Source organism: Ensifer sp. VA4, from assembly GCF_055710065.1.
Genome location: NZ_JBVQPO010000002.1, coordinates 56,832 through 278,575 on the forward strand (window position 1 = coordinate 56,832; position 221,744 = coordinate 278,575).

Consider the following 221,744-nt stretch of genomic DNA (forward strand, 5'->3'; position numbering starts at 1 on the left):
GCCGGTCGCCATCAGCGTGTCCTTCTGCACGCTGCGCGGCAGCTCGACATTCTGCAGACCGTCGACGACGACGGCAGCGGCGGCAGCCGTGTTCAGCCGATCCTCCAGCCAACGAATGCGCATGGTCGCGACGGACGGCGCGAAGATCAGCACCTCCGCCAGCATGACGAAGACGATGGTCAGCAGGAGCAGCTTACCGGAAAGACCCCGGAAGAACCCCGCACTCGTCTTCAGTGCCTCGCTTGCCGCTACCGGACGCGTCTCTTCCGCCATGCCTTACAAACTTCCCTGCCCGTCAACAAAAACGCCCGCGACCCCGCACAAGTGCCCGAGCCAAGGGGCTTCGCGCCAGGGGCAATAATAGGAGATGGCCGACCGTTTTCCAATCTCGGAGCGGCCGGGCGGGGTGCGACATAGGTGCGGATATCCTTCAGCGTCACGCCCGTTGGCAGCCGCAAGCACCGCATCCCGATCATCTTCCTTCCCGCATCGCCGAAGCGAAATCCTCGGCGCGCTGCCGCCTCGCTCTGGCCTAGCTGCACAGAATCCGCATCGGTGTAAGTCACCCAGGGAACAGTGGCATCGTCGGGGGGGGGCGCGGCGACGGGCGCGGGCGGCGATGGAGTAGAACGGCTACTGGCGTTCAGGGCAGTTCAAAACAGCGAGCCCGCGGCACCATACGGTACCGCGGGCTCCGAAAACACTTGGCGAGGCAAGGTGTCGCTTAGAACTCTTCCCAGTCGTCCCTCGCGACAGCCGCAGCGGAGCTGCCGCCAAAGGCGCGGGCGACGTTGCCCATCATGCGACGCGCCGGCGATTCGACGGCGCGGGTGGTTTCGCGCGCCACGGCCATCGGCCTTGCCGCGGTGTTGTCCACCTTGAAGTAGGCGATCAGGTTGGCGAGGTTGTTGGCCTCGGCGGAGAGCTTGTGGGTGGCGGCATTCGCCTCCTCCACCATAGCCGCATTCTGCTGCGTCACCTGGTCCATCTGGTTGACGGCGGTGCTGACTTCGCTCAAGCCCGTCGACTGCTCGCGCGCCGCCGTTGCGATCGAATGGATATGGTCGTTGATCTTCAGGACGCGATCTTCGATCTCACCGAGCGCGGAACCGGTTTCTTGCACCAGCCGGACACCGGTCGCCACTTCGCTGCCGGACTTCGAGATCAGTGTCTTGATGTCCTTGGCCGCACTTGCGGCGCGCTGCGCCAGCTCGCGCACTTCCTGTGCAACGACGGCAAAGCCCTTGCCGGCATCACCGGCACGCGCCGCCTCGACGCCGGCATTCAGTGCCAGAAGGTTGGTCTGGAAGGCGATTTCGTCGATCACGTTGGTGATCTGGCCGATCTCGCTCGACGCCTGCTCGATACGGCCCATGGCGTCGACGGCATTGCGCACGACTGCGGCTGATTGCGCCGCGCTATGCTTGGCCTCATTGACCATGACGGTCGCTTCCTGCGCCCGCTCGGTCGAGTTCTTCACGGCAACGGTGATCTCGTCGAGTGCGGCCGAGGTTTCCTCGAGCGCTGCCGCCTGCTGCTCGGTGCGCTTCGACAGATCGTCGGCGGCCGCCCGCAGTTCGGACGAGTTGCCGTTGATCGTGTCGGTCGTCACGCGAACTTCGCGGAGCGTCTTCTGCAGGGTCGACAGCGTTTCGTTGACGTTCTTCTGCAGCTCGGCGAAGGCACCCTGGAAATGGCCGTTCATGCTCTGGGTCAGGTCGCCGCCCGCCAGGCTGGCGACGACCCGGCGGGTCTCGGCGATGCCGGCATCGACGCTACCGACCAGTTCGTTGACGCTTGCGGCGAACCGGTTGAGATCGTCGTTCTCATAGTCCTTGCCGATGCGCTTGGTGAAATCGCCGGCGGCCGCGGCCGCCACGACGACACCGATGCTCGACTGCAGATCGGCGCTCTTTTCACGCAGCACCGCTTCCTGCGCGTTGAGGTCGCGAACGGCGAGACCGTTCTGCTTGAAGACCTGAACGGCCTCAGCCATTTCGCCGATCTCGTCCCTGCGGCCGGCGAAGGGCACGTCGACCGTGAGATCGCCGCCGGCGAGTTGCTTCATCTTGCCAGTCAGTTCGAGAATCGGGCGGCTCAAATGATTCGTTGCGATATAGAAGGCCGCGCCGAGGCCGGCGAGCATGCCGAGGCCGGCGATACCGAGGATAACGATGACCACCGAGCGCTCGAAGATCGCGACCTCCGCGGTGACGACTTCGAGTGTCTTCAGGTTGATATCGGCGACGGAGTCGATCTGCTCCTGGAAGGCCTTGCGGTTCGCCCGGTTGGCATCGTTGTTGCCCTGCTCGCTGGCGGCCTGGGGCGAGACCTGTTCGCCGAGGCGCGCCGTTTCCGCCCGGAACGTCCTGAACTCGTTGGCGCGATTGACCAGCGTATCAAAGGAGGCTTGCGTGTCGGCGGGGATCAGCAGGCGCCACTCGGCAAGCAGCGTATCGATCTTGTCGAGATTGGTGCGAATGCCCTCGGCAAAGGACTTGGCCTTTTCGACGGTCGGAGCGGCGTAGATGCCGCGCGATTCCATCACCACCGCTGTCACCAGGCGGTTCAGGCGTTCCGCCTTGAAGGCGCGCGCCGCGACATTTTCGTATTGATGGAATTTCTCGTTGTACTTGGCGACCGCCACGAGCGACATTCCGGTCACCGCAACCGCCAGCAGGCTCATGATCCCGACGATCAGATAGATTTTACCGCGTATTTTCATCCCGACCTCCACGAGGCCGCGAAGCCTGTCCGTTTATCGGACATCTCGCCACCCCATTGCACCGGGGAGACCCTAAAATAGCCCTGGTTAACAAAGGTCGTCGCGCCGGCCGGCATTCTGGGGAGCGCCGATTAGCGTTCTGTTTACCAATCTCGGCTAGTTGCACGCCTTTTCGCGCGCGTATGAATCGCCTCGATCGAGCGCGCCAGTCACTTTTGCGATGCCGCTGCCACTGAATCGCCGGCCGCAATTGACTTTGCGGGAATTTTCCTCTTATAAGCCGCGCACGTCCGGTCAAGCCCTCCTGCCCGAGAAGGCGGAGCCGTGCCCGGTAACGTAAACGCTCCTTGCTACACGCAAACCCAAGAAGGGCCGCACACCGCGGTATTAAATAAATGAAGCGTACCTACCAACCGTCCAAGCTTGTCCGCAAGCGTCGCCACGGCTTCCGTTCGCGTATGGCTACCAAGGGTGGCCAGAAGGTCCTCGCAGCCCGCCGGGCTCGTGGCCGCAAGCGTCTTTCGGCTTAAGCCGAAACTGCCCGAAACCAGTGTCCGGGCACATGACGTCAGATAAAGACAAAACGACTGTCGGGCGGCTGAAAAGCCGTCCGCAGTTTTTGGCCGTTCGGGCAGGAGAAAGCCGTAGAGGCCCGCTGTTTCTCCTCGAAGTGCTCGACCGCAACGATCCGGAAGGCGAGGCCCGCGTCGGCTTCACCGTTACCAAGAAACACGGCAATGCCGTCGAGCGAAACCGGATGCGCCGACGCCTGAAAGAGGCGGTGCGGCTTTCCGCCGGGTTTGCAATGAAACCCGGACACGACTATGTGATTGTCGCCCGACGCGATCTCCTGAACGCCCCCTTCGACGCCTTGACCCGGGGGCTTCGCGAGCGCATCGAAAACAAGCCGAAACAGAAGCGGCCGCCGGCCGGTTCCAGGAAACCATGATGGAAAAAAACCGCAACTATTTCGTGGCGATTGGCCTGTCCGTGCTGATCCTCATTGCCTGGCAGTTCCTTTACGTCAATCCGAAGATGGAGAGGGACCGCATCGCCGCGGAACAGGCGCAGCTGGGACAACAGGCCAAGCCCCAGCCCGGTACCCAACCGGCGACATCGGGGCAGGCTCTGCCGGGCAGCGGCGCAATTCCGGGCACTGGTGAAAACCGTGACCAGGCAATTGCCAAATCGGCGCGCGTTGCGATCGACACGCCGGCTCTTTCCGGCTCCATCAACCTGACCGGTGCCCGTTTCGACGACCTCAAGCTCAAGGAATACCGCGAGACGGTCGATCCGAAGAGCCCGGTCATCACTCTCTTCAGCCCGGCCGAGACGACCGACGGTTACTTTGCCGAACTCGGTTATGTCGGCAGCGATGCGACCGGCAGCGTGCCGGGCCCGCAGACCGTCTGGACGCTTTCCGGCGGCGACAAGCTCACCGCTGCGACCCCGGTAACGCTGACCTTCACCAACGAGAAGGGCGTCACCTTCACCCGCACGATCTCGGTCGACGAGCACTACATGTTCCAAGTGGTCGACAGCATCAAGAACGGTGCGGCCGAGCCCTTGACCCTTTCCTCCTATGGCCGCGTGACTCGCTTCAACAAGCCGACGACACCGAGCATCTACGTGCTGCACGAAGGCTTCATCGGCGTCATTGGCGAAAACGGCCTGCAGGAAGTCGGCTATTCGAAGATCGAGGACGACAAGGCTGTCGAGCCGGGCAAGGCGACCGGCGGCTGGCTCGGCATCACCGACAAATACTGGGCGACTGCGATCGTCCCGCCGCAGGCGACCCCTTACGACACCCGCTTCTCGCACTTCACCGATGGTCGCGGCCGCTACCAGAGTGACTATAAGAGCGATGCCGTCACCATCGCCGCGGGCCAGACGTCCGAGGTCAAGAACCTCGTTTTCGCCGGCGCCAAGGAAGTTCCCGTTGTCGACAATTACGAGGTCGCTTACTCGATCCCCAACTTCGACAAGCTGATCGACTGGGGCTGGTTCTACTTCATCACCAAGCCGATGTTCAAAATGATGGATTTCTTCTTCCGTCTGTTCGGCAACTTCGGCATCGCGATCCTGATCACCACGATCGTCGTCAAGGGTCTCTTCTTCCCGCTCGCCAACAAGCAATACGCATCGATGGCGAACATGAAGAAGGTTCAGCCGAAGATGGAAGAACTGAAGAAGAAGTTCGGCGACGACCGCATGGGCCTGCAGCAGGCGATGATGCAGCTCTACAAGGAAGAGAAGATCAATCCGCTGGCGGGCTGCTGGCCGATCCTCATCCAGATCCCGGTGTTCTTCGCGCTCTACAAGGTGATCTACATCACCATCGAGATGCGCCACGCGCCGTTCTTCGGCTGGATCCGCGACCTCTCGGCACCCGATCCGACAACGATCGTCAACCTCTTCGGCCTGCTGCCCTTCGACGGTCCAGCCTTCCTGCATCTCGGCGTCTGGCCGATCATCATGGGCATCACGATGTTCGTGCAGATGCGCATGAACCCGACGCCTCCGGACCCGACCCAGGCAATGCTGTTCACCTGGATGCCCGTGGTCTTTACCTTCATGCTGGCATCCTTCCCGGCCGGCCTGGTGATCTACTGGGCCTGGAACAACACCCTTTCGGTGCTGCAGCAGTCGATCATCATGAAGCGCCAGGGCGTGAAGATCGAGCTCTTGGACAACCTGAAGAGCCTGTTCACAAAGAAGCCCAAGCCGGCGGAATGACGCCAGCCGCCACGACAATCCCAGAGCCCCGGACCCAAGGTCCGGGGCTCTTTCGTTTTGACGCCAGCGCGCGACACGTTATGGCGTTGACGCGGGCGCGCAGGGCAGGCATCAGGCGCTATCGAAATCACTGCGCCTCGCTCCAGGACAATTTGCCATGACCGACCCGTCGGCCACCTCCGCTCCGTTCGCCGCCAGCGAGAAGCTTGGCGCCCTGCTCGTCTTCGGCTCCGCCTTCTTCTGGAGCTTCGGAGGGGCGATCGCCCGGTTCCTGGAGATCCCCGACAGCTGGACGATCGTTTTCTGGCGTTGCCTCTTCGCCGGCCTCTTCCTGCTCGCCTTCATGCTGGTGCGCGACGGACCACGCGGTACGCTTGCGCTTTTCAAGGGCATGGGCTGGCCGGGGGTCGCTGTCGGACTCTGCTTCACCATTGCTTCAACCTCCTTCATCATCGCCATTTCCTACACGACCATCGCCAATGTCGTGCTGCTCGGCGCCGGCGTGCCGCTGTTTGCAGCGCTGATGAGCTGGGTTCTGTTTCGCGAACGGGTCTCGCGTTTCACTTGGGGCGCGATTACCGCCGTCATCGTCGGGGTCGCGATCATGGTGTCGGAGAGCCTGACGGGCAGCGTGTCGCCGATCGGCGATGCGCTGGCACTGCTGATCCCCGTGGTCTTCGCGCTGGCAACCGTCATCACGCGCCGCTACCCGCACGTGCGGATGACGCCGGCCACCTGCTTCGGCTGCTTCGCCGCCAGCGCCATTGCGGCAAGCCAGTCGTCCGGGCTTGCGGTGACTTCGAGCGAGCTCGCCCTGCTCTTCGTCTTCGGCGCCTTCAACCTCGGGCTTGGCATGGCGCTCTTCGTCACCGGCGCCCGGCTGGTGCCTTCGGCGCTGGCGGCGCTGCTCGGCACCGCCGAGACCGTGCTCGGCCCCGTCTGGGTCGCGATCATCCACGGCGAAGTACCGAGCGGCCGGACGATCGTCGGCGGCACCTTCATCTTCCTGGCGCTGCTTGCCTATCTCTTCAACGAGTTCCGACGGGCGCAAACCATCCCCACGCGGCCGGTCCGCACGCCGACGCCTTGACATCCACGACCAAAACCGGGAAGCCATGAGCTTTCTCGATGAAGGACCGACCGCCGATGGCCGAAACCAGAACCAAAGACGACAAGCCGCTGTTCGGCCGGCCGTGGATTTTCATTCGCGGCGTGCCCGCCATGAAATTCCTGCCGCCGGAAGGGCCGGTGGAAATCGCCTTTGCCGGCCGCTCGAACGTCGGCAAGTCGTCACTGATCAATGCCCTGGTCGGCCACAAGGGACTGGCAAGAACCTCGAACACGCCGGGGCGCACGCAAGAGCTCAACTACTTCGTGCCCGACGGATTTTCGGGCGAGGCCGACGATCTGCCGCCGATGGCGCTCGTCGACATGCCCGGCTACGGCTATGCCCAGGCGCCGAAGGAGCAGGTCGACGCCTGGACGAAGCTGGTGTTCGACTATCTGCGCGGCCGCTCGACGCTGAAGCGCGTCTATGTGCTGATCGATGCCCGCCACGGCATCAAGAAGAACGACGAGGAGGTCCTCGGCCTGCTCGACAAGGCGGCCGTCTCCTACCAGATCGTCCTCACCAAGACCGACAAGATCAAGGCCGCCGGCGTGCCGCGGCTGATCGCCGAAACGCTCGACAAGATCAAGAAGCGCCCCGCCGCCTTCCCCGAGGTACTTTCAACCTCCTCGGAAAAGGGCGAGGGCATCGACGAACTGCGCGCCGCGATCGGCACGGCGATCGCCCGCTAAGGCGATCCCAGAAACCGTTCGAAGCGCACCGTGACGTGCGCGCCGCGCAGAGGTCAATCAGCTCAAAGTCTTTGATCTCTGTCACTACCCCGACATGCAATATGCTCTATCTCTGCGTTGCGTCCGGATCGGTGGCGCGGCCAGAGATAGGAGAGACACATGTCCGAATTGATCGTTGTCGGATTCGATTCCCCTGAGGAAGCCGACAGGGTTCTGGTCCGGCTCGCCGGGCTGAAGAAGGAATACCTGATCGACCTCGAGGACGCGGTCGTCGTCGTGCGCGACACGGAAGGCAAGGTTCATCTCAAGCAGAGCCTGAACCTGACAGCTGTCGGCGCAACGTCCGGGCTGCTTTCCGGTTCGCTCTGGGGCGGGCTCGTCGGTCTTCTGTTCCTCAACCCGCTGGCGGGCTTTGCGATCGGCGGCGCGCTCGGCGCCGGTGCCGGCGCCCTTTCCGGATCGCTGACCGACTACGGCATCGACGACGAGTTCATCGAATCGCTCGGCAACACCATCCCGAACAATTCCTCGGCACTGTTCATCCTCGTGCGCAAGGTCCAGCCCGAGAAGGTGCTCGCCGAATTCCCGGATCTGCGCGGCCGTGTCCTGAAGACGTCGCTTTCGCCGGAGCAGGAGAAAAAGCTGCAGGCAGCGCTTTCCGGCGCAGCCGCAGCCGCAGCCTCGCCGCCGGCCGGGTCGTTCTGAACGTCCGACGCTACGCTCCCCCAGCAAGAGTGCTTAGCTGGATTTGACCGCCGGTACGAAGGCAAGCGCCAGGCCATTGATGCAATGGCGCTTGCCGGTCGGCGGTGGTCCGTCATCGAAAATATGGCCAAGGTGCCCGCCGCAGCGGCGGCAATGGCACTCCGTGCGGGTCATGAACAGGGACGTATCCGTTCGCGTTGCCACGGCACCGGGCAGTGATTGCCAGAAGCTCGGCCAACCGGTGCCGCTGTCATACTTCGCCTCGGAAGAATAAAGTGGAAGCGCACAGCCGGCACATTGGAAGATGCCCTTGCGCTTCTCGCGGTTGAGCGCGCTGGTGAAGGGACGTTCCGTATCCTCATGCCGCAGGATCCGGTACTGGTCGTCCGTCAGGATCGCCCGCCATTCGTCATCGGTCTTGACGATTTCGAAGGCCTGCGCCGTACGCGCCGAGGCAAAGAGCGTGAAGCCACGGGTCGCCGCCGCCGCGGTGAGCACGCTAGTACCTGCCATCAAGAGGACGCGCCGACTGATCATGGACCTCCTTTCGGCCCCGTGCTCGAGGTCAGAACTTTCGCGCCTTGCCGACAGCGATAAATGGCCCCGTCGGCGATCCGGTCGGCGAGCCTCCCGGGGCCTCGACGCTGACGGCGAAGACCGACCCGGCGGACATTCTTTCCTGATACAGGGACGGAACGGCGATCTCGCCCTCGCCCGTCTGCGGCAGAACGCCAAGCGAGATCGCAGGATTGTTGCCGTTGACAAGCCAGAGTTCGAGGGATTTCTGCTCAGGCTGCATGGCGGCAATCGGCGTCAATTTCAGATGCCCCGTGACCCGGTCGAAGCGGGCGACGAGGTCGATGGCATTGCCCTTGCCTGACAATTCGGCCACCAGCGACGCTTTGGTCGTCGGCGCCTCGAAGAGACCGGCCATGGAAGCACCCATCATCGCGAGGGCCGCGAGCGACGCCAGCGCGAGGTTGCGCCACAGTGCCAGCGACCTCCAGAGCCCTCGGCGTTGCCCCACCGATGCTGGTCTCGACTGCTCGATAAACCGCCGCTCGCTGGCGGAAAGCATTCTGGGAGGTGGCGCGAGCGCCTCGTAGGCTTCATCGAAGGACGATAGATTGCTCTGCCACCGGTCGACCATGGCGGCAAAATTGCGATCGGAGACAAGGCGGGCCTCGACCTTGCGGCGGTCGTCGGCAGACAGGACGCCGAGCACATATTCCCCGGCGATCACTTCGTCGCGGCGGAAATCCCGGCCCTCTGGGGTTGGTGCAGTCATCGCTCCCTACGCTCTCGTACCTTCATGAGGCTACGCCTCAACCAAGACCGCATCGTGTCCAGCGCGTTGTGAAAACCTCCTCCACCTCCCGGCAAGCAGGACTTTCGCCGCACAGTGCCTGCAGTCCTTCGAGCTCCTCCCTGCAGGCATCGATCCGCCTGCCCCGTGTGCTCGAAAACCGCCGATTTTTCCGGATCCGCAGCAGGATCAGCCAAATTGCGGGCTTCGTCAATCGCGTTCCCTGCTGGTTTGCACCTGTCGACAAGGTAGGGCACGATGCGGCGCGTACCAGCCTTGTCATTCCGGTTTTATCTTGCTCACCGATCATTCCATCGGTCCGGAACTTGCGCTAAACAGCAGCCGGTATTTTTCGAGGGTCCGCCATGTCCGCCAATGAAAGTGAAATCCAGGCACGCCTGCTCACCCAGGCCCTGCCTTATATGCAGCGTTACGAAAACAAGACGATCGTCGTCAAATATGGCGGCCACGCCATGGGCAACACCGAGCTCGGCCGCGCCTTTGCCAGCGACATCGCACTGTTGAAGCAGTCAGGCGTCAACCCGATCGTCGTGCATGGCGGCGGCCCGCAGATCGGCGCGATGCTGACGAAGATGGGCATCGAATCGAAGTTCGAGGGCGGCCTGCGCGTCACCGACGAGAAGACGGTCGAGATCGTCGAGATGGTGCTTGCCGGCTCGATCAACAAGGAGATCGTCGCGCTCATCAACCAGACGGGCGAGTGGGCGATCGGCCTTTGCGGCAAGGACGGCAACATGGTCTTCGCCGAAAAGGCCCGCAAGACCATCAAGGACCCGGACTCCAATATCGAGCGCGTCCTCGACCTCGGCTTCGTCGGCGAAGTGGTCGAAGTCGACCGCACGCTGATCGACCTGCTCGCCCGCTCGGAAATGATCCCGGTCATCGCGCCGGTGGCACCGGGCCGCGACGGCCACACCTACAACATCAATGCCGACACCTTCGCCGGCGCGATCGCCGGTGCACTGAACGCCACACGCCTTCTGTTCCTGACGGACGTTCCGGGCGTTCTCGACAAGCAGGGCAACCTGATCAAGGAACTCTCGGTCGCCCAGGCCCGCGCATTGATCGCCGACGGCACGATCTCCGGCGGCATGATCCCGAAGGTCGAGACCTGCATCGACGCGATCAAGGCGGGCGTCCAGGGCGTCGTCATCCTCAACGGCAAGACGGCCCATTCGGTGCTGCTCGAAATCTTCACCGAGCGCGGCGCCGGCACGCTGATCGTGCCCTGAACGGCTTGAGCGACCTGGTAGCAAACAAAGAAGCGGGAGAGGCTCGATGCCTTCTCCCGCTTTCCTTTTGAAGGGGCGATATCCGATCAGCCCTTGTAGATCTCCGTCGCCGCAGCCTTCAACTTTTCCATCATCGCCCGGTAGGGGCCGGGGCCATAGCTGATGCGCGCGACGCCGGCGCGGGCGAGCGCCTTCAGATCCGGGGCGGCCGGCCGCATCATGATGTTGACCGGCAGGCTGGAGGCGGCGCAGACCTTGGCGATCAGGTCTTCATCGACCAGCCACGGCACGAAGAAGCCGTTGGCGCCCGCTTCGGCATAGGCCCTGCCGCGCGCGATCGCCTCGTCGACGAGGCCGGCATGCCGCGTCTCGTCGCCTTCCTGCAGGAACAGGTCGGTGCGCGCGTTGATGAACAGCGGGATGCCCCGCCGGTCGGCCATCTCGCGGATGGCACGGATGCGCGCCGCCTGCTTTTCTACCGGATGCATACCGCCCTTGCCGACAATCTGATCTTCGAAGTTGATGCCGATGGCACCGACGTCGAGGATGCGGGAAACGTTGGCAGCGCCGGTTGCCGGATCGTCGGAATAGGCACCCTCGAAGTCCACCGTGACGGGCAGTTCCGTGGAGGCAACGATCAGCCGCGCCACGTCGGCGAGCCAGGCCATCGGCACCTTCTCGCCATCGCCGAACCCATGGGCCGCGGCCACCGACCAGCTCCCGGTCGCAAGCGCCTTGGCGCCGGCTTCGGCCACGGCCTTGGCACTGCCGGCGTCCCAGATGTTGTAGAGCACCACCGGATCGCCCTTCCGGTGCAGGGCAGCAAAGGCGACCGCCTTTTCCTTCTGGTTCATCGTATTTCCTCCACGAAGCCCATGAGCGCGTATTCCTGGAACGCGGTGACAGCTGCCTTCCGCCCGGAACCGCGCCGTTTCACTGAGTGACTGCCTTGCCTTCGTGCCGGAGCAGCCATTGCTTCCGCCAGAGCCCGCCGCCATATCCCGTCAGTGAACCATCCGAACCGATGCAGCGGTGGCAGGGGATGACAATGGCAATCCGGTTGGAACCGTTGGCCTTGGCCACGGCACGAACGGCCCGGATCGTATCGACCTCGCGGGCAATGTCACCATAGGATCGCGTTTCACCGGCGGGAATTTTTGCGAGCTGCGCCCAAACGTTGCGCTCGAAGGCGGTGCCGCCGGGCGCAAGCGGCGTTTCAAAAGCACATGCCTGGCCAGAGAAATAGGCTTTCAATTCGCTTTCGATCTGGTCGATCGGCGCTGTCCTGCCAGGCACGATGGCCGAACGTGTGTCCTTTTTCAGTTTCTCCAGTTCCGTTGGCAGCGCCTTGCGGTCGTGGAATTCGAGCAGGTGCAGGTGCGTGGCATCGGCGACGGCAACCATGGGCCCCAGCGGCGTTTCGATCCAGTCGGAGAAGAGCAAGGCCCTACCCTGCGCCGCCGCCGGTGCGTCACCAAGCAGGTTCTGGAATGCGGCGCGAAAGCCGCTCGGCGATTCGTAACCGGCTTCGAGCTGGGCATCGATCACCCTTCCGCCGTCTGCGAGCTGGCGGGCGGCGAGCCCCAGGCGGCGATGGCGCGCGAGGTCGAGGAAGGTGATGCCGAGATTGCGCTTGAAAGCGCGCCGGACGGTCGACGGATCGAGCCCACGGCGAACGAGATCGTCCTCGCTCCAGCGGCGCTCCGGTGCCGCCTCCAGCGCCTGCAGCAGGTCCTCGACGAGCGGATCCTTGGCGCCGTACGTGGCGAGCGGTCGGCAACGCTGACACGGACGGAAGCCCGTCTCCAGGCAGGTCCCGATGGAGCCCACGAAGATCGTGTTCTCGCGCTTCGGTTTGCGGGCGGGGCAGGACAGGCGGCAGAAGACACCTGTCGTCTTGACGCAAACGAAGGCTGCGCCTTCGTATTCGGTGCTTCGCGCAATCAGGGCGTCGTAAAGCGTTTCGTCGGAGGGAAGATCGAACAACATGCCGCCGTTCTACCATGCCTGGATCCGATGGGGCGCCGGTTTTCGGGCGCCTATTTTTTCAGATCAGCACGAGTTGTCAGATCAGTACGAGCATCACGACGCCAAGCACGATCAACAGGCAGCCGAAAAGTTCGAGCCGGTTGATCCATTCGCGGAAGATGAAAAAGGACGAGGCGAAGGTGAAGAGCATTTCCACCTGAGCCACGACCTTGACGACAGCGGCCTGCTGCAGGGTCATCGCCATGAACCAGCCGAAGGAGGCGGAGGCACCGACGAAGCCGACGACGAAGGCCGGTTTCCACGCGGCGGCGATGCGCGGCAGCTCGTCACGCTCGCGAAGCACGATCCAGGTCAGCATGATCACTGTCTGCAGCAGGATGACGAAACCGAGCGTATAGCTCGCCTGCATCATATAGTCGGGCGCCGGCAGGCTCGGCGCGAGCGCCAGTGAGGCCGAACGATAGGAAACGGCCGAAAGGCCGAAGAACGTGCCCGAGAGCAGACCGATGCCTGCCGTGCGGCTGAACACCGAGGTTACGAGCGTTCGCGGGCTCAGGGTCGTCCGCGCGACCGAGATCAGCATCACGCCGACCACCGAGATGGCGATCGCCACCAGGGTCCCCTGGCTTGCTTTTTCCCCGAGGAAGATGAGGCCAAACACTGCCGCCTGCGCCGGCTCGGTGCGCGAATAGGCGGTGCCGACGGCAAAATTGCGGAAGGAGAAGAGGTGGACGAGCAGGAAGGTCGCAGCGATCTGCGCCAGCCCGCCGATGACGGCCCAGAGGAAGAAGGTGCCATTTGGTAGCGGGAGCGGACGACCCGCCACTTGCCAGAGCAGAAACAGGTAGAGGACGGCGAAGGGCAGGCCGAAGCCGAAGCGCACGAAGGTCGCGCCGGTCGTTCCCATGACGCCTTTCAGATGTTTCTGCATTGCGGAGCGGACATTCTGGAGGAATGCCGCGGCGACGGTGATGAGGACCCAGGTTTCCATGGCTGCGAGGAAGAGCAATTCAGGAAGAGCGTGAAACGGTCGTTCGCCTGAAATTGCGCAATTTCAGAGCGTTGGATCACTTCACTGTTGCAAGGAAGATCGGGCCATCTAACACGCGGGTCCGGCCATTGCCAAGGACTCCGTCTCACGGCGTTCAGTCTGCCTTTTCGACGGCCTCCACGGGAAGATTGACCTGCTTGAAGGTGAGCGGCGGCGCTTCTTCTTCAAACGTCTTCACCCGCTGATCGTAGTGCGGCGAGATCGTTCCCAGCACGCGGTCCCAGAACGAGAAATAGTTGCCGTAGTTGTAGCGGAACGCGGAATGGTGCTGATCGTGGAACGTCGTGCACAACAGCGGCGAAGGGTAACGTGCCGTCGACGCTGCGAAATACTCGAAGCCGCAATGCCCGAACATGCCGTTGAAATGTTCGAACAGCCGGTGCCCGATGAGGATCGCGGGCGGAAACGGGACGATGAAAACGACGACGGCCGAGTAACTCTGCAAGAGGAAGTTGTCGAAGACATCCTCCGAATAGGTGCTCCAGATCGTTGGCGCGACGCTTTTGTGGTGAAGAGCGTGCAGCGGATAGAGCCACTTGGTGTGCAGCAACCGGTGCATGAAATAGAACCAGGTGTCGTAGAGGAACATGCACGACACGAAGAGCGGGACTGCCGCCCACCAATTGAGGGCCCAGGGCGCCGGTGCCCAGCCCTTCTGCTGGGCGTAGAGGCCGATCGTCAGCGGCAGGCAGGCGCTGAACATCGATGCCAGGCTCTGGCGGATTTCGGCGCTGCGCCGCCTGTCGGAGCCGCGCCCTTTCTGGATCTTTCGCTCGGGATTGCGTTCGTTGAACCAGGTCAGGCCGTAGCCAAAGGCAAAATAGGTGACGACGGTGAGCGTATAGAACCCGAACAGGAAAAGCAGATAGATCAATTCGTCCGACATTGGCACCTGCATCCCCGAGCCAAAACCGCGTGCAGGAAGATGCCACGCCGTTTTGACAATTCAAAGTGGAATTCCATGCGCCGGCATTGCTGCCCGAGCAGCGATCTGCATTTTTCTCATTTGCCGTCACCTTTCCCCATGTCATAAGGCGGTCATGAAAAAGCTCGACCGCCTGCCGAACCATTCCGACTTCGCCCATGTCACCGACTGGGTGTTCGACCTCGACAACACACTCTATCCGCACCACGTCAATCTGTTCGCGCAGATCGACCGCAACATGACGGCCTATGTGGCGAAGCTCTTGTCGCTGGACCCGGCCGATGCGAAGAAGCTGCAGAAAGACTACTACCGCGACCACGGCACGACGCTCAAAGGCCTGATGGTCAACCACGGCGTCGACCCGAACGAGTTCCTCGAGCAGGCGCATGCGATCGACTACTCGATCGTTCCGCCGGATCCGGCGCTCGGCGAAGCCATCAGGTCGCTTCCCGGCCGCAAGTTCATCTTCACCAACGGCAGCGTCGCCCATGCGGAGATGACGGCACGGGCGCTCGGGATCCTCGATCATTTCGACGACATCTTCGACATCGTCGCCGCCGATTTCGTACCGAAGCCGGCCGGTGAAACCTATGACAAGTTCATGAGCCTGCATCGGGTCGACACCCGGAATGCCGCGATGTTCGAGGATCTGCCGCGCAACCTCCTGGTGCCGAAGGCGCTCGGGATGACGACGGTGCTGCTGGTGCCGCGCAATCTCGAATACACCTTTGCCGAATCCTGGGAAAAATCGAACGACACGGACGAGCAGATCGACTACGTGACGGAAGATCTCACCAGCTTCCTGCGCCGTCTGGTCACCGATCTCTAGACCGCGGCGGGTTGGAACGGGACGCGGGCGAAAGCCCGCAAGCAGAATTCCCATCCCGCTTCGACACAATTCGGCCGCCGAAAAACCCCTTTTGGCCAATGACTTAAATTACAAAAGTTTAACTGGTGCCGCGCGCGCCTCCGGCTATCCTTTCGATCAGGACAACCCGATCGAAAGGAAGCATGATGTCGAAGAAGACCCTGATCCTCGGTGTGACCGCGCTGGCCGTAGCCGTCACCGGAATGGCCGCCCCCTCCTTTGCAGCGCGCGAAAAGATGACGCCGGAACAGCGGGCCGAGCGCATGATCCAGCGGCTCGACTCCGACAAGGACCAGAAGGTTTCGCTTGCCGAGTTCCAGGCGCGTATCGCCACCAACTTCAAGACCTTCGACGCCGACGGTGATGGCCAGATCAGCGCCGACGAGATGAAGGCAAAGCGCGAAGCCTTCCGCGAGGCGCGCAAAGCCTGGCGTGAAGCCAAGGACAAGAGCGGCACGGAGCGCGAAACGGCACTTGCCAAGCTTAAGGAAGTCCACCCCGGCATGCTGCCGGGCCTGCGGCCGAAAGCCTTCAAGCGTGTCGACACCGACGGCAACGGCTCCCTGAGCACCAGCGAAGTTTCGAGCGCCGCCGAGGCCATGTTCAAGCGCCGCGACAAGAACGGCGACGGCGTCATCGACGCCGCCGACTTCACCAGGAAGATCTGACGGGAGCCCCCTCTCCCCACCGCCCGGTGGAGAGGCTCCTGCCTGGCTCATAGCCCCTTGCCCCCGCGAGGGGCTATGAGCGTATCCGAGGTAGCGCGGGGCCGCTCAGCGTCGTCCGTTCGCCATCGGCACCGACTTCGGATCGACGGTTTCATAGAAGCGGGAAATGATCTCCCAGGCCTCGTCCGCCGTTTCGACGAAATGCACCAGATCGATGTCATTGGGCGCGATCGTGCCGAACTCGGCCAGCGCCTCGAAGTTGATGATCGAACGCCAGAACTTTTCGCCGAAGAGAACGAGCGGCACCAGCGCCAGGCGTCCGGTCTGCATCAGCGTCATCGTTTCAAAGAGTTCATCGAGCGTACCGAAGCCACCGGGGAAGACGGTGACGGCCTTGGCGCGCAAGAGGAAATGCATCTTGCGGATGGCGAAGTAGTGGAAGTTGAACGACAGTTCTGGCGTCACGAAGCGGTTCGGCGCCTGCTCGTGCGGCAGCACGATGTTCAGGCCGATCGACGGTGCACCGACATCGTCGGCGCCGCGGTTGCCTGCCTCCATCACGCCCGGTCCACCGCCTGTGACGACCACATATTCCTTGTAGTGCAGCTTGGCCGAATGCTCGGAGCAAATCCGCGCGAACTTGCGCGCTTCCTCGTAATAGACCGAGGCGGCTTCGAGGTTCTTGCGCTGTGTCTCGTTCTTTGCCGCCCAGGCATCGCCGCCGGGCTCGGGGATGCGGGCGCCACCGAACATCACCACGGTCGAGTTGATGCCGCGCTCTTCCAGCATCATCTCGGTCTTCAGCAGTTCGAGCTGCAGCCGCACCGGGCGCAGCTCCTCGCGGCAAAGGAAATCGTCGTCGATATAGGCGAGGCGATAGGACGGTGAGGCGGATTGTGGCGTGACCGGAACCGTCAACGCTCGCTGCCGGCTCTGCGAGCTGTCGGCCAGTGGATCCCAGACCCCGTCCTTGCGGCGCAGGGCGCGCTTCTTCATGCGTGCCATCGTGTCGTCTTTCCCGTCGCGTTCCGGACAATCGGCATCTCGTCCAGACGCGTCCTATCCTCATTTCTCGATCATGAAGGCCGTATGCGCATTTCCCGGATCGATTCCGGAAATGGCGCAGCAGACCAAGGCGCTGCCGCGGCCCTTGCGCATCTCGCACAGGTGCGCGGCGCTGTAGTGCCGGAGTCGCCCGACTTTGCCAAGCCCTTGCGGCCCAAGGGACCCGAAAAGCCCTTCAACTTTTCAGGAACATGCTCTAAGGGCCACGCGTTCTTTTGCACGCACCAAGGTCGCCGCAACGGCCAGATCTGCTGCGCAATTTTGTCCTCAAATCGATTCCGATTTAAGGAATTATGCAGTAGAGCTTTCGCAGGATAACCGCCGAACTTTAAGGAATTCCGATGACCAACCACGACCTCGCCTCCCTGTCGCAGACGATCGAGACCGCCTTTGAAGACCGCGATTCCGTGAACACCGCTACGCGCGGCCCGGTGCGCGATGCCGTCGAGACGGCGCTCAACCTGCTCGACAGCGGCAAGGCCCGTGTCGCACAGCGCGGCGAGGATGGCGTGTGGACGGTCAATCAATGGCTGAAAAAAGCAGTGCTCCTGTCCTTCCGCCTCAACCCGATGGAGATCGTCAAGGGTGGCCCGGGCCAGTCCGTCTGGTGGGATAAGGTACCGTCGAAGTTCGACGGCTGGAGCGTCAACGAGTTCGAGAAGGCCGGCTTCCGCGCCGTTCCGAATTGCGTCGTACGCCGCTCGGCCTATATCGCCCCCAATGCGATCCTGATGCCTTCCTTCGTCAATCTCGGCGCCTATGTCGGTGAAGGCACGATGGTCGATACCTGGGCGACTGTCGGCTCCTGCGCCCAGATCGGCAAGAACGTGCACCTTTCGGGCGGCGTCGGCATTGGCGGCGTTCTGGAGCCGATGCAGGCCGGCCCGACGATCATCGAGGACAATTGCTTCATCGGCGCCCGCTCGGAGGTCGTCGAAGGCTGCATCGTGCGTGAGGGCTCCGTTCTCGGCATGGGTGTCTTCATCGGCAAATCGACCAAGATCGTCGACCGCGCCACCGGCGAAGTGACCTACGGCGAGGTTCCACCCTACTCCGTCGTCGTCGCCGGTTCGATGCCGTCGGGCTCGACCATGGCCAACGGCCAGCCGGCGCCCAACCTCTATTGCGCTGTCATCGTCAAGCGCGTCGACGAGAAGACGCGCTCGAAGACCGGCATCAACGAACTGCTTCGAGACTGATGCGATGACACCGGAGGGGCCACAGCCGAGCATGACCTGGCTGTTCTTCAGCCCCTCCGGTCGCATCGGCCGCCTGCCCTTCTTTCTGTCGTGGCTGTTCTGGTTCCTGATCGGCGGTTTCGTCGTCGCCAGGATGGTCGCCAACGAAGAACACGAGACGGCGCTGGCCCTCTGGACGCTGGCGTTCGTCGTCTCGGCTCTCATTTCGCTGCCGTCGATCGCCATGCTGGCGATCAAGCGCCTGCACGATATCGGCTACCCTGGCCCGCTGTCCCTCTGCCTGTTCATTCCCGTCCTGAGCCCCGTGGTTTTCATTGCGCTCTGCCTGTGGCCGGGAGAGCCGGGACCGAACGAGTTCGGCGCCCATAGCGACGAACCCGGCCCCTGACGTTCGCCCCCTGTACAAGAACCGCGCGACCGCGTATGTAGCGCGCCATGACAGGCCCGCGACGTGTTGGCCGCGGCAATTGGCGCCTGTGACGATCCTCCTCGTCCAGGGCATGACGACCGAAATCCGAAAGACAAGATATGATTGAGTTCGAAGGGATCGCGCCTGCGATCGCCGAGGCGTTGGCAAAACGCGGTTACAATGAATTGACGCCCGTTCAAAAGGCGATGCGCGATCCGGAACTCGCCGACAGGGACGCGCTCGTCTCGGCGCAGACCGGTTCCGGCAAGACCGTCGCCTTCGGCCTGGCGCTGGCGCCGACCTTGCTCGGTGACGGGCGCCGCTTCGGCCCGGCCGGCGCACCGCTGGCGCTGGCGATCGCGCCGACACGCGAGCTGGCGCTGCAGGTCAAGCGCGAGCTCGAATGGCTCTACGGTGAGACCGGCGCGACCATCGCTTCCTGCGTCGGCGGCATGGACATGCGCACCGAGAAGCGGGCGCTGGAGCGCGGCGCCCACATCGTCGTCGGCACGCCCGGACGTCTCTGCGACCATATCCGCCGCAATTCGCTCGACATTTCGTCGCTCCGCGCCATCGTGCTCGACGAGGCCGACGAGATGCTCGACCTCGGCTTCCGCGAGGACCTCGAATTCATTCTCGAGGAATCGCCTGACGATCGTCGCACGCTGATGTTCTCGGCAACCGTTCCGAAATCGATCGCCACCCTTGCCAAGAACTACCAGCGCGATGCCGTGCGCATCAGCACCGCTTCCGAACAGAAGCAGCATGTCGATATCGAGTATCGCGCCCTGACGGTGGCGCCGAACGATCGCGAAAACGCGATCATCAACGTGCTGCGCTACTACGAGGCCAGAAACGCGATCGTCTTCTGTTCGACGCGCGCCGCTGTCAACCATCTGACGGCTCGCTTCAACAATCGCGGCTTCTCGGTGGTGGCACTCTCCGGCGAACTCAGCCAGAACGAGCGCACCCATGCGCTGCAGGCCATGCGCGACGGCCGCGCCCGAGTCTGCATCGCCACCGACGTCGCCGCCCGCGGCATCGACCTGCCGGGCCTGGAACTGGTCATTCACGCGGATCTCCCGACCAACTCCGAGACGCTGCTTCACCGCAGCGGCCGCACCGGACGCGCGGGCCAGAAGGGCATCAGCGCACTGATCGTACCGGTCAACCAGCGCCGCAAGGCCGAGCGGCTGCTCGACGGCGGCCGGATCACCGCGACCTGGGCGCGGCCACCGTCGGCCGACGAAGTCAGCCAGCGTGACGACGAGCGCCTGCTTGCCGACACGAGCTTTGCCGAGCCGATCCGCGAAGACGAACAGGCGATCGTGCGCGCCTTGCTCGAACGGCACGGCGCCGAACAGATGGCCGCCGCCTTCGTGCGCCAGTTCCGCTCGGGACGTTCGGCCCCGGAGGACCTGGTCGAGGTTGCCGTCGGCGACAATCGTGCCAAGACGCGCCGCGACGAGCGGTCGGGTCCGCGTGAGGATTTCGGCGCCGAGCGCGCCGATTTCAGCGACGGCAGCTGGTTCTCGCTGTCCGTCGGCCGCAAGCAGAGCGCCGAGCCGCGCTGGCTGATCCCGATGCTCTGCCGTCATGGCAAGCTGACCAAGCGCGACATCGGCGCAATCCGCATGCAGCAGGAAGAGACCTTCGTCGAAATGACGGCCGAGGGCGCCGAGCGGTTCCTGTCGGCGATCGGCAAGGACAAGACGCTGGAGAAGGGTATCCGGGTGAAGCCGCTGGCGGGTGCGCCCGATCTTTCGCAGCAGCGTCAGGAAAAGCCGGCCTTCGCCAAGAAGCGCCCGCGGCCAGAGGATGGCCCGCGCGACGAGCGCAAGGACTTCAAGCCGAAACGCAAGTTCGACAAGAAGCCTGCCTACTCCGACGGACCGGCCTATACCGAAGATCGGCCGCCGGAAAAGCGCGCCGACAAGCCCTGGAGCAACAAGAAGAAGGGCAAGCCGGATGCCGGCAAGGACGGCGGCTTCAAGCCCAAAGCCAAGTCCAAGGGCAACGCCAAGAACCGCCAGGGCTAGAGCGGGATGAGGAAAAGTGTGTGCGGTTTTCCGCCCGCATCCCGCTCCAACTTTGAGGATCCGTCACGTTTATGATTTTGGGTTGACCCGACCCAAAATCATCGTGATCTAAGCCGACACGGCAGAGTCACGGCCAGTCAAAAAGCGCCGCGAGCCGATCGCGGCGCTTTTTTCGTGAACAGGATCCTGAGCGCTGTCGGTTCAGGCCTCCAGAAAGCGCAGGCCGGCGACGGCGACGATGATCATCGCGATACAGGTGACGCGCAGCCAGGAGACCGGATCCCCGAAGAGCACGATGCCGAGCACCGTGATGCCGACCGAGCCGATGCCGGTCCAGGCGGCATAGGCCGTGCCCGCCGGCAGGTCACGCATCGCAATCGTCAGAAGATAGACGCTGCCGAGAGCAGCGGCGATGCCGACTGCGCTCGGCACCAGCTTCGTCCAGCCGTCAGCATATTTCAGCGCCAGCCCCATGACGATCTCGATGAGGCTCGCCGCTATCAGAATGATCCATGCCATGTTCGTCTCCGTTGGGAATTCTCACATGACAAACAAGCTGGTAGCATAGGTACCAAATGACAATTACGCACCTTTTGGTAACCATGAATAATCCCGACACGCCGACATCCGCCGCGTCCGTCCCCGACGTCTTCGATCCGACCTGTTCGTCACGCCATGCGCTGGAACTGATCGCCGGCAAGTGGCCGATGCTGATCCTCTCGGCGCTCGAAGGCGGGCCGATGCGCAACGCCGCGCTGATGCGGAGGCTCGGCGACATTTCGCAGAAGATGCTGGCGCAGACGCTGAAGGAGCTGGAGCGCAACGGCCTGGTCATCCGCGAAGACAAGAAGACGGTGCCGCCGCATGTGGAATACAGCCTGAGCCCGCTCGGCCGTTCGCTCAGCGAAACGCTGCTGGTACTCGACCGCTGGGCGGAGACTCATTTCGGCGCACTGGATGCGGCACGCGAGCGCTACGACGCCGAACGGAACCGGTGAGGGTCAGGCGGCATCGAGCTGCGACTGGGCAACGACCTTGACCACCCAGTCGGCAAAGACGCGCAGGCGGCTGCTGAGGTGTCGGTTCGGCGGATAGACCAGATAGATCGGCATGGGTTCGACCTCCCAGTCCTCGAGGACCGGCCGCATGGCGCCGGACACCAGGTCGTCACGCACCATGAAACGAGGCGCCTGGATGACGCCCAGGCCGGCGCGAGCAGCGGCGAGATAGGTCGTCACTTCATTGGCCGCCACAGCGTAGCGGCCGTTCACCTCGATCTCCTCATTGCCGCGCTTGAAATAGAACGGCATCTGCTGTCCGGTCTGCGGCCGGAAGTAACCGACGACGTAGCAGTTCTTCGACAGATCGGACGGGTGCTGCGGCATTGCGTGACGCTGGAGATAGTCCGGTGCGGCGCAGGCAACGAAGCTCATCTCGGTAATGCGGCGGGCGATCAGCGACTGGTCGGTGAGCGTGCCGACACGGATGGCGCAATCGACGTTCTCCGCGACATAGTCGACGGTTCTGTCGGAAACACCGAGATCGATCTGGATATCCGGATAGCGCTTATGGAACTCGGGCAAGGCCGGAATGACGATCAGATTGGCAATCGCACTGGCCATTTCCACCCGCAAACGCCCCTTCGGCAAGGTCTGGGCGCTGGAAAGGCTGCCGTCGAGTTCGTCGAGATCGGTCAAAAGGCGTGCGGCGCGTTCGTAATAGAGCGCACCATCGGGCGTCACCAGTACGCGACGGGTGGTGCGGTTCAAAAGTTTTGTGCGCAAATGCGCCTCCAATCCCTGAATGAGATTGGTGAGTGTCGCCTTGGGCATATTCAGCGAAGCGGAGGCGCGGGTGAAATTACCGGTTTCGACGACCCGGAGGAACGCGCGCATGGCCGTGAGCTGGTCCATTTTCAAGAGCCGTGATTGTTCGAGAATACGAATAGTGTAGTCAGTTTGAAAATACTATTCCAGACAGAAGACAATGCTATTCTCCTACCGTGGCGTGTCGCCGCCACATGTGGGTTGACCTCTGGCCGAAGGCAAGAGAGATGGGCGAACTGTTCAAAGTGGAGACGATGCAGACCGGCCAAGGCTGCTGCACGGCACGCGTCTACCGCGGCGAAGCTTTGCTCAATCCGCCGCCGGTCGTGTTGCACCTGCACGGCGGCTCCTTCGTCGGCGGAACGATCGCCGCCGGCGAGCGCGTCGCCGAGGCGCTTGCGGCGGCTGGAGCGGTGGTGATCTCTCCGGAATATTCCGCGGCCTGCCTCAATCCATTTCCCGCGGCGCTCGATGTCGCCTACGCCATGCTGTCGTCGATGCGCTCGCGCTGCCCGCAGTTCGCGCACAAGAAGTCGTCGCTGTTCGTGGCCGGCGAAGAGGCAGGCGGCAATGTTGCCGCCGGCGCCGCTTTGATGGCGCGTGACCAGTATCTGACCGATCTCAAGGGCCAGATCCTGCTGTCGCCGATGCTCGACCCTTGCCTGGCGACGGAATCGTTCCGGCAATACTGTCCGCAGTCCTCGGCGCAATCGATCGCCGATGGCTGGCAGCGTTACCTCGGGCAAAGCGGTGGCTTCACCCATCCCTACGCCGCGCCGGCCCACTGCACGCGGCTTGCCGGCCTCGTGCCTTCGCTGATCGTGACCAGCGAAGAGTGCCCGATGCGCGACGAGGCTGAAGCCTATGCCGAGCGTCTGCGCAAGGCCGGCGTGATGGTTGAGTCCCATGTCCTGCCCGGACGAGCCGGATGGCTGCCGCAGAATGCGGCTTCCGGCGAAGGTTGGTCGGCGCAGCAGAAGGAAATTACCGGCATCTTCTCCCGCTTCTTCCAGAAGGCAGGGGCAAAGCCGGCGGAAATGACGGTGCGTTAGACGAGGGCGGCGGTCACCCAGCCCATTCCCTCGATCTGACATCGAAAGCAAAGCGCCGGCTCCCAACCGGCAAGGAGAGAAAAGATGACATCGACAGTGACCCGTCGGGCCCTCTGGGGCGCCGGCCTGAGTATCCTTTTGTCTGTCGCCGGCGGTGGTGCCGTCATGCTCGGCCTGCCGCAGCATTTCGAGGCCGACGCCGCCACCGAGACCGCCGCGGCGCCACCTCCGGCCGTGCCGGTTTCGGTGGCGCGGGCGCAGTCCAAGCGCATCACCACCTGGGAAGAATTCTCCGGCAGGCTCGAAGCGATCGAGCGTGTCGAGGTTCGCCCGCGCGTCGGCGGCGCCATCCTCAAGGCGCACTTCCGCGAAGGCGCGCTCGTCAAACGGGGCGATCTCCTGGTGACGATCGATCCGGAGCCCTATGCCGCCGCCGTCGAACGGGCGAAGGCCCAGGTCGAAGCGGCCGAAGCGCGCGTCGCGCTTGCCAAGATCGAACTCGAGCGCGGCCGCAAGCTGGTGACCACCAGCGCCATTCCGCAGAGCGGCGTCGACCAGCGCGCCAGCGCCTATGACGAAGCCCAGGCAGAGGTACGCTCGGCCAAGGCGGCGCTGCGCACGGCCGAACTCGACCTGCAATATACCGAGGTGCGCGCGCCGATCTCCGGCCGCGTCGGCCGGCTCGACGTCACCGCCGGCAACCTGGTCGCCGCCGGTTCCGCCTCGCCCGTGCTGACGACGCTCGTCTCGGTCGACCCGATCTATGCGAGCTTCAACGCCAGCGAAGAGGTCGTCACGACGGCGCTCGCCAAGCTCGCGGCCTCGGCCGGCGGCAACGCGATCGAACGTCTTCCGGTCCAGGTCGGCACCGCCGCCGACGAGGGCACGCCGATCACGGGCCATATCCAGCTCATCAACAACGAGGTGGATGCGGCAACCGGTACGATCCGCGTACGCGCGGCGCTCGAAAACGCCGACGGCAAGCTGATCCCCGGACAGTTCGTCCGCATCCGCATCGGCGAACCGGACCCCGAGGAAAAGCTCGTGATCAGCGACCGCGCCATCGGCTCCGACCAGGACAAGAAGTTCGTCTTCGTCGTCGGCACCGACAACAAGGTCGAGTATCGCCAGGTGAAGCTCGGGCCGAATTCCGACGGTCTGCGCATCGTCGAAAGCGGTCTGAAGTCCGGCGAGAACATCGTCGTCAACGGCCTGCAGCGGGTCCGCCCCGGCGTCGTCGTTGCGCCGCAGCAGGTCGAGGAAACGACCGCCTCGATCGCCAAATGATTTAGTCGACCCTTCGCCTGGTGCGAAGGGTTCGCCAACCAAGGCATCACTCAGCAGACATGGCCGCGTGGCGACGCCTCTCGCCGCGCACGCCTGAGGTCTGCTTGAACTCGTCCCAAGGGGGATACCATGAATTTCTCACGCTTCTTCGTCGACCGCCCGGTCTTCGCGGGCGTTCTTTCGGTCCTGATCTTCGTGGCCGGCCTGATCGGCATGACCGGTCTGCCGATCTCCGAATATCCCGAAGTCGTGCCGCCGCAGATCGTCGTGCGTGCGCAATATCCGGGCGCCAACCCGGCGGTGATCGCCGAAACGGTGGCGACACCGCTCGAAGAACAGATCAACGGCGTCGAAGGCATGCTCTACATGCAGAGCCAGGCGACCGCCGACGGCCTGATGACGCTCACCGTCACCTTCGAGCTCGGCACCGATCCGGACCAGGCCCAGCAGCTCGTGCAGAACCGCGTCTCGCAGGCCGAGCCGCGACTGCCCGAGGAGGTGCGCCGCCTCGGCGTCACCACCGTCAAGAGCTCGCCCGACCTGACGCTGGTGGTGCACCTGATCTCGCCGAACGGGCAATATGACATCAACTATCTGCGCAACTACGGTGTGTTGAACGTCAAGGATCGGCTGGCCCGCATCGAAGGCGTCGGCCAGGTACAGATCTTCGGCGGCGGCGACTATTCGATGCGCGTCTGGATCGACCCGCAGAAGGCCGCCGAACGCGGCCTGGCGGCAAGCGACATCGCCCTTGCCGTCCGCGGCCAGAACGTCCAGGCGGCCGCTGGCGTCATCGGTGCCTCGCCGTCCGTCCCCGGCCTCGACCTGCAGCTTTCCGTCAACGCGCAAGGCCGCCTGCAGACGCCTGAGGATTTCGCCAACATCGTCGTCAAGTCCGGCGCCAATGGCGAAGTCACCCGCCTCGGCGACGTCGCGCGTGTCGAGATGGGTGCGGCCGATTATTCGCTGCGCTCGCTGCTCGACAACAAGCCGGCCGTCGGCATGGGCATTTTCCAGGCGCCGGGCTCGAACGCGATCCAGATCTCGGAAAACGTGCACAAGGCCATGGCCGAGCTGAAGCTCACCATGCCCGAAGGCGTCGACTACGAGATCGTCTACGACACCACCCAGTTCGTGCGCGCCTCGATCGAGTCGGTCATCCACACGCTGCTCGAGGCGATCGCCCTCGTCGTCATCGTCGTCATCGTCTTCCTGCAGACCTGGCGCGCCTCGATCATTCCGCTCGTCGCCGTGCCGGTCTCGATCGTCGGCACCTTCGCGGTGATGTATGTCTTCGGCTTCTCGATCAACGCGCTCAGCCTCTTCGGCCTGGTGCTGGCGATCGGCATCGTCGTCGATGACGCGATCGTGGTGGTGGAAAACGTCGAACGCAACATCGAGCAGGGGCTGTCGCCGGTCCAGGCGACCTATCGCGCCATGCAGGAAGTCTCCGGTCCGATCATCGCCATCGCGCTGGTGCTCGTCGCCGTCTTCGTGCCGCTTGCCTTCATCACCGGCCTCACCGGCCAGTTCTACCGCCAGTTCGCGCTGACGATCGCGATCTCGACCGTCATCTCGGCGCTCAACTCGCTGACGCTCTCTCCGGCGCTGGCCGCCCTTCTGCTCAAGGACCATCATGCGCCGAAGGATTGGCTGACCCGGGCGATGGACAAGCTCTTCGGCTGGTTCTTCCGCGGGTTCAACCGCTTCTTCGGAGCAAGCTCGGAAGCCTATGGCCGCGGCGTCGGCCGGATCCTGACGCGCAAGTCGCTGATCATGGTCGTCTATGTCGTGCTCCTCGGCGTCACCTTCACGCTGTTCCGCGCCATCCCCGGCGGCTTCGTGCCGGCCCAGGACAAGCAGTACCTGATCGGCTTCGCCCAGCTTCCGGATGCAGCCACGCTCGATCGCTCGGAAGACGTGATCAAGCGCATGAGCGAGATCGCGCTGAAGCACCCGGGCGTCGAAAACGCCATCGCCTTCCCGGGCCTGTCGATCAACGGCTTCACCAACTCGTCGAACTCCGGCATCGTCTTCGTCGCCCTCAAACCCTTCGAGGAACGCAAGACGCCCGAACTGTCAGGCGGCGCGATCGCCATGCAGCTCAACCAGGAATTCGGCGCGATCCAGGATGCCTTCATCGCCATGTTCCCGCCGCCGCCCGTCCAGGGTCTTGGCACGACCGGCGGCTTCAAGCTGCAGATCGAGGACAAGAATGGCCTCGGCTACCAGGCACTCGACGAGGCAGCCAAGGCTTTCCTCGCCAAGGCTTACCAGACGCCGGAACTGGCCGGGCTCTATTCGAGCTACCAGATCAATGTGCCGCAGCTCTATGCCGACCTCGACCGCGTCAAGGCGCGCCAACTCGGCGTGGCGGTCACCGACGTCTTCGACACGCTGCAGATCTATCTGGGCTCGCTCTACGTCAACGACTTCAACGCCTTCGGCCGCACCTACAGCGTGCGCATCCAGGCGGACGCCAGCTACCGCAGCCATGCCGATGACATCGGCAAGCTGAAGGTCCGCTCGCAGTCCGGCGAGATGATCCCGCTGTCGGCGCTCTTGAAGGTCGAGCAGACGGTCGGCGCCGAGCGGGCGATCCGCTACAACGGCTTCCTCTCCGCCGACATCAACGGCGGCCCGGCACCGGGCTTCTCCTCCGGCCAGGCCCAGGCCGCCATCGAAAAGATCGCCGCCGAAACGCTGCCGCCGGGCATCGGCTACGAGTGGACGGATCTCACCTACCAGCAGATTCTCGCGGGCAACTCCGGCATCCTGGTCTTCCCGCTGGCGCTGCTGCTCGTCTATCTCGTGCTCGCTGCCCAGTATGAAAGCCTGACGCTGCCGATCTCGATCATCCTGATCGTGCCGATGGGCATCATGGCGGCTCTCATAGGCGTCTGGCTGACGGGAGGCGACAACAACGTCTTCACCCAGATCGGTCTGATCGTGCTGGTCGGCCTGTCGGCGAAGAACGCCATCCTGATCGTCGAGTTCGCCCGCGAACTGGAACTGTCGGGCAGCACGCCGGTCAAGGCTGCGATCGAGGCGAGCCGGCTGCGTCTCCGCCCGATCCTGATGACCTCGATGGCCTTCATCATGGGTGTGGTGCCGCTGGTGACGTCCACCGGCGCCGGTGCGGAAATGCGCTCGGCCATGGGTGTCGCGGTCTTTGCCGGCATGATCGGCGTCACCGCCTTCGGCATCTTCATGACCCCGGTCTTCTACGTGCTGATCCGCAAGCTCACCGGCGAGCGGCCGTTGAAGCACGCCGGAGCCCATATCGAAGCGCCGCATCTCGCGCCCGGCGAGTAGGGCTCCCTCCTTTCGCGATCTTCAGGCGGGCCGGATCACTCCGGCCCGTCGAAGCTGCGGCGCTGCGCCTCCGCCCAGGCGCGGCGCCGTTTTGCGGCCCGTGTGACAGTTCGCATCGCGCGTGACAGTTCCTTGGCGATCGGATAAACCAGCAGCCTCCATTCCATAGGCCCAGCGGCCATGCAGACGGCATAGCGTTAGATGACCCCCACCGATCCGATCGCCAATCTCGCCACCCTCATTCGCTGCCCCTCGGTCACCCCGGCCGAAGGCGGAGCGCTTGCCGCCCTCGAAGCCATGCTGAAGCCGCTCGGCTTTTCGGTCGACCGCGTGGTGGCCAAGGACGTCGGCACGCCCGACATCGAGAACCTCTATGCGCGGCTCGGCACCGAAGGCCCGCATCTGATGTTCGCCGGTCATACGGATGTGGTTCCCGTCGGCGACGAAGCCGCCTGGAGCCACGGACCATTCGCGGCCGAGATCGCCTGCGGCGAAATGTACGGCCGCGGCGCCGTCGACATGAAGGGCGGCATCGCCTGCTTCGTCGCGGCGATCGCCCGCCACATTGAGAAACATGGCGCGCCGAAGGGCTCGGTATCTTTCCTGATCACCGGCGACGAAGAAGGCCCGGCGATCAACGGCACCACCAAACTGTTGCAATGGGCGGCTGACAAGGGCGAGCGCTGGGACGCCTGCCTCGTCGGCGAACCGACCAACCCGGAGAGCCTCGGCGACATGATCAAGATCGGCCGGCGCGGCTCGCTCTCCGGCCGCATCACCGTCAACGGCGTGCAAGGACATGCCGCCTATCCGCATCTCGCCGACAATCCGGTGCGCGGCATCCTGCAATTGACGCAGGCGCTGATGGATCCGCCTTTCGACAACGGCACCGAGAGTTTTCAGGCATCGAACCTGGAAGTGACGACGATCGACGTCGGCAACGGCGCGGTCAACGTCATTCCGGCCAAGGCCACTGCCGCCTTCAACATCCGTTTCAACGACACCTGGACCGCGGAAAGCCTGATGGCGGAGATCATTGCGCGGCTCGATCGCGCTGCCGCTGCCGGCAGCCTGCGGCCGGATCGTGCGCCCGTCCGCTACGAGATCACCTGGGCCGAGCGGCCGAGCCACGTGTTCCTGACGCGCAACAACGCATTGATCGATTCGCTTTCCGGTGCGGTCGAGGCGGTCACCGGCCGGCAGCCGAAGCTGTCGACGACAGGCGGCACCTCGGATGCGCGCTTCATCAAGGACTATTGCCCGGTGGTCGAATTCGGCCTGGTCGGCCAGACCATGCACATGGTCGACGAGCGCGTCGCCGTCGCCGACCTTGAAACCCTGACCAATATCTACGAGACCTTCATCTCCAGCTGGTTCGATCATGCCGCTGCTTGACGAGGTGCTTGCCTATATCAAGGGCATCTGGCTCTTGGCGCAGGGCAACGAGGAGGGATTCCGCTGGTTCGACTTCAGCGAGAGCGGCCTGTGGCGATCGTTCACGACGATGCTCTGGTGCCTGCCGGCGATCGCCGTCACCTGGGCGTCCTGGCGGCTCTATTATCTCTCCGCCATGCCGACCGGCACGACCGTCGGCATAGACGCTATCTTCAAGCTGGTGCTGGTCGATCTCACCGGTTGGCTTCTGCCACTGGTGCTGATCGCCGTGCTCTCCCGCCCGCTGGGCTTTGCCCCAGCAGTGGTGCCGGTCATCGTCACAACAAACTGGCTGTATGTGCCCTTATCCTATGCGATGGCGGTTCCGGCGGCACTGCGCCTGGTCATTCCGGGAAGCGAGGGGCTGACGGGCCTGATCGAACTCATGTTGCTCGTCGTCAACGTCGGTGTCCTCTTCCGGCTACTGCGCATGGTGACGGGCAATCAGACCTTGCTGGCCTCGGCGCTGACGGCGCTCTTCCTATTGCCTTCGCTGATGATCGGCCGACTATTGCTGGGCGTCTTCGGCCTCATTCCGGGCTGATCGCGGTCTGGGAGATGCCCTCAGGGACCTCGGCCGTCAGTCAATAATCCACCTGAAGGAAATAAAGCCCCTCGGGCGGTGCCACGGGGCCGCAGGCCTTGCGGTCGCGCGCTTCCAGCGCCGCCTGCAAGTCGTCCGGCGTCCACTTTCCCTCACCGACCAGCTTCAGAGATCCTGCGAAGGAACGGATCTGGTTGTGCAGGAAGCTCTGCGCCGTCGCGCGGATCTCGATGACGCCGCCGACAAACGCAACGTCGAGCCGGTCGAGCGTGCGCACCGGGCTCGTCGCCTGGCAATGGGCGGAGCGGAAGGTGGTGAAATCGTGATGACCGACGAGGCGCTGCGCACCCTCGTGCATCGCCTCGTGGTCGAGCGGCTTCGGCACCCACCAGGCCCGCCTGGCTTCGAGCGCCAGCGGCGCCGGTCGTGAAATGATCCGGTAGAGATAGTGTCGGCGCAGCGCCGAGAAGCGCGCGTCGAACTCCGGCGACACTTCTTCGGCTTCCAGGATCGCCACCCGCTCGCCGGCAAGCCCCAGATGTGCGTTCAGCGCGTTGCGCAGCGTATAGGGTTTCCATGGCCGCGTGAGATCGGCATGCATGACCTGGCCGCTGGCGTGGACGCCAGAATCCGTACGGCCCGCGCCGCGGATCGAGACGGTCTCGCCGGTCAAGGACAGGATCGCCTTTTCGATCGCTCCCTGCACGGATTGACCGTTGTCCTGCCGCTGCCAGCCGACATAGTCCGAGCCGTCATATTCGACGGTCAGCTTGAACCGCGGCATCAGCCGACCCTCGTACCGGCGGCCACCGGCGTTCCACGCAGGAAGTCGGCGGCGCCGAGCGCCTTGCCGCCGGCGCGCTGCAGGCGTGTAAGCCGCACCGCACCTTCGGAGCAGGCAATCGTGAGGTTGTCGTCGAGCACCGTGCCGGGCTCGCCGGAGCCTGGAGCCGGCTCGGAGTTCAGCACCTTGATGCGTTCCGGCTTGCCGGCGATCCCGAGCTCGAACCAGGCACCCGGGAAGGGCGACAGGCCGCGGATATGGTCGTGCACCTCGCGGGCAGGACGGGCGAAGTCGATGTGGGTTTCCGCCTTGCTGATCTTCTGGGCGTAGACGACGCCTTTTTTGGCTTGCTCCGTCAGCGGCAGATCGCCGGCCGCGAGCTTCGCCATCGCCTCCCGCATCAGGGTAGCGCCGACCTGCATCAGCCGGTCGTGCAACTCGCCCGCCGTCATCGTCTCGCCGATCTGGACCGCCTTGGTCAGCGCAACCGGGCCGGTGTCGAGCCCCTTGTCCATCTTCATCACCATCATGCCGGTCTCATGATCGCCGGCCATGATCGCGCGCTGGATGGGCGCCGCCCCGCGCCAGCGCGGCAGAAGCGAGGCGTGGCCGTTGTAGCAGCCGTATTTGGTGCCGGTGAGAATCGCCTCTGGCAAAAGCAGACCATAGGCGACGACCACGGCGACATCGGCGTCGAAGTCGCGGAAGGTCTGACGATCCGCTTCGTCCTTGAAGTTGACCGGTGTCAGCACGGGAACGCCCAGCAGCTCCGCCGCCTGGTGTACCGGCGATTTCTGCAAATCGAGCCCGCGGCGACCGCCCGGTCGCGGCGGCTGCGTGTAGACGGCGACGATCTCATGGCCGGCTTCGGCGAGTGCTGCCAGCGTCGGCACCGAAAACTCCGGCGTGCCCATGAAAATGATGCGAAGCGACAAGGCGGTGAACTCCGTCCTCTCAGTTCAAATTGCGCAATTCCGGACGGAAAACCGTTTCACACTTTTCCCGGAATTGCTCCAGAGATTCAGGCCCCTTCAAACGGGTTTCCCGCCTGCAAATCAAGCCCTCGGCGCGATATGTCTCGGCCGCTGCCCGTTCGGCGCCTCAGATCGCCTTCGCGCCGCGGGTCTTGGCGGCCTTGGTAAACTTGCGGATCACCATGTCGCGCTTGAGCTTGGAAATATGATCGATGAACAGTACGCCGTTCAGGTGATCGATCTCGTGCTGCAGGCAGGTGGCGAGCAGGCCATCGGCCTCGATCGTCTGCTCCTTGCCGTCACGATCGAGATGCTTGACGGTGATCGAAGCCGGGCGCTCGACCTCGGCGTAATAATCCGGGATCGACAGGCAGCCTTCCTCGTAAACCGAACGCGCATCGGACGAAGCGACGATCTCGGGGTTGATGAAGACCAACGGCGTCTTCTCCTCGCCCTCCTTCGATACGTCGAGCACCAGCATGCGCTTGGCGACACCGATCTGGATCGCGGCAAGACCGATGCCGGGGGCGTCGTACATGGTTTCGAGCATGTCATCGGCCAGACGGCGGATGTCCGCGTCGATGGTTTCGATCGGCGTGGAAACCTGCCGAAGCACAGGATCGGGAAGGATGATAAGCGGCTTGATCGTCATGCTGCTCCCATAGCCGATCTTTCCATCGGCGCGCAAGGAAATTGCCTTGCTGCCTGCGCCACCCGCTCGCGCTTCGCGTGGCGTTAACCGCTACACGCAAATGTTCTCGTTTTGATCTACACTTCACGAGAGAATCTGTTAGGTTTGGCGCATGGAACCTGCGCCCCTCCCTCTTGCCCAACCGCTGTTTTTCGTCGGCACTTTGCCGATCACCCTGGGCCATCTCGCGATTGCCGCCGGGCTTGTGATGATCGTCGCTGCGCTGATGGCGCTTGCGCGGCGGCGGGATACCCGCGACGAGGAGCGTCAGGAACAGATGGCGATGCTGCTTGCGGCGCAAACGGAGATGCAGGGACGGGTCGCCGCCATGGCCGAGGTTTTCGGCGCGCGCCAGGCGGAGCTCAACCAGACGCTCAGCCAGCGCATCGACGGCATGACGCACCGCATCGGCGCATCGATCACCGAGCAGACGAAGGCGACGCATGAGAACCTCAGGCGGCTTCAGGAGCGGCTGGCGGTCATCGACACCGCCCAGAACAACATCCAGTCGCTGGCCAAGGACATGGCCGGTTTGCAGGCGATCCTGTCGAACAAGCAGACGCGTGGCGCCTTTGGCCAGTCCCGCATGGAGGCGATCATCGCCGACGGGCTGCCGATGGGCGCCTTTGAATTCCAGACGACGTTGTCGAACGGCGCACGACCCGACTGCACCATCCGCATGCCGAACGGCCAGCCGCCGCTCGTCATCGACGCCAAGTTTCCGCTGGAGGCCTGGAATGCGATGCGCGATGCAGAAACCTCGGAGCGTCGCCAGCAGATCGCCCTGCTCTTCCGCCGCGACATGGAAACGCACATACGCGATATCGCCAGCAAATATCTGATATCAGGAGAAACGCAGGACACCGCCTTTCTCTTCGTGCCGTCGGAATCGATCTTCGCCGACATCCACGAGCACTTCGAAGCGATCGTGCAGAAGGCGCATCGCCAGCGGGTCGTGATCGTTTCGCCATCGCTTCTGCTGCTCTCGATCCAGGTGATCCAGGCGATCCTCAAGGATGCGCGCATGCGTGAGCAAGCGCATCTGATCCAGGGCGAAGTCGCCAGGTTGATGGAGGATCTGGGCCGTCTTGACGAGCGCGTGCGCAAGCTTCAGGGCCACTTCGCCATGAGCCAGAAGGATGTCGAGGACATTCTGGTTTCCTCCAGCAAGTTGACGCGCCGCGGCGCCAAGATCGAGGCACTCGAGCTCGAGGCCGAGGGTGGCACGCGGGAAGCAAGCGGTGAGCGTGCCGCTGTCGACAACCGCGTCGGGCAATTGCGCCTGCGGGTGGTTGACGAGGACTGACGCAGTCGGGCACTCTCCGCCCACTTTGCCAGCCAACAGGATGTTCACATGATCACTGTTTTTGGGTCCATCAACATGGACCTGATCGCCACCACCGCACGCCTTCCAAAGCCCGGCGAGACCGTCGCCGGAACGGGCTTCTCGACCGCCGCCGGCGGCAAGGGCGCCAATCAGGCGCTTGCCGCACGACGGGCCGGCGCGACGGTGCAGATGGCGGGCGCAGTTGGCGCCGACAGTTTCGCCGACGGCGCGCTGGAACTGCTGAAGGGCGCCGGCACCGACCTGTCGCTGACCAAGACGGTAAACGGGCCGACCGGCACCGCGCACATCCTCGTCGGTGGCGACGGTGAAAACGTCATCGTCGTCGTCGCCAGCGCCAATGCGACGGTCGACGAGGCCGATGCGGTGAAGGCCGTCGACGGCATGAAGCCCGGCGACACGCTGATGCTGCAGCTCGAAATTCCGGCGGCATCTGTCGAGAAGGCGCTCACCGCAGCCAAACAGAAGGGCGTGCGCTCGGTCATCAACATCGCCCCGCTGACGCCGGACGCAGCCCGCCTCGGCCGCATGGCCGATATCGTCATTGCCAACGAGACCGAGTTCGAACTGCTCGCCGGCAGGAGCGGCATCAACAGCGCCGAACGCGAGGAGGCGATGAAGGCGCTCCATGCCGAAACGGGGCAGACGGTCATCGTCACGCTCGGCGCCGAAGGCGTCGTCGCCGTGCATGAGGGCGAGATCCAGCGAGCCAAGGGCCTGAAGATCGAGCCGGTCGACACCGTCGGCGCCGGCGATACCTTTTGTGGCTACCTCGCCGCCAGCCTCGATGCCGGCATCGCCTTCCCCGATGCGCTGCGCCGTGCGGCCGTTGCCGGTTCGCTCGCCTGCCTGAAGCGCGGCGCACAGCCCTCGATCCCGCTTGCTTCGGAAGTCGCGGCGCGCCTCTAGTTCGCGATGGGTTTGAGCCGGATCGGCCGGACACACAAACCAACGCTTCGCAAAATCGCGCTTGGCGCGGGCGGAAATCTGCCCGCGCTTTTTCTTTACCGCGCTCTCACATTACGTTGTTTTCGCCCCTCGAAATTACCGCTTGCGCAATCCAGACAGCCGATGTCGCGGAAATAAAACTTTGCGCGCAATTTTATCAAAGCAACAGGTAAAACAGCGTCCGCGTTGGCCCTATCTTAAGATTCTCCAGTCTATTCAGGACCCTGAGAGAGCCGGCTCGAAAGACCCGGTCGCCTCCAACATGCCGGTCGGCATCTGACGCTCCATGATGGAGTTCACCCCCATTGCGAAATGCGTCCGCCGCAGGTGAAGCCTGCGGACCTCCCAGCACGTGAGGATTTCATGTTCAAGTTCCAAGCCAAATCGCTGGCGACCAAACTGATCGCGGTGACAGGCGGCACGATCGCACTTGTCCTGCTCGCCTCGAATTTCGTTCTCATTTCCCAGACCCAGGATCGCGTCGAAACGCTGGTCCTCGAACAGGCGAGCGGTGAAGCCCGGGCAATCGCCTCAACCATCGCCGGTGACGTTGGCGAACTTGCAAGCGCTGCCCGCTCGATGGCCGGCATTCTCGGCCGCGCGCATGCCGAAAAGTCGCTGGAGCGCGCCGGGGTGATCAACATTCTCAGGGCGAACCTGGAACAGAACCCCTTCGCCTTCGGGAGCTGGTTCGCGGAGGAGCCCAAGGCCTTTGACGGTCGCCAGGAGGACGTCGTCAACAACAAGGAACTGGGCGCCAACGACCAGGGCATCTTCACGCCCTACTGGTCGAAGAGCCGCACCAATGAAATCCAATACTCCACCTTCGGTGCCGACTACGCGGCCGAGTGGTACAAACTCGCGGCAAAGAGCGGCAAGGGCGCGATCACGCAGCCCTACACCGCACAGGACACCGACGTTCCGACCGCAATGAGCTCGATCGCCTACCCGGTCATGTCCGGCGGCAAGCTGCTCGGGGTCACCGGTATCGACATTTCGCTCGCTTCGCTGGCCGACGGCCTCGCGAAGCTGAAGCCTTTCGAAACCGGGCGCGTCTACCTTCTGTCGCAGAGCGGCAAGTGGCTGGTCGCACCGATCCCGGAGCTCCTGCTCAAGCAGTATGACGGCGAAGGCAACGACGTTGTCGCGAACGCGCTCGCCTCGGGCAAGTCCGGCATCATCTCCAACCTTACCTATGATGGCAACGAACCCTTCGACCGTCTCGTCTATCCATTCGCGCTGTCTGGCGTGAATACCAACTGGGTCGTGCTCGTCGACGTGCCGCGCACGGCGATCAATGCGCCGGTCAAGGACCAGACCTATATGATGATCGTCGGCGGCCTCGTCGTGCTCGGCGCCGTGCTTCTCGGTCTCTATCTCGCCGTCCGCGGCTTCGTGCAGAAACCTCTCGCCGCACTCGTCAAGGATGTGAACAGCCTCAGCCACGGCGACTACAGCAAGGCAATCGCCGGCCAGGATCGCTCCGACGAAACCGGCGAAGTTGCCAAGGCGCTCGAAGGTTTCCGCCACCAACTCGCCGATACCAAGCGCCTCGAAGGCGAAGCCCGCCACGAGCGCGAACAGGCCGAGCACGAACGCAACCGCTCGGAAACCGAGCGCGCCGAAAGCAGCGCGCTGCAGCGCGATATCGTCGCCCGGCTTGGCAAGGGTCTGTCACATCTGTCGTCGGGTGATCTCGCCTTCCGCATCACCGATGACTTCCCCGGCGAATACGCCCAGCTCAAGCGCGACTTCAACGCGACGATGGAAAGCCTCGAAGAGACGATCCGCACGGTCAACCATTCGGTCGTCAACATTGGCAACGGCACGAGCGAAATCAGCAGCGCCGCCAACGACCTGTCGCACCGCACCGAACAGCAGGCGGCAAGCCTCGAAGAAACCGCGGCAGCCCTCGACGAGCTGACCTCGCAGGTCAATGCCAGCGCCGAAAACGCCAAGGTTGCCGCCAAGTCGGTGGAAGTCGCCAGCGGCGACGCCGAACAGTCCGGCGAGGTGGTGCAGAAGGCGATTGCCGCCATGCAGGGCATCGAGCAGTCCTCGCACGAGGTCAGCCGCATCATCGGCGTCATCGACGAGATCGCCTTCCAGACCAACCTTCTGGCGCTGAATGCCGGCGTCGAAGCGGCCCGTGCCGGGGAAGCCGGCAAGGGTTTCGCCGTCGTCGCCCAAGAAGTGCGCGAGCTCGCCCAGCGCTCGGCAAACGCCGCCAAGGAGATCAAGACGCTGATCAACACCTCGGCCGGCCAGGTGCGCGAAGGCGTCGAGCTCGTCGGCAAGGCGGGCGGTGCGCTCGAGAAGATTGCCGAGCAGGTGGTGCAGATCAACGGCCTCATCCGCCAGATCTCGAGCTCTGCCTCCGAGCAGGCTGTCGGCCTCAAGGAGATCAACTCGGCCGTCAACCAGATGGATCAGGTGACCCAGCAGAACGCCGCCATGGTCGAAGAAACGACGGCGGCCGGCATGGCGCTCAACGAGGAGGCGCGCACGCTCAACGCGCTGGTCGCCCGCTTCCGGGTCGCCCAGTCCCCGGCATCGGTCCAGCCCTCGTCCTCCGAGATGCTGCGCGGTACGGCCGAGCGCATGCGTGCGGCCGACCGTCCGGCTCCCGCGCCTGCCCGCGAGACGCGGCCGGCCCCGGCACGGAGCAGCTACTCGGCTTCGACACAGCGGGTGCTCACCCAGACCTCGGGCGCCAACGCTCTTGCCCAGGATAATTGGGAAGAGTTCTGATCAACGGATCGGACCAAACGAAAACGGCGCCTCCCGGGGCGCCGTTTCTGTTTGGAGCATGATGATCGACCGCAGGCTCAAATGCGCGCCAGGCGCTCGGTCAAGAGATCGAAGAAGCCCTGGTCGTCGACGAAGCGCATGACCTTGGCATTGTGCGGCCGGCCGGTGACCTGCCACCAGTCGACCACGGTCATGCCCGCCGTCAGCGGCGATTTGATTTCTATCTCGACGTTGCAATCCCGGCCGGTGAAGAGCTCCGGCCGCAGCAGATAGGCAATGACCGTCGGGTCGTGCAGCGGGCCGCCATCGGTGCCGTATTTCTCGATGTCGAAGCGCTCGAAGAACTCGAGCATTTCGGCCATGGCGATCGCCGGGCGGCTGCCGATGTCGCGGATCTTCTGCACGCGCGCCTTGTGCGTGAGCACGCGATGGGTGACGTCGAGCGGCATCATCACGATCGGAATGCCCGAGCGGAAGACGATGTCGGCGGCTTCCGGATCGACATAGATGTTGAACTCGGCCGCCGGGGTGATGTTGCCCCCCTCGAAGAAGCCGCCGCCCATCATCACCAGTTCCTTGACCCGCGGCGCGATCTCGGGCGCCTTCTGAAGCGCAAGCGCAATGTTGGTGAGCGGCCCCAGCGTGCAGAGTGTCACCGTGCCCTCCGCCTCGTTGCGGAGCGTCTCGACGATGAAGTCGACGGCGTGCTGCTCCTCGAGCTTCATCTTGGGTTCGTCGAGCGTCGGGCCGTCGAGGCCGGTCTTGCCGTGCACGTGCTCGGCGGTCACCAGCGCGCGGGCGATCGGCTTGTCGGCACCGGAAAAGACCCGGACCTTCGGCCGATCGCAGAGCTCGCAGAGAATGCGCGCATTGCGGGCCGTCAAGGCCAGCGGCACGTTGCCGGCAACGGTGGTGATGCCGAGCAGGTCGATCTCTTCCGGGCTGCCGAAGGCAAGCATGATGGCGGCGGCATCGTCCTGCCCGGGATCGGTGTCTATGATTATCTTTCTCGGCGCGGGCACTCTTCGTCCTCCCTGGGTCACGTTCGTTTGGGTCGACCCGGCCCAAAGCCGACAGCGCCGCGCGTCCGATCGGACGGGCAAGGGCCGCTGTCGCACTTTGAAGCGCTGCATGCTCCGATAAAGGGTACATGCGGTGGGCGCGATCGATTTCAATGTACCGGAGCAGAAACGAGGCAGCGTCTGCGGCGCGCTGCTCGCCTCACTCTTGGATTCTGCGAGAGCGGACTATGATTTGCGTGCACGTCGGAGGCAAGCGGCTTGCACTCGTTGCGCACAGCTACCATATTGCGGCGAGGATGCTGCTGGGCAGGTCCGAAGAACGGTCGCTTGATCTCGCAAGGACTTGAGGAATGAGCCGAATTACGCCCTTTACGAGCCCGCTGCTGCTGGGTTTCGACACGATGGAAAAGACCCTTGAGCGCATCGCCAAGGGCAATGACGGATACCCGCCCTACAATATCGAGCGCATCCGCGGCGATGCAGCCGTTGACGCTCCGGAGCGGCTCAGGATCACGCTCGCCGTGGCCGGGTTCTCCGAAGAAGACCTCGAAGTCACCACCGAAGAGAATCAGCTCGTCATTCGCGGCCGCCAGGTCGACAACGGCGATCGCGACTATCTGCACCGCGGCATCGCCGCGCGCCAGTTCCAACGTACCTTCGTGCTGGCGGACGGCATGAAAGTGCTCGGCGCCGAGCTGCGCAACGGCCTGCTGTCCGTCGACCTCGTCCGTCCCGAACCGGTACGTATGGTAAAGAAAATTAACATTTCGGTCCCAGAGTAGGATAACCGGCGGGATTTCCCCCTGGCCGGCGACCACGGAGTATCACCATGGGACTGAAAGCCATCAACTCGTCACTGTCGAAAAACGACCTCGCACATCTCGGCGAAGGCGAAATCGGCTACATCCGGAAAATGCGTTCGGACGAAGTCTCGCGCTGCTTCCCGGAAGCACCCGAGATGGGACCGGGCATCGATCTCTGGGCCCTGTTCGGCGCCGACGGCACGCCGATCCTCCTGACCGACAATCGTTCCAGCACCTTCTTCAAGGCTGCCGAGGATGACCTGAAGACGGTCACCCTGCATTGATCGCGCGCCCGTCTTTGACGGTGCGCTGCGATCGAACGGGACGACGCCTCTGATCTCTTGATCCCCGCAATTCCGGACGGAAAACCGCTTCGCACTTTTCCTGGATTTGCTTTAGACGCGGCGGAAAGTGAGATAGGCGGAACTGCGCCCTTCCCGGCGCGCCTTGGCCTCGTAGCGTGTGCTCGGCCATCCCGCGTACGGCGTCAGCCAGTCGGCTGCCTTCTCCGCCGTCCATGCGAAGGCCGCGTGATCGCGGCAATGCAACAGTGTCCAATTGACATAGGTGTCGATATCCGAGGCGAAGCAGAACATCCCGCCCGGCTTCAGCACGCGCGCAAACCGGTCGAGATTGACCTTGGAGACGAAGCGGCGCTTCCAATGTTTGCGCTTCGGCCACGGGTCCGGATAGAGCAGGTCGATCTGGTCGACGGAAGCGGCCGGCAGCCAGTCGAGAACCTGGGTGGCGTCGTCATCATAGAGACGAATGTTGTTGACGCCGCGATCCTCGATGTGGCCGACGAGTTTGGCCATGGAATTGACGAAGGGTTCGACGCCGATGAAGCCGGTCGACGGCGCCTCGGCGGCGCGGTGAATCAGGTGTTCGCCACCGCCGAAACCGATTTCCAGCCGGATGCGTTCGACATCCCCGGGAAACAATGCCTTCAGTTCGGCCGGAGCCGCACTCGAAAGATCGAGCTTCAGCGTCGGCAGCACGGTTTCCAGATGCGCCGCCTGCCGCTCGCGCAACGGCTTGCCCTTGCGGCGGCCGAAGAAGGCCTCGGTTGCTCTGGCGCGGCGCGGTTCAGTCATGTCGTTTGTCCCTTGGTCACGCTGATCCGGGTCAAGGGACCCAAAATCAAAATGAACGAAGCGGGCGCTCCTTGCCGGAGCGCCCGCCCTGAATATCGCAAGCGCCTGATAGCAGGCCGCTGCGCTATCTTCAATGCACGGCCTTCGACGCCGCGCCAGTTGCACGCTCAGGCAGCGGCCCGGCCGTTGACGGCGCCGCTCTGCTCGATCACTGCCTTCAGCGGCTTCACCAGATCGAGCTTCTCCCAGGAGAAGGAACCGTCGCGACCAGCCTTGCGGCCGAAGTGACCGTAGGCGGACGTCTTGGCATAGATCGGCTTGTTGAGGTCCAGGTGACGGCGGATGCCAGACGGCGACAGGTCCATCGTCTTGCGGATCGCCTGCTCGACCTGATCTTCCGAGACCTTGCCGGTGCCGTGCAGGTCGACATAGATCGACAGCGGCTGAGCAACGCCGATGGCGTAGGACAGTTGGATCGTGCAACGATCCGAAAGGCCGGCAGCAACGACGTTCTTCGCCAGGTACCGCGCGGCATAGGCGGCCGAACGGTCGACCTTGGTCGTGTCCTTGCCCGAGAAGGCGCCGCCGCCATGGGGTGCCGCACCGCCATAGGTGTCGACGATGATCTTGCGACCGGTGAGGCCGGCGTCGCCGTCCGGACCGCCGATGACGAACTTGCCGGTCGGGTTGATGTACCAGGTGCAATCGTCGGCGATCTTCAGATCATCGAGGGCTTCGCGGATGTAGGGCTCGACGACCGAGCGAACCTTGGCCGAATCCCAGGTGTCATCGAGATGCTGCGTCGACAGAACGATCGAGGTCACTTCCGTCGGCTTGCCGTCGACGTAGCGCACGGTAACCTGGCTCTTGGCGTCCGGGCCGAGCTTGGCGACTTCGCCTTCGCCCTTCTTGCGGGCGGCGGCGAGCAGATTGAGGATGCGGTGCGAGTAATAGATCGGCGCCGGCATGAGTTCGGCGGTTTCGCGGCAGGCGTAGCCGAACATGATGCCCTGGTCGCCGGCACCTTCTTCACCCTGCCTGTCGGAGGCGCTGTCGACACCCTGAGCGATGTGGGCGGACTGGAAGTGCAGAAGCACGTCGATCTTGGCCGTCTTCCAGTGGAAGCCGTCCTGCTCATAGCCGATCTCGCGGATCGCCTTGCGGGCGGCGGACTTGAACTTCGAGGGGTTGATGACGTCGTTGCCGTCCTTGTCCTTCTTCAGAAGGCTCGGCGGCAGGCGCACTTCGCCGGCGATGACGACGCGGTTGGTGGTCGCCAGGGTTTCGCATGCGATGCGAACGCCCCACGGGTCGACACCGGTCTTGGCCGCTTCGCGGTAGACCAGATCCACGATCTCGTCGGAGATACGGTCACACACCTTGTCCGGATGACCTTCGGCTACGGATTCACTCGTGAACAGGTAGTTTGCACGCATGCGGGAAGTCCCCTCAATGAAGAAAAGCGCTGGCATGGTGTTAGTGGTTTTGCGTCCGAAAAACAAGCGCACAACGACATAAATATATCTTTATATCACCATCGGCACCAATCACTTTGAGGCGCCTGGCAAAAAAAGCGCGCATGAAAAAAGCGGCACAAAAGGCCGCTTTGTTTTCAAGTCCCGACGGGGAACGTTGGAACTATTCGCTTTCCGCTTCCGCAGCGAGTGCCTTGACGAGATCGACGAGGCGGCGACGAACCTTCGGGTCCGTGATCTTGACGAAGGCACGGTTGAGTTGCAGCCCCTCGGAGGACGAAAGGAAATCCACAACGTAGTTGGAACTGGAGGCTTCCGCCATGCCCGACTGGCCGCTGGTGCCTTCACCCGGCGCATCCTCGAAGAAGAAGGAAACCGGTACGTTCAGAATGCTCGAAATGTTCTGCAACCGGCTGGCGCCGACACGGTTCGTGCCCTTCTCGTACTTCTGAATCTGCTGAAAGGTGATCCCCAGACTTTCGCCGAGCTTCTCCTGGCTCATGCCAAGCATCGTGCGGCGAAGACGAATCCGACTACCGACATGAATGTCGATCGGGTTCGGCTTCTTTTTGTTTTCGATCATATCTGCGTTCCCAAACACGCTGTTTCGTTTGATCCATCGCCTGACACGCGGGCAACGCTCACCGGAGCGACCGCCACGGTGATAGGGCAAAGCCGCCACAACAAGGACGATGGTGCGGACCACTATGCAATTTTAGGGGTTTTAGGTCAATTCTTCCTAATATTAAAACCAAAACGCGAAAACACTGCAACCAGAAGGAGGAAGAGTGCAGCCAGCCAGAAGATTCGGCTTCGCATAGCGTCGTCCAAAAGCGTAGGCATCTTTCCCGGCAGAAGTGTGTCGACCACTCCCCTATAATTGTAGGACAATCCTACCATTAAAACCCCACGTGCATCAACAATTGCTGATATACCGCTATTGGCTGCGCGGATAAGCGGGGTTCCGGTCTCGACGGCGCGCAGCTGCGCCTGATGGAAATGCTGGCGCGGACCGGGCGTATCGCCGAACCAGGCATCGTTGGTGATGTTGAGAAGTGCATCCGTTCGGCGGGCGGCGCCGTCGACTTCGTCGGGGAAGATCGCCTCGTAGCAGACCAGCGGATAAAGCATCTTTCCGCCGGGCAACGTCAGCAGCGAGCGGGTCTTTGCAGAGGAGAAGCCGCCAGGCATCGAAGCGGCAACGGAACTCAAGCCCCAGGATGACAGCACCTCCTCGAACGGCAGATATTCGCCAAACGGGACGAGATGCACCTTGTCGGCAGCACCAACGATCTGGCCGCGGCCGTCGATGACATAGATCGAGTTGTAATAGCGCGGCGGCAGTCCGGAGCCCGCATCCTCGGCGCGCACAGCGCCGGCGATCAGGATCTGATCGTCGTCGAGCACCTCGGCGATGCGCGCCAGGGCGTCCGGATTGTCGGTGAGGATGAAGGGGATCGACGTCTCGGGCCAGACGACGATGTCCGGTCGCTTGCCGCCGTTTTCGGGCGCGGCGGCAGTGAGCGAAAGATGCTCCTCGAAGACCGCCGCACGCTCGCGGTCGTCGAGCTTCTTCGCCTGGTCGATCACCGGCTGGACGAGACGGACCGTCAGCGGCGGTTCGCCCACGGGCGGGGCCGGCTGCGCCAGGCGATAGAAGCCGAAGCCTACATGAGCCGTCAGGAGGACGAGCGCTGCCGCCAGGCCGATCCGGCTTCCCCGGCCGGTGGCAATGAGCGCGGGCGCCGCGAAGACGAAGACCGCCAGCATGTTGATGGTCGCCAGGTTGACGACACTTGCCGACTGCATCATCAGCGGCATCGGCGTCGCCGCGTAGCCGATCGCATTCCAGGGAAAGCCGGTGAAGAGGAAGCTACGCAGCCACTCGCAAAGACCGAAGGCCAGCGCCAGCGCCGCGATCCGCCCCACGCCATCGGACCAGAACAGGCGCGCGATCAGCGTCGCAAGCGCATAGAAGAGCGCCAGGAAGGCTGGAAGACCGACGACGGCGAGCGGCAACGCCCAGGCGAATTCGTCGGCCTCCACCAGGAGCGCGTTGCCGAGCCACCAGAGGCCTCCGAGGAAGTAGCCGAAACCGAACCACCAGCCGATCGCCGCCGCCGGCCCGAGCCGCCTGACGATGCCGCCATCCGGATTTCCGGTCGCGCCGTCGAGCAGCCAGACGAGGATGGGGAAAGCGACGAAAGCGAAGGCGAAGATGCCGAAGGGCGGTTGCGCCAGAACCGCGAGGAGCCCTGCGAGGAACGCGAGCAATGCCCTGGGGAACCCGGAGAGAAGCATCACCCTGCCAGCCAGTCTTACCATGCAGCCTCCCGTCGATTCCGGCCGCCGGACACGGCGCCGGAGCGAAACAACAACCGAATCAATCGGCGCCAGTCTTCCAAAAAACGGGCTGCTTGTCCCCGTCAGGGGCGGAATTGGGTGCGGAAGTCCTGTCTTCCGGTTCGGTCGGCAACAGGTCACGGCCCTCACGGGGCCCCGTTGAAGCCGGTAGACGTCAAGAGGATGGGTCGGAGGCATCTACCCGCGCATGTGAAAACATGCGCGGAGGCCGAGCGATCATTGTTCGTCGGCCGTCGCTTCGGTAGGGGCTGCGCCGTTGGCACGATTGCCTGCCGCCGGCTCCGAACCGGTTTCGCCCTCCGGCCGCGACACGCGGCGGCGAGCCGGCGGACGCTTGCGCATGATGCGAACGCGTTTCACGCGACGCGGGTCCGCATCGAGGATCTGGAACTCGAAGCCCGGAATGGCCTGGACGAGCTCGCCGCGCACCGGGATGCGGCCAAGCGAGGCGAAGATCAGACCGCCGAGCGTGTCGACGTCTTCGAGCTGCTCGCGCACGTCGAAATCCGGGCCGATCGCCGTGGCGATCTCTTCCAGCTCGACGCGGGCATCGGCGACGAAGACATCGTCCGATGTGCGGGCGAACATGACTTCGTCGTCGTCGTGTTCGTCCTCGATGTCGCCGACGACCATCTCCACGATGTCTTCGAGCGAGACGAGGCCATCGGTGCCGCCATATTCGTCGATGACGAGGGCCATCTGGATGCGGGCGGCCTGCATGCGCTGCATCAGGTCCGAGGCCAGCATCGAAGGCGGCACGAACAGGAGCTGGCGGACGATGCCCGCCTCTTCCAGAGACTTGCCGAGATCGACGCGGGAAAGGTCGAAGTTCGCCTTCGGCGACCGCGGTGTCTTCTCGGTCTTTTCGCCCGGGGCCGTCACGGCAGCCGGCGCCTTGCCGTTGCGGCGACGGTTGCGGGCCTGCTTGGTGACGTAGGAAAGCAGGTCGCGGATATGCACCATGCCGCGCGGATCATCGAGGCCGTCGTTATAGACCGGCATGCGCGAGCGGCCGGACTCCTCGAAGATCACCATCAATTCGCCGATGGTGATGCTCTGGTCGACCGCTTCGATGTCGGCACGCGGGACCATGACGTCCTCGACCCGGATCTCGCGGAAGCGCAGGATGTTGTTGAGCATCGCCCGTTCGCCGGGCGAGAAGGCCGTGTTGCTGTCGGCATCGGTCTGAAGCGCGTCGGCAAGATCCTCGCGCAGGCTCGATGGACTTGCGCCGCGCAACAAGCGCGCGGCCCGGCTCCAGAAGGAAGAAGTGGATTTCGTGCCCTCGTGTCGAGTGGCGGTGCTACTACTGCCCGCCTCCGCCTCTCCAGAGGCTTCTGCCTCCTCGGTCGCCAGCGCGACGGGCTGTGTTTTGTAATCGCTCATCGGTCCAAACTGTTAATCCGGGGTACGGTCCCCGTAGGGGTCAGATAAGCCAAGACGCGCCAAAATGCGAGTCTCCAGGCTTTCCATTCTTTCGGCTTCGTCATCTTCCATATGATCATAACCGAAAAGATGCAGGAATCCATGCACGAGAAGATGCGTCAGATGCGCATCGAAGGATTTCTCGAGGTCCACGGCCTCGCGTTCGAGCGTCTCACGGGCGACGATGATGTCGCCGAGCATCGGCCCGGGCATCGCACCCGGCGTCACCGGAAAGGCAGGAAAGGACAGCACATTCGTCGGCTTGTCCTGGTTGCGCCATTCGGCGTTGATCGCCCGCATGGAAGCGTCGTCGGTGAAGACAAGGGAAAGTTCCGGCGGCGTTATTGGCAGCGGCTGCTCCTCTTCGGCCGCGAGATAAGCTGCCGCCGCTTCGAGAACGGGCGCGCAGAAGGCAAGCAATGACTCTTCCTCGGGCCAATTGCCTTCTTCCACGCTGATTTGAATGTCCAATGCCGTCATGATCGCAACGACCGCCGATCAGCGGTCGCTCTGCTCGCTTTCGTCGTGAACGGCCGTGTGCGACTCGTAAGCCCTGACGATCCGCGCCACCATCGGATGACGGACGACGTCGACGTCCTTGAAGCGGACCACCGAAACGCCCTCGACGCCCCTCAGGATCTGCAGAGCCTCGACGAGGCCCGACTTGACGCCGCGTGGCAGGTCGACCTGGCTCGGATCGCCGGTGACGATCATGCGGCCGTTTTCGCCGAGACGGGTCAGGAACATCTTCATCTGCATCGATGTCGTGTTCTGCGCCTCGTCGAGGATGACGGCGGCATTGGCAAGCGTGCGGCCGCGCATGAAGGCGAGCGGCGCGATTTCGATGACGCCGGCGGTAATCGCCCGTTCGACCTTGTCGCCCGGCATCATGTCGTAGAGTGCATCATAAAGCGGCCGGAGATAGGGATCGACCTTCTCCTTCATGTCACCAGGCAGGAAGCCCAAGCGCTCGCCAGCCTCGACTGCGGGACGCGACAGGATGATGCGATCGACGGCGCCGCGTTCCAACAACTGCGCGGCATGGGCAACGGCGAGATAGGTCTTGCCGGTACCGGCCGGGCCGACGCCGAAGACGAGCTCAGCACGCTCCATCGCGCGGATATAGGCATCCTGTGTCGGTGTGCGCGCCGCAATTGTCTTCTTGCGCGTCGAAATCTGCGCCATTGTCAATTTGGCTTTACGCTCCATGGTCGGCAATTGTAGCTGATCGTCGGCCGCAACCGCCATACGGATCGCGCCCTCGACATCCGAAGGATCAATCGACGCGCCACTCTGCAACCGCCCATAGAGATAATCGAGGGCACGGCGCGCCTGATTGGTGGCGACGACGTCACCGGAAATGGCGACGGAATTGCCGCGCGGCCGGGCGTCGATGCGCAGGCGCTCCTCGAGAAGCTTCAAGTTCTGGTCGAACTGGCCGAAGAGCTCGCTGGCGAACCGATTGTTCTCGAATGTCAGCACGAAGTGATTGGCGTCTGTCGCAGAGGTTTTCGACTGGCGCGAGGATGAAGAGATCAATTCGTGTCCGTTCAAGCGGTTCAGGCTCCTTGTTTTCGGTCCTTACCCGATCATCTCCGCAAACAGGCTGTTCGGCCCGGCCTTGATGATTCGCACCTTGATAATGTCACCGATTTGCGATGCTTTTGCATCAACATTCACGGGCTGCAGCCAAGGGGAACGCCCGACGAGCTGGCCCGGCATGCGTCCTACTTTCTCCAAAAGTAGGTCGATTTCGCGGCCGACGCAGGATTCGGCAAAGGCGCGCTGCTGCGAAAACAGCAAAGCCTGCAATCTTTCCAAGCGCTTGGCTTTCACGTCCTCGGGAATCTGGCCACCGAGTTCGGCGCCGGGCGTGCCGGGACGCGTCGAATATTTGAACGAAAATGCCTGTGCATAACCCACGGCCTCGACGAGGCGCATCGTGTCTTCGAAGTCCTCGGCGGTCTCGCCGGGGAAGCCGACAATGAAATCGCCTGACAGAGCGAGGTCCGGCTGGACGGTGCGGATACGCTCGATCAGCGCCAGATACTCGGCCGCCGTATGCCTCCGGTTCATCGCCTTGAGGATGCGGTCGGAGCCGGACTGTACCGGCAGATGCAGATAGGGCATCAGCTTCGCCATCGAGCGGTGCGCTTCGATCAGGCTGTCGTCCATGTCCCGCGGGTGGCTCGTCGTGTAGCGCAGCCGGGCGAGGCCTTCGATCTCGCCAAGCCGCCTCAGCAGATCGCCAAGTCCCCATTCGCGGCCATCGGGCCCGACGCCGTGCCAGGCATTGACGTTCTGGCCGAGCAGGGTGATTTCACGCACGCCGCCGTCGACCAGCTTTTCCGCTTCCGAGACGATCTGGGCGACCGGGCGGGAGACTTCCGACCCACGCGTATAGGGCACGACGCAGAAGGTGCAGAACTTGTCGCACCCCTCCTGCACCGTCAGGAAGGCGGTGACGCCGCGCGCGCGGGTCTTTGCCTTGTCGGGCGCCGGCAGGTGTTCGAACTTGTCCTCGACCGCATAGTCCGTCTGGACGACGCGTTCGCCGCCGCGGGCACGCTTCAGCGCCTCCGGCAGGCGGTGATAGGTGGTCGGGCCGATCACGAGATCGACCGCCGGTGCGCGCCTGAGGATCTCGTCGCCTTCGGCCTGCGCGACGCAGCCGGCAACGCCGATCACCATCTCGCGGCCTTCCTTGGCCTTCGCCTTCTTCAGCTCACGCAGGCGGCCGAGCTCGGAATAGACCTTTTCCGCCGCCTTCTCGCGAATATGGCAAGTGTTGAGGAGAACGAAGTCGGCATCCTCGAGCACGTCGGTGGAGACATAGCCATCGCGCGACAAGGCATCCGACATGCGGTCGGAATCATAGACGTTCATCTGGCAGCCGTAGGTCTTGACGAAGACCTTGCGGGCCGGTGCGCGCTCGTCGCCCGTGGCGGGCAAAGTCGACAGAAGGGCTGTTTCCTGGGTCATGGCCGGTTACTTAGTGCAAAGCGGCCCGAAGTTGAAGTATTTTCAGTAAGACTGCCTTTGCCGGCGGACGTCAGGCGCGCCCGCGCAGGCGATCCGACAGCATGCTGCGAATGCGCTGCTCGATCTTGCGGCTCACTTCCTTGCGATTGGTGTGCCGGTCGTAATCGACCGCTTCGCCGAAATCGACGTCGACCTCGATCGCGCCCTCTCGCAGTATGCCGAGCAGATGCGGAACCAGGCCGATATCGCCCGGCCATGCGGCAATGGGTCTGTTGTAGCGCCCCATGGGCATGCCATGGATGCCGGTATAGGAAATGGCGACCGGCTGCACGTGCACCAGACCGGTCGGCGAGTACGGCACGGCCGAGGCGGCCGCGCCGAAGAGGGAGGTCTTGATCTTCAGCAGGCGATTGCCGTCCGACGTCGTTCCCTCCGGAAAGAGCACGACGATCTCTCCCGCCGCCATGCGCCCGCCCATCTCGTTGACCTGCTTGCCGGTCGAGCGCTTCTGCTCGCGCTCGACGAAGATTGACGCCTGCAGCCGTGCGAGAATGCCGAAGACCGGCCAGCTCTTCACTTCGGACTTCGCGACGAAGACGACGTCGGCGACCGAGGAGAGCACCAGAATGTCCTTCCAGGAGGCGTGATTGGCGCAGATGAGCAGCGGGCGCCGGCGCTCGACCTCGCCGTGGACCCGCACCTTGATGCCGAGAGTGTAGCAGGCGAGCCGATGCCAGTATCGCGGCAAGCGGCGGCGGGGCTTCAGTTCAAGCCAGAGGCAGGCGACCTGGATCGGCATCAGCATGAGCGAAACCAGCGCCAGAAGCGCTGCGAAGATCGCAATCCGTAGCCAATTGATCATCCGGAAAGAGTTCCCGCGCGCGACCTTAGAAAGTTAAAGCGGGATGCGGGCGGAAAACCGCATACACTTTTCCTCATCCCGCTCTTGTGCGCTTGGGACTAGCGAAGATCGAGCCGCATGACAAGCGCGGCGGTCCGATGACCGGCCTTGTCCTGATAATAGGCGCGACGTTCGCCGACCTTGTTGAAACCGAGCTTGCGATAGAGCCCGATCGCCGCCTGATTGGTCTCGTCCACTTCGAGGAACAACGCCTCCGAGCCCTTGACCAGCGCCTCGCGCATGGCCGCCTGCATCAGCCGCCAGCCGAGACCGGAACGTGCATAACGCGGCTCGACGCCGATCGTCAGGATTTCGGCCTCGCCGGCGACGGCGCGCGACAGGACGAAGCCGCCAAAGGCCGGGCGGAAGCTGCCATTGGTCTGCCGCGCGACGAAGCCGAACACCGTGTCCTGAACCAGCAGCGCGTGAATTTCGCCATCGCTCCAAGGAGAAGCAAAGCGCTGGCGATGCAGCGCCGCCGCTGCGAGCAGGTCGGCTTCCTCCAACGGGAAGATGTCGAATTCGGTGCGGCGGGTGAAGTAATCGGTGAAGCTCATCTCGGTCTACGCTCGGGCAATCGCGAAGCCCGCCTGCGGCTTGGCATCGGGGCCTCTCAGATATAGCGGTCGCGGCTTGGCCGAGGCTGGATCAGCAGCGGCGCCGAGCGCCGCGACAAAGGCAACATCGATGAGTTCGGGGGGCTTGGGCTGCATGTCTGCCGCGACCAAATGCGCGCCGGAACCGCCGATGACACCATCAAAACCGGAGTAGCGCTCGCACGCCGCTTCGACGGAGAGCGCTTCCGGCTCGCCCGTCGCAACGCCGGCTGCGTCGAAAGCCTGGAGATAGACTTCATCGCGCTTGGCATCGATGGCGACGAGAACAGGTTTTCCGGGCGCAGACGCCCGCAATCCTTCCGCCAGAGCTGCGAGCGTCGAGACGCCGACTGCGGGTTTGCCGAGCGCCAGCGCCAGCCCGCGGGCAGTCGCCACGCCGACACGAATGCCTGTGAACGAACCCGGACCTACGGTGACCGCGATGCGATCGATATCGGGAAGCGCGCGGCCGGCCAAGACCAGCGCCTCGTCGACGAACTCCATCAGCCGTTCGGCATGGCCCTTGCCGAGATCGGCACCGGAGCGCCCGAGCACAACGGCCGTTTCGCTGTCGTAGACGGCAGCGGAGCAGCCGGAGCCGGACGTGTCGATCGCAAGTACAATCATTTCAACGCTGGATCTTTCAGACGCCACAGGCCGCAAAGCCGACCGGTTTTGCGGCAAATCAATACTACTACAGTGCCGCGCGTCTTAGCAGACGCGCAATGGTCGCCGCAGCACTTTTGAAACGCTGCATGTCTTTGCCCTTAAACGGCTAGGATCAAAGGAAACATGCACCAGGTTGGGTCCGGATACAGGCGGAAAACCGCGCACACTCCTTCCCCACCCCGCCTTCGTTCACGAAATGCCGGACGACGTCCGGGGTCAGACGGACTCGACGGCTTCCACCTCGGGAACGAAATGGCGCAGCAGGTTCTGCACGCCATGCTTCAGCGTCGCCGTCGACGACGGGCAACCGGAGCAGGCGCCCTTCATGTTGAGGAAGACGGTGCCGTCCTTGAAGCCGCGGAAGGTGATGTCGCCACCATCCTGGGCAACGGCCGGGCGCACGCGGGTTTCCAGGAGTTCCTTGATCGTCGCGACGATCGTCTCGTCACCCTCGTCGAAGAACTCGCCTTCCTGGTCGGACTGCTCGGCGCGGCCGCTTCCGGCCATGATCGCCTGGCCCGACATGAAGTGCTCCATGATCGAACCGAGGATCGCCGGCTTCAGATGCTGCCATTCCTGGCCTTCCTTGCTGACGGTGATGAAATCATAACCGAAATAGACGCCGGTGACGCCCGGGATCGAAAACAGCCGTGCCGCCAGCGGCGAGCCGGCGCGCGCTTCTTCCTCGTCACGGAACTCGGCGGTGCCGTTTTCCAGAACAACCTTGCCCGGCAAAAACTTCAGCGTGGCCGGGTTCGGCGTGGCTTCGGTCTGAATGAACATGTCTGTCTCCGTTTCGCCGGGAGCGGCATTCGCCCAGCTCTTTAGAATAATTCAAAAGAATATAAGGGCATGGCCCTGCGGCCGCAAGGGCACATAGCGACGCAGATCAACTGAGCGCGTCGATCTCCTCATCCGTCAGCGCATCAGGGATGACGGTGACGGGAATCGGGAAGGCTGCAGCCTTGCCCGCGATCGACGACACGAGGGGACCTGGGCCCTCTTTCGCCGATCCGGCGGCCAGCACCAGAATGGCGATGTCGCGATCCTCTTCGATCGCCGCATGGATCTGCTCCGTGGCAGTCCCCTCGCGGATGACGATCTCGGGTTCGATACCGATCCGCTCGCGGACCGACTGAGCCACCTTTGCGAGCGTCGCCTCGGCTTCCTCGCGCGCTTCCGCACGCATGATTTCCTCGACCCCCAGCCATTGCTGGAAGTCGGCATCGGCGATCACATAGAGCAGGACGAGACCGCCATTGGAGTTCTTCGCGCGCATGCCCGCATAGTGCACGGCGCGGCCGCATTCCGGGGTATCGTCTATCACCGCCATGAATTTGCGGCGGTGACCTTCAAGTCGAGAGAGTCGGGTCGAGACCATAGGGTGAACATTACATCGCGGGCGTGCCGCCGCAAGGTCTCATTTTGGCGTTTTGGAGCGGGACGAGGAAAAAGTGCATACGGTTTTCCACCCGTCCTGCTCCGTTCCGTGAGGATCGACGACAACGGTGATTTTGGCTCGCGGGATCCTAAATCACCGGATTACTGCAGAAAGCCGATGATCTCGCGCACTTCGCTCATCGTCTTTTCCGCCCGCACTCGCGCACGCTCGCCGCCATCGCGGAGAATCGCGTCGATATGGGCGGTGTCGCCCATCAGGCGGCGCATCTCGCCGGTGATCGGCGACAGGACCTCGACCGCGAGGTCGACGAGCGCCGGCTTGAAGACCGAGAACTGCTGCCCGCCGAACTCGGCAAGCACCTGCTCCTTCGTCTTGTCCGACAGCGCGGCGTAGATGCCGACGAGGTTCTCGGCCTCAGGACGACCCTTCAGGCCATCGAGTTCGCTCGGAAGCGCGTCCGGATCGGTCTTGGCCTTGCGGATCTTCTTCGAGATCGTCTCGGCATCGTCCATCAGGTTAATACGCGAGAGGTCGGACGGATCGGACTTCGACATCTTCTTGGTGCCGTCTCTGAGCGACATGACGCGCGTCGTGGCGCCGCCGATCAGCGGCTCGACCGGCGGGAAATAGGCATGGATCGGCTCTTCGCCGACGACGATATCGACACCGTAGCCGCCGCGACGGATGTGCTCCATGAAGTCGATGTTGAACTTCTGAGCGATGTCGCGCGTCAGCTCCAGGTGCTGCTTCTGGTCGTCGCCAACGGGCACATGGGTGGCGCGATAGACGAGGATGTCGGCGGCCATCAGGCTCGGATAGGCGAGCAGGCCGAGCGAGGCGTTCTCGCGGTCCTTGCCGGCCTTGTCCTTGAACTGGGTCATCCGGCTCATCCAGCCGATGCGGGCGACGCAGTTGAAGATCCAGGCGAGTTCCGCATGCTGCGGCACGGCCGACTGATTGAAGACGATATGTTTCTTCGGATCGATGCCCGAAGCGATGAAGGCGGCGGCGATCGAGCGGATCTGCCCCTTCAGGTCCTCGTGCACGAGCTGGGCGGTGATCGAATGCAGGTCGACGACGCAATAGATGCAGTCGTTGTTTTCCTGCAACGCCACGAACTTGCGGATCGCGCCGAGATAGTTGCCGAGATGGAGATTGCCCGTCGGCTGAACGCCGGAAAATACGAGCGGCTTGAATTCGTTCATGTCGTCCTCAATAGGCTGGTGGAGGGCCTACTGCATGTTTCCTTAAATCGTCACCGATTTAAGGATAAAAACATGCAGCCATTCAAAGTATTACAGCGACCTTTGCGCGTCTGAGACGCGCGGCGCTGCGGGGCCGGCTGGCCCATGTTGCTAACGGCATGGCTTATGCACGGGTCACGGGAGGCAATCAAGAGGGGCGAAACGCGGTCTACTCGGCCGGCTGCAGCAGGTCCCAATGGTTGCCGAACGGGTCGCTGAAAACCGCGACGACACCGTAAGGTTCGTGGCGCGGCTCTTCCAGAAAGACGACGCCTTCGGCCAGCATCGCCGCATGGTCTCGGGCAAAATCGTCGGTGAACAGGAAGAAGCCGACGCGGCCTCCGGTCTGGTTGCCGATCGCCGCCCGCTGGCGTTCGCCATCGGCCTTGGCAAGCAGAAGCGCAGTTTCAACCGCACCTTTCGGACGCACGACGACCCAACGCTTGTCTGTGTCGAGGGCAGTGTCCTCGACGAGGTCGAAGCCGAGCTTGCCGCAATAGAAGGCGATGCCGGCGTCGTAGTCCGGCACGACCAGGGCAATGCGTGCAATGGTCTGGCGCATCAGTCCCCTGCCTCCGGTGCGGCGACGGGCGGCGCAGGCGCTTTCGCCCCGCGTTTGAGATTGCGACGGATCATGCCGAGGCTGGCACCGCCAAGACCGAAAGCAAGCGCGAAGTAGATGACCATGGCAACCGCGACCAGACCCGATAGTGTCACGGCCCGGGTGAGCAGCGGCGCGGCCGAGGAGAGCTCGAAGGCAAACCAGTCGATGGCAAAATAGAGCGCCGCGGCCATGCCCGCCGCCGCGATGACGAGGCGCGGGATACGGGTGAGCAACGGCATGTCCCTGCCCCAATGACCGCGCCAGACGAGCGTCGCAAAGAGCAGGACGGCGTTCACCCAGCCGGCAACGATCTCGGCCGTCGCGATGCCACTGGCGCCGAGCCGCGGAAACAGAGTGAGCGCGAGCGACACGTTCACAACGACGGAGATGGCTGCGAAGATCATCGGCGTGCGCGTATCCTCGCGCGCGAAGAAGCCGGGAATGAAGGCCTTGATCAGCACGAAAGCCGGCAGGCCAAGGCCGTAGATCGCCAGGATGTGGCCGACGATGACGGTCGATTCCGGTGCAAACTTGCCGCGCTCGAAGAGCAGCCGGACGATCGGTTCGGACATGACCAATAGCGCGGCCGCAGCCGGAAGCGTCAGGAACAGCGTGAACTCGACCGAGCGGTTCTGCAGGTTCGACGCTTCAGCGAGATTGCCGGAGCGTAGTGCCCGGGCGAGTTCCGGCAGAAGCACGGTTGCGACCGCGATACCGACGACGCCAAGCGGGAGCTGGTAGATGCGGTCGGCATAAACCAGCGACGAGACCGCGCCTTCGCTCGCCGAAGCAATGTTGGTGTTGATCAGCAGGTTGATCTGGGTGATGCCGCCCGTGATCGCCGCCGGCAGGGCGAGCACCAGCAGGCGCCTGACGCTGGCGGTCATCTTCGGCCGTCGGAGGCCGATCTTGATGCCGGCGTCGCGCACGGCGAACCAGACGATGGCAAGCTGCACCAGACCGGCTGCCATGACGCCCCAGGAAAGGGCATAGCCGACGGCCACCGGATCCTGGCCCGCAAACCAGGCATAGGCCAAAACCCCGATCAGGATGACGTTGAGGAACACCGGCGCAATCGCTGCCGCGAAGAAGCGGTGCAGCGAATTCAGCATGCCGCCCATCATCGCCGCCAGCGACATGCAGGCGAGATAGGGGAACATGATGCCTGCAAAGACGATGGTGTTGCCGAGCTTTTCGGGATCGCCAGCAAAGCCCGGGGCGATCAGGTTGCTGACGATGAAGGGCATCGTCAGTTCCATTGCGATCGTCAGGAACAACAGGACGGTGAAGAGAACGCCGAAGACTTCCTCGGAGAACCGCCGCGCGCCCTCCATGCCGTTCGCCTCGATCTCCTTGGCAAAGAGCGGCACGAAAGCGGAGTTGAAGGCCCCCTCGGCAAACAGCCGGCGGAAGGTGTTGGGCAGGCGAAAGGCGGTATTGAAGGCGTCGGCGACCGGGCCGGTGCCGAGCGCGGCGGCCATGAAGGTTTCGCGGATGAAGCCGAACAGGCGGCTTCCAAGGGTCGCGCCGCCGACGGTTGCAAATTTCTTGACCAGACTCATGTTTCGGCTTTTGTCGTTCTTTGAGCGGAGGAGACGCCCGGCGACGGCGCGATGATGCCGGAGGGCATGCGATCGCGGGCTTCGTCACCCTCACCGGCCATCACGGCCTTGAGGCGGGCGGCAATGTTCATCTGACGGTTTTCGCTCGTCACCTTCTGGCCGACGAGGTCGGTGACGTAGAAGGTGTCGATCACCTTCTCGCCGAAGGTGGTGATGTGCGCCGAGGCGATATCGAGCGAGAGATCGGAGAGCACGGCGGTGATCTCGGACAAGAGGCCCGGACGGTCGAGGCCCTCGACCTCGATCACCGTGAACTTGTTGGACAGCGTGTTGCTGATCGTCACCTCGGGCGTCACGGTGAAGGCCTTGGTGCGCTTCTTCACCTTGGTTCTGCTGGCGATCACTTCCGGCAGGCGCTTGCGGCCGGCAAGCACATCCTCGATCAGCTTGCCGATGCTGGCAGCGCGCCGCATCTCGTCCTCGTCCACGGCGAACTCACGGTTGACCAGGATCGTATCCAGCGCCCGACCGTCCGACGTCGTGAAGATCTGGGCGTCGACGATGTTGGCGCCCGCAGCCGCGCAGGCGCCGGCAATCACGGTCAGGAGACGCGGATGGTCCGGTGAGAGCACCGTGATTTCGGTGATCGCATGGAACTGGTGCGTGCGCACCATGGTCGCCAATGGCTTGCCGGCGGCATCGGCCTCGCGGACGAAACGCGCATGCCGCACCTGGTCTTCCAGTGCCACGGTCAGAAGATAGGGCTGATAATGCAGGCGGACATAGGCGTCGCGCTCCTTCTCGGACCAGTCCGTCAGTGCCTCGCCCAGCATCGTCGCGGCATGGGCCGCGCGCTCCTTGCGCGACAATTCGGAGAAACCGCCCGACAACAGCAGCTCGGTCTCGTAATAGAGCGTGCGCAGAAGCTGGCCTTTCCAGCCGTTCCAGACACCGGGGCCGACGGCACGGATATCGCAGACCGTCAGCACCAGCAGCATCTTCAGCCGCTCGAGCGACTGTACCCGTTCGGCAAAGTCGACGATCGTCTTGCGGTCGTTGAGGTCGCGCGTCTGGGCGACCATCGACATCGTCAGATGTTCCTCGATCAGCCAGGCGACGAGTTCGGTCTGTTTCGGCGAAAGTCCGAAGCGCGGGCAGAGACGCCGGGCCACCTTGGCGCCGGCGACCGAATGGTCCTCCGGCCGGCCCTTGGCGATATCGTGCAGCAGCACAGCGACATAGAGCGCCTCGCGATCCTCGATCCCCGGCATCAGCTTGGCGACCAGCGGATGCGCCTCTTCCTCGATGCCGCCTTCGATGCGCGAGAGAACGTCGACTGTGCGCAGCAGGTGCTCATCGACCGTATAGTGATGATACATGTTGAACTGCATCATCGAGACGATCTTGCCGAAATCCGGAATGAAGCGGCCAAGCACACCCGCCTCGTTCATGCGCCTGAGGATCAGTTCCGGCTTGCGGCGCGAGGTGAGGATCGACAGGAACAGACGGTTCGCCTCCTCGTTCTCGCGCAGGTGCGGCGTGATCAGGCTCAGCGAGCGCGTCACCTGGCGCAGAGCCGCCGGATGAAACTCGAGTCCGTTGATATCGGCGATGTGGAAGAAGCGCAGCAGGTTGACCGGATCGCGCTTGAAGACATCGGGGCTTGCGAGCGCGATGCGGCCGCCGTCGTCGACGAAATCGAGCGTGCCGGCGATCTTGCGGCTGCGATGGGTGAAACGGCCGATGATCCCGGAAATGCCGGGTGCTTCCTTCGCCTGCTGGTCTTCGAGTGCTGCGCAGAAGATGCGCGTCAGGTCGCCGACATCTTTCGCCACCAGGAAGTAGTGCTTCATGAAGCGTTCGACGGCAGAGAGGCCGGGGTGGTCGTGATAGCCGAGCGCTTCTGCGATCTCGCGCTGGATGTCGAAGGAAAGCCGCTCTTCCGCCTTGCCGGTCAGGAAATGCATGTGGCAGCGCACGGCCCAGAGGAAGTCCTCGGCCTTCTGGAAGAGCTTGTATTCCTGCCGCGACAAGACCCCAAGCTTCACGAGGTCGGCGGTATCCTTGAGCCGGTAGAAATACTTGGCGATCCAGAACAGCGTGTGCAGGTCGCGAAGGCCGCCCTTGCCCTCCTTGACGTTCGGCTCGACGAGATAGCGCGTATCGCCCGCCTTGCGGTGGCGCTCGTCACGCTCGGCAAGCTTTGCGGCGATGAAGTCCGGGCCGGTATTGCGCACGATCTCGTGGTCGAAACGCGTTTCGAGCTCGGTGCTCAGCGCCTCGGAGCCGCAAATGTAACGCGTCTCCAGAATGGCCGTGCGGATCGTCATGTCGGCGCGCGACAGGCGGATGCATTCGTCGATGGTGCGGGTGGCGTGGCCGACCTTGAAGCCCAGATCCCAGAGGATGTAGAGCATGAACTCGATCGCCGGCTCCGCCCAGACGGCCTTCTTGACCGGTAGCAGGAACAGAAGATCGATATCCGAACCCGGCGCCAGCGTGCCGCGGCCATAACCGCCGACTGCAGCCACCGCGATGCGCGAGGCCGGCGGCGCATTGGCTGCGTCGAAGATCTCGTTCAGCACGAAATCGTGCAGCACGGTGATTAGTTGATCCTGCAGCCAGGAAATGCGCTCGGCGCAGAGAATGCCGGCGCCGTTGGCGTTGAACAGCTCGCGCGCCTTCGTTCGGCCAGCGGTATTCGCCTGCTTGAAGGCGGCAAGCAGCGCCTGGCGCATCGGCTCGCGCTGCTCGGCATGGGCCGAGGCGATGAAGTCGCATTTCGCACGCAGCGCTGCGACGTCGAGGATCTCGGGGAAAGATATTTCGTGTCTGCCCATGAAGTGCCGAGGGGCGTCCTGTCCGACTGGTTGCGTGGTCGCTCTAGCGAGCGCTCCTGCATGATCCTTGCGACCGAGGCCGAAAAAGGACCACACAGCATTTCAATCGCCGCGCCGGCAAAGGCGCGCGGCGCTGTATAGCCTTTTTACCGGCACCTGCACAGGAAAAAGGCGCGCACCGCCTCAGCCCATTTTAACGGTTGGCGGGATGCGGCCGGAAAACCGCGCACACCTTTCCTCATCCCGCCTTGGCGGCGCTCAGTTCCTTCTTCAGCGCGTAGAGCGCGTCGAGTGCTTCGCGCGGCGTCATGTCGTCCGGGTTCAGCGCCTTCAGCGCCTCCTCGACCTTGGACGGACCTGCGGCCTTCACCTCTTCGCGGCGGATCGCCACCTGGAACAGCGGCAGGTCGTCGATCAATTGGCTCGCCGGGTTCTTGCGGTCGGCGTCCTCGAGCTTGGCGAGCACGTCCTTGGCGCGTGCCACGACCGAGGCCGGCAGGCCGGCAAGGCGGGCGACCTGAATACCGTAGGAGCGGTCGGCAGCGCCCGGCCCCACCTCGTGCAGGAAGATCACGTCGCCGTGCCATTCCTTGACGCGCATGGTCGCGTTTGAAAGTCGTCCGAGCTTTTCCGAAAGCACGGTCAGCTCATGGAAGTGGGTGGCGAACAGGCCACGGCAGCGGTTCGCCTCGTGCAGATGCTCGACCGCCGCCCAGGCGATCGACAGGCCGTCGAAGGTGGCGGTGCCGCGGCCGATCTCGTCGAGGATCACCAGGGAACGGTCGGTCGCCTGGTTGAGGATTGCCGCCGTCTCAACCATCTCGACCATGAAGGTCGAGCGCCCACGCGCCAGATCGTCGGATGCGCCGACGCGGGAGAACAGCCGATCGACGATGCCGATATGGGCGCTCGCGGCAGGAACGAAAGTGCCCATCTGCGCCATGATCGCGATCAGCGCGTTCTGGCGCAGGAAGGTCGATTTACCGCCCATGTTGGGACCGGTGAGCAGCCAGATCGCGCCACCCTCCTCACCGTCGGGCGGCGAGAGATCGCAGCCATTGGCGACGAAGGCATTGGCCGCCTGACGCTTCAGCGCCTGCTCGACCACCGGATGGCGGCCGCCGTCGATCGCGAACATGCGCGAGCGGTCGACGGTCGGGCGGGCATAGGCCTGCTCCTCGGCAAGCACGGCGAGACCGACCGAGACGTCGACCGTCGCAAGCGCCAAGGCCGCCGCCTTGAGCGTCTCGGCAGCGGCGACGACCTCGGCCGCCATCTGGTCGAAAGCCTCGATCTCGATCGACAGTGCCCGGTCGGCGGCGTTGGCGATCTTGCTTTCGAGCTCGGCCAGCTCCGTCGTGGTGAAGCGCATGGCGTTCGCCATGGTCTGGCGGTGGATGAAACGGGCACGGCCGGCATCCGTGTCGGTCATCGAGCCGGCATTGCCGGCGGTTACCTCGATGAAATAGCCAAGCACGTTGTTGTGCTTGATCTTCAGCGACTTGATGCCGGTCTCTTCGGAATATTGCAGCTGCAGGCCGGCGATCACCCGGCGCGACTGGTCGCGCAGCGCACGGACTTCGTCGAGCTCGGCATTGGCGCCTTCGCGCAGGAAACCGCCGTCGCGTTTCAGGAGCGGAAGTTCCTCGCCAAGCATGGCATCGAGCAGGCCGAGCAGACCGGCCGGCAGTGCGTCGATCGCCGCCCGCGCATCCTTCAGCTCATCCGACAGCGTACCTGCCGCCATCAACCGTGAAATCGAAGCGGAGGCATGCAGGCCGGCCTGAATGGCGCCGAGGTCTCGCGGGCCGCCTCGGCCGAGCGCCAGCCGCGACAGGGCGCGCGGCATATCCGGCGCCCGCCGCAGCGCATCGCGCAGGTCGCCTGCGAAGGAAGGTTGGTCCGCAAGAATCTCGATCGAGTCGAGGCGCCGGTTGATGCGATCCGGATCGGTCAGCGGCGACATTAGCCGCTCGGCGAGAAGCCGCGCGCCGCCGCTTGTCACCGTCCGGTCGAGCGCCTTCAGAAGCGTCCCTTCGCGCGCGCCCGACAGGGTCTTGACCAGTTCGAGGTTGGCGCGGGTCGCCGGATCGATGAACAGCGTCGAGGCGGCACTTTCGCGCTCGGGGATGCCGAGCGCCGGACGCTCGGCAAGCTGGGTCTTCTCGACATAGGCGATCGCTGCCGAGGCAGCCGCCAGTTCCGCACGCGAGAACGTGCCGAAGCCGTCGAGCGTCTTCACGCCGAAATAGCGGGCGATACGCCCCTCGGCCGTCGCGCTGTCGAACAGCACCGCCGGCTGCGGCACGGCCACGCGGCCGAGCACATCGAAGACTGGCCTCAGCTCCGGGTCGTGGAAGACCGTATCGGCAAGGATCAGTTCGCGCGGCTCGATGCGCAGGATATCGGCGAGAAGCCGGCTTTCCGCGGTCTCGGCCAAGCGGAAGATGCCGGTGGAGATATCGATCCAGGCGAGCGCATATGCCGGCTCGGACCCGCTCTTGATCCGCGCCAGCGCCATCAGATAGTTCGTCTCCGACGGCGACAGCAGCTTCTCTTCGGTGATCGTGCCAGGTGTCACCAGGCGCACTACGTCGCGGCGCACCACCGACTTGCTGCCGCGCTTCTTCGCTTCCGCCGGATCTTCCACCTGCTCGCAGACAGCAACACGGAAGCCGAGCCCGATCAGTTTCTGCAGGTAGTCGTCGGCGGCATGCACCGGTACGCCGCACATCGGGATCTCCTGGCCCATGTGCTGGCCACGCTTGGTAAGCGTGATGCCGAGCGCCCGCGATGCCTCGACCGCGTCCTGGAAGAACAGCTCGTAGAAGTCGCCCATGCGATAAAACAGGAGCGAATCCGGGTTGTTCGCCTTGATCTCGATGAACTGTTCCATCATCGGCGTCGCCGAGGAGCGGCTCTCCTCGGTCGCCAGATCGGCTGCGGACAACACCTCGCCGGCGCGGTTCGATTGGTCTGTCACGAAATTCATGATTGTTCCGAAAAAAGAGATGGCACACTATCCCCAAGCAATTATAGACGACAACCATAAAGAGGCGCGTCGCAAGGCTCGCCCACAGGAGGATGGAGTAAACATGCCGGCTACCGACAAGACCGATCGCGCCGTGACGACCGTCACCGCGCAGGAAGCGCTCGACTTTCACTCGCAGGGCCGTCCCGGAAAGCTGGAGATTTCTCCCACCAAGGCCATGGCGACGCAGCGCGACCTTTCGCTCGCCTATTCGCCCGGTGTCGCCGTGCCGGTGAAAGCCATCGCCGAGGATCCGAACACCGCCTATGACTATACGACGCGCGGCAACATGGTGGCCGTGATCTCGAACGGCACCGCCATTCTCGGTCTCGGCAATCTCGGGGCGCTCGCCTCCAAGCCCGTCATGGAAGGCAAGTCGGTGCTGTTCAAGCGCTTCGCCGACGTCGATTCCATCGACCTCGAGGTCGATACCGAGAATGTCGACGAATTCATCAACTGCGTGCGCTTCCTCGGCCCCTCCTTCGGCGGCATCAACCTCGAAGACATCAAAGCGCCGGACTGTTTCATCATCGAGCAGAAGCTGCGCGAGGTCATGGACATTCCGGTGTTCCATGACGACCAGCACGGCACCGCGATCATCGCCGCCGCCGGCCTCATCAACGCGCTGGCACTGACGGGTCGCGACTTCAAGACCACCAAGCTCGTCTGCAACGGCGCCGGCGCTGCCGCCATCGCCTGTATCGAGCTCATCAAGTCGATGGGCTTCAACTCGGATAATGTCATCCTCTGCGACACCAAGGGCGTCATCTTCGAGGGCCGCACCGAGGGCATGAACCAGTGGAAGTCGGCGCATGCGGTCAAGACCGACCGCCGCACGCTCGCCGAAGCGCTCGATGGCGCCGACGTGGTCTTCGGCTTGTCGGCAAAGGGCGCGCTGTCGGAAGACATGGTCCGCTCGATGGCGCCGCGCCCGATCATCTTCGCCATGGCCAATCCGGATCCGGAAATCACGCCGGAAGAGGTCGCCCGCATCCGCGACGACGCAATCGTCGCCACCGGCCGCTCGGACTATCCGAACCAGGTCAACAACGTGCTCGGCTTCCCCTACATCTTCCGCGGCGCGCTCGACGTACGCGCGACGACGATCAACGACACGATGAAGATCGCCGCTGCGCAAGCGCTGGCGAGCCTTGCCAAGGAAGATGTGCCTGACGACGTCGCCGCAGCCTATCAGGGCAACCGGCCACGCTTCGGCGCGCAATACATCATTCCGGTTCCCTTCGATCCGCGCCTGATCTCGGCGATCCCGATGGCCGTTGCGAAAGCGGCAATGGAGAGTGGCGTCGCCCGCAAGCCGATCACCGACCTCGAAGCCTATGGCCGCCAGCTCTCCGCCCGGCGCGACCCGATCGCCTCGACGCTGCAGCGTATCTACGAACGCGTCCGGCGCCAGCCGAAGCGCATCGTCTTTGCCGAAGGCGAAGAGGTGCAGGTCATGCGCTCGGCGATCGCCTATGCCAACCAGCAGCTCGGCACCGCCATCCTGCTCGGCCGCGAGGAACGTATGCGCGAGACGGCGGAGCGCGAGGGCATCGACCTCGACCGTCCCGGCATCCAGATCGTCAATGCACGACTGTCCAAGCGCGTCGGCGCCTATACCGACTATCTCTATGCCCGTCTGCAGCGGAAAGGCTTCCTTTTCCGCGACGCCCAGCGCCTGATCAACAACGACCGCAACCACTTCGCCGCCTGCATGGTGGCACTCGGCGATGCCGACGGCATGGTCACGGGTACTACCCGCAACTATTCGACGGCGCTCGAAGACGTGCGTCGCTGCATCGATCCGAAGCCGGGCCATCGCGTCATCGGCGTCTCGATCGCGCTCTGCCGCGGCCGTACCGTGCTTGTCGCCGACACGGCGGTTCACGACATGCCCTCTTCGGAAGAGCTTGCCGATATTGCCGAGGAAGCCGCCGGCCTCGCCAAGCGACTCGGCTACATGCCGCGGGTGGCGATGCTCGCCTACTCCACCTTTGGCCATCCCAAGGGCGAGCGCTCCGAGCGGGTGCGCGAAGCGGTCAACATCCTCGACAAGCGTCGCGTCGACTTCGAGTATGACGGCGAAATGGCGGCGGACGTGGCGCTCAACGCCCGCGTCATGGAGCAATATCCGTTCTGCCGGCTCTCGGGCACGGCCAATGTGCTCGTCATGCCGGCGTTCCACTCGGCATCGATCTCGACCAAGATGTTGCAGGAGCTCGGCGGTTCAACCGTAATCGGTCCGCTGCTCGTCGGCTTCGACAAGTCGATCCAGATTGTTTCGATGTCGGCCAAGGATTCCGACATCGTCAACATGGCAGCGATTGCCGCCTACAACGCCAGCATGTGACACCGGCGAATGTACTATTTTGGCGCAGGCCTACAGCGCCGCGCGTCTTATGAGACGCGCAAAGGTCGCTGTAGCACTTTGATTTGCTGCATGTCTTTGTCCTTAAATCGAGGTCGATTTAAGGAGAAATGCAGTAGCACTCAAAGTCGCCAGGCCTGCCGGAATAGTAACAAATCGGCACAACTGATAAAAAGATGAGCTCGCACCTCCTGGAGAGAAGAGGCGAGCTCAGAATCAGGCAACGGTACTACGTTTCAGGTAATGAAAGACGGAGGATTTTGGTCTCTATGCCGAACGATCTCCGGAAATGATCGGCCATTCCTCCGTTATTTTCTCTATTCTATCGTCATGAAATTAGAGAAGAACTTGACAATACAAGTCTCTCTTTCAGGCTTGAAAGTCAAACTGGTCATTAATATTTGGTTAATCCCGTCAGGAGACGGACGTCGCGAACCGCCCGGCATCGGCGCCATAATAATTGAGATAGCGGCCGGAAATATTGCTGATCGGCAGCACGATCAAAACATCCGTCGTATGGAAGGCATGATCGACCACCGCGCCGTCGCCAACCATTGCGCCAAGGCGCATGTAGCCCTTGATCAATGGCGGCAGGGCGGCGAGAGCCTTTTTCGCATTAATCGCCTCGGCCGGCATCAGGTCCATGGTCCGATGCAGCTCCGGACGGGCGGTCACCGCCCATTCGTCACGGGCGCGAATGTTGTGATGCAGGAAGGAGAGCGCCAGCGCGTGCTCCGCCGGCACGACACCGGGGAAGGAGCCGCAGCCGAACATGGCGTCCATGCCGTATTTAAGGGCATAGGCCCAGTTTCCCTGCCAAAGCAGTTCCACCGTCCGCTTGGTGCGGTAGTCCGGCAACACGCAGGAGCGGCCGAGTTCCATGAAGCGCTTGGTCGGGTGGCGCGCAAGAAGCTGATCGATCGCAAATTCGGAAGCCGAATAGAAGCCGCCGGCCCGCTCGGCCACATCCTGGCGCAACAAGCGATAGGTGCCGACGATCTGATCCTCGGCATCGCCCTCGATCGAGGTGTCGAGAACCAGGAGGTGATCGCAGATCGCGTCCCAGCTGTCGACGTCGCGCTTGCGGCGATCGGCTTCGGCGCCAACCTGCGCCTTCATCTCCTCGACGAAAACCTTGTAGCGGACGGCCTGGGCAGCATCGATTTCCGATGCCGTGCGCGCCAGGCGCGTCTCGAGATTGGCGATCCGGCCAAGAACGTCGGTCGTCGGAACGGCGGCCTTCTTGCCGATGCAAGCCTGAGAAGTGTCTACCACGTTCGCCGAATCCAGTAGCTCGATGGCCATCCGCGTCATCCCGAATCAATTCCGTCTGCCGGGCTTAGACCACGTTTCTGCAACAACATAGTGACATGAAGACGGCGCACAACCCCCGCTCCCGGATGGATACCGTTACCACTGCCGAGGTTACCGTTTGCGCAGCAGGCGGTCGATCTCCGAAGTCAGCAGTTGCGGATCGGCGGGCTTCGACAACACGGCGTCCGCACCGGCGCCCATCAGTTTGTCGCGCGTATCGGCGCGCACATCCGACGTCAGGATGATCACGGGCAAGCGTGGCGCCGAACGCGCGGTCTCGTCGGCGCGCAGGTGCTGCAGCAGCGAAAGCCCGTCGCCACCCGGCATGTTGAGATCGGTCACCAGCAGTTCCGGAGGCGGACGCTCGCCGGGCGCATGCAGGGCCTCGGCAACGGCGCCGAAGTCGCTGACGACGCGGACCGAATGCCCGGACCGTTGGAGCACGGTGCGAACGATCAGCGCGTTGACCGGATCGTCTTCGGCCAGAAGGATTCCATTCGCCCGGTTGCGGACGGGAGCGGTCGCCGGCTCCTCCCGCAGGACGGGCCGGTTGTCATTGATCGCGTCGCGCTTCTCGATGCCCTTCAGGCGACCGAGCAGCACCTCGACCAGGGATTTTTCGCGCAGCGGCCGGATCAGCCAGGCCTCGTAGCCGTCCATCTGGTTGACGGGATGGCTGTTGCGCTCCTCCGGGTTGATCAGGTAGGTGCGCCGCACGTCCAACCGCGCGATCGCCGGCTGCAGCGAAAGCAACTGCTTGTATTGCTGGGCGTGGCGGTGGTCGACGATCACGTCGGTCAGGGCTGCGCCGCCGGCGAGCACGTCCGCAAGAACATGCTGGGCCGCGGCAAGCGTGGTCGCGCGATGGCACCGACCGCCGAGTGTGGCGATCGTCGCGGCGAGCGCCGCCGAGGCTGGACCATCCGGCGCCATCACCAGGACATGCGAGCCGGCAAGGCACGACCGGCGCTCCGGCGCCACCGGCTCGATCTCGGCAAAGGGCAGGCGAATTTCAAAGCGACTACCGCGCCCCGGCGCGCTTGCCGCCGTGAGGCTGCCGCCGCAGGCCTGCATGATCCGCCGCGAGATCGCGAGGCCGAGCCCGGTCCCCTTCGCCCGCTGCTCGTCGTTGCCGGCCTGCTCGAACTCCTCGAAGATGCGTTTCAGATCCTCCGGCGACATGCCCGGACCGGTGTCGTCGATCCGGATTCGCACGCATTCGTCGACCGTATCGGCACTGACGAAGACGCCGCCGACCTCGGTGAATTTGACCGCGTTGCCGATCACGTTGAATAGCACCTGGCGCAGACGCGCCGCGTCGAAGGCCATCTCGGCGGGCACGTCGACGGCGACCGTCGCGCCGATCTCGATGCCTTTCTCATGCGCGCGGTTGGAGAGCATCTCCACCACGCTCTCGACGACGCCGCGCGGATCCTGCCGGGTCGGGCGAAACTGGAACCGGCCGGCCGAAAGCGACGAGAAATCGATCAGGTCCTCGACGAGCTGGACCAGCGCATGGCCGGACTGCTGCATGCCGGCGAGGTAGTTCTTCTGCTCGCTCGACAGCCGGGTCTGGCCGAGCAGATGGCTCATGCCGAGGATGCCGGAAAGCGGCGTGCGGATCTCATGGCTGACGGTGGCAAGCAGCCTCGACTTCGCCTTGCTCGCCTCCTCCGCCCGCCGGCGCGCCGCTTCGCGTTCGCGCGCCGCCTTCGCCTCCTCGGTGACGTCTCGGGCGATGCTGTGGCGCATGAGCTTGCCGCTGGCCGGATCGCGGGCGATCACGTCGTGCCAGTCGTAAAGACGCACGCCATCCGATACCGCAATCCGCACAAGGTAGTGATTGGGCGCGATCTTCGGCTCGAAGCTCAGGCCAAGCGTCGCGCAATCGAGGCCGCGGACATCGGAGCGGCCGCAGATCTGATGGAAGACTGCATTGGCATGAACGATCTTTCCGTCCATGCCGCGCATGATCGCGAGGTCACCCAATGCATCATGAATGGTCGAGAGCAATGCGGACGTTTCGGAGCGGTGCCAATCGCCATCCCTGTCCGCTTCGTCGCGTGCCTGCCTGCCATCGAGAGACCGTATGGCTTCGACGACGAGCAGGAGCACGCCGACCGAGCCTGCCGCCGCAACCACCGCGGAGAACAGGTAGAAGCCGGCACTCATGCCGATGACGAGAATGAGCCCGGAAGCGATCAGGCCGAGCAAGGCCAGCGAGGCCTGACCGACCGCATGGCGCTTGCCGTCGACGGGCGCTTCCTGCCCGGGGACCGGAGGCGGCATCTCGACCGGGAGCGGAGCCACCGGCGGCACATCACCCGTCCGGCTTCCTGTGCGGAAGCCGGATTCGATCCGCTCCAGCAATCGTGACGGTTCGCTCATGCGATCCGGCTAACACGACAAGCGTTCCGAATGGCTTCAATGCACCGGTAAAATCTTAACGATCGGCCTTTTTCGCGTGCAACAGCTCGTCAAGGATGATGGCGCCGGCACCGATGGTGATGAAAGTATCGGCCAGATTGAAGACGGCGAAGGACCAGGTCTCCGTATAGAAGAGGATGTAGTCGATCACGTAGCCGAAGATCAGCCGGTCGACGAGGTTTCCGAGCGCACCGGCGATGATCAGCGCGTAGCCGAAATGCGCGAAGAACCGGTCCTTCGGCGTGCGCTTCCAGAGCCAGAGCACGAAGGCGACGACGGCAAGCCGCATGCCGACGATGAACCAGCCCTCCATGCCCGACAGCATCGAGAAGGCAACGCCGTAATTATAGGTGCGGTAGAGCGCCAGCATCGGCACGACGCGGACCGCCTGGTTGAAGGGCAGATAGAGCTCGACCAGATACTTGATCACCTGGTCGGTGATGAGTGCGAGAAGGATGAAGACCGCGATCGGCAGCGGCCGGGAAAACAGCACCTGCTTCTCGCTCATGCGCGCGCGTCCAATGTCAGCAGATGACGGCGTGCCTCGAACAGCATGATGCCGGTGGCGATCGCGAGGTTCAGCGAATCGGCGCGCCCGGCCTGCGGGATGCGTGCAAGCGCACCGGCCTCACGGGCAAGCTCTTCCGGCAGACCCGCCTGTTCGTTGCCCATCAGGATCACCACGGGCTTCGACTTGTAATCGATGGTGCGGTAGTCGACGGCACCGGCAAGATGGGTCGCAACCACCTTCGCACCGGCGGATTTCTGCCAGCGGATGAAATCTTCGGCGCTCGCGCGTGCCACCGGCATCGCGAAGACCGAGCCCATGGTGGCGCGTACGGTTTCGAGCGAAAACGGATCGGTGGTCTCGCCGACGAGTATGATGCCGGAGGCGCCGGCTGCATCGGCGGTGCGGATGATGGTGCCGAGGTTGCCGGGGTCGCGGACCCGATCGAGCGCCACATAGGTTTCGCCCAGTTGCGGCTTCAGATCCTTCAGCGACTGATAGCGCTGCTCGAAGATGCCGACGACCATCTGCGGGTTGTCGCGCCGGGTGATCGTCGAGAGCACCTTCTCGCTGACTTCGAGCACGAGGCCGCCCTTGGCGAAGGTCTTCGCTGCCACCTGTTCGACATGCGGCTTGCCCTTGGCAGCCTTGCCATAGATCAGCGTCTTGATCTTCCAGCCGAGATCGAGCGCGTCGATCACCAGCTTCAGGCCCTCGGCCATGAAGGAACGCGTTTCGTCGCGGTGCTTCTTCTGCGCCAGCGCACGGATGTCCTTGATGATCGGGTTGGTGAGGCTCGTGACCTCCTTCACCTGACCGACACGACCGGTGCCGTGTTCGCTTCTGTCATTGCTCATTGCGGTACCCAGCGGCTGAAGAGAGAGGTCGAAAGCGCCCTGCCCGGCTCGCGGCCGTCAAGTCCGCCCTCGCGGATGATGAGCTCGCCCGATTCCACCCGGCCGCCGCGGCCGCGCATCGTCTCGCGCATCAGTTCATGGATCGAATAGAAGCTCGCCCGGATCGAATAGGCGGTCAGCACCAGGCCGCGCGCTTCCGGCGAGAGGATCTCGCGGCAGATGTCGAGCATTGCCGCCAGGTCATCGAAGAGCTGCCAGACTTCGCCATTCGGACCCCGGCCGAACTTCGGCGGGTCGGTGAGGATGATGTCATAGCGGCTGCCGCGGCGCTCTTCCCGCTGGATGAACTTCATTGCATCGTCGCAGATCCAGCGGATCGGCAGCTTTTCGGCGCGCGCCAGTTGCTGGTTCTCGCGCGCCCAGCCGATCGCCTTCTTCGAGGCGTCGACATGGGTGACCTCGGCGCCGGCCTTGGCGGCGATCAGTGAGGCGACCCCGGTATAGCCGAAGAGGTTCAGGACCTTGAGCGGCCGCCCGGCAGCTTCCACCTGGTCCTTGACCCAGCTCCAGTGCGCCAATTGTTCCGGAAAGACGCCGACATGGCGGAATGAGGTAAAGCGGCCGTGGAAATCGGTTCCGAGAAGCTGCATCGGCCAGGTTTCGCCGAGCACGGCACCCGGAAAGCGCCAGCGGCCCATGCCGTCCTCATCAGTGTCGCCGGTGAAAATCGCGTCGGCCTTCTCCCAGATGTGATCGGGCAGGCTGCGCGGCCAGAGCGCCTGCGCCTCCGGGCGCACGATGCGATAGGGGCCGTATTGCTCGAGCTTCTCGCCGGCGCCGCTGTCGATCAGATGGTAACCCGAAGCGCCTGATGTCTCCAGGATGAGCGGCACGCGCTCGGCCGGCTTTTCGCCGGTTCGCCGGGCGATCACCCGCGCCGGTGCTTCCTGCGCGGGAGCCTGCCGGACGGGCTTGTCGCGCGTCTCCGCACCCGGCGCGGTCGCTGGCCGCGGCGGCCGTTCCTTGAAGCCGCTGCCCTTCGGCGGAACCGGACGCTTCTGATCATGACGGCCGCCGCCACGCGCCTCGGCGCCACGGCCCTTGGCCGTCGTCACGGAGGCATTCTTCGACCGCCGGTCCTTTTCCTTCACGCTGAAATCCCTGGGCTTGTTAGAACATGTGCCGCCTGCCCTCCGCAACATCGAGCGCGGACGGGCAGGCGTCATGAGGTTTGTTGCCGCAGCCTGAAGCCACGGCATCCATTAAACGTGCAAATAGCATCGCTGATGCACTTGGCAAAGTCGTTTCCGTTTTGCGAAGATCAGCACGGGAGAACCCGCCGCGAATTTCCTTGGGTCGGAACCGGCTTGGGGACAAGATTCTGGCAGCAGGCCTAATATGTGACAGCGACCTTGGCGCGTCGAGGCCGACGCGCGGCGTGCAATGGGAGGAAAGCGCATGGACATGACCGGCGAAGAACGGATTTCGGCTGGGCGCGACGCAGTGTGGCGCAGCCTCAACGATCCGGAAATCCTGAAACGGTGCATCCCCGGCTGTCAGTCGCTGGAGATGACTTCGGCGACCGAACTTGCAGCGGTCGTGAAGATCAAGATCGGCCCCGTCTCGGCTTCCTTCACCGGCAACGTCGTGCTCTCCAATCTCAACCCGCCGGAAAGCTATACGATCTCGGGCGAAGGAAAGGGCGGCATCGCCGGTTTCGCCAAGGGCGGCGCCGATGTCACCTTGACTGAGGATGGCGCCGAAACGGTGCTGCGCTACGACGTCAAGGCGGAGGTCGGCGGCAAGCTCGCCCAGCTCGGCTCGCGCCTCATCGATTCGACCGCAAAGAAGCTGGCGCAGCAGTTCTTCACCAACTTCTGCGCGGCCGTTGGCGGCGAGCAGGCGGAAGCGGCGAGCTGAACGACCGCCACTTCACAGCATCAACACAAACGCTCAATTCTGAGGGGCGGCCAAGGTCACCTGGGTGGCGAGCTTTTCGGCCTGGCTGCGATGCTTCTCGGCTTCGCGGTGCCATTTCACCGCCTCGTTCGCCTCGGTGCGTGCGCGGCGGCGATACTTGCCCTGACTGAACCAGGTAGCCGCCGCACCGAGGATTACGCCGACGATGACGGCGAGAAACAGGAAGACGAAGAAGGGTGCGCTGACCGACAGCACGCTGTCTTCCGGGCGGAAAGGGTTCAGCGCCAGCGTCACGCTCTGGCGGTTGGCGACACTGAGAACGATCAGGATCACGCCAACCGGGATGAGAACAACGATATTGATCAGTTTCTTGAACATTCAATCGCTCCAGCTTGCGGGCAGCCGCACGGTTTCCGGTGGCCACATGGGACAACGGGCGTCAATTGCGCCGGACCGCTGAGACCGAGAAAGACGATCAGTCTTCGTCGTCGCCATTCATCCCGGGATTAAGGCGCTCACGCAATTCCTTGCCGGTCTTGAAGAACGGCACCCACTTTTCCTCGACGAAAACGGAATCGCCGGTGCGCGGATTGCGCCCGGAGCGCGACGGACGGTTTTTGACGGAGAAAGCACCGAAGCCGCGCAGTTCCACCCGATTGCCTGCCGCGAGCGCGTCTGTGATCTCATCGAGAACCGCATTGACGATGTTTTCGACATCGCGGTGATAGAGATGCGGATTGCGAGCTGCAACAATCTGCACCAGTTCTGACTTGATCACTGTCGCCCCCTCAAATTCTTGTTTGTTTTGCTTTTTCGGTCTGCATTGTGATTGCCGCAAGGGTCTGGCCGACGCTTACGAAAACGCCAGCATCTCCTGACGGCTCAGGCTGGGTATATGTCGCCTTCCTCATTGGCCATCAACCTGCCAAACCGAAACAAGACCGTCAAGAAACAACTTGTCGCCCGCAATTTTTTCGAGGCCGCTCATTGCCGGAAAAGCGTCATATCCCAACATCTTGATCCAATTCGCGGCCACCGCGCCGAGGCCAAAAGGCAGGGTCTTGCGCGGTGCCTCCCAATCGACGATCGGCAGGTCCTTCGATACCTTTTTCTCCGTGAGGAAGGCGCGGATTTCGTCCTCGCCGCCGAGCGTGTCGACGAGCTTCGCCTTCAGCGCCTGGCGCCCGGTGAAAATGCGGCCGTCGGCAAGCAGCAGCGCCTCGGGACGCGGCAGCTTGCGGCGCTCGGCAACCAGGTCGACGAACCAGGCATAGCTGTCGTCGATCATTCCCTGGATCATCGATTTGGCCTCGTCGCTTGCCGGATGGAATGGCGACGGCTCCGCCTTCAGTGGCCGCGACTTGATCGATTCCAGCGATACGCCGAGCTTGTCCATCAGGTCCTTGATCTGCGGATACTGGAAAATGACGCCGATGGAGCCAGTGATCGAGCTTTCGCCAGCGACGATCGTGTCGCCCGCGAGCGCGATCATGTAACCCGCGGAAGCGGCGAGCGTGCGGACGTTGGAAACGACGGGCTTCTTGGCGGCAACCTTGCGGATCGCCTTATAAAGAACCTCGCCGCCGTAGGTGGTGCCGCCCGGGGACGAAATGGTCACGACCAGCGCCTTGACGCTGTCGTTGTCGGCAATCCTCTGGAGCCGCTCGAGGAGCTCCCGGTCGTCCTGGATCAGGCCGCTGATGCTGACACGCGCCACGTGCTGACGGGTGCGGCTGACGTCGTCCGCAGCGCCGGACCAGGCGAAGATGGCGAGCGCCGCCAAGAGAAGCAGGCCTGCCACCACCCAGCGCCAGAAACTCAATTTCCGACGCAGGCTGCGGCGATCGGCGATGGCGAGTTCGTCCATGTGGGTTTCTCCCGAATTGTTGGCGCAGCTTCTGTCAGTTTCCGCGGGAACGTGCTATCTGCGCGCGCAGAGGCATATTCCATAAACGCGCTTGGCCACGGTTGAAAGCCGCGGCTGGCGTTTTCGTGCTTCACCCGAGTTTTTTTGCAGCGCCATTGTGCAGCAGCAAAAAATATCCATATTTGCGACGACTTACACCAGTGTATGTATATGACCCTTCGTGGGTCAGCGATAAAAAGCAGTAGAACCGACAGGCCCTTTCATGTTGAACCACGCGCCAGCCCCGGGCATTTATGCCGATACGGGCGAGAGCTCCGCCGACGCCTATGCGCTCGCCGCGAGGCACTCCGTGCGCGTCCGGCGGCTGAAGGTCATCCTGCCCGTGGCCGCCGGCATCATTGCCGTGATCTTTGCCGCCGTTTCCTTCGTCAGGGCCTTCATGCCCGTTGATCTGCAACTCGAAACGGCAACGATCGAGGACGGCAAGATCGTCATGCAGAATCCAGCCATCTCCGGCCGAAACAAGCAGGGCATCAGCTATTCGATGAAGGCCCAGCGGGCGCTCCAGGATATCGCCAATCCGGATATCATCACCCTTCAGACGATCCATGCGGAAATGCCGATGAAGGATTCGTTGGTCGCGACGGTAGACGCCACCAACGGCATCTATGACCGTGGCGCCAATACGCTCGACATGAACGCCCCGTTCACCATTTCCGTCAATAATGGCATCAACGCCGACTTCCAGTCGGCCTATCTGGACATCAATGCCGGCGAAATGGAAACGAAGCGGCCCGTTGCGATCAGCATGAAGGGCGGTTCGATCATTGCGCAGACGCTGCGAATGACGGATAAGGGACGTATTGTAATATTTGAGGGCATGGTGAGGGTGAACGTTGAGCCCACCGCCATCCGCAAGAACGCGAAATAGGATCCGGTGCACTCCATGTCGGCCACAACCGCCTCTTTTTTCAGGATTTCCGCCAGTCTGGCGATTGCCGGCGTCGGCGCTTTGATCATTGCCTCCGGCGCTTCGGCGCAGGCCACGTCCAGCAAGATGAAGGGCCTTGAACTCTCCAACGACAAGCCGATCCAGATCGAAAGCGACAAGCTCGAGATCAAGGATCCGGAGAGCAAGGCGATCTTTACCGGAAACGTCAAGGTCGTGCAGGGTACGACGACGCTTCAGGCCGGCAACATGGTGGTCTTCTACAAGTCCGGCGGCGGCTCGGTTTCGAGCGGCGACGCGGACATCGACCGCATCGAGGTCAGCGAAAAGGTCTTCCTGAGCTCGGGCACGCAGCAGGCGACGGCAGACACCGGTTCCTTCGACATGACGAAGCAGGTCTTCGTGCTCAAGGGCGACAAGGTCGTGTTGTCGGAAGGCAAGAACGTCTTCGTCGGCTGCCAACTCAATGTTCAGATGAAAACCGGAGAGGCTCAACTCGAAGCCTGTGGCGGCCGCGTGCAGATCCAGCTCGACCCGAAGTCCCGCAAGCAAAACTGACGTAGACCGCTCGTGCACTTTCCCTTCCTTCACAAGCGCAAACGGGTCCGCAAGCCGTCGGCGACAGTCGCGGTCGTTACCGGACACGCGGTCGACAAGGCGCGTTACGACGGCACGCTGATCGCGCGCGGCCTGACGAAGGCCTATCGCGAACGCCGGGTCGTCAACGGCGTTTCACTGGTGGTGCGCCGCGGTGAAGCCGTGGGCCTGCTTGGACCAAACGGCGCCGGCAAGACCACCTGCTTCTACATGATCACCGGCCTCGTGCCGGTCGACGAAGGCTCGATCGAGATCAACGGCAACGACGTCACGACCATGCCGATGTACCGCCGCGCGCGTCTTGGCGTCGGCTACCTGCCGCAGGAAGCGTCGATCTTTCGCGGACTGACGGTCGAGGAAAACATCCGCGCCGTGCTCGAGGTCCATGACAAGAATTTGGAGCGCCGCGAAAGCAAACTCAACGATCTGCTCGGCGAGTTCAACATCAGCCACCTGCGCAAGTCCCCGGCGATTGCGCTCTCGGGTGGCGAGCGGCGGCGCCTCGAAATCGCCCGCGCACTTGCGACCGATCCGACCTTCATGCTGCTGGACGAACCGTTCGCCGGCGTCGATCCGATTTCGGTCGCCGATATCCAGGCGCTCGTCCGTCACCTCACCTCGCGCGGCATCGGCGTACTCATCACCGACCACAATGTCCGCGAGACGCTCGGCCTCATCGACCGCGCCTACATCATCCATGCCGGCGAAGTACTGACCCATGGTCGCGCCAACGACATCGTCACCAATCCTGACGTGCGCCGGCTCTATCTCGGCGACAATTTCAGCCTTTGAGGGCGCTTCGCGGGCGATTCCGCCCGCGACAACGCTTGACCAAACCTTCTTGATAAGCAATTTTTGGGCCAATTGATAAGGGTCCGTCCGGTTATCGGAGAAGCATTGCGGCCCCAGGAGATTTCTCGGGAGTTTCGCGTCAGCATGGCACTGTCCGCCAGCCTTCATCTGCGCCAGTCCCAGTCCCTGGTGATGACGCCACAGCTCATGCAGTCGATCCAGCTGCTGCAGATGACGCATCTCGAGCTCAATCAGTTCATCGCCCAGGAGGTCGAAAAGAACCCGCTGCTCGAATTTCAGGCAAATGACGATCTGCCGGTCACGCCGGAGCGCGGCGAGAACACGGCAGGCGACGAACCTCCCGGTGACGATTTCGGCGCACAGGCAGACCTTTACGACAGTGCGACGTCGCCCAACGGCGAACGGCTCGGCGAACAGCTCGACGCCGATTTCGCCAATGTCTATCAGGACGACACGGCGCCGCAGCGTGCGGACGCGCCGGAACTGCTCGGCCAGTGGAAGTCGATGCCCGGTGGTAGCGAGGGCGAAGACTACGACCTCGACGATTTCGTTGCCGGCCGCAAGAGCCTGCGCGAGACGCTCACCGAACAATTGCCCTTCGCGCTGCCGGCCCCCTCGGATCGGCTGATCGCGCAGCACCTCATCGACCAGCTCGACGAGGCCGGCTATCTCCAGGCGGACCTTGAAGAAGTTGCCGAACGGCTGGGTGCCGCCCATGCCGACGTCGTGAGGGTATTGCTGACGCTGCAGCAGTTCGATCCGCCCGGCGTCTTCGCGCGCTCGCTCGGCGAATGCCTCGCGATCCAGTTGCGCGCCCGCGACCGCCTCGATCCGGCGATGGAGGCACTGCTCGCCAATCTCGAACTGCTGGCGCGGCGCGATTTCGCAACGCTCAAGAAGATCTGCGGCGTCGACGAGGAGGACTTGATCGACATGCTGGCGGAAATCCGCAAGCTCGACCCGAAACCCGGGACCAGCTTCGAGACCAGCGTCAGCGAGGCGATCGTGCCCGACATCGTCGTGCGGGCCGCGCCCGACGGCACATGGATGGTCGAGCTCAATCCGGACGCCCTGCCGCGGGTCCTGGTCAACCAGGACTATTTCGCTGCGGTCTCGCGCGGCACACAGAAGAACAGCGCCGACCAGGCCTTCCTGAACGAGTGCCTGCAGAACGCGAACTGGCTGACCCGCAGCCTCGACCAGCGTGCCCGGACAATCATGAAGGTTGCCACCGAGATCGTTCGCCAGCAGGACGCGTTCCTGGCCAACGGCATCGGCCATTTGAGGCCGCTGAACCTCAAGACGGTCGCCGATGCGATCAAGATGCATGAATCGACCGTCAGCCGGGTGACCTCCAACAAATACATGCTGACACCACGGGGGCTTTTCGAGCTCAAGTATTTCTTCACCGTCTCTATCGGCTCGGCCGAAGGCGGCGATAGCCATTCGGCGGAATCCGTGCGCCACCGGATCCGCACGATGATCCAGGAGGAGAGCGCCGAAGCGGTGCTTTCCGACGACGATATCGTCGACAGCCTGAAGAAGGCCGGCATCGACATTGCCCGCCGCACGGTCGCCAAATACCGCGAGGCGATGAGCATCCCCTCCTCCGTGCAGCGGCGACGGGAAAAGCGGGCGCTGGCCAAGGCCTCCGGCTTCTGAGCACCGGAAGTTAAGCCGCATTAACTTTTTTGCGACCTCCAATTGACTCTCCCCGACACAGGCGATATGAGCCCGCCGCAATCACCGGGGACATGCTCGCCCCGGAAGCGAACCGGTACGACCGGTGGCTGCGACAGAGGCGCGCCCGCAAGTCTGAAAGGCTTGGATGACGGGACCGCTTGGAATAGACTGGCTGCGCAAATCACGAACGAGAGAGGAAACTCCATGAGTGTGCGTGTATCCGGTAAACAGATGGAAATCGGCGATTCGTTCCGTGCCCGCATCGGCGAGCAGATCGAGCAGGCCGTTACCAAATATTTCGACGGAGGATATTCAAGCCAGGTCACTGTGGAAAAATCCGGGTCGCGCTTCAGCGCCGACTGCAAGCTTCATCTCGATACGGGCGTGGTTATGCAGGCGAACGGTCAGGCGAACGACCCCCAGGCTGCCTTTGACGCCGCATCGGATCGCATCGAAAAGCGCCTGCGTCGCTACAAGCGGAAGCTGAAGGATCACCATAACGGCAACGGACAGAACGCTGCCGAGGTAACCTACACAGTGATGGATTCGGTGCCCTTCGAGGACGACGAAGTCCCCGAGGATTATGCGCCGACGATCGTCGCCGAAAGCACGAAACAGTTGAGGACGATGTCTGTCGCCAGTGCCGTGATGGCGCTCGACATGACGGACGAACCCGTCCTGATGTTCCGCAGCCCCGGCAAGGACGATCTGAATATCGTCTACAGACGCAACGATGGAAATATTGGCTGGATCGACGCTGCCAATATCAAAGCATGAGCGGATAGGGGAGCGCCGGCACGCTGGCGCTTCCCACGCCCATAATCAGCGGGCAGGCCGGGAAATGTGACTTTTCTGTGCATGGAACCCGCCACGATAAAGATGGTTAGAGCCATTGCGACGCATTTGTGATGATGTTGTCCGGCTCTAACCGGCGAACGAGGACAAAAGAATGGCATTGGCAGGTCTACTGCATCAAAATGCGATCATCCCGGCCATGAGGGCCAACTCGAAAAAGCAGCTCCTCCAGGAATTGGCGGCAAAAGCATCTAAGCTCACCGGGCTTCCCGAGCGTGAAATCTTCGACGTGATCCTGCAGCGGGAGCGCCTCGGCTCCACCGGCGTCGGCAACGGCATCGCCATCCCGCACGGCAAGCTCAACAATCTTCCCTCGATCATCGGCATCTTCGCGCGACTGGAAACACCTGTCGATTTCGAAGCGCTCGACGACCAGCCCGTCGATCTCGTCTTCCTGCTGCTCGCTCCGGAAGGTGCCGGCGCCGATCACCTCAAGGCGCTGTCGCGCATCGCCCGCGTCCTGCGCGATCAGGACATGGTCGCCAAGATCCGCTCGAGCGATTCCGCCAGTGCGATCTACACGCTGCTCAACGACGACGCGACCTCGCACGCCGCCTGAAGACAGCGAACGGCGCGCGTCCGCCGGACGCGCATTGCCTGCCTCAGTAAAGCTGACGACCGTTCAAATGATCTATGAAAATCCGGAACAAGGCGCCTTGGCTCGATATCCCAAGCCGGCGATAGATGTTCTTGCGATGGATCCGGACCGTTCCTTCGGCAATGTCCATCACCTTGCCGATCGAAAGGTTGCTGTGTCCCCTGAGGATGAGGCGCACAATGTTGCGCTGCTGCTTCGTCAGCCGGTCTGAACAAAGGCTCTCGAATGCCGCTTCCATCGCGTCGTCGCCCTCTTCCGATGGCGGCGGCGCAAAGGATTGCCCCTGCTGGCGCCAGTTCGAACGAACCGCCTCGCGCACGATCGGCTCATAGACCCGCAGACGCCCGAGTTCGGCCTCGCTGAAAGGCTCGCCGCCGCGGCCGCGCATCAGCGAGTAGGTCGCCTGCAGGCCACCGTCGAGCGGAATGACGAAGCCGACTTCCTCCACCAGAACGCCCGATTCCATCGACACACAGGGATGCACCTCGGCGGACGACGAGAAATCGGACTGGAAGAACCGGTCCGGTGCCAGTTCGCGCATGCGCCAGAGGCCGGCCGGTTGGCCGGCGCAACAGGCGACATAGAAGGGGTCGAGCAGATAGGCGCCGCCGAGATAGGCGGAAAGCGCGCTCGCCGACACTTTCGCCGTGTAGCCGTCGTGGAGCACGATCGGCCTTGCGTCATAGGGATAGGCAAAGGCGACGGAGAGATCGAAGCTGGCGACCGATCGCAGCATCCGGTCGAGCGCCTGGCCGAAATCCTGCGTGCCGATCAGACCGATCATCGCCGATATATCGGCGGACTCCCTTACCAGCATTCCGGTTTCATCCCCCAATCCTCGTATCCCGCATGGGATATCGACAGGTCCTGCTTCGTCAACAATAATTCCCGTCAAGAGAGGGCAACAGGTCGTCGTAGAACGGGCCGCCATTGGCGATTGCCGCGAGCGACGCCGATGAGGAGGGCGCAATGGCAGGCAGGCTTTCAGGCAAGGTGGCACTGATCAGCGGCGGCGCGGGCGGTTGTGGCCTGGCGGCATCAGAGCTTTTCGCGCGCGAAGGCGCCAAGGTCGGCATCGTCGACCTGCCGCGCAGCAAGGGCGAAGAGGTCGCGGCGTCGATCCGCGCCAATGGCGGCGAGGCGATCTTCGCACCCGCCGATGTCTCGGTATCTGCAGAGGTGACTTCGGCCGTCAAGGCGGTCGAGGCAGCGTTCGGCGCCATTACCGTTCTCTTCAACCACGCCGGGATCCTCGCCGTCGGCCCCTTCCTCGAGGTCGAGGAAGATGAATGGGACCGGCTGATGGCGGTCAACGTGCGCAGCATGTTCCTGATGACCAAGGCGGTTCTACCCGGCATGCTTTCCGCCGGCGGCGGCAGCATCGTCTGCACCTCGTCGATCTCGGCCGTGGCCGCAACGCCGATGGAGGTACTCTACGACACGACCAAGGGCGCCTGCCACATGTTCGCCCGCGCCATCGCCGTCGAGTTCCGCGACCGCGGCATCCGCTGTAACGCCGTCTGCCCGGGCTTCATCGCCACCGACCATGGCAAGCGCGAGCTGGTCGGCCTCAGCAAATACGGGGTCGACGTTTCGGAGGCCGCGATCGCCGCGCAGCAGGGCCGCATGTGCGACCCGAAAGAAGTGGCGAACGCGGCGCTGTTCCTGGCGAGCGACGAGGCGAGCTTCATCAACGGCACGCATCTGTTCGTCGACAATTGCTTCACCGCGGTTTGAGGGAGGGGAAAATGCTTCAGGCAGGTGGCCACTGGCGCAACTGGGTCGGAAACCAATCATGTATCGTGCGCCATCGCGGCGCGCCGGAGAGCGAGGCGGCACTGGCGGAAATGGTGCGCGAGGCGACCGCGCAAGGGCTGAACGTGCGCTGCGCCGGCTCCGGCCATTCCTTCACGCCGGTGGCGCTTACCAGCGGGCTGCTGCTGACGCTCTCAAGCATGCAGGGCGTCGTCGGCATCGACTACGCGCGCAAGCGCGTGGCGGTGAAGGCGGGCACCACGATCAATCAGCTCGGCAAGGTACTGAAATCCAGCGGCCTGTCGCTGATCAATCAGGGGGACATCGATAGCCAGGCACTGGCCGGCGCGCTGACGACCGGCACACACGGGACCGGCGCGAGACTCGGCAACATGGCCTCGCAGATCGTCGGCATGCGCCTGGTACAACCGGATGGCAGCATTCTCGTCGTCGACGAGACCACACCGGACCTGCTCGAGGCGGCGCGGGTGTCGGTCGGCATGCTCGGCGTGATCTCCGAGATCACGCTGCAGGCGATGGACAGCTACAACCTGCATGAAAAACTCTGGCGCTGCACCTTCGACGAAATGATCGAACAGCACGACGAATTGGCCGCCAAGCACCGCCATTTCGGCTTCTTCTGGTGCCCGGTACCGGAGAGCCGGCATTGCTATTGCCTGCCTGACACGGCGCCGGTCTCGACGACGGACAGGACCTCCGACGTCTGCGAGATGAAGGTGATCGACATTACCGAGGAAGCACCGACGGAGCGCCGCTTCGAGAAGATCGCCTATTCCTCGGAGATCTACCCGATCGAGTATGTCCCGAACTTCCACGAGCTCGAATATGCGGTGCCCGTCGCCCACGGCAAAGAGGCGGTGAAAGCGGTGCGCAAGCTGATGCTGGAGAAGCACCCAACCTGCATCTATCCGATCGAGTACCGCTTCACCGCCGGCGATACCGGCTGGATCAGCCCCTTCTACCAGCAGGATTCGATCACGCTTTCGGTTTCCGGTGAGCCCGGCACCGACTATTGGGAATATCTGAAGGACGTCGATGCGATCCTGCGTCAATACGGCTCCCGGCCGCACTGGGGCAAACTTCACTTCCTCGGCGCCGAAGACGTCACGGCGCTCTACCCACGCGCCGGCGATTTCCGGGCGCTGAGGGCCAAGGTCGACCCGGAAGGCCGATTCCTCAACGACCACCTGCGCCAGCTCTTCGGATAGCGATCGCGCTGGCGCCGGCGTTCTCCTGTCCCCCAAACGAAAATGCCGCGCGAAACTCGCGCGGCATTTTCGAATTCTGACGAGCTGGATCAGGCCGTCGGAGCGTCGCCGTTCTCGGCAGCCACGGCCTTCGGGCCGCCCTTGGAAACGCCGACCATGGCCGGACGCAGCACTCGGTCACCGATGGTATAGCCGGCCTGAACGACCTGCAGCACCGTGTTGTTCGGCACGTCCGCATTGGGGATCTCGAACATTGCCTGGTGGAAGTTCGGGTCGAACTTCTGGCCCTCCGGCTCCAGCTTCTTGACGCCGTGGCGTTCGAGCGCCGCAAGCATCGAACGCTCGGTCATTTCCACGCCCTCGATCAGGGCGGTGAGGCCAGCCTCGCCTGCTTCCTTGGCCTCTGCCGGAATGGCATCGAGCGCCCGGCGCAGGTTATCCGAAACCGCGAGCATATCGCGGGCAAAACCGGCGACGGAGTAGGACTTCGCATCCTTGACGTCGCGTTCGGTACGGCGGCGCAGATTGTCCATCTCGGCGGCAAGCCGAAGGTACTTGTCGCGCAGCTCGGCATTTTCCGCCTTGGCGAGCTCCAACGGATCGGGCTCGACAACCGGCGCAGCTTCAGCGGCTTCGGCAGCATCCGGCGCGGCATCAACTACCTCGTCGGTGGCCTCGGGTCCGTGCTTGTTCGTATCGTCGGTCATGACGTTCTCCGCAGTGTCGTCTCTATCGTCCTTCGCATTTCCACGTCGCAAGCGCGAGCCTGCGTTTCAGCAAAAATGCCCTGTGACTGGATTTGAAGCCGATATCGAGGTTTGGGGGCGAAAAATCAAGGGTTCAATCACGCGCGCGACCAAAAGCGCGGCTTTAGCGGGAAAGCCGCGACATCAGTTGCGCGGTATAGTCGACCATCGGCACAATGCGGGAATAGTTGAGTCGCGTCGGGCCTATGACGCCGACCGCACCGACGATGCGGTCCTCGCCATCGCGATAGGGTGCCACGATCAGCGACGAACCGGAGAGCGAGAAGAGCTTGTTTTCCGAGCCGATGAAGATTCGGACACCCGGGCCGCTCTCGGCAAGATCGAGCAGCTCGATCAGGCTGTCCTTCTTTTCAAGGTCGTCGAAGAGCATGCGGAGCCGATCAATATCCTCGGCCCCCTCCAAGCCTTCCAGCAGGTTGGCCCGCCCGCGCACGATCAGCCGCGCCGGTTTCTCGTCGCCCTCACTGCCCGACCAGATGGCGAGGCCACGCTCGACGAGGTCCTGCGACAGCGCGTCGAGTTCGCCGCGCACCGTCTGCTTGACCTTCTCGAGCTGCGTGCGCACCTCGGCGATCGTCTGGCCGGCAAGATGGGCGTTGAGGAAGTTTGCCGCTTCGGTGAGCTGCGAGCTGGTGACCCCGGCCGGCAGTTCGATGATGCGGTTTTCCACCTGGTCATGCTCGCCGACGAGAACGGCAAGCGCCTTGGTCGGCGCCAGGCGGATGAACTCGACATGCTTCAGCACGGGATCGGCCTTGGCGGTGATGACGAGGCCCGCCCCGCGTGACATGCCCGACAACATCTGGCTCGCCTCGGCCAGCAAAGCGTCCACCGGCTGGGCATGGTCGCTGCGCCGAACCTGACGGTCGATCGACGCCCGGTCCTCGACCGAGAGATTGCCGACCTGCATGAAGGCATCGACGAAAAAGCGCAGCCCCGTCTGGGTGGGCAGGCGGCCGGCACTGACATGCGGCGAATAGATGAGACCGAGATCTTCGAGATCGCTCATCACATTGCGAACGGACGCGGGAGAGAGCGACATCGGCAGGAGTCGCGACAAATTGCGCGAGCCGAGCGGTTCGCCGCTCGCCAGATAGGTTTCCACGATGCGACGGAAAATTTCACCCGAGCGCTCGTCCAGCGCCGCGGCGATTTCCTTTGCTCCGGGACTGCGCAGTACCATGTCACTCCACACTTGCAGGCACATCCTGCCGTGCCCGGAATATAGTGATCCTGCTGGCCGATGGCAAAAGGGAAAAATCGCCCGGCCTCCCGGCCATCCACCGGTTCCATCTACCTCTGCCTTGCTCAACGGTGCCGCGCGATCCGTTGGGAGGCGCGAGAGCGAGATGAGGAAAAGCGTAGCGGTTTTCCGCCTGCATCCCGCTCCAACATACAGGAAACGGTCACGTTTATGATTTCGGGTCGAACTAACCCGAAATCATCGTGATCCAAGCTCGCCGCCGCACTTCAAGCTGCCGCATAATTTTGTCCCCAAGTCGATTTCGATTTAGGGAATTATGCAGTAGAAGGCTCCCCAGATACGATAGGAGTTGACGATGCGGCCATCCGGCAGAAAAACCGACCAAATGCGCAAGGTTTCTTTCGAGCGCAATTTCTCCAAGCACGCGGAAGGCTCCTGTCTGGTGCGGTTCGGTGACACGCACGTGCTCTGCACGGCCAGCCTCGAAGAGAAGGTTCCGGCCTGGCTGCGCAACGGCGGCAAGGGTTGGGTTACCGCGGAATACGGCATGCTGCCGCGCGCCACCGGCGAGCGCATGAAGCGCGAGGCGGCAAACGGCAAGCAGAGCGGCCGCACCCAGGAAATCCAGCGCCTGATCGGCCGGTCGCTGCGCGCCGTCGTCGACCTGCCGGCGCTCGGCGAACGCCAGATCTCGATCGACTGCGACGTCATCCAGGCGGATGGCGGCACGCGCACGGCCTCGATCACCGGCGCCTGGGTGGCGCTGTACGACTGCCTGAAGTGGATGGAAGCGCGCAACATGGTCAAGGTCGAGAAGGTGCTGAAGGATCATGTCGCCGCCATTTCCTGCGGCATCTTCGCCAACCAGTCGGTGATCGACCTCGACTATCTCGAGGATTCCGCCGCCGAGACCGATGCCAACTTCGTCATGACCGGCTCCGGCGGCATCGTCGAGATCCAGGGCACGGCCGAAGGCAAGCCCTTCAGCGAAGAGGAATTCGCGAGCCTGATGGGTCTTGCGAAGTCCGGCATCGCCGAACTGGTCGCGCTGCAGAAGCAGGCGATCGCAGGCTGACCGCAGGAGAAGATATGGCCCCGGCACTGGAAGGCATACTCGAGACTGCGCTCTATGCGGCCGATCTCGATGCCGCCGAGGCCTTCTACGGCGGCGTGCTCGGCCTGACGCGGATCAGCCGGGCGGGGAACCGGCATGTCTTCTTCCGCTGTGGCCAGGGCGTGCTTTTGATCTTCAATCCGGCCGAAACGGTAAAACCGCCGGCGCCGGACGCCGCGCTGCCGGTGCCGCCGCACGGTACGACCGGCCGGGGTCACATGTGCTTTCGCGTATCGGCCGAGGCACTCGACGCCTGGAGGGCAAAACTCGAAGCATCCGGCGTCGCCATCGAAAGCGATCTTCGCTGGCCGAACGGGGCGCGATCCTTCTATTTCCGCGACCCGGCCGGCAACAGCCTCGAATGTGCGGAACCGGGCCTGTGGTCCATCGAATGAACACGAAACGAGACACTATGCGCAAACTGGACAACAAGACGCTGATCGTCGCCAGCCACAATGCCGGCAAGATCCGCGAAATCCGCGACCTGATCGGCCCGCTCGGTTTCGAGGCGAAGTCGGCCGCGGACCTCAACTTCATCGAGCCAGACGAAACCGGCACCACCTTCGAGGAGAATGCGACGATCAAGGCGCTCGCCTCGGCCAAAGCTTCCGGCCTGCCGGCGCTTTCGGACGATTCCGGTCTTGCGATCGACGCGCTTGGCGGCGCACCCGGCGTCTACACCGCCAACTGGGCGGAGCGCGAGGACGGAAGCCGCGACTTCGCCATGGCCATGGAGAGGGTCGAAAAGGCGCTGCAGGAAAAAGGCGCAATCACGCCGGCCGAGCGCACGGCCCGCTTCGTCTCGGTGCTCTGCCTTGCCTGGCCGGACGGCCATGTGGAGCTCTTCCGCGGTGAGGTCGAAGGCCACGTCGTCTGGCCGCCGCGTGGCAGCCAGGGCTTCGGCTACGACCCGGTGTTCCAGCCGAAAGGCTACGAAACCACCTTCGGCGAGATGAGCGCCGACGAAAAGCACGGCTGGAAGCCGGGCGACGCAGAGGCCCTGTCGCACCGCGCCCGCGCCTTCAAGATTTTTGCCGAGACCTGCCTCGGAGCCTGATTGGAGCGGAATCAGGAAAAGTGCGGGCGGCTTTTCGCCCGCATCCCGCTCCCTTTGAAAAGTGACCATGAGAGACGCAACGATGCAGACGGCCACGCTAACGGCGATCGGTGACGGCATGGACCCCGGTTTCGGGGTCTATGTGCACTGGCCGTTCTGCGCGGCCAAATGCCCCTATTGCGACTTCAACAGCCATGTGCGTCACCAGCCGGTAGACCAGCCGCGTTTCGTTTCCGCCTTCCTGAAGGAGATGGAAGAAGCACGTGAGCTTTCCGGTCCGCGCAGCGTCACCAGTATCTTCATGGGCGGCGGCACGCCGTCGCTGATGGAACCGGCGACGGTCGATGCGATCCTGCAGGGGATTGCCCGCCACTGGCATGTGCCCAACGGCATCGAAATCACCATGGAGGCCAATCCTTCGAGCGTCGAGGCGATGCGCTTCCACGGCTATCGCGCTGCCGGCATCAATCGTGTCTCGCTCGGCGTCCAGGCGTTGAACGACCGCGACCTCAAGTTCCTCGGACGGCTGCACAATGTCGAGGATGCGCTGAAGGCGATCCGGCTCGCGCGCGAGATCTTCCCGCGCATGTCCTTCGACCTGATCTACGCCCGCCCCAACCAGACGGTCGAGGAGTGGGAGCGCGAATTGAAGGAGGCCGTGTCCTACGCGGTCGACCACCTCTCGCTCTACCAACTGACGATCGAAGAAGGCACGCCCTTCTACGGGCTGCACAAGGCCGGCAAGCTCATCGTTCCGGATGGCGAGCAATCGGCCGTGCTCTACGAGGCGACCCAGGACATCACGGCGGCGATCGGCATGCCGGCCTACGAGGTCTCAAACCACGCCCGACCGGGCGCTGAGAGCCGCCACAACCTCACCTACTGGCGCTATGGTGACTATGCCGGCATCGGCCCTGGCGCCCACGGCCGCCTCAGTGTCGGCCCCGGCAAGATCGCGACCGCCACCGAACGCAAGCCGGAGGAATGGCTGCGCCTTGTCGAAACCTACGGTCATGGCATGGTCGAACGCGAAGCACTCGATCTCGAAGCGCAGTCCGACGAATTGCTGCTGATGGGCCTACGCCTGAAAGAAGGCGTCGACCTCGCCCGCTGGCAGAGCCTCTCCGGGCGCGATCCGGACCCGGAACGCGAACAGTTCCTGATCGACAACGGCTTCATCGAGCGGCTCGGCAACTCGCGCCTGCGCTGCACACCGGCCGGCATGCTGATCCTCGATGCGGTGGTTGCCGACCTCGCCTGCCCCTGAGCCGACAGGATGCAATTCCGGACGGAAAACTGCGTCACACTTTTTCTGGAATTGCCTCCGGCGGTTTTCGCCGGCTGCGGCCTCAATCGAACGTCTCACCCGAAAGCGGCGTCGCCTGCATGGATGGCCGCCGCTCGAACGTATCGAACCAGTGGCTCAGCCGCGGGCGGCTGCGGAACGACGGCAGGTTGCGAAATGCCATCCAGGAGAGCGTCGTGGCGAGCGCGATCTGCCCGATATCGACGTCTTCCTCGGGCGACAGCGCCTGCTCCAGCCAATCGTAAGTCGCCTCGATCTTCTCTTCGTACCCCTTGGCGAGTTCCGGATACCGCAGGTGCTCCGGGCGCCTCTCCCATTCCCAGCGCAAACCGATGCCGGTTTGGGCGAGGACCTGCGCCACCGACTGCATGCGCAACGCCCGCCACCGCGGCTCGCCCAGTTCGGGGATCAGCTTGCGCCCGTGGTGCAGCGTGTCGAGATAGGCGCAGATGACATCGGAATCGAAGATCGGCTCCTGCCCCTCGCGTAGCAGCACCGGAACCTTGCCGAGCGGGTTTTCGGCGTAGACCTCGTCATTGCGGCGCGTCGGGCTGGTCTCGTGGTGGATGACCTCGAGCCGGTCGGCAAGACCGACCTCGTGCGCGAAGACGAGCGCCTTGCGGGCGAAAGGAGAATGGGTCTGATAGTAGAGGATCATCTTTGCCTCGCGGGATCCGGCGTGAATTCCTGTTCCCGCGAAGAGATATTGCATTGCGGCCGATAAAGGCGCTCTGTTTTAGCCGCCGTGCTGCAAGTTTGTATCGCGAAGCGTTACTTCATCGGATCGCCGTTCAGCCGGTTGAGCTCGATGCCTTTGGCCTGCGGCGATCAGCGCCGCATGCAGGCGTTTCGCAAATCTCCGGAACGCCGGAGAGGCCCGCGATGTAGTCTTCGACATGGTCGTCTTTCACGCGTTCAGTTGGGGCGGCGGTCAGCTCTTGAAGGGAATCAGGCTGCGCAGCCGCGGGTCTCTGAGCCACAGGCCGCCCCAGGCTATGACGCCGAGATAGAAGCCGAAGAGCAGATGGGTGAAGAGCGGGCTACCCGCCCGCAAATGCGTCGCCATGGCGCCACCGAGGTAGCCGGTGAGCAGAATGGCACCGAGGATCGACGTCCGCGGGAACACATAGAGCAGCGTGCAGAGAAGCGTCAGCACACCGAGCAGCCGCGCCAAGCCCGGATCCGTGGGGTAGCCGAGGGCAACCATGGTCTCGGTGACCACCTGAAGCGGCACGAGCTTGATTGCCGCATCGAAGACGAGGAACGCGACGAGCACGCCACTCAGGACGCGGCCGAAGATGACGGACTTTGCCGTCGGAACAGGCATGACAAGACTGGTGTTCATTGGTGTCTCTCCTTGGATCTCGTTTCGGTCCAAGGACGAAGCTGCGCGACCGATCCCGACAGAGCCACCGAACTTTTATCTCTTTTCGGCGCGACCGCTTTCGATGCCCGGCTCCTCGCCGAGCTTGTCGAGTTGCATGCGGATATAGGCGCACTCGGCGGCATTGGTCGCAAGCGCGATGGCATGATCGAATGCGACGCGCGCCTCGCGAACCTTGCCGAGTTGCTTCAGGAGGTGTCCGCTGAGGCCGTGGAAATAGAAGTAGCCGGACAATTTGTCGGCCAGCGGCTCGATCATGGCGAGCGCTGCTTGCGGGCCGTCGCGCTTCGATACCGCCACGGCGCGGTTGAGGGTGATCACCGGCGAGGGCTGCAGCCTTTCGAGCGCCTGGTACAGCAGATCGATTTGCGCCCAGTCGGTGTCCTCGGGGCGCTCGGCCCGCGCATGCAGGGCGGCGATCGCCGCCTGGATCTGATAGGCGCCGGGCTGGCGATGGCGCATCGCCCTGTCGATCAGCGCCAGCGCTTCGTTGATCAGCGGCCGGTCCCACAATCCGCGGTCCTGATCTTCGAGCAGGATGACTGCCCCATCGGCATCGAAGCGGGCGCGTGCGCGGGAATGCTGGATCATCATCAACGCCGTCAGCCCCATGATCTCCGGTTCCGCGGGAAAGAGCTGCAGCAGCAGGCGCCCAAGGCGGATCGCCTCCTCGCAGAGATCGGCCGAGACGCTTTCCGGGCCGTTCATCGCCGAATAGCCTTCGTTGAAGACGAGATAGATCATCGTTGCGACGGCGGCGAGCCGGTCGGCACGATCGGCCGCATCAGGCGTCTCGAAGGCAAGGCCAGCGGCCGCGACGCGGGACTTGGCGCGGGTGATACGCTGCTCCATCGCCGCTTCGCTGACGAGAAAGGCGCGAGCGATCTGCTTGACGGAAAGGCCCGAGACGATGCGCAACGCCAGAGCGATCTGTTGCGTGGCGGGGAGTGCGGGATTGCTGCAGACGAACAGCAGGCGAAGAATGTCGTCGCGATACTGCGACCCATCCAGCCGGTCAGCGAGATCGTTTTCCTGATCCTCGAGGTCGGAGAGCATTTCTTCGGGCGGCAGCGCCGTCTCGCGTGACTGGCGCCGGACCTTGTCGATGCCGCTGTTGCGGCCGACGAAGATCAGCCACGCCGCAGGATCGCGCGGCGGTCCGCTCTTCGGCCAGGTCTTCAAAGCCCGGATGCAGGCCTCCTGAAACGCTTCCTCGGCCGTATCCAGATTGCGGAAATAGCGCAGCAATGCGCCCACAGCCTGCGGCCGGGCTGAAACGAGTGCGAGGTCTATCCAGGCGGTGTCTGTCATGAAGCAAGCTCACTGGGTTTGTAGAGGGCGAGAGGTCGGATTTCGTAGGAGCCGGCAGCCGGATTGGCGGCACTCAGGTCACGGGCAAAGTCGAGCGCTTCGTCGAGAGACGCGCAATCGACGACATAGAAGCCGAGCAGCTGTTCCTTCGTCTCGGCAAACGGGCCATCGGTGACGATCGTCTCGCGATGGCTGTGCCGAAGCGTCATTGCTGCCGCTGTCGGCTGCAGGCGCGCCACTGGTCCAAGCCTGCCGGCCTCGGCATATTTGCTTTGGACGGCTGCGAGATCACGCATGACCTTTTCGTCCTGCTCTTTGCTCCAGGCACTCGTGACATCTTCTTGGTTATAGCAAAACACGGCGTAAAGCATGGAACTCACCTGCTCCTCGGTTCAAAGACGATGCTGTCGACAGATAGCCGACAACGCCTGTGAAAAATACAGGGCCGGTAGTGCTTTCGCCTACCGGCCCGCAAGACGTGTGAGCGTGAACGTTCAGACGTTCTCGCGGCATTCCAGGTTGGGCTCGACGGCCGGCCGACGCAAGAGGCGGAGAAAGCGCCCATCGATCGCCGCGAGGCCGGCCGCAATCAGCGCCATGCCCAAGAAATGCTTGGGCTCCAGCGTCTCGCCCAGGAACATCGCGCCGAGCAGGATGGCGCTGACCGGGATCAGGAAGGTGACAAGCATCAGGTTGGTGACGCCAGCCGTCTCCAGGATACGGAAGAAGAGGACGTAGGCGAGCGCGGTCGAGACCAGGGCGATACCGACGATCGCTGCCCAGACGTCGAGGCCGGGCATGGCGAGCGTCCAGGGATGATCGACGAGCAGCGACAGCGGCACCAGCATCACGCTGGCTGCCGAGACCTGGCCGGTCGCGGTGACCAGCGGTGCAACGCCCATGCGCTTGAAGCGGCGGGCAAAGACACCGGCCAGCGAATAGGAGAGCGCCGCGCCGAGAACGGCGAGCTGGGCAAGGAGGTTCGAGCCGAGCCCACCGAGTGCCGCCGGACCAATCATTACGGCAACACCGAGGAATCCGACGACCACGCCGGCGAAGCGGTTGACGGTCAGCTTCTCGTCGTCGGTCAGGAGATGAGCCACGATCACGCCGAAGAGCGGCGTGGTGGCGTTGAGGATCGAGGCGAGGCCGCTGGCGATATGCGTCTGCCCCCAGACGATCAGCGAGAAGGGAATGAGATTGTTGAGCAGTCCCATGCCGAAAAACGCCAGCCACACGCGCGGATCCCGCGGCATCGACAATCCGGCAAAACGCACGAACAGGAGCAGCGCGGCCGCCGCGAGACTGACCCTCACCGCCACGATCGTAAAGGGCGGCAGCGCCCTGACGGCGATGCCGATGAAGAAGAAGGAGCCGCCCCATAGGATGGACAGCAGGACCAGCATGCCCCATTCCCGGGCGCCCATGACCTTGGCGTGAGTTGCTTGCACCACGACCGTAACCCTCTTTGTTTGCCTGACTAAATCATAGCGGCTTCGGTTTCCTTGACATTGTGCCATTAATCTCAGGATATTAGGCACAGAACAAACGATCATTTCTCGACGTATGATTGAGTTTGGCTAAACCATGGCGACATCCCTGCCCTCACTCGCATCGCTTCGCGCCTTCGAGGCAACGGCGCGACATTCCAGCGTCACCAAGGCGGCACGCGAACTCAATGTCACGCCCGGGGCCGTCAGCCTGCAGGTGCGGGAGCTGGAGCAGACACTCGGCGTGACGCTCTTCGAGCGGCGGCCGAGGCAACTGGTCCTGACGGAAGACGGCAGCATCTATTTTTCGACGCTCCGGCGGGCATTCCGCATGATGCGGGAGGCGACCGAAGAGCTGACCGCACGCAAACGTGCGCCGGTGCTGACGGTGAGTTGCACGCCGACCTTCGCCGCCCAATGGCTGGTGCCGCGCATCGGCGCTTTCGAACAGCAGGTGCCTGGAATCGATGTCCGCATCAGCACCACGAACCGTCTGACGGATTTCGACAATGACGGCGTCGACGTCGCCGTCCGGCACGGGCTCGGTCGCTATGACGGTCTCGTCAGCGAACGCCTGATCGACGACGACCCGGTGCCGGTCATCCACCCGGCGCTCAGGGCCAAGCAGCCGCTCGACACACCCAGCGACCTCGCCCGCCATGCGCTGCTGCACGACGTGCACCGCCAGGACTGGCGGCTGTGGCTGGCGGCGGCGGGGGTCGAGGGAGTGGACCCCGGGCGCGGGCCGGTCTTCGTCAACAGCAACGGCGCCATCGAGGCGGCGAAAGCCGGAGACGGCGTCGCGCTGGTGCGGCTCTCCCTGGTGGCGCGCGAGCTTGCGGAAGGCCTGCTGGTCGCCCCCTTCCCCGAGGGCGTGATGACCGGCCTTGCCTATCACCTCGTCTACCCGCCGGCCGCCCTCGACCGACCGCCGGTCGTCGCCTTCCGCACCTGGATCATCGCGGAAGCGCGGGCACAAGAGATCATCGAGGATCAGACGATCAGGTCGGCGCAACGACCGACGTTGAAAGCGGTGCGCTAGAGCATCCCGCTTTCATGTGGAATCACTGGAAGCGGAAAGATGCTCTAGAATCAAAACGCTAGAGCGTCCTTTGTGCGTTCATATGAACGCACGGCGCTCTAGAATCCAAACGAAAAAGGCCCGGAAAGCCGGGCCAATTTCTTGAAACAGTCGGCCGCGACTATTCGTTGATCAGCCGCTTCAGAAGCTCGATCTCGTGGCTGAGCTTGGTATCGCCGGCGATCAACTCTTCGATCTTGCGCACGGCATGCAGCACCGTCGTGTGGTCGCGTCCACCGAAACGACGGCCGATCTCCGGGAAGGAGCGCGGGGTCAGAGTCTTCGACAGATACATGGCGATCTGGCGCGGCTTGACGATGACGCGGGTGCGGCGATTGGAGACGAGTTCCTGGCGCGAGACGTTGTAATGTTTGGCGACGACGCGCTGAATATCTTCGATCCGAACGCGGCGCGGCTCGCCGGCATTGACGAGATGGCCGAGCAGTTCATCGACGCGCTCGATCGAAAGCTGCGGCTCGAAGGAGCGGCGGAACAGGAGCTGGTTGAACGCGCCTTCCAGTTCGCGACCGCTCGCCGTCACGTTACGGGCGACATGGCTCAGGATATCGCCGGGGATGTCGAGCGATCCGTCTTCCTGGCGGGCGACTTCCAGCCGGCGCTTCAGCATTTCGAGGCGCATGTCGTAGTCCGGGCCGTCCATCTCGATGGCGACACCACCCTGGAGACGGGAACGAACGCGGCTGTCGAGCGACTCCAGCTCCCACGGCGCGCGGTCGGCGGCGACGACGACCTGCTTGGCGGAATCGAGCAGCATGTTCAGGAGATGGCAGAACTCGTGCTGGATCGACTTACCCTGCAGGAACTGCATGTCGTCGATGATCAGAAGATCGATGTTGCGCAGCGACTCCTTGAGCGACAGCGCATCGTTGTCGCGAATGGCGGTGGCGAAACGCCACATGAAATATTCGGCCGTCAGATAGACGACGCGCGGTGCACGCGCGCTCTGCAGCGCCTGGATGGCGATCGCCTGCAGGAGGTGCGTCTTGCCGAGACCGACGCTCGAATGGATGAAAAGCGGATTGAACCGCACCGCACCGGCACCGGCTTCGGCGATCGTCCGGGCGGCGGCAAGCGCCACGCGGTTCGAGGATCCCTCGACGAAGTTCTCGAAGTTATAGCGCTGGTCGAGCGGCGAGCCGAAAAGCGGCGCCTGGGCCGGCTTCTGAACGCTCGCGACCGCGGCTGCGGCAACGGTTGCGACCGGCTGCGCTGCGGCCGGACGGCGCGCAGGTGCGGCCGGAGCAGCTTCGGCTGCCTGCGGCAACGCTTCTTCCTGTGTCGTCGACCGGGCGCCACGGGTCGCGGTCCGCACCAGGATCTCGACCTTCAGAATCTCGCCGTCTTCCTGCTGGAAGATCGAGGTGATGAGATCGAGATAACGATTGTTGATCCAGGACTTCAGGAACGTGGTCGGCACCGAGAGACGCACGACGCTCTTGGATACGGAATGGAGCTTCAGACGCCCAAACCAGCTTGCGAAGACATCCGGACCGACTTGAGCCTTGAGACGCGCACTTACCCGCTCGAACAGTGCGTCGTGCCTCATGTCGAATTTTTCCCCCGCCGCCTGAGATAGATTGCTTCCGGCTTGGAATGCGTCTCCTTCTTTCTGAAGTGCGCCCGCCGTCACCAAATTCATCTGCATTTTGCCGCCTTCCATTCATGTTCAGATGCCGTCATCGCTGCCGGCGTCATCTCTTATGTCCGTCGCCTGCGGCGCCTCGGAAGGCCATGCCGCATTCGCCGAACGTCACAGTCGCAGTCAACGCCGGGCTCCTCATCTCCCGCCTCGCTGCGCGCTACGCGCATCCGCCCGCCCACCTGTGGCCGGAGGATGTCCCCTCGCGCCTCTTGTCAACAATCCTCCGGTGCGCTTCCCGCACCGCCTCGGATCCTCCTCCTCGTCAACAGCTCTTCGCACCCTCGTACGAAGCGTCGAGCCGCGCGTTGGACCTTTGCCGTCCGTCGGGTGCCGCTTGCACCCGCCGTCGACACATGAGCCCCCGTCACAACCATAGGACGAAAGCTTCTCATCCGGAGTGGAACGAACCATCCGGTTTTTCACCTTCGACTTGTCTGATTGAACGACGTGGAGCCGCCCTGATACAAGGGACAGAAACATCGAAACCATTTCTTCGAAATGGCGTCTTCTGCTTCCTTTACAGATGTGGTCCGTGTCCCCTGTGAAGGGCATTTAGGCAGGATCGATGGGCAAGATCAATCGCGATTTTTAAGCAACCTTAAGCACTGACCGTTGACTCTCAGCCTGCCTTTTGCTTGCCGCATTCCGAGTCCGCGAAGAATCGCTGTTGAATCAAGGGTTTTGATTTTTCGGCCTTTGCTTAGCTGGCGAAAAAGAAAAAAAATAAAAAATCGCTTGACTCATTCCGGGGTCAGAGGAGCCCCAGCCAGAGACATCCTTCTGACAAGGACCTCTCGTAAGTCATTGAATTTGTTTAAAAAATTTTGTCATCGCACTGACACAAGGTAATACTGCCGGATTAACCATCGCGATGACAGAAGTATGAATCCGAAAAGCCCGGCGCAAGGGCCGGGCTTTTCATTAACAGATTTTTCTTAGCCGGATTAGGCCGAAAGCGACTTCACGCGCTGCGCGAGACGCGAAACCTTGCGCGATGCAGTGTTGGCGTGCAGGACGCCCTTGGTGGCTGCGCGCATCAGCTCGGGCTGAGCTGCCTTGAGCGCTGCGGCTGCAACTGCCTGATCGCCGGTAGCGATCGCTTCTTCGACCTTGCGGATGAAGTTGCGAACGCGCGAACGACGGGCCTTGTTCACTGCGGTGCGGCGTGCGATCTTGCGGGTCGCCTTTTTCGCCGAAGTTGTATTGGCCATTGGTGCCTCTCTTCGAAAACTGACATTAACTCCGCCCTCGCCGTGCCGGGTCACTGCGACCTGTCATCAAAGCAATTCGGGAGTATTTCCGGAAAGCCCAGATGGCGTTCCAAACTGAGGGCGGCGTATAGCGGGAAACGGCCGCCCCGTCAACGCGCAATTTCCAGAATCTGCGAGTCCCCTTTGGCTTGGATCACGATGGTCTTGGGTCGGATCGACCCAAGACCATAACGCGATCGATACTCCCAAGCCTTGAGCGGAGGCAGACGGAAAATCGCGTACACTTTTCCTCATCCCGCCCTAGCGGTGCTTGAACTCCGGCTTGCGCTTGGCGACGAATGCGGCCATGCCCTCCTTCTGGTCTTCGGTCGCAAACAGCGAGTGGAAGAGCCGCCGTTCGAAACGAAGCCCCTCGGCGAGCGTCAGCTCCAGCGAGCGGTTCACCGCCTCCTTCGCCATCATGACCGCCGGCAGCGAGAAGGATGCGATCTTCTCGGCAGCCGCCAGCGCTTCCTCCATCAGTTTTTCCGGCGCCACCACACGCGAAACGAGTCCCGCGCGCTCCGCCTCCGCCGCATCCATCATGCGGCCGGTGAGAACCAGGTCCATCGCCTTCGCCTTGCCGACGGCACGCGTCAGGCGCTGCGAGCCGCCCATGCCGGGAATGACGCCGAGGGTGATTTCGGGCTGGCCGAACTTCGCGGTCTCGGAGGCGATGATGAAGTCGCACATCATCGCCAGTTCGCAGCCGCCGCCGAGGGCATAGCCGGAGACGGCTGCGATGACCGGCTTGCGCGCCGCGGCCACTTGGTCCCAGCCGCCGATGAAGTCGCCGAGATAGCTGTCGACGAAATCGAGCGACTGCATCTCCTTGATGTCGGCACCGGCGGCAAAGGCCTTTTCCGAGCCGGTGACGACGACGGCGCCGATCTCCTTGTCGGCGTCGAAGGCCTTCAGCGCCGCCGCGAGCTCGCGCATGACGGTCGAATTCAGCGCATTCAGCGCCTGCGGACGATTGAGCGTCACGAGGCCGACGCGGCCGCGCGTTTCGACCAGCAGCGTTTCGTAGGTCATTCCTGTTTCCTCCGGTTCATTTGAGACGCCAGGCCGCAGACGGCCGGCGTTCATTTCTGGCAATGCGGGCAATAGAAGGTCGAGCGGCCCGCCTGTACGATACGGGCGACCGTACCGTTGCAGCCCGGCGTGCGGCAAGCCTCTCCTTCGCGGTCGTAGACGGAGAAGGAGTGCTGGAAGTACCCCAGCGATCCGTCCGCCTGGATATGGTCCTTCAGCGACGAGCCGCCGGCGACGATGGCGTCAGCGATGACTTCGCGGATCGCATTCGTCAGTCGCAGGAGCCCGTCCTTCGGCTTGCCGCGCTTGTCGACGAGTTCCCCCGCGGGCTTCAAGGGAGACAGGTGTGAGCGCCAGAGCGCCTCGCAGACGTAGATATTGCCGAGGCCGGCGATGTTCTTCTGGTCGAGCAATGCCGCTTTCAGCGGCTGCGCCTTGCCGGAAAAGCGCGCGGCAAGATAGGCGGCATCGAGCGCGTTTCCGGTCGGCTCCTCGCCAAGCGCGCGGAAATAGGCGTGGCTTGCCACGGTGTCGCGGCGGGCAAGATCCATGAAGCCGAAACGGCGCGGGTCGTTGTAGATCACCCGCACCGGGCCGTCGGCACCGTCGAGATGGAAGATGACGTGATCGTGCTTCTCGTCCTTGCCGCGCGGATGATGAAACTCGCCCGGCGTCGCCGCAGCCGGTCCTGCCTCGATGCGGAAGGAACCGGACATGCCGAGATGGGCGATGATCACGTCGCCCGCTTCCAGATCGATCATCAGGTACTTCGCGCGGCGCGACAGCGAGACGATTCGTTGGCCGGAAACGGTCGAGGAAAAATTCTCCGGAAACGGGAAGCGTAGGTCCGCTCGGCGCAACTCCGCATTGACGATCCGCGCGCCCTCCATGGTCGGCGCCAGGCCGCGCTTGACAGTTTCGACCTCGGGCAACTCCGGCATGAATGCACTCCTGCGATCTCGGCCACCGGGATGCGGCGGCTGGCATTTCCTTGGCGGCCTTCTTATCCTATAGGGGTGCGCTATGCCGCAGGCGCGGTCCCGTCCACGAGATAGCGCGGATGGGGCCTTTTCGCTATGGTGCCGGAAAAATTGGTTCAGATGGAGTTCTTCGTATGACGGATCAGCGCGTATCGGCCGATGGCGGCATGGAAACATCCTTCGGTTTCCGCAACGTCGACGCCGGCGAAAAGCAGCCGCTCGTCAACGACGTATTCCACAAGGTGGCGAAGCGCTACGACATCATGAACGATGTGATGTCGGCCGGCCTGCACCGCGCCTGGAAGGACGCGATGATCGCCGCGCTCAACCCGCCGCGCCGCGAAGACTACAGGGTACTGGACGTTGCCGGCGGCACCGGCGACATCGCCTTCCGCATGATCGAGGCGTCCGACCGCAAGGCGCATGCGACCGTGCTCGACATCAACGGCTCGATGCTCGCCGTCGGCGCCGAACGGGCGGAAAAGAAGAAGCTTTCCGCCAACCTCGATTTCGTCGAGGCCAATGCAGAGGAACTGCCCTTCGAGGCGAATTCCTTCGATGCCTATACGATCGCCTTCGGCATCCGCAACGTGCCGCGCATCGACGTGGCGCTGAAGGAGGCATACCGCGTGCTGAAGCGCGGTGGGCGCCTGCTGGTGCTGGAATTCTCCGAGGTGGAGATGCCGCTGCTCGATCGCTTCTATGACGCCTGGTCGTTCAACGCGATCCCGAAGTTCGGCAAGCTGATCACCGGCGACGAGGCTCCCTACCAATATCTGGTGGAATCGATCCGCAAGTTCCCGAACCAGCGCGACTTCGCCACCATGATCACGCAGGCCGGCTTCTCGCGCGTCTCCTTCACCAATTACACCGGCGGCATCGCAGCGCTGCATTCCGGCTGGAAAATCTGATCCCGATGAGCACGCCTGGAGCATATGTCCGCCTCGCGCGGATCGGCTGGGTTCTCGTGCGCGAAGGCGTCGTCTCGGCCATCCCATCGGAGCATCTGCCGCCCTTTGCCCGCTTCGCCCAGAAGGTGGCGGGGCTGCTCGCGCGCCGCAGGGTGCTGGGCGAGGAACGCAGCGACCGGCTGTCGCGCGCCGTCGCCCGCCTCGGCCCCTCCTATGTGAAGATCGGCCAGTTCCTGGCGACCCGCCCCGATGTTGTCGGCGCGGAGTTCGCGGCCGACCTGTCGCTGTTGCAGGACCGCATGGCGACCTTCCCGCAGATAGAAGCCAAGGCCGCGATCGAAGGTTCGCTCGGCCGGCGGGTCGATGACCTCTATGCCGAATTTTCCGAGCCGATGGCGGCTGCCTCGATCGCGCAGGTGCATCCGGCCATCGTGATGCGCGACGGCGGACCCGAAAAGGTCGCGGTCAAGGTCATTCGCCCCGGCGTGCGCCAGCGCTTCGCTTCCGACATCGAGGCGATGTATCTCGTCAGCCACATGCAGGAGCGCTTCCTGCCCTATACGCGGCGGCTGAAGCCGGTCGAGGTCACCAAGACGCTGGAACAGACGACCAAGATCGAAATGGATCTTCGCCTGGAGGCCGCCGCCCTTTCGGAGCTTGGCGAGAATACCAAGGACGATTCCGGCTTCCGCGTGCCGAAGGTCGACTGGGAACGGACCGGCCGCGACGTCGTCACCATGGAATGGATCGACGGCGTCAAGATGTCGGATATCGAGGGGCTGAAGGCTGCCGGCCACGACCTCAACCAGCTCGCCGAAACGCTGATCCAGTCCTTCCTGCGGCACACGCTGCGCGATGGCTTCTTCCACGCCGACATGCACCAGGGCAACCTCTTCGTCGATGAAGCCGGCCATATCGTCGCCGTCGACATGGGCATCGTCGGAAGACTTGGAAAGAAGGAGCGCCGCTTCCTGGCGGAGATCCTGTTCGGCTTCATTACCCGCGACTACCAGCGAGTCGCCGACGTGCATTTCGAGGCGGGCTACGTGCCTTCGCACCACGATGCGGCGAGCTTCGCCCAAGCGATCCGCGCGATCGGCGAGCCGATCCACGGCCAGCCGGCCGAAACCATCTCGATGGCGAAGCTCCTCACCCTGCTCTTCGAGGTCACCGAACTCTTCGACATGCAGACGCGCCCTGAACTGGTGATGCTGCAGAAGACCATGGTGGTCGTCGAAGGGGTCGCGCGCACCCTCAACCCGCGTTTCAACATGTGGAGGGCGTCCGAACCGGTCGTCGGCAAATGGATCCGCGACAATCTCGGACCGAAACGCATCGTCACGGATTTGCGCGACGGCCTGCATGCGGCACTCCGGCTTGCGGAAGCCGCCCCCGAGATCGCCGCCCGTACGGAAAAGTTCTCCAGCGAGATCATGGCGATGAGCGCGAACGGTCTACGCTTCGACGCGGAAACCGCGCATGCGATCGGCAAGGCGGAAGCCAGACACACGCGCTCCGGCCGTATGGCGCTGTGGCTGATCGCCGCCACGCTCGTCTACATCGCCTGGCAGGTGACCTGATCGGCCTTCACGCCGGGCGTTCGGCGTGTTCTGCGGACTTGTCTTTCCACTTTCGCTTGCTATTCTTCCGCCATGGACAATCGCTCGATGACCGCAATGGTGCTTTGCACGCATACCCCAGGGGTGTGCGGGAGACCTGTTGCGCTGAGCTGAGCGAGAAGTCCCCCACCACCCCTGCCGAGGCGAGCAGGGTTGGGTCCTGTTTCCTCGGACGAAAGAGAGGAAACAATGACCGAAACGCACGCTCCTCCTGACATCAGCATCCGCGCGGCGCGCGTCGTCGACTGGGAGGCCGTTGCCGCCCTGATGAACCAGCCGGGCATCCGATCCGGAACACTCCGTTTGCCCTTTTCCACCCCGGAGCAGACACGCAAGTGGATGGAAACCCGATCGGATGACGACACGGTCATCGTTGCCGAACGCGACGGTCGGATCGTCGGCATGGCGGGCCTGCATCGCAGCAAGGGACGGCGCCACCATTCGGCCGCCCTCGGCATCAGCGTCGACGACAATCACCGCGGCGAAGGAATTGGTAAGTCTCTACTTACAGCCCTGATCGACGCTGCCGACAACTGGCTGGGCATCAGCCGCATCGAACTCACCGTGTTCACCGACAATGAGCCCGCGATCGCACTCTACCGCAAGGCGGGCTTCGAGATGGAGGGCACACACCGGGCCTATGCGCTTAGGAACGGTGCGCTGGCGGACGTTTTCGCCATGGCGCGTATCCGCACGCCAGCGGCACAGCGCGTCTAGCGGAAAAACCCCGAACTTCGGCAGCCGACAACCGCTGCAGCCGGCGGATCGCGGTCCTCCGCAACCGACGGCTACAGCCTGTTCCATCCGGAACTGCGAATATATCGGCCCCGTGCGATCTTCTCCCCATGGATGACGAAGGTTCATCCCAACCAACCCAGAGGAGAGAACATCATGCGCAAGTTCATCATCGCAGCCGCTGTTGCCTTCACCGCCGCCGTCTCCTTTGCCGCCCCTTCACAGGCCGGCGGTTTCTCGATCGGTTTCGGCCATGGACACTACGGTCATGGCTGGGGTGGGCATGTCGGCTATGTCGGCGACTACTATGGCGGCCCCTATTATTACGAAGATGAGCCCTATTGCTTCATCAAGAAGGTCAAGCGCTACGACCACTACGGCAACGTCTACTTCAAGAAAATTCGCATCTGCCGTTGATTTTCGGCAAGGGCGCGGGGCAAGAAGCCCGGTCGGTTTTCCGACCGGGCTTTTCCATTCCGGCAGCCCATCCGCCGACAGTCAAAAGGATTCCGCTTCGAGGAAAACTGTAGTAGCTCCTAGCTCCTATTCCTGGTCATTCTGAATTCCGCATCGAGGAGCATCGGATATGGATCTTGGCATCGCTGGAACACGCGCGCTGGTGCTCGGCGGCAGCAAGGGACTGGGCCGCGGCATTGCCGAGGCGCTGGCGAACGAAGGCGTCACCGTTGCATTGACCGGTCGCGATGCCGCATCGGCGGCCAAGGTGGCAAGCGACATCGGCCCGTCGGCGCGGGGCTACGCGCTCGACCTCTCGAAACCCGAACTGCTCGACGGACTGCTGGATCAGCTCGAAGCCGATTTCGGCGCGATCGACATTCTGGTGCTGAATGGCGGCGGACCGCCCCCTTCGGCTGCCTCGACGATCGAACCCGAATTTTGGCGCGCGCAATTCGAAACCATGGTGCTGGCCGGCATGCGCATCACCGGACGGGTGCTGCCTCACATGCGGGAGCAGCAGTTCGGACGCATCATCGCCGTCGCCTCCACCAGCATCCGCGAGCCGATCGTCGGGCTGACCGCCTCGAACGCGCTCAGAAGTGCGGTCGCCGGCTGGCTGAAGACGCTTGCGGGCGAGGTCGCAGCCGATGGCGTGACCGTCAACCTGCTTCTCCCCGGGCGGCTTGCCACCGACCGCACGCTGAGTTTCGACCGGATGGACGCGGAGAGCGAAGGCGTCGATATCGCAACGGTCGCGGCGCGCAGTCAGCGGGAAATCCCGCTCGGACGCTACGGCACACCGGCGGAATTCGGGGCAGCCGCGGCCTTCCTCGCCAGCCGTCAGGCAAGCTACGTCACCGGCGTCGCACTCCCGGTCGATGGCGGCCTCAGCCGCTCGATGCTCTGACGCAGCGCAGAACCTATCCACCTGTGGCAGGTGTGATCCAATCGTCAGATCACACCTCGCCTGCTGCCCGACGGTAGCATGCAGCCGGCCGCCACAGGCAACATCATTCAGATTTCCACTTTAACTCATTCATACATTTAATTTCCAGATAGATGCTCTGCCACCTATGATCCGCGCGGAGGGCCAATGCCGGGCGCGGGAGACGTTCGGCAAAGACGTGTGTCTTGCGCCCTTGAAAAGGTCACGGACCAGTTCAGGTAAGTACGAGATCGCAATGAGCGAGAGCGGTACCAGGCACAGCCACCCTCAGGTTCCGAACCCGCTCTCAACCGAAATCGCTGCGGTCGGTGGGTGCGTCCGACCGATCGGCATGATCGGAAAGACGAAATGCGACAAAGACTTTTCGGCTCGCTGGTCGGCGCATCGATCGCCGCCCTCAGCCTTGCACCTGCAGCCGTGGGGGCCTCAATGCTCGAAACCCAGCTGATTTCCGCTGCCGAAGCCGGTGATGCGGACAAGATCAAATCGCTGCTGCAGCAAGGCGCGAGCGTCGAGACCCGCGATGCCAGCGGCGCAACGGCCCTGCTCGTCGCCACCCATGAAAACCGTGTCGCTGCGGCGCGCGCCCTGATCGGGGCCGGCGCGGACGTCAACGCCAAGGACAAGATCCAGGACAGCCCCTATCTCTACGCCGGCGCGCGCGGTCATCTCGAAATCCTGAAGCTGACGCTCGCGAATGGCGCCAACCTCAAGAGCACTAACCGCTATGGCGGCACCGCACTCATCCCGGCATCCGAGCGCGGCCATGTCGAGACCGTCAAGACGCTGATCGAAGCCGGGGTCGACGTCGACCACATCAATCGGCTCGGCTGGACGGCGCTGCTCGAGGCGATCATCCTCGGCACCGGCGGCGAAAAGCACACCGAGATCGTGCGGCTGCTGATCACGGCCGGCGCCGACGTCAACCTTGCCGACGGCGACGGCGTCAGCCCGCTGACCCATGCGCGCCAGCGCGGCTACGACCGCATTGAAAAGCTGCTGGTCGACGCCGGCGCCCGTTAGACCGTTTCGCTCATGGAACCGACGGAACGATCGAACCTCTGAATTTACGCAATTCCGGACGGAAAGCCGCCTCACACTTTTCCAGGAATTGCTCTAGCGGGAGTCTCCCATGAACCAGGAACAGACCTATCTGGCCGAGGCGGTGACGCTCGCCCGCCGCAACATCGAGAAAGGCGGTCGCCCCTTCGGCGCGGTCGTCGTCAAGGACGGCAAGATCGTCGGCCGCGGCGTCAACGAGATGCTGTCGACCGGGGACCCGACTTCGCATGCGGAACTCAACGCGCTGCGCGCCGCCGCTCAAAATCTTCGCTCCCCGCGGCTCGAAGGTGCCGCTGTATACGCCAGCGGCCAGCCCTGCCCGATGTGTCTGGCGGCCATGCGCATGGCCGGGATCACCGAGATTGCCTATGCGCATTCGAACGCCGATGCCGAACCCTTCGGGCTCTCGACCGCAGCGATCTACACCGAACTGGCAAAGCCGCTCGCCGAGCAGGCCATGCGCTTCCGCCATGTGCCGGTCGACGACAGCGCCGCGGTGCCGCTCTATGCAGCTTGGCAGGAGCGGCAGGGGACGGATTAGCCGGCAGCCCAATCCCGGGGGCAAGCGCAGCCGTCGCATTGCGAGACTGTCCGAGGTGGCCACGACCGGTGGCCGCCCCAGGCTTTCCGTACAGGTCCAAGCGGAGGGGAAAAGCCAGTACCCTCACCGCTTCATCGGCCGACGGTGGCTGATCCCCCTTGCCTTGCACACGCGCTGGATGTAGTCGCAAAGGGAATCTCGCGCTCGATTTCCCTCGTTCCGCATTCCGCAAGGAGCGGAGCAACCTCCAGCCTGCAGGTGCCTGCGATGAATGCCTATTCCGAAAACGCCGGCCGCCATGTCGCGCTGCTTCTCATCGCAGGCTCCGGCGTGGTGACCATCGCCAAGGGCATGAGCCTGACGTTCCTGGCGATCCGCCTGCAGCGTGATTTTGGTCTCGGTCCCGCAGGCATCGGCGCCCTGATCGGCGCCGGCCCGCTGCTCGGCGCAATCGTCAGCCCTTTTGCCGGCACGCTGTCCGACCGCATCGGCCGAAAAGGGGTGCTGACCGCAGCGCTTCTCATGGCCGGTCTGGCGCTGGCAGGGCTCGGACTGGCGCAATCGATCGCTGCTTTCGCGCTGGCGCAGATCGTTTCCGCCGTCGCAGGCGCCGTCTATGAACCGGTTGCACGTGCCTTGATGAGCGACGCGGCGCCGGCGCATCTGCGCCTCAAGGTCTTCTCCTGGCGCTATCTCGCCATCAATGCCGGTTGGGCCATCGGGCCGTTGATCGGCGTATGGGTGGGCGCCGCCTATTCGACGCTCTTCGTCAGCGCCGGCGTCATGCATGCAGCCTTCGGCCTGACGCTCTTCTTGACGGTGCCCGAAGCCGGCAGCGGGCAGATGACGCAAACCAAGGGGTCATCACAGGCTGCCGGTGGCTGGCGCGAGCTTATTGCCGCCCTGCGCGACCGGCGGCTGGTCTTCTTCGTGATCGGCGGCACGCTGCTGCTCGCCGTTCATGGTCAGTGGTCGGTGACCCTGTCGCAGTATCTCAACACCGATTTCGCGGATGGCGTCGCTCTCTTCGCGCTCCTGGTTTCGACCAATGCTGCAACGGTGCTGATCGCCAGCACGCCGGCTCGATTCGTCATCGAAAGGATCGGTGCGCTGCCGGCGCTGTCGCTCGGCTGCCTCTTGTTTCTGATTGGCGAAATCGGTTTCGCAGCCTCGTCCGAGGCGGAAATGCTCATCGCCTCGATGATCCTCTTCACCATCGGCGAGGTGCTCGTCGTGCCCTCGGAATATGTGTTGGTCGACGGTATTTCCAATGCCGGCAACCGCGGCACCTATTTCGGTGCGCACTCGCTGTCGTCGGTTGGAAATTTCCTCGGGCCGCTCATCGGCGGCCTCGCACTTGGCGCCGTCGGGGGCGCCGGCATGTTCCTGCTATTCGCGCTGCTTTCGGCAGCCAGCGCGCTTCTGTTTGCGGTCGGTCACTCCATGCCGCCGCCGCACCCCGGGGCGGCACGCGCCGATGCGTCCGATAGTGGCGCCCTCCACGGGGACCTTCTGCGGCTGGGTCAATTCGGATAACGCCGTTATCCGCCGTTTGTTGGCCGCGACGCGCTGATCTGCTGCTGCACCCGCTCGAGCGGCCCCGGGGCGAGGGCAGCCGGTGGCTGGTACGGATTCGAGAAGGCATAGATCAGGAACAGGATGATGCCGGTATAGGCGCCGAAGAGACAAAGCAGCAGCAGATTGCGCCGCATCGGCGGGAAGGAATAATAGGCGAGCGCAATGAAGATGACGCCGGAAAGTGCCGCGAACCAGAAGATGCTGTCGATCGAGTCCGCGACGTTACTTTCCCGCTTGGTTCGGCTTTGCGATATGTCATGCAGGCGCTCCAGCATCTGACTGCGCAGGCTCTCCTGGCGCTTGTCGCCCGGCATGAGGTTCAGCACCTGCTGGTAGGCACGATCCCATTGAACCCAGGCCCCGGGTGAAAGCCGACCCTTGTCCGCCAGCGACTGCCATTCGCCATCGATCACCTCGGCCGCATAGGCGGCGATCGCCTGCTGGATCGGCGTCTTGATTGCTTCGCCATAACGTTCGGCATCGTAGAAAATATCGGCGATCGCACCGGCTTCCGTCGCCATTTCGTACTTGAGCTGCTGGTACTCGACCATCTCCTGCGCGAAGACGAGCGCGAGGATCAGGCCATGCAGCGCGGAGATACGGAAGATGACGGAACTCGCAAGTTCCTTTTCGTGCCCTTTCGCCTCGCCGCCCATGATCAGCCGCATCAGGAAATAGGCCGCGAGCGTCAGGCCGACCGTACCCAAGACAAACAGGGCACCAAGAAACATTTCGCCAAGCATTTCCCCTCCACGTCCTTCGCCACGGGTGACCGCCGGCAATACTGAGCGTGCAGCCCTGGAAACACAACGCTGAGCTTTATCGGCGCGTACGCGCGGCGACTGTGCTACGAAGGGGCGAAACGCAATGTTTGCATTGGCTGCCACCATTTCGCATGCCAGCCTACGGCGCCGCACTGAAACAGGAGTAAAAACAACGTCATGACGGCTCCGACCGAACAGGCTGTGCTCAAACAATCGATCGCCGCGACCATCGTCGTCGGCACGACGGGCGTGCTGTTTGGCCTGTTATCCGGATCGGTCTCGATCGTGTTCGACGGGGTGTTCTCCGCCGTCGACGCCTCCATGACGCTGCTGGCGCTCGGCGTGACGCAGCTGATCCCGAAGCAGAGCAAGCGGTTCCAGATGGGCTTCTGGCACATCGAGCCGATGGTGCTGCTCTTCAATGCCGGGCTGCTTACACTGCTTTCGTTCTACGCGATGGTGAACGCCGTAGGGTCAATTCTGTCGGGCGGAAACCAGCTCGCCTTCGACTGGGCGATCGCCTATGCCGCCGTCGTCGTCGTGATCTGCCTCGTCATGTTCTTCTACATACGCCGGGCGAACCGGCCGATCGGTTCGGAGTTCCTGGCGCTCGACGTGCGCGCCTGGGCGATGTCCGGCGTGATCACGGCCGCCCTCCTGATCGCATTCCTGACCGCGGCCACGCTGAAGGGCACGGCTTACGCGCACTGGACGCCCTATGTCGACCCGACGATCCTGATCGTGCTGACGCTCTGCCTGATCCCGCTGCCGATCCGCACGGTCTTCCAGGCATTGAAGGAGATCTTCCTGGTCGCGCCCGCCGAACTCGACGAGCGCGTGCGTCAGGCGGCCGCCAACGCCGTCGCGCGCCACGGCTTTGCCGATTATCGCACCTATGTGGCCAAGGTCGGGCGATCCAAGATGATCGAGATCTATCTGATCGGCACGCCGGAAACCAAGGTCGGCACGCTCGCCGAGCTCGATCGGATTCGTGCCGAGATCGGTGTAGAGATCGGCGACCCCGGCCACGACCGCTGGCTGACGATCGCCTTCACCGGAGAGGTGCAGTGGGCGGAATGACCCGCGCGGCTACCGGCACGATCAAGAAAGCTCAATGCGCCGCGTGATCCCGATCGCCTCCAGAAAGGCGTGGTCGTGGCTGACGACCAGCAGCGCGCCGTCATAGGCCTGCAAACCCGCCTCGACCGCCTCGATCGAATCGATGTCCAGATGGTTGGTCGGCTCGTCGAGGATCAGGAGTTGCGGCGGGCTACTACCACCGAGCACGCAGGCGAGACCGGCGCGCAGCATCTGGCCGCCGCTGAGGCTCGAGGCGACCTGCAGGGCCGCATCCGCCCGGAACATGAAGCGAGCCAACGCCGCGCGGCAGGCATTCTCGCTTGCTCCAGGGTTGATGCGTCGGAAATTGTCGCGGATCGAGAGCGCGGGATCGAGCAGGCTCACCCGCTGATCGAGCATGGCGTAACCGACCAACACCCGGATGCTGCCCGACCACGGCCGAAGTTCGCCCGTCAACAGCGACAAGAGTGTCGTCTTGCCGGAGCCGTTGCGGCCGGTGAGCGCGACGCGCTCCGGTCCGACGATCGAAAGCGACAGGCGATCGACAACAGGCTTCCCCGCCTCATAGCCCACGCTGGCATCGCCGATCTGCAGCACGCTGCGCCCGGCGGGGAGCCCGGTCGGAGGAAGGCGAACGGTCAGCGGCTGCAGGATCTCGATGCGTTCCCGCGCGTCTGCCAGGTCCCCGACCGCCTGATCGCGCCGGCGTTCGGCCAGGCGGGCATTGTCGCCGCCGGTCTTCTCGCTGCGCTCCTTCCTGGCGTCGAGAAGCAGCAATGGTTCGTCGCCCTTGGCGCGCTTGCGGCGGCCGGCGGCATCCTTGCGCGCCTTGCGTTCGGCCGTTTCCTGGGCCTTGCGCTCGACCTCGGCCAGACGCCGCTCGGCATCGGCCAGATCGTGGCGGGCCGAGGCCAGCTCGATCGCCTTGCGCTCGCGGTAGTGGCTCCAATTGCCGCCATAGGTCGTCGCGCCAAGTGTCGTCAGTTCGACGATCGCGTCCATCGTTTCCAGGAGTTCGCGATCGTGGCTGACGACGATGGCGCCGCTGCGCCAACCGGCCATCAACGCGGCAACGGCGGCTCGCCCTTCACGGTCGAGATTGTTGGTGGGTTCGTCGAGCAGGATGAAATCCGGCTCCTGGAAGACGAGGGCCGCGAGTTTCACACGCGTCATCTGGCCGCCGGAAAGAGCGGCAAGGCGCGTCTCTGCCGCAGCGTCGAGACCGACGCGGGCGAGCGCGGCCTCCAGCCGGGATTCGAGCGTCCAGTCGGCGACGGCAAGTTCGTCCATACTGGCCAACCCCTCTTCCGCTCGCTTGAGGACGGCGAGCGCCCTGGAGACGCCGAAGAGGTCGGCTACGGTCTCATCGGCCGCGACCTGCACCGTCTGGCTCAAGACGCCAAGGCTGCCTTCGACGGAGACCCTGCCTGTCTGCGGCACCAGCGAACCTTCGATCAAGCGCAGGAGCGTGGATTTGCCGACGCCGTTGCGGCCGACAAGGCCGGTGCGCAGCGGACCGAAGGTCAGGTCGAGATCGGAAAAGAGGCTTCGGCCCTCAGGCGTGGACCACGAAAGTTGGGAGAGTGAAATCGAAGCAGGCATGGATACGGTTTTCCCTGATGGCAAGACGGTTCGGCTTGGCGGTCAGGGTCAAATCCATCGATGCGTGTATCCTGTTCAAATTTCTATTGGCGTCATAGATAGCATCGAATGCGCCCGTTTCAAGGCGACTTCGAAGCAGCGACGACCAGAGGTCAGGCGTGGCTGCGCCGCTCGGCACCCTTGCCGAAGGTCAGGCCAGAGGCGCCAATGCTGCGCGTTACCGGCATCGTGACCGTACTCGTCGTTGAAGCGCTTGAAGTGGCCGCTGTCATCTTCGACCACGCATTGCACCGACCGGGTCGCTCAAGTAGGTTCCATTTCAGGCAGGCCCGCGAGACGAGCCGCATCGAGAGTTCTGGTATCGCGTAAGACCCGGCGGCCCATGCCGGGCAAGAGGGCGGCCGAAAGGCCGGTTGCAAATGACACTGTCGCGCAAGCGCATTCTCCTGATCATCTCCGGCGGCATCGCGGCTTATAAGAGCCTCGATCTCATCCGCCGGCTGCGCGAACGCGGCGCGAGCGTGCGGCCGGTGATGACCTCAGGCGCGCAGCAATTCGTGACGCCGCTTGCCGTCGGCGCGCTTTCCGCCTCGCATGTCTATCTCGACCTCTTTTCGCGCGAGGACGAACAGGATGTCGGTCATATCCGGCTGGCGCGCGAGTGCGACCTCGTCGTCGTTGCGCCGGCAACTGCCGACCTGATGGCGAAGATGGCGAACGGCCACGCCGACGATCTTGCCTCCACCATCCTGCTTGCGACCGACCGGCCCGTGCTGGTTGCGCCGGCGATGAACCCGAAGATGTGGGCGCATCCGGCCACGCGCCGCAACCGCGCGACGCTTGCCAGGGACGGCATCCGCTTCATCGGTCCGGAGGCCGGCGAGATGGCGGAAAGCGGCGAGGCCGGAGAAGGGCGCATGAGCGAGCCGCTTTCGATCGTGGCGGCCGTCGAGGATCTTCTCGCGGGCGCGCCGAAACCGCTTGCCGGACGCAGTGTCATCGTGACCTCCGGGCCGACGCATGAGCCGATCGATCCGGTGCGCTACATCGCCAACCGCTCCTCCGGCAAGCAGGGCCATGCAATCGCCGCTGCGCTCGCGAAACTGGGCGCAAACGTCACGCTGGTCTCCGGCCCGGTGACGATCCCGGATCCGGCGGGTGTCAAGGTCGTGCATGTGGAGCGGGCCGAGGAAATGCGTGATGCGGTGCTTGCCGCCCTCCCCGCCGATGTCGCCGTCATGGTTGCCGCCGTTGCCGACTGGCGGGTGGCGACGGCTGCCGGCAACAAGATCAAGAAGAAGCCGGGCGAAGCCCCGCCGCCACTCCGGCTTGCCGAAAACCCCGATATCCTGAAGACGGTCGGGCATCACGCCAAGCGGCCGAAACTGGTGATCGGCTTTGCCGCCGAGACGGAAAACGTCGCCGATAACGGCCGCGCCAAGCTCGAACGCAAGGGCGCCGACTATATCCTCGCCAACGACGTGTCGCCGGCGACCGGCATCATGGGCGGCGATCGCAACAAGGTGAAGCTGATCTCGGCTGCCGGTAACGACGACTGGCCGGAGATGGACAAGGACGCAGTGGCCGAGAAGCTTGCGGCGATGGTTGCGACCGAACTGGCGCGGAAGGAACGGGGCTAAACAATCGATCGTCGGGGGCCGATGCCCCTCACCCTAACCCTCTCCCCGCAGGCGGGGCGAGGGGACGTGGCAAACGCCCCACTTTGTGGTTAGGCGACAGAGGTTCCGTCGTTAGAGGGTACAAATCGCGAAGGGTTGCTTTGCGGTCGAGCGAGCGCCGCGGGTCTCCTTCTCCCCGCCTGCGGGGAGAAGGTGGCGGCAGCCGGATGAGGGGCCTCAATGCCTCACGCCATCTGACGCGACCTGACCGGCGCGCCTTTGGTTGAAAACAGCCGGACATCGACGCCGTTTTCGCCGACGATAACCGCCGTGCCGTCGGGGATTTCGACCCAGGCGTTGTCATCGTCATTGAGCGGTTCGGAGACGAGGCAATAGCCGCCGCTCGGCCCCATGGGCGCGGCGTAGAGCGTCGGCGCCTTCCAGTCGGAGGCATAGCGTACGGCGTAAAGGTCGTGGCCATCTGAGAAGGCGGCGGTGAAGCGCACCAGCACCTGGCGCTCAAGGTGCTCAGCAAGCTGCTCGACGAAGGCAAGCGCCTCGGCGATCGCGCCCAGCGGATCGCGGTCGAGCCCGAACTGCATGGCGAGCAGGAACAGGAGTTCCGAATCCGTCGTGCCGGTGCGTGCCGAATAGAGGTCGTTGTCGAGCATGCTCTCCATCGGCCGGCGCAGATGCTCGAAGTCGCCGATCTGGCCGTTGTGCATGAAGGACCAGCGGCCGAAGACGAACGGATGACAGTTGTCGCGCCGCGTGCCGCCGCCGGTCGCGGCGCGCACATGGGCGAGGAAGAGCGGCGAGCGGATCTGCCGGGCGATGCTCTTCAAGTTGCAGTCGGACCAGGCCGGCAGGATATCGCGGTAGCGCCCGGGCTCCGGGTGATCGCCATACCAGGCGACGCCGAAGCCGTCGCCATTGGTGGCGGTCTTTGCCCGTGTCGCGCAGTGGGATTGTTCGATCAGCGAGTGCGCCGGAGAGGTCACCAGTTCCTCGAGATAGAGCGGCTCCCCGCGATAGGCTGCCCAGCGGCACATGCTGATTTCACTCCAGCTTCGCCCCGTTCACGCAGAGGCGATTCGTTAACCATGACGAAGCGCGATGTTCCAACGGAACATGGTAAAAATGCGTTAACACATTCCCCCTTCGTCAAGATCATCCTGGCCGGAACGCACAGATTTGGCTGTTTCCGCCGACACAGACCCGGACCTACGCGCTATTTCGAATAAATATTCCATATTGACAAATCATGCACAAAACATTTCATTTCGAGCCAATACGGCCAGGGAGGAATTCAAGATGGGCAGCAAGCGCAAACTCGGGATCGGCCTGATCGGCACGGGCTTCATGGGCAAGGCCCATGCGCTCGGCTTCACCATCGCGGCGCGGGTCTTCGACCTGCCCTTCGAGCTCGACCTCGTTTCGGTCGCCGACGTCACCGTCGAGAGCGCCGAACGGGCCCGCGGCCAGCTCGGCTTCCGCAAGGCGACCGCCGACTGGCGCGAACTACTCACCGATCCGGATATCGACATCATCGACATCACCACGCCGAACCTCCTGCACAAGGAGATGGCGCTGGCGGCAATCGCCCATGGCAAGCATGTCTATTGCGAAAAGCCGCTCGCGCCGACCGTCGCCGAATGCCGGGAGATGGTCGAGGCGGCCGAGAAGGCCGGCGTCGTCACCCAGGTCGGCTTCAACTATCTCAAGAACCCGCTGATCTTCCTCGCCAAGGAGATCATCGAAAGCGGCGAGATCGGCGAGATCCGCTCGATGCGCGGTATCCATGCGGAAGACTTCATGGCCGATGCGAACGTGCCGTGGGGCTGGCGCCTGAACCCGGCAAGCGGCGGCGGCGCGCTTGCCGATATCGGCAGCCACATCATTGCCTCCATGCGCCACCTCGTCGGCCCGATCAAGTCGGTGCTCGCCGAGACCATCATCCAGATCCCGGAACGCCCGATCGCCGCCGGCGCCGGCGAGACCCGCGCGGTCGAAGTGGACGACATCACCCGCGCCTTCGTGCGCTTTGAGAATGGCGCCACCGGCAGCTTCGAGGCGAGCTGGATCGCGACGGGCCGCAAGATGCAACACGATTTCGAGATCTACGGTTCGAAGGGCAGTATCGTCTTCACGCAGGAGCGGCTGAACGAGATCCGCCTCTACAAGACCGGCGACGACATCCGCAGCCGCGGCTTCCGCACCATCTGGGCGGGGCCTGAACATCCGCCCTATGGCGCCTTCTGCGTGGCACCCGGCCACCAGATCGGCTTCAACGACCTGAAGGCGATCGAGGTCAAGGAATTCCTCGACGCCATTGCCGGCGGCACGTCGCCCTCGACCGATTTCCGCGAAGGCTACGAGGTGCAGAAGGTGCTTTCGGCGACCTATCAGTCGGCCAAGACCAACGAATGGGTACATATTTAGACAAGAGCAGAAAAATGGAATGCCTGTTCTATGCCGTTCCCAACTAATCGATTAGGGTGAGGTTCACGAACCATACCTAAGACCGAGGGAGACGGACGAGACATGGCCATGCCGGAAACGACGACAGAGGTCCCGCAGGATTTCGAGGCGCTGAAGGCCGCCATTCTGGAACGCAAGGCGGAGCTGCCGAAACGGCTGCGCCAGGTGGCCGCCTATTCGCTCGACAATCCCGACGAGATCGCCTTCGGCACGGCGGCGAGCATCGCGACCTCCGCCGAGGTACAGCCCTCGACGCTGGTGCGCTTCGCCCAGCATTTCGGCTTCGAAGGCTTTTCCAGCCTGCAGCAGATCTTTCGCGCGCGCCTGCGCGAGCGCACGCCCGGCTATGAAGACCGGTTGAAGGCCCTGAGCGCCAATGACCACAGCAAGCTCGAAAGCGGCTCGATCTTCAACGGTTTCGTCGCTGCCGCCCACCGCTCGCTCGACAATATCGCCTCGTCCGTCGATCCCGAAGCCTTCGAGCGCGCTGTCGATATCCTGGCCAAGGCAGACACGATCTACCTGATCGCCAAGCGCCGCTCCTACCCGATCTCCAGCTACATGGCCTATGCCTTCGGCAAGCTGAAGGTGAGGTATCAGCTCGTCGGCACGGCCGCCGGCATCGACGACGACATGCTGGCGATGGCGACGAAAAACGACGCAGCGTTTGCCGTCAGCTTCTCGCCCTATGCATCCGAAAGTGCAGCCCAGGCGCGGTTGCTCGCCGAGCGCAAGGTGCCGGTGGTGTCGCTGACGGATTCGGCCTTCTCGCCACTGGCTGAATCCTCGAAGGTCTGGTTCGAACTGGTCGAGGCCGATCATGCCGGCTTCCGTTCGCTTTCCGCCAGCATGGCGTTTGCCATGGCGCTCACGGTCGCCATTGCCGAGAAGCGCCAGCGCCTTGCCGAGGGCGATCAGGCCGAACGGAATGGATAGAATGAAAATTCCATATTGACGAAACGTCGGAATTTATGTTTCATACCGCTATCACCCACAGTACGAAAATGGTCGGGCCCGCCAAGGTGTCCGCGGGGAGGAAGCAGTGAGCCAGAACGTTTCGGCACAGGGAGCAAGACCGCTCGACCTGATCACCATCGGCCGGGCTTCGGTCGATCTCTATGGCCAGCAGATCGGCACACGCCTGGAAGACGTTTCGAGCTTTGCCAAATCGGTCGGCGGCTGCCCCTGCAACATCTCGGTCGGCACCGCCCGCCTCGGCCTGAAGTCGGCGCTCCTGACCCGTGTCGGCGACGAGCAGATGGGCCGTTTCATCCGTGAGCAGCTCACCCGTGAAGGCGTCGAGACGCGCGGCATCGTCACCGATCCGGAGCGACTGACGGCGCTCGCCATCCTCGCCGTCGAGAACGACAAGTCCTTCCCGCTGCTCTTCTATCGCGACAACTGTGCCGACAATGCGCTGTGCGAGGACGACGTTTCGGAAGAGTTCATCCGATCCGCCCGAGCCGTCCTGGTTTCCGGCACGCATTTCTCCAAGCCGAACACCGATGCCGCCCAGCGCAAGGCGATCCGCATCGCCAAGGAAAACGGCGCGAAGGTCGTCTTCGACATCGACTATCGCCCGAACCTCTGGGGCCTGGCCGGCCATGACGCCGGCGAAAGCCGCTACATCGCGTCCGACCGCGTTTCGGCCCATCTGAAAACCGTTCTTTCCGATTGCGACCTGATCGTCGGCACCGAAGAGGAAGTGCTGATCGCCTCGGGCGAAAGCGACCTGCTGCAGGCGCTGAAGACGATCCGTTCGCTCTCCGTGGCGACGATCGTCTTGAAGCGCGGGCCGATGGGCTGCATCGTCTATGACGGTCCCATCACCGACGATCTCGAAGACGGCATCGTCGGCAAGGGCTTCCCGATCGAGGTCTACAACGTGCTCGGCGCCGGCGACGCCTTCATGTCCGGCTTCCTGCGCGGATGGTTGAAGAACGAACCGCATGCGACGTCCGCCACCTGGGCCAATGCCTGCGGCGCCTTCGCCGTCTCGCGCCTGCTCTGCGCCCCGGAAATCCCGACCTGGACCGAACTGCAGTTCTTCCTCGAAAACGGCAGCAAGGAACGGGCACTGCGCAAGGACGAGGCGATCAACCACGTGCATTGGGCGACCACCCGTCGCCGCGAAATCCCGCTTCTGATGGCGCTTGCGATCGACCACCGCAGCCAGCTCGAAGACATGGCCGCCGGCGACCAGGCATTGCTTGACCGTATTCCGGCGTTCAAGGTGCTGGCAGTCAAGGCGGCCGCACAGGTCGCAGCCGGCCGCTCCGGGTTCGGCATGCTGATCGACGACAAATACGGCCGTGACGCGCTTTATGCCGCCGGCGCACACCGCGATTTCTGGATCGGAAAGCCGATCGAGCTTCCCGGTTCGCGGCCGCTGCAGTTCGAATTCAGCCAGGATCTCGGCAGCCGCCTGATCGATTGGCCCGTCGACCATTGCATCAAGGTGCTTTCCTTCTACCATCCGGACGATCCGGCCGAACTCAAGGCACAGCAGGTGGCGAAGCTTCGCTCGGCCTTCGAGGCCGCCCGCAAGGTCGGCCGCGAAATCCTGATCGAGATCATTGCCGGCAAGCACGGCAGCCTCGACGACCAAACCATTCCGCGGGCTCTCACCGAGCTCTACGATGCCGGCCTCAAGCCGGACTGGTGGAAGCTCGAGCCGCAGGCAAGCCGCGGCGCCTGGGCGGCGATCGACGCCGTCATCGAGGCGCGCGATCCGCTCTGCCGCGGCGTGGTACTGCTCGGTCTCGAAGCGCCCTATGAGCAGCTCAAGGATGGCTTTGCAGCCGCCCGTACCTCGAAGACCGTCAGGGGCTTCGCCGTCGGCCGCACGATCTTCGCCGATGCCGGCAGGGCCTGGCTCGGCGGTACGATGAGCGACGAGCAGGCGATCGCCGACATGGCCGAAAAGTTTGGGGCGCTGGTGGATCTCTGGCTGCAACTGGGTGAAACAAAGGCGGCATAGGGTCGAAGGACAATCGTCGACGATGCTGCAGACAGGGTGGAACGGGACGATTCCGCCACGAGGAGGAAACAGAATATGAGCCAGAAGACCGTGCGCCTGACCATGGCACAGGCCGTGGCAAGGTTCCTGACCCGCCAGATGACCGTCATCGATGGCAAGAGGGTGCCGATTTTCGGCGGCGTCTTCGCCATCTTCGGCCATGGCAATGTCGCGGGCGTGGGCGAAGCGCTGCATGCGATCAAGGACACACTGCCGACCTATCGCGCCCAGAACGAGCAGGGCATGGCGAACGCGGCAATCGCCTTCGCCAAGGCGAGCTTCCGCCGCCGCTTCATGGCCTGCACCACCTCGATCGGCCCCGGCGCGCTCAACATGGTGACCTCGGCGGCACTCGCCCATGTCAACCGCCTGCCGGTGCTGCTCCTGCCCGGCGATGTCTTCGCCAATCGCCGCCCTGACCCGGTGCTGCAGCAGGTCGAAAGCTTCGGCGACGGCACGATCTCGGCAAACGACTGCTTCCGTCCCGTGTCGCGCTATTTCGACCGCATCACCCGGCCCGAACAGATCATTCCGGCGCTCCGCCGCGCCATGCAGGTGCTGACGGATCCCGCCGATTGCGGCCCGGTGACGCTGTCGCTCTGCCAGGACGTGCAGGCGGAAGCCTATGACTATCCGGAAAGCTTCTTCGACGAGAAGGTCTGGGTGCCGCGCCGCATCGAGCCCGATCTCGACGAATTGGCAGCTGCGGTCGCGGCACTCAAGCAAGCGAAGAAGCCCATCATCATCGCCGGCGGCGGCGTGCTGTACTCGGAGGCGACGAAGGAGCTCGGCGACTTCGCCGAACGTCACGGCATTCCGGTCGTCGAGACGCAGGCCGGCAAGTCGGCGCTGCCGCACTCGCATTCGCTCAACATGGGTTCGGTCGGCGTCACCGGAACCTCCGCTTCCAACGCGCTCGCCGAGGAAGCCGATGTAGTCCTCGCCGTCGGCTCGCGCCTGCAGGACTTCACCACCGGCTCCTGGGCGCTCTTCAAGAACGAAGGCCTCAAGATCATCGGCCTCAACGTCCAGCCCTTCGATGCCGGCAAGCACAACGGCCTGCCGCTGATCGCCGATGCGCGCGCCGGTCTCAACCGCATCTCCGGCGGGCTTGGCAGCTACAAGGCCGATCCGAGCTGGACCGCCAAGGCGAAGGCCGGCAAGGCCGAATGGCTGACGGCTGCCGACAAGGCGACGGCCACGACCAATGCGGCCCTTCCCTCCGACGCCCAGGTGATCGGTGCCGTGCAGCGCGCCCGCGGCGGCAAGAACACGACGCTCGTCTGCGCCGCAGGCGGTCTGCCCGGCGAACTCCACAAGCTCTGGCAGGCGGAAGAGCCCGGCAGCTACCACATGGAATACGGCTTCTCGACCATGGGCTACGAGGTTGCCGGCGGCCTCGGCGTCAAGCTTGCCAAGCCCGAAAGCGACGTCATCGTCATGGTCGGCGACGGCAGCTACATGATGCTGAACTCGGAGATCGCCTCCTCGATCATGCTCGGCGCCAAGTTCACCATCGTGCTGCTCGACAATGCCGGCTATGGCTGCATCAACCGGCTGCAGATGGGCACCGGCGGCGCCAACTTCAACAATCTGCTGAAGGACACGCATCACGTGGAGCTGCCGCAGATCGACTTCGCGGCGCATGCCGCCGCCATGGGTGCCGTCACCCGCAAGGCCGGCTCGATCTCCGAGCTCGAAGCGGCACTCAAGGAGACCGCGAATGAGACGCGCACGACCGTCATCGTCATCGACACCGATCCGCTGATCACCACCGAGGCCGGCGGCCACTGGTGGGATGTCGCGGTGCCGGAGGTCTCCGGCCGCAAGCAGGTGAATGAAGCGCGCGAGGGCTACGAGAAAGCCCTCACCGCCCAGCGCTTCGGCTGATCAAGAAGTTAGCGCTCGCGTTCTTGTACGCGAGCGCTTCTGCATGTCGGGCAATGCCCGGGAGGACGAAACAGAGAGAACGGCCCCTCACCCTAGCCCTCTCCCCGCACGCGGGGAGAGGGGACACCAGAGGGCGCGGCATTTCCCTTCTCCCCGCCTGCGGGGAGAAGGTGGCGGCAGCCGGATGAGGGGCCGCCTGAGTGCTAAAACAGATAACGACGAAGCGACCGCTTCAGCAGACAGAAAGTGAACGACATGATCCGCTACGGAACCAACCCGATCGCCTGGAGCAATGACGACGATCATTCGATCGGCGCGCATCTGACGCTCGACGATTGCCTCTCCGATTGCCAGAAGATCGGCTTCGACGGCATCGAGAAGGGCCACAAGATGCCTGCTGATCCGGAGGCACTGAAGCAGAAGCTCGCTTCCTACGATCTCGTCTTCGTTTCCGGCTGGCACTCGACCAACCTGCTCACCCATGACGTCGAAGCCGAGAAGAAGGCGATCCAGCCGCATCTCGACCTCCTGAAGCACAATGGCTGCAAGGTGGCGATCGTCTGCGAAACCTCGAACGCCATCCATGGCGACGATACCAAGTCGGTCACCAACGACAAGCCGGTGCTGCCGGCCGATCAGTGGAAGAAGTTCGGCGCCGACCTCGAAGCGATCGCTGAGTATTGTGCCGACCAAGGCATCGACCTCGTCTACCACCACCACATGGGCACGATCGTCCAGACCGGCGAGGAAATCGACCTGCTGATGCAGAACACCGGTCCCGCCACCAAGCTGCTGCTCGACACAGGCCACGCCTGGTTCGGCGGCTCCGATCCGGCCGAGGTGGCGAGGAAATACATGCACCGCGTCCGCCACATCCATTGCAAGAACGTGCGCCCGGCCGTTCGTAAGGTCGTTGAGAGCGAAGGCCTCTCCTTCCTCGAAGGCGTGCGCCGTGGCGTCTTCACCGTTCCGGGCGACAGCGAGGGCGGCGTCGACTTCCTCCCCGTCCTGAAAATCGCCGCCGAGCACAATTATTCCGGCTGGCTGGTGATCGAGGCGGAACAGGATTCGGCCGTGCGCAACCCGTTCGAGTACCAGTCGCTCGGCCTGAAGTCGCTGAAGGCCTTCGCCAAGGAAGCCGGGCTCGACAAGTAAGCCCGCGCTTTCGGTTGCCGGGCTTGACGGGGAATGCCCCTCATCCACGCGGTGAGGGGAGCCCCTCATCCGGCTGCCGCCACCTTCTCCCCGCTTGCGGGGAGATGGGAAACGCCGCACCGTCTGAGGCTTTTCCTGCGAATAGGGAAAGGCTCGCGGCATGCTCCAACCGTCCCCTCTCCCCGCCTGCGGGGAGAGGGTTAGTCCTCGGGTTAAACCCGAGGAGAGGGCAAGCCCCGCAAATTCGAAGACCTGGAGACCGTCCTATGTCCAAGCTGCTCGTCAAACCGAAGGCCAAATCAGGCCTCATGCAAAACGTGACGCCGGAGAGCGCCGGCTGGACCTATGTCGGTTTCGCGCTCGAACGGTTGAAGGCCGGGGAGACGACCGAAGGCGAGACCGGCGACAGGGAAGTCTGCCTGGTGCTGGTTTCCGGCAAGGCGAAAGTTGCCGTCGACGGCGAAAGCTTCGGCGAGCTCGGCGAGCGCATGACGCCGTTCGAGGGCCAGCCCTATGCCGTCTATGTGCCGAAGGGCAGCCGCTGGCAGGCAACGGCGGCCTCCGACCTCGACCTCGCCATCTGCTCTGCGCCGGGCGGCGACGGCTTCAAGGCGAAGGTGATCGCGCCGGGAACGCATCCGCAGATGACCCGCGGCAAGGGCACCAACACCCGCTACGTCACCAACATCATGCCGGAGGATGACGGCTCGGCGCAGTCGCTGCTCGTCGTCGAGGTGATCACGCCCGGCGGCCACACCTCTTCCTACCCGCCGCACAAGCACGACCAGGACGACCTGCCGGCCGAGAGCTACCTGGAAGAGACCTATTACCACCGCCTGAACCCGCCGCAGGGCTTCGCCATGCAGCGCGTCTACACCGACGACCGCTCGCTGGACGAGACCATGGCGGTCGAGGACGGCGACGTAACGCTGGTGCCGAGGGGATATCACCCCGTGGCTGCAATACACGGCTACGACGTCTATTATCTCAACGTCATGGCCGGACCGAAGCGTATCTGGAAGTTCCACAACGCCCCGGAACACGAGTGGCTCTTCACAGGCGTGTAAGTTCATACTTACGCACTCGCAGCGCCATGCTTCCAGCCGGTCCGGCCACTGGCGACCGTCGTCGATCGTCCGGCGTGAGCCATTCCAAGCTCAAACGCGGAAAGCGGCATACACTTTTTGCCGCTCCGCTCTAGCTTCCCTGCTTTCAGGGAGGCCTCCATGCATATCGACGGGCAATGCCACTGCGGCTACGTAACCTATGAGGCCGAGATCGATCCTGCCGATGTCGCCATCTGCCATTGCACCGATTGCCAGCAACTGACGGGATCCGCCTATCGCGTGACCGCCGGCACGGCGCGTGAGAATTTCCGGCTGACCGGCGGCGAACCGAAGCTCTACGTCAAGATCGCTGAAAACGGTCGCCAGCGGCTGCAGTTCTTCTGCCCGAACTGCGGCTCGCCGATCTATACGACCGGCACGGACGAGGACGCGTTGGAAGTCGGCATCCGGGTCGGCACGATCAACCAGCGCCGGGAGCTCAGGCCGCGGTCACAGATCTGGTGTTCCTCGGCACTGCCCTGGATCGGCGACGTCGGGAGGTTGCCCGGCCGCGATCGCGACGAGGCGCCTTACGCATAGATCACGATGGTTTTGGGGCGGGATGCCGGCGGAAGACCGCACACAGTCTTCCCGCTGCAGCCGCTCAAGCGGCGGCCAGTGGGCCTTCCTTCAACAACGCCCAGGCTTCGCCGACGACAACCGATGCAGGCGTCGCCGTCATCTGAGACGGGCGTGCATCGGGGTTCGCGGCGAGATAGGTTTTCACGAGGTGATAGCCGATCGTATAGCCGGCCCAGCGCGGCAGTGTGCGATCGCTGCCGAAGAACCAGCCGGCATGATCGTAGCTTTCCGCCCAGAGTTCCCGCTCGGCACGCTCCAGCAAACCTGCCCAATCGCCCGCGGTAGTCGCGTGGTTCCAGGCATGACCGTCGCCGCCATTGATCTCGACATCGAAAGCATCCGCAAGACCTTCGGTGACCAGAGCTTCACCCAGCTTGGAGCCGTAGCCGCAGGTCGCGTGGCGGAAGGAATGGTGCAGTTCGTGTGTCAGCATTTTCCGCAATTCGTCGGCAGCCAGGCTGGCTTCGAAATTGTCGTTGCCGGGATCGAGCGTGAGGAAAACGAGCCCTCGGCGATAACAGCCGCCCGCCACACCAAGTTCGGGAATGGTCTCACCCGGCCTGTTTTCGACGACGATATCGATCGGAACGGCACTGTCCGCGGCTGGGACGCGCGCGCCGACCCGCTCGGCCGTGTCGCACACCTGGCGCATAATCTCTTCGCGCCAACGGGCAAGCGATCCATCGGCCTCAAGGAAGTGAACACGCAAGTCCAGCATCTGGCGAATCTCCCGTCAGCGACATCACTATCGCACGGCAAGGTAAGCCTACGGCCGGCGATTGCAACGCCGAGTGAGGGAAAGCTTCAACCGGCAAGCGAACCTGCGGCAAGAGGCGCAGGTCGGACAGTGACCATCGGCAGCCGCCTGACGCCAAAAGCGGCACCGATGCCGATCAGCACCGGGTCATCATAGCCGATCACGGCGATGCCGGCGGCAAGGTCGTGCAAGGTCCCCTGCCAGCGCCGTTCGCTGCCGCGGCTGACATTGGCCGAGATGACGACCGGGGTCTCGCCGGATAGCCCCTCCTCCTGGAGGCGCGCGGCGATGGCGGGTGCGGTGCGTCCGCCCATGTAGAAGACCGTCGTGGTCCTTGGGTCGGCCAAAGCCCGCCAATCCATGTCGGCGGGCAGGCCGCCGTGGCGGGAATGGCCGGTGACGAAACGCACCGCCTGAGCATGGTCGCGATGGGTGAGCGACAGGCCGAGACGCGCGGCCATGGCGCTCGCGGCGGTGATGCCGGGCACGACATCGACCGGGATGCCCTCGTCTTCCAGCCGCGCGATCTCTTCGCCGGCCCGGCCGAAGATCATGGGATCGCCGGCCTTCAGGCGAACGACGCGTTTGCCGGCGCGCGCCAGCGCCACCATCATGTCGCGGATGTCCTCCTGCCGGCAGCTTTCGCGCCCGCCGCGCTTGCCGACCAGCATGCGCTTGGCCTCGCGGCGGGCGAGTTCCAGAACCTCGTTAGAAACGAGATCGTCGAACAGGATGACGTCGGCCGCCTGCAGCGCTCGGACGGCTTTCAACGTCAGATACTCGCTGTCGCCGGGGCCGGCGCCGACGAGCGTCACGCGGCCGGTGGCGGCATGGTTCGCCGACAGGCGCTCCATCTCCGCCACCAGTCGCGTATCGACACCCTCCTCCGGTGTCGCCTGAAAAGCGAGATCGACGAAACGCTCCCAGAAGGCGCGGCGCGGCGCACCGGGCTTCAGCCGCACATTGACCTTGTCCCGCAGCGTCTGCGCCAGCGCCGCCCAATCCTTCAGTACCGGCGGCAGCAGCGTCTCGATACGGCGGCGGATCGCCTGGGCGAGGATGGGTGCTGCGCCATCGGTCGAGATCGACACGACGACCGGCGAACGGTTGACGATGGAACCGAACTGAAACTGGCAGAAAGCGGGGTTGTCGATGACGTTGACCGGCACGCCGGCCCGTTGTGCCGCCTCAAAGAAGGCTTCTGCCTCCTCCTCGCTCTCGCAATCGGCGACCGCGAGCGCCGCGCCAGCAAGGGCATCTCCTTGCCAGACCTCGTTGTGATGCACGAAGCAACCGGAGGGATGAGCGGCACCCTGCCTGATCAATGCCGCGCAGACCTCACCGAGCTCTTCCGTCGGCGCATAGATATGAACTTCGGCGCCGCAGGCGGCCAGCAGCTCCGCCTTCCAGGCCGCGGGGTCGCTGCCGCCTGACACCACGACGCGCTTGCCTTCGAGCGACCAGAAGACCGGGAGCTTGGCGAGTGCAGCCATGCGCGCCGGCTCGGCGCGCGATTGCTTTTCATTCCGCAGCGGCAGCAAGGCATCCATCGATGATCCCCCTGATTTCGGCGCGGCAGGAGCCGCAATTGGTTCCGGCGCTCACGGCCTGTCCGACCGCTTCGACCGAGCGGCAGCCGCCACGGACGGCGGCGACGATCTGGTTGACGCCGACGTTGAAGCAGGAGCAGACGGTCGCGCCCGGGTCGGGCCTGTCGGCACCGGGCCGGCCAGCAACGAGCGCGAAGCGCATGCGCAAATCTGGGTGCGAGGCGCTGAGCTGCTCGACCGCCCAGTTGCGGGCGACCGCCACGGGCTCGGGCGCGAGAAAAAGCGCCAGCAGCAGGCGATCGCCGTCGAAGAAGGCGAGCCGCCTTTGACCAGAGGGGCCGTCGGCGTAGCCGATGGGCTCGATATCTTGAGGCAAACCGAAGATCTGGTGGCACCAAGCGACCCAATCCTCCGGCGTCTCTCCCGCGGCAAGTTCCAGACGCCAACCGCCCCTCGCCTTGGCGACGGCCCAATAGCCGAGATCAAGACCCGAGGGTTTCGCCGCGCTGACCGCGAAGCCATAGGTCGAGGCGGAAAAGCGGCTGATCGCGACGGCGACGTTCTTGGAGGCCGGCTGGCCGGAGACCGGATCGGTGACCGGCGGGACAAGGGCATCGACGCGCGCCTTCGCGGCGAACTGGTCGTTCCAGTGCATGGGCACGAAGAGATTGCCGCGCGCCTGACGCTCGGTGATGAGCGCCCGGACGATCGCCGAACCGTGGGGGCTTTCGAGCACGACGAGATCGGCTGGCGCAATTCCAAGGTCCATCGCGTCGCGCGGATGGATCTCGACAAAAGGTTCGGCGAGATGAGCCGAAAGCCGCGCGCTCTTTCCGGTGCGAGTCATCGTATGCCAGTGGTCACGCACGCGGCCGGTATTCAAGGTGAAGGGAAAGGCCTCGCTGACGCGATCCGGCACGGCGCTCGCCACTGCCACGAAGCGGGCACGCCCATCCGCGTGGAAGAAGCCGCCATCGGCAAAATAACGGGTCTCAGCCTTCGGCCTCTCCTGTGGTTGCGGCCATTGGAATGGCGCGAGCGCGTCATAGTCGGCAGCGTCGATTTCAGCATGAGCGCCGATATCGAAATCACGCCGCCCGTCATTCTCGAAGCCAGAAAGGCCGGCATGCTCGGCAAAAATCTCGGCGGGCGAGGTAAAGGCGAAGGCACCCTGGAAGCCCATGCGGCGGGCTACCTCGGCAAGCTGCCACCAGTCAGCGCGGGCTTCGCCGGGAGCCGCAAGGAAACCACGCTGGCGGGAGATGCGACGCTCGGAATTGGTGACCGTGCCGTCCTTCTCGCCCCAGCCGAGCGAGGGCAGCAGCACATGGGCGTGGCGGGTGGTGTCGGTTTCTCGGAGCATATCGGAGACGACCACGAAGGGACAGGCCTTGAGGGCGGCCTCGACGGCATCGGCATCCGGCATGGAAACCACCGGATTGGTCGCCATGATCCAGATCGCCTTGATGCGACCGTCGGCGACGGCGTCAAACATGTCGACGGCCTTCAGCCCCGGCTTGGCGGCGATCGACGGCGCGCCCCAGAAGCGGCGCACCTGATCGCGATGCCCCGCCTTCTCGATATCCATGTGGGCAGCCAGCATGTTGGCGAGGCCGCCGACCTCGCGACCGCCCATGGCGTTGGGCTGGCCGGTGAGCGAAAACGGCCCCATGCCCGGCCGGCCGATGCGGCCGGTGGCGAGGTGACAGTTGATGATGGCGTTGACCTTGTCGGTGCCGGAGGAGGACTGGTTGACGCCCTGGCTGTAGCAGGTGACGACCTTTTCCATCGTCTCGAACAGGCGAAAGAAGGCGGTGATTTCCGAGATTTCGAGCCCCGTCGCCTGCACCAGGGCGGCCTGGTCGAATGCACCCGCTGCGGCGACAGCTTCGGCAAAGCCGCTGGTGTGGGTGGCGATGTAGGACTGGTCGACAGCAGGGCTTGCCGCCAGATGGGCGAAGAGCGCGTTGAACAGCGCGACATCGCCATCCGGCCGGATTGCCAGATGCAGGTCGGCGATATCGGCGGTCATCGTGCGGCGCGGATCGATCACCACCACGCGCAGCTCGGGTCGCGCCGCCTTGGCGGCGGCGAGGCGCTGATAGAGCACCGGGTGACACCAGGCGAGATTGGAGCCGGTGAGCACCACGAGATCGGCGAGTTCCAGGTCCTCGTAGCAGCCGGGCACGGTATCCGAGCCGAAGGCGCGGCGATGGCCGGCAACGGACGAGGACATGCAGAGCCGCGAATTGGTGTCGATATTGGCCGAGCCGATGAAGCCTTTCATCAGCTTGTTGGCGACGTAGTAGTCTTCGGTCAGCAACTGCCCGGAGACATAGAAGGCGACTGAGTCCGGCCCGTGTTCGGCGATCGCCTGGGCGAAACGCGCGGCGACGAGATCGAGCGCCTCGTCCCAGCCGGCCTGCTTGCCGCCGATCTCCGGATGCAACAGCCGGCCGTCGAGGTCCAGGGTCTCGGCCAGCGCCGAGCCCTTGGAGCAGAGCCTGCCGAAGTTGGCGGGATGATCGGCGTCGCCGCGGACGGCGACGGCGCCATTATCGGTGACCGTTGCGATTACGCCGCAGCCGACGCCGCAATAGGGACAGGTGGTCTTGACCTCCCGCTCCATGGCTATTCCGCCGCGACCAGCAGGCTTTCGAGCGCGATGTAGAGCGCGCCACCGTCGATGCGCACGGGGATCGTGCGCACCGCGCCCTCGTCCGCCCCAAGGGCCTTGCCGGTTTCGAGCGAGATCACCCAATTGTGCAAGGGGCAGGTCACCGCCGCGCCGTGGACGATGCCCTGCGACAGCGGCCCGCCCTTGTGCGGGCAATGATCCTCGATGGCGAAGACGTCGTTTTCGGCGGTACGGAACACCGCGATCTTGCCCTGGGGCGTCTTCACGCAGCGCGCGCCCCTCAGCGGAATGTCGGAGATGTCGCCGATCGGATGCCAGTTCATGTCCATCACCTCACTCCGCAGCTTCAGAAAAACCGACCGTCGCCATCGGCCGGAACTCGTGTTTGTCCTTGCCCGAGACGCGCTCCGACCAGGGATCCACCTGGGCGAATTTCTGGCTGAAGACGAAGCGATCGAAATAGGCCTTGCGCTTGTCGGCATCGCCGATGATCTGGCGACGGATTTCGTCGAGGCCGACGCGTTTCGCCCATTTGTAGATACGCTCGAGGTAGCGCGCCTGTTCGCGATACATCTGCGTCAGCGCCACGATATGCTCCAGCGCCTCGTCCTCCGTCTTCACGAGGCCCAAGACTTCGGTGCCCTTGATGTCGAGCCCGGCCGCGCCGGCGAAATGGATTTCGAAGCCGGAGTCGACGCAGACGACGCCGATGTCCTTGCAGGTGGCTTCCGCGCAGTTGCGTGGACAGCCGGAGACCGCCATCTTCAGCTTGGCCGGCGTCCAGGAACCCCACATGAACTTTTCGATGCGGATGCCGAGGCCGGTCGAATCCTGAGTGCCGAAGCGGCACCAGTCGGAGCCGACGCAGGTCTTCACCGTGCGCAGCCCCTTGGCATAGGCCTGGCCGGAGACGAAGCCGGCCTTGCCGAGATCGGCCCAGACCGCCGGCAAGTCTTCCTTCTCGATGCCGAGCAGATCGATGCGCTGGCCGCCGGTCACCTTGACCAGAGGGATCTCGAACTTGTCGACGACGTCGGCAATCGCACGCAATTCCTGCGCATTGGTGACGCCGCCCCACATGCGCGGCACGACCGAATAGGTGCCGTCCTTCTGGATATTGGCGTGGACGCGCTCGTTGATGAAACGCGACTGGTAATCGTCGGCATATTCGTCCGGCCAATCGCAGACGAGGTAGTAGTTGAGCGCCGGACGGCATTTGGCGCAACCGCAAGAGGTCTTCCATTCCAGTTCCTGCATGACCGCGGGAATGGTCTTCAGGCCCTTGGCCTTGATCAGCCGGCGCACGTCGTCATGGCCGAGTTCGGTGCAGGTGCACATCGGCTGGACGGCGGCCGGATTGTAGCTGTCGCCCAGCGTCAGCGACATCAATTGCTCGACGAGGCCGGTGCAGGAGCCGCAGGAGGCGGACGCCTTGGTATGGGCGCGCACGTCGTCGAGCGAGGTCAGGCCCTTCGCCCCGATCGTCTGGACGATCTTGCCCTTGCAGACGCCGTTGCAGCCGCAGATCTCCGCATCATCCGGCAAGGCTGCAACGGCCGCCATAGGGTCCAGCGGAGACCCTCCCTGATAGGCCTGGCCGAAGATCAGGGTTTCGCGCATGGCGGAAATGTCGGTCGCTCGCTTCATCAGGTCGAAGAACCACGAACCGTCTGCCGTCTCGCCATAGAGCACTGCGCCGATGATACGGTTGTCCTTGAGGACCAGGCGCTTGTAGACGCCGGCCGTGGCATCGCGCAGCACGATCTCCTCGCGCCCCTCGCCGTCGGCGAAGTCGCCGGCCGAGAAGAGATTGATGCCAGTGACCTTCAGCTTCGTGTTGGTGACCGAGCCGTGATATTCCGCCTCGCCGCCGGCCAGTCGATCGGCAAGCACCTTGGCGCTCTCGTAGAGCGGGGCCACGAGGCCATAGCACGTGCCGCGATGTTCGGCGCATTCGCCGAGCGCGTAGATCGAGGCGTCGGAGGTCATCATGCCGTCGTCGACGACGATGCCGCGGTTGACGGCGATCCCGGCCTCCTTGGCGAGACCGGAGGCCGGACGAATGCCGACCGCCATGACGACGACCGTGCCTTCGATGATCCGGCCGTCCTCGAGTTCGATGCCTTCGACCTTGCCGTCGCCGATGATGCGCTTGGTGTTGGCCTTGGTGATGATGTCGATGCCGCGTTCGGTCAGCGCCTTTTCGAGCAGATAGGCGGCCGCCGGATCGAGCTGGCGCTCCATGATCGTCGGCATCAGGTGGATGACGGTGACGTCCATACCCTGGCGCTTGAGGCCGTAGGCGGCCTCGAGGCCGAGCAGGCCGGCACCGATGACGATGGCGCGGCCACCCTTGCGGCTGGCATCCAGCATCTTCTCGACGTCGTCGAGATCGCGATAGGCCAGCACGCCTGGCAGATCATGTCCGGGAACGGGGATGATGAACGGGCTGGAGCCGGTGGCGATCACCAGCTTGTCGTAGCCGACGGTGATGCCGTTTTCCGAAGTGACGGTGCGGGCCGCCCGGTCGATCTGGCTGACCTTCGCGCCCTTGTGCAGGGTCACGCCGTGGGTCTCGTACCAGGCGTCGCCGTGGATGACGATATCCTCATAGGCTTTTTCGCCCGACAGCACCGGCGACAGCATGATGCGATCATAATTGACGCGCGGCTCGGCGTTGAAGATCGTCACCGCATAGCGGCCCGGCGCCTTTTCGAAGAGTTCTTCGAGCATGCGGCCCGGCGCCATGCCGTTGCCGATGATCACGAGCTTCTCGGTGGTTTGGTCGGCCATGGGATCACTCCGCAGCTTCGACGAAGCGGTGGCGCTCATAGAGGAACTTGAGCACGGCTTCGCGGCATTTGAGGTAGGTTCGGTCGCCGGCAAGCTCGATGCGCCGGCGCGGACGGGCGAGCGGTACGTCGAGGATTTCACCGATGCGGGCCGAAGGGCCGTTGGTCATCATGACGATGCGGTCGGAAAGCAGCACCGCCTCGTCGACGTCGTGGGTGATCATCAGCACGGTGTTGCCGAGTTCGGCATGAATCTGCATCACCTGATCCTGCAGATGCGCCCGCGTCAGCGCGTCGAGCGCGCCGAAGGGCTCGTCGAGCAGCAGCACCTTCGGCTCCATTGCGAGCGCGCGGGCGATGCCGACGCGCTGCTTCATGCCGCCGGAGATTTCGGAAGGGCGCTTCTCGGCCGCATGCGCCATCTGCACCAGTTCCAGATTGCGCATTGTCCAGTCGTGGCGCTCGGCCTTGCTCTTCGTTGCCGAGAAGACCTTGTCGACGCCGAGGCGGACGTTCTCGTAGACCGTCAGCCAGGGCAGCAGCGAATGGTTCTGGAAGACGACGGCGCGGTCTGGTCCCGGCTCGTCGGCGACACGGCCGTCGAGCAGCACGACACCTGTCGTCGCCTGAGTCAGGCCGGCAACGATGTTGAGCAGGGTCGACTTGCCGCAACCGGAATGGCCGATGATCGAGATGAACTCGCCCTTATCGACCGACAGCGAGACCTGCTTCAGCACCTCGGTGCGGGTACCGCCGCGCTCGAAGCTCTTGTCGATCAGTTCCAGCGAAAGATAGCTCTTGGTCATGGCTTTCCCCTCTCTCAGGCGGTTGCAGTGCCGCGGGTGACGATGCGGCCGACGAGGGCGATGAGGCGATCGAGCAGGAAGCCGACGATGCCGACATAGATGAGCGCGACGATGATGTCGCTGATCAGCGAGGAGTTCCAGGCGTCCCAGATGAAGAAGCCGATCCCGACGCCGCCGATCAGCATTTCGGCCGCGACGATCGCGAGCCACGAAAGGCCGATACCGATGCGCAGACCGGTGAAGATGTAGGGGGCGGCAGCCGGCAGCATGATCTTGGCGAAGTACTCAAGGGCGTTGAGGCGCAGCACCTTGGCGACGTTCTGGTAGTCCTGCGGGATGTTGCGAATGCCGACGGCGGTGTTGATGATGATCGGCCAGATGGCAGTGATGAAGATTACGAAGATCGCCGACGGGTTGCCATCCTGGAAGGCGGCCAGCGACAAAGGCAGCCAGGCCAGCGGCGGTACGGTGCGCAACACCTGGAAGATCGGATCGAGCCCGCGCATGGCAAGCTGGCTCTGGCCGACCAGCGCACCGAGCGCGATGCCGACGACCGCCGCGAGCGCATAGCCGATTGCGACACGCTGCAGGCTCGCCGCGATGTGCCAGAAGAGCCCCTGGTCGACACCCTGGCCGACATAAAAGGGATGGGCGATCAGCTCCCAGCTTTCCTCCAGCACGCGCGTCGGCGACGGCAGGCTGGAATCAGGCGCCGAACAGGCTATCTGCCAGGCGACGAGGATCAGCGCCAGCGTGACGAGAAGCGGCACGATGTTGGTGGCAGCGGCAACGAGTCTCGCAGTGAGCGGCCGGCCGCTACCGACCCTGGCCGAGCGGGTGAACGCGATGACGCGCGCGGCTGGCCGAGGCATAGCGTCCTGCTTGAGTTTGAGATTGGTGACGGTCATGCCGTTCTCCTTGGAATTCGGAACGGATGGTCGCGAGGTACTGGCCGCGACCATCGCAATGGTCAGGCGACGCGCGAGATCGAAAGGCTCTTGAGGTAGGCGGCTGGATCCGCGGGATCGAAGACCTTGCCGTCGAAGAACTTTTCGACGCCGCGCGATGTGGACGCCGGCACGTCGGTGACGCCCAGATCCTTGGCGGCGTCGCGCCAGATATCCTCACGGTTGACCTTGGAGACGAGCGCCTTGATGTCGGTATCGGGCGCGAACTTGCCCCAGCGGATGTTCTCGGTGAGGAACCAGGCATCGTGGCTCTGGAACGGATAGGAGGCGTGATCGCGCCAGAACTTCATGAAATGCGGGCTCGCTTCGACGACCTTGCCATTGCCGTAGTCGTATTCGCCCTTGAGACGGTCGACGATGTCCTTCGCCGGCACGTTGAACCAGCTGCGCTTGCCGACGATTTTCGCAAGCTCGTCCTTGTTGGCCATGTCGTCGCACCATTGCGCCGCTTCCTGGATGGCCATGGTGAGCGCCTTGGCGGCGCGCGGGTTCTTCTCCACCCAGTCGGCGCGCATGGCGAAGGACTTCTCCGGATGCTCGTTCCAGATCTCGGCGGTGTTGACGGCGGTGTAACCGATCTTCTGATTGACGAGCTGCTCGTTCCAGGGCTCGCCGACGCAGAAACAGTCCATGGTGCCGACCTTCATGTTGGCAACCATCTGCGGCGGCGGCACGACGATGGTTTCGACGTCTGTATCCGGATCGATGCCGCCGGCGGCGAGCCAGTAGCGGATCCAGAGATCATGGGTGCCGCCGGGAAAGGTCATCGCCACCTTGGCGGCGGCACCTTCGGCCTTCTTCTTGGCGAAGGCCTCCTTGAGCGCGGATGCATCGAGGCCAACCTTGAGATCGGCATAGGCCTGGCCGACCGAGATCGCTTGCGCATCGAGATTGAGGCGGGCGAGGATCGCCATCGGCAGCGGCTGGTTGTTCTGGGTGACCTTGCCGGTCGAGATCAGATAGGGCATCGGCGTCAGGATGTGGGCGCCGTCGATGCCGGAGCCGGCGGAGCCCAGCACCAGGTTGTCGCGCGTCGTGCCCCAGGAGGCCTGCTTGACCACCTCGACCTCGGTCATGCCGTATTTGTCGAAGAGCCCCTTTTCCTTGGCGATGATCAGCGGCGCCGAGTCGGTGAGCGCGATGAAGCCGAGCACGGCCTTGGTGGTTTCCGGCCCAGAGCTTTGCGCGAAGGCGCCGGATGGGAAGGCCGACTTGACCGCGCCGAACAAGGCGGCGGTTGCCGTGGTCTTCAGCAGGCTGCGGCGGGTCAGGCCGCCGGTCGAAAACTTGGTCATGCGCAGGTTCCTCTGCTGGCCGGATAATCGGACATAAAAAAACGCCGCTCGGTGCTTGCGTCCGGGATCGGGAGGAATCCTCGGGAACAAAACCTTGCGACGTCGGTGTCTTCGGCAAACGCGATCTGGCGTTTGAGCTCGCTTCGATCGCCGTTGACCGAAGCATTTCTAGAAAAGCAAAGGCCGTGCCAGTTCGCCGGCGTGACCTTTAGATACTTGAATTCAAACTATAATTTCCGATGGCGGACACTAAGCCTATAAATTCGCCTATTGTAGAATCTGCTGAATTATTGTGCGGCGCACATATTTCGCATCCGGACTCTGCACAAACATGGTGCGTCATCCTCAGCTCTCCTGCTCGACGGAAACGCCCGCCATGGAAGCGCGAACGGGGAAAGAGCGGACATAGGCCTCGATATCCGCGGGATCGAAGACGTGCCCGTCCATGAAGCGGTCGCCCGGCCTGTCGCCTTCTATACGAATAGCGGTGTCGGCGGGAATGGCTGCCTTGCCAAGAGCCTGGCGATAGAGGTCGGGGCGATAGGCGGCAGCGGCCAGCGCCTGCATCTCGGGCGACAATCGCGCCTGCCCCCAGCGCACCATCTGGCTGTAGAGCCAGAGCGCCTGGCCAGGACGGGGATAGTTGGCGTGCTCGCGATGGAAGACGAAATAGTCGTCAATCACGCGTCTGTTGCCGGCCGCATCGATGGTGAACTCGCCGGCGAGAACCCGGCGGATGATTTCGACCGGGGCACCGACGTAACGGGGAGCGGCGAGCAGTTCGGCAAGGGTGCCGCGATTGGCGGGCTCGTCGCACCAGCGCGCCGCTTGATCGAGCGCCAGGAGCAGGCGCGATACGGTCTCGGCGTTGCTCTCCGCCCACTCCGGCCGCATGCCGATCACCTTTTCCGGCGCCGAAGGCCAGATGTCCTGCTTAGCGGCGACGATGCGCCCGAGGCCGCGCTCGGAGGCCACCATGTTCCAGGGCGCGCCGACGCAGAACCCGTCGATGGCGCCGGCGGCCAGCGCGTCCGACGTCAGCGGTGGCGGCACGACCACGAGCTTGACATCGCGATCCGGATCGATGCCGCCTGCCGCCAGCCAGTAACGGACCTCGTAATTGTGCGAGGAGAAGGGATGGGTGACGCCGAGCCTTGGCGCCGGCTCGCCGCCGTTGCGCATTCGGCTGAGCACGGCAGCAAGCGCACGTGCATGGGCGAGCGCGCTCTCTACCTCGCCGGGATCACCCTCCTCCTGCATGCGGGCGAAGAGCCGGTTGGAAAGCGTGATCGCATTGCCGCCGCGCCCGAGCGAGAAAGGGGCGATCGTCGGCGAGGGATTGGAGCCGAGGCCGAGCATGGCCGCGACCGGCATCGGCGAGAGCATGTGGGCGATATCGAACTGACGAAAGGCGAGACGGTCGCGCACATTGGCCCAGGAGACATCCTTGACGAGATCGAGCGTCAGCCCCTCCTTGCGAGCGAAGCCGAGCTCTGCCGCTGCGATCAGCACGGCGGCATCGACCAGCGGAATGAAGCCGGCGCGGATCGTTCGTGCCCCCTCGCCACCCATTCTCACCGGCGCGGGCAACCCCTCGCCCATCGCCGCGCCGGGTCGCGAATTGTCGATGGTCGTCATGACGTTCACTCCGGTGTCTCCTTCCGACAGCATCGGAAACCGCGCTCTCACATCAGCAGGCCTGCGGCCGTCACCACGCTTTGCGCGATCTCCGATATCTTCTTCTTCTCGTTCATCGCCGTCTGGCGCAGCAGCGCGAAGGCCTCATCCTCGGAAAGCCCGCGCATCTTCATCAGGATGCCCTTGGCCCGCTCGATGACCTTGCGTTCTTCGAGGGCTGATTTCGCATCGGCCAGCTCACGCTGCAGCCGGCTGAAGGCGTTGAAGCGGCTGACGGCCATGTCGAGGATCGGCTTGACGCGCTCCTTCTTCAATCCGTCAACCACATAGGCCGAGACGCCCGCCTCCACCGCGGCCTCGATCGAGGCTGTATCGGAGCGGTCGACGAACATGGCGATCGGGCGCCCGACCGTGCGGGTAAGCTGGAACAGATGCTCCATCATGTCGCGGTTGGGGTTTTCGATATCGATGACGATGACATCAGGCCTCAGCGTCTCAATGGTGCGGACCATGCCCTGGACCTCATGGATCACCGTGACCTTGCGATGGCCGGCCTCATGCAGCCCCTCCTCGATGATCGAGGCGCGGATGGCGTTCTCGTCGATCACGAGAATGGTGAGATCCCGATGCGTCATGGCTTATCATGATGCAGCGCAGCAACTTTCGCAACAGGATTTGCCTAATATTTTAACAATCTTTTATTCTGCATAAAATTTACTCAATTTGCCAATTGAATTGGCAAGGCCAGGACGATCGCGGGATGCGCCTGGACGATGTAGAAGACTAGGAGCAAAGGGGTCGGCGCACGGATGGCAAAGGGTCAGTTCAGGATGCTGCACAGCGCGACCGCGGGCATAGACGCGGTCGAGGCGCAATCGCGCCAATCCTTCGCCCGCCATACCCATGACCAGTTCGGCATCGGCCTCATCTACCAGGGTGCCCAGAAATCGCTCAGCGGCCGCGGCATGGTCGAGGCAGGCGTCGGCGACATGATCACCGTCAATCCCGGCGAGGTGCATGATGGCACGCCGATCGGCGACGCCGGGCGCTCCTGGCGCATGCTTTATTTCGATCCCGCCGTCATCTCCGCCGCCGCCGAGGATATCGGCCAGGGCCGCCCGGATGCCGGCGAGTTCGCCTCACCCGCCTTCAGGGATGTGGACGCGGCAAACCAGTTCCGGGCGCTCTTCGCGGCGATCACAGACCCCACGTCACAGGACGAGGCGATCCGGCACGAGGAACGACTTCTGTTGCTGCTTGCAAGCGTTCTTGCCGCCGGCAGGACACGGCGCCTCGAAAGACCGGCAGCCGTCACTGCCGCAAAGATGATGATCGACGATGATCCGACGGCCGCGATCACCCTTGCCGACCTCGCCGCTGAGGCAAGGCTCAGCCGCTTCCAACTGGTACGCAACTTCGCGAAATCGGTCGGCCTGACGCCGCATGCCTATATCGTCCAGCGCCGCATCGATCTCGCCCGCCGCCTGATCGGCGAAGGCATGCCGTTGGCAGAGGCGGCATTCGCCGCCGGCTTCGCCGACCAGAGCCACATGACTCGCATCTTCGTCAGCAAATACGGGCTCTCGCCGGGCGCTTACGCCGAGGCAAGGAAGTAGCACCGCAATTCCGTTCAAGACCCGAAATCCTCTCCGGCGCATTGCTGCACCCACTGCGCATCGAAAACGCGGCACTGCAACGGAGAACGGACATGTCGGAAAAATTTCGGGGCTATTTCTATCTGTCGCTGGCGATGATCCTCGTCGGCAGCACGGTGATCGCCAGCAAGATCATTGCTGCTGGTCTCGCCCCTTTCACCGCGACGGCGATGCGCTTCGCCATCGCCTTCCCGCTGTTCCTGGTGCTGATGAAGTTCACCGGGACGTCGTGGCCGAAACTTAGGGCCGGCGACTGGCTGATCCTCATCGCCCAGGCCGGTGCCGGCAGCGTCGGCTACACCACCCTGCTGATCGCCGGCCTTGGCCTGACGGCGGCAACCGATGCCGGCGTGGTGATTGGGACCCTGCCGGTCGTTTCCGCCGCCATCGCCATCCTCGTTCTCGGCGAGCGCCCCGACCGACGGATGCTTGCGGCGATCGCGCTTGCCGCCGTCGGTGTGCTCGCGATCGTCTTCAAGTCCGGCGAAGGCAGCGCCCATTCTCCGCTCGGCATCGCCCTCATCTTCGGCGCCGTCGTCTGCGAGGGCCTGTTCATCCTTCTCAACAAACGCGTCGGGGCGGAAATCTCGCCGCTTGCGCTTTCGACGCTGATGTCCGGCTTCGGCTTCGCCGTCGCCCTCATCCCCGCGATGTTCGAGGCACATGCGACTGTAGAGATCGACAAGGGCGCGATCATTGCGGTTTTCTATTATGCGCTCGTTCCGACGGTGGCGGGCTTCGTGCTCTGGTATGCCGGCTCCGCACGGGTGAGCGGCACCGAGGCTTCGGTCTTTACGGCCTTGGCCCCGGTTTCGGCCGTGCTCTTCGCCTTCCTGCTGCTCGGTGAACCGGTCGGTCTCCACCAGCTTCTGGGCATCGGCTGCGTGCTCGGCGCCGTTCTTGGACTGACCGTGCCTCAGATCCACTCCAGCCGAAGGGCAGCAGGCGCCCTTCCCGCAAAGGAGGCTTGAGCCAGAATGAACCCACAGGCTTCGAGGATCTCCATGCATTTCCAACACGCAGACGATATCTGGCGCGATTTCCCGGAGCTCAGCGCCGTCGCCCTCTTTATCGACGGCGTACGCAGCGACGTTTCGGTGGAGGGCGAGATTCGTCGCCTCCAGGCGATCGCGAACGAGCGCCTCGGTACGGGCTCGGAAAGCGAGCTGCCGGAAATCCAGGCCTGGCGCCGGACCTTTGCCAAGATGGGACTGAAGCCGACGCAATATCGTTCGGCCTCCGAGGCGCTGCTCAGGCGCTTCAGGAAGGAAGGCGGCCTGCCGGCGATCCACCCGCTGATCGATCTCTGCAACGCCGCGTCGCTCGCCTTCGCGATCCCGATTGCGGTCTTCGATCTGTCACGCATCGCCGATTTTCTGCAGGTCCGCCGGGCGCTCGGTGACGAAGCCTATCTGACCTTCTCGGAACCCGGCGAGGTGATCTTTGCGGATGGCGAAGGGCGGGCGCACGCCCGACGCTGGACCAACCGGCAGAGCGGTCATTCGGCGATCCGGCCGCAGACAACACGTGCACTGATCGTTGCCGAAGCCCTGCACGAGACGGCGCGCGACGATGTCGAGCGCTTGACGATCGTGCTTTCCGAGGCGATCGCGGCGGCCTGGGATGTTCGCCCGAGCATGGCCGTGCTCGATCGCTCATCTCCGCGTTTCGATTTTACGATTTAGGGATCTCGTTCAGACGCGGTACTTCAGCGCCGAAAGGCCGGCCGATGCTTCAGCACTGGCCGGCATGATTGGGTGATCAGGCTGCCTTGGCGACGTGATATTCCTTGATCGCGACCATCTTGATCGCCGGGTAGCGTTCTGCCTCGTAGCGCAGCGAGAAGCTGTCCTGCGCGAGGAAGACCGGGTCGCCGTCGAGATCGCGGGCGATGTCGCCGCGGCGCGCCGTGATAAACTTGTCGAGATCGGCGGCCTGATCGGCCGAAATCCAGCGGCAGACCGAGAAGCGCGACATTTCGAAGGAGACCGGCAGGCCGTATTCGGCGCTGAGGCGTTCCTTCAACACGTCGAGCTGCAGTGCGCCGACGACGCCGACGATCGCCGGCGAGCCGTCTTCGGGCGAGAAGAGCTGGACGACGCCCTCTTCCGCCATCTGCTGCAGCGCTTCCTTCAGCTTCTTCGCCTTCATCGCATCTTCCAGCCGTACGCGGCGCAGGATTTCCGGCGAGAAATTCGGCACGCCCTGGAACACCAGCGGCTCACCCTCAGTCAGCGTGTCGCCGATACGAAGCGTGCCGTGGTTCGGGATGCCGACGACGTCGCCCGCATAGGCGGTATCGGCGAGCTGACGCTGCGAAGCGAAGAAGAACTGCGGAGCGCTGAGGCCCAGTTGCTTGCCGGTGCGCGACAGGCGCGCCTTCATGCCGCGCTCGAGCTTGCCGGAGCAGACGCGGGCAAAGGCGATACGGTCGCGATGGTTCGGGTCCATGTTGGCCTGAATCTTGAAGACGAAAGCCGTCATCTTGTCGTCGGTCGCGTGCACCGTGCGGATATCCGCCACCTGGTCACGCGGCGGCGGAGCCATCTCGCCGAGCGCGTTGATGAGATCGCGCACACCGAAGTTGCGCAGCGCCGAGCCGAAGAAGACCGGCGTCAGGTGACCCTCGAGAAAGGCCTTCTTGTCGAAGGGCTTGCAGGCCTCGATCGCCAGCGTCAGCTCGTCGGTGAAGGCGTCGCGCTCGTTTTCCGGCAGGCGATGGGAGGCCATTTCCGCACCGCTGACCTTGGTCGGAATTTCCTGCGTATCGGAGCCGCGCACGGTGTTGTCGGCCAGATGATAGGAACCGCAGAAGGTCTTGGACCGGCCGATCGGCCAGGTCACCGGCGCGCAATCGAGCGCCAGCTTTTCCTCGACTTCATCCAGGATCTCGAAGGGATCGCGGCTCTCGCGGTCCATCTTGTTGACGAAGGTGATGATCGGGATATCACGCATGCGGCAGACTTCGAAAAGCTTCAGCGTGCGCGGCTCGATACCCTTGGCGGCGTCGATGACCATGACCGCGGCATCCACCGCCGTCAGCGTGCGATAGGTGTCGTCGGCGAAGTCTTCGTGGCCGGGCGTATCGAGAATGTTGAAGACGTTGCCGCCATATTCGAAGGTCATCACCGAGGTGACGACCGAGATGCCGCGCTCGCGCTCGATCTTCATCCAGTCCGAACGGGTCTGGATGCGATCCTTCTTGGCCTTGACCTCGCCGGCGAGCTGGATGGCGCCGCCGAACAGCAGCAGCTTTTCGGTGAGCGTGGTCTTACCGGCGTCCGGGTGCGCAATGATCGCAAATGTGCGGCGGCGGGAGACCGCCTCGGCGAGAGTTTCAGCCATGTCGTAGAATCCTGTGAGTTGCCGCGTCCTTTACAGGCTCGGCCCCGATTATGCAATTGACCGAGGCATCCACGCGCCGGCTTATGCGACCATGAGCACACATCCATCCGAATCCCGCCCGACCCTCAACCTCGTTCGCCTGCCGCACGGCGAGGGCCTCGAGCTGCCTGCCTATGAAACATCCGGCGCCGCCGGCATGGATTTGCGCGCGGCCGTTCCCGCCGATCGCCCGCTCATGCTCACGCCGGGCAAGCGGGCGCTGGTGCCGACGGGCTTCGTCTTCGAGGTTCCGGCGGGCTATGAGGCGCAGATCCGGCCGCGCTCGGGGCTCGCCTTCAAGCACGGCATCACCTGCCTCAACACGCCCGGCACGATCGACAGCGACTATCGCGGCGAGGTGAAGGTGCTGCTCGTCAATCTCGGCGACGAGGATTTCGTCATCGAGCGCGGCATGCGCATTGCCCAGATGGTGATCGCGCCGGTCACGCAGGTCACGGTCCGCGAGGCTGACGGGGCGAGCGAGACGGCCCGCGGCGCCGGCGGCTTCGGCTCGACGGGCGTTTAAACGAGATTTTTCTAAATCAGAGGCGGCAGGCGGCGCTTGACCGGCGACGACTTGACGATCGAAGTGTTGGTCTGCGCCTTCTCGGCGATCCGGTCGAGGATCGTGTCGAGCTGCGCCATGTCGCGAACGAAGAGCTTGGCGATGAAACAATCGTCGCCGGTGACCTTGTCGCATTCGACGATTTCGGGCGTGTCCTGGATCAGCCGCTCGACGATGTGCAGCATGCCCGGCATCGGCCGCACGCGGATGACGGCCTGCAGCGGATAGCCGACTTTCACCGGGTTGAGGGCGATGGTGAAGCCGTCGAGAATGCCGCGCTCTTCCAGCTTGCGGAGACGATCCGCAGCACTCGGAGAGGATAGCCCCGCCTCCTGCGCCAGTTCCTTCAGCGACACCCGGGCATTGGCCGCCAGAATGTCGAGGATTCGTCGGTCAATCTCGTCCAGCATCACGACACCATAAGCCACAACAACAAACAGAACTTCGATAATTAGGCAATATAGCATAATTGCCTTTGTTCATCCATGGGAAAGGCCGTAAGCACCGGCTATTCTCCAATCACCAAACATGGAGCAGTGGTCATGAACAACGAACTCAAGCGCGGCAGCACCGAGATGACGGCGGCCATGCTGATATCCGGAACCATCGGCTGGTTCGTGCTGATGTCGGGGCAGCCGGTGACGAGCGTGGTGTTTTGGCGCTGCATCTTCGGGTCCGTGACTCTCGTCGTCATAGCCTGGGCGCTTGGGCTCCTTGAGCGTCGTCACTTCAGCCGCCGGATGCTGCTGCTCTCGGTTGCCGGCGGCATTGCGATCGTCGTCAACTGGCTGTTGCTCTTTGCCGCCTATTCCCATGCGTCGATCTCGATCGCCACGATGGTCTACAACACGCAACCCTTCATGCTGCTGGGCCTCGGCGCGCTGTTCCTCGGCGAGAAGATCACCGCCACCAAGATCTTTTGGCTTACCGTCTCCTTCGCCGGCATGCTGGCGATCGTCGCCGCCAAGCCCGGCCAGGGCTTCGCCCCGGAAAGCTATCTGACCGGCATTGCGCTCGCGGTCGCTGCCGCCTTCTTCTATGCGATCGCAGCGATCACAACGAAGTTGCTCAAGGGCACGCCGCCGCATCTGATCGCGCTGGTACAGGTGATCACCGGGACCGTGATGCTCGCGCCGATGACGCTCGCCGCCGCCGCACCATCAGGGCCCGCACAGTGGTCGATCCTCCTCACCCTCGGTGTCATCCACACCGGGCTGATGTATGTGCTGCTCTATGGCGCGATCCAGCGGCTGCCGACGCATATGACCGGCGCGCTCTCCTTCATTTACCCGATCGCCGCCATCGTCGTGGACCGCGTCGCTTTCGGCCATCAATTGCAGCCGGTCCAGATCCTCGGCTCTGTGGCGATCCTGATCGCCGCCGCCGGCATGAATCTCGGCTGGAAACTTCGCCTCCCCTCCACTATCAAGCGTGAGCGCGAAGGGAGAACGGCATGATCACCTGCTACCTGAAATACGTCATCGACCCCTACAAGCTCGCCGAGTTCGAGCACTACGCCAAGCTCTGGATTCCGCTCGTCAATCGGCTGGGCGGAACGCATCACGGCTATTTCATGCCGCATGAGGGGGCAAACAACATCGCGCTCGCGCTTTTCAGCTTTCCGAGCCTTGCGGCCTACGAGAGCTATCGCAAGGAGATGGCCGCGGATCCGGAATGCCTGGAGGCTTTCGCCTATGCCGAGAGGACGCGCTGCATCGTCAGCTACGAGCGCAGCTTCATGCGGCCGGTTTTCGAGTAATCCTCTGGGGATAGGGCAGGCACCGGCTATCGCCGCGCTTCGGCCGCCATGCCGAGCGCAAAGCCGAACAGCGCCGTGCCCATGGCCCAGCGCTGAACCACCATGAACAGCGGCCGCCCGGCGAGAAACGCGGCGATGCCGCTGGCTGCAAGCGCGATCATCGCGTTGACGGTAACGCTGGTCACAATCTGGATCGAGCCGAGGACCAGCGACTGGCCGAGCACATTGCCGAGCTCCGGCCGGATGAACTGGGGCAGAAGCGAAAGATAGAGCACCGCCACCTTGGGATTGAGCAGGCTCGTCAGGAACCCCATGACGAAGAGCTTCTTCGGCCCGTCCTTCGGCAACTGGCGGACCTGAAAAGGCGACCGACCGCCCGGCCTGACCGCCTGCCAGGCGAGATAGAGAAGATAGCCGGCGCCTGCGAGACGCAGCGCGTCATAGGCGAATGGCACGGCGAAAAGCAGCGCGGTGATGCCGAGCGCGGCAGACACCATGTAGACGACGAAACCGAGTGCGACGCCGGCGAGCGAGATCAATCCGGCGCCCGGTCCCTGGCTGATCGAGCGCGAGATCAGGTAGATCATGTTCGGCCCCGGGGTCAGCACCATGCCGAGTGCCAGCAGGGCAAAGCCGATGAGATCCTTCAGTTCGGGCATGGAAGCGCGCCTTTCGCTCGTTTTTCAGCAAGCTCTACCGATCCGGCGTCGGCGGGCAATGCCAGACTTGTCACCCGGTCAATTTTGCCGCCAGACGCGCCCATTGGCCGCCGTCCCATGATTTCCCTTTTTGGCGGTTTGCGTTAAAAGCCTGCACCACCATTGGAAGGAACGTCCATGACGCTCGCGGCCCTCATCGCCTATAGCGGTGCCCTTTTCATCGCGGCGGCCATCCCCGGTCCCGGCGTGACCGCGCTGGTCGCGCGGGCGCTCGGTTCCGGCTTTCGCGAAACCTTCTTCATGGGCCTCGGCGTGATCCTCGGCGATATGGTCTATCTGACGGCCGTCGTGCTCGGGCTGGCGCTGATCGCGCAGACCTTCACCACCATCTTCCTGGTGGTGAAGTTCGCCGGCGTGCTCTATCTCGGCTACATCGCCTGGAAGCTCTGGACCGCGGGGCTGCTGCCTAAGGACATCAAGGCGAAGCCATCGACGAATGCGGCAATGTCGTTCGTCTCCGGCCTGCTCGTCACTCTCGGCAACCCGAAGACGATGCTGTTCTATGTGGCGCTGGTGCCGACGCTGATCGACATTGCCGCGATCGGCCCGCGCGACTACGGCCTGCTGCTGACGGCAACCTTCCTGGTGCTCTTGACGGTGCTCGTTCCCTACATGCTGCTCGCCGCGCGGGCGCGCTTGCTGCTCAAGCAACCCAAGGCGCTGAAGGCGCTGAACCGTGTCGCAGCCAGCGTGCTTGCGGGAACGGCCGCCTATATCGCCGTTCGCGCGGGCTGAAAGAACTTTTCCCGAACAACGACTTCGCCGGTGATTTTTCCTTCGGCAGGTCATCCTGTCGCGTTCGCCGTTCTGGCATTGGACGGCCGTTGTTCCTATTCTCAGAGACGAACAATCTACGTCCAAGGGAGAGCCTCATGTCCGACACACGCAAGCCCGGCCGCGGCCGCGTCTATTCCTCGATCACGGAAACGATCGGCGACACGCCCATCGTGCGGCTGGACAAGCTTGCCAAGGAGAAGGGCGTGAAGGCGAACCTGCTCGCCAAGCTCGAATTCTTCAATCCGATCGCCTCGGTCAAGGACCGCATCGGCGTGGCGATGATCGAGAGCCTGGAAGCCCAAGGCAAGATCGTTCCCGGCCGCACGACCCTGATCGAACCGACCTCGGGCAATACCGGCATCGCGCTCGCCTTCGTCGCCGCTGCCAAGGGCTACAAGCTGATCCTCACCATGCCGGAAACCATGTCGGTCGAGCGACGCAAGATGCTGGCGCTGCTCGGCGCCGAACTGGTGCTGACGGAAGGTGCCAAGGGCATGAAGGGCGCGATCGCCAAGGCACAGGAACTGGTCGAGACCCTGCCCGACGCGATCATCCCGCAGCAGTTCGAAAATCCGGCCAACCCGGAAATCCACCGCAAGACCACGGCAGAGGAGATCTGGAACGATACCGACGGCGCGGTCGACATCTTCGTGTCCGGCATCGGCACCGGCGGCACGATCACCGGCGCCGGCCAGGTGCTGAAGGCGCGCAAGCCTTCGATCCAGGTGATCGCGGTCGAGCCGGAGGAATCGCCCGTTCTCTCCGGTGGAGCGCCCGGCCCGCACAAAATCCAGGGCATCGGCGCAGGCTTCGCCCCGGCAATCCTCGACACCTCGATCTATGACGAGATCGTCACGGTCAATAGCGGCGAAGCCATCGACGCCGCCCGCCTCGTCGCCAGGCTCGAAGGCGTGCCGGTGGGCATCTCCGCCGGCGCGGCACTGACGGCCGCGATCGAGGTCGGCCAGCGTGAGGAAAATGCCGGCAAGACCATTGTCGTCATCATCCCGTCCTTCGCCGAACGCTATCTCTCGACGGCGCTGTTCGAGGGCCTCGGCGGCTGATCGGCCTGCCAGACCTGGTCAAAGGGCGCCGCGCGGGCCGGCGTCGTGAAACACATGGATCGGGTGTCGCAGAGCCGACCGTCTGCTATGCCGCCGCCTGCAGCCTTTCGCCGGCGATGCGGTAGGAAATCGCCTCGGCCAGATGGATGCGGCCGACCGTCGGCGCGCCATCGAGGTCGGCGAGCGTGCGCGCGACTTTCAGCACACGGTGGTAGCCGCGCGCGGAGAATTTCATCTTTTCGGCGGCGTCCCTGAGGAGCTGCAGGCCCGTGGCGTCCGGCTCGGCGATTTTCTCGATCATCGATGTCGATGAGCGGGCATTGCTCGTCAATTCCGCATGGCCAAGGGCGGCGAAGCGGTCGATCTGCAGGGCCCGGGCGCGGGCAACCCGGCGGGCCACGACCTCACTGCTTTCGGCAGCCGCCGGCTTCAGGAGATCGGCGGCGCTGACGGCCGGCACGTCGATACGGATGTCGATGCGATCCATCAGCGGGCCGGAGATGCGCGCCTGATAGTCTGCCATGCAGCGGGGTCCACGCGCGCAGCTGTGGCCGGGCTCGCCCGCCATGCCGCAGCGGCAGGGGTTCATGGCGGCGACGAGCTGGATCGCGGCGGGATAGCTGACGCGGTGATTGGCGCGGGCGATGATGCATTCGGCCGTTTCGAGCGGCTGGCGCAGTGCATCCAGCACCTGCGGCGAGAATTCCGGAAACTCGTCGAGGAACAGCACGCCATGATGGGCGAGCGACGCCTCGCCGGGTTTGGCACGCAAGCCGCCACCGACCATGGCGGCCATGGTGGCGGAATGGTGCGGCGTGCGGAACGGCCGCCGGTCCGACAGCTTGCCGCCCGGCAATTGCCCGGCGATCGAATGGATCATCGACACTTCGAGGAGCTCGGCCGGACTGAGTGGCGGCAGGATCGATGGCAGCCGCGCAGCCAGCATCGACTTTCCCGATCCGGGCGGGCCGACCATCAGCAGATTGTGGTTGCCGGCGGCCGCGACCTCGAGCGCCCGCTTGGCGCTTTCCTGGCCCTTGATGTCGGCGAGGTCGGGCAGGTTGGCAGAGCCCGAGCGGATCGCGGCCTGCGGCCGCGAAAGCACCTGCGTGCCGCGGAAATGGTTGGCGATGGCGATCAGGCTTCGCGGCGCGAGAATGTCGATGTCAGCCCCGGCCCAGGCGGCCTCCGCCCCGCTTTCGGCTGGGCAGATCAGCCCCTTGCCGAGCGCATTGGCGCCGATCGCCGCCGGCAGCGCGCCGGCAACCGCGGCAATGGTGCCATCGAGGTTGAGTTCGCCGATCACGACATAGGGCGCCAACGCGTCGCCGGGAATGGCGCCGAGCGCCGCCATCAGGCCAAGCGCGATTGCCAGATCGAAATGGCTGCCTTCCTTGGGCAGATCGGCGGGGGCGAGATTGACGGTGACGCGCTTGGCCGGCAGCGCCAGACCGGAAGCGTGAAGCGCCGCCTGCACCCGCTCGCGGCTTTCGGCGACCGCCTTGTCCGGCAGGCCGACGATCTGCATGCCGACCTTGCCCGGTGCAACCATCACCTGAACGTCGACCGGCAGACCCTCGATACCCTGAAATGCGACCGTGCTGACACGCGCGACCATGATTATCCCCTCGCCCAGGCAGCCCAACTCATGGGCGCCGCAACCGCCTTGGGTTGCAAGACGGAGCCTTGCACGGATCACGCACAAAAACAAGAACAATTACAGAACATATGCTGGCACGAAACCAGCGCGCTGTCGTCGACGAGGACGCTCGAGTGAGCAGCCCCGGGCGGAGCCGCGGCAATCTCTATTGGCCGGAAGTACCTCTATAGCGCCGCGCGTCTTAGCAGACGCCCAAAGATCGAGGTCGATTCAAGGAGACACGCAGTAGGAAGAGCGTCGGATCAGGCGCGCTTGTGCTCGATCGCGTCCCAGAGCAGGCTGGCTATGTCGGCGCCGCCGAATTTCTTCACTTCGCGGATGCCGGTCGGCGAGGTGACGTTGATCTCGGTCATATAGTCGCCGATGACGTCGATGCCGACGAAGAGGAACCCGCGGGCCTTCAGCGCCGGGGCGATACGGGCGCAGATTTCCTTTTCGCGGGCCGTCAGTTCGGTCGGCTCGGGCCGGCCGCCGGCATGCATGTTGGAGCGGGCGTCGTGCGCGGCCGGAACGCGGTTGATGGCGCCGACCGGTTCGCCGTCGACGAGCAGGATGCGCTTGTCGCCCTTGCGCACCGCCGGCAGGTATTCCTGGGCAATGAAGGGCTCGCGGAACATCTGGCCGAACATTTCGAGCAGCGACGACAGGTTGCGGTCGTCACGGGTCGAGTGGAAAACACCAGCGCCGCCATTGCCGTAGAGCGGCTTCAGGATGATGTCGCCCATCTCCTGGCGGAAGCTGGCGATCTCGGCGGGGTCGCGGGTAATCAGCGTCTTCGGCATCAGGTCGGCGAATTCGGTGACGAAGATCTTCTCCGGCGAGTTGCGCACCCAGGCCGGATCGTTGACGACCAGCGTCTTCGGATGCAGGCGCTCCAGAAGGTGGGTCGAGGTGATGTAGGCCATGTCGAAGGGCGGGTCCTGACGGAGCAGGATGACGTCCATGGTCGAAAGATCGACGCGCTCAGCCTCGCCAAGCGTGAAGTGATCGCCCTTGACGTCGCGCAGCGTCATCTGCTGCACGCTTGCATAGACCTTGCCGTCGCGCAGCGACAGTTTTTCGGGCGTGTAGTGGAAGAGGCGATAGCCGCGCGACTGTGCCTCGAGGCTCATCGCGAAGGTGGAGTCACCCGCAATGTTGATGCCCGACACATGATCCATCTGGACCCCGACATTGACGATTTTCGCCATCTTCCCGTCCCTATTGCATCACGGAAACCCGCGATCGATTTCAAACCGCCAGAGCGGAGTGGCCGCGGAAATCGCACACCATTCTACTCTGAAAAAGCCCGCAACATGTAGAATGCGGGCGGGCCTTAGGCAAGGCGAGGTGAGGCTATTCGAAGCCTTCGACGAGGCAGGTGATGAGATCGTGATCCGAGAGCGGCCGGACGGACGGATCGAGCTAGGGAATGATCCTGGTTTCGCCGATCGTCAGCCCCCGCGAAACGAACCAGTCGAGCTTCATCGCGCGCTCCGGCCAGCGGGTAATCAGGCTCGGTCGGGTGGTCATCACCTCGAGCGGGCCGCCGTGGCGGGTGAAGCCGCGGGCGGTGCTCATGGCAAAGAGCCCTTCCGCCTCGAAGTCGCCGCCGGCATGGTTGCCAGTGTTGAGATCGCCACCGATCAGCATGGGCAGGCCCGGGAAGGCCTCGTCGAGCGCATCGATCAATTCCCTGACCTGGCGCTCGCGATAGGCGGCAGTGGTGGCGCTTTCGAGATGGGTGGAGACGGCGACGAAGGGACCCGCCTCGGTCTCGATGACGGCGCCGATCGCGAAGCGTTCGCCAAGGCGCGGCTGTTCGCCATCCGTAAACCAGAGGCGCTCGCCCCAAAGCCGCAGCATGAAGGGCCGGCTGAGCGGCACCGACGCCATCAGGGCATTGCCGTGAAACCCCTTGGCGTTGAAATCATCCTCGCAGAATTCGCGCTCGGTGTCGGAGCCGAGGCCAAGCTCGATGAACTCGATGCCATAGGCGTAGTGCATGCCGAGTCTATCAGCGACTTCGGCCGTCGGATGGCGCTGGCCGGTGCGGGCCATGCCGTTGTCCATTTCCGAAAGCAGAACGACCGGCGCTTGCGTTGCGGCGAGATGCGCCGCGCTTTCCGGTGGAAACAGGCAGCGCTCCAGGTTCCAGGCAGCGACCGTAAACGGAAGCGCGAGCGGCATGGTCGAGGATGGCGCGCCGCCGACCTCGATGCTGTTCATCTCCGGGCGCGCGGCATGGCTGCGTCATGGGCTGCGACGGTGCGCACGATCCCGGCAAAACCAGCACGGACTTCAGCCGATGGAACGACAAGTTGCTCTACGGTTTCGTGGATCACGATGCGGTCTCCAGGCGCAGGCTCTGCGCCGACTGATCGTCGCCCGCGACAGACGTGCCGCGCTCCAGCCGCTTGCCGGTTTCGGGCGAGAAGAAGTGCAGGCGGTCGACGGCGATCGTCACGGCAAGATCGCCGGACAGCGGCGTTTCAGGAGAGAGAGCGATCGTCAGCTGCTGATCGGCAATGGTTCCGTGCACGAGACGCTGCGCGCCCAGCTCCTCGACATAGTCGACCTGGAACAGCATGGCGTCCTCACCGACGGCAGCGAGCCTGAGGTCCTCGGCGCGCAGGCCGACGGTGACGGCGCCTTCCACCGGAGCGCGACCGGCAAGGGCAATCTTGTAGAGACCGATCTGCAGGCTGCTGCCTTCGATGTGCCCCTTCACCAGGTTCATCGCCGGCGAGCCGATGAAGCTCGATCTGCTCGATGCGGCCGCCGTTCAGCACTACCAGCCGGTCGGCGAGCGTCATCGCCTCCAGCTGGTCGTGGGTGACGTAGAGCGAGGTCGTGCCGAGGCGCTTCTGTAGCCGCTTGATTTCGCCGCGCATGGAGACGCGCAGCTTGGCGTCGAGGTTGGAGAGCGGTTCATCGAAGAGGATGGCCGCTGGCTTGCGCACGATGGCGCGGCCCATGGCGACGCGCTGGCGCTGGCCGCCGGAGAGCGCGCGGGGCTTGCGGGAAAGATAGGGCTCGATCTCCAGCATGCGGGCGGCTTCGGCGACGCGGGCATCGATCTCGGCCTTCGGCCGTCTTGCGGTTCCTGAGGGCATAGGCAAGGTTGTCGTAGACGGTCATGTGCGGATAGAGCGCATAGTTCTGAAAGACCACACCGCGCTCGGCCGGATCGACGTCGTTGATGACGCGTGAACCGATCGTCACCGTGCCCTTGGACATCGTCTCGAGGCCCGCGACCATGCGCAGGAGCGTGGACTTGCCGCAGCCGGACGGACCGACCAACACGATGAATTCGCCGTCCTCGATGTCGATCGAGACGGATTTCACCGCCTCGACATTGCCGTGAAAGATCTTCGAGACCTCGGCGATGGTAATGGCCGCCATGGCTGCCTCCGTTGAAATGGTGCCGTTTCGGGAGCGGGCGGGAGACTTGTCCCGCCGCCGCTCCGCCTACTTGTCGCTTTCCGTCAGGCCCTTGATGAACCAGCGCTGGAAGATCACGACGATCATCACAGGCGGCAGCATGGCGAGGATCGCCAGCGCAAAGGCCTCGTTATAGTCGGGAATGTTCGAGCCGACCCAGACGAGCAGGATCTGCTTGATGCGGCGCACCAGCGTGAAGAAGCCTTCGTCGGTGGTCATCAGCGTCGGCCAGAGATACTGGTTCCAGCCGTAGACGAACATGATGATGAAGATCGCCGCCATCATGGTGCGCGACAGCGGCACCAGGACGTCGATGAAGAACTTGAACGGTCCCGCGCCATCGATGCGCGCCGCCTCGACAATGACAGGCTGGTTACGCTTTTGTGTCGGAACGATTACAAATTCGACAATATGTTCCAAGACGGGATGCCGGCGGAACACCGCGATCATTTTCCCTGATCCCGCCCCGGTTCAGAAGGCATCCGGCAGGTGCCGCGGCCAACCCCAGGGCGTCACCGTGACGATGTCATAACGCACTGAAAGCCTGCTGAAATCCGGTTGTTTGGCCAGCCAGAGATCGCTCGCAGCGCGAATACGCTTTTGCGCCGTGGCCGTCACCGCGAAGACGCCGTCTTCGGCCGAGCGGCGCGCCTTGACCTCGACGCAGGCAATGAGGTCGCCGCGCCTTGCGATGATGTCGATCTCGCCGAGCTTGGTGCGATGGCGCATGGCGACGATGCGATACCCCTTCAGCAACAGGCAGAGTGCTGCGCGATACTCGGCGAGGTATCCGCGCCTCAGCGCCTTCAGTCTCCGCCGATCGCCCGCATCAGTCGCCATGGCGCTCCTTCAATTGCAGCAGGCGGTCATAGAGTTCCCTGCGCGGCAGGCCAGTCTGGCGGGCAGCTTCGGTCGCCGCCTTGCCTGCCGGCATGTCGGTGATGAGGCTTAGCAGCAGGGCGTCGACATCGGCCGCTTCCGGCTCGGGTGCTGCATCCGGCGGACCGATGACGAGAACGATCTCGCCTTTGACGGCACCTGCCTCTTCATAATGGGCGGCAAGCTCGCCGAGCGTGCCACGGCGGAACTCCTCGAAGGTCTTGGTGAGCTCGCGGCAGACGGCAGCCCGTCTCCCCTCGCCGAGCACCTCGGCCGCGGCCGCTACCGTCGTGGCAATCCGGTGCGGCGATTCAAAGAACATGATCGTCGCCGGCACGGTCGCGAATTCCTTGAGGCGATCGCGCTTCGCCTTGTCCTTGGTCGGCAGGAAACCGGCAAAGAGGAAGGCGTCGTTCGGCAGGCCAGAACCGACGAGGGCGGCGAGCGGCGCCGAGGCACCGGGGATCGGCACGACGCGGTGTCCCGCCTCGATCGCAAGCTGGGCCAGGCGGTAGCCGGGATCGGAGACCAACGGCGTACCGGCATCGGAGACGAGTGCGACCGATCGCCCTTCGGCGAGCGCTGCCAGCAACCGTGGCCCGGCCTCGTCGGCATTGTGTTCATGGTACGCATAGGGCCGGTTCACGATGCCGTAGCGGTCGAGCAGCACGCGCGTGACCCGCGTGTCCTCGCAGGCGAGCACATCGGCGCCGGCGAGCGTTTCCAGCGCCCGCAGCGTGATATCGCCGAGATTGCCAATCGGAGTTGCCACCAGATAGAGTGCGGCATCGAGCGGACGGGCCGGGACGCTGACATTGTGCAGGCGATAGCTGCGCTCTCTCTGCCCGCCGGATGGTTCCGATATCTTCTGTTTTTCCACCTGCAACGTCCTGATCATGCTCGCCGAAGCGCCTGTTCGGACTTTATGAGTGAGCCGGCACGGCAGGGCAAGGGTCGAGCGGCGAGCCGGCGTACCACATCTGGGGACAGAAGCCCTCAAACCCCTTGCTTTCCGGGCGCTGTTTCTGCCATTTTGCCGGTCCACATCTTTCCGGTCGGTCGGCCGGGACACTCGCAGTTGACGCTCAGGCGGGCGCCTCGTCCGCCGGGCAATGGTTGAAAGCGGCATCCCATGCGCATTACTCTCGAGCGGTCCAACCTCCTGAAATCGCTGAACCACGTGCACCGCGTGGTCGAGCGGCGAAACACGATCCCGATCCTCTCGAACGTGCTCTTGCGTTCCGACGGCGCGAGCCTGGAAATGAAGGCGACCGACCTCGACCTCGAAATCACCGAGGCGACGCCGGCGCAGGTGGAACAGTCGGGCGCGACCACGGTGCCGGCGCATCTGCTCTACGACATCGTGCGCAAGCTGCCCGACGGTTCGGAAGTGCTGCTCGCCACCAATGCCGAGGGCACGGCGATGACCGTTGCCTCGGGCCGTTCGAAATTCTCGCTGCAGTGCCTGCCGCAGTCCGACTTCCCGGATCTCACCGCCGGCAGCTTCTCGCACTCCTTCCGCCTCAAGGCGACCGACCTCAAGATGTTGATCGATCGCACCCAGTTTGCGATCTCGACCGAGGAAACCCGCTACTATCTCAACGGCATCTTCATGCACACCGTCGAGAGCAAGGGCGAACTGAAGCTGCGCGCCGTCGCCACCGACGGTCACCGCCTCGCCCGTGCCGACGTCGAAGCGCCGTCGGGCTCCGAGGGCATGCCGGGCATCATCATCCCGCGCAAGACCGTCAGCGAATTGCAGAAGCTGCTCGACAATCCGGATCTCGTCGTCACCGTCGAAGTGTCCGATGCCAAGATCCGCCTGACCATCGGCTCGATCGTCATGACCTCGAAGCTGATCGACGGCACTTTCCCGGATTACCAGCGCGTGATCCCGGCCAACAACGACAAGGAACTGCGCGTCGATTGCCAGTCCTTCGCCCAGGCCGTCGACCGCGTGTCGACGATCTCGTCCGAGCGCGGCCGCGCCGTCAAGCTGGCGCTGAGCGAGGGCCAGATGACGCTGACGGTCAATAATCCGGATTCCGGCAGTGCTACCGAAGAACTGCCCGTCGGTTACGAACACGACCCACTCGAAATCGGCTTCAACGCCAAGTACCTGCTCGACATCACCTCGCAGCTGACCGGCACCGATGCGATCTTCATGCTGGCCGATCCGGGTTCGCCGACGCTCGTTCGCGATCTTGCTGCCGAAGACGCGCTTTACGTGCTCATGCCGATGCGCGTGTAACCGGGCCTGACGTGGTGCGAATACCAACCCGTCACGCCTGCGCGTGACGGGTTTTTTATTGGTCGATCCATCCGGCGGCTGTTGATAAGCGGACGCTTTCAGGCGCAGATAGACTTGTTTTTGCCGCAGATGGGGACACATTATTATTGCCGCCGCCGCGACCGGCTCGAATCAGCGAGCGAGGATCCATAGCGGGCGGCCGTATGAGGAGAGGACGACGGTTTTGAGGGGTTCAATGAATTTGCGCGTGAAGGTGAAGGAACGGCTCGGACGGAAGTTCGACGAGGAAATTCGCTTTTTCAAGGGATGGATGAGCAATGCCAAGGCTGTCGGCGCAATCCTGCCGACCTCTTCCGTTACCGCGCGCCGAATGGCGAGCGTCATCAATCCCGCCTCGGGCCTGCCGGTTCTCGAGCTGGGCCCGGGCACTGGCGTCATTACCAAGGCAATTCTGGAACGCGGCCTGCCCGCATCGAGCCTGGTCTCGGTCGAATATTCCACCGACTTCTATAACCAGCTCAAGGTCAACTTCGCCGGCGTCAACTTCGTCAATGGCGATGCCTTCGATCTGGAACATACGCTCGGCGAACTGAAGGGGCAGACCTTCGACAGCGTCGTCTCGGCGGTGCCGCTTCTGAACTTTCCGATGCACCGGCGCGTCGAACTGATCGAGGATCTGCTGTCACGCATCCCGGCCGGCCGGCCGGTCGTACAGATTTCCTATGGACCCCTGTCGCCCGTCGTCGCCATGCCGGATCGCTACAGCATCCAGCACCTCGACTTCGTCGTGCGCAACATCCCGCCGGCACAGCTTTGGGTCTATCGTCGGGCGCACTGACGGAATGTTCGGCGTCTACGTCACCCATCCGCGGGTCCAGATCGATCCGGACGTGCCCATTCCGCGATGGGGACTTTCCTCCGTTGGCCGCGAGCGTGCGGCCAGAACTGCGGCCTTGCCTTGGGTGCGTTCGCTCGGCAGGGTCGTCTCGAGCGACGAAACCAAGGCGATCGAGGCTGCTCGGCGCACCGATTGCCCGCAGTTCCGACCAGAAGGGTAGTGGCGGCGGCAACGTCTTCGCTTTCCGCCTTGCGGATCGCGCCGTCGCATGCGACTGGACCGTCATGGAAAACTGGCAGGGGATCTAGACGATGACCGAAACCGCGCGCGACAGACTGATCGTGGGCCTCGACCTTCCGACGATCGCCGATGCCGAGAGGATCGTGTCGACGCTCGGCAACGAGGTCTCCTTCTACAAGATCGGCTATCAGCTGGTCTTTGCCGGTGGGCTCGAATTCGCGCGCGACCTTGCCAAGAGCGGCAAGAAGGTCTTCCTCGACATGAAGCTGCTCGACATCGACAACACGGTTGCCAAGGGTGTCGAGAACATCGTCAAGATGGGCATGTCGATGCTGACCCTGCACGCCTATCCGAAAGCGATGAAGGCGGCCGTCGAGGCTGCCAGGGGTTCCGACCTCTGCCTGCTCGGCGTGACCGTGCTCACCTCGATGGACGAGCAGGACGTGATCGATGCCGGCTATGAATACGATCCGCATACGCTGGTGCTGCGCCGGGCCGAACAGGCGCGCGCGGCCGGCATGGGCGGCATCGTCTGCTCGGCCGAGGAATCCGCCGCGGTCCGCAAGATCATCGGGCCGGACATGGCGCTGGTCACCCCGGGCATCCGCCCGGCCGGCGCCGACAAGGGCGATCAGAAGCGGGTGATGACGCCGGCCGAAGCGCTGAAGGCCGGCTCCAGCCATCTCGTCGTCGCGCGCCCAATCGTCGCAGCCACTGAGCCGCTTGCCGCCGCCCGCGCCATTCTGGCGGAGATGGACGGGGCTCTCCCGCGCTGACGCGGGAAGTATTCCTGACGCTGGGCGGTCCCATGTTGATCCGCTTGACCTCGATCAAAATTTGCCGGAAGTAACTGCCGTCGGCCCCGGTGCCGAAAGACGAGGAGCTCAACATGGCCAAGGGATACTGGATCGCACGGGTCGATGTCCGCGACCCCGAGCGCTACAAGGATTATGTGGCGGCAGCAAAGCCGGCCTTCGAGAAATACGGCGCGAATTTTCTCGCGCGCGGCGGTGAACATCATCGCCTCGAGGGAGGCGTTCGTGCGCGCAACGTCGTCATCGAATTTCCGTCGCTGCAGGCAGCGGTCGACTGTTACAACTCGCCCGAATATCAGATTGCCGCTGCGATCCGCCAGGAAGTCGCCGACGCGGAGATGGTCGTCGTCGAAGGCATCTGACGGCCTGGCATCCCCATCTTCCGACAGGTCCTACAAGCCGCGTGGATTGGCCTTCACCTCTCGCGGCTGTTGGGCTATGTAGCAATCAATTCTTTCCTTTGCGATCAGGAGTGCGTTTCCCATGACCTTGTCCAACCTTCCGCCGCTGGTGACGATTTTCGGCGGATCCGGGTTCGTCGGCCGTCATGTCGTGCGCGCGCTCGCCAAGCGCGGCTACCGCATTCGTGTTGCCGTTCGCCGGCCGGACCTTGCCGGCCACCTGCAGCCGCTCGGCAATGTCGGCCAAATCTCCTTCGTCCAGGCGAACCTGCGTTATCGTAAATCCGTCGACCGCGCCGTCGCAGGCGCCGACCACGTCATCAACTGCGTCGGCGTGCTGTTTGAAAGCGGCCGCAACACCTTTGATGCCGTCCAGGACTTTGGCGCGCGCGCCGTGGCGGAAGCTGCGCGTAGCGTTGGCGCCACGCTGACGCACATCTCCGCGATCGGCGCGGATGCGTCCTCGCCGTCGCAATATGCCCGCAGCAAGGGTCGTGCCGAGGCGGCGATCCTGGAAACGAAGCCTGACGCGATCATCCTGCGTCCTTCGATCATCTTCGGACCCGAGGACGGCTTCTTCAACAAGTTCGCCAGCATGGCCCGTTCTTCGCCGATCCTGCCGCTGATCGGTGGTGGTCACACCAAATTCCAGCCGGTCTACGTGACCGACGTGGCGGAGGCCGTCGCGCGCGCCGTCGACGGCAAGATTGCCAAGGGCAAGATCTACGAGCTCGGCGGCCCGGATGTCTTGAGCTTCCGCGACTGTCTCGAGATCATGCTGAACACGATCGACCGCAAGCGCACGCTGGTGTCGCTGCCCTTCGGCGTTGCGTCCCTCATCGGCCGCATCGCGTCGATGGTCCCCTTTATCAAGCCGCCGCTCACGGCGGACCAGGTAGTGTTGCTGAAATCCGACAATGTCGTCTCGGCAAAGGCGGTTTCGGAAGGACGCACGCTCACCGGCATCGGCATCGAGCCGACCATGCTGGAATCGATCCTGCCGACCTATCTGGTGCGCTATCGCCCGCAGGGCCAGTACACCCGCAGCGGCCGCGCCGCCTGATCGCTGCGAAGCCCATCTTCTTTTGAACGGCCGCCGGCACCCGCCGGCGGCCGTTTGCTGTGGTATTCGAGCAACAGCGTTGCAGTTCTGCCGCAGTTAATAAAGCGAATGGCATTTACTGCAAATTCAACATGTCCTGATATTGATCATGTCATATCCAGCGACTAAACACCGCCTCGCGCCCGGATCGCAAGGCACGGCGGGCGGCAGCAGCAATCTCGAAAGGCATAGCGTCCATGGGCAAGTCGATCGCAATCTTTTTTGCGTCTGCGGCACTGATCATTCTGGCTGGCTCATTCATCGCGCCGAACACGGTCGCGAGCAGCGGCAAGGATTGCGCGCCGGCCTATGGCGTCGATCCCTGTACGACGGCATCGATCGATCTTTCCGGCCACTGAGGCGGGCGCCCCTCAGATCACGTAGTTCCGAACGGAAGGCCGCTTCGCGCTTTTCCCGGAATTGCTTCGAGGGGCATATCTAGAGTTATTGGCGGGGGCCAGTAGCCGCGTGCGTTTCACCTTGAGACGCACGCGGCTTTGTATTTTGGGCCCAGTGAGAGATCAAAGAAAACTGAGGCAACAGAAAAGGCGCGTCCGAGAACGCGCCTTCGTTTGCGGATAGCAATCCCGGGTTCAGCCAAGCAGCCAGAGGCCGATCAGGCCGGCCGCACCGACGAGGATGCGCCAGATGGCGAACGGCGTGAAGCCGCGCCGCGAGACGAAGTCCAAGAGCGAACGCACGACGAAGATGCCGGCAACGAAAGCCGCGATGAAGCCGACGGCGATCAGCGTGAAATCGTCGAAGGAAAGCGCGTCGCGGTTCTTGTAAAGATCCAGCGTGAACGCGCCGACCATGGTCGGCATCGCCAGGAAGAACGAGAACTCCGCGGCCGAGCGCTTGTCCGTCCCCATCAGCAGGGCGCCGGCGATCGTGGCGCCGGAGCGCGAGGTACCGGGGATCATCGCCAGGCACTGAAACAGGCCGATCTTCAGCGCCAGCGACGGCGGATAGTCTATCACATCGGTATAGCGCGGCTTCAGCGGCAGATGGTCAATCGCATAGAGGATGACACCGCCGACGATCAGCACGACGCAGATCAGGCCAGGCGTTTCGAACAGCACCGCTTTGATGAAATCATGGGCGATTGCTCCGATGACGGCCGCCGGCAGGAAGGCGATCAGAACGGACAGGACGAAGCGGCGCGCCTTGATGCTCGTCGGCAGCGCCAGCGCAATCGACAAAAGCTTCTGGAAATAGACGAGCAGGATCGCCAGAATGGCGCCGAGCTGGATGAGGACGGCGAAGGTATTGCCCGGCGACTTGAAGCCGAGAAAGTGGCCGGCGAGGAGGACGTGCGCCGTCGACGAGACAGGGATGAACTCCGTCAAGCCCTCGATGAGCCCGAGGACGAGCGCGCTGATGATCGATTGATCCGCCATATATGAGATTTTCCTGACGTGTTTTGGAGTGGGAGGAAAAAGGCTGATTCGCTTGTGTTTGCCACCACAAATTTCTATAGCTCTATCACAGGAGCCGTGGCCAGACGCTTGCGCCGCCACGCTGACGCCCCCTGCAAAAAGCTGACGCCCCCTGCAAAAAGACTCTGAGAAGCAAGATCATCGATGCCGACACTGTATCATCACCCCATGTCCGCCGCTTCACGGTTCGTCCGCCTTATCCTCTCGGAATATGGCTATCAGACGGAATTGTCGGAGGAGCAGCCCTGGGAGAACCGGCGCGACTTCCTGGCCTTGAATCCGGCCGGGACGTTACCGGTGTATGTTGACGACAGTATGAGAGCGCTCTGTGGCGCCACGATCATCTCGGAATATCTCGACGAGACGAACGGCATCATGAAGCGGGATCGTCGGCTTCTGGCGGAAGACCCGTTCCAGCGCGCGGAAATCCGCCGCCTGGTCGAGTGGTTCCTGCAGAAGATGGAAGCGGACGTCACCAGGCCGCTGGTGCGCGAGCGGATCTTCAAGCTGCAGATGACGCCGGACCAGGGTGGTGGTGCGCCCGACAGCAAGATCCTGCGCACTTCGCGCGCGAATATCCGCCAGCATATGAAGTATCTCTCCTGGCTCGCGGGGTCGCGCACCTGGCTTGCCGGCGACCGCATCTCCTATGCAGATCTCGCGGCGGCCGCGACGGTGTCCGTGCTAGATTATCTTGGCGAGATCGACTGGTCGGATGCCCCGACCGCCAAGGAGTGGTATCAGCGGCTGAAGTCCCGCCCCTCCTTCCGCCCGCTGCTTTCCGAGCGCGTGCGCGGCGTAACCCCGGTTCCGCATTATGCGGACCTCGACTTCTGAGGCTGAAACCGTGCCCGGCATCGCTGCCAAGGCTGACAGTGGGGATCGACGGCGGCTGAAGCTGACCGAATTTCTGAAGGCTGAGGCGGCAGACAAGGGCTTCGATCTCTGTCGCATCACCCGGCCGGACGCCATTCCCGAGGCGCCGGCTCGGCTGCAGGACTTCCTCGACGACGGCTTCCACGGCACGATGGACTGGCTCGCCGAGACTGCCGAGCGACGCTCCGACCCGCGAACGCTCTGGAGCGAAGTGCGCTCGGTCGTGATGTTCGCGATGAATTACGGGCCGGAAGACGATCCGCGCGGAATTCTCCAAAAGACCGATCGCGGCGCGATCTCGGTCTACGCCCAGAACCGCGACTATCACGACGTCATCAAGGGCAAGCTCAAGGAAGTCGCCACACGGTTTGCCGCGCGTGCAGGCGAGGATGTCAAGGTCTTTGTCGACACCGCCCCGGTAATGGAGAAACCACTTTCGGAAAAGGCCGGTCTCGGCTGGCAGGGCAAGCACACCAACCTCGTCAGTCGCGAATTCGGCTCCTGGCTGTTTCTCGGCAGCCTGTTCACCACAGCGGAACTCATCATCGACGAGCCGGAGCGCGACCGTTGCGGCTCCTGCCGCGCCTGCCTCGATGCCTGCCCGACCGGCGCTTTCCCCGCACCCTATCAGATCGACGCGCGGCGCTGCATTTCCTACCTGACGATCGAGCACAAGGGGCCGATCGATCCGGAACTGCGGCCGCTGATGGGCAACCGCATCTACGGCTGCGACGACTGTCTCGCCGCCTGTCCCTGGAACAAGTTCGCGCAGGCTGCTTCCGAAATGAAGCTGAAGGCGCGCGAGGATCTGAAGGCGCCGTCGCTGGAAGCCTTGCTCGACCTCGACGACCCGGCCTTCCGCAGCCTGTTCTCGGGCTCGCCGGTCAAGCGCATCGGCCGCGACCGTTTCGTGCGCAACGTGCTGATCGCGGCCGGCAACTCCGGCGATCCGGCGCTTGCGCCTGCGGTCAAGGCGCGCATCGATGATCCCTCGCCTGTGGTGCGGGCGATGGCGGTCTGGGCGCTGTCACGATTGGTCGCGCCGGCAGCGCTTGCAGAATTTGCCGAACAATGCGAGCCAGAGACGGACGAAGACGTCCTCAACGAATGGCAGATGGCAGGAGTGAGCCGATGCATGTCCTGATCCTTGGCGCCGGCTACTCCGGTACGGCAATCGCGCGGGCGATGGCTCCGACGGCGACAAGCGTTGTCGGCACCACCCGCACCGGGGAGAAGGCGGCGAAGCTTGAAAGGGCCGGCGTCCGCCCGATCCTGTTCGATGGAGAAACGGTCTCCGACGAACTCGCAGCCGCGCTTGGCCAGGCGACTCATCTGATCCAGTCGATCGCGCCCGGCCGCGACGGCGATCCGATGTTCCGCGCTTCCAGCCCGGATCTCGCGCAGCTGGCTCCGAACCTCAAGTGGATCGGCTATCTGTCGACGGTCGGCGTCTATGGCGACCATGGTGGAGCATGGGTCACCGAGGACATGCTGCGCAAACCGGTTTCGGCGCGCTCGGTCGAGCGGGTGGAAGCAGAGGACGGCTGGATTGCCTTCGGCGTCAGGCAGAACATCCCGGTCGCGGTGCTGAGACTTGCGGGCATCTACGGCCCGGGACGCAACGCCTTCTGCAATCTCGCAAACGGCACGGCCCGACGCCTGATCAAGCCGGGACAGGTGTTCAACCGCATCCGCGTCGAGGACATCGGTGCTGCCACCCTGTTCCTCGCCACCAGTGGTACGGGCGGCGTCTTCAACATTACCGACGATGAGCCGGCACCGCCGCAGGACGTTGTGGCCGAGGCCGCGCGGCTGATGGGCGTCGAGCCGCCGCCGGAGATCCCGTTTGAACAGGCGGAACTCTCGCCGATGGCCCGCTCCTTCTATGGCGAGAACAAGCGGGTATCGAACGCCCGCATGCGCGCCACCGGCTTCGCGTTCGCGTATCCGAATTATCGCGTTTCGCTTGCGCAGCTCTGGCAATCCGGCACGTGGCGCAACGCCTGAAACGCAACGCGGCGTACAATCGATAACATAACCCGAAATGCTTATAGAAAGCCGATAGTCTGTTCATCAGTAACGGCGCCACGAACGCCGCCAGAATTGTGACATTCTCTGGATATTCCTTCGATACTTGATGAAGTGAATACAACCTGTGCGCTAGTTGCGAATTTTCGACCATCCGGAATCCGGAAATTTCGTCCAATTCGAAATTTTTAATGAATTTTTTCGTTTACCACTGAGTTGCGCCTGCGTGCGGAAGGCCGCCAGCGTTCAACCGCTGATTCCAAAGAACTTCCCGGCCCCTTTTAAACTATTTCAAACAATCTTCGTTTTTGAATTTTCGTCCTTTTTTAATAATTCCTAATAGAACGTAAATGGTTGAAGCACGTTTTCGCCATTTTTCGCCCCAATTAGCGGTTCTCAGAAGTTTTTTAATCAACCATTTGACCGAGGGGATCGCCAGTTTGACGCCAGCGAAGATCAAGACAGCTGCCGCTGCAGCGCTGTTCACGACCGCTATCGGTCTCGTTTCCGTTTCCGATAGCCATGCAGCCGGCGCCGGCTGCGGCGGCGCATCCTGGTATGCGCTGAGTTCCAGGACCGCCTCCGGCGAGCGCATGAATGCGGCACACCTGACCGCCGCCCACCGCAGCCTGAAATTCGGAACCAAGGTTCAGGTCACCAACAAACGCAACGGCAAGAGCGTGATCGTTCGCATCAACGATCGTGGGCCGTTCATCCGCGGACGCGTCATGGATCTTTCCAAGGCCGCGGCTTCGCAGATCGGCATGGTACGCTCCGGCACCGCCAGCGTCTGTTATCGCGTCGTCAATTCCTGATCTTGAAATACTGCCGTCCGGCCAATCGTCGGGTGGGTTTACTTGAGAAAGACCGTTCTCGGCGGTTAATCTTCTCCGCCGTCTTGCTCTTCGATGCCATCGCCGCTACCACGGCGAAAAAGGAGTTGATCGAAGATGCGTTTGGGCGGCAGGCTCGCTGGAGCCATTGAGGTTCTTGAGGATATCGAAAAGCGGAAGCGCCCGGTCGCCGACGCGCTCAAGGATTGGGGCCTTTCCCATCGCTTCGCCGGATCCGGCGACCGCTCCGCGATCGGCAACATCGTCTACGACGCCCTTCGCATGAAACTCTCGCACGCCTACCTGATGGACAGCGACAGCGCCGCAGCGCTCGGCCATGCCGTCATGTACCGCCAATGGGGCTTCAGCCCGGAAGCGCTCGCCGCCGAGCTCGACGGCGACAAATTCGCACCGGAAGCCCCTTCCGCCGAGCGCATGCAGGCCTTCACGACGCGGCGTCTCGAAGACGCGCCGGCCTATGTCCAGGGCGACATTCCCGAATGGACGCAGGCCTCCTTCGAGGAAAACTTCTCCGACGACTGGCTCGATGAAGCCAAGGCGCTCGCCGGCCGGCCGACGCTCGACCTGCGTGCCAATACGCTGAAGGCCTCGCGCGCCAAGGTGCTGAAAGCGCTGGAGCGCAGCGGTGCGGAACCGGCGACGATCGCTCGCAACGGCATTCGCATTCCCGCCGGCGAAGGCGCCTCGCGCCTGCCGAACGTGACGGCGGAACTTTCCTTTCAGAAGGGTTGGTTCGAAGTCCAGGACGAGGGCTCGCAGATCGTTGCCGATCTCGCCTTTCCCCAGGAAGGCGAACAGGTGCTCGACTATTGCGCCGGCGGCGGCGGCAAGACGCTCGCCATGTCGGCGGCGATGAACAACAAAGGCCAGGTGCACGCTTACGACACCGACCGCAAGCGCCTTGCCCCGATCATCGAGCGGCTGAAGCGCGCTGGCACCCGCAATGTCCAGGTGCATGAATCCGCCGAAAGCCTGGCGCCGCTCGCCGGCCGCTTCGACCGCGTGCTGGTCGATGCGCCCTGCACCGGCACCGGCACCTGGCGCCGGCGGCCGGACACCAAGTGGCGGCTCAACCAGAAAAACCTCGAAGAGCGCATCTCCCAGCAGGAGGAAGCGCTGGCGAGTGCCGCCCAGTTCGTCCGGCCGGGTGGCCACCTCATCTATGTCACCTGCTCGGTGCTGCCTGAGGAAAACGAGGCCCAGGTCTACGGCTTCTGCGAAGACAATCCGGAATTCGAGATCCGGTCGGCCGCCGACATCTGGGCGACGCTCTTCGGGACCGACAAGCCGCAGCCCTGGTCGGCCGACATGAAGACGGTGACGCTGACGCCCGCGTCCACCGGCACGGACGGCTTCTTCTTCTGCCTGATGCGACGCAAGGGCTGAGCCCTTCGCCGGCCGCCGAACGCACGGCATCAGATTTAAAAGGTTCTAAACTATACACTTTGACACAAGTTTGCTTTTGGTTCATGAGAGGCGGGCCCGGCCGGGGCCCTTTCTCATGGCCCGAGCCTGAACGACACCCGCGTCTGCGGGCTCGCTCGGCTGCGCCGAAGGAAGCAACAGGAGAGGGTCATGACCAAGAAATTCATCCGTGGCGCCGCGCTGGCGTTGATGACGGCAACGTCGGCGCTGGCCCTGCAGCCGGCCCATGCCGCCACCGATGCCGCCGCCGTGGTGAAGCACTACACCGCTGTCGCCCATGCCAAGTTCGAAGATGCGCTGACGACGGCCGAGGCACTCGACAAGGCAGTCGACGCGCTGATCGCAACGCCGAGCGAAGAAACGCTGAAGGCAGCCCGCGACGCCTGGCTCAAGGCCCGCAATCCCTATCAGGAAACCGAGGTCTACCGTTTCGGCAACGCGATCGTCGACGAGTGGGAAGGCAAGGTCAATGCCTGGCCGCTCGACGAGGGCCTGATCGACTATGTCGATCCGAGCTACGGCAGCGAGAGCGACGAGAACGCCCTCTTCACCGCCAACGTCATCGCCAACAAGACGATCAAGATCGACGGCAAGGACGTCGATGCCAGCAACATCACGCCGGAATTCCTGGCCGGCACGCTGCAGGAAGCCGGCGGCATCGAGGCGAACGTCGCGACCGGCTACCACGCAATCGAATTCCTGCTGTGGGGCCAGGACCTGAACGGCACCAAGGCCGGCGCCGGCAACCGCCCCTATACGGACTACGACACCAAGGCCTGCACCGGCGGCAATTGCGACCGCCGCGCCGCCTATCTGAAGGCCGCGACCGAGCTTCTCGTTTCCGACCTCAAGGAAATGGTCGCCAACTGGACACCGGACGGTGCTGCCACCAAGGCCGTCGAGGCGGATCCGAAGGCTGGTCTCGTCGCCATCCTCACCGGCATGGGCTCGCTCTCCTATGGCGAGCTTGCCGGCGAGCGCATGAAACTCGGCCTGCTCCTGCATGATCCGGAAGAGGAGCACGATTGCTTCTCCGACAACACGTACAACTCCCACCTTCATGACTCGATCGGCATCCAGTCGGCCTATACGGGCGAATATACCCGCGTCGACGGAACGAAGATGACGGGCCCGTCGCTCTCCGAACTGGTCGCCGCCAAGGATGCGGCTCTCGACAAGGAAATGACGGCCAATCTCGCCACCACGGTCGAGAAGATGCGGGCGATGGCGAAGCGCGCGGAGACCACCGAGGCCTACGACCAGATGATCGGCGAAGGCAATGCCGAAGGCAACGCCACCGTTCAGGCGGCGATCGACGGTCTGATCGCCCAGGCGAAGACGGTGCAGCGCGTCATTGCGTCGCTGGATCTCGGCACGATCGAGCTTGAAGGTTCGGACAGCCTGGACAATCCTAACGCCGTCTTCCAATAAGCTGAAAAGGCGGGCCGCTCCGGCACCGGTGCGGCCCCGATACTCCTGTCATGAAACCTGGCGTCCCCGGCCTCTTCGCGCTTCTTCTCGTTCAAGCGCTTTCTACGGCCCTGCCCGCCCTTGCCGGCGACGGCCTTCCGACCGAACGCACCGATCTCGACAGCAAGGACCGCGCCCGCGTCGAAGCGGTGACGCGGCCGACCGACGATTTCTCCAAGGCGGAGACCTTCGAGGCGATGTCCGGGGGTGCAGCGACCTCGATCGCGCCCGTCAATGCCGACAGTTTCTCGCAGTTCTCGGCCAATCTCACCTTCCAGGAGGAAGAGGGCTTCAAGCTCGGCAATGCGCTCTTCCGCAAGCTCTGGGTTTCCTCGCCCTCCTCGACCCAAGCGTCCGACGGGCTCGGTCCGCTCTACAATGCCCGCGCCTGCCAGAGCTGCCACCTGAAGGACGGGCGCGGACGCCCGCCCGAAGGCTCCACCGATACGACTTCGATGTTCTTCCGCCTGGCGCGCCCGCCGCGCGACGACGAGGAACGGCGGCTGGTCGAAGCACATGAGGTCGGCAACTTTCCGGATCCGGTTTACGGTGCCCAGCTTCAGGATAGCGCCGTGCCCGGCCTTGCAGCCGAGGGTCATCTGAAGGTCAGCTACACGGAGGAGCCCTTCACCTTCCCCGACGGTGAGACCGTTTCGCTGCGCCGACCGAGCTATTCCGTAACCGACCTCGCCTACGGGCCGCTCGATCCGGCGACGACGCTCTCGCCGCGCGTGGCCCAGCCGATGATCGGGCTCGGCCTGATCGAGGCGATCCACGAGGCCGATATCCTGGCGCTTGCCGATCCTGACGACGCCGATGGCGACGGGATCAGCGGCCGCCCCGCGCTGACGCGCGATGCCAGGACCGGCAAGCCGATGCTCGGCCGTTTCGGCTGGAAGGCGCAGAATGCCACCGTGCGGCAACAGAGCGCCGACGCTTTCGCCACCGATATCGGCATCTCCTCCCCCGACGCCGACCGGCCGCACGGCGACTGCACCGCGGCGCAGGCAAAATGCCTTGCCATGCCGACCGGCGAGCAAGCGCGTCTCGGACCGACAGAAGCTCCGGACCCGGTGCTCGACCTCGTTTCCTTCTACTCCAGAAACCTCGCCGTGCCGGCGCGGCGAAAGGCGAGCTTTGCCGAGACGCTCCGTGGCAAGAAGGTCTTCTACGATCTCGGCTGCACGAGCTGCCATACGCCGAAGTTCGTCACCCGCCGCGATGCCGACAACAAGGCGCAGTCCTTCCAGCTCATCTGGCCCTATTCCGATTTCCTGCTGCACGACATGGGCGAGGAGCTTGCGGATGGGCAACAGGTCGGGGTCGCCAGCGGCCGCGGGTGGCGCACGCCACCGCTCTGGGGCATCGGCTTGACGAAGACCGTCAGCGGGCACACCTTCCTGCTGCACGACGGACGCGCCCGCAATCTCACCGAAGCGATCCTCTGGCATGGCGGCGAGGGGCGGAAGGCCCGCGATGCTTTCGCCGCCCTTGCCGCAAGCGATCGCCGCGATCTCCTTGCCTTCCTGGAGTCACTCTGATGTCCGCTACGCATACACTCACCCTTGCACTCTCCCTGGCGCTGACGACCGCATTGCCGGCAATGGCCCAGGAAGGGAGCGCGCTCTCGCCGCGCGTCGTCAACGAGGCCGCCGTCCCCACCGTCATGGCCAAGGCCGTCGACGCGTTCATCATTCCCGCCTATCGCAACCTCACGGAAAAGACCGCCGCCGCAAGGCAAGCTACGGCCAAGCTCTGCGAGGCGCCGTCGCAAGCAGCACTCAAGAGCGCACAGGGAGCGTTCTCCGATCTGGTCGGCGCCTGGTCGGCGATCGAGGTGGTAAGGCTTGGTCCGGCTCTCGAGCAGAACCGGTTCGAACGCTTCCTCTTCTACCCCGATCGCAAGAGCACCGGGCTGAAGCAAGTGCAGGCGATCCTTTCGAAAGAGGATGAAGGCGCAACGGACGAAGCCAGGCTCAAGGGCAAGAGCGTCGCAGCCCAGGGACTGGGCGCGCTCGAATACGTGCTCTATGGCACCGGCGCCGAGGCGCTTTCGAGCAAGGAGGAGAATTTCCGCTGCCGCTACGGCCTGGCGATCACCGGAAATCTCGACACAATCGCCGACGAGCTCCTGGCGGCGTGGCAGAAACCGGACGGCATCCAGGCGGCCTGGAAACATCCGGGCCCCGACAATCCCGAGTTCCGCGACAGCCGCGAGGCGGCCACCGAACTGCTCGGCATTCTCGTCCACGGAGTCGAGACGGTGAAGGACCAGCGGCTGAAACCGTTCTACGAAGGCAAGGACGACAAGGGCCACCCGAAGCTTGCGATCTACTGGCGCTCCGGCAACACCATGGCCTCGATCGCCGGGAATGTCCGTGGCCTCAAGACGCTGTTCGACGTTGCCGACATGCAAAGCCTGCTGCCGGAAGACAGCCGCTCCGTCGCCGGCTCGGCCGACTTCGTGTTCAAGTCGGTGATCGGCATGGCCGGGAACATCGATGGACCGATCGACGCGGCCCTTGCCGATGACGACAAGCGCGCCAAGCTCGCCTTCCTGTCGCTCAACATCAACGACCTTCTCGACCGCTTGAACAAGGATTTCGGCGGCGCGATCGGGCTTGGCGCCGGCTTCTCCTTTGCCGACGGCGACTGACGAAAACCGTTGCCCGGACGGGCTGTTGACAATTCCGGCTTTTAGGCGCAAAGCGCTTTTCGTGTCCGCTTTCGCGGGCACGATTCACCACAAGGACCAACTCACAATGAACCCCGACAGTCGAAGTCGAGCCTTCACGCTCACGACCGTCCGGTCCTGATTGATCAGGGCTTCATGGCGGTCGGATGACTCGCCCTATGGAGCCCCAAATGCTGCGCATCTACAAAAGCCAGAACAGCCACCTCGTGCTCGTCGACATGCTCGATGGCATCGCCTCCCCGACGCCGGCGATCTGGTTCGATCTCTTCAACCCGTCCGTCGAGGAAACGCGCCTCGTCGAAGGTCAACTCGGCATCGCGATCCCCACCCGCGACGAGATGCAGGAGATCGAGCTTTCCGACCGGCTCTACCAGGAGGATGGCGCTGAATTCATGACGATGACGGCAACCGCGAAGCTCGACAGCGACTACCCGGTCAAAGTGCCGGTGACCTTCATTCTCAAGGGAACGACGCTGGTCACGGTCCGCCATGCCGACCCGAAGCCGTTCCAGACCTTTTCCAACCGCATCCAGAAGGCGAACGGCCAGATCTGTGAGAGCGGCGAACTGGTGATGCTCGGGCTTCTCGAGGCGATCATCGACCGCACAGCGGATGCGCTCGAGCGCGCCGGCAGCGAGGTCGACGCGATCTCGCGCGAGGTGTTCCGCAAGACCAATGCCAGCGCCACCAAGAAAACGCGCGACCTGCAGTCGCTGATCGAGCAGATCGGCCAGAAGGGCGATCTCTTGACGGTGATCCGGGAAAGTCTGGTCAGCATCGGCCGGCTCGTCGCCTATCATGTAGCGCTCGAAGGCATGGGGCCGCGCAAGGCTGGAAAGGAAAGCCGGCAGCGGATCAAGCTGATCCAGCGCGACGCGACCTCGCTTGGCGATCACGCGCTGTTCCTGTCGAACAAGATCAACTTCCTGCTCGACGCGACGCTCGGCCTGATCAATCTCGAGCAGAACCAGATCATCAAGATCTTCTCGGTTGCCGCCGTCGTCTTCCTGCCGCCGACGCTGGTCGCCTCGATCTACGGCATGAACTTCGGCGTGATGCCGGAATTGCAATGGGAGTTCGGCTATCCTGCGGCATTGATGCTGATGGTGATCTCGGCAATCGTGCCCTATTTCTACTTCAAGCGCCGGGGCTGGCTCTGAGCGCATAACCCGCTATATCGCAGCCCTGAGCGGCGCCTCCGTTGAGGGCTGCGGATTTGCACGACGAGCGAGGATGGCATGAGAGCCGCCACGGGCCTGATCGACCGGCGCAGTTTCCTGAAAATGGCGGGTTCAGCCTGGGTATCGAGCCTTGCGCCCGAGCAGGCTTTCGCCCTGGCACGGGCGGATGCCGTCTTCGCCTCCGCCTTCATGGCGCCCGATGGAAGCTACGGCGTCGCGACGCTGACGGAAACGGGCGAAATCATCGAGCGCACCGCGCTGCCGGCCCGGGCGCATGGCATGGCCTATTCGCCCGTCAGCCGCCGGGCGGTCGCCTTTGCCCGCCGACCCGGCACCTATGCCATGATCCTTGCGACCGACGGCACGGCGGAACCGGTGGTCATCGCCGCGGCGGAGGGCCGGCATTTCTACGGCCACGGTTGCTTTTCGGCGGATGGCAGGCTGCTCTATGCCACCGAGAACGACTTTGCCGCCAATCGCGGCATGGTCGGCATTTATGACGGCACCGACAACTTTGCCCGCATCGGCGAGGTCCCGACCTATGGCATCGGCCCGCATGACATGACGCTTGCTGCCGACGGACGCCTGCTGGCGATCGCCAATGGCGGCATCGAGACGCACCCGGATTTTGGCCGCACCAAGCTCAATCTCGACCACATGGAGCCGAGCCTGACGCTGGTCGACACGCGAACCGGAGCGCTGGTGCAGAAACACCGACTGCCTGATGACCTCAGCCGGCTATCGACCCGCCATGTCGATATCGGCCCGAAGGGCGAAATCTGGTTTGCCTGCCAATACGAAGGCGCGCGCAACGACCTGCCGCCGCTCGTCGGGCATTTTTCCAAGGGGGAGGATCTCCAGTTCCTGTCGCTGCCCGAGCACACGACGGAAGCGCTGGCAAATTATGTCGGCGCGATCGCGGTCAACCGGCATGAGGGGTTGATCGGCCTGACCTCGCCCAAGGGCAACGTGGCCGTGACGCTCGATGCCCAGACCGGAGCGGTGCTGAAGGAGGAGCGCGTCGTCGATGCAGCAGGGGTTGCCGCCGCCGATCACGGTTTTGCCGTCTCCTCCTATGATGGCCACTTCAAGCGGCAGCAAAGCCGCGTCGCCTGGGACCAGCACATCGTCCGCTTGACGTAGACCGAAAGAGACGACAGCGCCGCGCGTCTGGAAGCGCAAAGGTCGCCTAACACCTGTCCGGGCCATCTTTCCGCTTCCAGCGTTTCCACTTGCGGAATTCTCTAGGCGGCGAGATCCGCCGCACCCGAGAGCCGCGCCAAATCATTCCAGCGATAGGCGACTTGCTCATGCGTCTCGGCGCCGAGCGCGACCTGTCCCTGGGCGACCGGTACTGCGCCCAGGCGCTCGTAGAAGGATCGGTTCGGGTTGGTCGACAGCACCCAGGCGAACAGCGAAGAGCCCCCCATTTCGCGGCTGTGCGCCGCGACGCTTCGCACCAGCGCCGAACCGATGCCGGCGCGCTGGAACTCTTCGAGAATGTAGAGGGCGTAGAGCTCCCGGTCGAAGCGCGGCGGCATGGAGCGCGCCTTGCCGTAGTTCGCAAAGCCGATCACCTTGTCTGCGTTCATATCGACCGCCACCAGATGGAAGACCCCGGCAACGCGCATTCGCCTGGCGTGGCGCAGCGCCTGCTGCTCGATCGTCATGGCATCGAGAAACTGATCGGCGATCAGGCCGCGAAACGTCGTTCGCCAGGTCTCGACGATGACAGAAGCGATCATCATGATGTCGTCCGGAACGGCCGGGCGAATTTCTATGCGGCGGAAGCTGTTCATGAAGGAGATATAGGGGCGACAAGCGGGCTTAAAAACGGCACGAACGGGACTGGCGAGGATTTTTCACGAGCGGGCGCAAACACTGTCCAAGGCCGCGGCCTCTTCCGTCTTTCCGTCTTGTCGTCCAGGGAAGGCCGTGCGACTGTCCGCCGACCGGGGCCGGTAGGCCCGTAGACATTTTGCAGGGCCTTTCTCATTGATGGACGACCGTGATCCCCCCGATTTCCGAAAGCGCATTCGCGAGAGCTTCGCACGGCAGGCGGCGATGCGCACGATCGGCGCAGAACTGACGCTAATCGAGCAGGGTACGATCGAGATCGAGCTGCCGTTCGACGAGAAGCTGACGCAGCAGCATGGCTTCCTGCATGCGGGCGTGATCTCCGCGGCGCTGGATTCGGCCGGCACCTATGCGGCCTATTCGGTGATCGACCCCGATGCCTCGATTCTGACGATCGAGTTCAAGGTCAACCTGCTTTCGCCGGGGCGCGGCGAGCGCTTTCTGTTCCGCGGCGAAGTGACCAAGCCCGGATCGACGATCATTGTTTCCGACGGGCGCGGCTACGCGATCCGCGCGGACGGGCCGGCAAAGCTGATCGCGTCGATGACGGGAACGATGATGGTGGTGCGGGGACGCGAGGGGATCGAAGGATGAGTTTTGCCGTCAAGGACGTCGCCGGACGCAGGATCCTCTACGTCATGGCCGTGGATGCCGAATACGGGCCACACCTCAAGGAGCGGATCAAGCCGCTGATGACCGGTGTCGGCCCGGTCGAGGCGGCCGTCACGCTGACGCGGACGCTTGCCGAACTCGCCGCGGAGCGTGCACTGCCTGATCTCGTCGTTTCGCTCGGCTCTGCCGGTTCCGCCAAGCTCGAACAGACGGAAGTCTACCAGGCGGTCTCGGTCGGCTACCGCGACATGGATGCCTCGCCGCTCGGTTTCGAGAAGGGTACGACGCCGTTTCTCGACCTGCCGGCGATAGTGCCGCTGCCGCTCAAGATTCCCGGCCTGCCGGAGGCGCGGCTTTCGACCGGCGCCAACATCGTCTCGGGTGCTGCCTATGGGGCGATCGATGCCGACATGGTTGAGATGGAGACCTTTGCGGTCCTGCGCGCCTGCCAATCCTTCGGGGTTCCACTGGTTGCGCTTCGCGGTATTTCCGACGGCAAGGCTGAGCTCAAGCACGTTAGCGACTGGACGGAATATCTTCACATTATCGACGAGAAGCTTGCTGATGTGATCGACCGGTTGGAGAATGCGGTTTCGACCGGCGAGATCCGGCTCTAGACGCTCATCCTGCTCTGAAACCCCGGAATTGTCGGGGTGCAATTGAATCGTTGCGCTGATGGCGGGCTTTCATTAAAGGCTCGCCATGATCAAGCTTGTTTGAAGGCCCCAAATGACCCAGACAGCCCATCCCGACACCGTCCTCATCGTCGACTTCGGCAGCCAGGTGACGCAGCTCATCGCCCGGCGCGTGCGCGAATCCGGTGTCTATTGTGAAATCGTGCCGTTCCAGTCGGCGGAAGAAGGCTTCCGCCAGCTGAAGCCGAAGGCCGTCATCCTTTCCGGCAGCCCGGCCTCGACGCTCGAGATCGGCTCGCCGCGCGCGCCCCAGGTGATCTTCGATTCCGGCCTGCCGGTCTTCGGCATCTGCTACGGCCAGCAGACCATGTGCGCCCAACTCGGCGGCAAGGTCGAGAGCGGCCACCACCGCGAATTCGGCCGCGCCTTCCTGGAAGTCGAAAAGGACTGCCCGCTGTTCGAGGGCCTCTGGTCAGTCGGCTCGCGCCACCAGGTCTGGATGTCGCATGGCGACCGCGTCACCGCGATCCCCGAAGGCTTCGAGGTCGTGGCGACATCGGCCAACGCGCCCTTCGCCTTCATCGCCGACGCGAAGCGCAAGTATTACGCCGTGCAGTTCCACCCGGAAGTGGTGCACACGCCCGATGGCGCCAAGTTGATTTCGAACTTCGTGCACAAGATCGCCGGCATCAAGGGCGACTGGTCGATGTCGGCCTACCGCGCCAAGGCGGTCGAGGCGATCCGCAAGCAGGTCGGTGACAAGAAGGTCATCTGCGCGCTTTCCGGCGGCGTCGACAGCTCGGTCGCGGCACTCCTCATCCATGAGGCCGTCGGCGACCAGCTCACCTGCATCCTCGTCGACCACGGCCTGATGCGCAAGGACGAGGCGAAGAACGTCGTTGCGATGTTCGAGGAGCACTACAACCTCCACCTCCTGCACATCGACGCGTCCGACCGCTTCATCGGCGAGCTCGAAGGCGTCAGCGACCCCGAAACCAAGCGCAAGATCATCGGCCGCCTGTTCATCGAAGTGTTCGAGGAACAGGCAAAGAAGCTCGGCGGCGCAGACTTCCTCGCCCAGGGCACGCTCTACCCCGATGTGATCGAAAGCGTCTCATTCACCGGCGGCCCGTCGGTGACGATCAAGTCGCACCACAATGTCGGCGGCTTGCCGGAACGCATGAACATGCAGCTCGTCGAGCCGCTGCGCGAACTCTTCAAGGACGAAGTGCGCGTGCTCGGCCGCGAGCTCGGCCTGCCCGACAGCTTCATCGGCCGCCACCCCTTCCCGGGGCCGGGCCTTGCCATCCGCTGCCCGGGCGGCATCACCCGCGAGAAGCTCGAGATCCTGCGCGAAGCGGACGCGATCTATCTCGACGAGATCCGCAAGGCCGGCCTCTACGACGCCATCTGGCAGGCCTTCGCCGTGCTCTTGCCGGTGCAGACCGTCGGCGTCATGGGCGACGGACGAACCTACGAGTTCGTCTGCGCGCTTCGCGCCGTCACCTCGGTCGACGGCATGACGGCGGACTTCTACCACTACGACATGGAATTCCTCGGCCGCGCGGCAACACGCATCATCAACGAGGTCCGTGGCATCAACCGCGTCGTCTACGACGTAACCTCGAAGCCGCCAGGCACGATCGAGTGGGAGTGAAGGTGCGCGTTACAGCGCCAGCACGATAGCGAGACATTGAAGGGCGTGCCATGGCGCGCCCTTTTTGCATTCTCTGACGTACGAAAGCGCGTGGGCAAACACAGTTGCTTACCGGCGCGCCCTCATTTCCCGGCCCCGCAGCTTAGGTCGATCATCTCCGGCACGGTGCAGCCCAACGCCCTTGCAGCCATGATTGGGTAGGCGGCCGAAGCAAGCCTGGCGGCCAAATTAAATAGTATTGACTAATCAATCAGTGTGCACTAATGATTTAGGCATGATGATCGACACTGCCCCCATCACTGCCGTCATGCGCGCCCTGGCCGACCCCACCCGCCGGGCCGTCTTCGAGCGCATTGCCAGTGCCGACGAGATCACCGTGGTCGAGCTCACCCGCGGCAGCGGCGTGACGCAGGGCGCAATCTCGCAGCACCTCAAGTCGCTGAAACAGGCGGGTCTGGTCGCCGAGCGTCCCGAGGGCCGCAACGTCTATTACCGCGCCGAGCCCGAGGGGCTGGCGCCGCTCGCCGACTGGATGAGCCACTACGGCAGCTTCTGGCGCGACCGCTTTGCCAATCTGCGCACGCTTCTCAAGGAGATCGATCCATGACCGACGCAGCCGTTCTGAAATACGAGACGCAAGACATTGTCCTCGACGAGGTGTTTCCGCATACGCCCGAGACAATCTGGAAGACGTTGACCAATGGCGAATTGATGGGCCGCTGGATCATGCCGCCTTCAGGTTTTGAAGCCGTGGAGGGCACGCACTTCACCTTCCAGACGACGCCGGCCGGCGCCTGGGACGGGACGATCCGTTGCCAGGTGCTGGAGGTGCGCCCCTATGAGCGGTTCGCCTATTCCTGGAAAGGTGGCGACGAGGGCAATATCGGCTACGGCTCCCGCCTCGATACGGTCGTCACCTGGACACTCACGAAGGTCGATAACGGCACGCGCCTTCGCCTCGTGCATTCCGGCTTCGTGACGCCGAAGAACGACACGGCGTTCAGCAACATGAGCAACGGCTGGCCGAAGGTCCTGTCGCGCCTCGGCTCCGTCACCGACGAGCAGAACTAGCATCGACGCCGGATCGAGCGTCACGACGATCCGGCACCTCACAAACCCGAAACAAGCGAAGAGAACGGTCGGCGTCGCCCTCGCGGTCACGCACCAGGCCTTGCCGTGCCGTAAGGAGGAATGGATGAGCACGTCCTATATCGGCGGATGCGCCTGCGGTGCGCTTCGCTATCAGATTTCCGGAGAACCGGTTTTCTCGAACGACTGCCAGTGCCGCGACTGCCAGCATGAGAGCGGGACCGGGCATGGATCGCATATGACGTTCCGGCGCGACGGGGTGAAGCTCGAAGGCGAAGCCAAGCACTGGGACATGGTCGCCGACAGCGGCAATGTGAAGACGCGCGGCTTCTGTCCCATCTGCGGCTCGCCCGTCTACATGACCTTTGCGGCCATGCCGGAGTTCTTCACCATCCGCGCAGCAAGCCTCGACGACCCCAGCCGCTACAAGCCTCAAGCGGTGACCTACGGTATACGCGGCCATGCCTGGGACCATCTCGATCCGGCCCTGCCGAAATTCGAGAAGATGCCGCCGAGGTGAGCGGCGCAGCAGCACCTCGGCGTCGCCGGCTTGCATCCCCATTCCCGATCGAGGGGCGTCTGCCGCGACCGACAATCCGCATCAGGCCGGCGGAATGAAGGGCTGACTGATCGTCTGGAACACGGGGAGCGCTTCCAGCTTCTCCGCATGGGCGTACAAGTGGGGATAGCGCGAGGTCGCCACCAGATCGGAATGCACGTCCTTAAGGAACCGCAACACCGCCGCGACTGCGATGTCCGCATGACCGATCCGCTGCGAGAACCAGTATTCGCTCTGGCTTTGCGCGCGGCTCGCCTCGAGGACGCCCAGCGTCTCCTCGATCTGACGGCGGCAGCGGTCGACCCAAACGGCCGAGACCTCGCCGTGCAGCCGTTTCTCGTAGAACAGGCTGACGGCCTTGTCGCCCAACCCGGTGGCGAGCGCAGCGATCCTCAGCGCCCGGTGTCGCTCCGGCTCGTATCGGGGGAACAGGGCCTCCTCGTCGGAAACAAGGCTATCGAGATAGTCGAGGATGATGTGGCTGTCGGTCAGCGCGAGGCCATCGTCCAGCACGAGGGTCGGCACGCGCGTCAATGGATTATAGGCCCGAAGCTCGTCGGCATTGCCGAAGGACGACCAGGGGCGGTGTTCGAACGCAATGCCGTAGAGACTGAGGGCGATGCCCACGCGCCGTACGAACGGGGAGTCATATTGGCCGATCAAGATCATTTTGCCGCCTTCTGCTTGTGCTGACGTTTTCCAAGAACAATAGGCATTCTCCGGATATCAAGGCCAGAGCGATTACGGCGAAATCCGTTGCCGCACCCCAGTTCTTAGCGACTTGCGGAGCACTGTCGGAATGCCGATAAGCGCCACCAGCATAACGATACGGGAGGAGCCCATGGACATTTCCGAAATCATCATCGCCGGCGATACGCCCGGCATCGAATGGCGCCTGCCCGTCTTCCGCTTCAAGGGGCGGAGCGCTGCTGCACCCAAGACCTATATCCAGGCGGCATTGCACGCCAACGAGCTGCCGGGCACGGCGCTGGCGCATTTCCTTCTGCAAAGGCTGCAGCAGGCGGACAAGGACGGCGCCATCCTCGGCGACATCACCGTCGTGCCACAGGCGAACCCGATCGGCACCGCGCAGTCGCATTTCGGCGAGCTGCAGGGCCGCTTCGATTTGGGATCGCGCACCAATTTCAACCGCGATTTTCCGCTAATCTCGCTGGCCGACCGCGACAGCCTCATCGATGATCTCGACCGCCATTCAGCCACCGATCGACTGAAACGCCAGTTGCTGCACATGGCGCTCGGCGCCGACTTGATGCTCGACCTTCACTGCGACGACGAGGCGCTGCAATACGCCTATATCGACGATGCCTTCTGGCCGGAGGCGGGAGACCTCGCCTCCGCGCTCGACATGGAGGCGATCTTCCTTTCGGATGGCGAAAGCTCCGCCTTCGAGGAGGCTGTCGCCTATGCCTGGAAATATGAAACCGGGCAGAAGAAGGCGCGCCTTCCCGGACGCCTGTCGGTCACCGTCGAGCTTCGCGGCACGCGTGACGTCTATCCGGAACTTTCCCGCAAGGATGCCGAGGGTGTCTTCCGCTTCCTCGTCGCCCGTGGCGTCGTAAACGGTGACGAGGAGGCGATCGCACCCTTCGCCGGCATCGTCGCGCCGCTCGACAATATCGAGATGATCCGCGCACCGCAGGCAGGCGCCATCCTGTTCCATCGCGACATCGGCGAAACCGTCAAGGCCGGGGACCTGCTCGCGACCATTCTCACCCGTCCCGGCCGAGCCGACGGCGCGCTCGACGTGCGCGCGCCGCAGGACGGGCTGATCGTCACCCGCGTCTCGACCCGCCTTGCACGCCGACACTCGGACCTGATGAAGATCGCCTGCGACGCGCCTTCAGGTGCCGTGCGCAAGCCGGGCCCGCTCGAGGCCTAGGAGACATCCGGCAAAGCGCGAGGCCGTCCCGGGTCGCTTATTCAGCGGCCGTCACCCAAGGTGGCGGCTGACATCTTCGGGCTGTCGAGAAGTATGGTCGAGCGCAGCGTCTTGATCTCGGCAATCTGCTCGAACTCGCTCCAGAGCAGACGCTTGTAATCCGCGACATCGCGCACGGCGATCTTCAGGAGAAAGTCGAAGTCGCCGGCGACGGTGTGGCACTCCACCACCTCCGGCATGCGTGAGATCAACTCGATGAAGCGATGGCCGACCTTGCTTGCTGTGCGTTCCAGCGTCACCTCGACAAAGGCCTGGAAACCGATGCCGGCCGCCTTCGGATCGACCACGACCGTCTGGCGGATGACGCCGGCCGCATAGAGCCTGGCGAGGCGACGCGACAGCGGCGCCGGCGAGAGCCCGACCCTGGCCGCGAGCTCGTTGTTGGTCAACGACGCATCCTCGACCAGCAGACGAATGATCCGCCGATCGACCTGATCCAGCTCCAGCGATACCTTCTCGATCACGTTTGAACCTCGCATGCGCAAATCAGCAAATGAAATGCAGGATTTTGCGCAAATCGCACGATGTCAACATTGTCTCCATGGCAAAAATCGCATCGATTTTGCGCTGATCCTGACCTAAGAAGGAAGTCGCAGGGCAGCCGGAGGAACGGCGGCCGGCTGGCTTTTCGACAGACAAATGCAATCGCTGCCACGCCAAGGGGGAATTCCGGCATGTTCGACGCACTGACCCGCCAACCCGATGATCCGTTGCTTGCCCTGATCGGGCTCTATCGCAACGACGAACGCCCCGGAAAGGTCGATCTCGGCGTCGGCGTCTACCGCGACGAAACCGGCCATACGCCGATCTTCCGCGCCGTCAAGGCCGCGGAAAAACGGCTCCTCGAAACCCAGGACAGCAAGGCCTATGTCGGCCCTGAGGGCGACCTCGTCTTCATCGATCATCTGTGGACGCTGGTCGGCGGCGACACCGTCGATCGCAGCCACATTGCCGGCGTGCAGACGCCGGGTGGTTCCGGCGCGCTGAGGCTCGCGGCCGACCTCATCCACCAGATGGGCGGCAGGCGCATCTGGATCGGCCTGCCGAGTTGGCCCAACCATGCGAGCATTTTCAAGACGGCCGGCCTTGAACCCGCCGGCTACCCGTTCTTCGACGTGCCGTCGCAGACGGTGCTCTTCGACAACATGATGACGGCGCTGCAGGGCGCTGCCGCCGGCGATGCTGTTCTCCTGCATGCGAGCTGCCACAACCCGACGGGCGGCGTCATCACCGAGGCACAGTGGATGGAGCTTGCCGCCGTCATTGCCGAGCGCGGTCTGCTGCCGCTCGTCGACCTCGCCTATCAGGGCTTCGGCCGCGGACTCGACGAGGATGTCGCCGGCCTTCGCCACCTGATCGGCGTCGTGCCCGAAGCGCTGGTCGCCGTTTCCTGCTCCAAGTCCTTCGGCCTTTATCGCGAACGCGCCGGCGCGATCTTCGCAGTGACGACCTCGTCCTCCTCGGCCGATACGGTCCGCTCCAACCTCGCCGGCCTCGCCCGCACCAGCTACTCGATGCCGCCGGATCATGGTGCGGCGATCGTGCGTATGATCCTTTCCGACGCCGATCTCGCACGCGATTGGAAGGAAGAACTCGAAACCATGCGGCTGCGCATCACCAACATCCGCCGGGCGCTTGCCGAAGGCCTGCGCGACCGCTGGCAGGCACTCGGTGCCGTCGCCAGCCAGGAGGGCATGTTCTCGCTGCTGCCGCTCACCGAGGCCGACGTCATGCGGCTCCGAAACGAGCACGGCATCTATATGCCCGGCTCCGGCCGCATCAACATCGCCGGCCTGAAGACGGCGGAAGTCGAAGACGTCATCACCAAGTTCAGGAATCTCTGAGGATCAGATGGCCGAGCGCAGCATCGACGTCTCCGAAGCCCCGGTAGAACGCCACCGCCTCTACGAGGATGCGCTGGCGATCTTGACGGGCACGCTGATCATATCGCTCGGCGTCATCATCTACAGCAAGGCGATGCTGTTGACGGGCAGCACGTCGGGGCTGGCGCTGCTTTTGCAATATGCGACCGGGGCCGAGTTCTGGCTGGTCTTCTCCCTCGTCAACCTGCCCTTCTACGTCCTGGCGGTCAAACGGCTCGGCTGGATGTTTGCGCTGCGCACCTTCCTCGCCGTCAGCCTGGTGTCGCTGTTTTCGCGGCTGACGACCGGTTGGGTGGAGATCGCCCGGCTCGACCCCATCTACGCGGCGGTCGTCGGCGGCGGACTGATGGGCACGGGTCTGCTGATCCTCTTCCGCCACCGCACCGGGCTTGGCGGCATCAACATCGTGGCGATCTATCTCCAGGAAAAATTCGGCGTCCGTGCCGGCTATTTCCAGCTCGCGGTCGATCTCGCCATCCTCGCCGCCGCCTACTTCGTGCTGCCGCCGGCAAACCTCGTGCTTTCGGTCGTGGGCGCTGCCGTCGTCAACATGACGCTGGCGATCAACCACCGGCCCGGCCGCTACGCCGGCGTGACCTGACAAGCGAGCGCTCTTCCCTCCCGCGCGTCAGGCGGCTATCACTCCCGTCACGCTTTCAAGTTGCGCGATTCCGGACAGTGGCCGGAGTTGCTCACGACGATATTGGGGCATGGAATGACGGTTACGATCTACGGCATCAAGAACTGCGACACGATGAAGAAGGCGCGCACCTGGCTCGAGGGCCGGGGCATTGCCTACCGCTTCCACGACTACAAGGCCGAGGGCATCGACCGCGCGCATCTCGAACGCTGGTGCAAGGAAGCCGGGTGGGAAATGGTGCTGAACCGTGCCGGCACCACCTTCCGCAAGCTCGACGAGGCCGACAAGCAGGGCCTCGACGAAGAAAAGGCGATCACGCTGATGCTGGCCCAGCCCTCGATGATCAAGCGGCCGGTGCTCGAAGCCGACGGCAACCTGCTGATCGGGTTCAAGCCTGACCTCTACGAGGCGCTGCTCGCCAAAGCCTGATCCCCATTTGGAGCGACGATGTCGAAGACCACCCGCGCCACGCAAACGCTTTCGAAGGCCGGCATCGCCTTCAGCGTGCACAGCTATGACTACGATCCCAATGCCGAGCGCGTCGGCCTGCAGGCGGCGGAAGCGCTCGGCGAGGATCCGCGCCGGGTACTGAAGACGCTGATGGCCGAGGTCGACGGCAAGCCGGTCTGCTGCGTCGTACCCTCCGACCGCGAAGTCAGCATGAAGAAGCTCGCCGCCGCTTTCGGCGGCAAATCGGCGGCCATGATGAAGCCGGCGGACGCCGAGCGGCTGACCGGCTACCACGTCGGCGGCATCAGCCCGTTCGGACAGAAGAAGCTGGTGCCGACCGCAATCGAAGAGGCAGCCCTTGCCGAAGCCGCGGTTTACATCAATGGCGGCCAGCGCGGGCTGCAGGTCCGGCTCGCGCCGCGCGACGCCCAGGCGGCGCTGAAGGCGATCGCCGCACCGCTGATCGCCTGATCTCTGCCATCAAAATATCATGGATGACATATAGAGCCGCGATGCGGGATGAGGAAATCTCCGATGGTTTCCGCCCGCAGCGCGCTCACGACCGGGAGCGTGGGGTCGCTTCGGAGTCGTTTCATGGCATCTGCAAGGTTTCTGCGCGCGAAGCGTCTTCTGAAACGCCTCGTCGTCGGCACGGTTGCGCTCGTTGCAGCCCTGGCCCTCTATCTCGTTGGTCTGCAATGGACCGGCAACTTCCACACGCTCGTCGCCGGTGAGGTCTACCGTTCGGCACAGCCGACTGCGGAAGCGATCGCCGCCTATTCCAAGGCCTACGGCATCCGCACCATACTCAATCTGCGCGGCGAGAAACCGCACGAACGCTGGTATCGTGATGAGGTCGCCGCCGCCGAGCGTAACGGTATCCGGCTCATCAACTTCCCGATGTCCGCCTCGGCGGAGATCGACCGCAAGGAAACCGACGCGTTGATGGCGATCCTCAGGAACGCGCCGAAGCCGCTACTGATCCATTGCAAGGCCGGCGCCGACCGCACCGGCCTCGTCTCGACGATCTACCTGCAGCAGATCGCCGGCGTCGACGAGGAGACGGCCGAGTGGCAACTTTCGCCGCTCTACGGCCATGTGGCGCTGCCTTATCTCTCCGGCACCTTCGCCATGGACGAAACCTGGGAAGCGCTGGAAAAATCCTTCGGCCTCAGCAGCTGAGGTTGAGGGTATCGCGCGGCGTGGGCTGCGCGTGACGGCCCCTCATCCCGCTGCCGCGACCTTCTCCCCGCACGCGGGGAGAAGGGGCCTTGCTGCACTCGCTCTCCCAGCCACGACCGAGGGGCAAGCTTCCGAGGAATTCCATCGCCCCTACGCCGTGCCAATAGCTATATCGCGCTTGAAATGCCTTACCGCAGCTTCGCCAGCAGCGCTGCCAACTGCCTCGCCTCGGCCTCTGTCAATCTGGCACCGACATGGGCCTCGATCGATGGGCCATAGGTCTGCCACATGCGTTCACGCATCGTCCGGCCGGCCTCGGTGATCACCACCCACTGGCCGCGACCATCGGCGTCGAAAGCTTCGCGGCGGACCAGACCTTCCTTTACCAGCCGATCGATCAGGCGCGAAAGATTGTATTGCGCAAGCAGCGTGCGCGCTTCGATCTCGAAGGGACGCAGACGGCCGCCTTCCGCCTGGGCCAGCTCCCACAACACATCGTACCAGGCAAGCGGCGGCAAGCCGGCAGCCTTGAAGTCGGCCTCGATCCGCGCAAGCACGCGCTCACGGGCGCGCATCAGCCCGATCCAGGCTTCGGTGGTTTCCGCACTCGGGCGCTTTGCTTCGTTTTTTGTCTCGTTGGCCATAGATGCAATTACATCCATCTTGAAAGCCGAAGCAAGCCCACATACATGCAGATGCATCTACCTTACTTCAACCGGGAGACTGCCATGCTTACCCTCGTCAGCCACCATCTCTGCCCCTATGTGCAACGCGCCTCGATTGCGCTCGACGAAAAAGGCGTTCGTTTCGAGCGGACCTATATCGACCTCAAGTCCAAGCCCGACTGGTTCCTGAAGATCTCGCCTCTCGGCAAGGTGCCGCTGCTCCAGGTGCCGCAGCAAGGCGGTGAAGCAGTGCTGTTCGAAAGCTCCGTCATCGCCGAATATGTCGAGGAAACTCAAGCCGGTCCGAGGCTTCACCCCGAGAATGCGCTGGAGCGCGCCCGGCATCGCGGCTGGATGGAATTCGGCTCATCGATCCTTTCGGAACTCTGGGGCTTCGAGACCGCCAAGGACCAGGCAACCTACGAGCAGAAGCGCAAGGCGATCGCCGGCAAGTTCGCGACCGTGGAAGCGGCACTCGGCGATGGTCCCTATTTTGCCGGCGCCGGCTTTTCCCTCGTCGATGCGGTCTTCGCACCGATCTTCCGCTACTTCGACCTCTTCGACACGCTCGCCGATCACGATATCTTCGATCGCCTTGACCGAGTCCGCACCTGGCGAAGGGCGCTCTCCGAGCGACCCAGCGTCAAGGCGGCCGTGACCGCCGATTACGGCGAGCGGCTGATGGCCTTCCTCAGGGATCACGACGCCTACCTGCTGCGTGCGCGAGAGGCATAGGCAGATAGGATCGCAGCCAGCATCCCGTCCTTCAGTTTCGTTTCGCACTGGCCTATGACATCACCAAGCCCGTGCGGGAGGAGTTGCACATGACGGACCTGACCTCGACCTTGACGATCCTGGAGCCCTACCCCGGCCTCTACGCCTATTACGACGGGCGTATTGCCGGGGTGCGGCTTCACTCGGAGGCGCCGAACTGGCTCGATGACGGCGCCTATGAACTGGGCATCGCCTCCTATGCCATCGTCGATGGCCGCGAGGCGCTGGTCTATGACACCCATATTTCGCTCGCCCATGCCCAGGCGATCCGCGATCATCTCGAAAGCCTCGGCGTCACCTCGATCCGCGTCGTGCTCAGCCATTGGCACAAGGATCACGTGGCCGGGAACGCCGTCTTTGCCGACTGCGAGATCATCGCGCTCAAGCTGACGGCGGAGAAGCTTGAGGAAAATCGCGAACGGATCGAGACGGCGACACCGCCGATCAATCCCCTCGTCATGCCGAACCGGCTGTTTACGGAGACGCTCACGCTCACCGTCGGCGAACGTCGGGTCGAGCTGCATCACTTCGCCATCCATAGCGCCGACGGCAATGTCATCTGGCTGCCCGAGGAGAAGCTGCTGCTCGCCGGCGATACGCTCGAGGATACGACGACCTTCATCAGCGAGGCCGACCAGACGGCGACGCACATCTCGGAACTCGGGCGCCTGCGGCAATGGCCGATTGCTCGGATCCTGCCCGCCCATGGCGACCGTGAGCGCATCGCCGCCGGCGGCTACGGGCCGGAACTGATCGATGCCAACCGCGGCTACATCGAGCGGCTGACGCATGCGATTGGGACCGGCGCTGCCATCGGCACGCTTGCGGAATTCGCCGCCGAGGAGATCGCCTCCGGCGCGCTCGTCCATTTCGCGCCTTACGAGGCAGTGCACCGGAGCAATGTCGAACGGATGAGGGCTGCCCTCGCGGCACGCTAACCGCGGAACAGTGCCGGGCAATCAGCCTTCATTTTCGCCGCAAAGCGCTCTAAGTCTTCTTCTTCCGATTCAAAAGACAGGCAGATCATGACCTATCCCGCCAATACGCCCAATCCCATCGATCCTGTAAAACTCGATAAGCTTGCAGAAGTCGCGATCCAGGTCGGCCTGCAGCTGCAGCGCGGCCAGGACTTGGTGATGACCGCGCCGGTCGCGGCAATGCCGCTGGTGCGCCTGATCACCAAGCACGCCTACAAGGCGGGTGCAGGTCTGGTGACGACGCTCTACACCGACGAAGACACGACACTGGCACGCTACGCCTACGCTCCGGACGAGAGCTTCGACCGGGCGAGCGACTGGCTGTTCGAGGGCATGGCCAAGGCCTTTGCCGGCGGTGCTGCGCGCCTGGCGATCTCCGGCGACAACCCGATGATGCTCTCGACGCAGGACCCGGCCAAGGTCGCGCGCGCCAACAAGGCGAATTCGATCGCCTACAAGCCGGCGCTTGAAAAGATCTCCAACTTCGACATCAACTGGAACATCGTCTCCTACCCGAACCCGTCCTGGGCGAAGCTGGTCTTCCCGAACGATCCGGACGCGGTTGCCGTCGAAAAGCTCGCCAACGCCATCTTCGCCGCCTCGCGCGTCGATGTCGCCGATCCGGTGGCCGCCTGGAAGGAGCACAATGCCAACCTCGCCCGGCGCTCGGCCTGGCTGAACGGCGAGCGCTTCGCTGCGCTACACTTTACCGGCCCCGGCACCGACCTGACGGTGGGACTGGCCGATGGGCATCTGTGGTGCGGCGGCGCGTCGGAAGCCAAGAATGGTATTACCTGCAACCCGAACATCCCGACCGAGGAGGTCTTCACGACGCCGCACGCCCTGCGCGTCGAGGGCCATGTCTCCTCGACCAAGCCGCTATCGCACCAGGGCACGCTGATCGACAACATCCAGGTGCGCTTCGAGGGCGGCCGGATCGTCGAGGCGAAGGCATCGCGCGGCGAGGAAGTGCTGAACAAGGTGCTGGATACCGACGAAGGCGCGCGCCGGCTCGGCGAAGTGGCGCTGGTGCCGCATTCCTCGCCGATCTCGGCCAGCGGCATCCTGTTCTACAACACGCTGTTCGACGAAAACGCCTCCTGCCATGTCGCGCTCGGTCAGTGCTATTCGGGCTGCTTCGTCGACGATGCCAGGCTGACGCCGGAACAGATCCGCGCCCAGGGCGGCAATTCGAGCCTGATCCATATCGACTGGATGATCGGCTCCGGCCAGGTCGACATCGACGGCGTGCGTGCCGACGGCAGCGGCGTGCCGGTCATGCGCCAGGGCGAGTGGGCCTGATCGCGGTCGCGATCAGGGGCCGGTTCCCTTTGTGAAAACCATCAAGGCCGTCGCAGGAATGCGGCGGCCTCTTCGTCAGTAAAGTGGCCGGCCGGCAATGTGAAGCGCTTGCCCTATGGTTGCAAGCCCGCGCTTAGGCGCGGGCCGGTCGCACCTTGGGCAGCAATTGTGCGCGCTGGCTGAGCCAGACACTGGCGAAGACGACGAGGATGCCGAGGGCCTGGACCGGCGTCAGTTGCTCGCCGAGCACGCCCCAGCCGAGCAGGATTGCAACGACCGGGCTCAGGAAGCCGAGCGGCGAGACGGCCGCCGGTTCGAGGCGTGAGAGGCCGCGGAACCAGAGCAGATAGGTGAAGGCGGCGCCGATCAGGCCGAGATAGGCCAAGCCGAGAACGTTTGCCATCGTCAATGAAGGCAGGGACGGTTCGAAGAACAGCGCTACCGGCACGAGAAGCAGGCCGCCGGCCGCCAGTTGCCAGGCGGTGAAGGTGAGCGGCGGCACCGGCGGCGCCCAATGGCGGCTGAGGACCGTACCGAAAGCCATGGAGACGGCGCCGGCGAGACCGGCGAGCACTCCGAGCGGATCGAGCGTGGCGCCCGGCGTCAGAACCAGAAGGCCGACCCCGACGATGCCCGCAAGGCCGGCGACGACGCTGAGCGTCCGGATCGGCGAGCCGAGGAAGACGCGTGACAACAGGATGACGATCAGCGGCTGGACGGCGCCGACCGTGGCGGCAACGCCGCCCGGCAGTCGGTAAGCCGAGACGAACAGCATGGCCCAGAAGAAGGAAAAGTTGAGCGCACCGAGGATGAAGCTTCGCGGCCACCAGATACCTTCAGGAAGACGCCGTATGATGAGCAGCAGCAGGAGCCCCGCCGGCAGGGCCCGCAACATCGCAACCGTCAGCGGGTAGCCTGGTGGCAGGAACTCCGTCGTGACGAGGTAGGTGCTGCCCCAGATGGCGGGTGCCAGCGCAGTCAAGGCAAGGTCGGCAGTGCGGTTCGCGCTCATATCTCTACCTAAAGAATCTCTATATCAAGATAAATTGAGACTATCAGAGTTTATCTCTACGTCAAGATATCCTATAGCTGTTGGAACAATGGAGGCTTCGGATGGACCGCGTCGATAGGATATTGGCTCAATGGCACCGGGAACGGCCGGATCTCGACGTGTCGGCCATGGGTCTGCTCGGCCGGCTCTCGCGGCTTTCGACGCATATCGGCCGGGAGATCGAAAAGACCTTTGCCGAACGCGGCCTCTCCGCTTCGAGCTTCGACGTGCTGGCGACGCTGCGCCGCTCCGGGCCGCCTTATCGGCTTTCGCCCGGCGAGCTGCTGGATACGACCATGGTCAGTTCCGGCACCATGACCAACCGCATCGACCAGTTGGAGAAAGCCGGCCTCGTCGAGCGGATCGCCAATCCCGAGGACCGGCGCAGCGTCATCATCGCCCTGACGGAGGAAGGGCTGCGCCGGGTCGACGAGGCGGCGACCGCGCATGTGGCAAACCAGCATCGGGTCGTTGCCGAGCTCTCGCCCGAGGAGCGCGCGACGCTCGACCGGCTGCTGCGCAAGTATCTGGCGGCGTTCGAGTAGCCGTGGCCAGCGCATGGCGCGTTCAAGTGAAAGCGCTGGAAGCGGAAAGATGCCCTAGAAACAAAGTGCTGGAGTGACCTTAGTGCGTTCATCTGAACGCATGGCGCTCTAGATGCCGCCGACCAGCCGACGGACACGGGCGAGATGCGCCTTGCGCTTGGCGTCGGTCGCCCGGTCCATGTCGTGCAGCGCGAGCATGCGGAAGTTCAGCCCCTTGGCACACAAGGCAGCGATGCCGCGCTTCAAAAGCCGCTTCACCGGATTGCCCATGTAGAGATGCACCACCCACCAGGGAGCACCGGTCGTGGTCAGCGCCCAGAAGAGCTTGATGTTTTGGAGGCGCGGAATGATGCGCCCGCCGGTCGCATCGTTGTCGAAGGCAACACCGGGTGCCAAAACCCGGTCGAAGAAGCCCTTGAGAATCGCCGGGAAATTGAACCACCATTGCGGAAACACCAGCACCAACCCGTCCGCCGCTTGCAGTCGTGCGATCCAATCGGAGGCCGCCGATCGATCATAGGTCTCGGTAAAATAGCTTGCGCGTTCCGCCACGCTCAGGCGTGGGTCGAAGCCTTCGCGGTAGAGATCGAGCAGGTTGACGGTATGGCCGTTTTCCTCCAACGCCGCGCGCGCTTCACGCGCAACACTTGCGGCAAAACTGTCTTCCAGCGGATGAGCAAGCACGAGCAAGATACGCATGGTTCTCCCTTATGACTGGCGCCGGAGCTTCCGCTTGATCTTCTGGGCTGGCGACCGTGAAGCCAGAAAGCGGCGCGTTCCCAAGACGCCCGTCCCATCACGGCCAGCCGGACTAGAACAGCGTGCCCTGCTTCGGCGTCTCTCCTGACGGTTCTGGGGACTTCGATTGTTTCTTGCGGGGCGTCGGCGGCTGCGGGACCGGCTCGCCGCTCCCCTCGCCCGCGATGGCTGAGACCCGGCCATCGGCAAATTCCAGACTGAGCGCCATGCCGGCCGTAACGGCCGCCGCCTGCCGCACCGGACCGCCTTCGGCATCGCGGACCAGCGCGAAGCCGCGCTGCAGGACGTTGCGATAGGAAAGGGATTGCAGGATGCGGTCCTGGGCGACGATGACGCTGCGCAAGCGGCGCACGTCGGCGCGAACCGCTGCATCGGATCGGGCGGCGAGCCCGGCGACACGATCCGTCGCGCGATGGATCTGGCCAAGCAGCCGCGACGGCAACGTCCGCAGCGCGGCGTCTGCCGCCGAAACCCGCGCCTCGCCGCGATGCACCTGCCGCTCGACGATGCGTTCCGCGCGGTTCATGAAGTCGGCGATTCGCTGACGGCGGTCGGAGAGCTTGCCTTTGAGAAGGTCTGCTCGAAGCTCGGTCGATACGCGCTCGAACTGGCGCCGCTTGTTGGCCGTGTTCATCTGCAGGCCGCGTCCGAGCCCGAGGGCGGCCTCGTCGAACCGGCGGCGCGGCAGCGCCAGCAACTGATCGAGCGACGGCAGCGCGCGCGCCAGTGAACGCACCGCCTGGCGGCGATTGTCCATCTGCCGACCGACGGCCGCCTTGAGACGAGCCGAGAGGCCGGAAACCGCGGCTTCGAGATCGGCCTTCACCGGCACCGCCATTTCCGCAGCACCAGTCGGCGTTGGCGCCCGCTGGTCGGCGGCATAGTCGATCAAGGTCCAGTCGGTCTCGTGCCCGACGGCGGAAATCAGCGGAATCTCGGAGGCGGCCGCGGCGCGGACGACGGCTTCGTCGTTGAAACCCCAGAGGTCCTCGAGGCTGCCGCCGCCGCGGGCGACGATCAGCACGTCTGGCCGGGCCATCGCGCCGCCCGGCTCGATCGCGTTGAAGCCGCGGATCGCTGCCGCCACCTCGTCGCCCGAACCATCGCCCTGCACCCGGACGGGCCAGACGACGACGTGCACGGGAAAGCGGTCGGCGATGCGGTGCAGGATATCCCTGATGACCGCACCCGTGGGCGACGTCACGACGCCGATCACCTTGGGCATGTAGGGTAGCGGCCGCTTGCGGCCGGCATCAAAGAGCCCTTCGGCGGCGAGCTTGCGCTTGCGCTCTTCCAGCAGCGCCATCAGCGCGCCGGCACCGGCCGGCTCCATCGATTCGATGACGATCTGGTACTTCGACGAGCCCGGGAAGGTCGTGACCTTGCCGGTCGCGATCACTTCCATGCCTTCCTCGGGCCGGAAGCGCAGGCGCGAGAACGTGCCCTTCCAGATCACCGCATCGATGCGCGCCCGATCGTCCTTGAGCGCGAAATAGGCGTGACCGGACGAATGCGGGCCGCGATAGCCGGAGATCTCGCCGCGGACGCGCACCTGGTCGAAAGCCTGCTCGACCGTTCGCTTGATCGAGCCGGAAAGCTCGGACACCGAATATTCGGTGAGGTTGCTCGGAGAATCGCTGTCGAAGAAAGAAGCCATGGCTTCTTTTACCGCACCCTTGGCCGAAGGCCAGCACATCCGTTGCGCTTTCCACCCGCCGGCGGCAGGCGCGCTCAAGGTTTCAGGGCATAGAGCCGAATGGACGCGCCTGCCGAAACCGGCAGGGGCGAAAGGAACGCCGGCACGCGCCCGGCGGTCAACTCGGCATAGAAGCCTTGCGGCGCCCTCGCGGCGATCATTCGCGCCTGAACGTCGGCGGCGCAGAAGGCCAGCACTGGATGCCCGAGTTGCCGCAGCATGGCCTCCGCTTCTTCCGGCCGCGCCAGGCCGATCTTCAGTTCCGCGAGCATGCCGGCGGCATTGCGGTGATAGGGCGCGCTCAGCACGCGGTGCTGCGTGTGAAGAAGGAGGGCCGCACCAATATCCGATGGCCCGACGACGAACGACGGCGGCAAGTCTTCCAGATCTGCCAGCGACGCCGCTGTCAGGCACGCCTCACCGTTCGAGACTGCGGTTTCGCCCGCCACGTGTCCCCCGATCCCCTTGTCGACGAGCGTTCCGGCCATGGCCCATACCGCCGGAACCGAAATGACAAGCGTGCCGACGTAAAGCAGAGAGGCGCCCACGCCTGCCGTTCCGCCGTTTGAGCGGGCGCGAAGGTCGGTGAGCAGCAAAGCGATCGGCACAATCGCCAGGAGATTGGAAAAGGCCATCCCGCGCACCTGGATGAGCGCAATCATCAGGCTCGAGAACACAAGCGCGAAGAGGATGAGGTTGAGACCGATCCGGTCACGGCGCCAGATGCGCCAGACACAAAGAAGCGCGGCAAATGCACCGGTGAAGTAGTAGGCCCCGATGCTCGCTGATTCCGTCCTTGCAACGGCAACGAAGGAACGCGCCTCGGTGACGTTGTCGAGCCACAGCTCGCGAAGCAGCGGATCGAGCCCTGCCAAGGGATTGCCCAGGCATTGCGGCGCCACCGACAGTGCCACGGCAACGATACCCAGGCCGCAAGCGCCGAGGGCGAAGAACCGCACGACGGTCGGTCGATCGCTGACCATTGCCGCGGCAAGAGCAAGCAGGCCGCCTCCAGTCAGCGCCAGCGAGTAGAAGGCGATCGAGAGATTGTCGCAGGTCGCAGCCAGATAGAGGCGCGGCGGCACGGTCACGAAAAAGAAGAGGCTCAAGCCTGCAGCGAGCGAAAGGCCAAAGGCAACGGTGGTCCGCGCAGCCTTCCCGCCGACGGCGGCCCACTGGCAGGCAACGACGGCGCAGACCATGGCCACAAATGGCGTCGTTTCCGCACCAATGGCGATCGCCAGCGCCGCCGCCAATCCTGCCATTGCGTAGCTGGACGCGCGATACCGCCGATCGACGAGCATCGCCAGCATGACCGCGACCAGGACCAACTGCACGTTATGATGATCGATCGCCCCCCCTAGGAACCGGTTCGAGGTGGCGATGAACAGCGCCGTCAGCCCCAGACAGAAATGCATGGATGGCGTGCCGCCGACACGGCGCCCGGCCAGACCCATTGCCGCGAGCAACGGAAGCGCCAGGCAGATCGGCAATATCGCTAGGGCCAGGACTTCCGCCTGCATTGCACCGACAAAGGGCCTGAGGAGAGCCATGAGCCCGGCGATGGGCAGATCAATCAAGCGCGACCAGTGCATCAACGTTCCGCCCTCAGGGCCGAGGCGGACTTGCGTCATGTCGAACCAGCTTTGGCCGGCCAGCAGATCGCGCACCTCTACCAGTCGCATGACATCGTCATTGTCGCGGCCGACATAGTCAGGCGCCCTCAGGAACTGGATGATGAGGAAGAGGATGATGGGCGCGCCGTAGACGAGCACCGCCCAGGGCAGGTTCGACCAGGACCGCCTCGGTGCATGCGCCGTCGCCATGTCTGATGGTGCCGCAGTGCCACTCGGCATAGTTTCCCGCCCCTCTTGCTCTCGCGGCATCATAAGGAGGCGCAATCAAGAAAGGGTAAAAACCGGGGGGGGGCGGGAACGAGCTTGTCGAGCGCCCAGCGCGACGCTCCTTGGCGTCTTGTTAACACCCTGATGCCTATGATGGCACCGATCCAACAGGAACCGAGCCGCTCGGATGTTCGAACGTTTCAACATCGCCGTTCTCTTGCCGTGCTACAACGAAGCCTCGACCATCGGGCAGGTCGTTCAAGGTTTCCAAACGGCGCTGCCGACGGCCCGCATCTACGTCTACGACAACAACTCGACGGACGGCACGGCGCTGAGGGCCGTGCTTGCCGGCGCAACCGTCGTGCGCGAACGCCGGCAGGGCAAGGGGCATGTAGTACGCCGAATGCTCGCCGATATCGATGCCGACATCTATGTCATGGCCGACGGCGACAGCACCTACTGCCCGACGGATGCGGAAGATCTCGTGCGCACCCTGATCACCGAGCGCGCCGACATGGTCGTCGGGACGCGCCGCGGCGTTCATGACGACGCCGGCAGACAGGGGCACGCCCTCGGGAACCGCCTCTTCAACCTTCTCTACCGTTCGATGTTCGGCACGGACTTCAACGACATTTTCTCCGGCTACCGCGTCTTCTCGCGGCGGTTCGCCAAGAGCTTCCCGGCCGTTTCCAATGGCTTCGAGATCGAGACGGAGATGTCGGTCCATGCCTCGCGGCTGAAGCTGCCGGTCGCTGAACTCGAGCTCGATTACGGCCGGCGGCCCGAAGGCTCCCATTCCAAGCTCTCGACCTTCAAGGACGGCGCCAAGATCCTCTGGACCTTCGTGATGCTGATGAAGGAAACGCGGCCGTTCACCTTCTTCGGCCTCATCAGCCTCGCTTTCCTGGCGGCGAGTTCAATTTTCATGACGCCGGTCCTGATCGAATACTTCGCGACCGGGCTCGTGCCCCGCATGCCCACCTGGGTCTTCTCGCTGGCTCTGCTCCTGGTCTCGATCATGATGATCACGGCCGGTCTGATCCTCGATTCGGTCTCGCGCGCCCGCACCGAGCAGCTCCGGCTGCACTATATCGCGACGCCCGCACGGGCTGCGCCGGCTGAGAGCTTGAATGCGAGCATCGCTCCCTCCCCGTTCGACGACCAGGAATCCGGCCTACAGCCAACACCACGGATTGTTCGGGAACGCCACGGATGAACCGGGAAACAACCAACCGCATACGCTTCATCATCGAAGACGTCATCCCGCCGATCTTCCGAGATTCGCGGCTTTTCAAGGGCATGGCCAGCCTCGCCTGGGGCAAGCATATCGCGCATCTTGCCGAGTTTCGCGCGCGTGCGCCGTTCCTGTCGGCGCGCGAATACGAAGATCTCTACCGGCTGCATCCGAGGGTCCACGAGGGATCGGACAATTCCGAAGCCTGCGTTCGCAAGATCGCGGCAAGCGTCGTCGGCGACGGCGTCTGCGACGTCGGTTGCGGAACCGGCGTTCTGCTGAAGCGTATTCGAGAGCCTAATCCGGGCCTTCGGCGCCTCACGGGCGTCGACTTTGCCATCGACGATGCGGCCCGGATCGAGGGCGTAGAGTATCACGCGGCGATGATCGAGGAGCTGCCGTTTGCCGATGGCGAGTTCGATACCGTCGTCTGCACGCACGTCATCGAGCATATCCTCGACTATCGCAAGGCGATTTCCGAGCTTCGCCGGATCACCCGGCGGCGCCTGATCATCGTCGTGCCGCGCGAGCGCGAGTATCGCTACACGTTCAACCCGCACTTCAATTTCTTTCCCTACACCCACTCCTTCCTTCGCGCGATGCATCCGGTTCCAGCCGAACACGAGTGCATCGATATCGGCCGCGACATCTTCTATCGCGAAGACAAAGCTCTGGCGGTGTGAGGGGTGGCGATGAATCTCAATCTGGCGCCCACTGTCTGGTTCGGACTGTTTTTCACACCGGTGCTGATTTCGGCCGGACAGATCCTCTTCAAGCTGACGAGCGCCAAGACCGGCGACGCCAACGCTCACGGGCTGCTGGCGCTCGCCCTCAGCCCGACATTGCTCACGGCATTAGCCGTCTATGGCATCGGCACGATCATCTGGATCTTCACGATCAAGTCCGTGCCGCTGACGATCGCCTATTCGTTCATGGCGTTGACGTTCTGCCTCGTACCGCTGCTTGCTGCCGTCTTCCTCGGCGAGGCCATGACGCTGCGCTACGGCCTCGGTGCCGCGCTGATCATCAGCGGCATGATTATCATCAATTCGTAAGGGTGCCCGGGACCATGATCGTCACCGCTTCCTTCCTCCTCGGCATCATCGCATGCGGCCTGCGATCGGCACGCGCCTGCCTGTTCGTCGGCGCGGCGCTGATGGCTTTCGCCGGCGCAGGCGGTGACTGGATCGAAGCGTTAGCAACGATCGGCGCCTACAACATGGGCCTCGCCCTTATGCTGTGCGGCGCCATTGCCATCGACCGGCAGCGCGACCAGCAATAGCGCTCACCCCTTCCGTTCGAAAAACGCCTTGGTCTCCTCGTCCGCGGGGAAGAAGGATTCGATCAGCACGCCTTCCACCAGGGCATCCTGGGTCGAGCCGAAGGTCTGCAGCGTGGTGATGAAGCTCAAGCGCAGGCCGCCGACATCGAGCTCGATCGGCAGCACGGGCAGGCGATCGGTGGCGGGGTGGTTTTCGATCGCCCGCTCGACCGCCGGGCTCGACGCGGCTTTCTCCAGGCGTTTGCCGAGGCGGCTGCGCGGCCCCTGCAGCCAGGCCTCGGTGCGCACGCGCTGTACGAGATCAGCCGCCGCGGCCTCCCAGTTGACGACCAGCTTGCGAACGTTTTCGTTGCCGAGGAACGCGTCGAGGAAGTTTTCTCCGGGCTGGAATGGAATGTCGGCAGCCACGGCCAGGCTCGCCAGCGCCGGGTTGACGACGAGCAGCGTGTATTCATGGTCGAGTACCAGGCCGGGATAGGGATCGTGCCGGGCCAGGATGAGCCTGATGGCATTGGCGACGGCCGGCGGCATGGCGTCCAGCCCTGCGGCCGGGCGCGTCGCCATGCGCGGCCGATAGCCGGCTGCCGAAAACAGCGTTCCCTGGTCGCGGGCCGGAATATCCAGCACCGAGGCCAGCCGCAGGATCATGCCCTCCGACGGTTTCGAGCGACCGGTTTCCAGGAACGACAGGTGCCGCGCCGAGATGTCGGCAGCGCCCGCGAGATCGAGCTGGCTCATGCGGCGATGGCCACGCCATTCCTTCAGATGTTCGCCAAATTGCATATGCCTGTTTTCTCCATTTGCCCGGCAGAGTGACGTCCGTGCCAAGTAAATCCATTACCTCAGAGGTAATTGGTTCGATGACGTCATCAGAGCAATATCCGGCCATCGACAAACGGATGGAGCCGAAAATGAACCTCTCGAACCGCAGCCTGCTCAACAAGACCTTGCCGACGGTGCATTCTCGCTGGTCGCCGCCGCCGTCCTGATCCTCGACGCGGCACCCTTCGCCGCATTGATCAGCCCCGCCGCGACACCTGTCACGATGAAGGTGCTCGGCGTTGGACTGCTGGTCTGGGGGATCTTTCACCTGTCGGCGGCGCGCAATGGCGGTCCGGTAACGGCAGCGGCGCGCATCAGCATTGCCGGCGACGTGCTCTGGCAGATGGCGAGCCTAGTGCTGCTGTTCACGGCCTATACCGATCTCTCGGCTGCGGGCATCGCCCTCGTCGTGATCGGCATGATCGCTGTCGCCGACTTCCTGTTCTTCAAGCTGCGGGGACTGGCACGGGAACGCGCCGCGCTCGCCTGACGAACCCAAGAGATCGAGAAGGAGGTCCGCCAGCCATGCCGGCGGACCTCCTCGCATTCTTCGACCGGCTCAGATGGTCTCCCAGCCGTCCTTGGCGCTGGCGCGGTAGATCGCATCGATGAATTTCTGGTTGAGGCGCGAATTCTCGAGTGTCACCACTTCCTCGGGCTCGCCCTTGGCGGCGCGCGAGAAGGCTTCCGCCTGGAGCTTGTACTGGCGCGCATCCTGGAAGCGGAAGAGCTGCGACTGGGCGTGGTTCTGATTGGTGAGTTCCACCTCCTCTCGGCCGTAGCGGTCGGCGTTGAAGGGCGATTTCACCTCGATGAAGCCCTTGTCGCCGTGGAAGACCATGATCTGGCGGGCAGCGAGCTGGGTGGAGATATAGAAGCTCAGCTCGAAATCACCGAAGTCTGCCCGCACGCTCGAATAGATGTCGGTGCCGAATTCCTGATCGCGATCGGTGTTTGCCTGAACCCGCACCGGCTCCTGGCCGGTGACGAAGCGGGTGGTGATCGTCGGATAGACGCCGATATCCGGCAGGCCGCCGCCGCCGAGCGCGGGAATGTTGCGCATGTTGTTGGGGTCGCGGTTGAAATAGGTGAATGCACCCTGGACGTGGCGCAGCCGGCCGATCGCGCCCTCGGCCAGCAGCGCGCGCACCTTGCGCCAGACGGGGCTGTAGGTGACCATGAAGGCTTCGGCGATCAGAACCCCATTGCGATCACGCGCGGCGATCAAGGCGTCGATCTCCGAGGCGCGCAGCGCGATCGGCTTTTCGCAGAGCACGTGCTTGCCGGCATTGGCGGCCTTCACCGACCATTCGACGTGCTGTGCCGTCGGCAGCGGGATATAGACCGCATCGATGACGTCGGAGGCCAGCATGTCCTCATAGGAGCCGAAGGCATGCGGGGCGGAGAAGCGATCGGCCATGGCCCGGGCTTTTGCGAAGTCGCGGCTGGCAACGGCCGAGACGACGCAGTTTTCCGCATCCTGAATGGCCGGCACGACGAGGTCGCGGCCGATCTTGGCCGTGGACAGAATTCCGAAACGTAACATGGCGGAGCTCCCTGATTTTAGCGGCCGAGACTACTGCATGTTTCCTTAAATTTCCTGCAATTTAAGGATGAAAACATGCAGCAACTCAAAGTGCTACAGCGACCTTAGCGCGTCTAAGGACGCGCGGCGCTGTAGTGCCGAGGTACGTACCTATCAAGCGGTTGATATCGTTCCGACGGAGATTCCCGTTCGGAGAAAAAAGCCCTGGGGCGGGTGACAATGTCAGCTTTTCCGCCCTATCTTTCCCTTCGCAATCCTCCCGATCGCGATATGCTTCCATCCCGTCCAATGGAGCGAACCCATGGAAAAACTGAGACTTGGCCGCACTGACCTGGAAATCGCGCCACTTGTCTTCGGCGGCAATGTCTTTGGTTGGACCGCCGACGAAAAGACGTCGTTCGCCTTGCTCGATGCCTTCTTCGATGCCGGCTTCAACGCCATCGATACCGCAGACGTCTATTCCTCCTGGGCGCCAGGCAACCAGGGCGGAGAATCCGAAACGATCATCGGCAAGTGGCTGAAACAATCGAGGCGACCACGCGATAAGGCAGTCATCGTCACCAAAGTCGGTTCCGAACTCGGGCCCGGCCGCAAGGGGCTTTCGCGCCGTTGGATCCTGCAAGCGGTCGAAGATTCGCTGAGGCGGCTGCAGACCGACCATATCGACCTTTATCTCTCCCACTGGCCGGACCCGGAAACGCCCTGCGAAGAGACGCTTGCGGCCTATGACCAATTGTTGTCCGAAGGCAAGGTCCGCAACATCGGTGCCTCCAACCTGAATTCGCTGCAGCTGCGCGAGGCGCTCGACATATCCGCGACCCACGGCCTGCCGCGCTATGCGGTGCTGCAGCCGGAATACAATCTCTACGACCGGGACGCCTTCGAGGGACCGCTGCGCGACCTCTGCATTTCGGAAGAGATCGGCGTGATCACCTATTTCGCGCTGGCGCGTGGCTTCCTGTCGGGCAAGTACCGAACACACAAGGACCTCGAAGGCTCGGCGCGCGGCAGCGGTGTCGAGAAATACCTCGACGGACGCGGCATGCGCATCCTTGGCGTGCTCGACGAGATTGCCGCCGAAACCGGTGCAAGCCAGGCAGAAATTGCGCTCGCCTGGGTCCGGACGCGCAAGGGCGTCACGGCACCGATCGCCAGCGCCACGAACCTCGCGCAGTTGCAGAGCCTCATTCGTTCTGCCGATCTCCAGCTGTCGGATGAAGCGATCCAGCAACTCAACGATGTCGGCGAATGACGGAGGCAAAGCCAGCACGATGGCATTGACGCGCTGCTGCCGGTGGCGACGAAGCGACCGGCGTCGGCTCCCACTGGTGCACCGAAGCCGACCATGCCGCCGTGCGGCGGCTCCGTGAGCGCTCCTCCGGCACCGACGAGCATGTGCGCTACAAGGTCAGTTTCCGCACATTCCGCAAATCCGGAAAACCGGCATAGGCCTCGGCATGGCTGCCGCCTTGGTTGGCCATGCCGGCCTTCGTCAGGACGCCGCGCGGCTGCACGAAGCTCATGATCCGGCGCGCGGGCCGCTCGTGCCACTGGATGTTGAAAGCCCAGAGCTTCGGGAAGAAACAGAGCGAGGCGTAGGGCAGGTGGTCGTGGATCCACCAGGCGATCGACTGCCAGCCGCCGATGTCGCCGCGCCGGTCCCATACCCAGGGGATGACGATGCAGGCGGTGGCGCCGATACATCCGTCGGCGTCGCGCATGTCCCAGATATGGTCGGCGGCCGAAGCGGCATTGGTCGAACAATTGAGGCCATTGGCGTTGCCGAAGCCGTTGACGGCGCGATTGCGGTAGCCGGAGCGAATGACGAGGCGGCCGAAGGTCGCTTCCAGCGGCTCCAGCAGTTCTTCGCAGAGGCGCCGCCCCGCCTCGATCGCGAGATCCGGATCATCAGGGATGTTCGGGATACGGTAGAAATCGGCGATCTCCGAATGCAGGAACTCGCGGAAGAAGAAATTCCGGGAGAGCCGCACACGGCCGAGATCTTCAAGACCCTTCATCGATCCGGGCTTCTTCATCGTCTTCCTTTCTCATCCGAACAAACGGAGTGCGCGAGCCAATGGCATTCCAGATTCGGCCCAACCGCGCCACCCGATTCCAGAGCGGCTGCTATCCGCTGTGCCGGAAGAAATCGATGAAGGCGCGCAGCGCCGGCCGCATCTGCCTGCGGCTCGGATAATAGAGATATGGACCGGCATAGGGTGCGCACCAGTCTTCCATGACGCGCTCCAGCCGACCTTCGGCGATCGCCGTCTCGACCCGGGAGCGAAAGAGATAGGCAAGACCGGCACCGCCGATCGCCGCCTTGATGATCGGCCTGTCCTCGGCGAGGATTAGCGGGCCTTCGACCGATACCGTCAACTCCTCGCCGTCCTTCTCAAACTCCCAGCGATAGAGCGCGCCATTGGAAAAGCGCAGGCGGATGCAGCGATGCTGAGCGAGATCGCGCGGGTGCTGCGGCCGGCCATGGCGCGCGAAGTAGTCGGGCGACGCAACGACGGCACTTTCGAGCTCCGGCCCGACCTTCACCGCGATCATATCGGCCTCCAGACTTTCGCCGAGCCTGATTCCGGCGTCGTAGCCCTTTTCAACGATGTCGGTGAAGCCGTCCTCGTTGGCGATCTCCAGGACGATCTCGGGATAGCGGTTCAGGAAGGCGCCGAGCCGGGGCGCGAGGATGAGATCGGCGGCAAACCGCGGCGCCGTGATGCGCAGGTTGCCGGCGGGGCGCTCACGCGCGTCGGCGGCGGCCTCTAGTGCGAGGGCGATCTCTTCCAGCGCCGGCGCCAGCCGTTCGAGCAGCCGGCGCCCCTCCTCCGTCGGCGCGACACTGCGCGTGGTGCGCGCCAGAAGGCGGATGCCGAGGCTCGTCTCGAGGCTGCCGACGGCATGGCTCACCGCTGATGGCGCCACGCCCAGTTCTCGGGCGGCCCCGCGAAAACTGCCATGGGCGGCAACGGCGGCCAATACCGCAAGTTGGGAGAGCTGTGTTCTGTTCATTGATCGAAATGATAGAACAGCCCGTGAGAATTGACAGTGATTTTCAGCCGCGGCGCATGGCCCTATTCTTCAATCGTCGCCAACGTCGGACGGAGCGAGGAGTTCGTCAGCCTTGGCGCAGAGGAACCGTCGTTCGCCCACGCGGGCTCGTCGGCGGCGCCCGACCATCAATTCACGCCTCGGACGATAGACGTGCCCTCCCAGCGCGCGAGTTTCGATGCGTGCCAGCTAGACAAGGAAACGACATGAAGACCCGCAAACTCGGGAATGACCTCACCGTCTCCACCATCGGCCTCGGATGCATGGGCATGAGCTTCGCCTATGGCGCCACGGACGAGGCGGAATCGATTCGCACGCTCCACCGCGCCGTCGATCTCGGCATCACCTTCTTCGATACGGCCGAAGTCTACGGCCCGTTCGAGAACGAGAAACTGCTCGGCAAGGCTCTCGGGCCGCTGCGCGACAAGGTGACGATCGCCACGAAATTCGGCTTTCGCATCGAAGCCGGCGCGCCGGTAGCCCAGGCGATCAGGGGTGTCGACGGACGGCCGGAGCATGCGAAGGCGGTGGCGGAAGCCTCGCTCAAGCGGCTCGGCACCGATGTCATCGACCTCTACTACCAGCATCGCGTCGATCCGGAGGTGCCGATCGAGGACACCGTCGGCGCCATGGCCGAGTTGGTGCGCGAGGGTAAGGTGCGGACCATCGGCCTTTCGGAAGCGAGTGCCGCCACCATCCGCCGGGCCCACAAGGTTCATCCGATCGCCGCTGTTCAAAGCGAATACTCGCTGTGGTCGCGTGACCCGGAAGAAGACGTGCTTGCCACCTGCCGCGAACTCGGCATCGGGTTCGTGCCCTACAGCCCGCTCGGGCGTGGCATGCTGACCGGCGCCCTGCGCAAGGCTGACGATCTCGAAGCCGACGATTTCCGACGCTCGCTGCCGCGTTTCCAGGCGGAGAATTTCGACGCCAATGTCCGGCTCGTCGAGACACTCCAGGCGCTGGCCGAAGAAAAGGGCGTCACCGCCGCTCAGCTCGCGCTCGGCTGGGTCGTCAACCAGGGCGATTTCATCGTGCCGATCCCCGGCGCCCGCAAGCTCAATCATCTGGAGCAGAATGCTGCGGCCGCAGACATCACCCTCACGGCCGAGGAATCCCGCCGGCTCGCCGACGCTCTCTCGCCGGCCTTGGTCGCCGGCAAACGCTACACGGACGCCTCGCTGGCGCTCACCAACCGTTGAGCTGGAGCGTCTCCCGTTGAAGCGGCGTGGTGGAAGCCCTCTATCTGTTTGTTTCCACCGCATTTCCTGACGGAAAACCGCTTCACACTTTTCCTGGAAATGCTTTGTTTCTACCGCATTTCCTGACGGAAAACCGCTTCACACTTTTCCTGGAAATGCTTTGTTTCTACCGCATTTCCTGACGGAAAACCGCTTCGCATTTTTCCTGGGAATGCTCTATTGCTCCCGGCCCGCCGTCACAGGCGGGGAGATTTCCCATCGAAATTCCCACCGGACGCACTACCTCTCAACCAACGGCAACAAATCTGGAGGAGCGGGAATGTCCGACGAGCAGGCGATCAGCGCAGTGGTGCATCTCTATGTCGACGGCATGGCCTTTGCCAACGAGGGCGCTCTGCGCAAGGCGTTTCACCCCGATGCAGCGATCATCGGCAACTACAAGGGCGCGCTCGAATGGACGACGCGCGAAGGCTTCATCAAGACGATCGTCGAGGCGGGGGCTGCGCCACCTGGAACCCAGCCGGAGATGGACGTGCAGAAGATCGATATCACCGGTGATGCCGCAACCGTGAGAGTGGTCGACAGTTTCGCCGGCGAACGCTATTCCGACCATCTGTCGCTGGTGAAGATCGACGGGCGCTGGGTGATCGTCAACAAGGTCTTCCATCAGCACGCGTCATGACGGAAATCCTGCAGAAGACCGAGCCGACGGGCAGGCTCATCGGCATCGACCATATCCAGCTTGCCATGCCGGCGGGTGTCGAGCCGGCGGCACGTGGCTTCTATGGCGGCCTTCTCGGCCTCTCGGAAGTAACGAAGCCGGCCAATCTTCTCGCGCGCGGCGGCTGCTGGTTCGAGCAGGGCAATATCCGCGTGCATCTCGGCATCGACCGAGACTTCAGGCCGGCGCGCAAAGCGCATCCGGGTTTCCTCGTCGACGATCTCGACTGTCTGACGTTGCGGCTCGAAGCGGCCGGCGTGACGATCGTCGAGGACGAACCGCTTGCCGACTACCGCAGATGTTATGTCTACGACCCTTTCGGCAACCGTATCGAACTGATGCAGCGCCTGGACTGAGTTCGAACGAAAAAGGGCCGCTGCGATCCAGCGGCCCTTTCGATCGAGTGCTTGCCTACAGCGCCGCGCGTCTTATCAGACGCGCAAAGGTCGCTGTAGCACTTTGATTTTCTGCATGTCTTCGCCCTTAAATCGAGGTCGTTTTAAGGAGACATGCAGTAGGGCTCACGCCCGGAGCACGCCGCCCGTCGATTTCGTCACATTGGCGACGATCTTGGCGGTGAGAGCCTCGAAGTCCTCGTCGGTCAGCGTGCGCTCGACCGGTTGGATGGTAACTTCGATGGCGATCGACTTCTTGCCTTCGCCGAGCGAGGCGCCTTCGAAGACGTCGAAGACGCTGACGCCCGTCACCAGCTTGCGGTCGGCGCCCGAAGCCGCGCGCAGGATGGCGCCGGCTTCCACCGTCTTGTCGACGACGAAGGCGAAGTCGCGCTTCACCGCCTGGAAGGGCGAGAGATCGAGCGCCGGCTTGGTGCGGGTCGCCTTCTTCTTCGGTTCGGGCATGGCGTCGACATAGATCTCGAAGCCGCACAGCGCGCCCGAAACGTCAAGCGCTTCCAGCGTCTTCGGGTGGAATTCGCCGAAGGAGCCGAGAATGATCTTCGGCCCGAGCTTGATCGTGCCGGAACGGCCCGGGTGATACCAGGCGGGGCCGCCCGGTTCGAACTGGACATTGCCCATCGGCACGCCGCAGGCTTCGAGCACGGCAATCGCGTCGGCCTTGGCATCAAAGACGTCGACCGGCTTGCCGCCGCCCTTGGCCGCGTTCGACCAGAGACGGCCGGCGCCGTTCAGCGACGCCGTGCCGCGGCGGATGCCGCCGGCAACGCGGCGCTGGGTTTCAGGTGTATCGCCCTCATAGGTGCCGGAGACTTCGAAGATCGCGACGTCGCCGAAGCCCTTGTCGGCATTGCGCTGGGCAGCCGTCAGGAGACCCGGCAGCAGCGACGGGCGCATGTCCGACATGTCGGAGGCGATCGGATTGGCGAGCTTCAACGCCGGCGCACCGCCGCCGAAGAGCTTCGCCTGCTCCTCGGAGATGAACGACCAGGTGACCGCTTCCAGCATGCCGCGGCTTGCAAGTGCGCGCTTGGCAAGGCGGGTGCGGATCTGCAGCGTCGTCAGGATCTTGCCGTTGACGGTTCCATGGCTCGGCAGCGGGGCGGCGACGATGTTGTCGACGCCGTGGATGCGCATGACCTCTTCGACGAGGTCGGCCTTGCCGTCGACATCCGGGCGCCAGGACGGAACCGAAACCTTGAAGCGCTCACCCGAACCTTCGACGCCGAAGCCAAGCTTCTTCAGGATCGAGACGCTTTCCTCAGACGAAACCTCAAGGCCGGTCAGGCGCTTCACCTCGGAAACCGGGAAATCGACGATCTTCGGCGTGTGGCCGGCGTAACCGACCACTTCCGCCTTGGCCGCCCTGCCGCCGCAGAGTTCAAGCACCAGCTCGGTCGTACGCTCGAGGCCAGGCACCATGTATTCCGGATCGACGCCGCGCTCGAAGCGGTAGCGGGCATCGGTGATGATGCCGAGGGTACGGCCGGTCTTGGCGATGTTCATCGGATCCCAGAGCGCCGATTCGATCAAGACGTCCGTGGTGTTCTCGTCGCAGCCGGAATGCTCGCCTCCCATGACGCCGCCGATCGATTCGATCGCCTTTTCATCGGATATGACGACGTTGTTGGGCCCGAGCTTGTATTCGCGCTGGTCGAGCGCCAGCACGGTTTCGCCTTCCTTGGCCCGGCGGACCGTCAGGTTGCCCTTGACCTTGGCGGCGTCGAAGACGTGCATCGGCCGGCCCTGGTCGAAGGTCATGTAGTTGGTGATGTCGACCAATGCGTTGATCGGGCGCAGGCCGATCGCCAGCAGCCGCTGCTGCATCCACTTCGGCGACGGGCCGTTCTTGACGCCGCGCACCAGCCGCAGCGAGAAGCCCGGGCAGAGGTGCTTGTCTTCGCCGAGGTCAAGCGTGAGCTTCACCGGTGTTTCGCCTTCGACGGCGAAAGACGGCGCCTTACGCGCCTTGAGTGTGCCGAGGCCGGAGGCGGCGAGGTCACGGGCGATGCCGTAGACGCTGGTGCAGTCTGGCCGATTCGGCGTGAGGTTGATCTCGATCATCGGATCGTCGAGGCCGGCATAGGCGGCATAGCTCGTGCCGACAGGCGCATCGGCGGGCAGGTCGATGATGCCGTTATGATCGTCGGAGATCTGCAGCTCCTTTTCCGAGCACATCATGCCGCGGCTTTCGACGCCGCGGATGGTACCGACGGCGAGCGTCACGTCGATGCCGGGCACGTAAGTGCCCGGAGCGGCAAAGGCGCCGACAAGGCCGGCGCGCGCATTCGGTGCGCCGCAGACGACCTGGATCGGAGCGCCAGAGCCGGTATCGACCATCAGCACGCGAAGCTTGTCGGCATTCGGATGCTGCTCGGCCGAGACGACCTTGGCGATGACGAAAGGTTTGAAGGCGGCCTTGTCGTCGACGTCTTCCACTTCGAGCCCGATCATCGTCAGGCGCGCGCAGATTTCTTCGAGCGTGGAGTCGGTTTCAAGGTGGTCCTTGAGCCAGGAAAGCGTGAATTTCATGATTTCACCTGTGTCCTAGGAGCATTTTGCAGTCAGGTGGCCTCACCTGACGTCGCACAAATGCGGCAAATCAAAAAGAACGAGCGGAAGCGCGAACGGTGTGAGCGCACCCGCTCTGATCAGCTGCGCGATCAGGCCGAAAGACCGCCGAACAGCGTCGGCATGTCGAGCGGGCGGAAACCGTAATGGGTCATCCAGCGAACGTCGGCGTTGAAGAAGTCGCGCAGGTCCGGCATGCCGTATTTCAGCATGGCGATGCGGTCGAGGCCCATGCCCCAGGCGAAGCCCTGGTACTTGTCCGGATCGAGCCCGCCCGAGCGCAGCACGTTCGGATGCACCATGCCGCAGCCGAGGATCTCCATCCAGTCGGTGCCTTCGCCGAACTTCACGATCGGGCCGGAACGGTCGCACTGGATATCGACCTCGAAGGACGGCTCGGTGAAGGGGAAGAAGGACGGACGGAAGCGCATCGTCACCTGATCCACCTCGAAGAAGGCCTTGCAGAACTCTTCCAGCACCCAGCGCATGTTGGCGACATTCGCCGCCTTGTCGATCACCAGGCCTTCGACCTGATGGAACATGGGCGAGTGGGTCGCGTCAGAATCCTGGCGGTAGGTCTTGCCGGGGATGATGATGCGGATCGGCGGCTGCTCAGCTTCCATGGTGCGGATCTGCACCGGCGAAGTGTGCGTGCGCAGTACCTTGCGCTCGCCCTTCTCATCCGGATTGAAGAAGAAGGTGTCGTGCATCTCGCGGGCCGGATGGCCCTCGGGGAAGTTCAGCGCGGTGAAATTGTAGTAGTCGGTCTCGATATCCGGACCTTCGGCGATCGAGAAGCCCATGTCACCGAAGATCGCGGTGATCTCGTCAACGATCTGGCTGATCGGGTGAATGCGGCCGCGTTCGGCCGGCGAGGAGCGGACCGGAAGGCTGATATCGACGGTCTCGCGCGCCAGGCGCTCGGCGATCGCCTGGTCCTTCAGCGCCGCCTTGCGGGCGGCAATCGCCTCGGCGACCGTGTTCTTCAGCGCGTTGATCTGGGCGCCGCGGGTCTGGCGCTCCTCCGGCGTCATGGTACCGAGCGTCTTCAGCAGCTCGGAGATCGAGCCCTTCTTGCCAAGCGCATTGACACGCACCGCCTCGATCGATCCTTCATCGTCGGCGGCATGGATATCCGCCAGCAGTGTCCGTTCCAGTGTTTCCAGTTCGCTCATTCTGTCCTGCCTCGATGCGGGAATGGGTTCGGTTCTATATCGGCTCAAGTCTTCAGGAATGTGATCGCGCCGCGGTCGCGAAGAATGCCGGTGCAAGGACGACCAAGCCGCAGGCTCGGCCGAAGCGTCGTCGGATGAGGGAACCGGGGCAGTTCCTTTCGATCGTCTCGCACGTTCATCTCGCGAAATAAGAAAAACCCGCGCCAGCCCTGCCAGCGCGGGTTTCCCAACGAATTTCAAGTACGGTTTTGGGAAAACGCTGGCTTAACGGACAGCGCTTTCAAACTCGTTTGCCGTGCCGGCTTCCTTGAGATAGGCAAGCGCCTTCTTGGAAGCTTCGACGAGGGCGCCGAATGCTGCCGGCTCATGGATCGCCATGTCGGACAGAACCTTGCGGTCGACTTCGATGCCAGCCTTGTTCAGGCCGTCGATGAAGCGGCCGTAGGTCAGGCCGAATTCGCGGACGGCAGCGTTGATGCGCTGGATCCAGAGAGCGCGGAAGTTGCGCTTGTTGACCTTGCGGTCGCGGTAAGCGTACTGCTTCGAACGGTCAACCGCTGCCTTGGCGGCGCGGATGGTGTTCTTGCGGCGGCCGTAGAAACCCTTGGCTGCCTTGAGCGTCTTCTTGTGCTTGGCGTGGGCGGTAACGCCGCGTTTTACACGTGCCATGTCATGATCTCCTTAACGTATCCAATGTGCCTGAAAGTCTTAGAGACCGTTCGGCAGGTAGTTCTTGACGACCTTCTTGCCGTCGGGCTCGGCGAGAACCATGGTTCCACGCGCGTCGCGGATGAACTTGTTGGTACGCTTGATCATGCCGTGGCGCTTACCAGCAGCCGCTGCACGAACCTTGCCGGTCGCGGTGATCTTGAACCGCTTCTTGGCAGACGATTTCGTCTTCATCTTGGGCATTTTGCTACTCCATTGTTCTTTAAAATGCGAAACGAACAGACGAGGCTCGTTTCCAGCGTTAAGAACGGCCACGGCATGCCCTGCCGGACCGTTCGGACGGGGGCTTATAACCGCACATCCGGAAAAGCGCAACTGCGGAATCGAAGATGGGCCGCAAGCCGTGGCTGAAGGCCTGCCACCATTGTCCGACGCATCGCGAACACCTTGTCCCTAGGCGGGATCGCGCGGTCTCCGGCGGCCGCCGCCGGTGTCGAATGTCAATACGGCCTCGAGGCCGCCCAGCGACGACTGCCCGAGCGACAGCACCGCGCCATAGGCGTCGGCGATATCGGCGCTGATCGCAAGTCCGAGGCCGGAATTGGCGGCGTGATTGCCCTCAGTGTCCTCACCATGGGCGCCGCGGCGCAGGACCTGTTCCCGGTCCGCCTCGGCAACGCCGGGACCGTCGTCGCCAACGGCGATGCGCACCCGACCGTCAGCCGCCTCCGCCGAGAGCCGGATGCGGGTCCGCGCCCATTTGGCGGCGTTGTCGAGCAAATTGCCGAGGCATTCGGCCAGGTCGGCCGGATCGAGGTCAAGCGAAATCGACGGATCGATCTCGACTTCCCAGACGACATTGCGCTCGGCCGTTATCGGCCGCAGGACATTGACCAGCTTGCCGCCGAGGCTGGCGATCGACGTGGTTGCCATGCGTTCGACACCCATGCGGGCCGCCTGAATCTGGCGATCGGCACGCTGGCGCACCAGATCGACCTGCTCGAGCGCGATCCGCCGCTCTTCCTGCGGCAGGCTCTCGGCAAGCTGGGCAAGCACGGTCAACGGCGTCTTCAGGCCGTGGGCAAGATCGCTGGCACGGGCGCGCGCTTGCGCCAGGGCTGCCTCGCGCTCGGAAAGCAGCAAATTGATCTCGGCGATCAGGGGCTGTACTTCGGTGGGGCCGGCCGAACCAAAATCCTTCTCTTCGCCGGATCGAACCCGGGCCGCCTGCTCGCGCAAGCGCACCAGCGGTGAAAGTCCGAGCGCGCCCTGTAGAAACGCGGCACCGGCGAGCACGAAGGCGGTTGCCACCAGCATCAGCCGGATCTGGCTGTGAAAGTCGGCCAGCGCATCATCGAGTTCGCTGCGCGCGAAGCCGGCGGCAACGGAGAACCGTCGCGCATCCGGCCCCTCACCGAAAGTCAGCGTCTGCTGGTAGACCAGCACAGATGCTCCGTCCGGACCTTCTACCTCCAGGAAGCCCAGATGGTGGGGTGCCGAAGGCCGATCGCGGTCGATCACCGTGTCCCATAAAGAGCGCGAGCGGATGGGCGCGCGGCCGTCGCGGGTGATCTGCCAGTAGCGTCCGCCGGCGGGCAGGCTCAGCCGCGGATCCGCGGGCTCGCGCGGCAGGACAATTTCGCCGTCACGCACCGCCACCTGGGCGGCAATCGTATCGACCAGCGTCGCCATTTCCGTGCGATAGCGGCCGACGACGTAATCGGTAAAAAGCCTGCTCAGGGAGAGCCAGACCACCAGCAGCACGAGGCCTATGGCGATCGATGCGCCGATAGCAAGCCTCAGCCGCAGCGAACGGATCATGCCGGGCCATCCGGCAGAACGTAACCGAAGCCGCGGCGAGTCTCGATCGCGTCGCTTTCCGTCTTCTTGCGCAGGCGTGCGATCATCGCTTCGACGGCGTTCTTGGCCGCATCGTCATCACGTCCCTGCACATGGCTCGCCAGTTCGAGCGGTGTGACGACCTGGCCCTTGCGCTCCACGAAGAGCGCGACCATCCGGTATTCGAGCGGGCTGAGTTCGAGTGGCTCTCCGTCGAAGGTCACGCGGCGCGTCGCCTCATCGAGCGTGAAGCGCCCGGCCGCACGTACCGACGTGACGCGAGGGCCGGCACGCCGCAACAGAGCTCTCAGCCGCGCCAGCAGCTCCTCCGCGCGAAAGGGCTTCGGCAGATAGTCGTCCGCACCGGCATCGAAGCCATCGACACGCTCCATCCAGGAACCCCGCGCCGTCAGAACCAGCACCGGCGTCTCCAGCCCGGCCTGGCGCCAACGCTTGAGGATCGACAGCCCATCCATGCCCGGCAGGCCGAGATCGAGGATGATCGCGGTATAGTTACCGCTTTCCCCTCGCTCCCAAATGTCCGGCCCCAGGGCAAGCGTATCGACGCCATAGCCCTCCGCTTCCAGCCTGCCTTTCACGTGGGCTGCGATGTTGGGATCGTCCTCCGCCAGAAGAATGCGCATGCCGCCCTCAGAAACCGAAGATATTCATGAATTTTCCGGTGCGCGCGTTGATGCGCAGGTTGCGGATCGTGCCCTGCCGGTCACGCGTGCGCAGCCGGTAAACCTCGCGGCTGCCGGAGCCTCTGAGATCGACGCCGATGACCCTGCCGTATTTGTCCTCGTCCACAAGTCGGAGAACATCCTTCAACGGCAGGATGTCGCCTTTCTCGACCGCTGCGCGCGCGCGCTCCTGGTCGCTGCGGCGACCGCCGCCATCCGGAGCGCCGGCGCTTGTACCGTCATCGTCGTCATCGTCGTTGCCACCGCCGTCGTTGCCGCGATCGTCATCGTTGTCATCGTGGTCATCGTCGCCGCCCTGGTCACCACCACCGCCGCTGCCGCCACCGCCGCCACGCGAACCACCGCCGTTACCGGAATCGCCGTCCTCGGCCAGGGCGCCCAAGCGACCGGGCTGCGGCGCAAGCGAAAGCAGGAGCGAACAGCAGAAGAGCGCAATCAGGTCTCGTCGTGTCATCGCCATGGCGCCATCCGGTCGCGATCGCCTCTTCGATTTCGGTTCAGGGTTATTTTCCCAAGCTTAGCGCATCCGCAGGTCGGCCCGCGAGAGCGCGCCCACGGGGTGTCAGCCTACGCCAGCCGTCGCCACAACGCCAGTTGCGCGCATACCCCCAGCGCCACGTTGGCACGGGGGCATGCGCTGGCCGGGTCGAGCCGCCGGGCGGGCTGGTGGCGGTCGACCTTCGCTCCGGCGCATGGTGCGGGGCTAATGCGCCGGGCAAACTCCAAACAGATCAGGGCGCCGGCCTGATGGAAACGGTGGTGATCGGCCCCGGGTTACGGCGGAAATCACCGTGATTCGGCTCCACCGTCACGACGCGAACGCCATGTTCGAATTCCACTTCGACCTCGAGCACACGGCCGAGATCGTCGACGGCGATCAGCGACCCGTCGCGCAGGCCGCGAAGGCTTTCCTCGGAAACGCGCAGTTCGACCTCGGGACGATCGCGGGCATCCCGGAAGTCGTCATCGTTGAAATCATCGTCGTCGCCGTCGTCATCCCGATCAACGTCATGCCGATCGTTGTCGTCGCGGTCATCGTCATCGCGATCTTCCGATCCGTCGTGACCGCTACCACTGCGATCATCATTGCCGCGATCGTCGCCGTCATCGTCATCGGCGAGGGCTGCGGTCGAAAACGGATGCGCAGGACCGCTTGCGATTACCGACAAGCCGATGGGCGCTGAAACGAGGCTGCAGAGACTGACCGAGGAAACAAGCAGGGCTTTTCGCAGCGCTGAACTCATCATCTCCAGTCCATCTCCCGTTGCCGATGCACGAAGAATGGCATCCGTTTGCTGACAGATCGCTGAGGATGGTTGTCAGCATTCTGTCAGAAAGCGCCGGCACGGCACCGGCAACGAAAAAAGCCGCCCGGAAGGCGGCTTTCATCGGATCGGTCTTGCGATTGACGGCAGCAACGGCTCAGCGCGGCGCCAGAACCATCATCATCTGACGGCCTTCCAGCTTCGGCTCGGCCTCCACCTTGGCGATCGCCTGGGTATCGTCCTTGACCTGAAGCAGGAGCTTCATGCCCAGTTCCTGGTGGGCCATTTCGCGGCCGCGGAACTTCAGCGTGACCTTGACCTTGTCGCCGTCCTCGAAGAACCGGTTCATCGCCTTCATCTTCACGTCATAGTCATGCGTGTCAATGTTCGGGCGCATCTTGATTTCTTTGATTTCGACGATCTTCTGCTTCTTGCGCGCTTCGGCCGCCTTCTTCTGGTTGGCGTATTTCAGCTTGCCAAGATCCAGAATCTTGCACACCGGCGGTTCGGAGTTCGGTGCGATTTCTACCAGATCAAGACCGGCTTCCTCCGCCATGCGGAGCGCCTGGTCGATCGGCACGACGCCGATATTCTGGCCTTCGGCATCGATAAGCTGAACCCGGGGAACCCGGATTTCCTTGTTTGAGCGCGGCCCCTCCTTGACTGGGGCGTCCGCTTTGAACGGTCTGCGAATGGTCGTACTCTCCTCGAGCTATTTCCGAAATGTAGTTAATTCGATCATCGGCGCGATCACAAACGAAGCGCCTGAATCTGTCACCGACGGCAATGTGTGAATTGCGGCGCCAGAGTCAATAGCACGGCTTGCAAGGAAAATCACCACCTGTCGATACCAAGGCGAATCTGTTTTAGAAAGAAAATCGCCAGCGAAACCGGCCTTTGGAGAGAAATGCATGCAGGATACGCCAGCCGAGACGGAAATCAGCTTCATCGACGTCGGTGTGTCTGCGGCCGGACGCAGGATCGCGATGCGCGTGCGCCGCCCGGAAAAGCCATCGGGACAGCCGACGCTCGTCTGGCTCGGCGGTTACCGCTCGGACATGACCGGCACCAAGGCGGTCGAGGTCGAGCGCTACGCCACCGAACGGGGTGCGGCCTGCGTTCGGTTCGACTATTCCGGCCATGGCTCCTCCGGCGGCGCCTTCACCGACGGCACGATCTCGCGCTGGCTCGAGGAGAGCCTTGCGGTCATCGATCAGGCGGCGCCGGGCCGCGTCGTATTGATCGGCTCGTCGATGGGCTGCTGGATCGCACTGCGCGCCATCCAGGAGCTCAGGCGGCGTGGCGACGGATCGCGCGTCGCCGGCCTCGTGCTGATCGCGCCGGCACCGGATTTCACCGTGGAACTGATCGAGCCCAACCTGACGGAAGCGGAGAGGACCTCGCTTGCCGAACGCGGCTATTTCGAGGAGCCCTCCGAATATAGCCCCGAGCCGAACATCTTCACCCGCGCCCTGATCGAAGACGGCCGCGCCAACCGGGTGCTCGACGGCACGATCACCACCGGCTGCCCGGTGCATATCCTGCAGGGCATGCGCGACCCCGACGTGCCTTATACCCATGCGCTGCGGCTGATGGAGCACCTGCCCTCCGACGATGTCGTCATGACGCTCATCCGCGACGGCGACCATCGCCTTTCGCGTGAAGAAGACATCGCTAAAATGAAGCAGGCCATCGGCACGATGCTCGCCTGAGCCTCGGGCGGAAAAGACGCCCGCCCCTTCCGCCACGACTTGTCCGAAAGCCTGTCCGGCGCCGCAGATCGCCTGCGGCGTAAGGGTTTGCGCGCACACAGTCCCGCTTTTAACCATAAAGTCCGATGCGCCGATTCCGGCGATTGACTCTGCAGCGCCGACGTTATTAACTCTTTCTTAACGATTAGAGCAGCAGCGGGGACAATCCTAAAGAAGCTGCCTTCAACTCAGGATTGCGCGAATACGTCCGGACAAGAAGAGCCCGGCATACCGCGCTGCAGGGGATTTGTATGGCGTCTTGGACTGGGGTTAAGGGAAGTATCGCGGCGTTTTGCGCACTTTTCATTTCAGCAAACACGGCAATTCCTGCACAGGCAGGTTCCTCTCCATGGATGCAGACCGGCTCCGCCACCTCACAGCCGATCGGTCACTATGAGTTCTGCCAGAAATACAAGAGCGCATGCAACGTGCGTTCCAAGGGAACGGTTGCTCCGCGCGTGACCGAACGCGGCTGGGCCACCATCCGGCAGGTGAATGCTGCGGTCAATCGCGAGATCATGCCGGTCACCGATTTGGAACTGCACGGCAGGGACGAGGTCTGGTCCTATCCCGACAACGCCGGTGACTGCGAGGACTTCGTGCTCGAAAAGCGCAAGCGCCTGATGAAGAAGGGCTTCTCGGCGAGCGACCTCCTGATCACCGTCGTACGCAAGCCCGATGGCGAAGGCCATGCGGTGCTGACGGTGCGCACGTCGCAGGGTGACTTCGTGCTCGACAATCTCGAGAACGGCGTCAAGCTCTGGACGCAGACACCCTACCGCTATCTGAAGCGTCAGGCTGCGAACCACAGCGGCCGCTGGGTCACCATCGAGAACGGCGCGGAAGTCGTCGTCGGTTCGGTCGGCAACTGATCCGCAGCAAAGTACAGGGTTTCAAAAAAGGGCCGCTCAAACCGGCCCTTTTTCACATCTATCGCTCGCCCGTCACGCATTGCCGATCAGAATGCCGGCCGCGAGCACCAGGCCACCGCCGAGCACTACCTGGAATGCCGCCCGCAGGAACGGTGTCTCCATGTAGCGGTTTTGGATGAAAGCGATCGCCCAGAGTTCGAAGAAGACGATCACGGCCGCGGTAACGGTCGCCGTCCAGAAATGCGGGATCAGATAGGGCAATGCGTGGCCGAGACCGCCCAATGCCGTCATGATGCCGGAAGCGAGGCCGCGCTTGATCGGCGAACCGCGGCCGGAGAGTTTGCCATCGTCGTGGGCGGCCTCGGTAAAGCCCATGGAAATGCCGGCGCCGACGGAGGCTGACAGACCCACCAGGAAGGTCTGCCAGGTGTCCTGCGTCGCGAAGGCGGCGGCAAAGATCGGCGCAAGCGTCGAGACCGAGCCGTCCATCAGGCCGGCGAGGCCGGGTTGAACGTAAGTCAGGATGAACTGACGGCGCGAGGTCTGATCCTCCTCGGCGCGCACATCTTCGGGCGTATGCTCCTCACCAAGCCGGCGTGCCAGCGATTCATGCGACTTCTCGGCAATGGCGAGATCGCCGAGCAGCTTGCGAGTGGCTGCATCCCGGGTTCTCGTCGCGGCCTCGACATAGAAGCGGTGCGCCGCCTCCTCCATCGCTTCGGCTTCCTCGCGCGCCTTTTCGATCGGCATTTCGGCAATCAGCCAATCGGGCTTGCGCTCCGGGAAGTCGCGCACGTGTTCACGCCGGATGAGCGGAATGCGGCTGCCGAACCGCTGCACGTGCAGATCGATCAACCACTGCCTGTGGTGGCTTTCCTCTTCCGCCATTTCCTCGAACACTTTTGCCGAGTGCGGATATTGCCGCCGGAGCGCGTCGGCATAGGCGAGATAGATGCGCCCGTCGTCCTCCTCGGACGAGATTGCGAGCGCCAGGATTTCCTGTTCGCTCAGGGACAGAAAGGGCCGTTTGGATCGGAAGAAGAGACGCGAAAACATTGGAAGAAAACCTTCTTTAGAATAATTCTAAAAATAGAAAGCCGAGACGTCACCGTCAAGGTCAAAGCCATGCAAACATGCGACAATCTCTCGACAGAGTGTCGCGGCTCAGCCACGATATGGGGTCACGACGTCAGTCCCCCTCCCTTCCCGGAGCGATCGCCTCGATGAGGACCATCTATCCGCTTTCAGAAAGCAAGGACACATTGCTGGATCGTCTCGGCGCCAGGCTTGCCGCGCGCCTGCAAGCGCAGACGTCCGGCTACGAGCCCTATACCCCTTCCGATCAGGAAACCCTGGCCCGCACGCTCCGTCCGGGCGACGTTCTCTTGATCGAGGGCAACCAGAAGATTTCGGCCGCGATCAAGTATCTGACGCAATCAACCTGGTCGCATGCCGCCTTCTTTGTCGGCGACCAGATGCCGCTGACGCTCGATCAGGCGACGCTGCCGGTCATCGAGCGGCCGCAGCTCATCGAGGTCAATATCGGCGAGGGCTGCGTTGCGGTACCGCTGCAGAAATACGCCTCGTTCAACACACGCGTTTGCCGGCCGATCGCGTTGACGCCGGATGATCGCACGGCACTCGTCGGCTTCATGATCTCGCGGCTCGGAATGAAATACGACCTGAAAAACATTCTCGACATGCTGCGCTATTTCATGCCGACGCCACCGGTGCCGGTGCGCTGGCGCCGGCGCCTGCTGGCCTTCGGCTCCGGCGATCCGACGCGGGCGATCTGCTCGACGCTGATTGCGGCTGCCTTCGAGCAGATCCGCTATCCGATCCTTCCCGAGATTACCCGGGCGCCCGGACGGGCCGCGGCGACCTCGACCTATTCACGCGAGGAGATCCTGCACATCCGGCACCACTCGCTCTATACGCCGCGCGATTTCGATCTCTCGCCCTTCTTCGCCATCGTGAAGCCGACGCTCGAGTTCGGCTTCGACTACAAGCGGCTGCGCTGGCATGCAGACGAAGAGAGCAATTCCAGGAAAAGTGTGTAGCGGTTTTCCGTCCGGAATTGCGTCCTTTCTAGAGATTAAGGGCGAGCGCCTGTTCGCGGGCCATGAAATCGCGCTGACGATCGGTGATATAGTCGCGCACGATCGGCGCCGCATCGCGCGAGCGCGAGAGTTGCATGTGGAAGACGAGCTGGCTGCCGGTGCGGAACATCATCTCGGCGCTGATCAGGTAGAACTCCCACATGCGGGCGAAGCGCTCGTCGTAGAGGGCGATCACCTTGTCGCGATTCGCCTCGAAGCGCGCGCCCCAATGGGCGAGCGTCGTCGCGTAATGCACCCGCAGGAATTCGAGATCCGTGACCCAGAGGCTGTTGCGCTCGACGACCTCGAAGACCTCCGAAAGCGCCGGCGAATAGGCGCCGGGGAAGATGTATTTCCGAAGCCAGGGGCTCGCCATGCCGGGCGGGCTCATATGACCGATCGAATGCAGCAGCGCGAGGCCGTCGTCCGGCATCAGCGCGTTCAGCTTCTTGAAGAATTCGTCATAGTGATGCACGCCGACATGCTCGAACATGCCGACCGAAACGATACGGTCGAACGGCCCCTGGACATCGCGGTAATCCCTGAGCTCGAAGCGCACCCGGTCCGACAGCCCGGCCGCGCGGGCCCGTTCGGTGGCCAGTGCCTGCTGCTCCTTGGAAAGGGTCACGCCGAGCACCTGCACGTCCGCAAGCTCGGCAAGATACATTGCGAGATCGCCCCAGCCGCAGCCGATATCGAGCACCTTCATGCCGGGTTCGAGGCAGAGCTTGGCGGCGAGCAGCCTCAGCTTGTTGCGCTGCGCCTTCTCGAGCGTCTCGTTGGGTTCTCGGAAATAGGCGCAGGAGTAGAGCATGTTCTCGTCGAGGAACAGCTTGTAGAATTCGTTGCCGAGATCGTAATGATGCGCGACGTTCTGCTGCGCCTTACCCTTGGGATTTGCCTGCTGGCGCTTGCGGAAGCGCATCTTCACCGCGCGCAGGACTTTCTGGATGGGGTAGGAGCCGAGTGAGAGGCGGTTGATCGAGAACAGCGTCAGGAAGTCCCGAAGCGTCGAGCCCTCCTCGAAGCGCATGGTGCCGTTCATATAGGCCTCGCCGGCGGCGAGTTCCGCATTGAAGACGAGGCTGCGATAGAGCTTCCTGTCGGTGAGCCGCATCGTCACTTCGGGCCCGGGTGTGCCGGAAAAGACGTGCCTTTTGCCATCGGCGTCGATCACCGTCAGGCGACCCTTGCGAATGAACGACTTCATCATATGCGACAATGGGAACATGCAGGCCCTCTCGTGACAAACCGTCGTATTGGCAGCGGCCGCATCCTAGCACCCGTTTTTGGAAATGCGCTCCTTAAATTTCTGGTTGCTGATCAAGGCTCCGGAAACGACAACGGGGACGGCCGCTTTCGCTGCCGTCCCCGTCCAAAACGACCTGGCTCAGGCCTCAGTCCTTGGCGCGCTCGACGTAGGAGCCGTCTTCCGTCGCGATGACGACGCGGGTGCCGGCCTGGATATGCGGCGGAACCGAAGTGCGCACGCCGTTCGACAGGACGGCCGGCTTGTAGGAAGACGACGCCGTCTGGCCCTTGACGACCGGTTCGGTCTCGGTGATTTCGAGGATGACGTGACGCGGCAGGTCGATGGCGATGGCAACACCTTCGTGGATCGACAGCATGACGGCCATGCCTTCCTGCAGGTAGGCCTTCTGATCGCCGATGTCCTCGGCGCTCATGACCAGCTGGTCGTAGCTTTCCGGGTTCATGAAGTGGAAGCCTTCGGCATCTTCATAAAGGAAGGTGTGCTCGCGGTCTTCGACGAAGGCGCGCTCGACCTGCTCGGTCGTGCGGTAGCGCTCGGAGACCTTAACACCGTCGGAAATGCGGCGCATGTCGACCTGGGTAACCGGCGTACCCTTGCCCGGGTGGAAGTTCTGCGCGGTAAGCACGACATAGAGCTTGCCGTCGACGTCGAGAACGTTGCCCTTACGGACAGATGAAGCGATGACCTTGACCATTAGTCTTCCTTGTAACAGAGGTATGCGCGACACGACGGGCCGGAAACACTGGCCCTGAAGGACGCGGAAAGAAGGATTTCGCGCCGCCACTACCCTAATTTCGTGCAAATAGCCAGCCTGAGCCGGCATCTGCGCGAAGAAAGCCTGGACTGAACCGATCATGTCGCATGCCTCACCCTGGTGGACACCCGATGTCCATGCCGACCGGCGCCCGTTTCTTCTCGGCCGCAACCGGATCCAATCGGCATTCCGCCGGTTCTTCGAGACACGCGATTTCATCGAGGTCGACACGGCGACGCTGCAGGTCTCGCCCGGCAACGAGGCGCATCTGCACGCCTTCGCGACAGAGGCGCTCAACCACGACGGCTCCGGCCATCCGCTCTACCTGCACACCTCGCCGGAGTTCGCCTGCAAGAAACTGCTTTCCGCCGGCGAACGGCGCATCGCCTGCTTTGCCCACGTCTACCGCAACCGCGAGCGCGGACCGCTGCATCACCCCGAGTTCACCATGCTCGAATGGTATCGCGCCGGCGAAAGCTACGAGGCGCTGATGCGCGATTGCGCCGAGATCCTGGCGCTCGCGGCAGAGACCACCGGCACCAGACAATTCACCTTCCAGGGACATGTCTGCGATCCCTTCGCCACGCCCGAGCGCCTCAGCGTCGCCGATGCCTTCGAGCGTTTCGCCGGCATCGACCTGCTGGCCTCGATCGCCGCCGACGGCGAAACCGACCGCGATCGCCTCGCCTCGGCCATGACGACGGTCGGCCTGCGGGTCGCATCCGATGACACCTGGGCGGATCTCTTCAGCCGCGTGCTCGTGGAAAAGGTCGAGCCGCATCTCGGCTTCGGCCGCGCGACGATCCTCGACGAATACCCGACGGCCGAAGCGGCGCTGGCGCGGCCGGCCGGGCGCGACCGGCGCGTCGCGGAACGTTTCGAGCTCTATGCCTGCGGCGTCGAGCTCGCCAATGCCTTTGGCGAACTGACCGACGCAGCGGAGCAACGCCGGCGCTTCGAGATGGAGATGGCCGAAAAGGCGCGCGTCTATGGCGAGAGCTATCCGCTCGACGAGGATTTCCTGGCGGCGCTCGCCATCATGCCGGAAGCGAGCGGCATCGCGCTCGGTTTCGACCGGCTGGTGATGCTCGCAACCGGCGCGTCTCGCATCGACCAGGTGCTCTGGGCACCGGTGGCGGAGACCCAGCCGTGAAAGTCCACCGCCCGATCAAGACCGCGCGCGAGCTGGTAGAAGCCGGTCTCGTCGACAGCGCCCGGGAGACCGCCATTGCCGCGGTCGCCGAGCGCTACGCCGTTGCGATCAGCCCTGTCATCGCCGACCTCATCGACCCGAGCGATCCGGCAGACCCGATTGCCCGGCAGTTCGTGCCGGATGCCGCCGAACTGACGCTGCTTCCCGAAGAGCGCGACGATCCGATCGGCGATAAGCCGAACAGCCCGGTCGCCGGCATCGTCCACCGCTATCCGGACCGGGTGCTCTTGAAGGCCGTGCATGTCTGCCCGGTCTATTGCCGCTTCTGCTTCCGCCGCGAGATGGTCGGTCCGCAGGGGCTTGGCACGCTGACGCCGGCCGAACTCGACACGGCGATCGCCTATATCGCAAGCCACGAGGAAATCTGGGAAGTCATCCTCACCGGCGGCGATCCGCTGGTGCTTTCGCCGCGACGGCTAACCGAGCTCATGGAGCGGCTGAAGCCGATCCCGCATGTGAAGGTCGTCCGCTTCCACACGCGCGTGCCGGTGGTCGAGCCGTCGCGTATCGACGCCGACCTGATCGCGGCGTTGAAATCCAGCGGCAAGGCGACCTATGTCGCGCTGCATGCCAACCATCCGCGCGAGTTGACGCAAGAGGCGCGCGCCGCCGCGGCGCGCCTGATCGATGCCGGCATCGTCATGATCAGCCAGTCGGTGCTCTTGAAGGGCGTCAATGACGATGCGGAGGTACTGGCCGCGCTAATGCGCGCCTTCGTCGAAACCCGGATCAAGCCCTATTATCTGCACCACCCGGACCTGGCGCCGGGCACCAGCCATTTCCGCCTGACGATCGAGGAAGGCCAGACGCTGGTCAACACCTTGCGCGGCCGGGTCTCCGGCCTCTGCCAGCCGACCTATATCCTCGACATTCCCGGCGGCCACGGCAAGGCGGTCATCAGCGCCGCGACGATCGCAGCCGATGGCGGCGGCTGCTACACGGTCACCGATTTTCGCGGCGGCGAGCACAGCTACCCGCCGAAAGGTTGACACGCGAGAAATCGCGTCTCGCCAACCCATTGAAACTTCATCAAAATATCTGGAAGCTACGTTTTTCTTGGTGCCTCCCGCGGAAAAATCGCGAAGGCGCGTCACAGGTATCCTGCGTCAATCGTCACATGGTCATAAGCAACACGACAACGATGGAGTTGAGACCATGACCGATACGAAAGCCGTCCGCTACGAACAGGAAATCCCCGATGTGCTCGGCGCGCTCGCCGATGTGCACAAGGCCATGGACCTGCACGGGCTCGACCGGACGATCCACAATCTCGTGCAGTTGCGCGCCTCGCAGATCAACCGCTGTGGCTTCTGCGTGAAGATGCACACCAAGGAATCCCGTGCCGAGGGCGAGAGCAGCGAGCGGCTCGACCGCATCATCGTCTGGGACCAGGTCAATGATTTCACACCGCGCGAGAAGGCAGCGCTTGCCTGGACCGAGGCGCTGACGGAACTCGGGCCACGCACCGACTTCGCGCCGCTGCGCGCCGAGCTGCGCCGGCATTTCAGCGAAAAGGAGATCAGCGTCATCACCTCGACTGTGGCGATGATCAACCTTTGGAACCGCATCCAGATTTCGAGGCACTGACATGAACGATCGCCAGCACATGCAGATCTTCGAGGAGGCGCGCCCGCGCCTTCTCGGCCTCGCCTATCGCATCCTCGGCTCACGCGCGGATGCGGAGGATGCGGTGCAGGACACCTTCCTGAAATGGCAGGAGATCGATCGCGCGGCGATCGAAACCCCTGCGGCCTGGCTGACGACCGCCTGCACGCGCCGCTGCCTGGATCTGCTCAAGGCCGCGCATCGCAAGCGCGTCGACTATATCGGTGCGTGGCTGCCCGAACCGATCCATACGGCGAGCGAGGACAACGCCGAAGAGAAGCTGGCGCTGACCTCTTCGCTGACGACGGCGTTCCTGCTGATGCTCGAACGGCTGACGCCGAAGGAGCGCGCCGCCTATCTGCTGCACGAGATTTTCGGCCAGCCCTATGACGAGGTGGCCGAAACCTTGGACATGCGGGAGGCGGCGGCCCGCAAGCTGGTGTCGCGTGCCAAGACGAATATCGGCCTGGAGAAAGCCCGGCACCAGACGCCTCGCGAGCGGCAGGACGCGCTGCTGTCGGCCTTCCACCAGGCGATCCACGGCGGCAACGTGACCCTTCTTTCAGCCCTTCTTTCAGCCGACGTGAAGCTGACTGCCGACGGCGGCGGCAAGGTGGCGACCGTGCTCGGCGTGCTCTCCGGCAAGGAGACGGTGCTCGCCTTCATCATCGATCGGCTCACCGAATACTGGGCGCACTACACCTGGGAAATCGGCGACATCAATGGCGGCCGCGGCATCGTGCTTCGGGACGAAGCGAAAAACGAGATCGCCGCGACGGTCGCCTTCGGCTATGACGGCGACGGAAACGTCGACGACATCTTCATCATGCGCAACCCGGACAAGCTCACGCATTTTGGCGAGGCTGCGCTCCACTGACATAGCGGCACCGCCGAAGCGAACGCGATCTCCCGATACCGGATGAGCCAATGCGCGTCCGCTGCGATGCCCCGCGTGAGGTACTGACATGCTTGAGAAAACACCCGCTCCGCAACAGGAAACCGGCTGGCGCGCGCTGCTGACGGGCGAAAACGCCGTGCACTCGCTCGTGCTCAGCGGCGGCGTCGCGCTGCATGCGCTCAACATCTATGTGGTGACGACGATCATGCCGTCGATCGTGCGCGAGATCGGCGGGCTCGAATATTACGCCTGGAGCACCACCGTCTTCGTCGCCGCCTCCATTCTCGGCGCCGCATTGTCGGCGCGGCTGCTCGGTGTCGTTGGCGCCGGCGGTGCCTATGCAATCGGCGCGCTCGTCTTCGGCTTGGGGACGCTCCTCTGCGCCACGACCCCTTCGATGGCGATGCTGCTTGCCGGCCGTGCGATCCAGGGCTTCGGCGGCGGCCTGCTCTATGCGCTCGCCTACGGCGTGATCCGGCAGGTGTTCCGGCCCGAACTCTGGACCCGCGCCATCGGCCTGATTTCGGCAACCTGGGGAACGGCGACTTTGATCGGACCGGCGATCGGCGGCATGTTTGCCGAGTTCTCCACCTGGCGCATCACCTTCTGGTCGCTGCTGCCGCTGACGGCACTGCTTGCCGCGCTCGCCTTCTCGACATTGCCGCGCAAGGCCGCCGCCGAAGAAGGGCGCACGCCGCTCCCGCTGCTGCAGCTCCTGCTTCTCGTCGGCATCGTGCTTGCGCTTTCGGTTGCGAGCACCCGCGCCACGGCCCTCGAACAAATCGGCTGCGTCGGAGCCGCGATCTTCCTGTTCCTGAGCCTGCTGTTTATCGAGCGCCGGGCGGCGGGCAAGCTTTTGCCTTCCGGCAGCTTCACCCTCACCTCCCCGCTGGCCGCCCTTTATGTTACGATCACGCTGTTGATGGTCGGCCTGCAGCCGGAAATCTATGTGCCGTACCTGCTGCAGGAACTGCATGAGCTGTCGCCGCTGGTGGCTGGCTATATCGCGGCGCTGATGTCGATCGGCTGGACGGCGGGATCGATGACGAGTGCCCACTGGCACGGAGAGCGGGCGAAGCAGACGATCTTTGCCGGTCCGGCCTTCGGTTTCATCGGCCTGACCCTGATTGCCCTGTTCATGCCGATTGCGGGCGCCGAGTTCCTGGTCATCGCGGCACCGCTCTGCATCGGCATCATCGCGGTCGGCTTCGGCATGGGCTTTGCCTGGCCGCATATCGTCACGGCCGTTTACGAGTTCGCGCCAGAGGGCGAAGCGGAGAAGGCATCGAGCTCGATCACCACGGTCCAGCTCTTTGCCGCGGCACTCGGCGCCGCGCTTGCCGGACTGACCGCCAACCTCGCCGGCATCGAGTCGTCGTCGGAGGGCGGCGTGGCACTGGCGACGGCCTGGCTCTTCGGTCTGTTTGCGCTGCTGCCGGCACTGGCTGTGCTGACGGCCGGGCGCGTATGGCGCGCAAGACGAACGACGGCTTAGGCCTTATCGGGTATTGCGGCCTGCCGAAACGACGGCGGGTCGCGAGGCAAGGACTATGGCACCGCTGACGCGTTCGACGGCGCCGTCGGGAGGAGACGATGGAAGCCGAGAGCCTCGGCCTTCATGGCGTGCGCGAAACGCTGCTGATCACGCTCCGGGCGAAGGCTGCGGAGAGCGCGTTTCCCGATTCCCTTCTGCGCGATCGTTTCGCCGCCGAGCTGATGCGACGCCTCGACGGCAAGGCGAAAGGACTTGATGTCGGCCACGACATGACGATCGGCATCGCGGTTCGTGCCTACCTGCTCGACCGATGGACCCGAGCCTTCATCCAACGCCACCCGGATGCGGTCGTGCTCAATCTCGGCTGCGGCCTCGATACACGGATCCTCCGGCTCGATCCGCCTTCCTCCGTCGCCTGGTTCGACGTCGATTTTCCGGATGTGATCGCCTTGCGACAGCAGCTCTTCCCCGATCGCATCGGCTGCACCGCGATCGCCTCGTCCATTACCGAGCGGGATTGGATCGACCGCATCCCCGACGACCGACCGACGATCGTCGTCGCCGAAGGCGTGCTGCCCTATCTTCGCGACCAGGAGGTGCGCGACCTCATGCGACGGCTCGTGACCTGCCTTGCCGGCGGCGAGATCGTCTTCGACGCCTATAGCCATATCGCCATCGAGCTTCTGCGCTTCAATCCATCCTTGCGCGCAACGGGCGCGGAGCTTCGCTGGGGGATCGAGGACGCACGGGCGCTGGAACGCGAGGTGCCCGGGCTGACGCTGCTCGAAGACATCCATGACTACGATGCCGCGCAGATTGCGCGCATGTCGCCGATGGCGCGGATCGCGATCCAGTTCGTGAGCGTGGTCCCCGTGCTGCGCCGCATGGGGCGCCTGCTTCGCTACCGTTTCAAGCAAATATGAAAAGGGCCGCGCCTCGCGGCGCAGCCCCTCGATAACAAACAGTCAGTGTCTGCCGATCAGGCCTTGATCGGAGCGATCGAGATTTCGACACGGCGGTTCTGCGCGCGGCCGGCTTCCGTTGCGTTGGAAGCGATCGGGCGCTCCTTGCCGTAGCCCATGGCCGACATGCGGCGCTGGTCGACGCCCTGGCCTGCCAGATAGTTGGCAACCGAGGCGGCACGGCGCTCGGAAAGACCCTGGTTATAGGAGGCGCTGCCGGTCGAATCGGTATGGCCATCGACGTCGATCATCGTCTTGTTGAACTTGCGCAGCACGATCGCCACCGAGTTCAGCGTGTCGTAGAAGGCCGGGATCACCTGGTCGCGGTCGGTCGCAAACGTGATGTTCGACGGCATGTTGAGGATGATGCGGTCGCCGGCGCGGGTCACGGAGACGCCGGTGCCCTGAAGCTGGGCGCGCAGCTCCGCTTCCTGCTGGTCCATGTAGTTGCCGATCAGGCCGCCGCCGAGACCGCCGATCGCGGCACCGACGAGGGCTGCGTCGCGCCGGCCTGCGGCGCTGCCGCCGACGAGCAGACCGGTCGCTGCACCGAGGCCTGCGCCGATCAGCGCGCCGCCGGCCGTGTTCGACATCTTCTGTTCACCCGTATAGGGATCGGTGGTGGTGCATCCCGAAAGATAGATGGCCGCAACAGCCAGAATGGCGCATTTCTTGATCATGGAATCAGTTGTCCCCATTGGTGCTCGAAAGTGCTTCATACTATCGATTGCGGCAGGAAGATGAAGAGGCGTCCCAATCACGCCATGGTTTAACGGCAAATGCCGTTTCACCGCATTATGGTGTGCCGGTCGGCCACATCATAACCGATCCTTCACATGCCCTTGGTAGGACGGACATCCAGGCGACCAGGGTAAAATGTGCGCGGCTTTCCGCCACCGCCCATTGAAAATGACGAGGCAAGTTTGATGGCAATCGAGTTCGGCGACACGCAACGCAGTCTCAGCGACACGCTCAACGGCATGATTGCCTCTATCCGTGGTGAGACGATCACGCTGCGCGAACTGATGACCGAGATCGGCGAACAGGGCTTCCTGCTGCTTTGTGCGTTGCTAACGCTGCCGTTCCTGCTGCCGGTGTCGATCCCCGGCGTCAGCACCGTCTTCGGCGCCGCCATCATCCTGATCTCCGTGTCGGTCACGCTCAACCGCCTGCCCTGGGTGCCGCAGCGCATTCTCGACCGCAAGATCGAGACCGAGAAGCTGGTGCCGACCCTGCAGAAGGGGGCGAGCATCGTCTCCAAGCTCGACCGCTACGTGCGGCCGCGCCTCGGCTTCCTGACGCAGGGCGCGGTGATGAACCGCTTCAACGGCCTGATGATCATGGCCGGCGGCATTCTCTTGATGTTCCCGCTCGGGCTTATTCCGCTGTCGAACACGCTGCCGGGGATTGCGATCCTCTTACTCTCGCTCGGCATTATCCAGCGCGATGGGCTGATGGTGGCCGGCGGTTATCTCTTCCTGGTCGCAACGACTGTTTACTTCACCGTGCTTGCCTATATGGCCTTTGCCGCCGGCCAGGGCCTGTCGTCGTTCTTCGTTTCCTGACGGCGGACTGCACTTTTCGCCAATCGGCGAACCCGACCCGACCAAGCTGCCGGGCCGGTTCCGTTTAAGCAGCCAGTCCGGCGAAAGCCCTGTAGCTGGCAAAATCGGTGCGGATGCCAAGCGTCTTCATCAGGGCTTCGCGGTCGAGGCCAAGGCTGCGGTCGAACTCACCCAGAGCGGCCGCGACCTTCGGCGCGACATCCGCACTGGCGAACTCGATCATGGTGATGAAATCGAACTGGCCGGGACCGGCGTGCTGCTCCAGGAACAGGTCCTTCACATAGCCATCCTGCTTGCGGATGACCGCAAGCGTCTTGTCGACCAGCTCGACGAACTGCTGCCGCGCCTCGACCGGCACGGTGTATTTGTTGATGCGGTACAGCGGCGCTACGACGGCGGTTTCGGATGCGGTGCTCATTGCTCTTTCCTCTGCTCTCTT

At 63.6% G+C, this 221,744-nt stretch carries 217 protein-coding genes and 3 pseudogenes (1 of these 220 only partly in view); 118 read left to right on the top strand and 102 right to left on the bottom strand.

The annotated features are described in order from the left end of the window. Together AC0C6X_RS03220 and AC0C6X_RS03225 are read right to left on the bottom strand one after the other, a co-directional pair. Window positions 1-273, bottom strand: the beginning of a protein-coding gene (locus AC0C6X_RS03220) for a sensor histidine kinase (RefSeq protein ID WP_173515401.1). 1,209 nt of this gene lie to the left of the window's left edge; the window shows 273 of its 1,482 coding nt (coding positions 1-273); the start codon lies at window positions 271-273; its stop codon lies off the left edge, out of view. A 451-nt stretch (window positions 274-724) separates the two neighbouring features. Beyond that, window positions 725-2,725, bottom strand: a complete 2,001-nt coding sequence (locus AC0C6X_RS03225; protein ID WP_247958191.1) for a methyl-accepting chemotaxis protein — start codon at window positions 2,723-2,725, stop codon at window positions 725-727. Window positions 2,726-3,120: 395 nt separating this feature from the next. Between AC0C6X_RS03225 and rpmH the strand changes: the two genes are divergently transcribed. The 6 genes from rpmH to AC0C6X_RS03255 all read left to right on the top strand — a co-directional run bounded on the left by rpmH (window position 3,121) and on the right by AC0C6X_RS03255 (window position 7,966). After that, window positions 3,121-3,255 carry a 50S ribosomal protein L34 gene (gene rpmH / locus AC0C6X_RS03230; protein WP_077962533.1) on the top strand — a complete coding sequence of 45 codons (135 nt, stop codon included), beginning with the start codon at window positions 3,121-3,123 and terminating at the stop codon, window positions 3,253-3,255. Between the two features lie 20 nt (window positions 3,256-3,275). Continuing rightward, window positions 3,276-3,674: a ribonuclease P protein component gene (gene rnpA / locus AC0C6X_RS03235; protein WP_173515399.1), complete on the top strand. Its 399-nt coding sequence runs from the start codon at window positions 3,276-3,278 to the stop codon at window positions 3,672-3,674. Then, window positions 3,674-5,461, top strand: coding sequence for a membrane protein insertase YidC (gene yidC / locus AC0C6X_RS03240; protein ID WP_472951907.1), 1,788 nt, complete (start codon window positions 3,674-3,676; stop codon window positions 5,459-5,461). Before rnpA ends, yidC begins: the two co-directional genes overlap by 1 nt. 157 nt (window positions 5,462-5,618) lie before the next feature. Then, entirely contained in the window at window positions 5,619-6,551 is a 933-nt protein-coding gene (locus AC0C6X_RS03245; RefSeq protein WP_247958193.1) for a DMT family transporter, read from the top strand. A 56-nt stretch (window positions 6,552-6,607) separates the two neighbouring features. Then, window positions 6,608-7,261, top strand: a complete 654-nt coding sequence (gene yihA / locus AC0C6X_RS03250) for a ribosome biogenesis GTP-binding protein YihA/YsxC (RefSeq protein ID WP_173515396.1) — start codon at window positions 6,608-6,610, stop codon at window positions 7,259-7,261. A 159-nt stretch (window positions 7,262-7,420) separates the two neighbouring features. Then, complete coding sequence (locus AC0C6X_RS03255; protein ID WP_472951909.1) at window positions 7,421-7,966, top strand: DUF1269 domain-containing protein; 546 nt, start codon at window positions 7,421-7,423, stop codon at window positions 7,964-7,966. Between the two features lie 33 nt (window positions 7,967-7,999). Here the strand turns inward: AC0C6X_RS03255 and msrB are convergent, their stop codons facing one another. Together msrB and AC0C6X_RS03265 are read right to left on the bottom strand one after the other, a co-directional pair. Beyond that, window positions 8,000-8,503, bottom strand: a complete 504-nt coding sequence (gene msrB, locus AC0C6X_RS03260) for a peptide-methionine (R)-S-oxide reductase MsrB (protein WP_472951911.1) — start codon at window positions 8,501-8,503, stop codon at window positions 8,000-8,002. A gap of 28 nt (window positions 8,504-8,531) precedes the next feature. Next, a complete protein-coding gene (locus AC0C6X_RS03265; protein ID WP_247958196.1) occupies window positions 8,532-9,254 on the bottom strand; it encodes an anti-sigma factor in 723 nt (240 codons plus the stop codon). A 383-nt stretch (window positions 9,255-9,637) separates the two neighbouring features. On the opposite strand from AC0C6X_RS03265, the gene argB reads away from it, so the two are divergent. Beyond that, on the top strand, window positions 9,638-10,525 hold the full coding sequence (argB, locus tag AC0C6X_RS03270) for an acetylglutamate kinase (protein WP_173515392.1): 888 nt from the start codon (window positions 9,638-9,640) through the stop codon (window positions 10,523-10,525). A gap of 86 nt (window positions 10,526-10,611) precedes the next feature. On the opposite strand, the gene AC0C6X_RS03275 is transcribed toward argB, so the two are convergent. The 4 genes from AC0C6X_RS03275 to AC0C6X_RS03290 all read right to left on the bottom strand — a co-directional run bounded on the left by AC0C6X_RS03275 (window position 10,612) and on the right by AC0C6X_RS03290 (window position 14,451). Further along, complete coding sequence (locus AC0C6X_RS03275; protein WP_173515391.1) at window positions 10,612-11,379, bottom strand: isocitrate lyase/PEP mutase family protein; 768 nt, start codon at window positions 11,377-11,379, stop codon at window positions 10,612-10,614. A gap of 79 nt (window positions 11,380-11,458) precedes the next feature. Then, a complete protein-coding gene (locus AC0C6X_RS03280; RefSeq protein ID WP_472951914.1) occupies window positions 11,459-12,514 on the bottom strand; it encodes a bifunctional transcriptional activator/DNA repair enzyme AdaA in 1,056 nt (351 codons plus the stop codon). Between the two features lie 76 nt (window positions 12,515-12,590). Next, window positions 12,591-13,505: a DMT family transporter gene (locus AC0C6X_RS03285; RefSeq protein WP_173515389.1), complete on the bottom strand. Its 915-nt coding sequence runs from the start codon at window positions 13,503-13,505 to the stop codon at window positions 12,591-12,593. Between the two features lie 154 nt (window positions 13,506-13,659). After that, the gene (locus tag AC0C6X_RS03290; RefSeq protein ID WP_247958198.1) at window positions 13,660-14,451 is read right to left on the bottom strand and encodes a sterol desaturase family protein; all 792 of its coding nucleotides are present in this window, start codon (window positions 14,449-14,451) and stop codon (window positions 13,660-13,662) included. Window positions 14,452-14,605: 154 nt separating this feature from the next. On the opposite strand from AC0C6X_RS03290, the gene AC0C6X_RS03295 reads away from it, so the two are divergent. Both AC0C6X_RS03295 and AC0C6X_RS03300 read left to right on the top strand, forming a co-directional pair. Beyond that, complete coding sequence (locus tag AC0C6X_RS03295) at window positions 14,606-15,319, top strand: pyrimidine 5'-nucleotidase (RefSeq protein WP_173515387.1); 714 nt, start codon at window positions 14,606-14,608, stop codon at window positions 15,317-15,319. 185 nt (window positions 15,320-15,504) lie between these two features. Further along, window positions 15,505-16,026, top strand: coding sequence for an EF-hand domain-containing protein (locus AC0C6X_RS03300; protein WP_173515386.1), 522 nt, complete (start codon window positions 15,505-15,507; stop codon window positions 16,024-16,026). Between the two features lie 105 nt (window positions 16,027-16,131). On the opposite strand, the gene AC0C6X_RS03305 is transcribed toward AC0C6X_RS03300, so the two are convergent. Next, window positions 16,132-17,031 carry an LOG family protein gene (locus tag AC0C6X_RS03305; RefSeq protein ID WP_173515385.1) on the bottom strand — a complete coding sequence of 300 codons (900 nt, stop codon included), beginning with the start codon at window positions 17,029-17,031 and terminating at the stop codon, window positions 16,132-16,134. 401 nt (window positions 17,032-17,432) lie between these two features. Between AC0C6X_RS03305 and dapD the strand changes: the two genes are divergently transcribed. The 3 genes from dapD to AC0C6X_RS03320 all read left to right on the top strand — a co-directional run bounded on the left by dapD (window position 17,433) and on the right by AC0C6X_RS03320 (window position 20,738). Continuing rightward, the gene (gene dapD, locus AC0C6X_RS03310; RefSeq protein ID WP_173515384.1) at window positions 17,433-18,290 is read left to right on the top strand and encodes a 2,3,4,5-tetrahydropyridine-2,6-dicarboxylate N-succinyltransferase; all 858 of its coding nucleotides are present in this window, start codon (window positions 17,433-17,435) and stop codon (window positions 18,288-18,290) included. A 4-nt stretch (window positions 18,291-18,294) separates the two neighbouring features. Further along, window positions 18,295-18,678: a DUF805 domain-containing protein gene (locus AC0C6X_RS03315; RefSeq protein WP_173515383.1), complete on the top strand. Its 384-nt coding sequence runs from the start codon at window positions 18,295-18,297 to the stop codon at window positions 18,676-18,678. 140 nt (window positions 18,679-18,818) lie between these two features. Next, window positions 18,819-20,738 (top strand): DEAD/DEAH box helicase, encoded by a 1,920-nt coding sequence (locus tag AC0C6X_RS03320; RefSeq protein WP_472951915.1) that lies wholly within the window; start codon window positions 18,819-18,821, stop codon window positions 20,736-20,738. A gap of 201 nt (window positions 20,739-20,939) precedes the next feature. Here the strand turns inward: AC0C6X_RS03320 and AC0C6X_RS03325 are convergent, their stop codons facing one another. Then, window positions 20,940-21,257: a DMT family transporter gene (locus tag AC0C6X_RS03325; RefSeq protein WP_247958200.1), complete on the bottom strand. Its 318-nt coding sequence runs from the start codon at window positions 21,255-21,257 to the stop codon at window positions 20,940-20,942. 56 nt (window positions 21,258-21,313) lie between these two features. On the opposite strand from AC0C6X_RS03325, the gene AC0C6X_RS03330 reads away from it, so the two are divergent. After that, a complete protein-coding gene (locus tag AC0C6X_RS03330; protein ID WP_472951916.1) occupies window positions 21,314-21,736 on the top strand; it encodes a winged helix-turn-helix transcriptional regulator in 423 nt (140 codons plus the stop codon). Between the two features lie 3 nt (window positions 21,737-21,739). Here the strand turns inward: AC0C6X_RS03330 and AC0C6X_RS03335 are convergent, their stop codons facing one another. After that, on the bottom strand, window positions 21,740-22,651 hold the full coding sequence (locus AC0C6X_RS03335; protein ID WP_173515380.1) for a LysR family transcriptional regulator: 912 nt from the start codon (window positions 22,649-22,651) through the stop codon (window positions 21,740-21,742). A 140-nt stretch (window positions 22,652-22,791) separates the two neighbouring features. Between AC0C6X_RS03335 and AC0C6X_RS03340 the strand changes: the two genes are divergently transcribed. The 5 genes from AC0C6X_RS03340 to AC0C6X_RS03360 all read left to right on the top strand — a co-directional run bounded on the left by AC0C6X_RS03340 (window position 22,792) and on the right by AC0C6X_RS03360 (window position 30,196). After that, a complete protein-coding gene (locus AC0C6X_RS03340; protein WP_173515379.1) occupies window positions 22,792-23,616 on the top strand; it encodes an alpha/beta hydrolase fold domain-containing protein in 825 nt (274 codons plus the stop codon). Window positions 23,617-23,700: 84 nt separating this feature from the next. Next, window positions 23,701-24,903, top strand: a complete 1,203-nt coding sequence (locus AC0C6X_RS03345) for an efflux RND transporter periplasmic adaptor subunit (protein ID WP_472951917.1) — start codon at window positions 23,701-23,703, stop codon at window positions 24,901-24,903. 129 nt (window positions 24,904-25,032) lie between these two features. Continuing rightward, window positions 25,033-28,218, top strand: a complete 3,186-nt coding sequence (locus AC0C6X_RS03350) for an efflux RND transporter permease subunit (protein ID WP_472951919.1) — start codon at window positions 25,033-25,035, stop codon at window positions 28,216-28,218. A 201-nt stretch (window positions 28,219-28,419) separates the two neighbouring features. Continuing rightward, entirely contained in the window at window positions 28,420-29,613 is a 1,194-nt protein-coding gene (dapE, locus tag AC0C6X_RS03355; RefSeq protein ID WP_472951920.1) for a succinyl-diaminopimelate desuccinylase, read from the top strand. Next, window positions 29,600-30,196 (top strand): hypothetical protein, encoded by a 597-nt coding sequence (locus AC0C6X_RS03360; RefSeq protein WP_173515375.1) that lies wholly within the window; start codon window positions 29,600-29,602, stop codon window positions 30,194-30,196. Before dapE ends, AC0C6X_RS03360 begins: the two co-directional genes overlap by 14 nt. A gap of 40 nt (window positions 30,197-30,236) precedes the next feature. Here the strand turns inward: AC0C6X_RS03360 and truA are convergent, their stop codons facing one another. From truA to def, 3 genes are all read right to left on the bottom strand, one after another. Beyond that, window positions 30,237-30,980, bottom strand: a complete 744-nt coding sequence (truA, locus tag AC0C6X_RS03365) for a tRNA pseudouridine(38-40) synthase TruA (protein ID WP_472951922.1) — start codon at window positions 30,978-30,980, stop codon at window positions 30,237-30,239. Then, a complete protein-coding gene (gene fmt, locus AC0C6X_RS03370) occupies window positions 30,980-31,915 on the bottom strand; it encodes a methionyl-tRNA formyltransferase (RefSeq protein ID WP_472951923.1) in 936 nt (311 codons plus the stop codon). Before fmt ends, truA begins: the two co-directional genes overlap by 1 nt. Window positions 31,916-32,081: 166 nt before the next feature. Next, window positions 32,082-32,606, bottom strand: coding sequence for a peptide deformylase (gene def / locus AC0C6X_RS03375; protein ID WP_173515372.1), 525 nt, complete (start codon window positions 32,604-32,606; stop codon window positions 32,082-32,084). A gap of 151 nt (window positions 32,607-32,757) precedes the next feature. Here def and AC0C6X_RS03380 point away from each other — a divergent pair, with 151 nt between their 5' ends. From AC0C6X_RS03380 to AC0C6X_RS03390, 3 genes are all read left to right on the top strand, one after another. Continuing rightward, entirely contained in the window at window positions 32,758-33,951 is a 1,194-nt protein-coding gene (locus AC0C6X_RS03380) for a DNA recombination protein RmuC (protein WP_247958207.1), read from the top strand. A 48-nt stretch (window positions 33,952-33,999) separates the two neighbouring features. Then, complete coding sequence (locus tag AC0C6X_RS03385; protein WP_173515370.1) at window positions 34,000-34,899, top strand: ribokinase; 900 nt, start codon at window positions 34,000-34,002, stop codon at window positions 34,897-34,899. 402 nt (window positions 34,900-35,301) lie between these two features. After that, complete coding sequence (locus AC0C6X_RS03390) at window positions 35,302-37,689, top strand: methyl-accepting chemotaxis protein (RefSeq protein ID WP_472951925.1); 2,388 nt, start codon at window positions 35,302-35,304, stop codon at window positions 37,687-37,689. 77 nt (window positions 37,690-37,766) lie between these two features. Here the strand turns inward: AC0C6X_RS03390 and AC0C6X_RS03395 are convergent, their stop codons facing one another. After that, window positions 37,767-38,711 carry a nucleoside hydrolase gene (locus tag AC0C6X_RS03395; RefSeq protein WP_247958209.1) on the bottom strand — a complete coding sequence of 315 codons (945 nt, stop codon included), beginning with the start codon at window positions 38,709-38,711 and terminating at the stop codon, window positions 37,767-37,769. 350 nt (window positions 38,712-39,061) lie between these two features. Between AC0C6X_RS03395 and AC0C6X_RS03400 the strand changes: the two genes are divergently transcribed. Then, window positions 39,062-39,493, top strand: a complete 432-nt coding sequence (locus AC0C6X_RS03400; RefSeq protein ID WP_173515367.1) for an Hsp20 family protein — start codon at window positions 39,062-39,064, stop codon at window positions 39,491-39,493. A gap of 47 nt (window positions 39,494-39,540) precedes the next feature. Further along, a complete protein-coding gene (locus AC0C6X_RS03405) occupies window positions 39,541-39,798 on the top strand; it encodes a BQ00720 family protein (protein ID WP_472951926.1) in 258 nt (85 codons plus the stop codon). 111 nt (window positions 39,799-39,909) lie between these two features. Here AC0C6X_RS03405 and trmB read toward each other — a convergent pair whose 3' ends face one another. The 18 genes from trmB to mutS all read right to left on the bottom strand — a co-directional run bounded on the left by trmB (window position 39,910) and on the right by mutS (window position 61,664). After that, window positions 39,910-40,608, bottom strand: coding sequence for a tRNA (guanine(46)-N(7))-methyltransferase TrmB (gene trmB / locus AC0C6X_RS03410; RefSeq protein ID WP_472951927.1), 699 nt, complete (start codon window positions 40,606-40,608; stop codon window positions 39,910-39,912). 167 nt (window positions 40,609-40,775) lie between these two features. Continuing rightward, complete coding sequence (metK, locus tag AC0C6X_RS03415) at window positions 40,776-42,044, bottom strand: methionine adenosyltransferase (RefSeq protein WP_472951928.1); 1,269 nt, start codon at window positions 42,042-42,044, stop codon at window positions 40,776-40,778. A 202-nt stretch (window positions 42,045-42,246) separates the two neighbouring features. Then, complete coding sequence (locus AC0C6X_RS03420; RefSeq protein WP_173515363.1) at window positions 42,247-42,666, bottom strand: helix-turn-helix domain-containing protein; 420 nt, start codon at window positions 42,664-42,666, stop codon at window positions 42,247-42,249. A 146-nt stretch (window positions 42,667-42,812) separates the two neighbouring features. Continuing rightward, entirely contained in the window at window positions 42,813-44,408 is a 1,596-nt protein-coding gene (gene lnt / locus AC0C6X_RS03425; protein ID WP_472951929.1) for an apolipoprotein N-acyltransferase, read from the bottom strand. A gap of 255 nt (window positions 44,409-44,663) precedes the next feature. Next, the gene (locus tag AC0C6X_RS03430; protein ID WP_472951930.1) at window positions 44,664-45,833 is read right to left on the bottom strand and encodes a hemolysin family protein; all 1,170 of its coding nucleotides are present in this window, start codon (window positions 45,831-45,833) and stop codon (window positions 44,664-44,666) included. Between the two features lie 12 nt (window positions 45,834-45,845). Then, window positions 45,846-46,352, bottom strand: coding sequence for an rRNA maturation RNase YbeY (ybeY, locus tag AC0C6X_RS03435; protein ID WP_472951931.1), 507 nt, complete (start codon window positions 46,350-46,352; stop codon window positions 45,846-45,848). Between the two features lie 18 nt (window positions 46,353-46,370). Further along, window positions 46,371-47,426, bottom strand: a complete 1,056-nt coding sequence (locus AC0C6X_RS03440) for a PhoH family protein (RefSeq protein ID WP_173515359.1) — start codon at window positions 47,424-47,426, stop codon at window positions 46,371-46,373. 27 nt (window positions 47,427-47,453) lie between these two features. Continuing rightward, window positions 47,454-48,854 carry a tRNA (N6-isopentenyl adenosine(37)-C2)-methylthiotransferase MiaB gene (miaB, locus tag AC0C6X_RS03445; RefSeq protein ID WP_472951932.1) on the bottom strand — a complete coding sequence of 467 codons (1,401 nt, stop codon included), beginning with the start codon at window positions 48,852-48,854 and terminating at the stop codon, window positions 47,454-47,456. 70 nt (window positions 48,855-48,924) lie between these two features. After that, a complete protein-coding gene (gene olsA, locus AC0C6X_RS03450; protein ID WP_472951933.1) occupies window positions 48,925-49,716 on the bottom strand; it encodes a lyso-ornithine lipid O-acyltransferase in 792 nt (263 codons plus the stop codon). Between the two features lie 98 nt (window positions 49,717-49,814). Continuing rightward, window positions 49,815-50,312: a GNAT family N-acetyltransferase gene (locus AC0C6X_RS03455; protein WP_173515356.1), complete on the bottom strand. Its 498-nt coding sequence runs from the start codon at window positions 50,310-50,312 to the stop codon at window positions 49,815-49,817. A 6-nt stretch (window positions 50,313-50,318) separates the two neighbouring features. Further along, window positions 50,319-50,978 (bottom strand): tRNA (adenosine(37)-N6)-threonylcarbamoyltransferase complex dimerization subunit type 1 TsaB, encoded by a 660-nt coding sequence (tsaB, locus tag AC0C6X_RS03460; RefSeq protein WP_173515355.1) that lies wholly within the window; start codon window positions 50,976-50,978, stop codon window positions 50,319-50,321. Between the two features lie 258 nt (window positions 50,979-51,236). Continuing rightward, entirely contained in the window at window positions 51,237-51,803 is a 567-nt protein-coding gene (locus tag AC0C6X_RS03465) for a NifU family protein (protein WP_173515354.1), read from the bottom strand. 106 nt (window positions 51,804-51,909) lie between these two features. Next, window positions 51,910-52,401: a universal stress protein gene (locus AC0C6X_RS03470; protein ID WP_173515353.1), complete on the bottom strand. Its 492-nt coding sequence runs from the start codon at window positions 52,399-52,401 to the stop codon at window positions 51,910-51,912. 161 nt (window positions 52,402-52,562) lie between these two features. After that, on the bottom strand, window positions 52,563-53,627 hold the full coding sequence (gene trpS, locus AC0C6X_RS03475; RefSeq protein WP_247958215.1) for a tryptophan--tRNA ligase: 1,065 nt from the start codon (window positions 53,625-53,627) through the stop codon (window positions 52,563-52,565). A gap of 208 nt (window positions 53,628-53,835) precedes the next feature. Further along, window positions 53,836-54,228 (bottom strand): VOC family protein, encoded by a 393-nt coding sequence (locus AC0C6X_RS03480; RefSeq protein WP_472951935.1) that lies wholly within the window; start codon window positions 54,226-54,228, stop codon window positions 53,836-53,838. Beyond that, entirely contained in the window at window positions 54,228-55,832 is a 1,605-nt protein-coding gene (gene murJ, locus AC0C6X_RS03485; protein WP_472951936.1) for a murein biosynthesis integral membrane protein MurJ, read from the bottom strand. Before murJ ends, AC0C6X_RS03480 begins: the two co-directional genes overlap by 1 nt. Beyond that, window positions 55,829-58,672: a [protein-PII] uridylyltransferase gene (locus tag AC0C6X_RS03490; protein WP_173515349.1), complete on the bottom strand. Its 2,844-nt coding sequence runs from the start codon at window positions 58,670-58,672 to the stop codon at window positions 55,829-55,831. Before AC0C6X_RS03490 ends, murJ begins: the two co-directional genes overlap by 4 nt. Before the next feature lie 238 nt (window positions 58,673-58,910). Beyond that, a complete protein-coding gene (gene mutS / locus AC0C6X_RS03495) occupies window positions 58,911-61,664 on the bottom strand; it encodes a DNA mismatch repair protein MutS (protein WP_472951937.1) in 2,754 nt (917 codons plus the stop codon). A 103-nt stretch (window positions 61,665-61,767) separates the two neighbouring features. Between mutS and AC0C6X_RS03500 the strand changes: the two genes are divergently transcribed. Beyond that, the gene (locus tag AC0C6X_RS03500; RefSeq protein ID WP_472951939.1) at window positions 61,768-64,053 is read left to right on the top strand and encodes an NADP-dependent malic enzyme; all 2,286 of its coding nucleotides are present in this window, start codon (window positions 61,768-61,770) and stop codon (window positions 64,051-64,053) included. Window positions 64,054-64,485: 432 nt separating this feature from the next. On the opposite strand, the gene olsB is transcribed toward AC0C6X_RS03500, so the two are convergent. The 5 genes from olsB to AC0C6X_RS03525 all read right to left on the bottom strand — a co-directional run bounded on the left by olsB (window position 64,486) and on the right by AC0C6X_RS03525 (window position 70,328). After that, the gene (olsB, locus tag AC0C6X_RS03505; protein WP_173515346.1) at window positions 64,486-65,376 is read right to left on the bottom strand and encodes a l-ornithine N(alpha)-acyltransferase; all 891 of its coding nucleotides are present in this window, start codon (window positions 65,374-65,376) and stop codon (window positions 64,486-64,488) included. Window positions 65,377-65,496: 120 nt separating this feature from the next. Further along, window positions 65,497-67,773 carry a hybrid sensor histidine kinase/response regulator gene (locus AC0C6X_RS03510; RefSeq protein ID WP_472951940.1) on the bottom strand — a complete coding sequence of 759 codons (2,277 nt, stop codon included), beginning with the start codon at window positions 67,771-67,773 and terminating at the stop codon, window positions 65,497-65,499. A 55-nt stretch (window positions 67,774-67,828) separates the two neighbouring features. Then, window positions 67,829-68,320: a signal peptidase II gene (gene lspA, locus AC0C6X_RS03515; protein WP_173515344.1), complete on the bottom strand. Its 492-nt coding sequence runs from the start codon at window positions 68,318-68,320 to the stop codon at window positions 67,829-67,831. Continuing rightward, entirely contained in the window at window positions 68,317-69,177 is an 861-nt protein-coding gene (locus tag AC0C6X_RS03520) for a TrmH family RNA methyltransferase (protein ID WP_173515343.1), read from the bottom strand. Before AC0C6X_RS03520 ends, lspA begins: the two co-directional genes overlap by 4 nt. Beyond that, complete coding sequence (locus AC0C6X_RS03525; protein ID WP_472951941.1) at window positions 69,174-70,328, bottom strand: class I SAM-dependent methyltransferase; 1,155 nt, start codon at window positions 70,326-70,328, stop codon at window positions 69,174-69,176. Before AC0C6X_RS03525 ends, AC0C6X_RS03520 begins: the two co-directional genes overlap by 4 nt. Window positions 70,329-70,635: 307 nt before the next feature. Here AC0C6X_RS03525 and AC0C6X_RS03530 point away from each other — a divergent pair, with 307 nt between their 5' ends. Next, the gene (locus tag AC0C6X_RS03530) at window positions 70,636-71,097 is read left to right on the top strand and encodes an SRPBCC family protein (RefSeq protein WP_247958219.1); all 462 of its coding nucleotides are present in this window, start codon (window positions 70,636-70,638) and stop codon (window positions 71,095-71,097) included. Between the two features lie 33 nt (window positions 71,098-71,130). On the opposite strand, the gene AC0C6X_RS03535 is transcribed toward AC0C6X_RS03530, so the two are convergent. From AC0C6X_RS03535 to sppA, 3 genes are all read right to left on the bottom strand, one after another. Next, window positions 71,131-71,475 (bottom strand): DUF1049 domain-containing protein, encoded by a 345-nt coding sequence (locus AC0C6X_RS03535; RefSeq protein ID WP_173515340.1) that lies wholly within the window; start codon window positions 71,473-71,475, stop codon window positions 71,131-71,133. A gap of 97 nt (window positions 71,476-71,572) precedes the next feature. Further along, complete coding sequence (locus tag AC0C6X_RS03540) at window positions 71,573-71,875, bottom strand: integration host factor subunit beta (protein ID WP_025425688.1); 303 nt, start codon at window positions 71,873-71,875, stop codon at window positions 71,573-71,575. 129 nt (window positions 71,876-72,004) lie between these two features. Beyond that, a complete protein-coding gene (sppA, locus tag AC0C6X_RS03545; protein ID WP_173515339.1) occupies window positions 72,005-72,964 on the bottom strand; it encodes a signal peptide peptidase SppA in 960 nt (319 codons plus the stop codon). 262 nt (window positions 72,965-73,226) lie between these two features. Between sppA and lptC the strand changes: the two genes are divergently transcribed. The 6 genes from lptC to ptsN all read left to right on the top strand — a co-directional run bounded on the left by lptC (window position 73,227) and on the right by ptsN (window position 78,420). Next, a complete protein-coding gene (gene lptC / locus AC0C6X_RS03550; protein WP_247958220.1) occupies window positions 73,227-73,895 on the top strand; it encodes an LPS export ABC transporter periplasmic protein LptC in 669 nt (222 codons plus the stop codon). Between the two features lie 15 nt (window positions 73,896-73,910). Then, window positions 73,911-74,471: an LptA/OstA family protein gene (locus AC0C6X_RS03555; RefSeq protein ID WP_173515337.1), complete on the top strand. Its 561-nt coding sequence runs from the start codon at window positions 73,911-73,913 to the stop codon at window positions 74,469-74,471. Window positions 74,472-74,483: 12 nt separating this feature from the next. After that, window positions 74,484-75,302, top strand: a complete 819-nt coding sequence (gene lptB / locus AC0C6X_RS03560) for an LPS export ABC transporter ATP-binding protein (RefSeq protein ID WP_173515336.1) — start codon at window positions 74,484-74,486, stop codon at window positions 75,300-75,302. A gap of 144 nt (window positions 75,303-75,446) precedes the next feature. Then, the gene (gene rpoN, locus AC0C6X_RS03565; protein ID WP_472951942.1) at window positions 75,447-76,985 is read left to right on the top strand and encodes an RNA polymerase factor sigma-54; all 1,539 of its coding nucleotides are present in this window, start codon (window positions 75,447-75,449) and stop codon (window positions 76,983-76,985) included. 225 nt (window positions 76,986-77,210) lie between these two features. Then, window positions 77,211-77,783 (top strand): ribosome hibernation-promoting factor, HPF/YfiA family, encoded by a 573-nt coding sequence (gene hpf, locus AC0C6X_RS03570; protein WP_173515334.1) that lies wholly within the window; start codon window positions 77,211-77,213, stop codon window positions 77,781-77,783. A 172-nt stretch (window positions 77,784-77,955) separates the two neighbouring features. Then, window positions 77,956-78,420: a PTS IIA-like nitrogen regulatory protein PtsN gene (gene ptsN, locus AC0C6X_RS03575; RefSeq protein ID WP_173515333.1), complete on the top strand. Its 465-nt coding sequence runs from the start codon at window positions 77,956-77,958 to the stop codon at window positions 78,418-78,420. A gap of 43 nt (window positions 78,421-78,463) precedes the next feature. Here ptsN and AC0C6X_RS03580 read toward each other — a convergent pair whose 3' ends face one another. Further along, on the bottom strand, window positions 78,464-79,276 hold the full coding sequence (locus AC0C6X_RS03580) for a helix-turn-helix transcriptional regulator (RefSeq protein WP_472951943.1): 813 nt from the start codon (window positions 79,274-79,276) through the stop codon (window positions 78,464-78,466). A 152-nt stretch (window positions 79,277-79,428) separates the two neighbouring features. Between AC0C6X_RS03580 and AC0C6X_RS03585 the strand changes: the two genes are divergently transcribed. Both AC0C6X_RS03585 and AC0C6X_RS03590 read left to right on the top strand, forming a co-directional pair. Continuing rightward, window positions 79,429-80,196, top strand: coding sequence for an SDR family NAD(P)-dependent oxidoreductase (locus AC0C6X_RS03585; RefSeq protein ID WP_247958222.1), 768 nt, complete (start codon window positions 79,429-79,431; stop codon window positions 80,194-80,196). Window positions 80,197-80,207: 11 nt separating this feature from the next. Further along, on the top strand, window positions 80,208-81,443 hold the full coding sequence (locus AC0C6X_RS03590) for a D-arabinono-1,4-lactone oxidase (protein ID WP_247958223.1): 1,236 nt from the start codon (window positions 80,208-80,210) through the stop codon (window positions 81,441-81,443). Window positions 81,444-81,532: 89 nt separating this feature from the next. On the opposite strand, the gene grpE is transcribed toward AC0C6X_RS03590, so the two are convergent. Beyond that, a complete protein-coding gene (gene grpE / locus AC0C6X_RS03595) occupies window positions 81,533-82,150 on the bottom strand; it encodes a nucleotide exchange factor GrpE (RefSeq protein WP_247958224.1) in 618 nt (205 codons plus the stop codon). Window positions 82,151-82,313: 163 nt separating this feature from the next. Beyond that, on the bottom strand, window positions 82,314-83,393 hold the full coding sequence (gene hrcA, locus AC0C6X_RS03600) for a heat-inducible transcriptional repressor HrcA (protein WP_472951944.1): 1,080 nt from the start codon (window positions 83,391-83,393) through the stop codon (window positions 82,314-82,316). Window positions 83,394-83,769: 376 nt separating this feature from the next. Between hrcA and rph the strand changes: the two genes are divergently transcribed. From rph to hemW, 4 genes are all read left to right on the top strand, one after another. Continuing rightward, window positions 83,770-84,489, top strand: coding sequence for a ribonuclease PH (gene rph, locus AC0C6X_RS03605; protein WP_113132032.1), 720 nt, complete (start codon window positions 83,770-83,772; stop codon window positions 84,487-84,489). 14 nt (window positions 84,490-84,503) lie between these two features. Continuing rightward, complete coding sequence (locus AC0C6X_RS03610) at window positions 84,504-84,923, top strand: VOC family protein (protein WP_247958225.1); 420 nt, start codon at window positions 84,504-84,506, stop codon at window positions 84,921-84,923. A 17-nt stretch (window positions 84,924-84,940) separates the two neighbouring features. After that, on the top strand, window positions 84,941-85,585 hold the full coding sequence (gene rdgB / locus AC0C6X_RS03615) for an RdgB/HAM1 family non-canonical purine NTP pyrophosphatase (RefSeq protein ID WP_173515326.1): 645 nt from the start codon (window positions 84,941-84,943) through the stop codon (window positions 85,583-85,585). An 82-nt stretch (window positions 85,586-85,667) separates the two neighbouring features. Continuing rightward, window positions 85,668-86,852, top strand: coding sequence for a radical SAM family heme chaperone HemW (gene hemW / locus AC0C6X_RS03620; RefSeq protein WP_247958261.1), 1,185 nt, complete (start codon window positions 85,668-85,670; stop codon window positions 86,850-86,852). A gap of 82 nt (window positions 86,853-86,934) precedes the next feature. Here hemW and AC0C6X_RS03625 read toward each other — a convergent pair whose 3' ends face one another. The 5 genes from AC0C6X_RS03625 to AC0C6X_RS03645 all read right to left on the bottom strand — a co-directional run bounded on the left by AC0C6X_RS03625 (window position 86,935) and on the right by AC0C6X_RS03645 (window position 91,013). Continuing rightward, window positions 86,935-87,549, bottom strand: coding sequence for a glutathione S-transferase family protein (locus AC0C6X_RS03625; protein ID WP_247958227.1), 615 nt, complete (start codon window positions 87,547-87,549; stop codon window positions 86,935-86,937). Window positions 87,550-87,822: 273 nt separating this feature from the next. Further along, window positions 87,823-88,236: a DoxX family protein gene (locus AC0C6X_RS03630; RefSeq protein WP_247958228.1), complete on the bottom strand. Its 414-nt coding sequence runs from the start codon at window positions 88,234-88,236 to the stop codon at window positions 87,823-87,825. A gap of 75 nt (window positions 88,237-88,311) precedes the next feature. Next, window positions 88,312-89,586: an RNA polymerase sigma factor gene (locus AC0C6X_RS03635; RefSeq protein WP_247958229.1), complete on the bottom strand. Its 1,275-nt coding sequence runs from the start codon at window positions 89,584-89,586 to the stop codon at window positions 88,312-88,314. Then, window positions 89,583-89,957: a YciI family protein gene (locus AC0C6X_RS03640; RefSeq protein WP_247958230.1), complete on the bottom strand. Its 375-nt coding sequence runs from the start codon at window positions 89,955-89,957 to the stop codon at window positions 89,583-89,585. Before AC0C6X_RS03640 ends, AC0C6X_RS03635 begins: the two co-directional genes overlap by 4 nt. A gap of 123 nt (window positions 89,958-90,080) precedes the next feature. Next, window positions 90,081-91,013, bottom strand: coding sequence for a DMT family transporter (locus AC0C6X_RS03645; protein WP_247958262.1), 933 nt, complete (start codon window positions 91,011-91,013; stop codon window positions 90,081-90,083). Window positions 91,014-91,173: 160 nt separating this feature from the next. Here AC0C6X_RS03645 and gcvA point away from each other — a divergent pair, with 160 nt between their 5' ends. Next, window positions 91,174-92,118, top strand: a complete 945-nt coding sequence (gene gcvA, locus AC0C6X_RS03650) for a transcriptional regulator GcvA (protein WP_247958231.1) — start codon at window positions 91,174-91,176, stop codon at window positions 92,116-92,118. A 160-nt stretch (window positions 92,119-92,278) separates the two neighbouring features. Here gcvA and dnaA read toward each other — a convergent pair whose 3' ends face one another. The 4 genes from dnaA to mutM form a co-directional block, all read right to left on the bottom strand. Next, a complete protein-coding gene (gene dnaA, locus AC0C6X_RS03655) occupies window positions 92,279-93,724 on the bottom strand; it encodes a chromosomal replication initiator protein DnaA (RefSeq protein ID WP_246304251.1) in 1,446 nt (481 codons plus the stop codon). Between the two features lie 1,040 nt (window positions 93,725-94,764). Beyond that, a complete protein-coding gene (rpsT, locus tag AC0C6X_RS03660) occupies window positions 94,765-95,031 on the bottom strand; it encodes a 30S ribosomal protein S20 (RefSeq protein WP_034797494.1) in 267 nt (88 codons plus the stop codon). Window positions 95,032-95,331: 300 nt separating this feature from the next. Then, on the bottom strand, window positions 95,332-96,105 hold the full coding sequence (locus tag AC0C6X_RS03665; RefSeq protein WP_173515320.1) for an enoyl-CoA hydratase: 774 nt from the start codon (window positions 96,103-96,105) through the stop codon (window positions 95,332-95,334). 50 nt (window positions 96,106-96,155) lie between these two features. Then, complete coding sequence (gene mutM, locus AC0C6X_RS03670) at window positions 96,156-97,046, bottom strand: bifunctional DNA-formamidopyrimidine glycosylase/DNA-(apurinic or apyrimidinic site) lyase (RefSeq protein ID WP_472951945.1); 891 nt, start codon at window positions 97,044-97,046, stop codon at window positions 96,156-96,158. A gap of 173 nt (window positions 97,047-97,219) precedes the next feature. Between mutM and ubiE the strand changes: the two genes are divergently transcribed. From ubiE to AC0C6X_RS03710, 8 genes are all read left to right on the top strand, one after another. Continuing rightward, window positions 97,220-97,996: a bifunctional demethylmenaquinone methyltransferase/2-methoxy-6-polyprenyl-1,4-benzoquinol methylase UbiE gene (gene ubiE, locus AC0C6X_RS03675; RefSeq protein ID WP_472951946.1), complete on the top strand. Its 777-nt coding sequence runs from the start codon at window positions 97,220-97,222 to the stop codon at window positions 97,994-97,996. Between the two features lie 5 nt (window positions 97,997-98,001). Further along, on the top strand, window positions 98,002-99,576 hold the full coding sequence (gene ubiB, locus AC0C6X_RS03680) for a 2-polyprenylphenol 6-hydroxylase (RefSeq protein ID WP_472951948.1): 1,575 nt from the start codon (window positions 98,002-98,004) through the stop codon (window positions 99,574-99,576). A 228-nt stretch (window positions 99,577-99,804) separates the two neighbouring features. After that, window positions 99,805-100,332: a GNAT family N-acetyltransferase gene (locus tag AC0C6X_RS03685; protein WP_173515316.1), complete on the top strand. Its 528-nt coding sequence runs from the start codon at window positions 99,805-99,807 to the stop codon at window positions 100,330-100,332. 174 nt (window positions 100,333-100,506) lie between these two features. After that, window positions 100,507-100,767 carry a hypothetical protein gene (locus AC0C6X_RS03690; protein ID WP_173515315.1) on the top strand — a complete coding sequence of 87 codons (261 nt, stop codon included), beginning with the start codon at window positions 100,507-100,509 and terminating at the stop codon, window positions 100,765-100,767. Window positions 100,768-100,936: 169 nt separating this feature from the next. Continuing rightward, window positions 100,937-101,716: an SDR family oxidoreductase gene (locus AC0C6X_RS03695; protein WP_173515314.1), complete on the top strand. Its 780-nt coding sequence runs from the start codon at window positions 100,937-100,939 to the stop codon at window positions 101,714-101,716. Window positions 101,717-102,184: 468 nt separating this feature from the next. Continuing rightward, a complete protein-coding gene (locus AC0C6X_RS03700; protein ID WP_472952113.1) occupies window positions 102,185-102,778 on the top strand; it encodes an ankyrin repeat domain-containing protein in 594 nt (197 codons plus the stop codon). A 109-nt stretch (window positions 102,779-102,887) separates the two neighbouring features. Continuing rightward, window positions 102,888-103,358, top strand: a complete 471-nt coding sequence (locus tag AC0C6X_RS03705; RefSeq protein WP_173515313.1) for a nucleoside deaminase — start codon at window positions 102,888-102,890, stop codon at window positions 103,356-103,358. A 267-nt stretch (window positions 103,359-103,625) separates the two neighbouring features. Continuing rightward, a complete protein-coding gene (locus AC0C6X_RS03710) occupies window positions 103,626-104,894 on the top strand; it encodes an MFS transporter (RefSeq protein ID WP_472951950.1) in 1,269 nt (422 codons plus the stop codon). Window positions 104,895-104,899: 5 nt separating this feature from the next. Here the strand turns inward: AC0C6X_RS03710 and AC0C6X_RS03715 are convergent, their stop codons facing one another. Continuing rightward, entirely contained in the window at window positions 104,900-105,679 is a 780-nt protein-coding gene (locus AC0C6X_RS03715) for a bestrophin-like domain (RefSeq protein ID WP_472951952.1), read from the bottom strand. Between the two features lie 198 nt (window positions 105,680-105,877). Here AC0C6X_RS03715 and AC0C6X_RS03720 point away from each other — a divergent pair, with 198 nt between their 5' ends. Next, window positions 105,878-106,780: a cation diffusion facilitator family transporter gene (locus tag AC0C6X_RS03720; RefSeq protein ID WP_472951953.1), complete on the top strand. Its 903-nt coding sequence runs from the start codon at window positions 105,878-105,880 to the stop codon at window positions 106,778-106,780. Window positions 106,781-106,801: 21 nt separating this feature from the next. Here the strand turns inward: AC0C6X_RS03720 and AC0C6X_RS03725 are convergent, their stop codons facing one another. Continuing rightward, window positions 106,802-108,382, bottom strand: a complete 1,581-nt coding sequence (locus tag AC0C6X_RS03725; RefSeq protein ID WP_472951954.1) for an ABC-F family ATP-binding cassette domain-containing protein — start codon at window positions 108,380-108,382, stop codon at window positions 106,802-106,804. A gap of 108 nt (window positions 108,383-108,490) precedes the next feature. Between AC0C6X_RS03725 and AC0C6X_RS03730 the strand changes: the two genes are divergently transcribed. Then, window positions 108,491-108,751, top strand: a complete 261-nt coding sequence (locus AC0C6X_RS03730; protein ID WP_472951955.1) for a hypothetical protein — start codon at window positions 108,491-108,493, stop codon at window positions 108,749-108,751. A 50-nt stretch (window positions 108,752-108,801) separates the two neighbouring features. Then, window positions 108,802-110,022: a bifunctional phosphopantothenoylcysteine decarboxylase/phosphopantothenate--cysteine ligase CoaBC gene (gene coaBC, locus AC0C6X_RS03735; protein WP_472951956.1), complete on the top strand. Its 1,221-nt coding sequence runs from the start codon at window positions 108,802-108,804 to the stop codon at window positions 110,020-110,022. A gap of 224 nt (window positions 110,023-110,246) precedes the next feature. Here the strand turns inward: coaBC and AC0C6X_RS03740 are convergent, their stop codons facing one another. After that, complete coding sequence (locus AC0C6X_RS03740; protein WP_173515307.1) at window positions 110,247-111,053, bottom strand: class II glutamine amidotransferase; 807 nt, start codon at window positions 111,051-111,053, stop codon at window positions 110,247-110,249. 262 nt (window positions 111,054-111,315) lie between these two features. Here AC0C6X_RS03740 and AC0C6X_RS03745 point away from each other — a divergent pair, with 262 nt between their 5' ends. The 7 genes from AC0C6X_RS03745 to AC0C6X_RS03775 all read left to right on the top strand — a co-directional run bounded on the left by AC0C6X_RS03745 (window position 111,316) and on the right by AC0C6X_RS03775 (window position 120,192). Then, the gene (locus AC0C6X_RS03745; protein WP_173515306.1) at window positions 111,316-112,443 is read left to right on the top strand and encodes a Gfo/Idh/MocA family protein; all 1,128 of its coding nucleotides are present in this window, start codon (window positions 111,316-111,318) and stop codon (window positions 112,441-112,443) included. A 102-nt stretch (window positions 112,444-112,545) separates the two neighbouring features. Beyond that, the gene (locus AC0C6X_RS03750; RefSeq protein ID WP_173515305.1) at window positions 112,546-113,418 is read left to right on the top strand and encodes a MurR/RpiR family transcriptional regulator; all 873 of its coding nucleotides are present in this window, start codon (window positions 112,546-112,548) and stop codon (window positions 113,416-113,418) included. A 106-nt stretch (window positions 113,419-113,524) separates the two neighbouring features. Beyond that, the gene (locus AC0C6X_RS03755) at window positions 113,525-115,462 is read left to right on the top strand and encodes a bifunctional 5-dehydro-2-deoxygluconokinase/5-dehydro-2-deoxyphosphogluconate aldolase (protein WP_472951957.1); all 1,938 of its coding nucleotides are present in this window, start codon (window positions 113,525-113,527) and stop codon (window positions 115,460-115,462) included. 75 nt (window positions 115,463-115,537) lie between these two features. Further along, complete coding sequence (gene iolD, locus AC0C6X_RS03760; RefSeq protein ID WP_173515303.1) at window positions 115,538-117,391, top strand: 3D-(3,5/4)-trihydroxycyclohexane-1,2-dione acylhydrolase (decyclizing); 1,854 nt, start codon at window positions 115,538-115,540, stop codon at window positions 117,389-117,391. Between the two features lie 255 nt (window positions 117,392-117,646). Beyond that, window positions 117,647-118,546, top strand: coding sequence for a myo-inosose-2 dehydratase (iolE, locus tag AC0C6X_RS03765; protein ID WP_173518060.1), 900 nt, complete (start codon window positions 117,647-117,649; stop codon window positions 118,544-118,546). Between the two features lie 266 nt (window positions 118,547-118,812). Beyond that, window positions 118,813-119,613 carry a 5-deoxy-glucuronate isomerase gene (gene iolB / locus AC0C6X_RS03770; RefSeq protein ID WP_472951958.1) on the top strand — a complete coding sequence of 267 codons (801 nt, stop codon included), beginning with the start codon at window positions 118,813-118,815 and terminating at the stop codon, window positions 119,611-119,613. A 159-nt stretch (window positions 119,614-119,772) separates the two neighbouring features. Further along, window positions 119,773-120,192: a GFA family protein gene (locus AC0C6X_RS03775; RefSeq protein WP_173515301.1), complete on the top strand. Its 420-nt coding sequence runs from the start codon at window positions 119,773-119,775 to the stop codon at window positions 120,190-120,192. A 64-nt stretch (window positions 120,193-120,256) separates the two neighbouring features. Here AC0C6X_RS03775 and AC0C6X_RS03780 read toward each other — a convergent pair whose 3' ends face one another. The 10 genes from AC0C6X_RS03780 to AC0C6X_RS03825 all read right to left on the bottom strand — a co-directional run bounded on the left by AC0C6X_RS03780 (window position 120,257) and on the right by AC0C6X_RS03825 (window position 133,313). Further along, complete coding sequence (locus AC0C6X_RS03780; RefSeq protein WP_472951959.1) at window positions 120,257-120,952, bottom strand: DUF2268 domain-containing putative Zn-dependent protease; 696 nt, start codon at window positions 120,950-120,952, stop codon at window positions 120,257-120,259. Window positions 120,953-121,038: 86 nt separating this feature from the next. Then, window positions 121,039-122,541, bottom strand: coding sequence for a siroheme synthase CysG (gene cysG / locus AC0C6X_RS03785; protein WP_472951960.1), 1,503 nt, complete (start codon window positions 122,539-122,541; stop codon window positions 121,039-121,041). Next, window positions 122,513-125,170 (bottom strand): nitrate reductase, encoded by a 2,658-nt coding sequence (locus tag AC0C6X_RS03790; protein WP_472951961.1) that lies wholly within the window; start codon window positions 125,168-125,170, stop codon window positions 122,513-122,515. Before AC0C6X_RS03790 ends, cysG begins: the two co-directional genes overlap by 29 nt. 2 nt (window positions 125,171-125,172) lie before the next feature. After that, a complete protein-coding gene (nirD, locus tag AC0C6X_RS03795) occupies window positions 125,173-125,508 on the bottom strand; it encodes a nitrite reductase small subunit NirD (RefSeq protein WP_173515297.1) in 336 nt (111 codons plus the stop codon). 4 nt (window positions 125,509-125,512) lie between these two features. After that, complete coding sequence (gene nirB, locus AC0C6X_RS03800) at window positions 125,513-127,972, bottom strand: nitrite reductase large subunit NirB (protein ID WP_472951962.1); 2,460 nt, start codon at window positions 127,970-127,972, stop codon at window positions 125,513-125,515. 4 nt (window positions 127,973-127,976) lie between these two features. Next, entirely contained in the window at window positions 127,977-128,777 is an 801-nt protein-coding gene (locus AC0C6X_RS03805) for an ABC transporter ATP-binding protein (RefSeq protein ID WP_173515295.1), read from the bottom strand. A 14-nt stretch (window positions 128,778-128,791) separates the two neighbouring features. Next, window positions 128,792-129,685 (bottom strand): nitrate ABC transporter permease, encoded by an 894-nt coding sequence (gene ntrB / locus AC0C6X_RS03810; RefSeq protein WP_173515294.1) that lies wholly within the window; start codon window positions 129,683-129,685, stop codon window positions 128,792-128,794. A 62-nt stretch (window positions 129,686-129,747) separates the two neighbouring features. Further along, window positions 129,748-131,040 (bottom strand): CmpA/NrtA family ABC transporter substrate-binding protein, encoded by a 1,293-nt coding sequence (locus AC0C6X_RS03815; protein ID WP_173515293.1) that lies wholly within the window; start codon window positions 131,038-131,040, stop codon window positions 129,748-129,750. A gap of 345 nt (window positions 131,041-131,385) precedes the next feature. Continuing rightward, complete coding sequence (locus AC0C6X_RS03820) at window positions 131,386-132,687, bottom strand: CmpA/NrtA family ABC transporter substrate-binding protein (protein WP_472951963.1); 1,302 nt, start codon at window positions 132,685-132,687, stop codon at window positions 131,386-131,388. Window positions 132,688-132,725: 38 nt separating this feature from the next. Then, on the bottom strand, window positions 132,726-133,313 hold the full coding sequence (locus AC0C6X_RS03825; protein WP_173515292.1) for an ANTAR domain-containing response regulator: 588 nt from the start codon (window positions 133,311-133,313) through the stop codon (window positions 132,726-132,728). 174 nt (window positions 133,314-133,487) lie between these two features. On the opposite strand from AC0C6X_RS03825, the gene AC0C6X_RS03830 reads away from it, so the two are divergent. From AC0C6X_RS03830 to AC0C6X_RS03840, 3 genes are all read left to right on the top strand, one after another. After that, window positions 133,488-134,294 carry an AraC family transcriptional regulator gene (locus tag AC0C6X_RS03830; RefSeq protein WP_472951964.1) on the top strand — a complete coding sequence of 269 codons (807 nt, stop codon included), beginning with the start codon at window positions 133,488-133,490 and terminating at the stop codon, window positions 134,292-134,294. Window positions 134,295-134,386: 92 nt separating this feature from the next. Then, window positions 134,387-135,304 carry a DMT family transporter gene (locus AC0C6X_RS03835; RefSeq protein ID WP_173515290.1) on the top strand — a complete coding sequence of 306 codons (918 nt, stop codon included), beginning with the start codon at window positions 134,387-134,389 and terminating at the stop codon, window positions 135,302-135,304. A 33-nt stretch (window positions 135,305-135,337) separates the two neighbouring features. Next, the gene (locus AC0C6X_RS03840; protein WP_472951965.1) at window positions 135,338-136,018 is read left to right on the top strand and encodes a B3/B4 domain-containing protein; all 681 of its coding nucleotides are present in this window, start codon (window positions 135,338-135,340) and stop codon (window positions 136,016-136,018) included. 76 nt (window positions 136,019-136,094) lie between these two features. Here the strand turns inward: AC0C6X_RS03840 and AC0C6X_RS03845 are convergent, their stop codons facing one another. Next, window positions 136,095-137,678, bottom strand: a complete 1,584-nt coding sequence (locus AC0C6X_RS03845; protein ID WP_472951966.1) for a peptide chain release factor 3 — start codon at window positions 137,676-137,678, stop codon at window positions 136,095-136,097. A gap of 91 nt (window positions 137,679-137,769) precedes the next feature. Here AC0C6X_RS03845 and dut point away from each other — a divergent pair, with 91 nt between their 5' ends. After that, a complete protein-coding gene (gene dut, locus AC0C6X_RS03850) occupies window positions 137,770-138,243 on the top strand; it encodes a dUTP diphosphatase (protein ID WP_173515287.1) in 474 nt (157 codons plus the stop codon). A gap of 11 nt (window positions 138,244-138,254) precedes the next feature. On the opposite strand, the gene AC0C6X_RS03855 is transcribed toward dut, so the two are convergent. Further along, a complete protein-coding gene (locus AC0C6X_RS03855) occupies window positions 138,255-138,692 on the bottom strand; it encodes an Lrp/AsnC family transcriptional regulator (RefSeq protein ID WP_173515286.1) in 438 nt (145 codons plus the stop codon). Window positions 138,693-138,824: 132 nt separating this feature from the next. On the opposite strand from AC0C6X_RS03855, the gene AC0C6X_RS03860 reads away from it, so the two are divergent. Then, window positions 138,825-139,739 (top strand): DMT family transporter, encoded by a 915-nt coding sequence (locus AC0C6X_RS03860; RefSeq protein ID WP_247960859.1) that lies wholly within the window; start codon window positions 138,825-138,827, stop codon window positions 139,737-139,739. Then, entirely contained in the window at window positions 139,736-140,041 is a 306-nt protein-coding gene (locus tag AC0C6X_RS03865) for an NIPSNAP family protein (protein ID WP_173515284.1), read from the top strand. Before AC0C6X_RS03860 ends, AC0C6X_RS03865 begins: the two co-directional genes overlap by 4 nt. A 26-nt stretch (window positions 140,042-140,067) precedes the next feature. Here the strand turns inward: AC0C6X_RS03865 and AC0C6X_RS03870 are convergent, their stop codons facing one another. Continuing rightward, window positions 140,068-140,700 carry a LysE family translocator gene (locus AC0C6X_RS03870; RefSeq protein WP_472951967.1) on the bottom strand — a complete coding sequence of 211 codons (633 nt, stop codon included), beginning with the start codon at window positions 140,698-140,700 and terminating at the stop codon, window positions 140,068-140,070. A gap of 177 nt (window positions 140,701-140,877) precedes the next feature. Here AC0C6X_RS03870 and AC0C6X_RS03875 point away from each other — a divergent pair, with 177 nt between their 5' ends. Continuing rightward, window positions 140,878-141,495 carry a LysE family translocator gene (locus AC0C6X_RS03875; protein WP_173515282.1) on the top strand — a complete coding sequence of 206 codons (618 nt, stop codon included), beginning with the start codon at window positions 140,878-140,880 and terminating at the stop codon, window positions 141,493-141,495. A gap of 137 nt (window positions 141,496-141,632) precedes the next feature. Next, window positions 141,633-142,601, top strand: a complete 969-nt coding sequence (cysK, locus tag AC0C6X_RS03880; RefSeq protein ID WP_173515281.1) for a cysteine synthase A — start codon at window positions 141,633-141,635, stop codon at window positions 142,599-142,601. An 85-nt stretch (window positions 142,602-142,686) separates the two neighbouring features. On the opposite strand, the gene AC0C6X_RS03885 is transcribed toward cysK, so the two are convergent. From AC0C6X_RS03885 to rsmI, 7 genes and pseudogenes are all read right to left on the bottom strand, one after another. Then, window positions 142,687-144,219, bottom strand: coding sequence for a YifB family Mg chelatase-like AAA ATPase (locus AC0C6X_RS03885; protein ID WP_472951969.1), 1,533 nt, complete (start codon window positions 144,217-144,219; stop codon window positions 142,687-142,689). A gap of 284 nt (window positions 144,220-144,503) precedes the next feature. Beyond that, the gene (gshB, locus tag AC0C6X_RS03890; RefSeq protein ID WP_247960858.1) at window positions 144,504-145,451 is read right to left on the bottom strand and encodes a glutathione synthase; all 948 of its coding nucleotides are present in this window, start codon (window positions 145,449-145,451) and stop codon (window positions 144,504-144,506) included. A 214-nt stretch (window positions 145,452-145,665) separates the two neighbouring features. Next, window positions 145,666-146,469 (bottom strand): endonuclease, encoded by an 804-nt coding sequence (locus AC0C6X_RS03895; RefSeq protein WP_472951971.1) that lies wholly within the window; start codon window positions 146,467-146,469, stop codon window positions 145,666-145,668. 112 nt (window positions 146,470-146,581) lie between these two features. Continuing rightward, window positions 146,582-147,645, bottom strand: a pseudogene (locus tag AC0C6X_RS03900) (ABC transporter ATP-binding protein). A 66-nt stretch (window positions 147,646-147,711) separates the two neighbouring features. Beyond that, window positions 147,712-148,047, bottom strand: a pseudogene (locus AC0C6X_RS03905) (ABC transporter permease subunit); the annotation flags it as partial. Between the two features lie 108 nt (window positions 148,048-148,155). Then, on the bottom strand, window positions 148,156-148,524 hold the full coding sequence (locus tag AC0C6X_RS03910; protein ID WP_173515278.1) for a YraN family protein: 369 nt from the start codon (window positions 148,522-148,524) through the stop codon (window positions 148,156-148,158). Then, on the bottom strand, window positions 148,514-149,443 hold the full coding sequence (gene rsmI, locus AC0C6X_RS03915; protein ID WP_376741613.1) for a 16S rRNA (cytidine(1402)-2'-O)-methyltransferase: 930 nt from the start codon (window positions 149,441-149,443) through the stop codon (window positions 148,514-148,516). Before rsmI ends, AC0C6X_RS03910 begins: the two co-directional genes overlap by 11 nt. Window positions 149,444-149,695: 252 nt before the next feature. Between rsmI and dnaN the strand changes: the two genes are divergently transcribed. From dnaN to AC0C6X_RS03950, 7 genes and pseudogenes are all read left to right on the top strand, one after another. Then, window positions 149,696-150,814 carry a DNA polymerase III subunit beta gene (gene dnaN, locus AC0C6X_RS03920; RefSeq protein ID WP_173515276.1) on the top strand — a complete coding sequence of 373 codons (1,119 nt, stop codon included), beginning with the start codon at window positions 149,696-149,698 and terminating at the stop codon, window positions 150,812-150,814. Between the two features lie 235 nt (window positions 150,815-151,049). Further along, window positions 151,050-151,652 (top strand): phospholipid N-methyltransferase PmtA, encoded by a 603-nt coding sequence (gene pmtA / locus AC0C6X_RS03925; protein ID WP_173515275.1) that lies wholly within the window; start codon window positions 151,050-151,052, stop codon window positions 151,650-151,652. Window positions 151,653-151,656: 4 nt separating this feature from the next. Then, window positions 151,657-151,960, top strand: a pseudogene (locus AC0C6X_RS03930) (hypothetical protein). A gap of 3 nt (window positions 151,961-151,963) precedes the next feature. After that, window positions 151,964-152,668, top strand: a complete 705-nt coding sequence (gene pyrF / locus AC0C6X_RS03935) for an orotidine-5'-phosphate decarboxylase (protein WP_173515274.1) — start codon at window positions 151,964-151,966, stop codon at window positions 152,666-152,668. 113 nt (window positions 152,669-152,781) lie between these two features. Further along, a complete protein-coding gene (locus AC0C6X_RS03940) occupies window positions 152,782-153,069 on the top strand; it encodes a DUF1330 domain-containing protein (RefSeq protein WP_247960856.1) in 288 nt (95 codons plus the stop codon). Window positions 153,070-153,190: 121 nt separating this feature from the next. Beyond that, window positions 153,191-154,171: a complex I NDUFA9 subunit family protein gene (locus tag AC0C6X_RS03945; RefSeq protein WP_173515272.1), complete on the top strand. Its 981-nt coding sequence runs from the start codon at window positions 153,191-153,193 to the stop codon at window positions 154,169-154,171. Window positions 154,172-154,407: 236 nt separating this feature from the next. Continuing rightward, a complete protein-coding gene (locus AC0C6X_RS03950) occupies window positions 154,408-154,569 on the top strand; it encodes a hypothetical protein (protein ID WP_173515271.1) in 162 nt (53 codons plus the stop codon). Between the two features lie 234 nt (window positions 154,570-154,803). Here the strand turns inward: AC0C6X_RS03950 and AC0C6X_RS03955 are convergent, their stop codons facing one another. Next, a complete protein-coding gene (locus AC0C6X_RS03955) occupies window positions 154,804-155,610 on the bottom strand; it encodes an undecaprenyl-diphosphate phosphatase (RefSeq protein WP_472951974.1) in 807 nt (268 codons plus the stop codon). A 183-nt stretch (window positions 155,611-155,793) separates the two neighbouring features. Between AC0C6X_RS03955 and AC0C6X_RS03960 the strand changes: the two genes are divergently transcribed. The 10 genes from AC0C6X_RS03960 (at window position 155,794) to AC0C6X_RS04005 (ending at window position 167,321) form a co-directional block, all read left to right on the top strand. Further along, window positions 155,794-156,486, top strand: coding sequence for a glutathione S-transferase family protein (locus tag AC0C6X_RS03960; protein ID WP_173515269.1), 693 nt, complete (start codon window positions 155,794-155,796; stop codon window positions 156,484-156,486). Then, the gene (queG, locus tag AC0C6X_RS03965; protein ID WP_472951976.1) at window positions 156,467-157,669 is read left to right on the top strand and encodes a tRNA epoxyqueuosine(34) reductase QueG; all 1,203 of its coding nucleotides are present in this window, start codon (window positions 156,467-156,469) and stop codon (window positions 157,667-157,669) included. The genes AC0C6X_RS03960 and queG overlap by 20 nt, the downstream gene beginning before the upstream one ends. Then, entirely contained in the window at window positions 157,657-158,532 is an 876-nt protein-coding gene (locus AC0C6X_RS03970; protein WP_472951978.1) for an SDR family oxidoreductase, read from the top strand. Before queG ends, AC0C6X_RS03970 begins: the two co-directional genes overlap by 13 nt. 461 nt (window positions 158,533-158,993) lie before the next feature. Further along, window positions 158,994-159,368, top strand: a complete 375-nt coding sequence (locus tag AC0C6X_RS03975; protein ID WP_173515266.1) for a septal ring lytic transglycosylase RlpA family protein — start codon at window positions 158,994-158,996, stop codon at window positions 159,366-159,368. A 135-nt stretch (window positions 159,369-159,503) separates the two neighbouring features. Further along, on the top strand, window positions 159,504-160,793 hold the full coding sequence (locus AC0C6X_RS03980; protein WP_173515265.1) for an RsmB/NOP family class I SAM-dependent RNA methyltransferase: 1,290 nt from the start codon (window positions 159,504-159,506) through the stop codon (window positions 160,791-160,793). A gap of 189 nt (window positions 160,794-160,982) precedes the next feature. Then, entirely contained in the window at window positions 160,983-162,263 is a 1,281-nt protein-coding gene (locus AC0C6X_RS03985; protein WP_472951979.1) for an imelysin family protein, read from the top strand. Window positions 162,264-162,313: 50 nt separating this feature from the next. Then, window positions 162,314-163,843: a di-heme oxidoreductase family protein gene (locus AC0C6X_RS03990; RefSeq protein ID WP_173515263.1), complete on the top strand. Its 1,530-nt coding sequence runs from the start codon at window positions 162,314-162,316 to the stop codon at window positions 163,841-163,843. Continuing rightward, a complete protein-coding gene (locus tag AC0C6X_RS03995; protein WP_472951980.1) occupies window positions 163,843-164,958 on the top strand; it encodes an imelysin family protein in 1,116 nt (371 codons plus the stop codon). Before AC0C6X_RS03990 ends, AC0C6X_RS03995 begins: the two co-directional genes overlap by 1 nt. Before the next feature lie 209 nt (window positions 164,959-165,167). After that, window positions 165,168-166,157 (top strand): magnesium transporter CorA family protein, encoded by a 990-nt coding sequence (locus AC0C6X_RS04000; protein WP_173515261.1) that lies wholly within the window; start codon window positions 165,168-165,170, stop codon window positions 166,155-166,157. Window positions 166,158-166,235: 78 nt separating this feature from the next. Further along, on the top strand, window positions 166,236-167,321 hold the full coding sequence (locus AC0C6X_RS04005; RefSeq protein WP_173515260.1) for a DUF1513 domain-containing protein: 1,086 nt from the start codon (window positions 166,236-166,238) through the stop codon (window positions 167,319-167,321). Between the two features lie 101 nt (window positions 167,322-167,422). Here the strand turns inward: AC0C6X_RS04005 and AC0C6X_RS04010 are convergent, their stop codons facing one another. Next, window positions 167,423-167,977 carry a GNAT family N-acetyltransferase gene (locus tag AC0C6X_RS04010; protein ID WP_173515259.1) on the bottom strand — a complete coding sequence of 185 codons (555 nt, stop codon included), beginning with the start codon at window positions 167,975-167,977 and terminating at the stop codon, window positions 167,423-167,425. A gap of 199 nt (window positions 167,978-168,176) precedes the next feature. On the opposite strand from AC0C6X_RS04010, the gene AC0C6X_RS04015 reads away from it, so the two are divergent. The 6 genes from AC0C6X_RS04015 to AC0C6X_RS04040 all read left to right on the top strand — a co-directional run bounded on the left by AC0C6X_RS04015 (window position 168,177) and on the right by AC0C6X_RS04040 (window position 172,548). Then, a complete protein-coding gene (locus AC0C6X_RS04015) occupies window positions 168,177-168,629 on the top strand; it encodes a PaaI family thioesterase (protein WP_173515258.1) in 453 nt (150 codons plus the stop codon). Further along, complete coding sequence (locus AC0C6X_RS04020) at window positions 168,626-169,264, top strand: 5'-methylthioadenosine/S-adenosylhomocysteine nucleosidase (protein WP_247960845.1); 639 nt, start codon at window positions 168,626-168,628, stop codon at window positions 169,262-169,264. The genes AC0C6X_RS04015 and AC0C6X_RS04020 overlap by 4 nt, the downstream gene beginning before the upstream one ends. Window positions 169,265-169,376: 112 nt before the next feature. Beyond that, entirely contained in the window at window positions 169,377-170,939 is a 1,563-nt protein-coding gene (guaA, locus tag AC0C6X_RS04025) for a glutamine-hydrolyzing GMP synthase (RefSeq protein WP_472951983.1), read from the top strand. A gap of 277 nt (window positions 170,940-171,216) precedes the next feature. Continuing rightward, a complete protein-coding gene (locus AC0C6X_RS04030; RefSeq protein WP_472952114.1) occupies window positions 171,217-171,546 on the top strand; it encodes an ArsR/SmtB family transcription factor in 330 nt (109 codons plus the stop codon). Further along, window positions 171,543-172,010 (top strand): SRPBCC family protein, encoded by a 468-nt coding sequence (locus AC0C6X_RS04035; protein WP_173515254.1) that lies wholly within the window; start codon window positions 171,543-171,545, stop codon window positions 172,008-172,010. The genes AC0C6X_RS04030 and AC0C6X_RS04035 overlap by 4 nt, the downstream gene beginning before the upstream one ends. A gap of 124 nt (window positions 172,011-172,134) precedes the next feature. Next, window positions 172,135-172,548 carry a GFA family protein gene (locus tag AC0C6X_RS04040; protein WP_173515253.1) on the top strand — a complete coding sequence of 138 codons (414 nt, stop codon included), beginning with the start codon at window positions 172,135-172,137 and terminating at the stop codon, window positions 172,546-172,548. An 81-nt stretch (window positions 172,549-172,629) separates the two neighbouring features. Here AC0C6X_RS04040 and AC0C6X_RS04045 read toward each other — a convergent pair whose 3' ends face one another. Further along, window positions 172,630-173,256 carry a glutathione S-transferase family protein gene (locus AC0C6X_RS04045; protein WP_472951984.1) on the bottom strand — a complete coding sequence of 209 codons (627 nt, stop codon included), beginning with the start codon at window positions 173,254-173,256 and terminating at the stop codon, window positions 172,630-172,632. Between the two features lie 172 nt (window positions 173,257-173,428). On the opposite strand from AC0C6X_RS04045, the gene AC0C6X_RS04050 reads away from it, so the two are divergent. After that, window positions 173,429-174,487, top strand: coding sequence for a M14 family metallopeptidase (locus AC0C6X_RS04050; protein WP_472951986.1), 1,059 nt, complete (start codon window positions 173,429-173,431; stop codon window positions 174,485-174,487). 41 nt (window positions 174,488-174,528) lie between these two features. Here the strand turns inward: AC0C6X_RS04050 and AC0C6X_RS04055 are convergent, their stop codons facing one another. Beyond that, a complete protein-coding gene (locus tag AC0C6X_RS04055) occupies window positions 174,529-175,026 on the bottom strand; it encodes an Lrp/AsnC family transcriptional regulator (protein ID WP_472951987.1) in 498 nt (165 codons plus the stop codon). Window positions 175,027-175,221: 195 nt separating this feature from the next. Here AC0C6X_RS04055 and tatA point away from each other — a divergent pair, with 195 nt between their 5' ends. The 5 genes from tatA (at window position 175,222) to AC0C6X_RS04080 (ending at window position 178,702) form a co-directional block, all read left to right on the top strand. Then, window positions 175,222-176,391, top strand: coding sequence for a tyrosine aminotransferase (gene tatA, locus AC0C6X_RS04060; RefSeq protein ID WP_173515249.1), 1,170 nt, complete (start codon window positions 175,222-175,224; stop codon window positions 176,389-176,391). Window positions 176,392-176,398: 7 nt separating this feature from the next. Then, window positions 176,399-177,031, top strand: a complete 633-nt coding sequence (locus AC0C6X_RS04065; protein ID WP_472951988.1) for a YitT family protein — start codon at window positions 176,399-176,401, stop codon at window positions 177,029-177,031. Window positions 177,032-177,145: 114 nt separating this feature from the next. Then, window positions 177,146-177,499 carry an ArsC family reductase gene (locus AC0C6X_RS04070; RefSeq protein ID WP_173515247.1) on the top strand — a complete coding sequence of 118 codons (354 nt, stop codon included), beginning with the start codon at window positions 177,146-177,148 and terminating at the stop codon, window positions 177,497-177,499. An 18-nt stretch (window positions 177,500-177,517) separates the two neighbouring features. Beyond that, complete coding sequence (gene ybaK, locus AC0C6X_RS04075; RefSeq protein WP_173515246.1) at window positions 177,518-177,991, top strand: Cys-tRNA(Pro) deacylase; 474 nt, start codon at window positions 177,518-177,520, stop codon at window positions 177,989-177,991. A gap of 123 nt (window positions 177,992-178,114) precedes the next feature. After that, entirely contained in the window at window positions 178,115-178,702 is a 588-nt protein-coding gene (locus AC0C6X_RS04080; RefSeq protein WP_173515245.1) for a dual specificity protein phosphatase family protein, read from the top strand. Window positions 178,703-178,890: 188 nt separating this feature from the next. Here the strand turns inward: AC0C6X_RS04080 and AC0C6X_RS04085 are convergent, their stop codons facing one another. Next, on the bottom strand, window positions 178,891-179,346 hold the full coding sequence (locus AC0C6X_RS04085; protein ID WP_472951989.1) for a MarR family winged helix-turn-helix transcriptional regulator: 456 nt from the start codon (window positions 179,344-179,346) through the stop codon (window positions 178,891-178,893). Between the two features lie 84 nt (window positions 179,347-179,430). Between AC0C6X_RS04085 and AC0C6X_RS04090 the strand changes: the two genes are divergently transcribed. The 3 genes from AC0C6X_RS04090 to AC0C6X_RS04100 all read left to right on the top strand — a co-directional run bounded on the left by AC0C6X_RS04090 (window position 179,431) and on the right by AC0C6X_RS04100 (window position 182,420). Continuing rightward, entirely contained in the window at window positions 179,431-180,102 is a 672-nt protein-coding gene (locus AC0C6X_RS04090) for a glutathione S-transferase family protein (protein ID WP_472951990.1), read from the top strand. Window positions 180,103-180,191: 89 nt separating this feature from the next. Further along, complete coding sequence (locus AC0C6X_RS04095; protein ID WP_247960833.1) at window positions 180,192-181,079, top strand: MBL fold metallo-hydrolase; 888 nt, start codon at window positions 180,192-180,194, stop codon at window positions 181,077-181,079. 87 nt (window positions 181,080-181,166) lie between these two features. Beyond that, window positions 181,167-182,420 carry an aminopeptidase gene (locus AC0C6X_RS04100; protein WP_472951992.1) on the top strand — a complete coding sequence of 418 codons (1,254 nt, stop codon included), beginning with the start codon at window positions 181,167-181,169 and terminating at the stop codon, window positions 182,418-182,420. 133 nt (window positions 182,421-182,553) lie between these two features. On the opposite strand, the gene AC0C6X_RS04105 is transcribed toward AC0C6X_RS04100, so the two are convergent. Then, a complete protein-coding gene (locus AC0C6X_RS04105) occupies window positions 182,554-183,432 on the bottom strand; it encodes an EamA family transporter (protein ID WP_472951993.1) in 879 nt (292 codons plus the stop codon). Window positions 183,433-183,533: 101 nt separating this feature from the next. Between AC0C6X_RS04105 and AC0C6X_RS04110 the strand changes: the two genes are divergently transcribed. Next, window positions 183,534-184,016, top strand: coding sequence for a MarR family winged helix-turn-helix transcriptional regulator (locus tag AC0C6X_RS04110; RefSeq protein ID WP_247960830.1), 483 nt, complete (start codon window positions 183,534-183,536; stop codon window positions 184,014-184,016). 108 nt (window positions 184,017-184,124) lie between these two features. On the opposite strand, the gene AC0C6X_RS04115 is transcribed toward AC0C6X_RS04110, so the two are convergent. The 3 genes from AC0C6X_RS04115 to AC0C6X_RS04125 all read right to left on the bottom strand — a co-directional run bounded on the left by AC0C6X_RS04115 (window position 184,125) and on the right by AC0C6X_RS04125 (window position 188,327). Continuing rightward, window positions 184,125-184,715, bottom strand: a complete 591-nt coding sequence (locus AC0C6X_RS04115; protein WP_472951994.1) for an NAD(P)H-dependent oxidoreductase — start codon at window positions 184,713-184,715, stop codon at window positions 184,125-184,127. Between the two features lie 112 nt (window positions 184,716-184,827). After that, complete coding sequence (xseA, locus tag AC0C6X_RS04120) at window positions 184,828-186,432, bottom strand: exodeoxyribonuclease VII large subunit (RefSeq protein ID WP_472951995.1); 1,605 nt, start codon at window positions 186,430-186,432, stop codon at window positions 184,828-184,830. 74 nt (window positions 186,433-186,506) lie between these two features. Continuing rightward, window positions 186,507-188,327 carry a hypothetical protein gene (locus AC0C6X_RS04125; RefSeq protein WP_472951996.1) on the bottom strand — a complete coding sequence of 607 codons (1,821 nt, stop codon included), beginning with the start codon at window positions 188,325-188,327 and terminating at the stop codon, window positions 186,507-186,509. Between the two features lie 175 nt (window positions 188,328-188,502). Between AC0C6X_RS04125 and AC0C6X_RS04130 the strand changes: the two genes are divergently transcribed. Genes AC0C6X_RS04130 through AC0C6X_RS04145 form a run of 4 tightly spaced genes read left to right on the top strand, consistent with a single transcriptional unit; the run spans window position 188,503 to window position 190,831 of the window. Next, window positions 188,503-189,531, top strand: a complete 1,029-nt coding sequence (locus tag AC0C6X_RS04130) for a glycosyltransferase family 2 protein (RefSeq protein ID WP_173515237.1) — start codon at window positions 188,503-188,505, stop codon at window positions 189,529-189,531. Next, complete coding sequence (locus tag AC0C6X_RS04135; RefSeq protein WP_247960271.1) at window positions 189,528-190,232, top strand: class I SAM-dependent methyltransferase; 705 nt, start codon at window positions 189,528-189,530, stop codon at window positions 190,230-190,232. Before AC0C6X_RS04130 ends, AC0C6X_RS04135 begins: the two co-directional genes overlap by 4 nt. A 9-nt stretch (window positions 190,233-190,241) precedes the next feature. Further along, entirely contained in the window at window positions 190,242-190,604 is a 363-nt protein-coding gene (locus AC0C6X_RS04140) for a DMT family transporter (protein ID WP_173515235.1), read from the top strand. 14 nt (window positions 190,605-190,618) lie between these two features. Next, complete coding sequence (locus tag AC0C6X_RS04145) at window positions 190,619-190,831, top strand: hypothetical protein (protein WP_247960272.1); 213 nt, start codon at window positions 190,619-190,621, stop codon at window positions 190,829-190,831. 3 nt (window positions 190,832-190,834) lie between these two features. Here AC0C6X_RS04145 and AC0C6X_RS04150 read toward each other — a convergent pair whose 3' ends face one another. Continuing rightward, a complete protein-coding gene (locus tag AC0C6X_RS04150; protein ID WP_247960273.1) occupies window positions 190,835-191,614 on the bottom strand; it encodes a helix-turn-helix domain-containing protein in 780 nt (259 codons plus the stop codon). A gap of 77 nt (window positions 191,615-191,691) precedes the next feature. Here AC0C6X_RS04150 and AC0C6X_RS04155 point away from each other — a divergent pair, with 77 nt between their 5' ends. Both AC0C6X_RS04155 and AC0C6X_RS04160 read left to right on the top strand, forming a co-directional pair. Next, a complete protein-coding gene (locus AC0C6X_RS04155; RefSeq protein ID WP_472951998.1) occupies window positions 191,692-191,820 on the top strand; it encodes a hypothetical protein in 129 nt (42 codons plus the stop codon). A 26-nt stretch (window positions 191,821-191,846) separates the two neighbouring features. Beyond that, on the top strand, window positions 191,847-192,143 hold the full coding sequence (locus AC0C6X_RS04160) for a hypothetical protein (RefSeq protein WP_472951999.1): 297 nt from the start codon (window positions 191,847-191,849) through the stop codon (window positions 192,141-192,143). Between the two features lie 69 nt (window positions 192,144-192,212). Here the strand turns inward: AC0C6X_RS04160 and AC0C6X_RS04165 are convergent, their stop codons facing one another. Further along, window positions 192,213-193,199, bottom strand: coding sequence for a Gfo/Idh/MocA family protein (locus AC0C6X_RS04165; RefSeq protein WP_173515231.1), 987 nt, complete (start codon window positions 193,197-193,199; stop codon window positions 192,213-192,215). Window positions 193,200-193,500: 301 nt separating this feature from the next. On the opposite strand from AC0C6X_RS04165, the gene AC0C6X_RS04170 reads away from it, so the two are divergent. Further along, the gene (locus AC0C6X_RS04170; RefSeq protein WP_173515230.1) at window positions 193,501-194,451 is read left to right on the top strand and encodes an aldo/keto reductase; all 951 of its coding nucleotides are present in this window, start codon (window positions 193,501-193,503) and stop codon (window positions 194,449-194,451) included. A gap of 148 nt (window positions 194,452-194,599) precedes the next feature. Here AC0C6X_RS04170 and AC0C6X_RS04175 read toward each other — a convergent pair whose 3' ends face one another. Both AC0C6X_RS04175 and AC0C6X_RS04180 read right to left on the bottom strand, forming a co-directional pair. Then, window positions 194,600-195,235, bottom strand: coding sequence for a hypothetical protein (locus AC0C6X_RS04175; RefSeq protein ID WP_173515229.1), 636 nt, complete (start codon window positions 195,233-195,235; stop codon window positions 194,600-194,602). A 91-nt stretch (window positions 195,236-195,326) separates the two neighbouring features. Continuing rightward, window positions 195,327-196,217, bottom strand: coding sequence for a LysR family transcriptional regulator (locus AC0C6X_RS04180; RefSeq protein WP_472952000.1), 891 nt, complete (start codon window positions 196,215-196,217; stop codon window positions 195,327-195,329). A gap of 245 nt (window positions 196,218-196,462) precedes the next feature. Between AC0C6X_RS04180 and AC0C6X_RS04185 the strand changes: the two genes are divergently transcribed. From AC0C6X_RS04185 to AC0C6X_RS04195, 3 genes are all read left to right on the top strand, one after another. Then, window positions 196,463-197,458 (top strand): aldo/keto reductase, encoded by a 996-nt coding sequence (locus AC0C6X_RS04185; protein ID WP_247960275.1) that lies wholly within the window; start codon window positions 196,463-196,465, stop codon window positions 197,456-197,458. A 319-nt stretch (window positions 197,459-197,777) separates the two neighbouring features. Next, window positions 197,778-198,140: a nuclear transport factor 2 family protein gene (locus AC0C6X_RS04190; protein ID WP_173515227.1), complete on the top strand. Its 363-nt coding sequence runs from the start codon at window positions 197,778-197,780 to the stop codon at window positions 198,138-198,140. Further along, complete coding sequence (locus tag AC0C6X_RS04195; protein WP_472952001.1) at window positions 198,137-198,535, top strand: VOC family protein; 399 nt, start codon at window positions 198,137-198,139, stop codon at window positions 198,533-198,535. The genes AC0C6X_RS04190 and AC0C6X_RS04195 overlap by 4 nt, the downstream gene beginning before the upstream one ends. 165 nt (window positions 198,536-198,700) lie before the next feature. Here AC0C6X_RS04195 and pheT read toward each other — a convergent pair whose 3' ends face one another. From pheT to AC0C6X_RS04230, 7 genes are all read right to left on the bottom strand, one after another. Further along, entirely contained in the window at window positions 198,701-201,127 is a 2,427-nt protein-coding gene (pheT, locus tag AC0C6X_RS04200) for a phenylalanine--tRNA ligase subunit beta (protein ID WP_472952002.1), read from the bottom strand. 131 nt (window positions 201,128-201,258) lie between these two features. Next, entirely contained in the window at window positions 201,259-202,341 is a 1,083-nt protein-coding gene (pheS, locus tag AC0C6X_RS04205; RefSeq protein ID WP_472952003.1) for a phenylalanine--tRNA ligase subunit alpha, read from the bottom strand. A 264-nt stretch (window positions 202,342-202,605) separates the two neighbouring features. Beyond that, complete coding sequence (gene rplT, locus AC0C6X_RS04210; RefSeq protein WP_012710091.1) at window positions 202,606-203,010, bottom strand: 50S ribosomal protein L20; 405 nt, start codon at window positions 203,008-203,010, stop codon at window positions 202,606-202,608. A gap of 39 nt (window positions 203,011-203,049) precedes the next feature. Further along, window positions 203,050-203,253, bottom strand: a complete 204-nt coding sequence (rpmI, locus tag AC0C6X_RS04215; protein ID WP_077962740.1) for a 50S ribosomal protein L35 — start codon at window positions 203,251-203,253, stop codon at window positions 203,050-203,052. Window positions 203,254-203,463: 210 nt separating this feature from the next. Further along, complete coding sequence (locus AC0C6X_RS04220) at window positions 203,464-204,831, bottom strand: sensor histidine kinase (protein ID WP_472952004.1); 1,368 nt, start codon at window positions 204,829-204,831, stop codon at window positions 203,464-203,466. Continuing rightward, entirely contained in the window at window positions 204,828-205,493 is a 666-nt protein-coding gene (locus AC0C6X_RS04225; protein ID WP_247960279.1) for a response regulator transcription factor, read from the bottom strand. The genes AC0C6X_RS04220 and AC0C6X_RS04225 overlap by 4 nt, the downstream gene beginning before the upstream one ends. Before the next feature lie 7 nt (window positions 205,494-205,500). Further along, on the bottom strand, window positions 205,501-206,013 hold the full coding sequence (locus AC0C6X_RS04230; protein ID WP_472952005.1) for a PepSY domain-containing protein: 513 nt from the start codon (window positions 206,011-206,013) through the stop codon (window positions 205,501-205,503). Between the two features lie 331 nt (window positions 206,014-206,344). Here AC0C6X_RS04230 and AC0C6X_RS04235 point away from each other — a divergent pair, with 331 nt between their 5' ends. Further along, window positions 206,345-206,737: a hypothetical protein gene (locus AC0C6X_RS04235; RefSeq protein WP_173515221.1), complete on the top strand. Its 393-nt coding sequence runs from the start codon at window positions 206,345-206,347 to the stop codon at window positions 206,735-206,737. A 238-nt stretch (window positions 206,738-206,975) separates the two neighbouring features. Here the strand turns inward: AC0C6X_RS04235 and infC are convergent, their stop codons facing one another. Further along, complete coding sequence (infC, locus tag AC0C6X_RS04240) at window positions 206,976-207,512, bottom strand: translation initiation factor IF-3 (protein WP_173518054.1); 537 nt, start codon at window positions 207,510-207,512, stop codon at window positions 206,976-206,978. Between the two features lie 217 nt (window positions 207,513-207,729). Between infC and AC0C6X_RS04245 the strand changes: the two genes are divergently transcribed. Together AC0C6X_RS04245 and AC0C6X_RS04250 are read left to right on the top strand one after the other, a co-directional pair. After that, complete coding sequence (locus tag AC0C6X_RS04245) at window positions 207,730-208,530, top strand: alpha/beta hydrolase (RefSeq protein ID WP_247960281.1); 801 nt, start codon at window positions 207,730-207,732, stop codon at window positions 208,528-208,530. A gap of 290 nt (window positions 208,531-208,820) precedes the next feature. Continuing rightward, the gene (locus AC0C6X_RS04250; RefSeq protein WP_173515219.1) at window positions 208,821-209,441 is read left to right on the top strand and encodes a transglutaminase-like cysteine peptidase; all 621 of its coding nucleotides are present in this window, start codon (window positions 208,821-208,823) and stop codon (window positions 209,439-209,441) included. Window positions 209,442-209,513: 72 nt separating this feature from the next. On the opposite strand, the gene mbfA is transcribed toward AC0C6X_RS04250, so the two are convergent. Further along, complete coding sequence (mbfA, locus tag AC0C6X_RS04255; protein ID WP_472952008.1) at window positions 209,514-210,497, bottom strand: iron exporter MbfA; 984 nt, start codon at window positions 210,495-210,497, stop codon at window positions 209,514-209,516. 167 nt (window positions 210,498-210,664) lie between these two features. Here mbfA and AC0C6X_RS04260 point away from each other — a divergent pair, with 167 nt between their 5' ends. Further along, the gene (locus tag AC0C6X_RS04260) at window positions 210,665-211,501 is read left to right on the top strand and encodes a C40 family peptidase (RefSeq protein ID WP_173515217.1); all 837 of its coding nucleotides are present in this window, start codon (window positions 210,665-210,667) and stop codon (window positions 211,499-211,501) included. 28 nt (window positions 211,502-211,529) lie between these two features. On the opposite strand, the gene AC0C6X_RS04265 is transcribed toward AC0C6X_RS04260, so the two are convergent. Then, on the bottom strand, window positions 211,530-212,771 hold the full coding sequence (locus AC0C6X_RS04265; RefSeq protein WP_173515216.1) for an SAM-dependent methyltransferase: 1,242 nt from the start codon (window positions 212,769-212,771) through the stop codon (window positions 211,530-211,532). A gap of 166 nt (window positions 212,772-212,937) precedes the next feature. Then, the gene (gene efp / locus AC0C6X_RS04270) at window positions 212,938-213,507 is read right to left on the bottom strand and encodes an elongation factor P (protein WP_173515215.1); all 570 of its coding nucleotides are present in this window, start codon (window positions 213,505-213,507) and stop codon (window positions 212,938-212,940) included. Between the two features lie 160 nt (window positions 213,508-213,667). Here efp and epmA point away from each other — a divergent pair, with 160 nt between their 5' ends. From epmA to AC0C6X_RS04300, 6 genes are all read left to right on the top strand, one after another. Continuing rightward, a complete protein-coding gene (gene epmA / locus AC0C6X_RS04275; RefSeq protein WP_472952009.1) occupies window positions 213,668-214,720 on the top strand; it encodes an EF-P lysine aminoacylase EpmA in 1,053 nt (350 codons plus the stop codon). Further along, window positions 214,717-215,769 (top strand): lysine-2,3-aminomutase-like protein, encoded by a 1,053-nt coding sequence (locus tag AC0C6X_RS04280; RefSeq protein WP_472952010.1) that lies wholly within the window; start codon window positions 214,717-214,719, stop codon window positions 215,767-215,769. Before epmA ends, AC0C6X_RS04280 begins: the two co-directional genes overlap by 4 nt. Before the next feature lie 166 nt (window positions 215,770-215,935). Beyond that, entirely contained in the window at window positions 215,936-216,367 is a 432-nt protein-coding gene (locus AC0C6X_RS04285; protein WP_472952011.1) for a carboxymuconolactone decarboxylase family protein, read from the top strand. Between the two features lies 1 nt (window position 216,368). Next, a complete protein-coding gene (gene sigJ / locus AC0C6X_RS04290) occupies window positions 216,369-217,262 on the top strand; it encodes an RNA polymerase sigma factor SigJ (protein WP_472952012.1) in 894 nt (297 codons plus the stop codon). Window positions 217,263-217,350: 88 nt separating this feature from the next. Further along, complete coding sequence (locus AC0C6X_RS04295) at window positions 217,351-218,778, top strand: MFS transporter (RefSeq protein ID WP_472952014.1); 1,428 nt, start codon at window positions 217,351-217,353, stop codon at window positions 218,776-218,778. Between the two features lie 98 nt (window positions 218,779-218,876). Continuing rightward, window positions 218,877-219,701 (top strand): class I SAM-dependent methyltransferase, encoded by an 825-nt coding sequence (locus tag AC0C6X_RS04300; RefSeq protein WP_472952016.1) that lies wholly within the window; start codon window positions 218,877-218,879, stop codon window positions 219,699-219,701. Between the two features lie 56 nt (window positions 219,702-219,757). On the opposite strand, the gene AC0C6X_RS04305 is transcribed toward AC0C6X_RS04300, so the two are convergent. After that, complete coding sequence (locus tag AC0C6X_RS04305; RefSeq protein WP_247960287.1) at window positions 219,758-220,420, bottom strand: YiaD family glycine zipper/OmpA-like lipoprotein; 663 nt, start codon at window positions 220,418-220,420, stop codon at window positions 219,758-219,760. A 246-nt stretch (window positions 220,421-220,666) separates the two neighbouring features. Between AC0C6X_RS04305 and AC0C6X_RS04310 the strand changes: the two genes are divergently transcribed. Further along, the gene (locus AC0C6X_RS04310; RefSeq protein ID WP_173515207.1) at window positions 220,667-221,305 is read left to right on the top strand and encodes an exopolysaccharide biosynthesis protein; all 639 of its coding nucleotides are present in this window, start codon (window positions 220,667-220,669) and stop codon (window positions 221,303-221,305) included. Between the two features lie 64 nt (window positions 221,306-221,369). Here the strand turns inward: AC0C6X_RS04310 and AC0C6X_RS04315 are convergent, their stop codons facing one another. Beyond that, a complete protein-coding gene (locus AC0C6X_RS04315; protein ID WP_173515206.1) occupies window positions 221,370-221,723 on the bottom strand; it encodes an antibiotic biosynthesis monooxygenase in 354 nt (117 codons plus the stop codon). Window positions 221,724-221,744 lie beyond the last annotated feature (21 nt).

What these genes read in the sequence shown, in the direction of transcription:
- AC0C6X_RS03845 (WP_472951966.1), bottom strand. Translation starts at nt 137,678, where the DNA reads ATGGCTGAAACTCTCGCCGAGGCGGTCTCCCGCCGCCGCACATTTGCG.
- AC0C6X_RS03380 (WP_247958207.1), top strand. Translation starts at nt 32,758, where the DNA reads ATGGAACCTGCGCCCCTCCCTCTTGCCCAACCGCTGTTTTTCGTCGGC.
- tatA (WP_173515249.1), top strand. Translation starts at nt 175,222, where the DNA reads ATGTTCGACGCACTGACCCGCCAACCCGATGATCCGTTGCTTGCCCTG.
- AC0C6X_RS03870 (WP_472951967.1), bottom strand. Translation starts at nt 140,700, where the DNA reads ATGCCCGAACTGAAGGATCTCATCGGCTTTGCCCTGCTGGCACTCGGC.
- AC0C6X_RS04020 (WP_247960845.1), top strand. Translation starts at nt 168,626, where the DNA reads ATGAGTTTTGCCGTCAAGGACGTCGCCGGACGCAGGATCCTCTACGTC.
- AC0C6X_RS04180 (WP_472952000.1), bottom strand. Translation starts at nt 196,217, where the DNA reads ATGAACAGAACACAGCTCTCCCAACTTGCGGTATTGGCCGCCGTTGCC.
- AC0C6X_RS03500 (WP_472951939.1), top strand. Translation starts at nt 61,768, where the DNA reads ATGCCGGCTACCGACAAGACCGATCGCGCCGTGACGACCGTCACCGCG.
- def (WP_173515372.1), bottom strand. Translation starts at nt 32,606, where the DNA reads ATGACGATCAAGCCGCTTATCATCCTTCCCGATCCTGTGCTTCGGCAG.
- AC0C6X_RS04170 (WP_173515230.1), top strand. Translation starts at nt 193,501, where the DNA reads ATGGAAAAACTGAGACTTGGCCGCACTGACCTGGAAATCGCGCCACTT.
- efp (WP_173515215.1), bottom strand. Translation starts at nt 213,507, where the DNA reads ATGGTCAAGGTCATCGCTTCATCTGTCCGTAAGGGCAACGTTCTCGAC.
- AC0C6X_RS04040 (WP_173515253.1), top strand. Translation starts at nt 172,135, where the DNA reads ATGAGCACGTCCTATATCGGCGGATGCGCCTGCGGTGCGCTTCGCTAT.
- AC0C6X_RS03710 (WP_472951950.1), top strand. Translation starts at nt 103,626, where the DNA reads ATGAATGCCTATTCCGAAAACGCCGGCCGCCATGTCGCGCTGCTTCTC.
- mbfA (WP_472952008.1), bottom strand. Translation starts at nt 210,497, where the DNA reads ATGTTTTCGCGTCTCTTCTTCCGATCCAAACGGCCCTTTCTGTCCCTG.
- AC0C6X_RS04245 (WP_247960281.1), top strand. Translation starts at nt 207,730, where the DNA reads ATGCAGGATACGCCAGCCGAGACGGAAATCAGCTTCATCGACGTCGGT.
- argB (WP_173515392.1), top strand. Translation starts at nt 9,638, where the DNA reads ATGTCCGCCAATGAAAGTGAAATCCAGGCACGCCTGCTCACCCAGGCC.
- AC0C6X_RS03345 (WP_472951917.1), top strand. Translation starts at nt 23,701, where the DNA reads ATGACATCGACAGTGACCCGTCGGGCCCTCTGGGGCGCCGGCCTGAGT.
- AC0C6X_RS03510 (WP_472951940.1), bottom strand. Translation starts at nt 67,773, where the DNA reads ATGAGCGAACCGTCACGATTGCTGGAGCGGATCGAATCCGGCTTCCGC.
- nirD (WP_173515297.1), bottom strand. Translation starts at nt 125,508, where the DNA reads ATGGACATGAACTGGCATCCGATCGGCGACATCTCCGACATTCCGCTG.
- AC0C6X_RS04165 (WP_173515231.1), bottom strand. Translation starts at nt 193,199, where the DNA reads ATGTTACGTTTCGGAATTCTGTCCACGGCCAAGATCGGCCGCGACCTC.
- yidC (WP_472951907.1), top strand. Translation starts at nt 3,674, where the DNA reads ATGGAAAAAAACCGCAACTATTTCGTGGCGATTGGCCTGTCCGTGCTG.
- AC0C6X_RS03955 (WP_472951974.1), bottom strand. Translation starts at nt 155,610, where the DNA reads ATGGCGGATCAATCGATCATCAGCGCGCTCGTCCTCGGGCTCATCGAG.
- miaB (WP_472951932.1), bottom strand. Translation starts at nt 48,854, where the DNA reads ATGACCCAGGAAACAGCCCTTCTGTCGACTTTGCCCGCCACGGGCGAC.
- AC0C6X_RS03635 (WP_247958229.1), bottom strand. Translation starts at nt 89,586, where the DNA reads ATGACAGACACCGCCTGGATAGACCTCGCACTCGTTTCAGCCCGGCCG.
- AC0C6X_RS04090 (WP_472951990.1), top strand. Translation starts at nt 179,431, where the DNA reads ATGCTTACCCTCGTCAGCCACCATCTCTGCCCCTATGTGCAACGCGCC.
- lptC (WP_247958220.1), top strand. Translation starts at nt 73,227, where the DNA reads ATGTTGAACCACGCGCCAGCCCCGGGCATTTATGCCGATACGGGCGAG.
- lspA (WP_173515344.1), bottom strand. Translation starts at nt 68,320, where the DNA reads ATGAGCGAGAAGCAGGTGCTGTTTTCCCGGCCGCTGCCGATCGCGGTC.
- AC0C6X_RS04005 (WP_173515260.1), top strand. Translation starts at nt 166,236, where the DNA reads ATGAGAGCCGCCACGGGCCTGATCGACCGGCGCAGTTTCCTGAAAATG.
- cysG (WP_472951960.1), bottom strand. Translation starts at nt 122,541, where the DNA reads ATGGATGCCTTGCTGCCGCTGCGGAATGAAAAGCAATCGCGCGCCGAG.
- AC0C6X_RS03815 (WP_173515293.1), bottom strand. Translation starts at nt 131,040, where the DNA reads ATGACCAAGTTTTCGACCGGCGGCCTGACCCGCCGCAGCCTGCTGAAG.
- AC0C6X_RS03245 (WP_247958193.1), top strand. Translation starts at nt 5,619, where the DNA reads ATGACCGACCCGTCGGCCACCTCCGCTCCGTTCGCCGCCAGCGAGAAG.
- coaBC (WP_472951956.1), top strand. Translation starts at nt 108,802, where the DNA reads ATGACACTGTCGCGCAAGCGCATTCTCCTGATCATCTCCGGCGGCATC.
- AC0C6X_RS03265 (WP_247958196.1), bottom strand. Translation starts at nt 9,254, where the DNA reads ATGACTGCACCAACCCCAGAGGGCCGGGATTTCCGCCGCGACGAAGTG.
- AC0C6X_RS04265 (WP_173515216.1), bottom strand. Translation starts at nt 212,771, where the DNA reads ATGTTCCCATTGTCGCATATGATGAAGTCGTTCATTCGCAAGGGTCGC.
- AC0C6X_RS03275 (WP_173515391.1), bottom strand. Translation starts at nt 11,379, where the DNA reads ATGAACCAGAAGGAAAAGGCGGTCGCCTTTGCTGCCCTGCACCGGAAG.
- AC0C6X_RS03350 (WP_472951919.1), top strand. Translation starts at nt 25,033, where the DNA reads ATGAATTTCTCACGCTTCTTCGTCGACCGCCCGGTCTTCGCGGGCGTT.
- AC0C6X_RS03835 (WP_173515290.1), top strand. Translation starts at nt 134,387, where the DNA reads ATGTCGGAAAAATTTCGGGGCTATTTCTATCTGTCGCTGGCGATGATC.
- AC0C6X_RS04190 (WP_173515227.1), top strand. Translation starts at nt 197,778, where the DNA reads ATGTCCGACGAGCAGGCGATCAGCGCAGTGGTGCATCTCTATGTCGAC.
- AC0C6X_RS03665 (WP_173515320.1), bottom strand. Translation starts at nt 96,105, where the DNA reads ATGACCTACGAAACGCTGCTGGTCGAAACGCGCGGCCGCGTCGGCCTC.
- epmA (WP_472952009.1), top strand. Translation starts at nt 213,668, where the DNA reads ATGTCGCATGCCTCACCCTGGTGGACACCCGATGTCCATGCCGACCGG.
- mutM (WP_472951945.1), bottom strand. Translation starts at nt 97,046, where the DNA reads ATGCCGGAGTTGCCCGAGGTCGAAACTGTCAAGCGCGGCCTGGCGCCG.
- AC0C6X_RS03580 (WP_472951943.1), bottom strand. Translation starts at nt 79,276, where the DNA reads ATGCTGGTAAGGGAGTCCGCCGATATATCGGCGATGATCGGTCTGATC.
- AC0C6X_RS04155 (WP_472951998.1), top strand. Translation starts at nt 191,692, where the DNA reads ATGACGTCATCAGAGCAATATCCGGCCATCGACAAACGGATGGAGCCG.
- AC0C6X_RS03715 (WP_472951952.1), bottom strand. Translation starts at nt 105,679, where the DNA reads ATGCTTGGCGAAATGTTTCTTGGTGCCCTGTTTGTCTTGGGTACGGTC.
- iolD (WP_173515303.1), top strand. Translation starts at nt 115,538, where the DNA reads ATGAGCCAGAAGACCGTGCGCCTGACCATGGCACAGGCCGTGGCAAGG.
- AC0C6X_RS03470 (WP_173515353.1), bottom strand. Translation starts at nt 52,401, where the DNA reads ATGGTCTCGACCCGACTCTCTCGACTTGAAGGTCACCGCCGCAAATTC.
- yihA (WP_173515396.1), top strand. Translation starts at nt 6,608, where the DNA reads ATGGCCGAAACCAGAACCAAAGACGACAAGCCGCTGTTCGGCCGGCCG.
- grpE (WP_247958224.1), bottom strand. Translation starts at nt 82,150, where the DNA reads ATGACCGACGATACGAACAAGCACGGACCCGAGGCCACCGACGAGGTA.
- AC0C6X_RS03385 (WP_173515370.1), top strand. Translation starts at nt 34,000, where the DNA reads ATGATCACTGTTTTTGGGTCCATCAACATGGACCTGATCGCCACCACC.
- AC0C6X_RS04130 (WP_173515237.1), top strand. Translation starts at nt 188,503, where the DNA reads ATGTTCGAACGTTTCAACATCGCCGTTCTCTTGCCGTGCTACAACGAA.
- AC0C6X_RS04000 (WP_173515261.1), top strand. Translation starts at nt 165,168, where the DNA reads ATGCTGCGCATCTACAAAAGCCAGAACAGCCACCTCGTGCTCGTCGAC.
- gcvA (WP_247958231.1), top strand. Translation starts at nt 91,174, where the DNA reads ATGGCGACATCCCTGCCCTCACTCGCATCGCTTCGCGCCTTCGAGGCA.
- AC0C6X_RS03780 (WP_472951959.1), bottom strand. Translation starts at nt 120,952, where the DNA reads ATGCTGGACTTGCGTGTTCACTTCCTTGAGGCCGATGGATCGCTTGCC.
- rpsT (WP_034797494.1), bottom strand. Translation starts at nt 95,031, where the DNA reads ATGGCCAATACAACTTCGGCGAAAAAGGCGACCCGCAAGATCGCACGC.
- iolE (WP_173518060.1), top strand. Translation starts at nt 117,647, where the DNA reads ATGATCCGCTACGGAACCAACCCGATCGCCTGGAGCAATGACGACGAT.
- AC0C6X_RS03590 (WP_247958223.1), top strand. Translation starts at nt 80,208, where the DNA reads ATGCTTCAGGCAGGTGGCCACTGGCGCAACTGGGTCGGAAACCAATCA.
- pyrF (WP_173515274.1), top strand. Translation starts at nt 151,964, where the DNA reads ATGACCGAAACCGCGCGCGACAGACTGATCGTGGGCCTCGACCTTCCG.
- AC0C6X_RS04115 (WP_472951994.1), bottom strand. Translation starts at nt 184,715, where the DNA reads ATGCGTATCTTGCTCGTGCTTGCTCATCCGCTGGAAGACAGTTTTGCC.
- mutS (WP_472951937.1), bottom strand. Translation starts at nt 61,664, where the DNA reads ATGAATTTCGTGACAGACCAATCGAACCGCGCCGGCGAGGTGTTGTCC.
- AC0C6X_RS04195 (WP_472952001.1), top strand. Translation starts at nt 198,137, where the DNA reads ATGACGGAAATCCTGCAGAAGACCGAGCCGACGGGCAGGCTCATCGGC.
- AC0C6X_RS03335 (WP_173515380.1), bottom strand. Translation starts at nt 22,651, where the DNA reads ATGGACCAGCTCACGGCCATGCGCGCGTTCCTCCGGGTCGTCGAAACC.
- AC0C6X_RS04050 (WP_472951986.1), top strand. Translation starts at nt 173,429, where the DNA reads ATGGACATTTCCGAAATCATCATCGCCGGCGATACGCCCGGCATCGAA.
- metK (WP_472951928.1), bottom strand. Translation starts at nt 42,044, where the DNA reads ATGCGTGCAAACTACCTGTTCACGAGTGAATCCGTAGCCGAAGGTCAT.
- AC0C6X_RS03420 (WP_173515363.1), bottom strand. Translation starts at nt 42,666, where the DNA reads ATGATCGAAAACAAAAAGAAGCCGAACCCGATCGACATTCATGTCGGT.
- AC0C6X_RS03295 (WP_173515387.1), top strand. Translation starts at nt 14,606, where the DNA reads ATGAAAAAGCTCGACCGCCTGCCGAACCATTCCGACTTCGCCCATGTC.
- AC0C6X_RS03825 (WP_173515292.1), bottom strand. Translation starts at nt 133,313, where the DNA reads ATGACGCATCGGGATCTCACCATTCTCGTGATCGACGAGAACGCCATC.
- hemW (WP_247958261.1), top strand. Translation starts at nt 85,668, where the DNA reads ATGCAGACGGCCACGCTAACGGCGATCGGTGACGGCATGGACCCCGGT.
- AC0C6X_RS03790 (WP_472951961.1), bottom strand. Translation starts at nt 125,170, where the DNA reads ATGGAGCGGGAGGTCAAGACCACCTGTCCCTATTGCGGCGTCGGCTGC.
- AC0C6X_RS03725 (WP_472951954.1), bottom strand. Translation starts at nt 108,382, where the DNA reads ATGCCTGCTTCGATTTCACTCTCCCAACTTTCGTGGTCCACGCCTGAG.
- ybaK (WP_173515246.1), top strand. Translation starts at nt 177,518, where the DNA reads ATGTCGAAGACCACCCGCGCCACGCAAACGCTTTCGAAGGCCGGCATC.
- rpmH (WP_077962533.1), top strand. Translation starts at nt 3,121, where the DNA reads ATGAAGCGTACCTACCAACCGTCCAAGCTTGTCCGCAAGCGTCGCCAC.
- AC0C6X_RS03720 (WP_472951953.1), top strand. Translation starts at nt 105,878, where the DNA reads ATGACGGCTCCGACCGAACAGGCTGTGCTCAAACAATCGATCGCCGCG.
- AC0C6X_RS03950 (WP_173515271.1), top strand. Translation starts at nt 154,408, where the DNA reads ATGGGCAAGTCGATCGCAATCTTTTTTGCGTCTGCGGCACTGATCATT.
- cysK (WP_173515281.1), top strand. Translation starts at nt 141,633, where the DNA reads ATGTCCGACACACGCAAGCCCGGCCGCGGCCGCGTCTATTCCTCGATC.
- sigJ (WP_472952012.1), top strand. Translation starts at nt 216,369, where the DNA reads ATGAACGATCGCCAGCACATGCAGATCTTCGAGGAGGCGCGCCCGCGC.
- AC0C6X_RS04185 (WP_247960275.1), top strand. Translation starts at nt 196,463, where the DNA reads ATGAAGACCCGCAAACTCGGGAATGACCTCACCGTCTCCACCATCGGC.
- AC0C6X_RS03255 (WP_472951909.1), top strand. Translation starts at nt 7,421, where the DNA reads ATGTCCGAATTGATCGTTGTCGGATTCGATTCCCCTGAGGAAGCCGAC.
- sppA (WP_173515339.1), bottom strand. Translation starts at nt 72,964, where the DNA reads ATGGACGAACTCGCCATCGCCGATCGCCGCAGCCTGCGTCGGAAATTG.
- AC0C6X_RS03855 (WP_173515286.1), bottom strand. Translation starts at nt 138,692, where the DNA reads ATGCTGGACGAGATTGACCGACGAATCCTCGACATTCTGGCGGCCAAT.
- AC0C6X_RS03685 (WP_173515316.1), top strand. Translation starts at nt 99,805, where the DNA reads ATGACCGAAACGCACGCTCCTCCTGACATCAGCATCCGCGCGGCGCGC.
- rpmI (WP_077962740.1), bottom strand. Translation starts at nt 203,253, where the DNA reads ATGCCCAAGATGAAGACGAAATCGTCTGCCAAGAAGCGGTTCAAGATC.
- AC0C6X_RS04225 (WP_247960279.1), bottom strand. Translation starts at nt 205,493, where the DNA reads ATGCGCATTCTTCTGGCGGAGGACGATCCCAACATCGCAGCCCACGTG.
- AC0C6X_RS03700 (WP_472952113.1), top strand. Translation starts at nt 102,185, where the DNA reads ATGCTCGAAACCCAGCTGATTTCCGCTGCCGAAGCCGGTGATGCGGAC.
- AC0C6X_RS04230 (WP_472952005.1), bottom strand. Translation starts at nt 206,013, where the DNA reads ATGGCGATGACACGACGAGACCTGATTGCGCTCTTCTGCTGTTCGCTC.
- AC0C6X_RS03610 (WP_247958225.1), top strand. Translation starts at nt 84,504, where the DNA reads ATGGCCCCGGCACTGGAAGGCATACTCGAGACTGCGCTCTATGCGGCC.
- guaA (WP_472951983.1), top strand. Translation starts at nt 169,377, where the DNA reads ATGACCCAGACAGCCCATCCCGACACCGTCCTCATCGTCGACTTCGGC.
- AC0C6X_RS03290 (WP_247958198.1), bottom strand. Translation starts at nt 14,451, where the DNA reads ATGTCGGACGAATTGATCTATCTGCTTTTCCTGTTCGGGTTCTATACG.
- AC0C6X_RS03875 (WP_173515282.1), top strand. Translation starts at nt 140,878, where the DNA reads ATGACGCTCGCGGCCCTCATCGCCTATAGCGGTGCCCTTTTCATCGCG.
- hrcA (WP_472951944.1), bottom strand. Translation starts at nt 83,393, where the DNA reads ATGGTACTGCGCAGTCCCGGAGCAAAGGAAATCGCCGCGGCGCTGGAC.
- AC0C6X_RS03805 (WP_173515295.1), bottom strand. Translation starts at nt 128,777, where the DNA reads ATGACCAAGAGCTATCTTTCGCTGGAACTGATCGACAAGAGCTTCGAG.
- AC0C6X_RS03455 (WP_173515356.1), bottom strand. Translation starts at nt 50,312, where the DNA reads ATGAGCTTCACCGATTACTTCACCCGCCGCACCGAATTCGACATCTTC.
- AC0C6X_RS04085 (WP_472951989.1), bottom strand. Translation starts at nt 179,346, where the DNA reads ATGGCCAACGAGACAAAAAACGAAGCAAAGCGCCCGAGTGCGGAAACC.
- AC0C6X_RS03225 (WP_247958191.1), bottom strand. Translation starts at nt 2,725, where the DNA reads ATGAAAATACGCGGTAAAATCTATCTGATCGTCGGGATCATGAGCCTG.
- AC0C6X_RS04315 (WP_173515206.1), bottom strand. Translation starts at nt 221,723, where the DNA reads ATGAGCACCGCATCCGAAACCGCCGTCGTAGCGCCGCTGTACCGCATC.
- AC0C6X_RS03300 (WP_173515386.1), top strand. Translation starts at nt 15,505, where the DNA reads ATGTCGAAGAAGACCCTGATCCTCGGTGTGACCGCGCTGGCCGTAGCC.
- AC0C6X_RS03330 (WP_472951916.1), top strand. Translation starts at nt 21,314, where the DNA reads ATGACAATTACGCACCTTTTGGTAACCATGAATAATCCCGACACGCCG.
- ntrB (WP_173515294.1), bottom strand. Translation starts at nt 129,685, where the DNA reads ATGACCGTCACCAATCTCAAACTCAAGCAGGACGCTATGCCTCGGCCA.
- truA (WP_472951922.1), bottom strand. Translation starts at nt 30,980, where the DNA reads ATGCCGCGGTTCAAGCTGACCGTCGAATATGACGGCTCGGACTATGTC.
- queG (WP_472951976.1), top strand. Translation starts at nt 156,467, where the DNA reads ATGCGGACCTCGACTTCTGAGGCTGAAACCGTGCCCGGCATCGCTGCC.
- tsaB (WP_173515355.1), bottom strand. Translation starts at nt 50,978, where the DNA reads ATGATTGTACTTGCGATCGACACGTCCGGCTCCGGCTGCTCCGCTGCC.
- AC0C6X_RS04045 (WP_472951984.1), bottom strand. Translation starts at nt 173,256, where the DNA reads ATGATCTTGATCGGCCAATATGACTCCCCGTTCGTACGGCGCGTGGGC.
- dnaA (WP_246304251.1), bottom strand. Translation starts at nt 93,724, where the DNA reads ATGAGGCACGACGCACTGTTCGAGCGGGTAAGTGCGCGTCTCAAGGCT.
- AC0C6X_RS03985 (WP_472951979.1), top strand. Translation starts at nt 160,983, where the DNA reads ATGACCAAGAAATTCATCCGTGGCGCCGCGCTGGCGTTGATGACGGCA.
- pheT (WP_472952002.1), bottom strand. Translation starts at nt 201,127, where the DNA reads ATGAAATTCACGCTTTCCTGGCTCAAGGACCACCTTGAAACCGACTCC.
- AC0C6X_RS03535 (WP_173515340.1), bottom strand. Translation starts at nt 71,475, where the DNA reads ATGTTCAAGAAACTGATCAATATCGTTGTTCTCATCCCGGTTGGCGTG.
- AC0C6X_RS03315 (WP_173515383.1), top strand. Translation starts at nt 18,295, where the DNA reads ATGACACCGGAGGGGCCACAGCCGAGCATGACCTGGCTGTTCTTCAGC.
- AC0C6X_RS04065 (WP_472951988.1), top strand. Translation starts at nt 176,399, where the DNA reads ATGGCCGAGCGCAGCATCGACGTCTCCGAAGCCCCGGTAGAACGCCAC.
- dapD (WP_173515384.1), top strand. Translation starts at nt 17,433, where the DNA reads ATGACCAACCACGACCTCGCCTCCCTGTCGCAGACGATCGAGACCGCC.
- rplT (WP_012710091.1), bottom strand. Translation starts at nt 203,010, where the DNA reads ATGGCACGTGTAAAACGCGGCGTTACCGCCCACGCCAAGCACAAGAAG.
- AC0C6X_RS04095 (WP_247960833.1), top strand. Translation starts at nt 180,192, where the DNA reads ATGACGGACCTGACCTCGACCTTGACGATCCTGGAGCCCTACCCCGGC.
- trmB (WP_472951927.1), bottom strand. Translation starts at nt 40,608, where the DNA reads ATGACTGAACCGCGCCGCGCCAGAGCAACCGAGGCCTTCTTCGGCCGC.
- AC0C6X_RS03910 (WP_173515278.1), bottom strand. Translation starts at nt 148,524, where the DNA reads ATGGCGACTGATGCGGGCGATCGGCGGAGACTGAAGGCGCTGAGGCGC.
- AC0C6X_RS03630 (WP_247958228.1), bottom strand. Translation starts at nt 88,236, where the DNA reads ATGAACACCAGTCTTGTCATGCCTGTTCCGACGGCAAAGTCCGTCATC.
- AC0C6X_RS03360 (WP_173515375.1), top strand. Translation starts at nt 29,600, where the DNA reads ATGCCGCTGCTTGACGAGGTGCTTGCCTATATCAAGGGCATCTGGCTC.
- AC0C6X_RS03430 (WP_472951930.1), bottom strand. Translation starts at nt 45,833, where the DNA reads ATGAGCGATTACAAAACACAGCCCGTCGCGCTGGCGACCGAGGAGGCA.
- iolB (WP_472951958.1), top strand. Translation starts at nt 118,813, where the DNA reads ATGTCCAAGCTGCTCGTCAAACCGAAGGCCAAATCAGGCCTCATGCAA.
- gshB (WP_247960858.1), bottom strand. Translation starts at nt 145,451, where the DNA reads ATGGCGAAAATCGTCAATGTCGGGGTCCAGATGGATCATGTGTCGGGC.
- AC0C6X_RS04250 (WP_173515219.1), top strand. Translation starts at nt 208,821, where the DNA reads ATGGCGTCTTGGACTGGGGTTAAGGGAAGTATCGCGGCGTTTTGCGCA.
- rpoN (WP_472951942.1), top strand. Translation starts at nt 75,447, where the DNA reads ATGGCACTGTCCGCCAGCCTTCATCTGCGCCAGTCCCAGTCCCTGGTG.
- AC0C6X_RS03860 (WP_247960859.1), top strand. Translation starts at nt 138,825, where the DNA reads ATGAACAACGAACTCAAGCGCGGCAGCACCGAGATGACGGCGGCCATG.
- olsA (WP_472951933.1), bottom strand. Translation starts at nt 49,716, where the DNA reads ATGATCAATTGGCTACGGATTGCGATCTTCGCAGCGCTTCTGGCGCTG.
- AC0C6X_RS03940 (WP_247960856.1), top strand. Translation starts at nt 152,782, where the DNA reads ATGGCCAAGGGATACTGGATCGCACGGGTCGATGTCCGCGACCCCGAG.
- AC0C6X_RS04145 (WP_247960272.1), top strand. Translation starts at nt 190,619, where the DNA reads ATGATCGTCACCGCTTCCTTCCTCCTCGGCATCATCGCATGCGGCCTG.
- AC0C6X_RS04300 (WP_472952016.1), top strand. Translation starts at nt 218,877, where the DNA reads ATGGAAGCCGAGAGCCTCGGCCTTCATGGCGTGCGCGAAACGCTGCTG.
- AC0C6X_RS03325 (WP_247958200.1), bottom strand. Translation starts at nt 21,257, where the DNA reads ATGGCATGGATCATTCTGATAGCGGCGAGCCTCATCGAGATCGTCATG.
- AC0C6X_RS03585 (WP_247958222.1), top strand. Translation starts at nt 79,429, where the DNA reads ATGGCAGGCAGGCTTTCAGGCAAGGTGGCACTGATCAGCGGCGGCGCG.
- AC0C6X_RS03625 (WP_247958227.1), bottom strand. Translation starts at nt 87,549, where the DNA reads ATGATCCTCTACTATCAGACCCATTCTCCTTTCGCCCGCAAGGCGCTC.
- AC0C6X_RS04175 (WP_173515229.1), bottom strand. Translation starts at nt 195,235, where the DNA reads ATGAAGAAGCCCGGATCGATGAAGGGTCTTGAAGATCTCGGCCGTGTG.
- dapE (WP_472951920.1), top strand. Translation starts at nt 28,420, where the DNA reads ATGACCCCCACCGATCCGATCGCCAATCTCGCCACCCTCATTCGCTGC.
- rph (WP_113132032.1), top strand. Translation starts at nt 83,770, where the DNA reads ATGCGGCCATCCGGCAGAAAAACCGACCAAATGCGCAAGGTTTCTTTC.
- olsB (WP_173515346.1), bottom strand. Translation starts at nt 65,376, where the DNA reads ATGGCCATCGAGCTACTGGATTCGGCGAACGTGGTAGACACTTCTCAG.
- hpf (WP_173515334.1), top strand. Translation starts at nt 77,211, where the DNA reads ATGAGTGTGCGTGTATCCGGTAAACAGATGGAAATCGGCGATTCGTTC.
- AC0C6X_RS03745 (WP_173515306.1), top strand. Translation starts at nt 111,316, where the DNA reads ATGGGCAGCAAGCGCAAACTCGGGATCGGCCTGATCGGCACGGGCTTC.
- lnt (WP_472951929.1), bottom strand. Translation starts at nt 44,408, where the DNA reads ATGGTAAGACTGGCTGGCAGGGTGATGCTTCTCTCCGGGTTCCCCAGG.
- AC0C6X_RS03995 (WP_472951980.1), top strand. Translation starts at nt 163,843, where the DNA reads ATGTCCGCTACGCATACACTCACCCTTGCACTCTCCCTGGCGCTGACG.
- AC0C6X_RS03320 (WP_472951915.1), top strand. Translation starts at nt 18,819, where the DNA reads ATGATTGAGTTCGAAGGGATCGCGCCTGCGATCGCCGAGGCGTTGGCA.
- AC0C6X_RS03530 (WP_247958219.1), top strand. Translation starts at nt 70,636, where the DNA reads ATGGACATGACCGGCGAAGAACGGATTTCGGCTGGGCGCGACGCAGTG.
- AC0C6X_RS03280 (WP_472951914.1), bottom strand. Translation starts at nt 12,514, where the DNA reads ATGTTGTTCGATCTTCCCTCCGACGAAACGCTTTACGACGCCCTGATT.
- AC0C6X_RS03895 (WP_472951971.1), bottom strand. Translation starts at nt 146,469, where the DNA reads ATGAACAGCATCGAGGTCGGCGGCGCGCCATCCTCGACCATGCCGCTC.
- AC0C6X_RS03490 (WP_173515349.1), bottom strand. Translation starts at nt 58,672, where the DNA reads ATGGGCAGACACGAAATATCTTTCCCCGAGATCCTCGACGTCGCAGCG.
- AC0C6X_RS04305 (WP_247960287.1), bottom strand. Translation starts at nt 220,420, where the DNA reads ATGATCAAGAAATGCGCCATTCTGGCTGTTGCGGCCATCTATCTTTCG.
- AC0C6X_RS04070 (WP_173515247.1), top strand. Translation starts at nt 177,146, where the DNA reads ATGACGGTTACGATCTACGGCATCAAGAACTGCGACACGATGAAGAAG.
- AC0C6X_RS03555 (WP_173515337.1), top strand. Translation starts at nt 73,911, where the DNA reads ATGTCGGCCACAACCGCCTCTTTTTTCAGGATTTCCGCCAGTCTGGCG.
- rdgB (WP_173515326.1), top strand. Translation starts at nt 84,941, where the DNA reads ATGCGCAAACTGGACAACAAGACGCTGATCGTCGCCAGCCACAATGCC.
- pheS (WP_472952003.1), bottom strand. Translation starts at nt 202,341, where the DNA reads ATGAGCGAACTGGAAACACTGGAACGGACACTGCTGGCGGATATCCAT.
- AC0C6X_RS03990 (WP_173515263.1), top strand. Translation starts at nt 162,314, where the DNA reads ATGAAACCTGGCGTCCCCGGCCTCTTCGCGCTTCTTCTCGTTCAAGCG.
- AC0C6X_RS03740 (WP_173515307.1), bottom strand. Translation starts at nt 111,053, where the DNA reads ATGTGCCGCTGGGCAGCCTATCGCGGGGAGCCGCTCTATCTCGAGGAA.
- AC0C6X_RS04140 (WP_173515235.1), top strand. Translation starts at nt 190,242, where the DNA reads ATGAATCTCAATCTGGCGCCCACTGTCTGGTTCGGACTGTTTTTCACA.
- AC0C6X_RS04100 (WP_472951992.1), top strand. Translation starts at nt 181,167, where the DNA reads ATGACCTATCCCGCCAATACGCCCAATCCCATCGATCCTGTAAAACTC.
- xseA (WP_472951995.1), bottom strand. Translation starts at nt 186,432, where the DNA reads ATGGCTTCTTTCTTCGACAGCGATTCTCCGAGCAACCTCACCGAATAT.
- AC0C6X_RS04150 (WP_247960273.1), bottom strand. Translation starts at nt 191,614, where the DNA reads ATGCAATTTGGCGAACATCTGAAGGAATGGCGTGGCCATCGCCGCATG.
- AC0C6X_RS03305 (WP_173515385.1), bottom strand. Translation starts at nt 17,031, where the DNA reads ATGGCACGCATGAAGAAGCGCGCCCTGCGCCGCAAGGACGGGGTCTGG.
- ybeY (WP_472951931.1), bottom strand. Translation starts at nt 46,352, where the DNA reads ATGACGGCATTGGACATTCAAATCAGCGTGGAAGAAGGCAATTGGCCC.
- AC0C6X_RS04015 (WP_173515258.1), top strand. Translation starts at nt 168,177, where the DNA reads ATGGACGACCGTGATCCCCCCGATTTCCGAAAGCGCATTCGCGAGAGC.
- AC0C6X_RS03840 (WP_472951965.1), top strand. Translation starts at nt 135,338, where the DNA reads ATGCATTTCCAACACGCAGACGATATCTGGCGCGATTTCCCGGAGCTC.
- AC0C6X_RS04295 (WP_472952014.1), top strand. Translation starts at nt 217,351, where the DNA reads ATGCTTGAGAAAACACCCGCTCCGCAACAGGAAACCGGCTGGCGCGCG.
- AC0C6X_RS03980 (WP_173515265.1), top strand. Translation starts at nt 159,504, where the DNA reads ATGCGTTTGGGCGGCAGGCTCGCTGGAGCCATTGAGGTTCTTGAGGAT.
- AC0C6X_RS03645 (WP_247958262.1), bottom strand. Translation starts at nt 91,013, where the DNA reads ATGGGCGCCCGGGAATGGGGCATGCTGGTCCTGCTGTCCATCCTATGG.
- AC0C6X_RS03885 (WP_472951969.1), bottom strand. Translation starts at nt 144,219, where the DNA reads ATGGTCGCGCGTGTCAGCACGGTCGCATTTCAGGGTATCGAGGGTCTG.
- AC0C6X_RS03830 (WP_472951964.1), top strand. Translation starts at nt 133,488, where the DNA reads ATGGCAAAGGGTCAGTTCAGGATGCTGCACAGCGCGACCGCGGGCATA.
- dut (WP_173515287.1), top strand. Translation starts at nt 137,770, where the DNA reads ATGAGCACACATCCATCCGAATCCCGCCCGACCCTCAACCTCGTTCGC.
- AC0C6X_RS03390 (WP_472951925.1), top strand. Translation starts at nt 35,302, where the DNA reads ATGTTCAAGTTCCAAGCCAAATCGCTGGCGACCAAACTGATCGCGGTG.
- AC0C6X_RS03690 (WP_173515315.1), top strand. Translation starts at nt 100,507, where the DNA reads ATGCGCAAGTTCATCATCGCAGCCGCTGTTGCCTTCACCGCCGCCGTC.
- AC0C6X_RS03865 (WP_173515284.1), top strand. Translation starts at nt 139,736, where the DNA reads ATGATCACCTGCTACCTGAAATACGTCATCGACCCCTACAAGCTCGCC.
- AC0C6X_RS04080 (WP_173515245.1), top strand. Translation starts at nt 178,115, where the DNA reads ATGGCATCTGCAAGGTTTCTGCGCGCGAAGCGTCTTCTGAAACGCCTC.
- AC0C6X_RS04260 (WP_173515217.1), top strand. Translation starts at nt 210,665, where the DNA reads ATGAGGACCATCTATCCGCTTTCAGAAAGCAAGGACACATTGCTGGAT.
- AC0C6X_RS03775 (WP_173515301.1), top strand. Translation starts at nt 119,773, where the DNA reads ATGCATATCGACGGGCAATGCCACTGCGGCTACGTAACCTATGAGGCC.
- AC0C6X_RS03400 (WP_173515367.1), top strand. Translation starts at nt 39,062, where the DNA reads ATGAGCCGAATTACGCCCTTTACGAGCCCGCTGCTGCTGGGTTTCGAC.
- AC0C6X_RS03970 (WP_472951978.1), top strand. Translation starts at nt 157,657, where the DNA reads ATGCATGTCCTGATCCTTGGCGCCGGCTACTCCGGTACGGCAATCGCG.
- AC0C6X_RS04105 (WP_472951993.1), bottom strand. Translation starts at nt 183,432, where the DNA reads ATGAGCGCGAACCGCACTGCCGACCTTGCCTTGACTGCGCTGGCACCC.
- trpS (WP_247958215.1), bottom strand. Translation starts at nt 53,627, where the DNA reads ATGAACGAATTCAAGCCGCTCGTATTTTCCGGCGTTCAGCCGACGGGC.
- AC0C6X_RS04310 (WP_173515207.1), top strand. Translation starts at nt 220,667, where the DNA reads ATGGCAATCGAGTTCGGCGACACGCAACGCAGTCTCAGCGACACGCTC.
- AC0C6X_RS03695 (WP_173515314.1), top strand. Translation starts at nt 100,937, where the DNA reads ATGGATCTTGGCATCGCTGGAACACGCGCGCTGGTGCTCGGCGGCAGC.
- AC0C6X_RS04220 (WP_472952004.1), bottom strand. Translation starts at nt 204,831, where the DNA reads ATGATCCGTTCGCTGCGGCTGAGGCTTGCTATCGGCGCATCGATCGCC.
- AC0C6X_RS04055 (WP_472951987.1), bottom strand. Translation starts at nt 175,026, where the DNA reads ATGCGAGGTTCAAACGTGATCGAGAAGGTATCGCTGGAGCTGGATCAG.
- AC0C6X_RS03705 (WP_173515313.1), top strand. Translation starts at nt 102,888, where the DNA reads ATGAACCAGGAACAGACCTATCTGGCCGAGGCGGTGACGCTCGCCCGC.
- AC0C6X_RS04030 (WP_472952114.1), top strand. Translation starts at nt 171,217, where the DNA reads ATGATCGACACTGCCCCCATCACTGCCGTCATGCGCGCCCTGGCCGAC.
- AC0C6X_RS04035 (WP_173515254.1), top strand. Translation starts at nt 171,543, where the DNA reads ATGACCGACGCAGCCGTTCTGAAATACGAGACGCAAGACATTGTCCTC.
- AC0C6X_RS03405 (WP_472951926.1), top strand. Translation starts at nt 39,541, where the DNA reads ATGGGACTGAAAGCCATCAACTCGTCACTGTCGAAAAACGACCTCGCA.
- pmtA (WP_173515275.1), top strand. Translation starts at nt 151,050, where the DNA reads ATGAATTTGCGCGTGAAGGTGAAGGAACGGCTCGGACGGAAGTTCGAC.
- ptsN (WP_173515333.1), top strand. Translation starts at nt 77,956, where the DNA reads ATGGCATTGGCAGGTCTACTGCATCAAAATGCGATCATCCCGGCCATG.
- AC0C6X_RS03945 (WP_173515272.1), top strand. Translation starts at nt 153,191, where the DNA reads ATGACCTTGTCCAACCTTCCGCCGCTGGTGACGATTTTCGGCGGATCC.
- AC0C6X_RS04010 (WP_173515259.1), bottom strand. Translation starts at nt 167,977, where the DNA reads ATGAACAGCTTCCGCCGCATAGAAATTCGCCCGGCCGTTCCGGACGAC.
- AC0C6X_RS04135 (WP_247960271.1), top strand. Translation starts at nt 189,528, where the DNA reads ATGAACCGGGAAACAACCAACCGCATACGCTTCATCATCGAAGACGTC.
- ubiB (WP_472951948.1), top strand. Translation starts at nt 98,002, where the DNA reads ATGAGCACGCCTGGAGCATATGTCCGCCTCGCGCGGATCGGCTGGGTT.
- dnaN (WP_173515276.1), top strand. Translation starts at nt 149,696, where the DNA reads ATGCGCATTACTCTCGAGCGGTCCAACCTCCTGAAATCGCTGAACCAC.
- ubiE (WP_472951946.1), top strand. Translation starts at nt 97,220, where the DNA reads ATGACGGATCAGCGCGTATCGGCCGATGGCGGCATGGAAACATCCTTC.
- AC0C6X_RS04125 (WP_472951996.1), bottom strand. Translation starts at nt 188,327, where the DNA reads ATGCCGAGTGGCACTGCGGCACCATCAGACATGGCGACGGCGCATGCA.
- murJ (WP_472951936.1), bottom strand. Translation starts at nt 55,832, where the DNA reads ATGAGTCTGGTCAAGAAATTTGCAACCGTCGGCGGCGCGACCCTTGGA.
- AC0C6X_RS04110 (WP_247960830.1), top strand. Translation starts at nt 183,534, where the DNA reads ATGGACCGCGTCGATAGGATATTGGCTCAATGGCACCGGGAACGGCCG.
- AC0C6X_RS03960 (WP_173515269.1), top strand. Translation starts at nt 155,794, where the DNA reads ATGCCGACACTGTATCATCACCCCATGTCCGCCGCTTCACGGTTCGTC.
- AC0C6X_RS04285 (WP_472952011.1), top strand. Translation starts at nt 215,936, where the DNA reads ATGACCGATACGAAAGCCGTCCGCTACGAACAGGAAATCCCCGATGTG.
- AC0C6X_RS03640 (WP_247958230.1), bottom strand. Translation starts at nt 89,957, where the DNA reads ATGCTTTACGCCGTGTTTTGCTATAACCAAGAAGATGTCACGAGTGCC.
- AC0C6X_RS03750 (WP_173515305.1), top strand. Translation starts at nt 112,546, where the DNA reads ATGGCCATGCCGGAAACGACGACAGAGGTCCCGCAGGATTTCGAGGCG.
- AC0C6X_RS03465 (WP_173515354.1), bottom strand. Translation starts at nt 51,803, where the DNA reads ATGTTCATTCAGACCGAAGCCACGCCGAACCCGGCCACGCTGAAGTTT.
- AC0C6X_RS03340 (WP_173515379.1), top strand. Translation starts at nt 22,792, where the DNA reads ATGGGCGAACTGTTCAAAGTGGAGACGATGCAGACCGGCCAAGGCTGC.
- AC0C6X_RS03520 (WP_173515343.1), bottom strand. Translation starts at nt 69,177, where the DNA reads ATGAGCAATGACAGAAGCGAACACGGCACCGGTCGTGTCGGTCAGGTG.
- AC0C6X_RS03480 (WP_472951935.1), bottom strand. Translation starts at nt 54,228, where the DNA reads ATGCGCCAGACCATTGCACGCATTGCCCTGGTCGTGCCGGACTACGAC.
- msrB (WP_472951911.1), bottom strand. Translation starts at nt 8,503, where the DNA reads ATGATCAGTCGGCGCGTCCTCTTGATGGCAGGTACTAGCGTGCTCACC.
- AC0C6X_RS03730 (WP_472951955.1), top strand. Translation starts at nt 108,491, where the DNA reads ATGCGCCCGTTTCAAGGCGACTTCGAAGCAGCGACGACCAGAGGTCAG.
- nirB (WP_472951962.1), bottom strand. Translation starts at nt 127,972, where the DNA reads ATGGCCGACCAAACCACCGAGAAGCTCGTGATCATCGGCAACGGCATG.
- AC0C6X_RS03285 (WP_173515389.1), bottom strand. Translation starts at nt 13,505, where the DNA reads ATGGAAACCTGGGTCCTCATCACCGTCGCCGCGGCATTCCTCCAGAAT.